Annotated in this window: 203 protein-coding genes and 4 tRNA genes (1 of these 207 only partly in view); 97 read left to right on the top strand and 110 right to left on the bottom strand. The window is 70.8% G+C overall.

Translation table 11 applies throughout. From position 1 onward, the window contains the following. Positions 1–54: 54 nt before the first annotated feature. Both CIK71_RS04800 and CIK71_RS04795 read left to right on the top strand, forming a co-directional pair. A complete protein-coding gene (locus tag CIK71_RS04800) occupies positions 55–366 on the top strand; it encodes a hypothetical protein (protein WP_096164018.1) in 312 nt (103 codons plus the stop codon). A 150-nt stretch (positions 367–516) separates the two neighbouring features. Next, complete coding sequence (locus tag CIK71_RS04795) at positions 517–789, top strand: 2Fe-2S iron-sulfur cluster-binding protein (protein WP_096164017.1); 273 nt, start codon at positions 517–519, stop codon at positions 787–789. A gap of 146 nt (positions 790–935) precedes the next feature. Here CIK71_RS04795 and CIK71_RS04790 read toward each other — a convergent pair whose 3' ends face one another. The 6 genes from CIK71_RS04790 to CIK71_RS04765 form a co-directional block, all read right to left on the bottom strand. Then, positions 936–1,160, bottom strand: a complete 225-nt coding sequence (locus CIK71_RS04790; protein ID WP_096164016.1) for a hypothetical protein — start codon at positions 1,158–1,160, stop codon at positions 936–938. A gap of 339 nt (positions 1,161–1,499) precedes the next feature. After that, a complete protein-coding gene (locus CIK71_RS04785) occupies positions 1,500–3,377 on the bottom strand; it encodes an ABC transporter ATP-binding protein (protein ID WP_176485544.1) in 1,878 nt (625 codons plus the stop codon). Further along, the gene (locus CIK71_RS04780) at positions 3,377–4,201 is read right to left on the bottom strand and encodes an SDR family oxidoreductase (protein WP_096164014.1); all 825 of its coding nucleotides are present in this window, start codon (positions 4,199–4,201) and stop codon (positions 3,377–3,379) included. Before CIK71_RS04780 ends, CIK71_RS04785 begins: the two co-directional genes overlap by 1 nt. Before the next feature lie 57 nt (positions 4,202–4,258). Further along, on the bottom strand, positions 4,259–5,170 hold the full coding sequence (locus tag CIK71_RS04775; RefSeq protein WP_096164013.1) for a cation diffusion facilitator family transporter: 912 nt from the start codon (positions 5,168–5,170) through the stop codon (positions 4,259–4,261). Further along, the gene (locus tag CIK71_RS04770; protein ID WP_096164012.1) at positions 5,167–5,649 is read right to left on the bottom strand and encodes an ArsR/SmtB family transcription factor; all 483 of its coding nucleotides are present in this window, start codon (positions 5,647–5,649) and stop codon (positions 5,167–5,169) included. The genes CIK71_RS04775 and CIK71_RS04770 overlap by 4 nt, the downstream gene beginning before the upstream one ends. 40 nt (positions 5,650–5,689) lie before the next feature. Beyond that, positions 5,690–6,958 (bottom strand): dicarboxylate/amino acid:cation symporter, encoded by a 1,269-nt coding sequence (locus CIK71_RS04765; protein WP_096164011.1) that lies wholly within the window; start codon positions 6,956–6,958, stop codon positions 5,690–5,692. 651 nt (positions 6,959–7,609) lie between these two features. Here CIK71_RS04765 and CIK71_RS04760 point away from each other — a divergent pair. The 6 genes from CIK71_RS04760 to CIK71_RS04735 all read left to right on the top strand — a co-directional run bounded on the left by CIK71_RS04760 (position 7,610) and on the right by CIK71_RS04735 (position 14,499). Further along, positions 7,610–8,983 carry a DUF222 domain-containing protein gene (locus CIK71_RS04760; RefSeq protein WP_245857291.1) on the top strand — a complete coding sequence of 458 codons (1,374 nt, stop codon included), beginning with the start codon at positions 7,610–7,612 and terminating at the stop codon, positions 8,981–8,983. A gap of 83 nt (positions 8,984–9,066) precedes the next feature. Beyond that, positions 9,067–9,861: an ABC transporter permease gene (locus tag CIK71_RS04755; RefSeq protein ID WP_096164010.1), complete on the top strand. Its 795-nt coding sequence runs from the start codon at positions 9,067–9,069 to the stop codon at positions 9,859–9,861. Next, positions 9,854–10,696 carry an ABC transporter permease gene (locus CIK71_RS04750; RefSeq protein ID WP_241964183.1) on the top strand — a complete coding sequence of 281 codons (843 nt, stop codon included), beginning with the start codon at positions 9,854–9,856 and terminating at the stop codon, positions 10,694–10,696. Before CIK71_RS04755 ends, CIK71_RS04750 begins: the two co-directional genes overlap by 8 nt. Continuing rightward, positions 10,693–11,799, top strand: a complete 1,107-nt coding sequence (locus tag CIK71_RS04745; RefSeq protein WP_241964182.1) for an ABC transporter ATP-binding protein — start codon at positions 10,693–10,695, stop codon at positions 11,797–11,799. The genes CIK71_RS04750 and CIK71_RS04745 overlap by 4 nt, the downstream gene beginning before the upstream one ends. A 130-nt stretch (positions 11,800–11,929) precedes the next feature. Next, complete coding sequence (locus CIK71_RS04740; RefSeq protein WP_096164009.1) at positions 11,930–13,225, top strand: hypothetical protein; 1,296 nt, start codon at positions 11,930–11,932, stop codon at positions 13,223–13,225. Between the two features lie 215 nt (positions 13,226–13,440). After that, positions 13,441–14,499, top strand: coding sequence for a lipoate-protein ligase LplAB (locus CIK71_RS04735; RefSeq protein ID WP_158542054.1), 1,059 nt, complete (start codon positions 13,441–13,443; stop codon positions 14,497–14,499). Between the two features lie 143 nt (positions 14,500–14,642). Here CIK71_RS04735 and CIK71_RS04730 read toward each other — a convergent pair whose 3' ends face one another. Further along, a complete protein-coding gene (locus CIK71_RS04730) occupies positions 14,643–15,407 on the bottom strand; it encodes a metallophosphoesterase family protein (RefSeq protein ID WP_096164007.1) in 765 nt (254 codons plus the stop codon). 97 nt (positions 15,408–15,504) lie between these two features. Between CIK71_RS04730 and valS the strand changes: the two genes are divergently transcribed. Next, complete coding sequence (gene valS / locus CIK71_RS04725; protein WP_096164006.1) at positions 15,505–18,171, top strand: valine--tRNA ligase; 2,667 nt, start codon at positions 15,505–15,507, stop codon at positions 18,169–18,171. A gap of 27 nt (positions 18,172–18,198) precedes the next feature. On the opposite strand, the gene selB is transcribed toward valS, so the two are convergent. From selB to CIK71_RS04710, 3 genes are all read right to left on the bottom strand, one after another. After that, positions 18,199–19,989: a selenocysteine-specific translation elongation factor gene (gene selB / locus CIK71_RS04720; protein ID WP_096164005.1), complete on the bottom strand. Its 1,791-nt coding sequence runs from the start codon at positions 19,987–19,989 to the stop codon at positions 18,199–18,201. Continuing rightward, positions 19,986–21,341: an L-seryl-tRNA(Sec) selenium transferase gene (selA, locus tag CIK71_RS04715; RefSeq protein ID WP_245857290.1), complete on the bottom strand. Its 1,356-nt coding sequence runs from the start codon at positions 21,339–21,341 to the stop codon at positions 19,986–19,988. Before selA ends, selB begins: the two co-directional genes overlap by 4 nt. A gap of 62 nt (positions 21,342–21,403) precedes the next feature. Next, positions 21,404–21,498, bottom strand: a tRNA-Sec gene (locus tag CIK71_RS04710). Positions 21,499–21,719: 221 nt separating this feature from the next. Here CIK71_RS04710 and selD point away from each other — a divergent pair. After that, complete coding sequence (gene selD, locus CIK71_RS04705) at positions 21,720–22,745, top strand: selenide, water dikinase SelD (protein ID WP_096164003.1); 1,026 nt, start codon at positions 21,720–21,722, stop codon at positions 22,743–22,745. Positions 22,746–22,856: 111 nt separating this feature from the next. On the opposite strand, the gene nrfD is transcribed toward selD, so the two are convergent. The 7 genes from nrfD to CIK71_RS04665 form a co-directional block, all read right to left on the bottom strand. Beyond that, a complete protein-coding gene (gene nrfD / locus CIK71_RS04700) occupies positions 22,857–24,053 on the bottom strand; it encodes an NrfD/PsrC family molybdoenzyme membrane anchor subunit (RefSeq protein ID WP_096164002.1) in 1,197 nt (398 codons plus the stop codon). Next, positions 24,050–25,084 carry a 4Fe-4S dicluster domain-containing protein gene (locus CIK71_RS04695; protein ID WP_096164001.1) on the bottom strand — a complete coding sequence of 345 codons (1,035 nt, stop codon included), beginning with the start codon at positions 25,082–25,084 and terminating at the stop codon, positions 24,050–24,052. The genes nrfD and CIK71_RS04695 overlap by 4 nt, the downstream gene beginning before the upstream one ends. Beyond that, positions 25,084–28,452, bottom strand: coding sequence for a formate dehydrogenase (gene fdh / locus CIK71_RS04690; RefSeq protein WP_245857289.1), 3,369 nt, complete (start codon positions 28,450–28,452; stop codon positions 25,084–25,086). Before fdh ends, CIK71_RS04695 begins: the two co-directional genes overlap by 1 nt. A 29-nt stretch (positions 28,453–28,481) precedes the next feature. After that, on the bottom strand, positions 28,482–28,826 hold the full coding sequence (locus CIK71_RS04680; RefSeq protein WP_096163998.1) for a chorismate mutase: 345 nt from the start codon (positions 28,824–28,826) through the stop codon (positions 28,482–28,484). Further along, a complete protein-coding gene (gene clpX, locus CIK71_RS04675) occupies positions 28,826–30,229 on the bottom strand; it encodes an ATP-dependent Clp protease ATP-binding subunit ClpX (RefSeq protein WP_096163997.1) in 1,404 nt (467 codons plus the stop codon). The genes CIK71_RS04680 and clpX overlap by 1 nt, the downstream gene beginning before the upstream one ends. 224 nt (positions 30,230–30,453) lie before the next feature. Then, positions 30,454–31,107 (bottom strand): ATP-dependent Clp protease proteolytic subunit, encoded by a 654-nt coding sequence (locus CIK71_RS04670; protein ID WP_158542053.1) that lies wholly within the window; start codon positions 31,105–31,107, stop codon positions 30,454–30,456. A gap of 76 nt (positions 31,108–31,183) precedes the next feature. Continuing rightward, a complete protein-coding gene (locus tag CIK71_RS04665; RefSeq protein ID WP_176485559.1) occupies positions 31,184–31,759 on the bottom strand; it encodes a ClpP family protease in 576 nt (191 codons plus the stop codon). Between the two features lie 469 nt (positions 31,760–32,228). Here CIK71_RS04665 and CIK71_RS04660 point away from each other — a divergent pair, with 469 nt between their 5' ends. Next, a complete protein-coding gene (locus CIK71_RS04660) occupies positions 32,229–33,062 on the top strand; it encodes a C40 family peptidase (RefSeq protein WP_096163995.1) in 834 nt (277 codons plus the stop codon). Between the two features lie 103 nt (positions 33,063–33,165). Here the strand turns inward: CIK71_RS04660 and CIK71_RS04655 are convergent, their stop codons facing one another. The 3 genes from CIK71_RS04655 to CIK71_RS04645 all read right to left on the bottom strand — a co-directional run bounded on the left by CIK71_RS04655 (position 33,166) and on the right by CIK71_RS04645 (position 35,743). Then, the gene (locus CIK71_RS04655; RefSeq protein ID WP_096163994.1) at positions 33,166–33,747 is read right to left on the bottom strand and encodes a dihydrofolate reductase family protein; all 582 of its coding nucleotides are present in this window, start codon (positions 33,745–33,747) and stop codon (positions 33,166–33,168) included. 240 nt (positions 33,748–33,987) lie between these two features. After that, entirely contained in the window at positions 33,988–35,583 is a 1,596-nt protein-coding gene (gene tig / locus CIK71_RS04650; protein ID WP_096163993.1) for a trigger factor, read from the bottom strand. A gap of 86 nt (positions 35,584–35,669) precedes the next feature. Further along, positions 35,670–35,743 (bottom strand) — tRNA-Pro (locus CIK71_RS04645). Between the two features lie 139 nt (positions 35,744–35,882). Between CIK71_RS04645 and CIK71_RS04640 the strand changes: the two genes are divergently transcribed. Beyond that, positions 35,883–35,953 (top strand) — tRNA-Gly (locus tag CIK71_RS04640). 27 nt (positions 35,954–35,980) lie between these two features. Here CIK71_RS04640 and CIK71_RS04635 read toward each other — a convergent pair. Beyond that, on the bottom strand, positions 35,981–36,829 hold the full coding sequence (locus CIK71_RS04635; protein ID WP_176485543.1) for a class I SAM-dependent methyltransferase: 849 nt from the start codon (positions 36,827–36,829) through the stop codon (positions 35,981–35,983). 138 nt (positions 36,830–36,967) lie between these two features. Between CIK71_RS04635 and CIK71_RS04630 the strand changes: the two genes are divergently transcribed. From CIK71_RS04630 to CIK71_RS04620, 3 genes are read left to right on the top strand one after another with little or no spacing between them, the layout of a single operon-like run. Then, positions 36,968–38,602, top strand: a complete 1,635-nt coding sequence (locus tag CIK71_RS04630) for a DNA-3-methyladenine glycosylase 2 family protein (RefSeq protein ID WP_096163992.1) — start codon at positions 36,968–36,970, stop codon at positions 38,600–38,602. Further along, positions 38,599–39,162 carry a methylated-DNA--[protein]-cysteine S-methyltransferase gene (locus CIK71_RS04625; protein WP_096163991.1) on the top strand — a complete coding sequence of 188 codons (564 nt, stop codon included), beginning with the start codon at positions 38,599–38,601 and terminating at the stop codon, positions 39,160–39,162. The genes CIK71_RS04630 and CIK71_RS04625 overlap by 4 nt, the downstream gene beginning before the upstream one ends. A 12-nt stretch (positions 39,163–39,174) precedes the next feature. After that, a complete protein-coding gene (locus tag CIK71_RS04620; RefSeq protein ID WP_096163990.1) occupies positions 39,175–40,395 on the top strand; it encodes an aminotransferase-like domain-containing protein in 1,221 nt (406 codons plus the stop codon). 30 nt (positions 40,396–40,425) lie between these two features. Here the strand turns inward: CIK71_RS04620 and CIK71_RS04615 are convergent, their stop codons facing one another. Genes CIK71_RS04615 through CIK71_RS04605 form a run of 3 tightly spaced genes read right to left on the bottom strand, consistent with a single transcriptional unit; the run spans position 40,426 to position 43,486 of the window. Continuing rightward, a complete protein-coding gene (locus tag CIK71_RS04615; RefSeq protein WP_096163989.1) occupies positions 40,426–41,133 on the bottom strand; it encodes a class I SAM-dependent methyltransferase in 708 nt (235 codons plus the stop codon). Positions 41,134–41,150: 17 nt separating this feature from the next. After that, positions 41,151–42,809 carry a hypothetical protein gene (locus CIK71_RS04610; protein ID WP_241964237.1) on the bottom strand — a complete coding sequence of 553 codons (1,659 nt, stop codon included), beginning with the start codon at positions 42,807–42,809 and terminating at the stop codon, positions 41,151–41,153. Then, positions 42,806–43,486 (bottom strand): ABC transporter ATP-binding protein, encoded by a 681-nt coding sequence (locus CIK71_RS04605; RefSeq protein ID WP_096163988.1) that lies wholly within the window; start codon positions 43,484–43,486, stop codon positions 42,806–42,808. Before CIK71_RS04605 ends, CIK71_RS04610 begins: the two co-directional genes overlap by 4 nt. A gap of 443 nt (positions 43,487–43,929) precedes the next feature. On the opposite strand from CIK71_RS04605, the gene CIK71_RS04600 reads away from it, so the two are divergent. Then, entirely contained in the window at positions 43,930–44,478 is a 549-nt protein-coding gene (locus tag CIK71_RS04600; RefSeq protein WP_096163987.1) for a CarD family transcriptional regulator, read from the top strand. A 72-nt stretch (positions 44,479–44,550) separates the two neighbouring features. Here CIK71_RS04600 and CIK71_RS04595 read toward each other — a convergent pair whose 3' ends face one another. Further along, positions 44,551–45,864: an MFS transporter gene (locus CIK71_RS04595; RefSeq protein ID WP_241964236.1), complete on the bottom strand. Its 1,314-nt coding sequence runs from the start codon at positions 45,862–45,864 to the stop codon at positions 44,551–44,553. Between the two features lie 71 nt (positions 45,865–45,935). Continuing rightward, the gene (locus tag CIK71_RS04590; protein ID WP_096163986.1) at positions 45,936–46,592 is read right to left on the bottom strand and encodes an SRPBCC domain-containing protein; all 657 of its coding nucleotides are present in this window, start codon (positions 46,590–46,592) and stop codon (positions 45,936–45,938) included. 212 nt (positions 46,593–46,804) lie between these two features. Between CIK71_RS04590 and CIK71_RS04585 the strand changes: the two genes are divergently transcribed. The 8 genes from CIK71_RS04585 (at position 46,805) to CIK71_RS04550 (ending at position 54,974) form a co-directional block, all read left to right on the top strand. Further along, the gene (locus CIK71_RS04585; protein ID WP_096163985.1) at positions 46,805–47,551 is read left to right on the top strand and encodes an HAD family hydrolase; all 747 of its coding nucleotides are present in this window, start codon (positions 46,805–46,807) and stop codon (positions 47,549–47,551) included. Continuing rightward, a complete protein-coding gene (locus tag CIK71_RS04580) occupies positions 47,548–50,094 on the top strand; it encodes a glycoside hydrolase family 65 protein (protein WP_096163984.1) in 2,547 nt (848 codons plus the stop codon). Before CIK71_RS04585 ends, CIK71_RS04580 begins: the two co-directional genes overlap by 4 nt. A 125-nt stretch (positions 50,095–50,219) precedes the next feature. Next, positions 50,220–51,434 (top strand): YihY/virulence factor BrkB family protein, encoded by a 1,215-nt coding sequence (locus CIK71_RS04575; protein ID WP_241964235.1) that lies wholly within the window; start codon positions 50,220–50,222, stop codon positions 51,432–51,434. Then, positions 51,431–51,997, top strand: coding sequence for a peptide deformylase (gene def, locus CIK71_RS04570; RefSeq protein WP_096163983.1), 567 nt, complete (start codon positions 51,431–51,433; stop codon positions 51,995–51,997). The genes CIK71_RS04575 and def overlap by 4 nt, the downstream gene beginning before the upstream one ends. A gap of 191 nt (positions 51,998–52,188) precedes the next feature. Next, on the top strand, positions 52,189–52,614 hold the full coding sequence (locus CIK71_RS04565) for a QcrA and Rieske domain-containing protein (protein ID WP_096163982.1): 426 nt from the start codon (positions 52,189–52,191) through the stop codon (positions 52,612–52,614). Further along, on the top strand, positions 52,604–53,452 hold the full coding sequence (trmB, locus tag CIK71_RS04560; RefSeq protein ID WP_096163981.1) for a tRNA (guanosine(46)-N7)-methyltransferase TrmB: 849 nt from the start codon (positions 52,604–52,606) through the stop codon (positions 53,450–53,452). The genes CIK71_RS04565 and trmB overlap by 11 nt, the downstream gene beginning before the upstream one ends. A gap of 56 nt (positions 53,453–53,508) precedes the next feature. Further along, positions 53,509–54,552 (top strand): LCP family protein, encoded by a 1,044-nt coding sequence (locus CIK71_RS04555; protein ID WP_096163980.1) that lies wholly within the window; start codon positions 53,509–53,511, stop codon positions 54,550–54,552. Between the two features lie 56 nt (positions 54,553–54,608). After that, positions 54,609–54,974 carry a DUF4235 domain-containing protein gene (locus CIK71_RS04550; protein ID WP_096163979.1) on the top strand — a complete coding sequence of 122 codons (366 nt, stop codon included), beginning with the start codon at positions 54,609–54,611 and terminating at the stop codon, positions 54,972–54,974. Positions 54,975–55,116: 142 nt separating this feature from the next. Here CIK71_RS04550 and phoU read toward each other — a convergent pair whose 3' ends face one another. Next, positions 55,117–55,791: a phosphate signaling complex protein PhoU gene (gene phoU / locus CIK71_RS04545; RefSeq protein WP_096163978.1), complete on the bottom strand. Its 675-nt coding sequence runs from the start codon at positions 55,789–55,791 to the stop codon at positions 55,117–55,119. 173 nt (positions 55,792–55,964) lie between these two features. Between phoU and CIK71_RS04540 the strand changes: the two genes are divergently transcribed. Both CIK71_RS04540 and CIK71_RS04535 read left to right on the top strand, forming a co-directional pair. After that, a complete protein-coding gene (locus CIK71_RS04540; protein WP_096163977.1) occupies positions 55,965–57,323 on the top strand; it encodes a sensor histidine kinase in 1,359 nt (452 codons plus the stop codon). A gap of 1 nt (position 57,324) precedes the next feature. Beyond that, positions 57,325–58,017: a response regulator transcription factor gene (locus tag CIK71_RS04535; RefSeq protein ID WP_096163976.1), complete on the top strand. Its 693-nt coding sequence runs from the start codon at positions 57,325–57,327 to the stop codon at positions 58,015–58,017. Positions 58,018–58,129: 112 nt separating this feature from the next. Here CIK71_RS04535 and CIK71_RS04530 read toward each other — a convergent pair whose 3' ends face one another. Further along, a complete protein-coding gene (locus CIK71_RS04530; protein WP_096163975.1) occupies positions 58,130–58,618 on the bottom strand; it encodes a hypothetical protein in 489 nt (162 codons plus the stop codon). 246 nt (positions 58,619–58,864) lie between these two features. Between CIK71_RS04530 and CIK71_RS04525 the strand changes: the two genes are divergently transcribed. Beyond that, positions 58,865–59,347: a CarD family transcriptional regulator gene (locus tag CIK71_RS04525; RefSeq protein ID WP_096163974.1), complete on the top strand. Its 483-nt coding sequence runs from the start codon at positions 58,865–58,867 to the stop codon at positions 59,345–59,347. Between the two features lie 22 nt (positions 59,348–59,369). Continuing rightward, on the top strand, positions 59,370–60,167 hold the full coding sequence (locus CIK71_RS04520; protein ID WP_096164236.1) for a 2-C-methyl-D-erythritol 4-phosphate cytidylyltransferase: 798 nt from the start codon (positions 59,370–59,372) through the stop codon (positions 60,165–60,167). A 31-nt stretch (positions 60,168–60,198) separates the two neighbouring features. Here CIK71_RS04520 and CIK71_RS04515 read toward each other — a convergent pair whose 3' ends face one another. Next, entirely contained in the window at positions 60,199–60,510 is a 312-nt protein-coding gene (locus tag CIK71_RS04515; RefSeq protein ID WP_096163973.1) for a hypothetical protein, read from the bottom strand. 10 nt (positions 60,511–60,520) lie between these two features. After that, positions 60,521–61,276 (bottom strand): IspD/TarI family cytidylyltransferase, encoded by a 756-nt coding sequence (locus tag CIK71_RS04510; RefSeq protein WP_096163972.1) that lies wholly within the window; start codon positions 61,274–61,276, stop codon positions 60,521–60,523. Between the two features lie 150 nt (positions 61,277–61,426). Here CIK71_RS04510 and CIK71_RS04505 point away from each other — a divergent pair, with 150 nt between their 5' ends. The 3 genes from CIK71_RS04505 to ilvA are packed head-to-tail and all read left to right on the top strand — an operon-like array spanning position 61,427 to position 63,590. Beyond that, the gene (locus tag CIK71_RS04505) at positions 61,427–61,729 is read left to right on the top strand and encodes a PTS sugar transporter subunit IIB (protein WP_096163971.1); all 303 of its coding nucleotides are present in this window, start codon (positions 61,427–61,429) and stop codon (positions 61,727–61,729) included. Next, positions 61,726–62,232 carry a 2-C-methyl-D-erythritol 2,4-cyclodiphosphate synthase gene (gene ispF, locus CIK71_RS04500; RefSeq protein ID WP_096163970.1) on the top strand — a complete coding sequence of 169 codons (507 nt, stop codon included), beginning with the start codon at positions 61,726–61,728 and terminating at the stop codon, positions 62,230–62,232. The genes CIK71_RS04505 and ispF overlap by 4 nt, the downstream gene beginning before the upstream one ends. Before the next feature lie 2 nt (positions 62,233–62,234). Beyond that, positions 62,235–63,590, top strand: coding sequence for a threonine ammonia-lyase IlvA (ilvA, locus tag CIK71_RS04495; RefSeq protein WP_096164235.1), 1,356 nt, complete (start codon positions 62,235–62,237; stop codon positions 63,588–63,590). Positions 63,591–63,755: 165 nt separating this feature from the next. On the opposite strand, the gene galE is transcribed toward ilvA, so the two are convergent. Both galE and CIK71_RS04485 read right to left on the bottom strand, forming a co-directional pair. Next, positions 63,756–64,754, bottom strand: a complete 999-nt coding sequence (galE, locus tag CIK71_RS04490; protein WP_096163969.1) for a UDP-glucose 4-epimerase GalE — start codon at positions 64,752–64,754, stop codon at positions 63,756–63,758. 52 nt (positions 64,755–64,806) lie between these two features. After that, positions 64,807–66,276 carry a GuaB1 family IMP dehydrogenase-related protein gene (locus CIK71_RS04485; protein WP_096163968.1) on the bottom strand — a complete coding sequence of 490 codons (1,470 nt, stop codon included), beginning with the start codon at positions 66,274–66,276 and terminating at the stop codon, positions 64,807–64,809. Positions 66,277–66,824: 548 nt separating this feature from the next. On the opposite strand from CIK71_RS04485, the gene CIK71_RS04480 reads away from it, so the two are divergent. After that, positions 66,825–69,227, top strand: a complete 2,403-nt coding sequence (locus CIK71_RS04480) for an LCP family protein (protein ID WP_245857288.1) — start codon at positions 66,825–66,827, stop codon at positions 69,225–69,227. A 123-nt stretch (positions 69,228–69,350) separates the two neighbouring features. Here the strand turns inward: CIK71_RS04480 and CIK71_RS04475 are convergent, their stop codons facing one another. Further along, on the bottom strand, positions 69,351–70,778 hold the full coding sequence (locus tag CIK71_RS04475; protein WP_096163966.1) for a mycothione reductase: 1,428 nt from the start codon (positions 70,776–70,778) through the stop codon (positions 69,351–69,353). Beyond that, entirely contained in the window at positions 70,771–71,493 is a 723-nt protein-coding gene (locus CIK71_RS04470; RefSeq protein ID WP_096163965.1) for a MerR family DNA-binding transcriptional regulator, read from the bottom strand. The genes CIK71_RS04475 and CIK71_RS04470 overlap by 8 nt, the downstream gene beginning before the upstream one ends. 133 nt (positions 71,494–71,626) lie before the next feature. On the opposite strand from CIK71_RS04470, the gene CIK71_RS04465 reads away from it, so the two are divergent. The 3 genes from CIK71_RS04465 to CIK71_RS04455 all read left to right on the top strand — a co-directional run bounded on the left by CIK71_RS04465 (position 71,627) and on the right by CIK71_RS04455 (position 76,225). Beyond that, complete coding sequence (locus CIK71_RS04465; protein ID WP_096163964.1) at positions 71,627–74,047, top strand: ATP-binding cassette domain-containing protein; 2,421 nt, start codon at positions 71,627–71,629, stop codon at positions 74,045–74,047. A 207-nt stretch (positions 74,048–74,254) separates the two neighbouring features. Further along, a complete protein-coding gene (locus CIK71_RS04460) occupies positions 74,255–75,253 on the top strand; it encodes a putative RNA methyltransferase (RefSeq protein WP_096163963.1) in 999 nt (332 codons plus the stop codon). Between the two features lie 150 nt (positions 75,254–75,403). Beyond that, positions 75,404–76,225 carry an HAD hydrolase family protein gene (locus tag CIK71_RS04455; protein ID WP_096163962.1) on the top strand — a complete coding sequence of 274 codons (822 nt, stop codon included), beginning with the start codon at positions 75,404–75,406 and terminating at the stop codon, positions 76,223–76,225. A 25-nt stretch (positions 76,226–76,250) separates the two neighbouring features. Here the strand turns inward: CIK71_RS04455 and CIK71_RS04450 are convergent, their stop codons facing one another. From CIK71_RS04450 to sucC, 5 genes are all read right to left on the bottom strand, one after another. Next, entirely contained in the window at positions 76,251–77,075 is an 825-nt protein-coding gene (locus tag CIK71_RS04450) for a hypothetical protein (RefSeq protein WP_096163961.1), read from the bottom strand. Positions 77,076–77,269: 194 nt separating this feature from the next. Next, a complete protein-coding gene (locus CIK71_RS18150) occupies positions 77,270–78,211 on the bottom strand; it encodes a C40 family peptidase (protein WP_176485541.1) in 942 nt (313 codons plus the stop codon). A 190-nt stretch (positions 78,212–78,401) separates the two neighbouring features. After that, positions 78,402–79,121: a metal-dependent transcriptional regulator gene (locus tag CIK71_RS04440; RefSeq protein ID WP_096163959.1), complete on the bottom strand. Its 720-nt coding sequence runs from the start codon at positions 79,119–79,121 to the stop codon at positions 78,402–78,404. Between the two features lie 284 nt (positions 79,122–79,405). Beyond that, a complete protein-coding gene (gene sucD, locus CIK71_RS04435) occupies positions 79,406–80,296 on the bottom strand; it encodes a succinate--CoA ligase subunit alpha (RefSeq protein WP_096163958.1) in 891 nt (296 codons plus the stop codon). A 12-nt stretch (positions 80,297–80,308) separates the two neighbouring features. Beyond that, complete coding sequence (gene sucC, locus CIK71_RS04430) at positions 80,309–81,478, bottom strand: ADP-forming succinate--CoA ligase subunit beta (RefSeq protein ID WP_096163957.1); 1,170 nt, start codon at positions 81,476–81,478, stop codon at positions 80,309–80,311. 197 nt (positions 81,479–81,675) lie between these two features. Here sucC and CIK71_RS04425 point away from each other — a divergent pair, with 197 nt between their 5' ends. The 4 genes from CIK71_RS04425 to CIK71_RS17445 all read left to right on the top strand — a co-directional run bounded on the left by CIK71_RS04425 (position 81,676) and on the right by CIK71_RS17445 (position 86,767). Then, the gene (locus tag CIK71_RS04425; RefSeq protein WP_096163956.1) at positions 81,676–81,978 is read left to right on the top strand and encodes a hypothetical protein; all 303 of its coding nucleotides are present in this window, start codon (positions 81,676–81,678) and stop codon (positions 81,976–81,978) included. Between the two features lie 14 nt (positions 81,979–81,992). Beyond that, positions 81,993–82,676, top strand: a complete 684-nt coding sequence (locus CIK71_RS04420; protein ID WP_176485540.1) for a hypothetical protein — start codon at positions 81,993–81,995, stop codon at positions 82,674–82,676. Between the two features lie 87 nt (positions 82,677–82,763). Beyond that, positions 82,764–85,688, top strand: a complete 2,925-nt coding sequence (locus tag CIK71_RS04415) for a multicopper oxidase domain-containing protein (protein ID WP_338022860.1) — start codon at positions 82,764–82,766, stop codon at positions 85,686–85,688. A gap of 26 nt (positions 85,689–85,714) precedes the next feature. Then, positions 85,715–86,767, top strand: a complete 1,053-nt coding sequence (locus tag CIK71_RS17445; protein ID WP_114355761.1) for a GNAT family N-acetyltransferase — start codon at positions 85,715–85,717, stop codon at positions 86,765–86,767. Here the strand turns inward: CIK71_RS17445 and CIK71_RS04405 are convergent. Next, a complete protein-coding gene (locus CIK71_RS04405) occupies positions 86,764–89,643 on the bottom strand; it encodes a UvrD-helicase domain-containing protein (RefSeq protein ID WP_096163954.1) in 2,880 nt (959 codons plus the stop codon). The genes CIK71_RS17445 and CIK71_RS04405 overlap by 4 nt on opposite strands. Before the next feature lie 108 nt (positions 89,644–89,751). After that, a complete protein-coding gene (locus tag CIK71_RS04400; protein ID WP_096163953.1) occupies positions 89,752–90,096 on the bottom strand; it encodes a hypothetical protein in 345 nt (114 codons plus the stop codon). A 60-nt stretch (positions 90,097–90,156) separates the two neighbouring features. Here CIK71_RS04400 and CIK71_RS04395 point away from each other — a divergent pair, with 60 nt between their 5' ends. Continuing rightward, entirely contained in the window at positions 90,157–91,371 is a 1,215-nt protein-coding gene (locus CIK71_RS04395; protein ID WP_241964145.1) for a lysylphosphatidylglycerol synthase domain-containing protein, read from the top strand. A gap of 172 nt (positions 91,372–91,543) precedes the next feature. Here CIK71_RS04395 and CIK71_RS04390 read toward each other — a convergent pair whose 3' ends face one another. After that, the gene (locus tag CIK71_RS04390; protein WP_096163952.1) at positions 91,544–92,566 is read right to left on the bottom strand and encodes an alpha/beta hydrolase; all 1,023 of its coding nucleotides are present in this window, start codon (positions 92,564–92,566) and stop codon (positions 91,544–91,546) included. Next, complete coding sequence (locus CIK71_RS04385; RefSeq protein ID WP_096163951.1) at positions 92,563–92,793, bottom strand: BldC family transcriptional regulator; 231 nt, start codon at positions 92,791–92,793, stop codon at positions 92,563–92,565. Before CIK71_RS04385 ends, CIK71_RS04390 begins: the two co-directional genes overlap by 4 nt. 358 nt (positions 92,794–93,151) lie before the next feature. Between CIK71_RS04385 and CIK71_RS04380 the strand changes: the two genes are divergently transcribed. Next, entirely contained in the window at positions 93,152–93,349 is a 198-nt protein-coding gene (locus tag CIK71_RS04380) for a DUF3073 domain-containing protein (RefSeq protein WP_096163950.1), read from the top strand. Between the two features lie 157 nt (positions 93,350–93,506). Here the strand turns inward: CIK71_RS04380 and purM are convergent, their stop codons facing one another. The 7 genes from purM to CIK71_RS04345 form a co-directional block, all read right to left on the bottom strand. Beyond that, entirely contained in the window at positions 93,507–94,655 is a 1,149-nt protein-coding gene (purM, locus tag CIK71_RS04375; protein ID WP_096163949.1) for a phosphoribosylformylglycinamidine cyclo-ligase, read from the bottom strand. Then, the gene (purF, locus tag CIK71_RS04370; RefSeq protein WP_096163948.1) at positions 94,652–96,163 is read right to left on the bottom strand and encodes an amidophosphoribosyltransferase; all 1,512 of its coding nucleotides are present in this window, start codon (positions 96,161–96,163) and stop codon (positions 94,652–94,654) included. The genes purM and purF overlap by 4 nt, the downstream gene beginning before the upstream one ends. 164 nt (positions 96,164–96,327) lie before the next feature. Then, on the bottom strand, positions 96,328–96,750 hold the full coding sequence (locus tag CIK71_RS04365) for a hypothetical protein (RefSeq protein ID WP_096163947.1): 423 nt from the start codon (positions 96,748–96,750) through the stop codon (positions 96,328–96,330). Continuing rightward, the gene (locus CIK71_RS04360; RefSeq protein WP_096163946.1) at positions 96,747–97,544 is read right to left on the bottom strand and encodes a copper homeostasis protein CutC; all 798 of its coding nucleotides are present in this window, start codon (positions 97,542–97,544) and stop codon (positions 96,747–96,749) included. The genes CIK71_RS04365 and CIK71_RS04360 overlap by 4 nt, the downstream gene beginning before the upstream one ends. Beyond that, the gene (locus tag CIK71_RS04355; RefSeq protein WP_096163945.1) at positions 97,541–97,969 is read right to left on the bottom strand and encodes a sterol carrier family protein; all 429 of its coding nucleotides are present in this window, start codon (positions 97,967–97,969) and stop codon (positions 97,541–97,543) included. The genes CIK71_RS04360 and CIK71_RS04355 overlap by 4 nt, the downstream gene beginning before the upstream one ends. Position 97,970: 1 nt before the next feature. Next, the gene (locus tag CIK71_RS04350; protein WP_096163944.1) at positions 97,971–99,269 is read right to left on the bottom strand and encodes an adenylosuccinate synthase; all 1,299 of its coding nucleotides are present in this window, start codon (positions 99,267–99,269) and stop codon (positions 97,971–97,973) included. A gap of 223 nt (positions 99,270–99,492) precedes the next feature. Further along, entirely contained in the window at positions 99,493–99,918 is a 426-nt protein-coding gene (locus CIK71_RS04345; RefSeq protein WP_096163943.1) for a DUF3151 domain-containing protein, read from the bottom strand. 56 nt (positions 99,919–99,974) lie between these two features. Here CIK71_RS04345 and CIK71_RS04340 point away from each other — a divergent pair, with 56 nt between their 5' ends. Together CIK71_RS04340 and dtd are read left to right on the top strand one after the other, a co-directional pair. Then, on the top strand, positions 99,975–101,642 hold the full coding sequence (locus tag CIK71_RS04340; protein WP_096163942.1) for a phosphotransferase: 1,668 nt from the start codon (positions 99,975–99,977) through the stop codon (positions 101,640–101,642). A gap of 43 nt (positions 101,643–101,685) precedes the next feature. Then, on the top strand, positions 101,686–102,111 hold the full coding sequence (gene dtd, locus CIK71_RS04335; protein WP_096163941.1) for a D-aminoacyl-tRNA deacylase: 426 nt from the start codon (positions 101,686–101,688) through the stop codon (positions 102,109–102,111). A 73-nt stretch (positions 102,112–102,184) separates the two neighbouring features. Here the strand turns inward: dtd and CIK71_RS04330 are convergent, their stop codons facing one another. Continuing rightward, positions 102,185–102,883: an HAD hydrolase-like protein gene (locus CIK71_RS04330; protein ID WP_096163940.1), complete on the bottom strand. Its 699-nt coding sequence runs from the start codon at positions 102,881–102,883 to the stop codon at positions 102,185–102,187. Between the two features lie 82 nt (positions 102,884–102,965). Between CIK71_RS04330 and CIK71_RS04325 the strand changes: the two genes are divergently transcribed. Both CIK71_RS04325 and CIK71_RS04320 read left to right on the top strand, forming a co-directional pair. Further along, positions 102,966–103,712, top strand: coding sequence for a phosphoglyceromutase (locus CIK71_RS04325; protein ID WP_096163939.1), 747 nt, complete (start codon positions 102,966–102,968; stop codon positions 103,710–103,712). Between the two features lie 218 nt (positions 103,713–103,930). Further along, entirely contained in the window at positions 103,931–104,935 is a 1,005-nt protein-coding gene (locus CIK71_RS04320) for an acyltransferase domain-containing protein (protein ID WP_096163938.1), read from the top strand. Positions 104,936–104,966: 31 nt separating this feature from the next. Here the strand turns inward: CIK71_RS04320 and CIK71_RS04315 are convergent, their stop codons facing one another. Continuing rightward, positions 104,967–105,635 (bottom strand): TetR/AcrR family transcriptional regulator, encoded by a 669-nt coding sequence (locus CIK71_RS04315; protein WP_245857287.1) that lies wholly within the window; start codon positions 105,633–105,635, stop codon positions 104,967–104,969. A 176-nt stretch (positions 105,636–105,811) separates the two neighbouring features. Here CIK71_RS04315 and CIK71_RS04310 point away from each other — a divergent pair, with 176 nt between their 5' ends. Both CIK71_RS04310 and CIK71_RS04305 read left to right on the top strand, forming a co-directional pair. Next, positions 105,812–107,671, top strand: a complete 1,860-nt coding sequence (locus tag CIK71_RS04310; RefSeq protein ID WP_096163936.1) for an MDR family MFS transporter — start codon at positions 105,812–105,814, stop codon at positions 107,669–107,671. A gap of 464 nt (positions 107,672–108,135) precedes the next feature. After that, a complete protein-coding gene (locus CIK71_RS04305) occupies positions 108,136–109,230 on the top strand; it encodes a GNAT family N-acetyltransferase (protein ID WP_096163935.1) in 1,095 nt (364 codons plus the stop codon). Between the two features lie 249 nt (positions 109,231–109,479). Here the strand turns inward: CIK71_RS04305 and guaA are convergent, their stop codons facing one another. The 3 genes from guaA to CIK71_RS04290 form a co-directional block, all read right to left on the bottom strand. After that, on the bottom strand, positions 109,480–111,069 hold the full coding sequence (guaA, locus tag CIK71_RS04300) for a glutamine-hydrolyzing GMP synthase (RefSeq protein WP_096163934.1): 1,590 nt from the start codon (positions 111,067–111,069) through the stop codon (positions 109,480–109,482). Positions 111,070–111,302: 233 nt separating this feature from the next. Further along, a complete protein-coding gene (locus CIK71_RS04295) occupies positions 111,303–111,668 on the bottom strand; it encodes a DUF3817 domain-containing protein (protein WP_258775605.1) in 366 nt (121 codons plus the stop codon). A 63-nt stretch (positions 111,669–111,731) separates the two neighbouring features. After that, the gene (locus tag CIK71_RS04290) at positions 111,732–112,766 is read right to left on the bottom strand and encodes an SURF1 family protein (RefSeq protein ID WP_176485539.1); all 1,035 of its coding nucleotides are present in this window, start codon (positions 112,764–112,766) and stop codon (positions 111,732–111,734) included. Positions 112,767–112,932: 166 nt separating this feature from the next. Here CIK71_RS04290 and pta point away from each other — a divergent pair, with 166 nt between their 5' ends. Both pta and CIK71_RS04280 read left to right on the top strand, forming a co-directional pair. Continuing rightward, positions 112,933–115,044 (top strand): phosphate acetyltransferase, encoded by a 2,112-nt coding sequence (pta, locus tag CIK71_RS04285; protein WP_176485538.1) that lies wholly within the window; start codon positions 112,933–112,935, stop codon positions 115,042–115,044. A 27-nt stretch (positions 115,045–115,071) separates the two neighbouring features. Then, the gene (locus CIK71_RS04280; protein ID WP_096163931.1) at positions 115,072–116,340 is read left to right on the top strand and encodes an acetate/propionate family kinase; all 1,269 of its coding nucleotides are present in this window, start codon (positions 115,072–115,074) and stop codon (positions 116,338–116,340) included. A gap of 61 nt (positions 116,341–116,401) precedes the next feature. Here the strand turns inward: CIK71_RS04280 and CIK71_RS04275 are convergent, their stop codons facing one another. Further along, positions 116,402–117,061, bottom strand: a complete 660-nt coding sequence (locus CIK71_RS04275) for a biliverdin-producing heme oxygenase (protein WP_096164231.1) — start codon at positions 117,059–117,061, stop codon at positions 116,402–116,404. Positions 117,062–117,622: 561 nt separating this feature from the next. On the opposite strand from CIK71_RS04275, the gene CIK71_RS04270 reads away from it, so the two are divergent. Continuing rightward, complete coding sequence (locus CIK71_RS04270) at positions 117,623–118,168, top strand: hypothetical protein (RefSeq protein ID WP_096163930.1); 546 nt, start codon at positions 117,623–117,625, stop codon at positions 118,166–118,168. A 102-nt stretch (positions 118,169–118,270) separates the two neighbouring features. On the opposite strand, the gene CIK71_RS17650 is transcribed toward CIK71_RS04270, so the two are convergent. From CIK71_RS17650 to CIK71_RS04245, 4 genes are all read right to left on the bottom strand, one after another. Further along, a complete protein-coding gene (locus tag CIK71_RS17650) occupies positions 118,271–119,146 on the bottom strand; it encodes a hypothetical protein (RefSeq protein WP_176485537.1) in 876 nt (291 codons plus the stop codon). 93 nt (positions 119,147–119,239) lie between these two features. After that, positions 119,240–119,758 (bottom strand): hypothetical protein, encoded by a 519-nt coding sequence (locus CIK71_RS04255; protein WP_096163928.1) that lies wholly within the window; start codon positions 119,756–119,758, stop codon positions 119,240–119,242. Next, entirely contained in the window at positions 119,755–120,834 is a 1,080-nt protein-coding gene (locus tag CIK71_RS04250; protein WP_096163927.1) for a hypothetical protein, read from the bottom strand. The genes CIK71_RS04255 and CIK71_RS04250 overlap by 4 nt, the downstream gene beginning before the upstream one ends. Positions 120,835–120,853: 19 nt before the next feature. Next, a complete protein-coding gene (locus CIK71_RS04245) occupies positions 120,854–121,963 on the bottom strand; it encodes a GuaB3 family IMP dehydrogenase-related protein (protein ID WP_096163926.1) in 1,110 nt (369 codons plus the stop codon). 125 nt (positions 121,964–122,088) lie between these two features. Here CIK71_RS04245 and CIK71_RS04240 point away from each other — a divergent pair. Continuing rightward, positions 122,089–123,001, top strand: a protein-coding gene (locus CIK71_RS04240) for an IS5 family transposase (protein WP_245857285.1) whose coding sequence is annotated in 2 segments (ribosomal slippage) — positions 122,089–122,466 and positions 122,468–123,001 — 912 coding nt in all. Because the reading frame shifts where the segments join, the coding sequence is not laid out codon by codon here. A gap of 20 nt (positions 123,002–123,021) precedes the next feature. Here the strand turns inward: CIK71_RS04240 and CIK71_RS04235 are convergent. From CIK71_RS04235 to guaB, 3 genes are all read right to left on the bottom strand, one after another. Next, positions 123,022–123,738 (bottom strand): exonuclease domain-containing protein, encoded by a 717-nt coding sequence (locus tag CIK71_RS04235; RefSeq protein ID WP_096163924.1) that lies wholly within the window; start codon positions 123,736–123,738, stop codon positions 123,022–123,024. A 157-nt stretch (positions 123,739–123,895) separates the two neighbouring features. Further along, positions 123,896–124,372, bottom strand: a complete 477-nt coding sequence (locus CIK71_RS04230; protein WP_096163923.1) for a hypothetical protein — start codon at positions 124,370–124,372, stop codon at positions 123,896–123,898. Positions 124,373–124,531: 159 nt separating this feature from the next. Further along, positions 124,532–126,031 carry an IMP dehydrogenase gene (gene guaB, locus CIK71_RS04225; RefSeq protein WP_096163922.1) on the bottom strand — a complete coding sequence of 500 codons (1,500 nt, stop codon included), beginning with the start codon at positions 126,029–126,031 and terminating at the stop codon, positions 124,532–124,534. A 296-nt stretch (positions 126,032–126,327) separates the two neighbouring features. Between guaB and CIK71_RS04220 the strand changes: the two genes are divergently transcribed. Beyond that, a complete protein-coding gene (locus CIK71_RS04220) occupies positions 126,328–127,968 on the top strand; it encodes an inorganic phosphate transporter (RefSeq protein ID WP_096163921.1) in 1,641 nt (546 codons plus the stop codon). Between the two features lie 158 nt (positions 127,969–128,126). On the opposite strand, the gene CIK71_RS04215 is transcribed toward CIK71_RS04220, so the two are convergent. From CIK71_RS04215 to groES, 5 genes are all read right to left on the bottom strand, one after another. Then, positions 128,127–128,903: a hypothetical protein gene (locus CIK71_RS04215; RefSeq protein WP_245857284.1), complete on the bottom strand. Its 777-nt coding sequence runs from the start codon at positions 128,901–128,903 to the stop codon at positions 128,127–128,129. A gap of 152 nt (positions 128,904–129,055) precedes the next feature. Continuing rightward, the gene (locus CIK71_RS04210) at positions 129,056–130,036 is read right to left on the bottom strand and encodes a pseudouridine synthase (protein WP_241964142.1); all 981 of its coding nucleotides are present in this window, start codon (positions 130,034–130,036) and stop codon (positions 129,056–129,058) included. Continuing rightward, positions 130,033–130,734 (bottom strand): hypothetical protein, encoded by a 702-nt coding sequence (locus CIK71_RS04205; protein ID WP_096163919.1) that lies wholly within the window; start codon positions 130,732–130,734, stop codon positions 130,033–130,035. The genes CIK71_RS04210 and CIK71_RS04205 overlap by 4 nt, the downstream gene beginning before the upstream one ends. Positions 130,735–130,916: 182 nt before the next feature. Further along, the gene (gene groL, locus CIK71_RS04200; protein WP_096163918.1) at positions 130,917–132,503 is read right to left on the bottom strand and encodes a chaperonin GroEL; all 1,587 of its coding nucleotides are present in this window, start codon (positions 132,501–132,503) and stop codon (positions 130,917–130,919) included. Positions 132,504–132,508: 5 nt separating this feature from the next. Then, positions 132,509–132,805: a co-chaperone GroES gene (gene groES, locus CIK71_RS04195; protein WP_096163917.1), complete on the bottom strand. Its 297-nt coding sequence runs from the start codon at positions 132,803–132,805 to the stop codon at positions 132,509–132,511. Positions 132,806–133,243: 438 nt separating this feature from the next. Here groES and CIK71_RS17645 point away from each other — a divergent pair, with 438 nt between their 5' ends. Then, the gene (locus CIK71_RS17645; protein ID WP_176485536.1) at positions 133,244–133,414 is read left to right on the top strand and encodes a hypothetical protein; all 171 of its coding nucleotides are present in this window, start codon (positions 133,244–133,246) and stop codon (positions 133,412–133,414) included. 94 nt (positions 133,415–133,508) lie between these two features. Here the strand turns inward: CIK71_RS17645 and CIK71_RS04190 are convergent, their stop codons facing one another. The 5 genes from CIK71_RS04190 to CIK71_RS04170 form a co-directional block, all read right to left on the bottom strand. Next, complete coding sequence (locus CIK71_RS04190; protein WP_096163916.1) at positions 133,509–134,363, bottom strand: metallophosphoesterase family protein; 855 nt, start codon at positions 134,361–134,363, stop codon at positions 133,509–133,511. Positions 134,364–134,568: 205 nt separating this feature from the next. Continuing rightward, positions 134,569–135,006 carry a molybdenum cofactor biosynthesis protein MoaE gene (locus tag CIK71_RS04185; RefSeq protein WP_096164229.1) on the bottom strand — a complete coding sequence of 146 codons (438 nt, stop codon included), beginning with the start codon at positions 135,004–135,006 and terminating at the stop codon, positions 134,569–134,571. 47 nt (positions 135,007–135,053) lie between these two features. Further along, the gene (locus tag CIK71_RS04180; RefSeq protein WP_096163915.1) at positions 135,054–135,602 is read right to left on the bottom strand and encodes a MogA/MoaB family molybdenum cofactor biosynthesis protein; all 549 of its coding nucleotides are present in this window, start codon (positions 135,600–135,602) and stop codon (positions 135,054–135,056) included. Then, positions 135,599–136,171, bottom strand: a complete 573-nt coding sequence (gene moaC / locus CIK71_RS04175) for a cyclic pyranopterin monophosphate synthase MoaC (protein ID WP_176485535.1) — start codon at positions 136,169–136,171, stop codon at positions 135,599–135,601. Before moaC ends, CIK71_RS04180 begins: the two co-directional genes overlap by 4 nt. Further along, the gene (locus tag CIK71_RS04170) at positions 136,168–137,451 is read right to left on the bottom strand and encodes a molybdopterin molybdotransferase MoeA (RefSeq protein WP_096164228.1); all 1,284 of its coding nucleotides are present in this window, start codon (positions 137,449–137,451) and stop codon (positions 136,168–136,170) included. The genes moaC and CIK71_RS04170 overlap by 4 nt, the downstream gene beginning before the upstream one ends. 242 nt (positions 137,452–137,693) lie before the next feature. On the opposite strand from CIK71_RS04170, the gene moaA reads away from it, so the two are divergent. Together moaA and CIK71_RS04160 are read left to right on the top strand one after the other, a co-directional pair. After that, the gene (gene moaA / locus CIK71_RS04165; RefSeq protein ID WP_096164227.1) at positions 137,694–138,794 is read left to right on the top strand and encodes a GTP 3',8-cyclase MoaA; all 1,101 of its coding nucleotides are present in this window, start codon (positions 137,694–137,696) and stop codon (positions 138,792–138,794) included. 61 nt (positions 138,795–138,855) lie between these two features. Beyond that, complete coding sequence (locus tag CIK71_RS04160; RefSeq protein ID WP_096163914.1) at positions 138,856–139,131, top strand: MoaD/ThiS family protein; 276 nt, start codon at positions 138,856–138,858, stop codon at positions 139,129–139,131. Positions 139,132–139,185: 54 nt separating this feature from the next. Here the strand turns inward: CIK71_RS04160 and CIK71_RS04155 are convergent, their stop codons facing one another. From CIK71_RS04155 to CIK71_RS04140, 4 genes are all read right to left on the bottom strand, one after another. Beyond that, the gene (locus tag CIK71_RS04155; RefSeq protein ID WP_096163913.1) at positions 139,186–140,910 is read right to left on the bottom strand and encodes an ABC transporter family substrate-binding protein; all 1,725 of its coding nucleotides are present in this window, start codon (positions 140,908–140,910) and stop codon (positions 139,186–139,188) included. A 264-nt stretch (positions 140,911–141,174) separates the two neighbouring features. Further along, a complete protein-coding gene (locus CIK71_RS04150; protein ID WP_096163912.1) occupies positions 141,175–142,944 on the bottom strand; it encodes an ABC transporter ATP-binding protein in 1,770 nt (589 codons plus the stop codon). A 10-nt stretch (positions 142,945–142,954) separates the two neighbouring features. Continuing rightward, positions 142,955–143,971 (bottom strand): ABC transporter permease, encoded by a 1,017-nt coding sequence (locus CIK71_RS04145; RefSeq protein ID WP_096163911.1) that lies wholly within the window; start codon positions 143,969–143,971, stop codon positions 142,955–142,957. A gap of 4 nt (positions 143,972–143,975) precedes the next feature. Then, positions 143,976–144,968 (bottom strand): ABC transporter permease, encoded by a 993-nt coding sequence (locus tag CIK71_RS04140; protein ID WP_245857283.1) that lies wholly within the window; start codon positions 144,966–144,968, stop codon positions 143,976–143,978. 280 nt (positions 144,969–145,248) lie between these two features. Here CIK71_RS04140 and CIK71_RS04135 point away from each other — a divergent pair, with 280 nt between their 5' ends. After that, the gene (locus CIK71_RS04135; RefSeq protein ID WP_096163910.1) at positions 145,249–145,566 is read left to right on the top strand and encodes a hypothetical protein; all 318 of its coding nucleotides are present in this window, start codon (positions 145,249–145,251) and stop codon (positions 145,564–145,566) included. 21 nt (positions 145,567–145,587) lie between these two features. Here CIK71_RS04135 and CIK71_RS04130 read toward each other — a convergent pair whose 3' ends face one another. Then, positions 145,588–146,829 (bottom strand): molybdopterin molybdotransferase MoeA, encoded by a 1,242-nt coding sequence (locus CIK71_RS04130; protein ID WP_096163909.1) that lies wholly within the window; start codon positions 146,827–146,829, stop codon positions 145,588–145,590. A gap of 96 nt (positions 146,830–146,925) precedes the next feature. Here CIK71_RS04130 and CIK71_RS04125 point away from each other — a divergent pair, with 96 nt between their 5' ends. From CIK71_RS04125 to CIK71_RS04095, 7 genes are all read left to right on the top strand, one after another. Continuing rightward, positions 146,926–147,912: an NADP-dependent oxidoreductase gene (locus tag CIK71_RS04125; protein ID WP_096163908.1), complete on the top strand. Its 987-nt coding sequence runs from the start codon at positions 146,926–146,928 to the stop codon at positions 147,910–147,912. 37 nt (positions 147,913–147,949) lie between these two features. Next, on the top strand, positions 147,950–149,227 hold the full coding sequence (locus CIK71_RS04120; RefSeq protein ID WP_096163907.1) for a class I SAM-dependent methyltransferase: 1,278 nt from the start codon (positions 147,950–147,952) through the stop codon (positions 149,225–149,227). A gap of 74 nt (positions 149,228–149,301) precedes the next feature. After that, positions 149,302–149,982 carry a DUF4129 domain-containing protein gene (locus CIK71_RS04115; protein WP_141393690.1) on the top strand — a complete coding sequence of 227 codons (681 nt, stop codon included), beginning with the start codon at positions 149,302–149,304 and terminating at the stop codon, positions 149,980–149,982. Next, positions 149,979–150,497: a hypothetical protein gene (locus tag CIK71_RS04110; RefSeq protein WP_096163905.1), complete on the top strand. Its 519-nt coding sequence runs from the start codon at positions 149,979–149,981 to the stop codon at positions 150,495–150,497. The genes CIK71_RS04115 and CIK71_RS04110 overlap by 4 nt, the downstream gene beginning before the upstream one ends. After that, positions 150,494–151,498: an AAA family ATPase gene (locus CIK71_RS04105; protein WP_096163904.1), complete on the top strand. Its 1,005-nt coding sequence runs from the start codon at positions 150,494–150,496 to the stop codon at positions 151,496–151,498. Before CIK71_RS04110 ends, CIK71_RS04105 begins: the two co-directional genes overlap by 4 nt. Next, positions 151,495–152,850: a DUF58 domain-containing protein gene (locus CIK71_RS04100; protein WP_096163903.1), complete on the top strand. Its 1,356-nt coding sequence runs from the start codon at positions 151,495–151,497 to the stop codon at positions 152,848–152,850. Before CIK71_RS04105 ends, CIK71_RS04100 begins: the two co-directional genes overlap by 4 nt. Continuing rightward, the gene (locus tag CIK71_RS04095; RefSeq protein WP_096163902.1) at positions 152,850–153,398 is read left to right on the top strand and encodes a hypothetical protein; all 549 of its coding nucleotides are present in this window, start codon (positions 152,850–152,852) and stop codon (positions 153,396–153,398) included. Before CIK71_RS04100 ends, CIK71_RS04095 begins: the two co-directional genes overlap by 1 nt. A gap of 97 nt (positions 153,399–153,495) precedes the next feature. Here the strand turns inward: CIK71_RS04095 and CIK71_RS17960 are convergent, their stop codons facing one another. Then, positions 153,496–154,434, bottom strand: coding sequence for a PKD domain-containing protein (locus tag CIK71_RS17960; RefSeq protein WP_245857282.1), 939 nt, complete (start codon positions 154,432–154,434; stop codon positions 153,496–153,498). 136 nt (positions 154,435–154,570) lie between these two features. Further along, on the bottom strand, positions 154,571–155,224 hold the full coding sequence (locus CIK71_RS17440; protein ID WP_141393689.1) for a DUF6318 family protein: 654 nt from the start codon (positions 155,222–155,224) through the stop codon (positions 154,571–154,573). A 215-nt stretch (positions 155,225–155,439) separates the two neighbouring features. On the opposite strand from CIK71_RS17440, the gene msrA reads away from it, so the two are divergent. Beyond that, positions 155,440–156,135 (top strand): peptide-methionine (S)-S-oxide reductase MsrA, encoded by a 696-nt coding sequence (gene msrA, locus CIK71_RS04085; protein ID WP_096163900.1) that lies wholly within the window; start codon positions 155,440–155,442, stop codon positions 156,133–156,135. Between the two features lie 21 nt (positions 156,136–156,156). Here msrA and CIK71_RS04080 read toward each other — a convergent pair whose 3' ends face one another. Next, on the bottom strand, positions 156,157–157,233 hold the full coding sequence (locus CIK71_RS04080; RefSeq protein WP_096164225.1) for an NAD(P)-dependent alcohol dehydrogenase: 1,077 nt from the start codon (positions 157,231–157,233) through the stop codon (positions 156,157–156,159). 94 nt (positions 157,234–157,327) lie between these two features. Between CIK71_RS04080 and CIK71_RS04075 the strand changes: the two genes are divergently transcribed. Beyond that, positions 157,328–157,921, top strand: coding sequence for a TetR/AcrR family transcriptional regulator (locus CIK71_RS04075; RefSeq protein ID WP_096163899.1), 594 nt, complete (start codon positions 157,328–157,330; stop codon positions 157,919–157,921). 33 nt (positions 157,922–157,954) lie between these two features. Here the strand turns inward: CIK71_RS04075 and CIK71_RS04070 are convergent, their stop codons facing one another. Together CIK71_RS04070 and CIK71_RS04065 are read right to left on the bottom strand one after the other, a co-directional pair. After that, positions 157,955–158,509: an arsenic metallochaperone ArsD family protein gene (locus CIK71_RS04070; RefSeq protein ID WP_096164224.1), complete on the bottom strand. Its 555-nt coding sequence runs from the start codon at positions 158,507–158,509 to the stop codon at positions 157,955–157,957. Positions 158,510–158,601: 92 nt separating this feature from the next. Further along, positions 158,602–159,324, bottom strand: coding sequence for a FadR/GntR family transcriptional regulator (locus tag CIK71_RS04065; RefSeq protein WP_096163898.1), 723 nt, complete (start codon positions 159,322–159,324; stop codon positions 158,602–158,604). A 279-nt stretch (positions 159,325–159,603) separates the two neighbouring features. Between CIK71_RS04065 and CIK71_RS04060 the strand changes: the two genes are divergently transcribed. The 8 genes from CIK71_RS04060 to CIK71_RS04025 all read left to right on the top strand — a co-directional run bounded on the left by CIK71_RS04060 (position 159,604) and on the right by CIK71_RS04025 (position 169,336). Then, positions 159,604–161,238, top strand: coding sequence for an ABC transporter substrate-binding protein (locus CIK71_RS04060; protein ID WP_096163897.1), 1,635 nt, complete (start codon positions 159,604–159,606; stop codon positions 161,236–161,238). A 101-nt stretch (positions 161,239–161,339) separates the two neighbouring features. After that, positions 161,340–162,305, top strand: coding sequence for an ABC transporter permease (locus tag CIK71_RS04055; protein ID WP_096163896.1), 966 nt, complete (start codon positions 161,340–161,342; stop codon positions 162,303–162,305). Between the two features lies 1 nt (position 162,306). After that, positions 162,307–164,415: a dipeptide/oligopeptide/nickel ABC transporter permease/ATP-binding protein gene (locus CIK71_RS04050; RefSeq protein WP_096163895.1), complete on the top strand. Its 2,109-nt coding sequence runs from the start codon at positions 162,307–162,309 to the stop codon at positions 164,413–164,415. Continuing rightward, positions 164,412–165,242 (top strand): ABC transporter ATP-binding protein, encoded by an 831-nt coding sequence (locus CIK71_RS04045; protein WP_096163894.1) that lies wholly within the window; start codon positions 164,412–164,414, stop codon positions 165,240–165,242. The genes CIK71_RS04050 and CIK71_RS04045 overlap by 4 nt, the downstream gene beginning before the upstream one ends. A gap of 116 nt (positions 165,243–165,358) precedes the next feature. Further along, complete coding sequence (locus CIK71_RS04040) at positions 165,359–166,330, top strand: dihydrodipicolinate synthase family protein (RefSeq protein WP_096163893.1); 972 nt, start codon at positions 165,359–165,361, stop codon at positions 166,328–166,330. Further along, positions 166,323–167,417 (top strand): ROK family protein, encoded by a 1,095-nt coding sequence (locus CIK71_RS04035; protein ID WP_096163892.1) that lies wholly within the window; start codon positions 166,323–166,325, stop codon positions 167,415–167,417. The genes CIK71_RS04040 and CIK71_RS04035 overlap by 8 nt, the downstream gene beginning before the upstream one ends. Continuing rightward, positions 167,405–168,088, top strand: a complete 684-nt coding sequence (locus tag CIK71_RS04030) for an N-acetylmannosamine-6-phosphate 2-epimerase (protein WP_096163891.1) — start codon at positions 167,405–167,407, stop codon at positions 168,086–168,088. The genes CIK71_RS04035 and CIK71_RS04030 overlap by 13 nt, the downstream gene beginning before the upstream one ends. Before the next feature lie 45 nt (positions 168,089–168,133). Beyond that, the gene (locus CIK71_RS04025; protein WP_176485534.1) at positions 168,134–169,336 is read left to right on the top strand and encodes a sialidase family protein; all 1,203 of its coding nucleotides are present in this window, start codon (positions 168,134–168,136) and stop codon (positions 169,334–169,336) included. Between the two features lie 97 nt (positions 169,337–169,433). Here CIK71_RS04025 and CIK71_RS18145 read toward each other — a convergent pair whose 3' ends face one another. Continuing rightward, positions 169,434–172,118 carry a S8 family serine peptidase gene (locus tag CIK71_RS18145; protein ID WP_176485533.1) on the bottom strand — a complete coding sequence of 895 codons (2,685 nt, stop codon included), beginning with the start codon at positions 172,116–172,118 and terminating at the stop codon, positions 169,434–169,436. 196 nt (positions 172,119–172,314) lie between these two features. Between CIK71_RS18145 and CIK71_RS04015 the strand changes: the two genes are divergently transcribed. Then, the gene (locus CIK71_RS04015; protein WP_245857281.1) at positions 172,315–173,781 is read left to right on the top strand and encodes a DUF2079 domain-containing protein; all 1,467 of its coding nucleotides are present in this window, start codon (positions 172,315–172,317) and stop codon (positions 173,779–173,781) included. Positions 173,782–173,918: 137 nt separating this feature from the next. Here the strand turns inward: CIK71_RS04015 and CIK71_RS04010 are convergent, their stop codons facing one another. From CIK71_RS04010 to CIK71_RS04000, 3 genes are read right to left on the bottom strand one after another with little or no spacing between them, the layout of a single operon-like run. Then, positions 173,919–175,331, bottom strand: coding sequence for an alpha/beta fold hydrolase (locus CIK71_RS04010; protein ID WP_096163888.1), 1,413 nt, complete (start codon positions 175,329–175,331; stop codon positions 173,919–173,921). After that, entirely contained in the window at positions 175,328–177,520 is a 2,193-nt protein-coding gene (locus CIK71_RS04005; RefSeq protein ID WP_096163887.1) for a prolyl oligopeptidase family serine peptidase, read from the bottom strand. Before CIK71_RS04005 ends, CIK71_RS04010 begins: the two co-directional genes overlap by 4 nt. Next, the gene (locus CIK71_RS04000; protein ID WP_096163886.1) at positions 177,517–177,762 is read right to left on the bottom strand and encodes a hypothetical protein; all 246 of its coding nucleotides are present in this window, start codon (positions 177,760–177,762) and stop codon (positions 177,517–177,519) included. Before CIK71_RS04000 ends, CIK71_RS04005 begins: the two co-directional genes overlap by 4 nt. 76 nt (positions 177,763–177,838) lie before the next feature. Between CIK71_RS04000 and CIK71_RS03995 the strand changes: the two genes are divergently transcribed. After that, the gene (locus CIK71_RS03995) at positions 177,839–179,065 is read left to right on the top strand and encodes a glycoside hydrolase family 3 protein (protein WP_176485531.1); all 1,227 of its coding nucleotides are present in this window, start codon (positions 177,839–177,841) and stop codon (positions 179,063–179,065) included. A 168-nt stretch (positions 179,066–179,233) separates the two neighbouring features. On the opposite strand, the gene thiD is transcribed toward CIK71_RS03995, so the two are convergent. After that, entirely contained in the window at positions 179,234–180,109 is an 876-nt protein-coding gene (gene thiD / locus CIK71_RS03990) for a bifunctional hydroxymethylpyrimidine kinase/phosphomethylpyrimidine kinase (RefSeq protein WP_096163884.1), read from the bottom strand. 212 nt (positions 180,110–180,321) lie between these two features. On the opposite strand from thiD, the gene CIK71_RS03985 reads away from it, so the two are divergent. Both CIK71_RS03985 and CIK71_RS03980 read left to right on the top strand, forming a co-directional pair. Next, complete coding sequence (locus CIK71_RS03985; RefSeq protein WP_096163883.1) at positions 180,322–181,245, top strand: hypothetical protein; 924 nt, start codon at positions 180,322–180,324, stop codon at positions 181,243–181,245. Positions 181,246–181,282: 37 nt separating this feature from the next. Beyond that, on the top strand, positions 181,283–182,077 hold the full coding sequence (locus CIK71_RS03980) for a hypothetical protein (protein WP_096163882.1): 795 nt from the start codon (positions 181,283–181,285) through the stop codon (positions 182,075–182,077). A 6-nt stretch (positions 182,078–182,083) separates the two neighbouring features. Here CIK71_RS03980 and cls read toward each other — a convergent pair whose 3' ends face one another. From cls to CIK71_RS03960, 4 genes are all read right to left on the bottom strand, one after another. Continuing rightward, positions 182,084–183,571, bottom strand: coding sequence for a cardiolipin synthase (gene cls / locus CIK71_RS03975; protein ID WP_096163881.1), 1,488 nt, complete (start codon positions 183,569–183,571; stop codon positions 182,084–182,086). 163 nt (positions 183,572–183,734) lie between these two features. Beyond that, entirely contained in the window at positions 183,735–184,619 is an 885-nt protein-coding gene (locus CIK71_RS03970) for a Bax inhibitor-1/YccA family protein (RefSeq protein ID WP_096163880.1), read from the bottom strand. Positions 184,620–184,756: 137 nt separating this feature from the next. Continuing rightward, positions 184,757–185,890, bottom strand: a complete 1,134-nt coding sequence (locus tag CIK71_RS03965; RefSeq protein ID WP_096163879.1) for a trans-sulfuration enzyme family protein — start codon at positions 185,888–185,890, stop codon at positions 184,757–184,759. 238 nt (positions 185,891–186,128) lie between these two features. After that, complete coding sequence (locus CIK71_RS03960; protein ID WP_096163878.1) at positions 186,129–187,475, bottom strand: MFS transporter; 1,347 nt, start codon at positions 187,473–187,475, stop codon at positions 186,129–186,131. Between the two features lie 241 nt (positions 187,476–187,716). On the opposite strand from CIK71_RS03960, the gene CIK71_RS03955 reads away from it, so the two are divergent. Beyond that, positions 187,717–188,817 (top strand): ROK family transcriptional regulator, encoded by a 1,101-nt coding sequence (locus CIK71_RS03955; protein ID WP_096163877.1) that lies wholly within the window; start codon positions 187,717–187,719, stop codon positions 188,815–188,817. A 15-nt stretch (positions 188,818–188,832) separates the two neighbouring features. Here the strand turns inward: CIK71_RS03955 and CIK71_RS03950 are convergent, their stop codons facing one another. Both CIK71_RS03950 and CIK71_RS03945 read right to left on the bottom strand, forming a co-directional pair. Continuing rightward, the gene (locus CIK71_RS03950; RefSeq protein ID WP_096163876.1) at positions 188,833–189,564 is read right to left on the bottom strand and encodes a YggS family pyridoxal phosphate-dependent enzyme; all 732 of its coding nucleotides are present in this window, start codon (positions 189,562–189,564) and stop codon (positions 188,833–188,835) included. Between the two features lie 39 nt (positions 189,565–189,603). Then, positions 189,604–189,677 (bottom strand) — tRNA-Leu (locus CIK71_RS03945). A 74-nt stretch (positions 189,678–189,751) separates the two neighbouring features. On the opposite strand from CIK71_RS03945, the gene CIK71_RS03940 reads away from it, so the two are divergent. Further along, entirely contained in the window at positions 189,752–191,914 is a 2,163-nt protein-coding gene (locus CIK71_RS03940) for a helicase-associated domain-containing protein (protein WP_096164222.1), read from the top strand. Between the two features lie 174 nt (positions 191,915–192,088). Then, on the top strand, positions 192,089–192,385 hold the full coding sequence (locus CIK71_RS03935; protein WP_096163875.1) for a hypothetical protein: 297 nt from the start codon (positions 192,089–192,091) through the stop codon (positions 192,383–192,385). 125 nt (positions 192,386–192,510) lie between these two features. Here the strand turns inward: CIK71_RS03935 and gndA are convergent, their stop codons facing one another. Next, positions 192,511–193,971, bottom strand: a complete 1,461-nt coding sequence (gene gndA / locus CIK71_RS03930; RefSeq protein WP_096163874.1) for an NADP-dependent phosphogluconate dehydrogenase — start codon at positions 193,969–193,971, stop codon at positions 192,511–192,513. A 334-nt stretch (positions 193,972–194,305) separates the two neighbouring features. Here gndA and CIK71_RS03925 point away from each other — a divergent pair, with 334 nt between their 5' ends. From CIK71_RS03925 to CIK71_RS03905, 5 genes are all read left to right on the top strand, one after another. Continuing rightward, positions 194,306–195,274 (top strand): hypothetical protein, encoded by a 969-nt coding sequence (locus tag CIK71_RS03925; RefSeq protein WP_245857280.1) that lies wholly within the window; start codon positions 194,306–194,308, stop codon positions 195,272–195,274. A 95-nt stretch (positions 195,275–195,369) separates the two neighbouring features. Further along, positions 195,370–197,025 (top strand): DNA repair helicase XPB, encoded by a 1,656-nt coding sequence (locus tag CIK71_RS03920; RefSeq protein ID WP_096163873.1) that lies wholly within the window; start codon positions 195,370–195,372, stop codon positions 197,023–197,025. A gap of 80 nt (positions 197,026–197,105) precedes the next feature. Beyond that, entirely contained in the window at positions 197,106–197,609 is a 504-nt protein-coding gene (locus CIK71_RS03915) for a LapA family protein (protein ID WP_096163872.1), read from the top strand. Between the two features lie 54 nt (positions 197,610–197,663). Further along, entirely contained in the window at positions 197,664–198,383 is a 720-nt protein-coding gene (locus CIK71_RS03910) for a response regulator transcription factor (protein ID WP_096163871.1), read from the top strand. Positions 198,384–198,387: 4 nt separating this feature from the next. Next, on the top strand, positions 198,388–199,956 hold the full coding sequence (locus CIK71_RS03905; RefSeq protein ID WP_096163870.1) for a sensor histidine kinase: 1,569 nt from the start codon (positions 198,388–198,390) through the stop codon (positions 199,954–199,956). Positions 199,957–200,019: 63 nt separating this feature from the next. On the opposite strand, the gene CIK71_RS03900 is transcribed toward CIK71_RS03905, so the two are convergent. The 14 genes from CIK71_RS03900 to CIK71_RS03835 all read right to left on the bottom strand — a co-directional run bounded on the left by CIK71_RS03900 (position 200,020) and on the right by CIK71_RS03835 (position 213,323). Continuing rightward, positions 200,020–200,577 carry a DUF4031 domain-containing protein gene (locus tag CIK71_RS03900; protein WP_096163869.1) on the bottom strand — a complete coding sequence of 186 codons (558 nt, stop codon included), beginning with the start codon at positions 200,575–200,577 and terminating at the stop codon, positions 200,020–200,022. Continuing rightward, positions 200,574–202,046 carry a DUF418 domain-containing protein gene (locus tag CIK71_RS03895; RefSeq protein WP_241964033.1) on the bottom strand — a complete coding sequence of 491 codons (1,473 nt, stop codon included), beginning with the start codon at positions 202,044–202,046 and terminating at the stop codon, positions 200,574–200,576. The genes CIK71_RS03900 and CIK71_RS03895 overlap by 4 nt, the downstream gene beginning before the upstream one ends. Continuing rightward, positions 202,001–203,053 carry a ribonuclease HI family protein gene (locus CIK71_RS03890; RefSeq protein ID WP_096163867.1) on the bottom strand — a complete coding sequence of 351 codons (1,053 nt, stop codon included), beginning with the start codon at positions 203,051–203,053 and terminating at the stop codon, positions 202,001–202,003. Before CIK71_RS03890 ends, CIK71_RS03895 begins: the two co-directional genes overlap by 46 nt. Before the next feature lie 89 nt (positions 203,054–203,142). Then, positions 203,143–204,177 (bottom strand): alcohol dehydrogenase catalytic domain-containing protein, encoded by a 1,035-nt coding sequence (locus CIK71_RS03885; protein ID WP_096163866.1) that lies wholly within the window; start codon positions 204,175–204,177, stop codon positions 203,143–203,145. Between the two features lie 67 nt (positions 204,178–204,244). Next, positions 204,245–204,547: a hypothetical protein gene (locus tag CIK71_RS03880; protein WP_141393688.1), complete on the bottom strand. Its 303-nt coding sequence runs from the start codon at positions 204,545–204,547 to the stop codon at positions 204,245–204,247. Next, complete coding sequence (locus CIK71_RS03875) at positions 204,541–204,975, bottom strand: hypothetical protein (RefSeq protein WP_096163864.1); 435 nt, start codon at positions 204,973–204,975, stop codon at positions 204,541–204,543. Before CIK71_RS03875 ends, CIK71_RS03880 begins: the two co-directional genes overlap by 7 nt. Continuing rightward, on the bottom strand, positions 204,972–205,922 hold the full coding sequence (locus CIK71_RS03870; protein WP_096163863.1) for an ATP-binding cassette domain-containing protein: 951 nt from the start codon (positions 205,920–205,922) through the stop codon (positions 204,972–204,974). The genes CIK71_RS03875 and CIK71_RS03870 overlap by 4 nt, the downstream gene beginning before the upstream one ends. Next, complete coding sequence (locus CIK71_RS03865; RefSeq protein ID WP_096163862.1) at positions 205,919–206,641, bottom strand: hypothetical protein; 723 nt, start codon at positions 206,639–206,641, stop codon at positions 205,919–205,921. Before CIK71_RS03865 ends, CIK71_RS03870 begins: the two co-directional genes overlap by 4 nt. Then, positions 206,638–207,645 (bottom strand): ABC transporter ATP-binding protein, encoded by a 1,008-nt coding sequence (locus CIK71_RS03860; RefSeq protein ID WP_176485529.1) that lies wholly within the window; start codon positions 207,643–207,645, stop codon positions 206,638–206,640. Before CIK71_RS03860 ends, CIK71_RS03865 begins: the two co-directional genes overlap by 4 nt. Then, positions 207,642–208,022, bottom strand: coding sequence for a GntR family transcriptional regulator (locus CIK71_RS03855; protein ID WP_096163861.1), 381 nt, complete (start codon positions 208,020–208,022; stop codon positions 207,642–207,644). The genes CIK71_RS03860 and CIK71_RS03855 overlap by 4 nt, the downstream gene beginning before the upstream one ends. Before the next feature lie 163 nt (positions 208,023–208,185). After that, entirely contained in the window at positions 208,186–209,310 is a 1,125-nt protein-coding gene (locus tag CIK71_RS03850) for a GNAT family N-acetyltransferase (protein WP_096163860.1), read from the bottom strand. Positions 209,311–209,315: 5 nt separating this feature from the next. Then, positions 209,316–210,077, bottom strand: coding sequence for a class I SAM-dependent DNA methyltransferase (locus CIK71_RS03845; protein ID WP_096163859.1), 762 nt, complete (start codon positions 210,075–210,077; stop codon positions 209,316–209,318). Positions 210,078–210,209: 132 nt separating this feature from the next. Beyond that, positions 210,210–212,165 (bottom strand): glycoside hydrolase family 2 protein, encoded by a 1,956-nt coding sequence (locus CIK71_RS03840; RefSeq protein WP_096163858.1) that lies wholly within the window; start codon positions 212,163–212,165, stop codon positions 210,210–210,212. A 123-nt stretch (positions 212,166–212,288) separates the two neighbouring features. Next, positions 212,289–213,323 (bottom strand): LacI family DNA-binding transcriptional regulator, encoded by a 1,035-nt coding sequence (locus CIK71_RS03835; RefSeq protein ID WP_096163857.1) that lies wholly within the window; start codon positions 213,321–213,323, stop codon positions 212,289–212,291. A gap of 281 nt (positions 213,324–213,604) precedes the next feature. On the opposite strand from CIK71_RS03835, the gene CIK71_RS03830 reads away from it, so the two are divergent. Both CIK71_RS03830 and CIK71_RS03825 read left to right on the top strand, forming a co-directional pair. Further along, positions 213,605–215,170 carry a DEAD/DEAH box helicase gene (locus tag CIK71_RS03830; protein WP_096163856.1) on the top strand — a complete coding sequence of 522 codons (1,566 nt, stop codon included), beginning with the start codon at positions 213,605–213,607 and terminating at the stop codon, positions 215,168–215,170. Continuing rightward, a complete protein-coding gene (locus tag CIK71_RS03825; protein ID WP_096163855.1) occupies positions 215,167–215,610 on the top strand; it encodes a rhodanese-like domain-containing protein in 444 nt (147 codons plus the stop codon). Before CIK71_RS03830 ends, CIK71_RS03825 begins: the two co-directional genes overlap by 4 nt. 59 nt (positions 215,611–215,669) lie before the next feature. Here CIK71_RS03825 and CIK71_RS03820 read toward each other — a convergent pair whose 3' ends face one another. Beyond that, positions 215,670–217,226 carry a long-chain-fatty-acid--CoA ligase gene (locus CIK71_RS03820; protein WP_096163854.1) on the bottom strand — a complete coding sequence of 519 codons (1,557 nt, stop codon included), beginning with the start codon at positions 217,224–217,226 and terminating at the stop codon, positions 215,670–215,672. A gap of 196 nt (positions 217,227–217,422) precedes the next feature. Here CIK71_RS03820 and CIK71_RS03815 point away from each other — a divergent pair, with 196 nt between their 5' ends. The 10 genes from CIK71_RS03815 to CIK71_RS03770 all read left to right on the top strand — a co-directional run. Beyond that, positions 217,423–217,881, top strand: coding sequence for an ArsR/SmtB family transcription factor (locus CIK71_RS03815; protein ID WP_096163853.1), 459 nt, complete (start codon positions 217,423–217,425; stop codon positions 217,879–217,881). Beyond that, complete coding sequence (locus CIK71_RS03810; RefSeq protein ID WP_096163852.1) at positions 217,878–218,849, top strand: cation diffusion facilitator family transporter; 972 nt, start codon at positions 217,878–217,880, stop codon at positions 218,847–218,849. Before CIK71_RS03815 ends, CIK71_RS03810 begins: the two co-directional genes overlap by 4 nt. Before the next feature lie 55 nt (positions 218,850–218,904). Then, positions 218,905–219,486 (top strand): hypothetical protein, encoded by a 582-nt coding sequence (locus CIK71_RS17945; protein ID WP_245857278.1) that lies wholly within the window; start codon positions 218,905–218,907, stop codon positions 219,484–219,486. A 286-nt stretch (positions 219,487–219,772) separates the two neighbouring features. Beyond that, complete coding sequence (locus CIK71_RS03800) at positions 219,773–221,176, top strand: FAD-binding oxidoreductase (RefSeq protein ID WP_096163851.1); 1,404 nt, start codon at positions 219,773–219,775, stop codon at positions 221,174–221,176. Further along, positions 221,176–222,417 carry an aminotransferase-like domain-containing protein gene (locus CIK71_RS03795; RefSeq protein WP_096163850.1) on the top strand — a complete coding sequence of 414 codons (1,242 nt, stop codon included), beginning with the start codon at positions 221,176–221,178 and terminating at the stop codon, positions 222,415–222,417. Before CIK71_RS03800 ends, CIK71_RS03795 begins: the two co-directional genes overlap by 1 nt. Then, on the top strand, positions 222,414–224,069 hold the full coding sequence (locus tag CIK71_RS03790) for an ABC transporter substrate-binding protein (RefSeq protein WP_096163849.1): 1,656 nt from the start codon (positions 222,414–222,416) through the stop codon (positions 224,067–224,069). Before CIK71_RS03795 ends, CIK71_RS03790 begins: the two co-directional genes overlap by 4 nt. Beyond that, on the top strand, positions 224,066–225,076 hold the full coding sequence (locus CIK71_RS03785; RefSeq protein WP_096163848.1) for an ABC transporter permease: 1,011 nt from the start codon (positions 224,066–224,068) through the stop codon (positions 225,074–225,076). The genes CIK71_RS03790 and CIK71_RS03785 overlap by 4 nt, the downstream gene beginning before the upstream one ends. After that, positions 225,073–225,930, top strand: coding sequence for an ABC transporter permease (locus CIK71_RS03780; protein ID WP_096163847.1), 858 nt, complete (start codon positions 225,073–225,075; stop codon positions 225,928–225,930). Before CIK71_RS03785 ends, CIK71_RS03780 begins: the two co-directional genes overlap by 4 nt. Next, positions 225,927–227,741, top strand: a complete 1,815-nt coding sequence (locus tag CIK71_RS03775; RefSeq protein WP_096163846.1) for a dipeptide ABC transporter ATP-binding protein — start codon at positions 225,927–225,929, stop codon at positions 227,739–227,741. Before CIK71_RS03780 ends, CIK71_RS03775 begins: the two co-directional genes overlap by 4 nt. Then, positions 227,738–227,937: the start of a GNAT family N-acetyltransferase gene (locus tag CIK71_RS03770; RefSeq protein WP_096163845.1), read on the top strand. 313 nt of this gene lie beyond the right edge of the window; 200 of the gene's 513 nt are visible here — the first part of the coding sequence; the start codon lies at positions 227,738–227,740; its stop codon lies off the right edge, out of view. Before CIK71_RS03775 ends, CIK71_RS03770 begins: the two co-directional genes overlap by 4 nt.

Raw genomic sequence — 227,937 nt, 5'->3', positions numbered from 1 at the left:
ATCTGAGATGGGGGCATCGGCAGAGAGCCGGCAGGCCCCGGAGAAGGAGCTGACATGGACGACGAACGCCGCGGTGCACACCGCCCGCCGACAGAGCCCTCCACGTCCGACCGCGCCTCGGAGGCATTCGAGACGACGTCCCGCCGCGAGATCGTGCCCCAGCCCGCATCGCGCCTGGGCCGTCGGGCCACCGCCGGCGCCGCAGCGCTCGGCGCCTCCGCCCTGCTGGTACTGACCTTCGGGCCGGCCGCGCTCGCCCTCGATCCCTCGCCGCCCGGCACCCGGACGGGCGAGGACAGCATGTGGAGCCTCCCGCTCGAGATCGGCCCGGCCATCGGCCCCGAGGGGTCGACGGACGCGGACTGACCCGTCCTCCGAGACCTGGTGGATCCGCGCCGTCCCGCGACCTGCCGCTCCGAAGTGAGGCAGGCCTCACTCCCGGCTCGTGCCGCCCCCGTGGGAAACTGGACGTCCCACGGTTGTGCCCCACGGGGCGATCGACGCAGAAGGAGCGAGATGTCGCTGTTCGGAGAGCCGTTCACCGCCAAGTGCCTCAAGTCCGGGATGACGGTCGAGGTCGAGGAGGGCCAATCCCTCCTGCAGGCTCTGCTCGACGCCGGCATCGACATGGACTACTCCTGCGAAGGAGGCGTGTGCGGGACCTGCGTGGTCCCGCTGGTCTCGGGCGAGGTCGAGCACATGGACGAGTTCCTCATGGACGACGAGCACGAGGACCAGATGATCACGTGCGTGTCGCGCGGCGAGGGCGAGATCGAGATCGACATCTGATCGATCGACATCTGGTCGATCGGCATCAGCTCGGGAGATCGAGACGTCCGTCCCCGTACCGACGAGCCCACGTCGTCGGTAGCTGCGCCCTCACCCGCGAAGAGTCCCCTCTCCGCCTGGTCAGCCGGCCCGGTCGGTCCGGCAGCTCAGAGCCGCGGGCCCGCGACCACCCAGGCGAAGGCGACCAGACCCATCAGCCCGGCCGCCGCACCGATCGACACCGGCACCCCGAGGCTGGGACCGGCGATGAGCAGGCCCATCACGCCGAGCGCAGCGAAGCCCAGCAGCAGGACGAAGAGCGACGGGCGGCCGACCGCCGGCTTGCCCCGGCGCCGTGCGCGCGACGGGCTGTGCAGCTGCGTCGTCGTCATCCTGCTGTCCTTCCTCCGTGGTGGGCACCGGCCGCCGAACGGGAGGCCGTGCCGAGTCCCGCTCGATTCCCTGCTCCAGCCGGGTCTCTGCTCGCAGGCGTCTGCTCGAACACTCCGAGAATCCTCTCCCGGCGGCGAGCCGCGCACATCCCGCGGGAGGCGGACATCCCCGTGCTCTCCCCCCGCCTTTCGTCGTAGACGCGCCCGAGATCATCGTCGACAGCGCCGGCATGGTCATCGACCGGCCCGGCGCGATCGTCAACGCCGCCGGTGCGATCGTCGACAGGCCCGGCGCGATCGTCGACGCCGCCGGTGCGATCGTCGACAGGCCCGGCGACGTCAGGTCCCAGGCTCCGGCACCGGCGCGCCGTCCTCCTGGTCCGAGTCCTGCGCTGCGAGCTGCGCGAACACTCCCCCGCGGGTGACCAGCTCGTCGTAGGTCCCGCGTTCGACGATCTGCCCGTGCGACATGACCAGGATCTGGTCGGCGCGGCGCACGGTCGAGAGGCGGTGTGCGATCGAGATCGTGGTCCGTCCCCGCGCGACGGCGTCCAGCGCGCCGGACATCGCCCGCTCGGTCGCGACGTCGAGCGCTGAGGTCGCCTCGTCCAGCAGGAGCACGGGCGGGTCGCGGAGGATCGTGCGGGCCAGCGCGAGTCGCTGCTTCTCCCCGCCGGAGAAGCGGTAGCCGCGCTCCCCCACCACCGTGGCGTAGCCCTCTGGGAGGCCGACGACGTGGTCATGGATCTGCGCGATCCGGCAGGCCCGCTCCACCTCCTCGTCGCTGGCGTCGGGCCGTGCGAACCGCAGGTTCTCGGCGATCGTGGAGTGCAGCAGGTAGGTCTCCTGGGTGACGACGCCGAGGCTGTCCGCCAGGGAGCTGCGGGTGATCTTCCGCAGATCGTGGCCGTCCAGGGTGATCCGTCCGGAGTCGGGGTCGTACAGCCGCGCCATGAGATAGCCGGTGCTGGTCTTGCCCGAGCCGGTGGCCCCCACCAGCGCTGTGTGCTTCCCCGCCGGCGCCACGAGATCCACGTCGTCCAGCGCAGGGGCATCGGCGCCGGGATAGGCGAAGGTGACGCCCTCGAAGCGGATCACACCGCGCACCTCGTCGGCGTCGAGGGCGACCGCGTCGGGCGCATCCTGGATGCTCACCGGGATGTCGAGGTATTCGAAGACCCGGGTGAACAGGGCGAGCGAGCTGTTGACCTGGGTGGCGACCCGCAGCAGACCGTTGATCTGGGGGAACAGCCCGGACTGCAGGGCGATGAAGGCGACCAGGGTGCCGATGGTGACGCCGCTGCCGCTGGGGTCGGCGAACAGGAGGTGGCCGCCCAACAGGTACGTCAGCGCCGGGAACAGGGCCATCAGCGTGGTGAAGACAGCCATCTGCCAGCGACCGGCCATCTCCGAGCGCACCTCGAGATCGGCGAGACCCCGGGAGTCATCGGTGAAGGCCTCGGTGAGGGCCTGCGAGCGCCCCATGGTCAGGCCCAGGAGGATCCCCGAAACCGACAGCGACTCCTGGATGCCCGCGGAGAGGTCTGCGGCCTTCTCCTGGCGAATGCGCACGATCTCGCGTCGGCGTCGGCCCACCCGTCGGTTCATCCACACCGCGAGCGGCAGGGCGACGAGGGAGAACAGCGTGAGGCGCCAGTCGAGGGCGACCATCGCCACCAGTGCCATCAGCACGCCGGCCGCGGAGGAGACGATCTGGGTCATCACCGAGGTGACCACGGCCTGCATGGATCCGATGTCGGAGAAGATGCGGGACTGGATCTCGCCGGTGCGGGTGCGCGTGAAGAATCCGAGCCCGATGCGCTGCAGGTGCGCGTAGACGGAGACGCGCAGATCGTGCATGACCGCCTGGCCCACCCGGGTCGACAGCATCGCCTGGCTGACGCCGAGGGCGCTGGAGACCACGGTCACCGCGACCAGTCCGCCGACGGACCAGCCGAGCACGTCCGCCCGCTGCTCCGGCAGGGCGACGTCGACGATCTCCCGGATCAGGAACGGGGAGACGACCCCGGCCGCGGCGCCGAGGGCGATGAGGGCGAGCACCACGAGCAGAGTGCCGCGGTAGGGGGCGAACAGGGAGAGCACGCGACGTGTGTCCGGTCGCTGACCAGGCTCCAGCTTCTGCTGCGGGCCCCGCGGTCCGCCGCCGCGCATCCCTCTGCCCATGCCGCCTGCGAGCCCCATGCCCCCGGCCGTCATCAGACCCCTTGGTGGCGGGCGACGCGGTGCGCGGCCGCCTGTGCCAGCGGCCGGACGGTGACCAGATCGAGGTTCACGTGGTGCGGAGCGCCCAACGCGTACGAGATGACGTCGGCGCAGTCCTCCGCGGTCAGCGGTCGCTCGACACCGTCGTAGACCTTGTCCGCCGCATCCTGGTCCCCGAGCCGCACGAGCGAGAACTCCTCGGTGCGCACCATGCCAGGGGCGATCTCGATGACCCGGATCGGCTCGCCGTTCAGCTCGAGCCGCAGGGCATTGGCCAGCATGTGCTCCCCGGCCTTGGCCGCGTTGTACCCGGAACCGCCCGGGTAGGCCTCCTGCGCGGCGACGGAGGTGACGAACAGCAGGTCCCCGCGCCGGCTCTCCCGGATCGCGGGCAGCAGCGCGCGGGTGACGCGGACAGCACCGAGCACGTTGATGTCGTACATGCGCTGCCACTTCTCGAGGTCCGCGTCGGCCGCGTGCTCGACGCCGAGGGCCCCTCCCGCAACGTGGACGACCGCGTTCAGGGAGCCGCCGAACAGCTCCTCGGTGCGGGCCACGAGCCCCTGGACGGACTCGTCCGAGGTGACGTCCACCGCGAGCACCTCGCAGCCGGTGTCGGCGGCGAGCTGCTCGAGCTTCTCCTCGCGGCGGGCGACCGCCAGCACCCGCCATCCGTCGGCGACCAGGCGGGCGGCGGTGGCGCGGCCGATGCCCGAGGAGGCTCCCGTAACGACAGCGGTCAGCGCATCCGCGGACGGTGCGCCCGGAGCGGACGACGACGCGGACGAGGAGGCGGAATCTGCTGCAGAAGAGGTCATGACCTCAGGGTACGCGGGCGGGCCGGGCCCGGGACGGCAGAGTTCACCACCCGGCGCTCACCACCCGATCTCGAGGCAGCCGTGGTGATCGGTCGGCTCCGTCTGCACCGTGGCATGGGCGATGCCATGCCGGGATTCGAGCAGCTCCTGGGCGGCATCGAGCACGGGGTGGGGATCCACACCGGGGGCGACGACGAGATGCACGGTGGCGACCTCCATCCCCGAAGTGAGGGTCCACAGGTGCAGGTCGTGCACGTCGGCGACCCCGTCGATCTCCTCGAGCTCGGACTGCACCCGGCTCGGATCGATGTCGCGGGGAGCGGACTGACCGAGCACGCCCAGCACCTCCTTCGCCAAGATCACGGCGCGCACCGCGATGAACGCACCCACGGCGAGCGCCACCGCCGTGTCGATCCAGGTCGCTCCCGTCCACCTGATCAGCAGCGCCGCCACCACCACTCCGACGGAGCCGACGGTGTCCGCCAGGACCTCGAGGTAGGCGCCCTTGACGTTGAGGCTCTCTCCCGCCCCGCCCTGGAGCATCCGCAGCACGATGAGGTTCACGATCAGGCCGAGCACACCCACGACGAGCATGGGCCCGGTGTCGATCTCGACCGCGCTGCCGATGCGCCCGATTCCGCCGATCACGACGAAGAGCGCGACGCCGAGCATGATCAGCACCGCGAGCAGCGAGGCGAACACCTCCAGGCGATAGTTGCCGAAGGTGCGACGGCCGCTGCGATCGGGTCGGGCGGCGAGGACCGTCGCGCTGAGCGCCGCTGCCAGGGTCACGACGTCGGCCGCCATGTGGCCGGCGTCCGAGATGAGCGCGAGGGATCCGGACAGCAGCCCGGCGATCAGCTCAACGACGAAGAAGACACCGATCAGCGCGACGGCGACGGCGAGGCGCCAGCGATGAGCAGCGCCGGCGTGCCCGGCGGCCGGGACCGAGCCATGACCGTGCGTCATGACGCCTCCTGCTCTCCCAGCTCCCTCGACTCCTCCGGCTCCCGTTCCGGGTGCTGCATGTCGCTGTGGGCGGCGTGGGAGATCGCGAGCTCCAGCAGCAGCCGCACATGCGGGTCATCGAGCCGATAGAACGCCCTCCTGCCGGCGCGGCGCACAGCGACGATGCGGTGCGCGCGCAGCAGCTTGAGCGCATGGGAGACCGAGGATTCGGAGTGCTGGGTGACCTGTGCAAGGTCGCTCACGCACAGCTCCTCCTCGAGCAGCGCGATCAGCAGTCCCAACCGCGACGGGTCGCCGAGCAGGGAGAAGACATCAGCCAGGTCGGCCATCGCGGACGACCCCGGGAGCCTGCCGCGCACCTCCTCGAGATGCTCGGCGAGGCGGGATGCGGCGCTGATCGCCGCGGCCGGTTCGACCCGTGCGTGGGTGTCGAGCGGGCCGGATGCGATCACCTCACGCACATCTGAAGAAGTGTTCATATGTTCAGTGTCGCATAGATCGTCGGCACTGCGGGAGAGCTCAGACGCCCTGCAACTGCGTCTCACCCGCCACCTCGAGGTCGCCGGAGACGCGCCCCTTCGACAGTTTCGTCATCACCGCGGCGATCGCTCCGTCGCCGGTGACATTGGTAGCGGTGCCGAAGGAATCGATCGCGATGTACGCCGCGATCATGAGACCGACGGCGGCTTCGCCGAACCCGAGGATCGAGGACAGCACGCCTGCTGCCGCCATGATCGCGCCACCCGGCACGCCCGGCGCCGCGATCATCACGACACCCAGCATGAATACGAAGCCCACCAGGGCACCCACGTTCAGCGGCATACCGGTGACGATCATGATCGCCACGGCGAAGGTGGTGATCTTCAGCGTCGACCCGGCCAGGTGGATCGTGGCGCACAGCGGCACCACGAAGTCGGCGATCGCATCGGGGATCCCGTTGCGCTTCGCGCATTCCGTGGTCACCGGGATCGTCGCGGCCGACGAACTGGTGCCCAGCGCCGTCATGTACGCCGGGAGCATGGTCCAGAGCATCTTGAACGGATTGCGGCCCATCGCCCAGCCGGCCACGCCGTACTGCCCCAGGAGCACCACCACGGTCATGGCGAACACCAGCAGGATCACGGCGAGGAAGGTGCCGATCACGGTCCAGATCTGACCGTTCATGGTCAGCCCGAGGAACATGCCGAAGATGTAGATCGGCAGCAGCGGGATGATGATCGCCTCGATGATCCGCACGATGATGGTGCGCAGCTGCTCGAAGGACTCCTGCAGCGCACCTCGCTTCACCAGGGTCAGGCCGATCCCCAGGCAGAAGGACAGGATCAGCGCCGTCATCACGTCGAACACCGGCGGGACCTCGACCTCGAAGTACGCCGCGATCGCAGAATCCTCCGGGTTCTCGAGCGAGCCGATGCTCTCTCCGTTCAGCATCATCGGCAGCAGGAGCAGCGACAGGCCGAGCGCGAACATGCCGCACAGGACTGTCGACAGGTACGCGATCCCAGCGGTCGCAGCCAGCATCTTCCCCGCACCGCTGCCGAGCTCGCCGATCGCCGGCGTCACCAGCCCCACGATGATCAGCGGGATGAGGAACCCGAGGAATCCGGAGAACAGTCCGTTGAAGGTCGTGAAGACCCGGGCGACGGCCTCGGGCATCACGAGCCCGAGCAGGATTCCGAGCACGATGGCCACGAGGATCCGCGGCAGGAGCCCGAAACGGGGACGGCGAGGGACGGGAGCAGCGCTGGTCGCGCGCTCACCGTCCAGAGATCGGGCAGCGCTGTTCATGGGGGTCCGGTTCCTGTACGGGGGCGGGGACCGCCACAGCGTAGACGGATCGAAGGCCGCGCCGCGCCGCAGCGCCTCGAACCGGGCCGGGCGAGCCGCCCGATCAGGCCGCCCGCACCGTCGGCCCGGCCTGCTGACCCGACCGCCACGACCACCCGCGCACACATGTCGCGACCTTTCCTCCACACATACGGGTTATCCACACCTTTCCCCAAATCAGCCCAAAGTCTTGTTCCCGCGAGGCCCACGCTATAGAATCGAGAGACATCAGAGGGCGCCACTCAGATGCTTATTTGACACTCATCAGAATGCTCTGAGGCGCGTCGAACATCCGTGAGGCTGATCGATAAGGAGGTGAGGACAATTTCTGCAGAGCGCCCTGCCGCACCACGGTCCACCCCCGTCGACGACTCAGCATCCCGCACGCCCCCATCTGCCGCATCACCTGTCGGCCCGATCGACACCTCCGCCCCCGCATCGGCCTTCAGCACGGGCCGCGATCCGCGTGGCACCGCACGACGCACGACGACTCGCCGCGCTCCTCGCCGCCCGGTCAACGCCCGCACTCGACTGACCAGAGAATCACTGGTCAAGCGTGGCAAGCTCACGTCCAGGCCAGCCGCGGCCGCATCTGCAGAGCGTCTGTTGGAGATGCAGCGTGCCGCATCACGGGACCGAGCCGCCCTGCTCGCCCAGGCCTCGGCCTTCTGGGTCGATCGTGACGATGACGGCCTGGCAGACGACCGAGCCGAATCGGATCTCGCCGTCGCGATCGCCCTGCGCACCACCACGTCCCGAGCCACGCGCCTGCTGCAGGATGCCCATCTCGCCGTCGACGGGCTTCCGGCCACTTTCGCCCGCCTCTCCCAGGGCGACATTCCGACGGAATGGTTCGACCGGATTATCCGCAATGCGCGAGATCTGACGATCGACCAACGTTCCGAATTCGACGAAATCATTTCCGAATGGGACTTGTCGTCCATTCCCGCGGAGCGGTTCTACGACGAATTGCGTCTGCTGCGCTCCTGGTACGACGCCGACGGGGCACGCACCCGCCCCGAGGAGACGCGCGACGTGGCGCTGGAATGCTCTCCCGTCGATGACGGCACGGCCTGCCTCCGCATCACCGGACCGATCCCCGAGATCCACGCCCTCGCCCAGCGTCTGGACGCTGCGGCAAGAGCCATCCAGGCGCAGCAGCGCCACGCGCTCGAGGATGGCACTCCGATCCCGTTCGACCTCGATGGCGACGTCGCCCGTGAACTGTCCGCGATGACACTGGCGGAACTGCGATACGCCGTGATCACCCGGTCCGTCCTGGACACCGGCGGCGTGCATGTCCCGGCACCGGCGCACCGCATCAACGTGGTCGTGCCGGTGCTCACCCTGATGGGACTCTCCGATGCCCCTGCCACCTATGACGGCGTGGTCCCCCTGCCGGCCGACATGGCTCGGAAGCTCGCTGCGCAGGAGAGCGTCTGGTTTCGGGTGCTGACCGATCCGACGCGCGGCGAGTTCCTCCCCCTACCTGCTGATCAGTACCGGCCCACCGTCGCGATGGTCGAGCACCTGAGGCTGCGGGATCCCGTCTGCGCCGTGCCGACCTGCACGCGAAGAACCAGCAGTGACGCCGAGAACGACCACATCGAGGAGTTCGACCACGCCCATCCCGCGCGAGGCGGACCGACCAGCATCAGGAATCTTCATCGACTCCACTGGGGCCATCACGATGACAAGACCCGTCGACTGATAGACCCCGAGCGGAACGATGACGGCTCGACCAGCTGGACCATCGGCACGCCGGTGCGCGCCCGGATCACGACCGCGCCACGACGGGACCTGCTCACGCCGTTCATCTCCACGGCCCTGGCTGATTCCTGGGACCGCTATCAATGGTTCCTCGAGCTGGATGCCCTGGACCGATCGGGATTCATCGACCAGTTCCTCCGCGAGGGCGGACCGGAAGATCCCGCACTCGACGACGCTCCTCCCCCGCCCGAGGACCTCGGGGACCCGCCCTTCTGACAGACAGCAGCCCTTGCCGAACCGCTCGATCCCGGCTCTCGCAGACCTTGTGAAGCACTTCTCAGCCCACTAAGCTCGCGCGAGTGCCTACGTACTGGTCGATCGCCTCGGCATCATTCCGCCAGTACTCGACCTACCGGATGGCGACCGCTGCAGGGGTCTTCACCAACACCGTCTTCGGGTTCATCCGGGCCTCGATCATGTTCGCGGCGATCGCCAGTGCCGGCGGCGAGCTCAACGGGTACACGATCGCGCAGGCCGCGACCTATGTCTGGCTCGGTCAGGCGCTGCTGGCCCCGATCGAGGCCTTCGGCACCCGCGAGGTCTCCCAGCGTGTCCACCAGGGCGATGTGGCGATCGACCTGCTGCGTCCCACGTCATTCCTCGGCCTCCACTACGCACAGAAGCTGGGTCGCTCCGGATTCCTGCTGCTGGGACGGGGCATCCCTCCCCTGGTCGTCGGAGCACTCGTCACCGGCCTCGCCCTGCCCGAGAGCCCGCTGTCCTACCTCCTCGGCGCCTTCTCCCTGCTGCTGGCGATCACCGTGGCGTTCCTGGCGGACATGATGGTGAACCTCGCGGCGTTCTGGCTGCTGGAGACCCGCGGTCTCACCATCGTCTACAACGCCGTGATGAACCTGCTCTCGGGCTTCCTCATCCCGATCCTGTGGTTCCCCGACTGGTTGCTGACGATCGCCCGCGCCACGCCCTTCCCCTCCATGATCCAGACCCCGATCGACACCCTCTCCGGCAGAGTCCCTCCGCTCGAGGCGCTCCCGCTGGTGGCGACCCAGGCGGGCTGGCTGATCGTCCTCGCCCTCATGGCTCACCTGATGCTGCGGGCCGGCGTGCGGAGCGTGGAGGTGCAGGGTGGCTGAGCGTTCCCGACGCCCCGATCCGGCGGATCGTCAGGTGTCCAGCGCCAGGATGGTGGCGACCCTCTACGGGTCGCGGATCCGGTCCCAGGCCACGTTCCGCACCAGCTTCGTCACCGACGTCGCGGGGCAGGTGCTCATCGTGGCCACCGAGTTCCTCGAGCTGTGGGTGATCCTCTCGCAGGTCGGCACGCTGGGCGGGATGACCCTCGCCCAGGTCGCCGTGGTCTACGGTCTCGGAGCCCTGGCCTTCGGCATCGGAGACCTCCTCTTCGGGGAGATCGACAACCTGTCCTCATACATCAGATCCGGGAAGCTCGAGACCCTGATGATCCGCCCGGTGCCGCTGCTCCTGCAGATCTCGAGCCTGGACCTGTCGCTGCGCCGGATCGGACGCATCGTGGTGGGACTCGCGATGTACGGGACCGCCCTCGCGATCGCCGGCTTCTCCCCGACGCCGTCGGCCCTCGCGCTCGCCGTGCTCGCTCCCCTCGCCGGCGCGCTGCTGTTCGGAGCCCTCTTCACGATGGCCGGCGCCCTGCAGTTCTGGCTCGTGGACGGACGCGAGTTCGCCAATGCCTTCACCTACGGCAGCAACTACGTCGCCACCACACCCGGCGCCGTCTTCGCCCTGCCGATGCGCGCCTTCTTCACCTTCGTCGTACCGGCGACGCTGATCGCCTACGCCCCCACCCTCGCGCTGCTGGAGATGCCCGGGCCTGCGCTGGTCCCGTCCTGGGCCGGCTGGATGGGTCTGCCCGCCGCGGTCCTCGTCTGGATCGTGGCCGGCCTGCTCTGGCGCGCGGGGGTCCGCAGATATACAGGAGCAGGTGGATGACCATGCCCAGCACGACGCCCGAGAACCCTGCCGAGGCAACGTCCGGCGGACGCGCATCAGCCGACGGCCCCGCATCAGCCGACGGCCGCGCGCCGACCGAAGGCCCCGCACCTGCCGACGGCCCCGTGATCGAGCTCCGCGGCCTGCGTCGCGACTACGTCGTGCGCGCTCCCGTCCCCGGGGCCCGTCGTCGACGCCGGCAGACAGTGCGAGCAGTCGACGAGATCTCGTTGGCGATCGCCCCCGGTGAGGCGGTGGGCTTCGTCGGCGCGAACGGTGCCGGGAAGTCGACGACGATCAAGATGATGACCGGGATCCTCCGGCCCAGCTCCGGCAGCCTGCGTGTGCTGGGCAGGGACCCCGTCCCCGAACGGCGCCACCTGGCTCGGGAGATCGGGGTGGTCTTCGGCCAGCGCTCACAGCTCTGGTGGGACCTCCCACTGCGCGACAGCTACAGGATCCTCGGCTCGATGCACCGCCTCACCGATCGCCGGCGCGACGAGCGGCTGGCACGCCTCGTCGACGGCCTGGACCTCGGGCCGTTCCTGGGGCGGCCGGTGCGCCAGCTCTCGCTCGGCCAGCGCATGCGCGGCGAGGTCGCGGCCGCACTGCTGCACTCCCCGCGCCTGGTCGTGCTCGATGAGCCGACGATCGGGCTCGACATGGTCTCCAAGGAAGGGCTGCGCCGCTTCCTGCGCGAGGATCGCGCCGAGCGGGGGACGACGCTCTTCCTCACGACGCACGACATGAACGACGTGGAACGACTGTGCGAGCGGATCGTCGTGGTCAACTCCGGGACGGTCGCGTACGACGGCGCCCTGGAGACGTTCCGGCAGCATCTCGGCGCGCCCCGCGAGCTGATCGTGGACCTGGCCGAACCGGTCGACATGCTGACCCTGCCCGGCGCCTCGACCACCTCGGTGAGCGAGGCCGACGGGATCCGTCACCGGATCCGCTTCGCGGGTGCCGAGCTGACCGTCCCGACGCTGCTGTCCGCGATCAGCTCCGAGGCGGACGTGCGGGACCTCTCCCTCACCGAGCCCGCGATCGAGGACCTGGTGCGGCAGATCTACACGCACGGGGCACGCCCGGGACGGGCATAGCCCCTCGCATCTCGCAGTGCGACACGCCCGCCAGTCCCTACCTGCGGTGATGACCGACCTGGGCGAGTGATAATGGCCGACTATCGCGCACCCGGAACCGTGTCTTGCCCACCGGTCGGAACGGAGGATCATGGCCCGCTCGTACGCCACCGTCGGCCAGATGCTGACCTACGCCGTGGACCGATCGATGAGCTCCCCGGACCTCGAGGCCTCCGCCGAGCAGCACACCCGGGTCGAGGTGATCCTGCGCAACATGCTCGAATTCGTCCTGATGTCCCCGCGCAGCCGTGATGCCTTCCTGCACACCATCGCCCGCACCGACCACACCACCGGCAGCATCGTGGCCTCGCCGCGGCTGCGCCGGGTCTCCCCCGATCTGCTCGCGGAGATGCTGCCCACCAGCTCCGAATCCGATGACAGCGCCAGCCTCGCTGTCGCCCTGCGAGTGGGCGGGCCGTTCAGCACCAAGGAGCTGCGGGCCATGCGCGGCGCCCTCGGCACCTCCCCGCACCACCTCCTCCTCGCGGTCTCGCGCCGCAGCGATTACTCAGACCTCGATGGGCAGGTGCCCGAGGGGGTCGTGGTCACCAGCTGGAGACGGCTGGGCCGACGGATGCCCAAGGCGGATCCGGGACATGCGCACCTGTGGGCGACGATCGGCGAGGTGGGCGAGAACGCAGGCCGACCGCTCGTGCAGTTCCCCGTCGAGCCCAAACGTCTGCTCACCAAGACCCGCACCGCCCGCGAGTTCCGCGCCCACCTCGACGTGCTCCACCAGGCCAGCCGTACCGTGCTCGGCGCGAGCCCCCGCTTCTCCACCCGTCGTGGCCAGACCGAGGCCCATCTCCAGGCCGGGGTCAGCCGGACTCGCACGGGCCTCGAGTTCAGCGAGGTCGAGCACGGCTCCCCCGTGCACCTGGTGCGCACCGGGTCGACACCGATCCCACTGGGGATCGGTCTGCTCGAGAGCGAGGAGGAGCTCGACGCCGCCCGCGAGCGTCTCGCCGTTCTCGATCGCCGCAGCGCCTGGCGCAGTGAGAACTCCGGCCTGCCCGATCTGGGCGAGCTGATCGGCACGGCGGCCTCCCCCGAGGTCGAGGGGGCGCGCCTGCTGCTGTGGGCGATCTTCAACCCCCTGCTGCTGCGGGATCGCGGCTTCGATCTGGCCCCGGCCCGGCGCCAGCCCGCCTTGTCCTCGACCACTCTGAGCCTGCGCCTGCAGCGCCGCGGGGACGACAGCGGCACGCTGTACCGGATCTGGGTGGGCGGTGACCGCGACTGGAGCAACCTCATCCCGCGCGTCACCCGCGAAGCCTCCACGGACCGTGCCGAGGAGACCTACGCGGTCGCACCACGCAAGAGCCAGTCGACAGCGGACTTCGTGTGGGAGGTCCACCGCGCGCTGCGGTCGCTGACCATCGTATGAGGTGAGCGCCCTTGAGCGTTCACGCACTCCAGAGCGTTCACGCACTCCCAGAGTGTTCGTGCACTCCCAGATCGTTCGTGCACGCCCAGAGTGTTCGTGCACTCCCAGATCGCTCGTGCACTCCCGGATCGCTCACGCACCTCGTCGTGGGGGAAGATGGTCCCATGGCGGAGACGAACGAGAACACGAACCAGCATCCGAACGAGAACACCGTCATGCACGGCGAGTACAAGGTGCGCGGAGGGAAGCTGGTCGCGGTCGACGTCACGGTCCAGGACGATCGGATCGCGACCGCCCACGTGTTCGGTGACTTCTTCCTCGAACCCGATGACGCTCTCGAGGAGCTCAATGCCGCCCTGAACGGTATGGCGACAGAGGCCACCGCCGCGGAGCTCGCCTCCGCGCTCACCACACGGATCGAGTCCCTCCCCTATCCCGTGCAGCTGATCGGCTTCGACGCCGAGGCCGTCGCGATCGCCACCCGCCGGGCGTTGGGTCATGCCTCCAGCTGGGACGACCTCACCTTCGATGTGATCGGTCCGCAGGTGCTGCCGCCGGTCATGCATGTCGCCCTGGACGAGGTGCTGCCGCTCGAGGTGATCGCCGGCCGCCGACGCCCGCACTTCCGGATCTGGGACTGGGACACTCCGCTGGTGGTGATCGGCTCCTACCAGTCGGTGCGCAACGAGATCGATGCCGAGGGGGCGGCGAAGCACGACATCGGGGTGGTGCGTCGGATCACCGGAGGTGGCGCGATGTTCATGGAGCACGGCAACTGCATCACCTATTCGCTGGTGGTCCCCACCTCCCTGGTCGAGGGCCTCAGCTTCGAGCAGGCGTACGCCTATCTCGATGACTGGGTGATGGGCGCTCTCGCGGAGATCGGCGTGAAGGCCCGCTACGTGCCGCTCAACGACATCGCCTCCGAGCAGGGCAAGATCGGAGGCGCCGCCCAGCGCCGCTTCGCCGGCGGTGTGCTGCTGCACCACGTCACGATGAGCTACGACATCGACGCCGACAAGATGGGCGAGGTGCTGCGGATCGGTCGAGAGAAGCTCTCCGACAAGGGCACTCGCAGCGCGAACAAGCGCGTGGACCCGATCCGTTCACAGACCGGTCTGCCCCGCGACCAGATCATCGAGGGGTTCCTGGACTACTTCCGCTCCCGCTACGACACCGTGGACTCCGGCTACACCGAGGACGAGCTCACGAAGGCCCGCGAGCTGGTGGCGACCAAGTTCAGCACCGAGGAGTGGACCCACCGCGTGCCCTGACCCGGCTCCCGCAGCCACCGGCCGTCGGTGGTCGGCCGTCGGTGGTCGGCCGTCGGTGGTCGGCCGTCGGCCATCGGTGCGGAAATGCGGAAATGCGGAGATTCGTTGGTGCGGCGGTGCAGCGGTGCGGCAGCGCGAGCCCGTCACCGCAGTCCGAGCTGGGCGTGGAGGCCGCGGTAGACCCCGGTGCGCAGCTCGATCGCGTAGGCCTGGATCTCCCGAGCCGGCATCCCGGAGGCGGCCGCTGCCTCGATCTCCGCCTCGGCGTCGTAGCTCACCCGGACGAACTGGATCCCGAAGGGGACCTGGACGTCCCCGTCGGGATCCCCTTCGAGGATCACGTAGGAGGGCGTCGGCTCGTCGAGCGGGTTGCCCACGCTGCCGACGTTCACGAGCGTGGCGCCCGGCTGCGCCGAGACGAAGGCGTCATGGATGTCGCCGTAGGCGACGACGTCGGCCCGCCCTGCATCACCGGTGAAGGGCGTCGGCTCGAACATCATCGCGAACGTCTCGTCGTCGGGCTCGCGGTGCACTCGGGTGAACTCGTCGATCGGCGAGGCGTGGACCAGGCGCACCCGTCGGCCCGAGAGCCGCAGGTCGAGGCTGCCGGGGAGGGCATGGAGCCACGCACGGTCCTGCGCCGTGAGCTCGGCCCGCCACCATCGCAGCCCGTCGCCGGACAGCTCTCCGTCCCCGGCGAGGAAGGCCTCCCAGTTCCCGCGCACGGTGCTCTCGCAGCGCTCGCGGGTCAGCGCCGTGCAGGCCGAGCCGCGCGGCCCCTTGCCCACGACATCGCCCAGATTGATCACGCGATGGATACCGCGAGAGGCGATATCGGCGAGGACGGCCTCGTAGGCGGTGAGGTTCCCGTGCACGTCCGAGACCACGGCGATGCGTTCGACAGGCATGCCGTCACGGTACGTCGATGCCGTGGCGGCACGCGAGGGCGCTCACACTGCTGACGTCTGCGTTGCACTGAGACGAAGACCTGGAAGAATGAGCCCCATGACCGATATCGCGCCGCGCCCTGACTCCACGATCCCCGACCGTCCCTCCCTCGAGGGTCTGGAGGAGAAGTGGGACGGTGTATGGAGCGAGCGGAAGCTCTACGCCTTCGAGTCCGACACCACGCGCGAGCAGGTCTTCAGCATCGACACCCCGCCGCCGACGGCCTCCGGCTCCCTGCACGTGGGTCACGTGTTCGGCTACTCCCAGGCCGACATGATCGCCCGCTACCAGCGCATGCGCGGGAAGAACGTCTTCTACCCGCTGGGCTGGGACGACAATGGCCTGCCCACCGAGCGCCGGGTGCAGAACTACTTCGGGGTGCGCTGCGATCCCTCGCTCCCCTACGACGCCGACTTCACGCCCCCGCAGGAGGGCGGCGACAACAAGTCCTCGAAGGCCGCGAACCAGCTGCCGGTCTCACGACGCAACTTCATCGAGCTGTGCGAGCGACTCACCGAGATCGACGAGAAGTCCTTCGAGGACGTCTTCCGCACGCTCGGGCTGTCCGTGGACTGGAATCACAGCTACCAGACCATCAACGCTCACTCCCGGGCCACCAGCCAGCGCGCCTTCCTCGAGAACCTCGAGGCCGGCCAGGCGTACCAGGCCGAGGCCCCCACCATGTGGGACGTCACCTACCGCACTGCGGTGGCCCAGGCCGAGCAGGAGGACCGCGACCGCGAGGGCGCCTACCATCGCCTCGGCTTCACCCGCACCGACGGGACCGGCGAGAAGGTCGTCATCGCCACCACCCGTCCCGAGCTGCTGCCGGCGTGCGTCGCGCTCGTCGCCCACCCGGACGACGAGCGGTACCAGGCCCTGTTCGGCACCACCGTCACCTCGCCCCTGTTCGACGTCGAGGTGCCGGTGCTCGCGCATTCCCTCGCCCAGCCCGACAAGGGCGCGGGCATCGCCATGATCTGCACCTTCGGCGATGCGAACGACGTGACCTGGTGGCGCGAGCTCGAACTGCCCACGCGCTCCGTGGTGGGCCGCGACGGCCGCTTCCTGCCCGAGGCACCGTGGATCTCCACCCCGGAGGGCCAGGAGCGCTATGCGGAGCTGGCCGGGCTGACCGTGTTCAGCGCGCAGAAGCGCGTGGTGGAGATGGCCACCGAGTCCGGCGACCTCACCGGCGAGATCGAGAAGATCAGCCACCCGGTGAAGTTCTACGAGAACGGCGACAAGCCGCTCGAGTTCGTCACCTCCCGCCAGTGGTACCTCACCAACGGCGGCCGCGACCAGTCCGAGGGCGGTCTGCGCGATGCGCTCATCGAGCGCGGACGCGAGCTGACCTGGCACCCCGCGTACATGGAGTCCCGCTACCGCAACTGGGTCGAGGGCCTGGCCGGCGACTGGCTGATCTCCCGCCAGCGCTTCTTCGGCGTGCCCTTCCCGGTCTGGTACGCGGTGGGCGAGGGCGGCGAGACGGACTACGGCACTGTGCTCACCCCGGGCCTGGAGGAGCTCCCGATCGATCCCACGATCGACGTGCCCGCCGGATTCACCGAGGAGCAGCGGAACCGGCCGGGCGGCTTCGTCGCCGACCCCGACATCCTCGACACCTGGGCCACCTCCTCGCTGACCCCGCAGCTCGCGGGCGGCTGGAACTCGGACCCGGGCCTCTTCGACACCGTGTACCCGATGGATGTGCGGCCGCAGGGCCACGACATCATCCGCACGTGGCTGTTCTCCACCATCGTGCGCTCCCACCTCCAGCAGGACTCCCTGCCGTGGAAGCACGCCTCGATCAACGGCTGGATCCTGGACCCGGACCGCAAGAAGATGTCCAAGTCCAAGGGCAACGTGGTCACCCCGATCGGGCTGCTCGAGCAGCACGGCTCCGACGGCGTGCGCTACTGGGCGGGCCGTGCCCGCCAGGGCGTGGACACCGCCTTCGACGAGGGCCAGATGAAGATCGGCCGACGCCTCGCGATCAAGATCCTCAACGCCTCGAAGTTCGCCTTCGGCTTCGGTCAGGCGCCCGCCGATCCCGCCGGTCGTCTGGCCGCGGATCCGGCCGCGGTCACCGAGCCCTTAGACCGCGCCCTCCTGGCCCAGCTCGGGAAGGTCGTCGAGCAGGCCACGGTCGCCTTCGACGACATGGACTACGCCCGTGCGCTCGAGGTCACCGAGCCCTTCTTCTGGGCGTTCTGCGATGACTACATCGAGCTGGTCAAGGAGCGCGCCCACGGCAACTCGCCCTCGGGCGAGGCCGGCGCGGCCTCGGCCCGCGCAGCGCTGTCCATCTCGCTGGAGGTGCTGCTGCGCCTGTTCGCCCCGGTGATCGTGTTCGCGACCGAAGAGGTGTGGTCGTGGTGGCGCGAGGGCAGCGTGCACACGCAGCCCTGGCCGGTCGCCGAGCCGCTGTTCGACGCGGCCGCCGGGCAGGACGCCTCGTTGGCGGACTCCGTCGCCCAGGCCGCGATCTCCGTGCGCCGCATCAAGTCCGACGCGAAGGTCTCGCAGAAGACCCCGATCCTGCGGGTCAAGGTCGTCGCCTCGGCGCCCGTGCTCGCGCATCTCGAAGCGGCCTCGGCCGATCTCACGGCGCTCGGGCGGATCGAGTCGCTCGAGCTCGTTGCTGCGGAGACCGACGAGATCCTCACCGAGGACGTCGAGCTGGGCGAGCCGCCCGTGAAGACCCCGCGCGCGAAGGGCTGAGGCGCAGGGGCCGACGGCTCGTCGGTGTCAGCGCACGATCTCCCGGTGCCCGGCGTCCACGCGCCGGGTCCACCCGCGCGCATCGAGATGCTCGAGCAGCGGGATCATGACCCGGCGCGTGGTGCCGAGGGCTCGGCGGGCCTGGGAGGCCGTGAACGGCGGGGGCAGGCGAGCGAGTTCCCGCATGGCGAGGGCGGGCGCGCTCGGCAGGAGGATCACCTCCCCGCTCAGGCGCAGCACGCGTCCCTGACGGGCCGCCGCGGCGAGCTCGCGAGCGCCCAGCCGCAGCTGCACCAGGTCGTCGGCCTCCGGAGCCCGGAAGGGCCCGTCCCCCAGACGCCGTTCCAGCTCGGCGATGCCGGTCTCCGCAGCGCCGAGGCCGGAGGTCTCCTGCGCGTCCTGCACGCGGCCGTCCCAGAACCGCAGGTCGGCGGCGCCCACCACGGCGTCCAGCAGCACCGGATCGGGCAGGTCGAGCGCGTCGATCGCGGCCTTCCTCGGCACGCCGGGCGAGAGGGCGTCGGCTCGACGGTCGGCCTCCACCTGTGCTCGCAGCCCAGCAGCCCAATCCTCCAGCGCCGCGGCGTCGACGAGCCAGTCCCCGGCGGCGCGCACGCTCGTCGGCAGCTGCGAGGGCACGTGGATCCCGGTGCGCGCGAGATGCTCGCGTCGCAGCGCTCCCCGGCGGGAGACCTCGATGCCGACGTCGCCGGTGGCCGGCATCGCCTCGAGGGTGCGGATGCGCCGTGTCCCGTCGCCGCGACGTTCCAGGCGCGGAGGGTCCAGGTCCAGCACCTGCACACCGCTGCGGACCGATGCGCTCCCGCTGCCACGCAGCACCATCCGATCGCCCACCCGCAGTGGCAGCGCACGGGACAGGGTGAGGCGGGCGTGACCCTCCCCGAGAGGCCGCACCCGGGCGGGGACGGCTGCGGTGCCGATGTGCACCGTGAGCTCCGCGGGCGCGTCGGCGAGCCCCGCGCCGCCCACCCGGCGCACGTCGAGCAGGGAGGACGTGGCCCAGGAACCGGGTGTGAGCAGTGCGTCCCCGCGGCCGATCTCGTCGGTGCCGATCCCGCGCAGGTTCACGGCGACCCTGTTCACGGGGCCGATCGACTCCACCGCGTCGCCCCGGGTCTGCAGCCCGCGCACGGTGACCTCGCCGCCGCGCTGCTCGCCGCACAGCTCCAGACGGTGGCCCCGGGTGAGGGTCCCGGCGGCGAGGGTCCCGGTCACCACGGTGCCCGCGCCTCCGATCGTGAAGGACCGGTCCACCCACAGCCTCACCCGTTCCTGCGCGGACGGTTCGCGTGCGGTGGCGACCAGAGCGTCCAGCGTGTCCCGGAGCGCATCCAGACCCTCCCCGGTGGTGCTGGCGACCCCGACGGCGGGAGCATCCTCGAGGCCGGTCCCGGCGAGCTCGCGACGGGCCTCGGCGAGGACCTCCCCGACCCCGTCGGGAGCCAGGTCCAGGCGGGTGATCACGAGGATCCCCTGGTCGATGCCGAGGGCCGCGATCGCGTCGCGGTGGTCGGAGGACTGCGCGCTCCAGCCCTCGTCGGCCGCGATCACGAAGCACACGATCGGGGCAGGGCCCAGCCCGGCGAGCATGTTGCCCAGGAACCGCTCATGGCCCGGGACGTCGACGAAGGACACCTCGCGTCCCGAGGGCAGCACGGTCCAGGCGAAGCCTAGATCGATGCTCAGCCCGCGCTGCTTCTCCTCCGCGAACCGGTCGGGGTCGCTCCCGGTCAGCGCTCTGATCAGGGTGGACTTCCCGTGGTCGACGTGACCGGCGGTGGCGATCACCTGCCTCATCGGCGGTCCGGCTCCCCCGCCGCCGCGAGAACCGCGCGCGCCGAGTCCACGGCCGCGACGAGGCGATCGTCCTGCTCGGGCGGGACGGTGCGCAGGTCCAGCAGGCAGTCGCCGTCGCGCACGGTGGCCACGACGGCGAGGTCCCCGGTGCGCAAGGGAGCAGCGAGCTCGGCCTCGAGGGCGACGGCCCAGCCGGGCAACGGCACCTCGGCGCCTCCTCCCCCGCCCACGCGGCCATCGTGCGGGATGAGCCGGCCCCCGAGCCGCTCGGCGACCCGAGCGGTCCGCTGGTGCAGCTGGTCCGGGTCCGCATGCAGGGAGTCGATCACCGGCGGGGCGGTTCCGGTCAGGGTGGCCTCGAGAGCGGCCAGGGCGAGCTTGTCCGCGCGCACGGCCCGCGCCAGGGGGTGGCGGGCCAGGCGGGCGATCACGTCGGCCCTGCCCAGCAGGATGCCGGCCTGGGGACCGCCGAGCAGCTTGTCCCCGCTGGCGATCACCAGATCCGCGCCGTCCCGGAGTGCGGAGGCCGCATCGGGCTCCTCCGGCAGGTGCACGTCGGGCGCGAGCAGTCCGCTGCCGAGGTCCGCGAGCAGCGGCACTCCGGCCGCGCGGCACGGCTCGGCGAGCTCAGCGATCCCGACCTCGCTGGTGAAACCGATGATGCGGTAGTTGCTGGTGTGGATGCGCAGCACGCAGCCGGTCCGCTCTCCGAGCGCTTCCGTGTAATCGGCCAGATGGGTGCGATTGGTGGTGCCGACCTCGTGGATCCGGGCACCGGCCGAGGCGATCAGGTCCGGGAGACGGAAGCCCGCCCCGATCTCGATCAGCTCGCCGCGGCTGATCACGACGTCCGCCGTCCCCGCCAACGCGGTGGTGGCGAGCACGAGGGCTGCGGCACCGTTGTTCACCACGAGCGCGTCCTCCGCCTCCGGGCAGGCGGCGAGCAGGGCGGCCCGGGCGCCGGCGCCGCGGCGAGCCCGAGCACCCGTGGCGAGGTCGAACTCGACGTCGGTGTATCCGGCGGCGTCCAGGACGGCCTCCCGCGCCGCGGCCGACAGCGGTGCCCGACCGAGGTTGGTGTGCACGATGACCCCGGTGGCGTTGAGCACCGGGCGCAGGGAGGAGGACGGGCGGTCCCCGATCGCGGCGCGCACATCATCCAGCACCTGCTCCGGGGCGATCTCACCGGCTCGTGCACGGGCCTGCGCGGCGCGCACGATGTCCCGCACCACCAGGTCGCTCATCGTTGCGCTCGCACGGGCGACCTGCGGATGCGCGAGCAGGAGGTCGGTGCGCGGGATGCGACGGCGGGGGTCCTCGACCGCCTCCGGGCGCTCCACGGACTCGGGCACGGGAACCTCCTCGTTCGGGCCGACGGCGGCGGTTCGCCGCTCCCGCGGCGGCATCAGGCGGGTGGCGGAGGCGGACGGGAATCGAACCCGCCAGACCGAGATGCTCGGTCTCACCGGTTTTGAAGACCGGGGCGCCCACCAGGACACGTACGCCTCCACGGGTCAAGGTATCACCGCCCCACCAGGTGCTCCGCACTGAGGACAGTGCTGGGGAGAGTGCAGGGGACGGTACTCGGACCAGCGCTGGGGAGAGTGCCGGGAGAATGCCGGCCTGTCCGCCGGAATCCGGCCGAGAACCCGTCGAGGGACGGCCGAGATCCGGCCGAGAGCCCGCTGGGATCAGGTCGAGAACGGCATGCGGATGGGTAGGCTCCGAGCATGAGCGACTCCCCGATCTCTCCTGTCAGCACGCCCTCCGCCACGACTCCGACGATCCGCCTGACGACGATGGCGCACGGCGGTGGCTGCGCCTCGAAGATCCCGCCCGGCGAGCTCGAGGAGGTCGTCGCGGCCCTGTCCGGCCAGCAGTACGACTCGGTTATCGTGGGACTGGACGACGGCGACGACGCCGCGGCCGTGCGCATCGACGGCGGGACCGCTGTGCTCTCCACCGCGGATTTCTTCACGCCGGTGGTCGATGACCCCTTCGACTGGGGCCGCATCGCCGCCGCGAACGCCCTGTCGGACATCTACGCCATGGGCGGGGACCCCGTGGTGGCGATCAACCTGGTGGGCTGGCCGCGCGGCGTGCTGTCCTTCGACCTGCTCCGCGAGGTCCTCGCGGGCGGTCTGCAGGTCGCGAAGGAGGCTGGCGTACCGGTGATCGGCGGGCACTCGGTCGATGATCCCGAGCCCAAGTACGGCATGGCTGTCACCGGCACTGCGGATCCGGACCGTCTGCTGCGCAACGACGCCGCCCGGGCCGGGCTGCCGATCACGCTGACCAAGCCGATCGGCGTGGGCCTGCTGAACAACCGGATGAAGACGACCGGCGACGTCTCCCAGGCCGCGATCGCGAGCATGACTTCCCTGAACCGGGATGCCGCGAAGGCAGCGCTGGCCGCCGGGGCCGAAGCGGCGACGGATGTGACCGGCTTCGGTCTGCTCGGGCATCTGCACAAGATGGCGCGGGCCTCCGGTGTGGGCGTCGTGCTCGACCGGGCCTCCGTGCCGCTGATCGACGGGGCGGCCGAGGCGCTGCGCGACGGCTACGTCTCCGGCGGGACCCGTCGCAACCTCGAGTGGGTGCGCGAGAGCGTGCGCCCCGGAGCGGGCATCACGGAGGACGATCTGCTGCTGCTCGCGGATGCCCAGACGTCCGGCGGGCTGCTCGTGGTCGGCGAGGTCCCGGGGTACCCGATCATCGGCGAGACGGTGGAGGGTGCGGGGATCGACGTGCGCTGAGCCGTCCCCGCGCGCTGACCGGCGCGGCCAGCGGTCCCGGAGCTCCGACGCGAGATTCCTCGGAGCCCACCCCATCGGTGCCCACCCCTTCGAGACCCACTCCTTCGGGTACTACTCCATCGGTGCTGCCGACCCCGGCACCTGCGACTCGGAGTCCGATCCGGGCTGCTCCGGAGCTGCCGGGCGGGGGCCGGTGGTGATCGAGTCGTCGGTGATGCCGGCGGCACGGCGCTTCTCGAGGCGCTCGCGCTGCGGTTCGATGACGCGGCGCGGATCCTTGACCGATTCCAGCCCGGCCTCGAGCACCCCGAAGCGAGTCAGCGCCGAGGCCGAGGCGAGCGCGAGGCCGCTGAGGGTCGCGATCCCCCGGTGGCGTCCTCCCAGGAGCGTGCCGAGACCGCCCGCGATCGCGAGGCCCTCGGAGAGGCGGAGCTTCCACCCTGCGCCGCCGGTCTCGAGCGGTTCGGCTTCCAGCGGATGCATCTGCTCCTTCGTGAAGCGCATCCCGATCAGGTCCCCCGCGACGCCGAGCACGGCCAGGGTTCGGGCAGGTCCGGCCTCCGCCGTCGGGGTCGTGATCATGGCTGCGCCGCCTGCGGCCATCCCGGCCGAGGACACGAACACATAGGCCAGACCCTTGCGCGAGGCAGCCCAGGTCGGCACCGCAGTATCGCCCAACAGGACGGCCGTGTACGCCGCCAGCGGCGCGCCGAGCACGGCGGCGCCTGCACCGCCCGCGCCCTCCGCGACGCGCAGCAGAGGTCGGAGCCGGCCCAGCGGCAGCCGCTCCCCCGTCATCCGGTCCATCTCACCTGCGGCGGCGACACCGGCAGCGGTGCCGAAGGCCGAGAGCAGCCAGGTGCCCATGCTCATCGGCGAGGTCGGCTTGAACACGCGCAGCATGTTCAAGAACCGCTCCGGGCGCCCGAGGTCCATGACCAGTGCCGGCAGGCCCACCCCGACGGCGCCGACGGCGGTGAGGCGTGCCGTGCGGCGCAGCCCGGCACGGCCGGTCAGGGATCCGCCGGCGCCGAGCAGCGCGGAACCGCCCGCCAGCCCGCCGACGAAGAGGTACAGGCCGATCGGCCACTCCCACGGCGGAGCCTTGACGACGGGACGGCCGTAGTAGGAGCTGAACTCGACGTCCTCGACCATCGGCATCTCGCGCGAGCCGTCGCCACCACCGGCCTGGCCGGGGCGGCCCGGCCGTCCGGAGCGGCTGCCGAGACCCCCGCCGCGTCGACGCCTGCGCCGGGGCGGCTCCGGGGGCCGGTAGGAGTCGTACTCGGAATGGGCTGCGTGCGTCACCGACGCCCTCCGAGGAAGGCGAGGGCGGTCGCGGCGACCATCCCGAGAGCGGCGACGCCGGCGGTCCGGTACATCTGAGGGAGCTCCTTCGTGGGCACCTGGGGGTCCGGCGGCAGGCCGTAGACCTCCGGCTCGTCCAGCAGCAGGAACACCGAGCCGATCCCGCCCACGCCGTCGTGCGGGTTAGCGCCGTACAGGCGCGCCTCGGTCATGCCCTGGGAGTGCAGCTGCTGCACACGCTCCTCGGCGCTGTCGACCATGTCCTCGCGGTCGCCGAACTTGATCGAGGTGGTCGGGCAGGTCTGCGCGCACGCGGGGGTCTCGCCGACGACGAGCCGGTCGTAGCAGAGCGTGCACTTGTTGGCGGTCCCGTGGTCGGGATCCTTCTGCTCCCCCTCGTCGCGGGAGGAGCGCGGGGAGATGGTGCCGTCGTCCCGACGCTCGATCACGCCGAACGGGCAACCGCCCACGCAGGTCCCGCAGCCGTTGCAGACGTCCTGCTGCACCACGACGGTGCCGAACTCGGTGCGGTGCAGCGCGCCGGTCGGGCACACGTCCAGGCAGCCGGCGTTGGTGCAGTGCTTGCAGACGTCAGAGGACATCAGCCAGCGGAACTCGGGGGTGTCCGGCGGGGTGGTGTCCTCACCGGTCAGGTCATCGCCAGGACGGCCGCCCGGGGTGGAGGGGGCACCGGGGCGCGGTCCGCTGGAGCGGGGGCCCACCGTGGGCATGCCCAGGCTGACGAGGCGTCGGCCCGACTCCTTGGCCTCTTCGATGCGCTCGGAATCCTGCTCCACGAAGGCCACGTGGCGCCACGTGTTCGCACCCAGCTCCCCGGTGTTGTCGAAGGAGGAGCCGAGCAGCTCGAGGTCCCCGTCGGTCGGGTTCTGGTTCCATTCCTTGCAGGCCACCTCGCAGGCCTTGCAGCCGATGCAGATGGAGGTGTCGGTGAAGAACCCCTTGCGCGGATGCTCGTGCTCCCAGCCGGAATCGGCGCCCGGGCGTCCTGCGGATTCGATCAGCGATCCCATCAGTGCTCCTCTCCAGAGGCGGTGTCGGCCCCTCGGGGGTCGTCGACCGCGAGCTCAGCGGACGGCTCAGCCGTGGTCGGACCGATGTCCAGCGTGCTCTCCGCCGTCGTCGGACTGATCCCGGCCCGATCCTGGAAGTCTGCCACCAGATCACGCAGGGCGGGCCCGCGCGGACGACGGCCGGGGCGCAGGGCGCACGCGATCACCTTGGAGTTCTGGATCTGCGTGTTGGCATCGAGGTTCATCCCGATCAGGTCGTTGACCGCATCACCGGAGACCACGGCCTCGGTGCCCTGCGCCCAGTGGTACGGGATCCCGATCTGGTGCACCGTGCGGCCGGCCGCCTGGAGCGGCCTCATGCGTCGGGTGACCAGCACCCGGGCCTCGATCGCGGACCGCGGGGTGATCACCGTCGCCCAGCCGTTCTGCTCCAGCCCGACCTCCTCGGCGAGCTCCGGAGAGACCTCGCAGAACAGCTCGGGCTGCAGCTCGGCCAGGTACGGCAGGAAGCGGCTCATCCCGCCGGCGGTGTGGTGCTCGGTGAGGCGGTAGGTGGTGAACACGTACGGGTAGACCTCGCCCTCGGCCGCCGTACCGGTGATGCCCGGGGCGTTCATGTTGTCGCGATCCGTGATGGTCATCTGGGTGGGGTTCGCCTGCTGGCCGTACAGCGGGTTCGGGATCGCCGACTCGACCGTCTCGTAGTGCGTGGGGAGAGGACCGTCGACCATGCCCGAGGGCGCGAACAGCCAGCCGCGGCCGTCGGCCTGCATGACGAATGCGTCGTTCCCGGCGAGGGCGGCAGCGCCGCCCTCGTCCGCATCCCCGAGGTCGTGCGGATGCTTGTCCGCCGGGAAGTCCGGGATGTCCTTGCCGGTCCACCGCTGGGTGTCCTCGTCCCACCACACATACTTCTTGCGCTCGCTCCAGGGCTTGCCGTCGGCGTCGGCGGACGCGCGGTTGTAGAGGATCCGACGGTTCGCGGGCCAGGCCCACGCCCACTCGGCCGCGGTGCTGTCCTGCTCGCTGCCGGGCTTGCGCCGGGCAGCCTGGTTGACCCCGTCCGCATAGACGCCGGTATAGATCCAGCAGCCCCCCGCGGTGGTGCCGTCGGCCGTTATCTGGGTGTAGGACGACAGGGGCACGCCGTCCTGCTCGCCGCCGACGTGATAGCCGTTGATCTCCTTGAGCACGGACTCCGGATCGGGCTCACCGTGCTCATCGGTCGGGTAGTCCCAGGTGAGGTCGAGCAGCGGCCGGTCTCGGGGGTCGGTCGAATCCCGCAGGCGCTCGCGGAGGCGCTGGCCGAGCTCGAACATGAACGCCAGCTCGCTGCGGCAGTCCCCCGGCGGGGTGACGGCCTGCTGGCGCCACTGCACCAGGCGCTGGGTCTGGGTGAACGATCCGGCCTTCTCGGTGTGGTTCGCGGCGGGCAGGAAGAACATCTCGGTGGCGATGTCCTCGGTCTTCAGCTCGCCCGACTCGATCTCCGGCCCCTCCTTCCACCAGGTGGCCGATTCGATCATGGAGAAGTCGCGCACCACCATCCACTTCAGGTGCGACATGCCCAGGCGCTGCATGCGGCCGTTGGCGGAGCCCACCGCCGGGTTCTGACCCAGCAGGAAGAATCCGTCGAGCCCGTCCTCGAGCATCCGCATCGTGGTCTGGTACGTGCCGTGGGCGCCGGTCAAACGCGGCAGGTAGTCGAACGCCCAGTCGTTCTCCGCCGTCGCGGCATCGCCCCACCAGGCCTTCAGCAGGTTCACCGCGTACGCCTCGGACTCCGCCCAGAAGCCCTTCTGGGACTTCGAGCCGATCGAGTCGACGTAGTCCTCGAACGAATCATGGGCGCCGGCCTTGGGCATGGGCAGGTATCCGGGCAGGAGGTTGAACAGGGTGGGGATGTCCGTGGAGCCCTGGATCGTGGCGTGGCCGCGCAGGGCCATGATGCCGCCGCCGGGGCGGCCCATGTTGCCCAGCAGCAGCTGCAGCACTCCGGCGGCGCGGATGAACTGCGCACCGCCGACGTGCTGCGTCCAGCCCACGGCATAGGCGAAGCAGGTGGTGCGCTCCGGTCCGGAGTTGTCCGTCATCGAGCGCGCCAGGTACTCGAAGTCCGCGCGGGAGATGCCGCACGCCTCCTCGACCATCTCGGCGGTGTAGCGGGCGTAGTGGCGCTTCAGGATCTGGAAGACGCACCGGGGGTCCTGCAGCGTCTCGTCACGGGCCGGCTCCCCGTGCTCGAGCTGCGGGCCACCGGACCCGTGGGACTCTCCGTGGGATTCGCCGTGAGGCACGCCGGTGGCCGTCGAGGCACCGTGCCCTCCGTCGGCTCCGTCAGCTCCGTCGGCAGAGGCATCGGCGTACTGCCACGAGGCGTTGTCGTAGGTGCCCGTCGCGGGGTCGAAACCGGAGAAGAGCCCGTCGAGGTCCTCGGAGTCGGCGAAGTCGCCCTCGATGATCGAGGAGGCGTTGGTGAACGCCTTGACGTAGTCCGTGAACCAGAGGTCATTCGCGATCACGTGGTTGATGAGCGCGCCGAGCAGCACGATGTCCGTTCCCGCTCGGATCGGCAGGTGCTTGTCAGCGTTGGCGCTGGTGCGCGAGAACCGCGGATCGACATGGATCACCCGAGCACCGCGCGAGCGCGCCTCCATCACCCACTGGTAGCCCACCGGATGGGCCTCGGCCATGTTGGAGCCCTGGATGACGATGCAATCGGCGTTGGCCATGTCCTGCAGGTACTGCGTGGCCCCACCGCGTCCGAACGAGGTCCCCAGACCGGGGACCGTGGCGGAGTGTCAAATGCGGGCCTGGTTCTCCATCTGGATGGCACCGGCCGCGGTGAACAGCTTCTTCGCGAGGTAGTTCTCCTCGTTGTCGATGGTCGCGCCGCCCAGCGACGCGATGCCCATCGCCCGCCTCAGCGGGTGCCCCTTCTCGTCCTCGTCCTCCCAGTGGTTGCGGCGCGCCTCGAGGAAGCGGTCCGCGATCATGTCCATGGCGGTGTCGAGGTCGAGATCCTGCCAGTCCGTGGCGTACGGGGGGCGGTAGCGGACGGTCGTGATGCGGCGCGTGGAGTTGACCAGCTGCTCGCTCGCGGCGCCCTTGGGGCACAGCCGACCGCGTGAGATCGGCGAATCAGGGTCGCCCTCGATCTGGATGACCCGGTTGTCCTTGGCGAAGACCTTCTGACCGCAGCCCACGGCGCAGTACGGGCACACGCTCTGCACCACGGTGTCCGCCTCGCTGGTGCGGGGCGCAGTGCTCCGCGTGGCCTTCGAGGTGACCGCAGCTCCCCGGCCGAGTCGATCGGCGCCGCGAAGCTGCCGGATCACCGGCCATTCGAGGAACTGGAAGCTTGTCACGCGACTCACATTACCAGTCGGCGGGGGCGTCAGGCATGGGAGGGGCCCTCGTCGCGGATCCGCTCGTGATGGCGGATCACCTCGGTGACGATGAAGCGCATGAACGCCTCGGCGAAGACCGGATCCAGGCCCGCGTCATGGGCGAGGGTGCGCAGGCGGGCGATCTGCTCCTGCTCGCGGGATGGATCCGCCGGGGGCAGTCCGTAGGTCGCCTTGAGGACGCCCACCCGCTGGGTGTGCGCGAAGCGCTCGGCGAGCAGGTGCACGAGGGCGGCGTCGATGTTGTCGATGCTGCGACGTTCCTCGACGAGGATCTCGCGCGCACGATCGACGGGATCCTCGCCGACCGTGGCGCTGCGCGGGGGCTGGCTCATCAGGCGGACCGCTCCTGTCGCGGCTCCTGGACCTCGCGGTCGGAGTCCTTGCCGGTGACCATCAGCGGCGCCCGCCCGTCGGTGATCACACCCGGCGTGATGACCACCTTGACGATGTCCTCCCGGGAGGGCACGTCGAACATGACCTCCTGGAGGGAGTCCTCGAGGATGGCGCGCAGGCCGCGGGCACCGGTCCCGCGCTCGATCGCGCGGTCGGCGACCGCCTCCAGCGCGCTCCGCTCGAAATCGAGTTCCACGCCGTCGAGCTCGAACATCTTCTGGAACTGGCGGACCAGGGCGTTGCGCGGCTCGGTGAGGATCTGGATCAGGGCATCGCGGTCCAGGTTCGACACGCTCGTGATGATCGGCAGACGGCCGATGAACTCGGGGATCAGACCGAACTTGAGCAGGTCCTCCGGGACCAGCTTCGCGTACAGGGCCTCCTGCTCGAGCGGGGTGTGCAGGTCGGCACCGAAGCCGATGCCGCGCTTGCCGATCCGGGAACCGATGATGTCCTCGATGCCCGCGAACGCCCCGGCCACGATGAACAGCACGTTCGTCGTGTCGATCTGGATGAACTCCTGATGGGGGTGCTTGCGCCCGCCCTGCGGCGGCACCGCGGCGACCGTGCCTTCGAGGATCTTCAGCAGCGCCTGCTGCACGCCCTCCCCCGAGACGTCGCGGGTGATCGACGGGTTCTCGGACTTGCGGCCGATCTTGTCGATCTCGTCGATGTAGATGATGCCGCGCTCGGCCTTCTGGACGTCGTAGTCCGCGGCCTGAAGGAGCTTCAGCAGGATGTTCTCGACGTCCTCGCCGACGTAGCCGGCCTCGGTGAGCGCTGTGGCATCGGCCATCGCGAAGGGCACGTCGAGCATGCGGGCGAGGGTCTGGGCCAGATAGGTCTTGCCGCAACCGGTGGGACCCACCAGCATCACGTTGGACTTGGCGATCTCGATGGCGGAGCTGTCCGACGCGCTCGCGCCGCCAGAGTTGCCGGAGCCGCCCGCACTGCCCGAGGTGCCAGAGCTGCCCGAATCAGCCTCTTCCGCGAGCGCGGCGGCGGCGCTCTTCGCCGTGGGGCCGGCGGAGTCCGCCTCCTGGGCGCGCACCCGCTTGTAATGGTTGTAGACGGCGACGGCCAGCGCGCGCTTGGCGGGCTCCTGGCCGACGACGTAGTCCTCGAGGAACGCGAAGATCTCCTGCGGGGTGGGCAGCGCGGCCTGCTCCTCGGAGGCGGGCTGTGCGGCCTGGATCTCCTCGGCGATGATCTCGTTGCACAGTTCGATGCACTCTTCGCAGATGAACACCCCGGGACCGGAGATCAGCCGTTCGACCTGCTTCTGCGACTTCCCGCAGAACGAGCATTTGAACACGTCGGCCCCGTCGCTCGTGCGCGCCATGCTCCGTGTCCTTTCGTCAGGCCCTCACCATGTCATCCGTCCATGCCCGGGATCCGAAACCGGATCTGCGGACCGCACCACGGTACCCCGGCGTGCGCCGGGGACGCGGGAGGCTGGGCCTCGGATCCTGCTGCGTCGGACGGCCGGGCGGGCCGCCCTGGAGGCGACGTCGTCGGCCCCGCGGAATGCGGTGCGCACCCACGGGGCCGACGACGTCTTCCCGGTCAGCGGGAGAGCTGCGCGCGGGGCTCCTTGCGGGATTCCAGCACCTGGTCGATCAGCCCGTAATCGAGGGCCGACTTCGCGGTGAGGATCTTGTCGCGCTCGATGTCCTTGCTGACCTGCTCCTTGGTGCGGCCGGTGTGGTCGGCGAGCGTCTCCTCGAGCCATTCGCGCATGCGCATGATCTCGTTGGCCTGGATCTCGAGGTCCGAGGCCTGGCCGCCGCCGCCCTCGCCGCCCATGGCGGGCTGGTGGATGAGGATGCGCGCGTTGGGCAGCGCGAGGCGCTTGCCCGGGGCGCCCGCGGCCAGTAGCACCGCGGCGGCGGACGCCGCCTGGCCGAGGCACACCGTGGTGATGTCCGGCTTGACGTACTGCATCGTGTCGTAGATGGCCGTGAGGGCCGTGAACGAGCCGCCGGGGCTGTTGATGTAGAGGGTGATGTCGCGGTCAGGGTCCTGGGATTCCAGGACGAGCAGCTGGGCCATGACATCGTCCGCCGAGGCGTCGTCGACCTGGACGCCCAGGAAGATGATGCGGTCCTCGAACAGCTTGGTGTACGGGTCCTGGCGCTTCATGCCGTACGCCGTGCGCTCCTCGTACTGCGGCAGCACGTAGCGCGAGGTGGGCATCCCGCCGGCCTGGGCGGTCGGCATGGCGCCGATGGTGCGGGGATCGAAAGTCACGGGGTCTCCTTGCGTGAGAGGTGTCTGAGGGTGCCGGGAGGGACGGTCAGTCGTCGGTTCCGCCGCCGCCCGTGACGTCGCTCGCCCCGGTCACGATCTTGTCGATGAAGCCGTACTCGAGGGCCTCGGTCGCCGTGAACCAGCGGTCGCGGTCGGAGTCCTCGGTGATCTGCTCGACGCTCTTGTCGGTCTGCTCGGCGATCAGCTCGGCCAGCTGCTTCTTCATCGAGAGGATGAGATCGGCCTGGATCTTGATGTCGGTCGCGGTGCCGCCGAGGCCGCCCAGCGGCTGGTGCATGAGCACGCGCGTGTGCGGGGTCGCGAAGCGCTTGCCCTTGGTGCCCGAGGACAGCAGGAACTGCCCCATCGACGCCGCCATGCCCATCGCGACCGTGACCACGTCCGGCTGGATGTACTTCATGGTGTCGTAGATGGCCATGCCGGCGGTGATCGAGCCGCCGGGGCTGTTGATGTAGAGGTAGATGTCCTTGTCGGGATCCTCTGCCGCGAGGAGGAGCATCTTCGCGCAGATCGCGTTGGCGTTCTCGTCGCGCACCTCCGAACCGAGCCAGACGATGCGCTCGCGCAGAAGGCGCTGGTAGACGTTGTCGTCCAGACCCATCGGGGTGTCACCGGCCGCGTCGCGGGGCGCGGAGGCGTGGGTGCTCTGTGAGGACACGGAGGTCACGGGTTCTCCTTCATAGCGGGATTCGTCGATGGCACGACTCTAGGCGCTGCGCGCACAGGGGCGGGACACTGTTCGCCGCAGGCGCACTGCCCCGGGGATCCCGACGGGCTCCCCTTCGGGTGGAGGGTCGCGACCAGGGCTCGTCGTGTGGCTGCCATCTCGCCGGTTCGTCAAGCCCGGGCGGGTTCTGGTCACGTTGACCCTCGGTCGCGCAAAGATCCCGTCAAGTCCGATCCCCGGCTGTTCCAAGCCTGCTGTTTTCCAGGTCGCAGGCCCCTACGTTGGTCTCATCGCAACACGGTGATCGCCGGACGCAGGTGATCACGTCCCCACAGTCCAGACGCATCACCCCGTAGGTCACTCCGGCGCACCGAGTCGGGACCGGAAGGAACGATCCACACACATGGCCAAGCACAACTCGCACCGCATCGCGGGCCGCGCCCAGACCCCCGCTCTCCACACCACCCGCGCGGCTCGTGGTCTCGGTGGCGCCGCCGTCCTCGGCACCGTCGTCGTCGGCACCGCCTTCGCCGGCAGCGCCGCTGAGGCGGCCCCGGCACCCGCGGCCGCCCCGGCCGCCCCGGCGGCAGCAGCCCAGGCCGCTCCGGCCGCCCCCGCTGCGACGGCCCCCTCGGTCAAGCTCGACACCAGCAGCAAGCTGCGCTGGGGCTCGCGCGGCAACGCGGTCGAGGCCCTGCAGTCCACCCTGAACGCCAAGGGCGCGAACCTTGCTGAGGACGGCGTCTTCGGCCCGCGCACCCACTCGGCCGTCAAGAACTTCCAGTCCTCCCAGGGCCTGCAGGTCGACGGCGTCGTGGGCCCGAAGACCTTCGGTGCGCTCGGCGGCTCGGCGACCTCCGGCGGCGGCGCCTCGGCTCCGGCCTCGACCTCCTCGACCTCGAGCAACACCAGCTCCATCGTGAACGCAGCGCGTTCGGCGGTCGGCTCCCCCTACAGCTGGGGCGGCTCCTCGCTCGGCGGCATGGACTGCTCGGGCCTGGTCAACTACGCCTACTCGGCGGCCGGCATCGACCTGCCCCGCACGAGCAGCCAGATCGCCAACGGCGGCAAGTGGATCTCGCAGTCCCAGGCCCAGCCCGGCGACATCGTGGCCTACTCGGGTCACGTCGCGATCTACGCCGGCAACGGCCAGATCATCGACGCCTCCAGCTCCAAGGGCAAGGTCGTCGAGCGCGGCCTCTGGGGCAACCCGATCGGCTTCGTGACCTACCGCTGATCCTCTCAGCACCTTCACGAGGGCCCGGACTCCACGCGCAGGGAGTCCGGGCCCTCGTGCATGGTGGGGCGTTCGACGCGGAGCCGGCGGCGACCGGCCCGGCTCACCGCCGGGGGCGATAGACGCGTCCGCCTGCGGCGCTCACTGCTCCCTGTGGCCACTCCACGAGCTCCCAGCGCACGCGCCGTCCGCCCGGGACGTCGAAGATCCGGGTGCCGTCCCCCAGGAAGACGGGCGCCACGAACACCTGCATCTCGTCGAGGAGGTCATGCTCGAGCGCCTGTCGAGCGATGTCGGCGCTGATGATCTGCACGTCCTTCTCCCCGGCGATCTGCCGGGCACGGCGCACCGCCTCGCGCACATCGCAGTCCATCGGCGCGATCGCCGGATCGTCGGCGATCTCGTGAGGCCGATGGGTCAGCACGATCTCGGTGCCGGACCAGGCACCTCCGTACGCCTCCGCGGTCAGCTCACCGCGTTCGTCGGCCTGTGCGCGGGCCGCGTCGTACCCACGGCGCCCCGAGATGATGACGCCGACGGGCTCCGCGAGGGCCGCGATGCCGTCGACGCTCTCCGCGCCCTGCGAACTCTCGGCAGCGGCCTCCTCCAACCAGCTCATGTCGTGCCCCGGACCGGCGATGAAGCCGTCCAATGATGCTGTGAAACCCCAGGTCACCGATCCCATGTCTCCCCCGTGCCCGCCTCCGCCGTCGGGACGCCCTCATCGGGGCACCCTCGTCCCGGCCCTCGGGCTCGTGGGCCGGTGGCGCCACGTTGTCACCCCGGGTGCCGGGGCACAAGACCGACGGGTTCTCCGGGCGCCTCCGAGGCCTCGGCGCCCCACGGGGACGGCCGACGGGCCGCCACCCCGGTCAGGGTGACGGCCCGTCGACGACGTCCCGGCTGGATCAGCCGGGCGTGAGGATCACTTGTCCTCGGACTTCTCAGCCTTCTCAGCGGACTCGGCCTTCTTGGCCGGAGCCTTCTTCGCCGGAGCCTTCTTGGCAGCAGCCTTCTTCGGCTCAGCCTCGGTGGCCTCGCCCTCGGCCGACGCCTCCTCGGAGGCTGCGGCCTTCTTGGCCGGCGCCTTCTTCGCGGGCGTCTTCTTGGCCGGCTCGGCGTCCTCGGAGGCAGCAGCCTTCTTCGCCGGAGCCTTCTTCGCCGGGGCCTTCTTGGCCGGTGCCTTCTCGGCCGGCGCGGCGTCCTCGGACGCTGCCTCGGCCTCGTCAGCGGACTCGCCCTCGGCCTCGGCCTTCTCCAGGCCCAGGTCCAGCACATCGCCCTGGGCGTTCTTCACGGTGACGTCCGCCAGGACGACCTCGAGAGCCTTGGAGCGCTGCACCTCGCCGAAGATCTGCTCGAGCTGGCCGGACTGGGCCAGCATCTGCAGCAGCTGGTTGGACTCGATGCCGTACTGCGCCGACAGCTGGGTCATGTAGTTCATGAGATCGTCCTGCTCGACGCTGACCTCGCGGGTCGCGTTGATCTCGTCCAGCAGGAACTGGGCGCGGACGGCCTTGGTGGTGTCCTCGCGGATCTCCTCGCCGTGCGGGTCGCCGGCCTCCTTGCCCTCGTTCTCGAGGTGAGCGTTGATCTCGTCCTCGACCAGGGCGTCGGGGACCGGGATCTCGAGTTCCTCCAGGAGCTTCTCGAGCAGGGCGTTGCGTGCCAGGGACACGCGGTTGCCCTCGGCGTCGGCGGCGGCCTGCGTGCGCAGGTCGTCCTTCAGCTCGTCGATCGTGTCGAACTCGGAGGCCATCTCGGCGAACTCGTCGTCGGCCTCGGGCAGCTCGCGCACCTTGACGGACTGCGCGGTCACGGCGATCGCCGCGTCCTCGCCCGCCCGGTCGCCGCCGGCCAGCTGAGAGGTGAAGGTGGTGGACTCGCCGGCCGAGAGGCCGGTGAGGGCCTCGTCGAGGCCCTCGAGCATGTTGCCCTCACCGATCTGGTAGGAGACGCCCTCGACGGACTCGATCTCCTCGTCGTCGATGGTCGCGGTCATGTCCAGGGACACGAAGTCGCGGTCCGCGGCGGGACGGTCGACGCCCACGAGGGTGCCGAAGCGCTCGCGCAGGGCGTCCAGACGCACGTCGACGGCGTCGTCGTCGACGGTCGGCTCCTCGATCTCGACCTCGAGGGTCGAGAAGTCGGGCAGGTCGATCTCGGGGCGCACGTCCTGCTCGACGACGAAGACGAGGTTGCCCTCCTCGGAGCCGTCCAGGCCCGGAATATCGCTGACCTCGACCTCGGGGCGACCGACGGGCTTGATCTCCGCCTCGGCGGCGGCCTGCTGGTAGAAGTCCGGCAGGGAGTCGTTGACGGCCTCCTGCAGGATCGCCGGGCGACCGAAGCGCTGCTCCACCAGGCGAGCGGGGACCTTGCCCTTGCGGAAGCCGGGGATCTGCACCTGGTCGGCGATCTTCGTGGTGGCGGCCTCGATGGCCGGCTTGAGCTCGTCGAAGGGCACCTCGACGGTGAGCTTCACCCGGGTGGGGCTGAGCTTCTCGGACTCGGTCTTCACTGGTCAGGTCTCCCTGTGGATGGTTGGTCTACGGTCAGTTCTCACGGCGCTCCGGAGCTCGCACGCGGCGGCCACCCGAAGCGGAGTCGGGGTGACAGGATTTGAACCTGCGACTTCCCGCTCCCAAAGCGGGTGCTCTACCAAGCTGAGCTACACCCCGGAGGGCAACCCCAGCGATATTACCCGCTCCCCCGCCGCGACGCTCGAATCGGTCACGTGCCCTGTGAGGAGATGCATGTCGCGTGGAGAACACTCCGATGTGCGACGACGCCGCCGATCTGATTCAATGGGGAGGTCATGCGGGCGTAGCTCAATGGTAGAGCCTCAGTCTTCCAAACTGATTACGCGGGTTCGATTCCCGTCGCCCGCTCTCCGACGAAGAGCCGTGGCCTCCGGGTCACGGCTCTTCGGCATCCGGGGAAGGTGCCGCGCCCGCCGCCCGAGCGCCGTCGCACCCGGCGCGCACGAGCCGGACGATCGCGGTCTCCCCGTCCTCCCCCACGACGAATCCCCGCTCCGCCCATGCAGAGGTCGCCTGCGCGACGGCGAGCGCGGACGGGGCCTGCCGGCGATGCATCTCCAGCAGCAGCACGCCACCCGGGGCGAGCCAGGACGGCGCCCCACGGACCAGCACGCGCACCTCGTCCAGCCCGTCGGCCCCGGAGACCAGGGCCGCCGCCTCCTCGTGCTCGCGGGCCTCGCGCGGCAGCAGATCGACCGCCGCACTCGGCACATAGGGCGGGACCGCCACCAGGAGATCCACGCTTCCAGCCAGCTCCTGCGGCAGGGCGCCGAGGCCGACGCCGTGGTGCACGGCGGCCGCGGAGGGAAGATTCGTCCGGGCATACGCAAGGGCCCGTTCGTCGCAGTCGGTCACGTGCAGCTGCACGCCGCTCACACGGCGGCCGACGAGTGCGGCGACGGGAGCGACCCCGCAGTACGCCTCCACGACCACTGGTCGAACCCGGGTGCGAGCCTCGGCGATCGCCGCCTCGATGAGCAGCACCGTGCGCTGACGCGGCACGAAGACGCCCGGCCCGACGTCGAGGACCTCTCCGGCGATCTCGACAGCACCGACCAGATGCTCGAGGAACTCCCCGGCCTCACGGCGGACGATCAGTCGTTCCAGGTCATCGCCCGCGGCCGCCCGGCGCAGGATCGCGGCCTCGTCCTCTGCGAACACGCAGCCGGCTCGGCGCAGGCGCGCGACGAGCCGATCACTGCGGTCCCGCGTCGGCGTCGTCATCGCTCACAGTGTTCCCCGCCGGGACCCGCGGCGCCAGACCCTGCGTGACCGGCGAGGCCCGCACGGCGAGCGGATCGTGCGCACCACCCTGTCCGAATTCCGCTGGTGTCGCAGGCCGAGACGCGGTTCACTGGGTCCATGACCCCGATGACCGATGACGAGCGCTATGCGGCGATCCGCGCCCGGGACCCCCGTTTCGACGGCATGTTCTTCACCTGCGTGCGCTCCACGGGCATCTTCTGCCGCCCCTCCTGCCCGGCGCGCACCCCGCGGCGCGACGGGGTCGAGTTCGTGCCCTCCGCCGCGGCGGCAGTGGCCGGCGGGTTCCGGGCCTGCAAGCGCTGCGGGCCGATGGCCCCTCCCGGCAGCCCCGACGACGACCCGTCGGGATCGCTCGCCGGGCGGGCACTGCGGCTGATCGACGACGGGCTCCTCGACGAGGACGGCACGGTCCCCGACCTCGCCGCACGGCTCGCCGTCTCCGAGCGCACACTGCATCGCGCGCTGGTCGGCGTCACCGGCGCGGGTGCCCTCGCCCATGCCCGGATGCGCCGAGCGCGCCGGGCGCACGAGCTGGTGGTCGGCTCGACGCTCCCACTGGCCCGGATCGCCCATGCCTCGGGCTTCCGCAGCGAACGGCAGTTCCACGAGACCTTCTCGCAGATCTTCGGCCACGCGCCGTCCGTGGTGCGCGAACGTGCCCGGCAGGGGCAGAGCGCGGAGCCCCACGATCCCGAAGCGGTCTCGGTGCTCACCGCACGGCTCGCCGTCCGCCGGCCCTTCGACGGAGCAGGTCTGGCTGCCTGGTTCGCCCATCGCGCGGTCCCCGGCGTCGAGGACGTCACCGGCCTGGTCTGGACGCGCGCGGTGCGGCTCCCCCACGGTCCCGGTGTGCTGCAGGTGGACCTGGGGGCCGACGGACCGCTACCGGTCACGCTGCGCCTGGCCGATCTGCGCGATCATGCGCCCGCGATCTCGCTGGTCCGTCGGCTGCTGGATCTGGACGCGGATCCGATCGGCATCGATGACGGCCTGGCGGCGGCGCTGCCTCGGCTCGCACCGATGCTCTCCGCCCGGCCCGGTGTGCGCCTGCCCGGGACATCGAGCCTCCCCGAGGCGCTGCTCTGGGCGATCACCGGGCAGCAGATCGCGACCTCGCGAGCCCGGGAGCTGATCATCGCCGCCACCGACCTGCTGGGCGCCGAGCTGCCGGCGGCGCTCCATCTGGCGGGGGTTCATCGCGCCCCGGTGGATCCCGTTCTCGCCGCGAAGGAGGCCGATCAGTGGTTCCGGGGGCCCCGGGCCCGCCGCGACACGCTGAGGCACGCGGTCGCGCACGTCGCAGGCATCGACGCCGCCCCAGCGGGCGAGGGGTCCCGTGAGGACCGAGGGCGCCGTGCGGACGGAGGGGCCCGGGCGGACGGAGGGTCCTGGGCGGACGGAGGGTTCGGGTCCGCGCAGCCCGTCGCCGAGCTGCGCCGGCAGCTGCTCTCGCTGCGCGGGATCGGCCCCTGGACGGCCGACTACGTGCTGCTGCGCGGGGTGCGTGCCGTCGACGTCCTCCCGGCGCGCGATGCCGCCCTGCTCTCCGCCGCCCGCGACCTGGGACTCGCCGAGGACCATCCCGGTCTCCTGCGCGCGCTCGAGGTCGCCTCGCCCTGGCGCTCCTACGCCGCGCTGCACCTGTGGCATCACCAGGCCGCACTCCGCACCACGGGCCACGCCCCGCAGAAGAGTGCGCACACCACCCCCTCGGAAGGACACAGCTCATGACGGCTCCGCACACCCCTCCAGATCCCGACCTCCCCGTCGGCACCGCCGAAGCGGCTGCGTCGACCCCGCCCGGGGCCCGCCACCGCCGGGTCCGCACCCCTCTGGGCTCGTACCTGATCGCTGCCGAGTCGGGCGCGGTCACGGGAGTGTGGCGCGAGGAGCAGTCCCATTTCCCGAGCTCCGATCGACTGGGCGAGGAAGCACCGTCCGGCGACCCGCTGCTGGACGCCGCCGAGAGCCAGCTGCTCGCCTACATCGCCGGCGAGCGCGACGGGTTCGACCTCCCCCTCGCGCCGCGGGGCACCCCGTTCCAGCAGTCCGTCTGGACTCTGCTGCAGCAGATCCCGCGCGGCGCGACCACCACCTACGGGCAGCTCGCCCGGGAGCTCGGGCGTCCCCGCGCGGCCCAGGCGGTCGGCGCGGCCGTCGGCTCGAACCCGATCTCGATCGTGGTCCCCTGCCATCGCGTGCTCGCCACGGGCGGGGCCATGACCGGATACGCCGGGGGGATCGAGACCAAACAGGCACTGCTGGTCCTCGAGGGCGCCCTGCTCGCGTGACACGATATGGACATGACCTCGCCCTCCGTGCCCACCGCGCCTGAGCCCTTCCGCTTCCCCGTCGCCGCCCGCTACGCCGGGATGGCGTCCTCCCCGCTGAAGGACATCTTCGCGCTCGCCGCCCGGAAGGACGTCGTCTCCTTCGCCGGCGGCATCCCGGACCCCGCGCTGTTCGACCTGGACGTGGTCGCCTCCTGCTACGAGTGGGTGCTCGCGCACCAGGGCCACCGGGCGCTGCAGTACGGGGTCAGCGAGGGCGAGCTCGAGCTGCGCGAGCAGGCCGCCCGTCGGCTCTCTCGGGATCTTCCCACCCACGCCTCCCAGATCCGGGTCACCTCCGGCTCGCAGGAGGGGCTGTTCGTCGTGGCGCAGGCCCTGCTCGAGCCGGGCGACGTGGTCCTCGTGGAGTCGCCCACCTATCTCGCCGCGGTGCAGGCCTTCGCCGTGCACGGCGCCCGCATGATCGGGGTGGAGACGGACGACGACGGAGTCGTGCCCGAAGCGCTCGACGAGGCGATCCGCACCCATCGTCCGCGCATGGTCTACCTGATCCCCACCTTCCAGAACCCGACCGGGCGCACCATGCCCGCTGAGCGGCGCGAGGCCGTGGCGGAGGTGCTGCTGCGCACCGACGTGCCGCTGATCGAGGATGATCCGTACGGCGCGCTGAGCTTCTCCGGCAGCACCTGGGCCCCGATCGCCTCCCTGCCGGGGATGAGCGAGCGCACCCTGCTGCTGAACTCGATGAGCAAGCTCATGAGCCCGGGCGTGCGCATCGGTTGGATGCGGGCAGAGGGATCGATCCTGGACACCCTCGCCGTCGCGAAGGCCGCGATCTCGATGCAGTCCTCCGTCGTCGACCAGCTCACCGTGGCCCGGTATCTCGAGACCGCGGACCTCGACGCCCATGTGGCGACGGTCAGCGCGGTCTACCGCGAGCGCCGCGATGCGATGGCGACGGCGATCGCGCCGGTGCTGCCTGCCGGCGCCCATGTCACCCACCCCGAGGGCGGCATGTTCCTATGGGCCTCGCTCGGCGAGGGCTACGACGCCCAGCGCATGCTGGCCGACGCCGTCGCCGCCGGTGTCGCGTACCTGCCCGGCTGGTCGTTCTTCGCCGATCACCCTGATCTCTCGTCGATGCGCCTGAGCTTCGTGACGCACTCGCCGGAGGTCATCGAGGACGCCGTGGGCCGCCTCGGCGAAGTCATCGCGCAGCACGGACAGCGCTGATCTGAGGGCCCGGGCCGCTGTCTCGGGCCCTCAGGCCGCCGCTGCCCGTTCCGCGGGCTTCTGCCAGCGCAGGGTCACCCGGAATCCCTCCCGACGCCGGATCGAGGCACCGGGCAGCACCTGCTCCGCGATCCGCCGGAGATCGTCGAGCGAGAAGTCCGGCTCCTTGACCGGGGTCAGGAGCCCCTCCCCCGGATCGCGGACGGGCCGAGGATGCTTCACGACACCGATCAGCGGATTCGTCAGCGCGTTCGCCACATCCCAGACCTGGTCGACCGCGCTCCGCGGCACGGTCAGGGTGACCACGAGCAGTCGCCCGCCGGGCCGCAGCAGGGCGCGGGCGTCGGCCAGCGCCTGCGGCAGATCCATGTGGTGCAGGGAGGCGACCATGGTGATCGCGTCGTAGAGGCCGTCGACGTCCTGCTCCGCCGCGTGCTCCGCCAGCGTGCGTCGGCGGACGCGCACGGTCGGCTCCTCATGGAAGCGGAAGGCGGTCGCGTAGGCCATCTCCTGGTCCGGATCGATGCCGTCGACCTGACCGGCTCTCGTCGCGAGCGCTGCCACCAGGTCCCCACGGCCGCAGCCCACGTCCAGCACACGTTCGGGGCGTGGCGGCAGGGAGCGCAGGATCCAGGGGTGGAAGTGGTGGTTGTGACTCCACGGATGCCGGGCGTTGAGCGTCTCGAGACGGCGACCGGTCCAGCGGATCACGGGGTTCGGTGTGGTGCGGATGTTCATCGTCGTCGTCCGTCCTCTCAGGCCCGCAGGGCGCGCAGACGCCCCCGGGTCATCATGGTCAGCAGGGCGGTCAGCACGGCGCAGGCGCCCAGGAGCCAGGCAGCGCCCGCCGTCCCCAGCGTTAGCAGCAGGCCGCCCGCCAACAGCGCGAGCACCAGGGCGTCGGCCTGCCAGCCGAGCATCAGCAGCACCGAGATGTCTCCCTGTGGGGTCGGCATGGGGGTGCTGAACGCGAGCGGCATCTGCCCCTTGGCAGCGTCGCGGGCCCGTCCGGCGATCAGCACCGGGGCGAGAGCCGGCGGCAGCAGCACCGCGTCGACCAGTCCGCTTGCGTCTCCCGAACCGCCGCTCACCAGGGCGCCGACCGCACCGCCGACAGCCCCGAGCACGGCGAGCAGCAGCAGGGGGGCGGTCGCGTGCAGGAGCACCTGCCGAGCGGCCGTCTGACCGAAGAGCTGCGGCGCACCGAGCGTCTGGATCCCATGCCGGATGCCGTCCACCATGGTGCCGCTGGCACTCCACAGGCCGAGGGTTCCTGCCGCCAAGAGGAACCAGGACAACGGGCCCGTGATCATGCTCGATCCACCGATCGCCGCGGCGGCGAGGAGCGCTCCGAGCACCCCGCCCACCAGACGCTCGGGATTGCGCAGCCAGGCGATCGCATCCCGTCGGGCATAGAGCAGCACGAGCGGGCCGGACCCGATCGCACACAGCCGGCGCCCGGTCGAGGGCGGGAGCCGGAACGCCCCGACCGTGCCGCCGAGGTCCATGGTCGAGGCGACCACGGTCGCGGCCTCCCAGCGCAGGGCCTGCTCACGCAGCACGACCCCACGCAGCCGATCCAGGAGCGGCACCGATATCCCGACAGCCAGGGCCCCGGCGACGAGCAGGCCTCCGGCCGACGCCGCGGCATGCTCGTCACCCGTCGGATAAGCGCCGCCCTGACCGACTCCGACGGGCAGCAGCATGATGGCGCCCGACGCCGCCGCGAGGCCCAGGGCGAGCAGGCGGCGAGCAGCGGTTCCGAGCAGCTGACCGCTGAGCCAGGCGACGCCCAGCAGCATTCCTCCGCCGCCGGCGGCGAGCATGAACAGCAGCAGGTCTCCAACGTCGCTGGCGGAGACCGCGACGAGGGTGATGGCGACCAGCACGGCCGGGACGGTCAGGGCGAGCACGGGCGCCAGCAGGGCACGGGCGAAGGGGCGCCACAGCACGGCGCGTCGGGGGATCCCGCTGCTGGCGAGCGAGGCAGTGAAGAAGGGAGAGAGCAGAGCGGGGCCGCGCACCGCGCCGAGCAGCACGAGTGCAGCGGCAGCGGCGAGCGGGATCGCCGTGCTCGCCTGCGGTGCCCGATCCAGCAGGAGCAGGGGCAGCACGTCGGGACGGGCGAGGGCCTGCCCCGCCGCGCGCACCACAGGGACCCCGATGAGCAGCAGGGTCAGGACGACGAGGTAGACGACGTAGAGCAGGTCGCCCCGGCTGCGGGTCCCGCTGCGCTGGGCCCACACCTCCCGCACGGCGGCGAGGGCGATGCGGGAGTCTCCGCGGCGCTGTGGACCACCTCGCGCCTCGCGCCGCCTCCGGGCCACCGCGCCACGAGGGCTGCCGGCGCCGCGAGGGCCGCCGGCGGTGCGAGGGCCGCTCGTGCCACGAGGGCCACCGGTGCTTCCGGTCACCGCTGCTCCTCGAGATGGAGTCGGGACCCGGCGAGCTCCCCGAGCAGGCGCGGACTGTGGCTCGCCAGGACGACGGCGGTCCCGTTCTCGGCGCGCGCCCGGATCGCGCCGATCACCAGGTCGAGACGCTCGGGATCCAGGCGCTGCTCGGGTTCGTCCAGCAGCAGCACCCGGAAGGGTCGGGCGAGGGTGAGCGCCAGGGCCACCAGCTGGGACTGCCCGCTGGAGAGCTCGTGCGGGAAGCGGGCACCGAGGGCGTCGATCCTCAGCTCCGCGAGCAGCTCCTCTCCACGGGACCGGGCCGCCGCGGCACCGGTGCCCCAGGTGGCGGCGATGAACTGGAGGTGCTCGAGGACGGTGAGGTCGCGTGCGGTCTGCGGTGCTCCGATGAGAGCCGCCAGCGCGGTGCGGAAGACCGGGTCGCGGTCGTCAGGACGCCGGCCGACGATCTCCACGCTCCCGGCGGTGGGCTCGAGGAGGCCGCCGAGCACGCGCAGCAGTGTCGTCTTCCCGGACCCGTTGGCTCCGGTGAGGCCGAGCACCTCGCCGGCCCGGACGCTGCCGGAGGCCTCGAGCAGCAGCACGTTCCCGTCGGAGACGACGCCGACGCCCTCGAAGCGGACCGGGCCCGTCGACGGATCGTCGACGCCGGTGGCATCTGCTACGCGGGTTCTCATGGGCCCATTCCACCCCACGGCGGCCGGCCGGCGCCTCCGACCTCGGTCGACGATGCGGCATCTCGACGTCGGGCGCCGGACGTCGGGCGGCGGTCATCGGACGTCGGGCGCCGGCCGATCGGGCGCCCTGACGGAACCGGATCTGCGCCGTATCCGCCACGTTCCGCGGAGGCTGTCGGTGCGCCGTGAACCGTCCGCTCGCGGTGTGATGTACACGGAAACGTCATGCTCTGGATATCGTGTCAGAACCATGAGATGGTGGGCAAGCGCTGTCGTAGGCGCTGCCAGCCTGTTCCTGCAGGTCGAGCAGCGCTCGAGCCGCTTCCGATCCCAGTCCGCGAACCCGTCATCGGGTCCAGCGCGGCCCCGGGACGGAGCGACCGCCCTGGGTCATGCAGACCTGCGGTACCGATCGCGCGCAGGCCCACCGAGGAGGTACCCCCTTGTCCGTTGCCACTCCCCCCGTCGATACCGCTGCCCCGAAGCCCGGAGACGTGCTCACCCATCCGGTCCACGGCCCGGTGCGCATCGTCAACTCCTGCACCCGCGTCGTGCGCGGGGAGGACCGTGAGTACGTCGACATGGAGGTCATCGGGGACGAGATGCGGATCTCGGTGCCGGCCGACGGCAAGGACGTCATCGGCCTGCGCGCTCTGCTCGAGGAGAAGCAGATCGGCGAGCTCATCGAACAGCTCTCCCAGCCGATCGAGCCGCCCGAGAAGAAGGCCTCCTGGGCGCACCGCATCAAGACCCTGACCATGCAGCTGCAGTCCGGTCGGCTCTCCGACCGCATCGACGTGATCCGCGGAATCCTCGGGGACTCCGGGGGCGCTCCCTCCAGCCTCGCCGAGCGGAACCTGCTCAAGCAGGCCGTCGGTCCGCTGGCCGCGGAGATCGCCATCGCCCGCAAGGTCACCAAGGACGAGGCCGAGGCCCTGCTGCACGAGACCGCGGAGCGCGCCGTCGCCGCCGGAGCTCCTGCCGCCGCCTGACCGCCTCCGGGGCACGACGCATCCGTCGTCGCGTCGCCCCGCCGGTCGCACCGCCGCACCTGCTGCCCCGCCTCACGGACTCCGGGTTCCCCCGGACGGCGTGACGCGGGGCAGTGTGCGTGCGAGCCAGGCTCCGCCGACCAGGCACAGTCCTCCGGTGGCGGCGCTGGCCACCACGATCGGAGCGACCAGCACGATCCCCGTCACGAGCAGGGGTGCGGCCAGCCTCCCTGCCCCGAGCATCGTGTTCCACCAGGCGAGATAGCCGGTGCGCCCGTACACGGGCGACACGTCGATGCCGAGCGTCATCACGATCCCCGAGCCCAGACCGTTGCCGACGCCGATCAGCAGGCAGGGAACGAGCAGCGCGATCAGCGCGAGGGCCTCGCCGCGCCCGTCCAGCGCGGTTCCGAGGATCGCGAGCAGCGTGAAGCCGGCGCCCATCGTCAGCGCGCACGGGACCGCGACGGCCACCCGACCGAAACGATCCATGAGCGTTCCGGCGGGGATCACCAGCAGGATCTCCAGAGCGGCGCTGACACCGAACACGACCGAGATCCATACCGAGTCCACTCCGAGCGAGCTGCCCAGCAGCGGCACGATCACCGGACGGTTCACGCGTGCCATCATCACCGGGGCGATGCCGAGGCCCACTCTCACCATGCGGCCTAGCACCGCGCGGTCCAGACGCACGCGGGCCGGGCTGCGCCGGGAGCGCGGACCGCTCCCCTGCCCGGGCGCCCGCTGCGTCTCCCCGGGAGGCAGGAACACCGCGATCATCACGGTGCCCGCGGCGGCGGTCACGGCGAACAGGAGGAAGACCCCCGCCTCCGACCCGAGAGCCATCACCAGGGCGCCCAGGAGCGGTCCGATCACCTCGCCGAGGCGGATCACGCCGCCGAACAGGGTCATCCCCCTGGCACGCATCGCGGCCGGCAGGGCCGTTCCCAGATACGCCTGCCGGCCCAGCTGCCAGACCTGGATGCTGACCGCCATCACCAGCAGGAGCACGATGAAGGTCACCTGGTGCCCGAGGCCGGGCGCGCCGTGCAATGCCGGGGCGAGCAGCACGTAGGCGGCGAGGTTCGAGACGACCAGGAGCACACCGGTGCTCACCAGGGCGAGGCGGGCGCCCACGCGCGAGATGAAGCGGCCCGCAGGGATGGGTCCGAGGAACGAGGTCAGACCGAAGATCGTGGTGATCGCGGCCGCCTGCCAGGCCGCGAACCCCAGGTCGAGGGCCATCAGCGGGATCACCGGCATCAGAGCGGCCAGACCCGCGAACTCCAGCAGGGTCGGCGCATAGACCGAGGGGGCGAGCGACCACAGCACCTGCTTCGCGTCCGCCCGACGCCCGTCGGGGGCGGTCGGCGCAGGAGTGGTCACCCGGCGAGCATGTCATCGGGTACTGAGCCTGGGCAAATACTTCCAGGAAGCGGACGGTCCGTCCGCGGACGTCAGCCGCGGTAGGCGCGCGTGGTCGCGGCCTCGCCCCGGCGCGCGGCCGCTTCGTCGACCCCGGCGGCGATGGCCTCTGCGGCCCAGCGCACCGACCAGGCGCGCACGTGCTCGATCCCCTGCTCCCCGCCGAGCCACTGGGGCGTCGGCACCGGGACGTCGAGCAGGCAGCTCGCCCGCCACCCGTCGGTCTCCGCGGCGAGCGCGAGCAGCGCGATCTCCCAGTGCACCGCGCCCAGCCCGGGGCCCACCCGCTCGAACTCCTCGCGGGGAACCAGCCGGGTGTGGCGCAGGAGCAGCGAGGTGGTGCCGTCGTCCTCCGGATCCAGCCGGATCAGCAGAGGATCGATGCTGCCGCCGTGCTCCCAGGTGAGGGAGATCCGGTGCGGTGCCTCGACCGCGAGCACGCGACCTCGGGCGCCCCGGGGAGCCTCGAAGGCACCTCCTTCACGCAGGTCACCCACGACCGGACCGAACCAGCCCGCGAGCAGCTCGGGTCGGGTCAGCAGCGGCCAGAGCTGCGCCGGGGACCGGGTGATGTTCGTGGTGAGGGTCATCGAGGCGCGCACGACCGGGCGCCCGTCCTGGACCTGCTCATGGATCTCGAGTTCGCGTCGCACCGCGTCGACCACGGGCAGCGACTCCGTGACAGCCATCTTCTCCTCAGAAGTGTCGGAACCGCTCCGCACCGGCGCGCTCGCACGGGCACGGACACCCGCAGAGTAGCCGACCGGCCAGGGCCCGCGCCATGGCGCGGCGCACTTCCTGGACGTCGATCCCGACGCGCACGCCGCGCTCTCGATCGGCCCTTGTGACTCGAGACCACGTCGAGCGGCAGAGTGAGCTTTCGGCGAGCCCTCCCCGTAGCATGACGGCCGTGACTGCCGAGACCACTTTGCGACCGTCCGAGCTCACCGCTCACCTCTTCGACCTCGACGGCGTCATCACGCCGACGGCGGAGGTCCACATGCGGGCCTGGGCCCGCATGTTCGAGGGCTTCCTCTCCGATCGTGGCGTGACGGAGCCGTACACCGATGCGGACTACTTCGCTCACGTCGACGGGCGGCCCCGCTACGACGGGGTCCGTGCTTTCCTCGCGTCCCGCGGCATCTCCCTGCCCGAGGGCGAGGACGGCGATCCCGGAGACCAGGCTGTCGGCGAGGAGACCGTCCGTGGGCTCGGGAACCGCAAGAACGACCTGGTGCTCGCGCTGATCCGCTCAGAGGGCGTCGCGCCCTACCCGGGCACGGTCCGCTACCTCGATGCGCTGCCCGAGGGTGCGCGGCTCGCGATCGTCTCCTCCTCCCGCAACGCCGAGGAGGTGCTGCGCGGCGCCGGTCTGCTCGACCGCTTCGAGCACATCGTCGACGGGAACGTCGCAGCCCGCGACGGCATCCCCGGCAAGCCCTCCCCCGACACCTTCCTGCACGCCGCCCGGCTGCTGGGCGTGGGGGCAGCGGACTGCGTCGTCTACGAGGACGCGGTCTCCGGTGTGGAGGCCGGGGCCGCCGGCCGGTTCGGGGCCGTGGTCGGCGTGGATCGGGGTGCTGGGGCCGACGCGCTCGCCGGGGCCGGAGCCGATCTCGTCGTCCAGGATCTGGAGGAGCTCTCATGACCCGCCTGCGCTCGCTGCCCGCCGATCCCGTCGACCGCACCCATCTGCCGCTGGACGAATGGCGGCTCGTGGAGTCGCGGCCCGGAGGCGACCTGGGGCATCTGGAGACGCTGTTCGCGACCGCCAACGGCTATCTGGGGATGCGCGGCACGCCCCCGGAGGGCCGCGACGTGTCCAGCCACGGCACCTTCCTCAACGGCTTCCACGAGACCTGGCAGATCAACCACGCCGAGTCCGCCTACGGCTTCGCCCGCACCGGGCAGACCATGATCTCGGTGCCGGACTCGACGGTCATGAAGCTGTACGTCGACGACGAGCCGCTGCTGCTGTCGATCGCGGACCTCGTCGACTACGAGCGGTGGATCGACTTCCGCGAGGGCGTGCTGCGCCGCGAGCTGATCTGGCGCACCCCGGCCGGCAAGCGGGTGAAGGTCGCCACCTCCCGCATGGTCTCCTTCACCCAGCGCCACCTCGCCCTGATGACCCTCGAGGTCACGATGCTCGACGGGTCCGCCCCCATCGCAGTCTCCTCACAGATCATCAACCGCCAGGACATGGCCGACGACTACGGCAAGGGGGTCGACGGCGGCCCGATCACCGACAAGCACGATCCGCGCCAGACCACCGACTTCACCCACCGGGTGCTGGTGCCGCAGCAGAACTGGCACAGCGAACGTCGCATGCTGCTGGGCTACCGCACCTCGACCTCCGGGATGACCCTCGCCGTGGGGGCCGACCACACCGTGGAGTCCGACGCCGAGGTCGAGCAGCTGGTGGACACCAGCGAGGACCGCGGCCGCCAGGTCATCCGTGCCCAGCTCGAGGAGGGCAGCACGCTGACGGTCCGCAAGGCGGTCGCGTATCACTCCTCCCGCTCGGTCCCCCATCGTGAGCTGTTCGACCGCTGCCGCCGCACCCTGGACCGGGTCCGCGACGAGGGCTTCGAGGTCCAGTACCAGGACCAGCGCGACTATCTCGCGGACTTCTGGGAGCGATCGGACGTCCAGCTGCCGGGCCAGCCCGCGGAGCAGCAGGCGACCCGGTGGAGCCTGTTCCAGCTCGCCCAGGCCTCCGCGCGCTCCGACCAGTGGGGCATCCCCGCCAAGGGCGTGACCGGCTCCGGGTACGAGGGCCACTACTTCTGGGACACCGAGGTGTACGTGGTGCCCTTCCTGACCTTCACCGAGCCCCGCTGGGCCCGCAACGCCCTGCGGTTCCGCAGCAACCTGCTGCCCAAGGCGCGCGAGCGTGCCCGTGAGCTCAACCAGCGCGGGGCGCTGTTCCCCTGGCGGACCATCAACGGCGACGAGGCCTCGGCCTACTACGCGGCCGGCACCGCGCAGTACCACATCAACGCCGACGTCGCCTATGCGTTCTCGCAGTACGTGGACGTCACGGGAGATGTGGACTTCCAGCACCGCGACGGCGTGCGGGTCCTCGTGGAGACGGCCCGGATGTGGGCGGACCTGGGCTTCTGGCGCTTCCGGGCCGATGGCAGCACGTCCTTCCACATCAACGGCGTCACCGGGCCCGACGAGTACACGACCGTGGTCAACAACAACATGTTCACCAACGTCATGGCGCGGTACAACCTGCGTCGTGCCGCCCGGGCCGTGCGGGAGCTGCGCGGGGCGGACGCCACCGCGTACGCCGTGCTGCGCACCGAGCTCGACCTCGACGAGCTGGAGCTCGAGCAGTGGGACGCCTGCGCCGAGGGGATGTACGTCGCCAAGGACGAGTCCCTGGGCATCCATCTGCAGGAGGACCGCTTCCTGGAGCGCGAGGTGTGGGACCTCTCCAGCACTCCCCCGGAGGCGTTCCCGCTGCTGCTGAACTTCCACCCGCTGGTGATCTACCGCTTCCAGGTCCTCAAGCAGGCGGACGTGGTGCTCGCGCTGTTCCTGCGCGGCAGCGAGTTCACGGCGGAGGAGAAGCGCGCCGACTTCGAGTACTACGACCCGATCACCACCGGCGACTCCTCGCTCTCGGCCGTGGTGCAGTCGATCATGGCCGCCGAGGTGGGACACCAGACGGCCGCCCTGGACTACTTCCGCGCCGGGCTCTTCGTCGACCTCGGGGATCTGCACCACAACACCTCCGACGGCGTGCACATCGCCTCGGCTGGCGGGGTGTGGAACGCCCTGGTGCACGGTTTCGGCGGCATGCGGCACGACGAGGGGCGGGTCTCCTTCGATCCTCGCCTGCCCGCGGACTGGCCCGAGCTGAGCTTCCCGCTGACCGTGCGCGGCTCCCGTTTCCGGGTGCGGGTGCAGCGCGAGGAGATCTCCTTCACGCTCGAGACGGGCGCCGAGCTCGAGGTCTCCGTCCGCGGCGAGCCGGTCCTCGTGACCTCTGCCGGCGTCAGCACCCCCCTGTCGGACCAGGGGCCGATCCTCGACGACGCCGTGCTCGCCACGCCCGTGGGCCTGGGCGACCAGCGCGCCGACGGATCGATCATGACGTCGTACGTCCCCAAGGACCCCGAGGATCCATGGGAGTACCCCGTCACGACCGACCCCGACGACCTCATCGAGGAAGGCTGACCAGCCTGCGACGTCGGGCCCTAAGGCCCACCTGAGCACCCTGGTCCGGGGCGCGGTGGCATAGGCTCGCGCCGCGCCCTCCTCGGCGCCCCATCCATCCGCCATCCCCGGAGCACGAGCACACGGTGACCCCTTCCCGCCTGCGTCGACCGCAGCCGATGGTCGAGTACGCCCGACCCCGGCTGAGCGTCCTGCATGTCCTGAACCGGGTGCGGATGAGGCTGCTGGACATACAGGTCTGGGACGTCTCGGGCACGATGACCTTCTACCTGCTGCTGTCGGTGTTCCCCGGGGCGGTCGCCGCGGTCTCGATGACGTCGATCATCGGGGTCGAGGGCGCGACGCTCGATGCCTTCACCTCGATGCTCGCCGAGGTGTTCCCGACCCTGGATCCCGGCCCGTTCCTCGCCGCGATCAAGGCCGTGTCCTCGACCAGCGGCGGTGTGCTGGGGCTGACCCTGGGCACCATCGGTTCGCTGCTGTCGGCTTCCAACGGCGTCGCCGCCTTCCACCGGGCCCTGCACCGCGTCTACGACACCCGCGAGGGCCGCCCGTTCCTGTGGTTCCGCACCATCGTGTTCGGAGAGACGGTGCTGATCGTCGCCGTGATCATGCTGGCCTTCGGGATGATCGTGGTGGGCGGCGAGGCCTCGCAGCGGATCGGCGAGTTCATCGGGATCCCGCTGATCGCCTTCCACGCCTGGAACCTCGTGAAGTGGCCGATCCTCCTGGTCATCCTGATCATCGCCGTATCGCTGGCGTACTACCACTTCCCCAACGTGCGCCTGCCCCGCTACCGGGTCATGACCCTGGGGTCCACGGTCACCGTGCTGGTGCTGTTCGGCGCCGCGCTGCTGGCCGGGCAGCTGATGGTCTACGCGACCCGTTTCGCGGAGGTCCTGACGGTGCTGAACGGCCTCATCGCGATCATGCTGCTGCTGTGGGCGGCGAACATCGTGATCATCTCGGGAGCGGCGCTGGACGCGGAGTTCCTGCGGGCCCGCCAGATCGCCAGCGGCGCCGAGGCGTGGGACGTCATCGCGCTCGAGCACCATGCCACGCACGCCCTGGACTTCCTCGCGGCGGATGCCGCGCAGGCGGAGGCCATCGGTCGTGAGGTCGCCGACGCCGCGAGGACCGGGGCTCCGCTGCGCCGGCGGCGCAGCGTGTGGATCGTCGACGCCGACAGCCCGCTGGCCGTGAACCCGCCCACCAGTCATAGTGCGATGACCTGGTCCGACCATGCTCCCGACGGGGCACCTGCCGCACCGCCTGCCCCAACGACCACCGATACTGCGGGTCCCACCGATCCGCCGGCCTCAGGAGATTCGCCCGCATGACCGTCCGCCCGATCACCATCGTCGGCCACCGCGCGCTCGCGCAGCGCACCCGCAAGGTCCGTGAGATCACCGACGACATCCGCACGCTGGTCGCGGACATGTTCGAGACCAACGACGCGGCCGACGGCGCCGGGCTCGCAGCCACCCAGGTGGGCTCCCGCTGGCGTCTGTTCGTCTATTCCTGCGCCGATGTCGACGAGGTCCGGCAGCGCGGCGTGGTCATCAATCCGCAGCTCGAGCGCTTCGGCGGGATCGAGCTCGATGAGGAGACCATCGAAGGCTGCCTCTCCGTGCCGGGCGAGGGCTTCCCGGCGGCGCGGCACCGCGGCGCTCGCGTGACCGGCATCGACCTGGAGGGCGAGCCGGTCAGCGTCGAGGACGAGGGCGGCGTCCTCGCCCGTGCCCTCCAGCACGAGGTCGACCATCTCGACGGCACCCTCTATCTGGACCGCCTCACCCCGGCCCGCAAGCGCGAGGCGCTCGATGCGGTGACCGCACGGGGCTGGAGATCCCGAGGCCTGCTCTCCTGGGATCCCACGTCTCTCGAGGCGGCCGACGTCTGATCCCGACCGGGCCCGCCTGCTCCCCGCAGAGCGGTGTCGGGCCGTGCGGTGCCGGGCGGAGCGTTGCAGCGACGGGCAGCGTCGGGCGGGGGCGTGCAGGGTCGAGCGATGTCCGGCCGTGTCGTGGGAGCCACCCCTCATCACGGGTCCGGGAATGGCTGTCGCCGCGCAACGCTGGCTATCCTGGATCCATGGAACGCCCGTGCCTCTCTCGTCGTCATGCTCTCCTCCTGCCCGCCTCCGCCGCCGGGCTCGGCACCCTCGCAGCGTGCGGCCCCGGGGACGAGGGCTTCGGTGACGCACAGCCCCTGCGCGCGGATGACGGCGGTGTCTCGCTGGACGACGTCCCCGAGAACGAGAGCACGCTGGTCAACTTCGGCGGCGAGCAGCCCTTCGTGCTGCTGGTGCGGGGCACCGGCGAGGACATCACCGCGTACTCGGGCTACTGCACCCACAACGGCTGCGCCCTGAGCCAGAAGCAGGACGAGCTGGACTGCCCGTGCCACGGCTCGAAGTTCGACTCCTCCAACGGCGAGGTGCTCGTCGGCCCCGCCACCCGTCAGCTGCCCGAGGTCTCCGTCGTCGTCGAGGAAGGCCTCGTGCGTCGTGCGGGCTGATCCGCGGGCCGGCGCCGGCAGCACCGGTCCCACCGAGGCGAAGCCTCCCCGGGAGATCGTCTCCTTCGTGCGTCGTGACGAGCGCCTGTCCCCGCGTCGGCAGAACGCCTGGGACCGGCTCTCGGAGGACTACGTGCTGGATCTCCCGCGCGGCGAGCGCGACACGGTCCCCGACGAGACCGCGTACCTGGACCTCGAGCAGCTGTTCGGCCGGCGCGCCGAGCTCGTGGTCGAGGTGGGCAGCGGCCTGGGCGACAACATCGTCGCCGCGGCCGTCGACCATCCCGAGCGCGATCACCTGGCCGTCGAGGTGTACCGGCCCGGCCTCGCCCAGACGCTGAGCCGGATCGACAAGGCCGGACGGCCCCGGAACCTGCGCCTGCTGCCCCTGGATGCCCAGCGCAGCCTGCCCGTGCTGCTGCCCGAGGGCTCCATCTCGCACCTCTGGGTCTACTTCGCCGATCCGTGGCCCAAGGCCCGCCACCACAAGCGGCGCCTGATCAACCCGCCGTTCCTGGACGCGGTGCTGCCCCTGCTGGCCGATGGCGCCGATTTCCGCCTGGCCACCGACTGGGCGCAGTACGCCCATCACATGCGCCACGAGCTCGATGCCCGCGACGAGCTCGAGCTCCTGCATCCGGATGGCCCGCGCCCCGGCTCCGAGAGCAGCGACACGCTCCCCGAGGGGCTCGCGCACACAGGATGGGCACCTCGATTCGAGGGTCGTGTGAAGACCAGCTTCGAGAACAAGGGACGCGCCGCCGGACGCTTAATATGGGACCTCGCGTACGTACGGGTGCCTCGGCCCTCGTCGGATGCCACCCATGGAGCCTCGTGAAGAGCCTCAGGATCTCCGCCGCGCCCGACGCGTCGCCTGCTTGAGAGTGAGTCCGTATGAACGCCCCCGAGAACATCGATCTCCCCGCTGACTGGGAGGACGACGACCAGCCCGATCCCGGTCAGCGACGCGGCCGCCGGATCGCCCTGATCGCCCTGGGCCTCGCCGCCCTGCTGGTGCTCGGGCTCGTGATCGTGGTCGCCTCCTACCTCCACGGCCTCAACAGCGCCTATGAGAAGCGCACGGTCGTGGACATCTCCCGCGGGCCGTCCGACGGGGAGCGTCCCGAGGACGGCGTCGGACAGAACTTCCTGCTGCTGGGTTCGGACAAGCGCTCCGCCGAGGCCGCGAAGGCCGAAGGGGTCAGCGGCCAGCGCTCGGACGTGATGATGCTCGTGCACGTCCCCGACGACGGCACCGAGGCCTACATCATGTCGTTCCCGCGCGACCTCTACGTCGAGATCGCCGGCCATGGCACGGACCGCATCAACGCGGCTCTCGCCTTCGGCGGCCCGAGCCTGGCCGTGTCGACGGTCGAGAATTACGTCGGGGTGCCCGTCGACCACGTCGCCCTGATCGACTTCGACGGCATCGAGGGCATGGTCGACACGCTCGGCGGCATCGACGTGCAGGTCCCCCAGGACTTCGAGGCGGGCGGCCACCAGTTCACCGCAGGGACCCAGAGCATGGACGGCGAGGAGGCGCTGACCTTCGTGCGCCAGCGCAAGCAGTTCGCCGACGGCGACTTCCAGCGCAACCGCAACCAGCAGGCAGTGCTCAAGGGCATCGCGGACAAGCTGATCAGCGCCGACACCCTCAGCTCCCCGGCCAAGATCACCGACACCGTCGAGTCGATCTCGCCGTTCCTGACCACCGATGACGGGCTCAGCGGCTCCGCGATGGTCCAGCTGGGGCTGTCGATGCGCTCCGTGCGCGGCGGCGATCTCCATTTCCTGTCGGTCCCCTACGGCGACCCGTACACCACGCAGGGCGGCGCGAGCGTCGTCGCCACTGATGAGGAGTCCATGGACGTCCTGCGCGAGGCACTGCGCGAGGACGACATGGGAACCTATTACGCTGAGCACGCAGGGGCTTACTGACCGCGGGCCCCATCAGCCTGTCCGCCCGTCGCACCACCCATCGCTTGGAGGAACCCGTGGCCAATCCACTCGTCAAGATCGCCGTGCCGCTCGCCGGAGTCGCCGCTGCCGTCATCGGGAACAAGGTGGCCGAAGCAGGATGGGGCGCAGTCTTCGGCGAGGACGCCCCGACGGAGAAGACCGTCAAGAACTCGCAGAAGGATGTCAAGAAGCAGCGCAAGCAGGCGAAGAAGGACGGCCAGCCGAAGCCCGAGATCGAGGCGATCCGGGATCCTGCCGAGGATCAGCCGATCTGGAAGGCCCTGCTGTGGACCCTCATCTCCGGCGTCGTGCTGCAGGGCATCAAGCTCGCCGCGGAGCGCGGCACCCGCAAGGGCGTCGACTCGCTGACCTACCGTCGTCCGCGCAGCAACCGCGGCTGATCGCCTGTCGGCTGACCGGTCGTGCAGCCGGGCGCGGTGCCGCCGCAGCGATCGCAACGGGGCGCCCCACGGAGTCCGCGGGGTGCCCCGTGCGTCTGCGGGTGGTGTCCGATCGGCGTCGGGCCCAGCCCGGTCGTGAGGCTCAGAACTCCGGGACGTCGACCCCGTCGTGGTAGGCATCCAGCGAGTCCCCGGTGACGAGGAAGCCCACGCGGCGCACGAGGGAGACGGCGTGGTCGCCCAGTCGCTCGTAGAAGCGGATCAGCAGCGTCAGATCCACGATCTGGGCGTTGGTGTACCCGTCGCCGCGGGCGATCTCGCGGGAGACCTCGAGCATCAGGTCATCGAGCTCGGCGTCGTCCTTCTCGACCTGCGCCGCCAGGGCCAGATCCCGCTCGGCGATCACACGGGCGGCGTCCCGGAGGGCGATGCCGCCCAGCTCGGACATCCGGGCGATCTGCGCACGGTGCTGCTCGGGCACGGCAGGTTCCGGGTGCGTCCGACGGGCCACGAGCGCGACGTGCGCGCACAGGTCCCCCATGCGTTCGAGCGACGAGCTCATGCGCAGGGAGGCGACCAGCAGCCGCAGATCCGTGGCCACCGGGGCCTGGCGCGCCAGCAGCTCGACCGCCTTGGAGTCGAGATCGATCTGGCGCCGATCGATGTGGGGGTCGGCGGCGATGACCCGCTCCGCCAGGGCGAGGTCGCCCTCGAGAAGCGCCTGTGTCGCCTCCTCGAGAGCCCTGCCGACCAGGTCGGCCATGTCGAGCAGGTCGTCGACGATGTGCCGCAGGTCGCTCTGATACGCCTCGCGCATGGGTAGTACTCCTCAGTCCGGTGGGCCATCGCCGGCAAGTATCGCAATCGCGGGTGAACGGAGAGATCCGCTCGGTGAACTCCGTGCGACGCCGTCATGAACTCCTCTCCCCGGTTGTCCGGGAACGACCGACGCAAGCGCAGGCCGCAGCGCTGTAGGCCTAGGCTGTCCTCGTGCCCCTGACTGTCCTCCTCCTGCTCGCCGGCGCGATCGGTCTCGTGATCGGCTGCGCAGCGACGCTGGCGTTCCTGCGTTCGGACCGCCGACGGACCGCCACGCCCCTCGCGGTGCGGCAGGGGATCCCCGAGCCCGCGATGGAGGTGCTGGCGATTCTGTCGTCCGCCTACGTGGTGCTCGACGCGAGCGGCGACGTGCTGCGGGCCTCGCCCCTCGCCTACGCCTACGGGATCGTGCGTGCCGCCGAGGGCGATTACCCGCGCCTGGCGAACCAGGAGCTCATCGCGCTCGCGGCGGACGTCGGCCGCAACGGAGGCTTCCGCGACGAGCGGCTGTCCTTGCACCGCTCGAGCCAGGCGGCGACCGACACCGACGCCGTGATCGACGTGCGCATCGGATCGCTCGGTGAGCACGGGGCACTGCTCCTGGCGGACGATCTCACCCGCGCGGTGCGCGTGGAGGAGACGCGACGCGACTTCGTCGCCAATGTGTCCCATGAGTTGAAGACCCCGGTCGGGGCGATCACGCTGCTCGCCGAGACCATGGAGGACGCGGCCGAGGATCCGGACGCGGTGCGCCGTTTCGCCGATCGCATGCAGGCGGAATCGCGGCGTCTCGCGCACCTGGTGCAGGAGATCATCGAGCTGTCCCGGGTGCAGGGAAACTCCTCGCTGCCGGATGCGGAAGCGGTCGAGATCGATGACGTCGTCGCCGACGCCGTCGCGCTGAACCGGAACTTCGCCCTCGGCTCCTCGATCGAGGTCGCCGTGGGCGGGGCCGGCGGACTGCGGGTCTTCGGCTCCGCGTCGATGCTCACCACCGCCCTGTCCAACCTCGTGTCCAACGCGATCTCCTATTCGGATCCGCAGACCCGGATCGGGGTGTCGGTGCGGCGCGAGGGCGGCATGGTCGAGCTCTCCGTCAAGGACCAGGGCATCGGCATCTCCAAGGAGAACCTCGAGCGGGTCTTCGAGCGGTTCTACCGGGTCGATCGCGCCCGCTCGCGCAGCACCGGCGGCTCGGGCCTCGGACTGGCGATCGTCAAGCACATCGCCACCGACCACGGCGGCGAGGTCACGGCGTGGTCGATGCGCGGCCAGGGGTCGACGTTCACGCTGCGCCTGCCGGAGATGGGCGAGACCGGAACGATCACGGCGCACGCCGCAGAGGACGTCGCTGAGCCCGCCGCGCACTCCGCGAGCCGGGCCCGTGCCGAGCGACCGCCCGGCCCCGAGCACGCCGCACGGACCAGGAACGGCCGCGCCTCCGCGGCCACCGACGCAGCCGGATCCGACGGATCCGGCACCACCTCACGGCACGCAGCGGATGACCGCCGGCCGGGAAAGGGAGACTGACATGACGCGCATCCTGATCGTGGAGGACGAGGAGTCGTTCTCCGATCCCCTGTCGTACTCGCTCCGGAAGGAGGGGTACGAGGTCGCAGTCGCCGACAACGGCACCGACGGGCTGCGGATCTTCTCCGCGCACGGGGCCGATCTGGTGCTCCTGGACCTCATGCTCCCCGGGGTGAGCGGCACCGAGGTGTGTCGCGAGATCCGTCGCACCTCGAGCGTCCCGGTCATCATGCTGACCGCCAAGGACGACGAGTTCGACAAGGTGCTGGGGCTCGAGCTCGGCGCCGACGACTACGTCACCAAGCCCTACTCCTCCCGTGAGCTGCTGGCTCGCATCAAGGCGGTGCTGCGTCGCGGTCAGGACTCCGCGGACGCCGACGAGGACTCGACCCTGCAGGCCGGCCACCTCATGATGGATGTGGAGCGGCACGTCGTGCAGGTGCGCGGAGAGGACGTCGCCCTTCCGCTGAAGGAGTTCGAGCTGCTGGAGATGCTGCTGCGCAACGTCGACCGGGTCCTCACCCGCGGCCAGCTGATCGACCGGGTGTGGGGCGCGAACTACGTCGGGGACACCAAGACTCTCGACGTGCACGTGAAGCGCCTGCGCGCCAAGATCGAGGACGACCCGAAGAACCCGGTCCACCTCGTGACCGTCCGCGGACTGGGCTACAAGTTCGAATCCGCCGGGTCCTGAGAGACGCTGCGCGGGCGCTGTGCCGCCCGCGCACGACGAACGCCTCGCAGNNCTGCGAGGCGTTCGTCGTGCGGTGCGGACCCTGCCGAAGCGGGGCCGGCCCGCGGTCGGATCAGCCGGCGGGCGGCGGACCGAGGTGGCTGAGAGTGGTGTCCGCGACGGGCACCGAGATGGTGTCGCTCTGGCCGTCGGCCGAGACCTCGAGGTCGAAGACCTCACCGGGCTTCACCGGGAAGTCGGAGAGCGGGATCTCCTGCTGGCCCTCGTCCGCGCCGAGGTCGACGACGCCCTCCGCAGGGACGGAGATGCTGGCCGAGAAGAGGGTGCTGCCGCCGGACATGCCCGTGAGCTCCACGGAGACGTCCTCCTTGGCGTAGCTCACGACGGAGCCGTGGAAGGTCGCGGTGCCATCGTCCTCGACCACGACGATCGCGTCGCGCACACCCGCGAAGACCGCACCGGCCTGCTCGATGTTCGCGTTGGTGCCATCGCCGGCCTGGTAGAACTCGTGCGTCTGCACCGGGCTGAAGGACGTGCAGCCGGAGGCGGCGAGGGCAAGGCCCAGGGCGGCTGCGGAGAGCACGAGACGGCGAGAACGCACGAAGGACTCCTGTTCGAGTGCCGCAGAGGACGGCAGGAAGATCTGGGGACAACTCTGACAGGTTACCCCACCCGGGCCCCTCGCTCAGCACACGGCACCCGCCCAGGCGGCCCCGGCCGGCGGTGCGTGCGACATACGCCCGCCAAGCATCCGTGAACCGCCCGTGAACTGCGGATTCATGGGGAAGCGCGGATATTATCACGACCCACCCCTGCTAGACTGGTCGGCGGAAAGGGGACCCACCACATGAATTTTGCTGTCGGCGAGACCGTCGTCTACCCGCATCACGGGGCCGCACTCATCGAAGAGGTCAAGACCCGCACCATCAAGGGCGAGGATCGCACCTACCTCAAGCTCAAGGTCGCCCAGGGCGATCTGACCATCGAGGTTCCCGCCGATAACGTCGACCTCGTCGGCGTGCGCGACGTCGTGGACAAGGAGGGCCTCGACGAGGTCTTCGAGGTGCTGCGTCAGCCCTACACCGAGGAGCCCACCAACTGGTCGCGCCGCTACAAGGCGAACGTCGAGAAGCTGGCCTCGGGTGATGTCAAGAAGGTCGCCGAGGTCGTGCGCGACCTGTGGCGCCGTGATCAGGACCGCGGCCTGTCCGCCGGGGAGAAGCGCATGCTCGCCAAGGCCCGCCAGATCCTGGTCTCCGAGCTCGCACTCGCGGAGAAGACGGACGAGGCCAACGCCGAGTCCATCCTCGACGAGGTCCTCGCCTCCTGACCGGGTCCGCTCCGTGACCTCCGTGACCGAGCAGACGGTCGGCGCCGTGCGGCCGATCGTCCTCGCTCTCGCGCCTTCCGCTCCGGGCCTGTCCGAGGGTGTCGTCGCCCCCTGCCTGGAAGCGGTCGGCGGCGCTCGGCTGATCGAGAGGCTGCTGGACACGCTGGCCGAGGCCGGGCTGGTGAGCCCGCTGGTCATCTCCTCGCAGAGCGCGGCCCCGGCGCTGCGGGCCCTGCTGGGCGAGCGGGCTGGCGTGCTCCCCTCCTCCGGCGGCCGGCGCGGAGCGCTCGCGCTCGCTCTCGCCGAGACCGACGAGGACCTCCTGCTCCTCCACGACGCCGAGCGGGCGCTGACCCCGGTCTCCGTGGTCTCGGCCGTGCTGGACGCCGTCGCCGACGAGGTCGATGCGGTGCTCCCCGTCGCCGCGCTGACGGACTCCGTCAAAGCAGTCCATGCACACGGGCTGCGCAACATCGATCGCTCCACGCTCGCCGGTATGCAGAGTCCTCGCCTGCTGCGGCGCACGCTGCTCGAGCGTGCTCTCGCACAGCCCGGTCGCGGAGGTCTCGAGGACTCCCCCGACCCCGGCTCCGAGCTCGACCTCGATCGGGTGGCCGCGCGCGGCTCGCGGGCCGGGAGCCCGCAGGAGCGCTACGACGAGATCCTCGCCGCGCTCGACGTCGGTGCGCGCGTGCGAACGGTGCATGGGTCGCACTCCGGGTTCGCGGTGCTGGATCGGCTGAGCCTCTGGCAGGCGCAGATCTCGCTGGGGCTGGCGAGGGACACCTCGCACCGGCACGGATTGGCTCGTCAGGCCTGAGCCGACACGTGGAGCTGGAGCCGGGGCCGTCTCAGCCGTTCCGGCGGCTGCGCCACACGGTGCGGAACTCCTCCGCCATGCGCAGCGGCTTCGACAGCGTGCGCTGCGGCAGAGAGGTGGCGAGCTCTCCGGGATCACGACGCAGCCGTCGCGCCAGCCGCCGAGGCTTGCTCGAGATGCGCTGGCGCAGATCGGGCAGATAGTCCTCCGAGACGTCCAGGCGGGTCACGGCACCGCATCCGCTGCACTGGATCTCCGAGACGAAACGTCCGGCGTATACGACGACGTGCTCCGCCTCCTGATCACAGGCGGTGCAGCGCAGGAAGCTCTCCTGGATGGCCATCAGATCCTCCTCACCCGGTCCTCAAACCTAGCGCGGTGACCACGTCCTGCGCCAGGAGAAGGTCCTGGGCATAGGTGATCTTGAAGTTCGTCTCCTCGCCCCGCACCCAGGTCACGGGGGCCGCCGTGTACTCCTCGGCGCACGAGGCGGTGTCGGTGCCCACGAACCCGTCCCGGGCCGCGGCCTCGTAGGCGTCCAGGATCGTGGCGGCGTGGAAGCCCTGCGGGGTCTGGACCCGGAGCAGGGCATCGAGGGTTCGAGGGTCCCCCGGCGCGAGCCCGTCGGCCCCCTGGACCGGAGCGATCCCGGTGACCGGGATCCCGGGAACCGCTCCCCCGTGCTCGCGCGCCGCATGCAGCACGGCGGAGGCGAGGCCGTGGGAGACCAGCGGGCGCGCGGCGTCGTGGATCAGCACGGTGTCGATCGTGCCGGCATCGATGCGGTCGGCGAGATGGCGCAGCGCCATCAGCTCGGAGTCCTGGCGGGTCTCACCGCCGGGAATGATCTCCAGCGGCCGGTCGGTCTCGCGGGCGGCGACGAACCGGGCGTGCTCGAGATCCTCGGGGCGCACCACGAACACGAGGATCCCCACGCCCTGAACGGCGCCCAGGGTGTTGATGCCCCAGCTGGCGATGCTGCGCCCGGCCAGCGGCAGGAAAGCCTTGTTGATCCCCGCACCCACTCGAGTGCCCGAGCCACCGGCGAGCACCACCCCGGCGGCGCGTCCGCGGCGGCGCAGGGCTCGGGATCGTCGGGTCTGCTTCACGCAGGCATCGTAGACGGCGAGAGACGATCCTGCGTCACCGGCGCACTCATGACAGAATCGACCGTCGCCGGGTGCCTCCGCACCCCGATGAACCTGCCACACCCGGGTCGGCGACTGCTTCCCCGACCTCGACCACCTCAGGAGATTCGAATGCTCACCATTGCCATCGTGTGCGGCGCGGGGCTCGCCACCTCAGCGCTCGTCGCGGAGCAGGTGCGTGATCACATCGCTTCCCGAGGTCGTGACGCGCATGTGGTCCAGGCCACCGTGATGGACCTGCTCTCCCCCGATTTCCAGGCCGACGTCGTCGTCAGCACCGTCGACCTCCCCCCTGCTCTCGGAATCCCCCGGATCTCGGGCATGCCCATCCTGCTGGGCACCAACCCGAAGGTCACCTACGACGACATCGATCGCGTCCTGGCCGAGCTCGATGAGCAGGGCGGGGCCCGGTGAGCGCTGCGTCGCTGCTGCCGCGGGTCGGCCTCGGGGTGGACGTCCATGCATTCGCCCCGGAGGGCTCCCGGCGGGAACTGTGGATCGCGGGCCTGCACTTCGCCGGGGAGCGAGGGCTCGCCGGTCACTCGGATGCGGACGTGGCCTGCCACGCAGCGTGCGACGCCCTCTTCTCCGCCGCGGGGATCGGGGACCTCGGCACCCATTTCGGAGTGGATCGCCCTGAGTGGGCCGGCGCCTCCGGCAGCAGACTGCTCATCGAGGCCGCCCGACTCGTGCGGGAGGCCGGCTTCGCGATCGGGAACATCTCGGTGCAGGTGATCGGCAACCACCCCCGCCTGGCACCGCGCCGCGACGAGGCATGCGCAGCCATGAGCACAGCCGTCGGCGCCCCGGTCGCCGTCTCGGGAAGCACGACCGATTCCCTCGGCCTGACCGGTCGGGGCGAAGGGGTGGCCGCGATGGCGACGGCGCTGGTCGTCGCCGAGGAGGAGAACGCATGACGATGCCCAGGACCGATCTGCCGCTGTCCGCGGACGACGTCGAAGACGCCGCGAAGCGTCTCGCGCCCGTGCTGCACCGCACCCCGCTGCAGCGCAGCGAACGGCTGAGCGCACTGGCCGGGGTGTCGGTCTGGCTCAAGCGCGAGGATCTGCAGTCCGTGCGCTCGTACAAGCTGCGCGGCGCCTATCTGTTCATCGCCTCGCTGAGCCAGACCGCCCGCGAGGCGGGTGTGGTCGCCGCGAGCGCGGGGAACCATGCCCAGGGCGTCGCCCAGGCATGCCATGCCCTCGGGATCCACGGGCGCATCTACGTGCCCGGCAGCACGCCCCGCCAGAAGCGTGAGCGGATCACCGCGATCGGCGGCGATCTCGTGGAGCTCGTGCTGGTCGGTGACACCTTCGACGATGCCGCCGAGGCTGCGGCCGACGACGCCGAGCGCACCGGCGCCACTCCCGTGCCACCCTTCGACCATCCGCTGATCATGGCCGGGCAGGGCACCGTGGCGCTCGAGGCCGTGGACCAGCTGCGCACGGAGCACGGCCGCGAGGTCGGCACGATGGTCCTGCCCGTCGGCGGCGGCGGGCTGATCGGCGGGTGCGGCACCTGGCTGCGCGAGCGCACCCCCGCGGTGCGGATCGTCGGCGTCGAGCCCGCCGGCGCGGTCTCCATGGCCGCCGCGCTCCGCGCCGGGCATCCGGTCGCCCTGCACGACATGGATCGATTCGTCGACGGGGCCGCCGTGCGCCGCGTGGGTGCGGATCCGCTGCGCATGGTCCAGGCGATCGAGCCGGAGCTGATCGCGGTCGACGAAGGCGCGGTGTGCACGGAGATGCTCGAGCTCTACCAGGTCGACGGGATCATCGCCGAGCCCGCCGGAGCCCTGGCCGCGACCGCCGTGGCGACCGACGCGATCGAGGCGACCGAGGCGGCTGACGCGACCGACGCGACCGACGCGATCGACCACGTGGCTCACGACGACAGCGTCTCCGCCTCCCCCGACGAGGCGACCGGGGACGTCGTGGTGGTGATCTCCGGCGGCAACAACGACGTCTCCCGGTACAACGAGGTGGTCGAGCGCTCCCTGGTGCACGAGGGGCTCAAGCACTACTTCCTCGTGACCTTCCCGCAGGAGCCCGGCGCACTGCGGCGTTTCCTGGACCGGGTGCTGGGACCCAACGACGACATCGTGCTGTTCGACTACATCAAGCGCAACAACCGCGAGGAGGGGCCGGCGCTCGTGGGGCTGGAGATCGGCGACCGCGCGGACCTCGAACCGCTGATGGGCCGCATGGCCGCCTCGAACATGCAGATCGAGCGGGTCGACCCCGCCGATCCGATCTACCGCTACCTGACCTGAGGCCCCGCCCGCCGGGCCGTCGCCGGGCCTCAGGCCCGGCGGCCCGTCGGCCGCTCAGGGCCCGGCGCGCGGGGCACAGCACTCAGGCGCCGACACTCGGGGCCTGCGCTCGGTGACCTGCACTCCGGCGCCGGCGTTCGGAGCCCTGCGCTCGAGGCCCGGCGCTCAGGCCTCGGGGTAGGCCTCCACGTCGGGCGTGATCGACCCCGAGCGCGCCTCGACGGCCGAGCGCACGATGTCGTCCAGGCCGTGCTCCGACTTCCAGCCCAGATGCTGGGCGATGCGGTCGCCCGAGCAGATGAGGCGCGCGGGGTCACCGGCGCGCCGCTCCCCGCGCTCCGGGGTGATCTCGATGCCCTTCGCGCGGGCGATCGCGTCGATCACCTCGAGCACGCTCGAGCCCTCGCCGGTGCCGACGTTGAACACACGATGGGGACGCTCCTCGCCGCGCAGGTAGTCGAGCGCGGCGATGTGAGCGTGCGCGAGGTCGAGGACGTGCACGTAATCGCGGATGCAGGTGCCGTCCGGGGTGTCGTAGTCGTCCCCGAACACCACGGGAGCCTTGCCCTGCTCGAGACGGTCCAGCACGATCGGCACCAGGTTCATCACCGCGGTGTCGGCCAGCTCGGGCCACCCGGCACCGGCCACGTTGAAGTACCGCAGGGCGACGGTGCGCATGCCATGGGCGCGCTCGGCGTCGGCCAGCATCCACTCCCCGACGTACTTGGTCGCGCCATAGGGGTTGATCGGCTGCGGGGTGAGGTCCTCGGTGACGAGGTCGACGTCCGGCACCCCGTAGACCGCGGCCGAGGACGAGAACACCACGTCGCGCACCTCGGCGTTCGCGCACCCGGCGAGCACGTTGGCGAGGCCGCCGATGTTGTCGTGCCAGTACATCTCGGGGTTCGCGACCGACTCGCCCACCTGCTTGTGCGCAGCGAAGTGGATCACCGAATCCGCGCCGCTGGCCCGGAGGTGGAAGGCGATCTTCTCGCTCGCGTCAGGGGCGGTGATGTCGAGTTCGACGAGCTCGGCACCTGTCGTGCGGGTTTCGATCCCGGTGGAGAGGTTGTCCACCACGACCACCTTCTCCCCCTTGTCCAGGAGGAGTCGCACCACGTGCGATCCGATGTATCCGGCGCCACCGATCACGAGAGTTGTCATGGCACGAATCCTACCGGGACCCATGCACTGCCCTGCTCCGCCGTCCGGACGCTCAGCTCCAGGAGCTGGACACCGGGCGTCCCTCGGCGTAGCCGGCCGGGCCCTGCAGGCCGATGACGGCCCGCTCGCGGAACTCGGCGGTGCTGCCCGCTCCGGCGTAGGTGCAGGAGGAGCGCACACCGGCGGTGATCTCGTCGAGCAGGTCCTCGACGCCGCCCTTGCCCTCGGCGAGGAACATCCGCGAGGTCGAGATGCCCTCCTCGAACAGTCCCTTGCGGGCGCGGGCGAAGGCGTCCTCGTGAGCGGTGCGGTGCGACACGGCCCGCTTGGAGGCCATCCCGAAGTTCTCCTTGTACCTGCGGCCCTTCTCATCGGTGCGCATCTGACCGGGCGACTCGTAGGTGCCGGCGAACCAGGAGCCGATCATCACGTTGGAGGCACCTGCCGCGAGGGCGAGGGCCACGTCGCGCGGGTGGCGGACGCCGCCGTCGGCCCACACGTGGCCGCCCAGGCGGCGTGCTTCGGCGGCGCACTCGAGCACTGCGGAGAACTGCGGGCGGCCCACGCCGGTCATCATCCGCGTGGTGCACATGGCGCCCGGGCCCACCCCGACCTTGACGATGTCGGCGCCGGCCTCGATGAGCTCGCGAGTGCCCTCGGCGGTGACGATGTTGCCCGCGGCGAGGCGTACGGCGGTGCTCTCGCGAGGGCCGATCACGCCACGGGCCGCACGCAGTGCCTCGAGCATCTTGTCCTGGTGGCCGTGGGCGGTGTCCAGCACGATCACATCGGCGCCGACCTCCACGAGCTCGGCGACCCGGGCGGCGACATCGGCGTTGATGCCCACGGCGACCGCGACACGGAGGTTGCCGTCCGCGTCGACCGCTGGACGGTAGATGGTCGAGCGCAGCACGCTGGTGGCCGTGAGCACGCCGCGCAGCGCGCCGCCGTCCGCCTCGGCCTCCACGACGATCGCGGCGTCGTGATGGGTGGCGGCGATACGTGCGTGCAGCTCGGCGGGGGCGGCATCGAGATCCTCGGGCGTGAGGACCGGCACATCGGTGCTGAGCACCTCCCCGACCGGGGAGAACGAATCGCGTCCGACGATCTCCTCGGCCGAGATGGTGCCCAGGGGGCGACGGTTCTCGTCGATGACGACGACGATGCCGTGCGGGCGCTTGGGCAGGAGGTCCGCGGCCTGGCCGAGGGTGCCGTCCACGGTGAGGGTCAGCGGATGGTCGACGATGTGATCACGCTGCTTCACGGAGCGGATGATCGAGTGCAGTCGCTCCGGAGCGAGATCCTGGGGCAGCACCGCGAGCCCGCCGCGGCGGGCCATGACCTCGGCCATCCGTCGGCCGGAGACGGCCGTCATGTTCGCAGCGATCAGGGGGATCGTGGTGCCGGTGCCGTCATCGCTGCTGAGATCGACGTCGAAACGCGACGTGACCGCAGAACGCGCAGGAAGGAAGAAGCAATCGTCGTAGGTGAGATCCGTCGACGGGGTGTGGAGAAGACGCATGGGACCATGATACGGATCGGCCCTGATCGTGCGACCTCCACGAGGTTCTCACAGGCCGCTGCACGTGAACCCCGCACGAAGAATCTAGGATGGGGCGCATGACGGACCCCTCCTCGGCCTCTCGGCGCAGGCGCCGTCGATCCGGTAGACATCAGGAGCCGGTCCGACGCGCCGAGTCCAAGCCCTCACCTCCGGACGCTGCGCGCAGGAACCGCGCCGCCGCGTTCGGGTCGACGAACCCCAAGCGCACCTGGATCGGCAGCACCGCGTCGTCCGCGGGCTCCGCTGAGTCAGCAGCCTCTGCTGAGCCTGCTGAGTCAGCTGCCCCTGCGAACCCGGAGGCCCCGTCCGCCACCTCTCCTGCCGCTCCGTCGTCGGCGGACCGGTCTGCCGCGGCAGCCGCAGCGGGGTCCGCCCCGGCACCTCGTCGAGCGTCCGCGGAGCGCCCCCCGCCTGCTGAGCAGGCAGCGACCGCAGCCGTGCCCACGGCGCCGTCCGCGCCGTCGCCCAGCGCCCCGTCGCCCCCAGCAGCGTCGGCTGAGCCGGCTGTGTCGGCTGCGTCCCCCACCGGCACGCGCTCCGGCGACGTCCCTCCGAGCGCGTCCCCGGTCCCCGCCGAGAGCCCCACCCGCACCGGGGGCCACCGCTCCGGGGCGCGGGCCTACCGACGCGACACGTCGGCCCCCTCCGCTGAGCCCGCCACCACGGCTCTGACCCCTGTCTCCCCCGCACCCGGCGGCGAGACCACGAGCCCCCCGCCCGGCATGCCGCCTCGCCGTCCGCGCGGCCGCCGCGCCGCCTATCCGCTGCCTGCGGTCGAGCCGACGCGCTCGGCCCCTGAACAGGACGCTGACGCGCACAACGCCTGGCTCACCGATCCCTCCGCCGCCGAGCAGGACACCAGTTCCACGGGGCTGGCTCCCCATACCGCGAGCGAACCGGCCGCTCCCAGCGACCCCGGCCCGACGACCGCCTCCGGCCGGCAGGCCCCGTCGCCGGCCCGCTCCGCCCAGCCCACCGTGGTCCCCGGGCGCACCGCCTCGGTCTCAGCCTCCTCCGGGGCCACGGAGCACCCCTCACCGCCGGCGTCCGGGTCACCGGTCGTCCATCGTCCGTCCGCGCAGAGCCCGGCGACATCCCCCGAGGGCGGCGACTCGTCGAACGGGACCACCGCCGCTGCCGGCACCACCGCTGCTGCCGCTTCCGCGGCGGCTCTGCCCGCAGCCGCAGATGTCCGGCTCCGGGCCGACGGCTCCGACGCGTCGGGGTCGACGACTGAGGCAGCATCGGCATCGTCCTCCGGCTCCGGGGACGCTCGCGGCCCCGGCTCGTCCCGGACCGGCGGTGCCGGCGGGTCCCGCAGCTCCCACGGCCCCGCCGATGCCCCTGAGGACGGGTCCGGCTCTCTGCCGAAGGTCGCCGGATGGACCGTGCTGACCACGCTCGTGCCCGGCACCGGGCTGCTCACCACCCGGATGCGACGGCTGGGCTGGGTGCTCCTCGCGCTCCTGGTGCTGGCCGTGATCGTGCTGACCGCCGTCCTGGTGTTCGGCGATCCGCTGCGCACCGGCATGATGATCGTGACCAACCGTGCGCTGCTGATCGGGATCCTCGTCGCCGCCGGTGTGGCGGGCCTGGTCTGGGCCGCGCAGATCGTGCTCGCCAATCTGGCCCACACCACCAGGCAGCGTCTGCATGGCGCCAAGAAGTATCTCGCGCTGGCCCTGGCCGCGCTGATGGTCGTCGCCATCGCCGTGCCCTTCGGTCGCGGAGTGCAATCCGTGTGGGCCGTGCAGGCACTGCTGGGCTCGAAGTCGGTGTTCGGCGGGCAGGAGGGCGGCGAGAGCCCCATCGTCAAGGGCAAGGACCCCTGGGCGGGCACCGATCGCGTGAACATCATGCTGCTGGGCCAGGACTCGGGCGAGGACCGCACGGGCACCCGTCCCGACACCATCATGATGGCCTCGATCGACACGTCCACCGGCAAGACCGCCCTGTTCTCGATACCCCGCAACCTCGAGGGCGTCCGCTTCCCCGAGGGCACTGCCGCCGCCGAGGAGTTCCCCGACGGCTTCGACTACTTCGGCAAGAACCAGGACCTCATCAATGCGGTCTGGACCTGGGCCGATGATCGTCCCGACCTCTTCCCCGACGATCCCGAGCCGGGCCTCACGGCGACCACCTGGGCCGTCGAGGAGACCCTGGGCCTGGAGACCGACTACTACGCGATGGTGAACCTGCAGGGCTTCGAGGACCTCGTCAACGCCATCGGCGGAGTCGATCTCGTCGTCGAGCGCCGCATCCCCATCGGCGGCGGCACCAACCAGGCCACGGGAGGGAAGTACCCCATCGACGGGTACATCGAGCCCGGCGACCAGAAGCTCGACGGGTTCCACGCGCTCTGGTACGCCCGCTCCCGAGAGGGCTCCAACGACTTCAACCGCATGTGCCGTCAGCAGCGCATGGTGCGCGCCGTCACCGAGGAGGCGCAGCCCGCCACGGTCGCCGTCTCGGTCCCGGGTCTGGTCACCGCCACCGAGGAGAACATCCAGACGAACATCCCGACGTCCGACATCGATGCCTTCGTGGACCTCGCCCTGCGTGTCAAGGAGGGTGGGTTCACCTCCTACCCGATCACGCCGGACGTGACCAATCCGGGCAACCCGGACTGGGATGAGCTCAAGAAGTGGTCCGCCGCGTCGATCGAGGACTCCATGGAGCAGGACGCCCCGGAATCCGTGGTCGGCGAGACCGAGCCCGGCTCGACCGCTCCGGCGGAGACGGCGGAGGATCCCGAGGAGAGCAAGGCCGAGGGTGGCGAGGCCGAGGAGCCGTCGGCGGACGAGAGCTCGACCGATGCGACGTCCGACGACGACGAGAAGACCGATGACGGGCCCGAGATCGACAAGGATCCGCTCCGCTCCTGCCTGCCTGGCGCCGAGGAGGGCTGACCCGCTCGCGCAGTTCGCGAAGGTGGCCGGTGCGCGGATGAGCGCGCCCCGACATGACACGACACGACACGAGGGCCGGACCTGCACAGGCAGGTCCGGCCCTCTTCTGCGGCGCGGTGCGCGTCAGTCGATCAGCTGCAGCAGCGCGTTCTCGACCAGCTCCGGCATCGCCGGGTGGATCCAGTACTGGGTCGTGGCGATGTCGCGAGCGGTCTGCCCGGTGCTCATCGCCTGGATCAGCAGCTGGACGAGCGTCGTGGCGTCGGGGCCGATGAAGTGAGCGCCGAGGATCTCGGTGGTCTCGGCGTCGGCGACGAGCTTCACGAACCCGGTGGTGTCCTCCATCGCCCATCCATAGGCGATCGAGGCGTACTCCTGCACCGCGACCCGAATCTCCCGGCCGCTCTGCCGCGCCGCGGCTTCGTCCACACCCACCCAGGCCACCTGCGGATGGGTGAACACACCGCTGGGGATCGGCATGGTGTCGGACCGGCGCATCTGCTCGGGATGGAGCACGTTGTGCCGTACGATCCGCTGCTCGTGATTGGCGACGTGCTTGAGCTGATGGGCGCTCGAGAGGTCGCCGAAGGCCCAGACGCCCTCGAGCACCGCTCCCCCGCCCAGCACCCGCTGGTGCTCGTCGACCTCGACCCGTCCGTCGTCGGCCGTATCGATCCCGGCGGCCGCGACGTCCAGCAGATCCGAGTTGGGGCGCCGGCCGACGGCGACCAGCAGCTCCTCGGCCTCCAGCACCACCTCCGCACCATCGCGCCGGCCGCGCAGCTCGACCCCGGCGTCGGTGCGCCTCACGGACGTGGTCGACAGTCGGGTCTCCAGGCGCACCCGCTGCGCGAGGAGATCGGTCAGGCGCGAGGAGATGTCGGCGTCGGCCCCGCGCAGCACCTTCTCGGAACGGGCGATCAGCGTGACCTCGACGCCGAGGGACGCGAAGACGTGCGCGAACTCGACGGCGATCACCCCGGAGCCGAGGATCGCGAGCGAGGCGGGCAGGGAGTCGATCCGCATGATCGTGTCCGAGGTGTGCGGGGCGGCGTCCGCGAGCCCGTCGATCGGCGGCAGCACCGGCCGGGAGCCGGCGCCGAGCACGAAGGTGTCCGCGGAGATCGTCCGCTCACTGCCGTCATGGCCGCGCACCTGGACGGTCTTCGGACCGATGAAGGCGGCGGTGCCGCGAAGCAGGGTGAGGTTCGCGTTGTCCTCGTGGTCGCTGCGGTACTCCTCACCGCCCTGCGAGATGGGGTCGATGCGGCCGAAGACGCGATCGCGGATCGCGGGCCAGTCCACGCCCTGCAGCTGTTCGGTGAGGCCGAAGCGGGCGGACTCCGCAGGGGTGGCGGCAAGATCCGCAGTGTGCACGAACATCTTGGTGGGGATGCACCCGAGGTTCAGGCAGGTCCCGCCGAACACGTGGTCCGGCCCCACGCCGCGGTCGATCTGCACGATGCGGCGCCCGGCCAGGTCGGGGCCCGGGAAGGAATTCGCGGAGCCGGAGCCGATAAGGGCGATGTCGAAATGCTCGGTGTCAGTCACCGCCCCAGGCTAGCGGTCCTGCCTGCTCCGCACGGAGATGGGAGGACAGCTCGGCGGAGGCCTCCAGCAGGGCGAGGCCGCGAGCGGTGATCCGGTCGCGCGAGACGTCGAGGGCGGCACGGAGCGATGTGGGCTCCCCGAGGCCGTGCATCTGACCGAGCACGATCCTGATGTCCGCGAGTCGATGGCCGCCACGTCGCAGCAGATGGACGAGTTCGGCGTCGTACGCCTGCTGCGGCGGGTATCGGCGATGGCCGCTGCCCTGCTCCCGCACCGCCGAGATCAGCCCCTCGGCCTCCCAATGGCGCAGCGTCGCCGGGGAGACGCCGAGGCGGCCCGCGAGCTCGCCGATGCCCAGGACACGCGTGCCGCGGCCGAGGCGCCCCTCGCGATGCATCTCGAGCTCCCCGATCGCCTGCTCGACCACCGCGAGAGTGGCGCGATCGCGCAGCAGCCGATCATGAGCGCGATCGACCCCGGTGAGCGCTGCGTCCAGATCCTCACGTCCCACTGCCCTCATGATCTCCAGCGCGGGCGCGTGGCCGATGGCACGACGCAGCGCGAGGAACGCTCGCAGGGCACGCGCGTGACGCTCGGTGTATCGACGGTGCCCCGCGGCGCTGCGTGCGGCGACCGGCAGCGCGCCCGCCTCCTCGTAGTTGCGCACGGCCTGCGCGGACAGGGAGTGCTCGCGGGCCAGGTCGACCGGGCGCATGTGGACCTCCTTTGAAGGTTCTGCCGTCCCCGACGATGAGGATCGAGCCCAGGCTTCAACGGGTTTTTCAAGGATACGATCAACCCCGGCAGCACCTGCATCGGCCGCACGATCTCGACGCCCTGGAGAACTGATGACCGCCCACGCTCCCTCACCCCGGCCCCTCGCCTTCGACGCCCACGACGTGATCCGGGTGCGGGGTGCCCGGGAGAACAACCTCCGCGGCATCTCACTGGACCTGCCCAAGCGCCGCCTGACGGTGTTCACCGGTGTCTCCGGCTCGGGCAAGAGCTCCCTCGTGTTCGGCACCATCGCCGCGGAGTCGCAGCGGATGATCAACGAGACCTACAGCTCCTTCGTGCAGGGATTCATGCCGTCGCTCTCCCGCCCGGATGTCGATGACCTGCAGGGACTGACCACCGCGATCATCGTGGACCAGGAACGGATGGGGGCGAACGTGCGCTCCACCGTGGGGACCGTGACCGATGCGGGCGCCTACCTGCGCACCCTGTTCTCCGCTCTCGCCGCACCGCACGTGGGCGGACCCGGTGCCTACTCGTTCAACGTCCCCAGTGTCACCGCCTCCGGGGCGATGACCGTGCAGAAGGGCGCGAGGACCATCGCCGAGAAGACCACCTTCTCGCGGGTGGGCGGCATGTGTCCGCGGTGCGAGGGCATGGGCGAGGTCTCGGACGTCGACCTGGCAGAGCTGTACGACGAGGACAAGTCGCTGGACGAGGGCCCGTTCACGATCCCCAACTACGCCGCCGGCGGCTGGTACGTGAAGGTCTTCGCGTCCTCCGGCTTCTTCCCCTCCGACAAGCCGATCCGGACCTTCACCACCCGCCAGCTCCACGACTTCCTCTACAAGGAGCCCACGAAGGTCAGGATCGACGGGGTCAACATGACCTACGAGGGCCTGATCCCGAAGATCCAGAAGTCCATGCTCTCCAAGGACCGAGACTCGATGCAGCCGCACGTCCGGGCCTTCGTGGACCGGGCCGTGAAGTTCATCGTGTGCCCCGACTGCGACGGCACCCGGCTCGCCGAGCACGCCCGCAGCTCGCGGATCGACGGGCTCTCGATCGCCGACGCCACGGCGCTGCAGATCACCGACCTGGCGGCCTGGGTCGAGTCCCTGCGCACGCTGCACACGGGGCCGAAGGTCTCGCCGCTGCTGACGAACCTCTCCGCCCTGCTGGACTCGTTCGTGAGGATCGGCCTGGGATACCTCTCCCTGGACCGCCCGTCGGGGACCCTTTCGGGCGGGGAGGCCCAGCGCACCAAGATGATCCGTCACCTGGGATCGGCGCTGACCGACATCACCTACGTGTTCGACGAGCCCACCATCGGGCTGCACCCGCATGACATCGCGACCATGAACCAGCTGCTGCTGGCCCTGCGGGACAAGGGCAACACGGTGCTGGTGGTCGAGCACAAGCCCGAGACCATCGCGATCGCCGATCACGTCGTCGACCTCGGACCGCGTGCGGGCTCCCACGGCGGGCAGCTGCAGTACGAGGGCGACGTGGTGGGGCTGCGCGCCTCCGGCACGCTCACCGGGCGCCACCTCGATCAGCGGGTCACCCTCAAGGAGCAGCCGCGCCGGGCGACCGGCGCACTCGAGATCCGCGGGGCCGACCAGCACAACCTGCGTGCCGTCGACGTCGACATCCCGCTCGGTGTGCTCACCGTGATCACGGGCGTGGCCGGTTCTGGGAAGAGCTCGCTCATCCACAGCTCGCTGCCCCGGGATGCTGACGTCACCGTCGTGGATCAGGGAGCGATCCGCGGCTCCCGACGGTCCAATCCCGCGACCTACACGGGCCTGCTCGACCCCATCCGCAAGGCCTTCGCGAAGGCCAACGGCGTCAAGCCCGGACTGTTCTCGAACAACTCCGAGGGGGCCTGCCCGGTCTGCCGGGGGGCCGGGGTGATCTACACCGAACTCGGATTCATGGAGACCGTCTCGACCGTCTGCGAGGAATGCCAGGGGCGCCGGTTCCAGGCCGCAGTGCTCGAGTACACGCTGGGGAGCCCGGAGGAGGGCGGAGCGAAGAGCATCGCCGACGTGCTGGAGATGTCGGTCGAGCAGGCGCTCGCCTTCTTCACCGCCCGCTCGTCCCGAGTGCCTGCCGCGGCCACGGTGCTGGGACGTCTGGACGAGGTGGGGCTGGGGTACCTGACGATCGGTCAGCCGTTGACCACCCTCTCCGGCGGGGAGCGCCAGCGGCTCAAGCTCGCCACGCACATGGGCGCGACGAGCGGGATCCTGGTGCTGGACGAACCCACCAACGGGCTGCACCTGGCGGACGTCGGCACCCTGCTCGCCCTGCTCGACCGGCTCGTGGAGAGCGGAATGACGGTGATCGTCATCGAGCATCATCAGGCCGTCATGGCCCATGCGGACTGGCTCGTCGACCTCGGCCCCGGTGCCGGGGTGGACGGCGGCCAGGTCGTGTTCGAGGGCACCCCGGCACACCTCGTCGCCGAGGCCAGCACCCTGACCGGTGAGCACCTGGCGCGATACCTGCGCGGCGGAGCAGGAGGCTGAGGCGCGGCGCAAGCGCGACGCAGGCCCGGGGCGCGGGCTCGAGCGCTTCGCGGGTACGGCGGCGGCCGGTCCGAGGCCGGTTCGAAGCCGGTTCGAGGCCGGTTCGAAGCCGGTTCGAAGCCGGGCCGAGAACGGGCTGCGGAACAGTCGATGCCGTGCTGCCGAAGAGACGACGAGACCGGGACTCGCGCCCCGTATCCTGGCGATGTGTCCGCTCCTGCTCCCCCAGCCCTGATCGGTGCTCTCGACGTGCTCCGCTGCCCCCAGTGCGGTGCGACGCTCGAACTGGTCCAGCGCAGTCTGCGCTGCCCTCAGCGGCACACCTATGACCTGGCGCGCGCCGGGTACGTGTCGCTGCTCAGGGGCAACGGTGCGATCAGCGGGGACGACGACGAGATGGCCCGCGCCCGCGAACGGTTCCTGGCCTCCGGCGCCTATCGACCGTTGCTCGAGGCGATCACCGACCTCGCGGCCGACACCGTCCCGGCGCTCAACGCCGCGGCACCCTCGCCCGCGGGCTCCACCGTGTCCGAGGGAGTCGGAGGATCCGATCGAGCCGGCTCCCGCGTGCCGACGGTCCTGGACGCGGGCTGCGGCCCCGGCTACTACCTCTCCGGGATGCTCGATCGCTTCCCCACCGCACGCGGCATCGGCTTCGACACCTCCGCCCGCTCGCTGCGGTTCGCCGCCCGCTCCCACCCGCGAGCGGCGGTGCACAGCGGCGACGTGTTCGCCCCCTTACCGCTCGCCGACGGCAGCGTCGATGCGCTGCTGGACGTGTTCGCTCCGCGCAATCCCGCCGAGTTCGTCCGCGTGCTGCATCCCGAGGGCCGACTGATCGTGGCTCGGCCCGCCGCCGAGCACCTCGCCGAGCTGCGCGCCCTCGTACCGGGGATGGTCGCAGTGGACCCGCAGAAGGAGGAGCGCCTGCACGCCGCCCTCGATCCCCATTTCGACCTCGAGACCCAGCGCACCGTCCGCTGCGCGGTGCCGTTGGATGCCGCGAGCGCACGCGATCTGGTCGCGATGACTCCGAGCGCACGCCACATCGACGCGGCGGCGCTCCCCGAGCGCCTCGAGGCCCTGAAGAACTCCCCCTCGGCGACGCCGTTCACCGTGACCCTCTCCGTGCTCCTCAGCAGCCACCGACCCCGCCGAACCGCTCCGCCGCTCAGTCGCTGGACCGCTGAGCCGCAGGGCCGCTGAGTCGCAGGACCGCTGGCCCGCTGGCCACCATGGATCGCATGGGTCTGGTCACCGAAAGCACTGTCGTGCCTGGCAGCGCGGTCCCGGTCCCGACATACTGGAGCAGCGGTCGGAGCCCTTCGCCCGCATCTGACCAGGTACGGAGGACCCATGACCCCACGGCACGCCGTGTTCATCGACTTCGACGGAACTCTCGCCGAGCACGGAGTGGCGCCGCACGAGCACGCTGAGGCGGTGAGGGCGGCACGCGCCGCCGGGCACGCCATCCTGCTGTGCACGGGTCGTCCGGGATCGATCGTCGCGCCCGAGGTCGCGGAGCTGTTCGACGGCGTCATCTCCTCCGCAGGGGCCCATGTGCAGGTCGAAGGGGAGGTGCTGCGCGACGATCGGTTCCCCGAGCCGCTGGCACGTCGCGCGGTCGAGCTGCTGAGCGGCTACGGAGCCACCTTCGCTCTCGAGTCGCCCGAGGCCCTGTGGTGCACCCCGGACTCCGCGGCACGGATCCGTGCCCGGCCGATCATGCCGTCCCGCCCCGGAGGCTATGGCCGAGGCACGCAGGACATCATCGATGCCGTCCGCGTCCCCGAGGACCTCGTCTCCTGCTCCTTCGCGAAGATCTCCCTGTGGGGCTCCCCGATCCCGGTCGAGCAGCTCGCCGTGGAGCTCGGTCCGGACGTCGGCGCACTGCCGAACTCGATCGCGAGCGATGACACCGCCTCCGGTGAGATCCACCTGGTGACGATCGACAAGGCCGACGGGCTGCGGCAAGCCGCCGCTCACCTCGGCATCGGCCTGTCCGAGACGGTCGGGATCGGTGACGGGATGAACGATCTGGGCATGCTACGGGTCGCGGGCACGTCCATCGGGATCGAGGGGTCCCGTCCGGAGATCCTGGCGGTCTCGGACTTCACGGTTCCGCGCCCTGCCGACCTCGGGATCCTCCCCGCCTTCGAGCGTCTCGGTCTGATCTGATCCGACCCCGCCCGGTCCGGGCGGGTCAGCTCCTGCGGCGGAGCCCCACCAGCACCAGGCCGGTCGCCGCGACGAGTGCCCCCGCTCCCAGCATGATCACGCTCTGGGGCAGGAGATCAGCTCGGAACTGCTCCTCGAAGACCTGCACGATCGGCCCCAGGAAGGTCGCCTGGTCGACCTTGTCGGGCACGACCGTGTCGATCGAGCGCGAGAGCGTCAGGGCCGCGAACCCGGCGCAGATCGCCCCGATGCCGGCGAGGGTGACCATCGTGCGGCGGTGCGCCGCGATCACCAGGGCCAGCACCGCGAGGACCAGCGCGATCGGTCCGAGACGCGGCGCCCAGGGCGTCAGTGCCGTGGCATGGGTCAGCAGCGGCACGTCCGGGATCCGGGCCAATGTGATGGTCGCGCTGTCGGGCCGCGGGATCTCCACCAGCGGCACGTTGTCCTCGACCCCGGTGAGCACGGAATCGATCACCGGCGCCAGGTCCACATCGAGGTCCGAGGCGCCGGGCGTGAACAGTGCGCCGTGCAGCTCGACCATCGCCACGTCCCAGAGCGTCCCGTAGCCGTCGGTGTCGGTGAGGCGGTTGCTCTGTTCCTGCAGCACCGGGGTGATGCGTTCTGCCAGCCAGCCGGGCACGTTCCCGCCCTCGAGGATCTCCTCCACCGCGCTGTCGGTGAGGGTGCGCTGCAGCTCGGGGTCGTCCGCGAGCGGCTGCGTGATCTCGAGGAAGCCGTCCTCGTCGACGACGTGGTCGCTGAACCAGACGGCAGGCAGCCAGAGCGCCCCCAGGATCATGGCGGCGATCAGCAGCAGGACGGCGAAGAAGTCACGAGCGGTGGTCACCCGGATACGGTACCGGCCGGCCCTGGGTGCGTCGGCGGGCGTGGGCCCGGGCCGCGACCGGTGGGGAGCTCTCTGCGGTCCGGGCACGGCGGCAGCGCCCGGCCCAGGAATGCACCGGGAACGGGAGCGGCCCCGTCTCACCGAGGTGAGACGGGGCCGTCAGCGGGGTCCAGGGCTGGACGCCCGAGGGGGAATCAGCTTCCGACGCGGATGAAGGTCCAGCTGCCGGAGTAGATGTTGCGCTCGGAGGTGTCCACGCGGGAGTTGCCCGCGTCGACGAAGGTGTTGCCTCCGACGTAGATGCCGATGTGGCCCGGCTTGTAGACCAGGTCGCCCGGCTGCGCCTCGGAGCGCGGGATGACCGTGCCGGCGGCGGCCTGGTCGGCCGCACCGCGCGGCAGGTTGATGCCGTGCTGTGCGTAGACCCACTGGACGAAGCCGGAGCAGTCCCAGCCGGAGGTCGAGGTGCCGCCGTAGACGTAGGGGGTGCCGATGCCGCTGCGGGCGGTGGCGAGGATCGAGCTGCCCTTGCCGGCGGACGGCGCCGGGCTGGACTTCTCTTCCTTCTTCTCCTCGGACGAGCTGTTGTCAGAGGAGGAGCTGTTCGAGGAGTCGTCGCGGCTGGAGCGCTCGTTCGAGCGATTCGCGGAGTCGTCCTCGTCGCGGGTCTCGGTGGTGTCCTCGGCCTGGTCCTGGTCGTCGGCCTGGTCCTGCTCGTCGGCGCTGTTCTCAGCCTCTTCCGCGGCGGCCCTCTCAGCGGCTTCCTGCTCGGCAGCACGCTCGGCCGCGGCCGCGGCGATCTCCTCTTCCGTGGGCCCGACCTTGACGGAGAGCGTTCCGGCCGCAGGGGTCAGCTGCGGAGTCTCTTCCTTCGCCGTGGACGATGCCTTCCCCTGAGCAGGGATCGAGGTAAGCGTGGTGGCCGGGGCGGCGACAGCGGGAATCACGGCGGAGGCGGCCTGCGGCGCGCCTTCGGCCTGGGGTGCGTCGGCCTGCGGCTCGGCGGTCGCCGCAGCGGCACCGCCGAAGAGCATCGCGGCGGCCATGGCGGCTCCGGCGGAGGCGCGCCCGGCGCGGACGGCAGGCGTCACCGTGCGCATGGCGCGGCGGTGAGTGTTGTTCGCAGTCTTCGACACGTTTCGGCTCCCAGCCCCAGGCATCAGCCCCGCGCTTCGCAGCTCTTCCCTACTCCGTATCCGGTGCGCGGTGGGGCTCTCCAGACGGAATGCCGCGGCTCGGACGCCTCGGCACGTGTACGACCTTAGGGGGTGGGACCTCGCCTCGTCGCCCTGACAGAAAGGTCTGGGGAAGAGTTTGACGGAGCCTTTACCCAGCGACCGTCGGCGTCACATGGAGTTGGCCGGCGACGACCTCGGAGACCGCGACCTCTCCGCCGACGGGGCCGCGCAGGACCACCGTCCCGGCAAGCCTCTCGGCCTGCACGTCGGCGCCAGGAACAATGCCCTGACGTGCAAGTTCTCCAAGCAGTTCGACGTCGCTCTGAACCCGCTCGCCGATCCTGCGCAGGCAGACCTCGACCGTCTGGCCGTCCTCGACGGCGTCGATCAGCTCTCGGGTCGCCGAAGCAGAGTCTTTACCGTCCTCGGTGGTGCCCGTCTCGCTGATGCCGAGCGCCGACAGGCCCGGGATCGGGTTCCCATAGGGATCGACGTAGGGCGGCTGGAGCTTCTCCGCGAGGCGTCGCTCCACCTCGAGGCTCATCACGTGCTCCCAGCGGCACGCCTCCTCGTGGACCAGGGCGTAGTCCAGCCCGATCACATCGAGCAGGTGGCGCTCGGCCAGGCGATGCTTGCGCATCACGTCGACCGCGACGTCGGTGCCCTGCTGGGTCAGTCGGATACGGCGCTGATCATCGAGGTGCAGAAGACCGTCGCGCTCCATGCGGGCGACGGTCTGGGAGACCGTCGGGCCCGAATGCCCCAGCCGCTCCGCGATCCGGGCGCGCATCGGTGCGACCCCCGCCTCATGGAGCTCGAACACCGTCTTCAGGTACATCTCGGTGGTGTCGATGAGATCTCCGCTCACGGGGTCCCCTCCTCAGTAGGCATATGGCAGCTCGGGACAGCTTAGTCCGAGACACGGACGTTCCGCTCCGAGATCGCGGCAACGAGCCCGGTCGGTCGCCGCAGGATGCGTCCCGATCACGTGCAGCCCGTCCTCCCACGGTGGTCCCTCCCCGAGAGATCCCCGTGGGACGGATGCTTCTGGAGGGAGGCCGGACACGGCAGTGCCCCGGATCCGTGGAGGGATCCGGGGCACTGCTCGTCGGGCTGCTCGGCCTCAGCTGATCCGACGTCGAGCGTGACCGCTCAGGCCAGGCCCTTGACGATCTCGCGCATCAGGTCAGCGGTCTCGGTCGGGGTCTTGCCGACCTTGACCCCGGCGGCCTCGAGGGCCTCCTTCTTCGCCTGGGCGGTGCCCGCGGAGCCGGAGACGATGGCGCCGGCGTGGCCCATGGTCTTGCCCTCGGGGGCGGTGAAGCCCGCGACGTAGCCGACGACGGGCTTCGTCATGTTGTCCTTGATGTACGCCGCGGCGCGCTCCTCGGCGTCGCCGCCGATCTCGCCGATCATCACGACGCCGACGGTCTCGGGATCCGCCTCGAACGCCGCGAGGGCATCGATGTGGGTGGTGCCGATGACCGGGTCGCCGCCGATGCCGATGGCGGTGGTGAAGCCGATGTCGGCCAGCTCGTACATCATCTGGTACGTCAGCGTGCCGGACTTGGAGACCAGACCCAGCTTGCCGGTGCCGGTGATGTTCGACGGGGTGATGCCCGCGTTCGAGACGCCCGGGGTGATCACGCCGGGGCAGTTCGGCCCGATGATGCGGGTGGTGCCCTTGCCCTGGGCGTAGTTGAAGAACTCGGCGGAGTCCTTGACCGGGATGCCCTCGGTGATGATCACCAGGAGCTCGATCGCCGCGTCGATGGCCTCGAGCGCGGCGTCCTTGGCGAACTTCGGCGGCACGAAGACCACCGAGACGTTCGCGCCGGTGGCCTCGATGGCCTCGGCGACGGAGCCGAAGACGGGCACCTCGGTGCCGCCCTCGAAGGCGACGGACTGGCCCGCCTTGCGGGGGTTGACGCCACCGACGATGTTCGTGCCGGAGTCGAGCATGCGCTGGGAGTGCTTCATGCCCTCCGAGCCCGTCATGCCCTGGACGATGACCTTGCTGTTCTCATCGAGAAAGATAGACATGTCGGGTCCTGCTCACTTTCCTGCGGCGGCGAGCTCGGCAACCTTCGCGGCGCCGCCGTCCATGGTGTCGGCCTGGGTGACGAGAGGGTGGGCGAAATCGGCGAGGATCTGGCGACCCTCCTCGACGTTGTTGCCGTCGAGGCGCACCACGAGGGGCTTCGTGGCGGCGTCGCCGAGCTTCTTCAGGGCGCCGACGATGCCGTTGGCGACCGCGTCGCACGCGGTGATGCCGCCGAAGACGTTCACGAACACTGCGCTGACCTGCTCGTCACCGAGGATCACGTCGAGACCGTTGGCCATCACCTCTGCCGAGGCGCCACCGCCGATGTCCAGGAAGTTCGCCGGCTTCACGCCGTGGGACTCCCCCGCGTAGGCGACCACGTCGAGCGTGGACATGACCAGGCCTGCACCGTTGCCGATGATGCCGACCTCGCCGTCGAGCTTCACGTAGTTGAGGTCCAGGGCCTTGGCCTTGGTCTCCAGCGGGTCCTCGGAGGCGGTGTCCACGAGGGCTGCGTGGTCCTCGTGGCGGAAGCCCGCGTTCTCGTCGAGGGTGACCTTGCCGTCGAGCGCGATGATCTCGCCGGAGCCGGTCTTCACCAGCGGGTTGACCTCGACCAGCGAGGCGTCCTCCTCGCGGTAAACGTCCCACAGCTTCTGGAGCACGGGGGCGACCTTCGCGCCGGTCTCGGCGTCGAACTTCGCCGCCTCCACGATCTCCTTGGCCTTGGCCTCGTCGATGCCGACGTTGGGATCGACGGCCACACGGGCGAGGGCCTCGGGCCGCTCGACGGCGAGCTGCTCGATCTCCATGCCCCCCTCGACGGAGCACATGGCGAGGTAGTTGCGGTTGGCCCGGTCCAGCAGCAGCGAGAAGTAGTACTCCTCGGCGATGTCGGCACCGGCGGCGACCATCACGCGGTGCACGGTGTGCCCCTTGATGTCCATACCGAGGATCTCGGAGGCCTTCTGCTCCGCCTCCTCGGAGGACTTGGCGACCTTCACGCCACCGGCCTTGCCGCGGCCACCGGTCTTCACCTGGGCCTTGACGACGACGACCGGGGTGCCGAGCTTCTCGGCACCGGCCTTGGCAGTGGCAGGATCCTCCGCGACTACTCCTCCGAGCACGGGAACACCGTGCTTCTCGAAGAGATCGCGGGCCTGGTATTCATACAGGTCCACGGGGTTGCATTCCTCTCGGTATCGGCAGAGGGCGGCTGGCCGTCGCGGCCACGATGCCACCCCTGGGAACGCTCTCAGCGTATCCCTTCCTGAACAGGTCATGGCACACGGCGGCCAGGGTGCGCCCAGTCTCACGTCCCGGGACCGGACGTGGGCCATCCCACGCCCCGTTCAGCTCGCACGGATAGCATGGACGGATGAGTCGACGATCCCGCAGCCTGGCCACGCGCGTGCGTGAGCATCTTGGATTCAGCGTCGTCGCGATCGGTGTCCTGTTCATCGTGCTGCGACTGCTGGGGGTGCGCTCCACCTTCGCGGGCTTCGCGCTGTCCGTCGGGATCACGCTCGCCCTGAACGTCGGCCTCTCGTACTACAACGACCGCCGTGCCCGGAACCCCCGACCGCAGCAGGCCACCCCGCGAGGCGGCGGGGACATCCGCTGGCGCGAGGACGACCGTGGGGACCGCCCCGTGACCCGTCGTCCGCGCGACGACCGCTGAGTCGAGGAGACGCCATGGCCGATTGGAAGACGTACGCGAAGGCTGCCCGCAACACGGCGCGCAAGCAGGCCCCCGGAGCACGCGATGCCGCGCAGCGCACCACCGCGCGGGCGAGCGGATATGCCCGAGCCGCCGGCCGCGCCCTGGATGAAGGGCTCCGCAACCGTGACCCCGACGCCGCGCCGCGCTCGGACGACGGGCCACGCGATGACGTCCGGCGCGATGCCCCGCGACACGACGCACGACGGGACGACACCCGACGTGAGGCGTCTTCCCCTCCCACGGCCACTCGCGAGGAGGCCCCCGGAGCACGGGAGGCAGCCTCTCCCGACGCGGCGGCCCCCCGGAACAGCTCCCGGTCGTTCCGCGATGACGCGAAGATCTACGCGGCCGTCGCCGGCCGCACCGCACAGCGCGCCGGGAAGCAGGCGCGTGAGGCGGGCATCGGCGGGCGCATCGGCCGGGCCGTCCGCGACGCGCTCCTCATCGGCGTCTCCCTCCTGGTGATCTGGGGCGTGCTGTACGCCGCCGGGCTCCCGATCCCGTTCGGCGCCGTGATCATCGCGGTGGTGATCATCGTCCTCATCGCTCTCGCCGGCGGTCTCTACGCCCAGTTCGCGCGCGACCGGAAGGGCGCGACCGCGCAGTCGGAGTCAGAGTCAGAGGCGGAGGCGGAGCAGCACCCGTCCGAGAACTGAGGGCGGACCGGGCGGTGCGCACCAGCCGCTCGGCGTCCAGGGACCTCCGCCCCGCCACGGCACCGTGCCTGGTCGTAGTCTGGAAAAGTGCCTGAGCTCTCCTCCGCCCCCTCCCCCTCCGCACGTCCGGAGCGCCCCGCCCCGAGCCGTCGGTCCTGGCATCGCCGGGCCGCCCGACCAGTCACCTGGTGGATGCTCGCGCTGATCGTGGTGGTCCTCGTCCACCCCTGGATCCCCCAATCGCGCTGGCTCATGGTGCACATGGTGACCCTCGGTCTGATCACCACCTCGATCATGGTGTGGGGTCAGCACTTCACCGAGGCTCTGCTGAAGACCCGTCTCGGGGACGAGACCCGCGCCCGACAGGTCACGCGAATCCGCCTGCTGACCGCGGGCATCGTGGTGACCATCGCCGGCATGCTCCCCTCCTGGCCATGGCTGGTGCTGCTGGGCGCGCTGATGGTCTCCGCCGCGCTCGTCTGGTACGCGATCGCGCTGGGTCTGCAGGTCAAGGCCGCGCTCGCACCGCGATTCGTCTTCACCGTGAAGGCCTACATCGCCGCCGCATCCCTGCTGCCGCTCGGTGCCGTGCTCGGGTCGCTGCTCGCCTTCGAGGCCGGGGAGCCCTGGCAGGGCCGGCTGCTGCTGGCTCACCAGATCCTCAACGTCCTGGGGTTCGTGGGGATCACTGTGACCGGCACGCTCCTGACGCTGTGGCCCACGGTGCTGCGCACCCGCATCGATCTCCCTGTGGCGCGCCGGGCCGCACACGGCACGACCGGGATGCTGATCGGCGTGCTGGGTGCTGTCGTCGGGGCGCTGCTGGGCTCGCCGATGGTCGGCGTGATCTTCCTGCTCGCCTACGCGGCGTCCTTCGGCTGGGTCGTCACGACGCTGGTGCGGCTCAGCATCCAGTCGGCCCGGCAGGAGCGGACGGTCCCTCTCCCACGGTTCCCCCTGCTCTCGATCGCCGCCGGGGTGGCCTGGTTCGCCGTGGCCCAGCTGGGGCTGCTGACGCTGTGGTGGCGTCATGCTGACTCCCCGCTGTCCAGCTCCCTGCTCGCCGCGGACGTCCAGCAGCTCACCGCGCCCTTCGTCGCCGGTTTCCTGCTGCAGGTGCTGCTCGGGGCGATGAGCTACCTCCTGCCGGTGACGATGGGCGGTGGGCCCCGGGCACTGAAGGGCTCGCTCGGCATGATGAGCCGCTTCGCGACGGCCCGCGTCGTCGCCTACAACCTGGTGGTGGCGCTGGTCGTGCTCGCCGGTGCCGACGGCACCGTCGCGGACGGCGTGTTCTCGATGCTGACCCTGGGCACTGCGCAGATCGCCGACGTCGGTTCCTGGACCCGCATCCTGCTGTCCCTGCTGGGCTTCGTGGTGCTGGTGAGCTTCCTGGTGCTGATGATGCTCGCGGTGCGCGCGAGCGTGCGACTGCGCCGCGAATCGCTGCCGACCCCGGGGATCGGTGCACCGAGCGCCTCAACGCCTCCGGCGTCGCCAGCGGCCCCGGCACCCTCAGCGACCCCAGCAACCCCGGCAACCCCAGCAACGTCAGCCTCGTCAGCCTCGTCAGCCTCGTCGAAGCCTCCGGCGTCCCCGGCAGAGCGCACCGTGAACCGTCGTGCCCTGTCCGGTGTGCTCGTCGGCATCGGCTCCGTGCTCGGCGTCACGGCCCTCGGCACCTCGCTGGACCGCTCTCTCGGAACGAGAGCCGGCGGCGACGACGGAGCAGGCGTCTCCCCCGCAGGGTCCGTCACGCCCACCGGCGAGACCACCACGATCGCCGTGAGCATGGCGGAGATGCGGTTCTCCCCCGACGTGCTCGAGGTGCCCGCGGGGGATTCCCTCGTGATCGAGCTGAGCAATGACGACGAGCAGGACGTGCATGACCTGGTGCTCGCCTCGGGCGTCTCCTCCGGTCGGCTGCGCCCCGGGGAGTCGACGACCGTGGATGCCGGAGTGATCGAGCACGATCTGGACGGCTGGTGCTCGATCGCCGGCCACCGCGCGATGGGCATGACCCTGCAGGTCGTCACCGGTGAGCGCGGCTCGGAGCATGACCACGCGGCGAACATGACCGGTGCGGACGAGCTGGCCCGCATCCCCCTGGACCTCCAGTCGGCTCCCGGCGCGGAGCACACGCTGTACGACGCCCGCCTCCCCGAGAGCAGCGGTCCCGAGCAGCGCCTCACGCTGGAGGCGGTCGATGTCCCCGCCGAGATCGCCCCCGGTCTGGTCATGGATGCCATGACCTATGCCGGCACGGTCGTGGGGCCGGTGATCCGCTCCGAGCTCGGCGCCCGCCTCACCGTGGATCTCGTCAACCACGGCGCGATGGGACACTCCCTGGACCTCCACGCCGGCCAGGTCGCCCCCGATCAGGCGATGCGCACGATCGCTCCGGGCGAGAGCCTGGAGTACGCGATCACCACCGACCATGCCGGCGCATGGCTGTACCACTGCTCCACGATGCCGATGAGCGTGCACGTCTCCGCCGGCATGCTCGGCGCGCTGATCGTGCCGCCCGCAGGTCTCGCCGCAGCGGACCGCGAATACGTGCTCGTGCAGTCCGAGCACTACCTGGTCCCTCCGGGCGCCCCCGGAGCCGCGGAGACGATGCACGAGGGCGCGCTGCCGGTGAGCTCGGCGAAGATCGCCGCGGAGCAGCCCGATGCCACGGTCTTCAACGGTCACGCCACGCAGTACCTGGACGCACCGCTCGTGGCGAAGGTCGGCGAGCGGGTGCGCGTGTGGGTGGTGGCGGGAGGACCCTCACGAGGAGTGTCCTTCCACGTCGTCGGCGCCGTGTTCGACACCGTGTTCAAGGAAGGTGAGTACCTGCTGGCCCCGGAGAACGAGAACGCCGGAGGCGCCCAGGTGCTGGACCTCGCCTCTGCCCAGGGTGGCTTCGTGGAGATGGTCTTCGAGGAGCCCGGCACCTACACCGCCGTCAACCACTCCATGGTCGAGATGGAGCGCGGAGCGCGGGCGCTGATCACCGTCACCGATTGACGGATGCGCCCACCTAGACTCCGGCCATGGCCTTCACCGTTCGCCCGCTGACCACCGACGATGCGGACGCCGTGCACGCCCTTCTGCGCCGCTCCTCCGACTGCCGCCGAGAGATGAGGCGCCGCGATGCGACGATCGAGGACGGTCTCGGCCTGCTCGGCCCCTGCGTCCCGCTTGAGGGGTCCGGGGCGAGGTGCACGCACGGCCTGCTCGACGCGGAGGGCACGCTGCGCGGGATCTGCGAGACGGTCTCCCACTGGCCCGCGCCGGGAACAGCCCACCTCTCCCTGCTGCTGGTGGACGGTTCGGCCCGGGGCCGCGGGCTGGGACGGCTCCTGCACGACAGCGTGGTCGCCCAGCTGCGGGCCGACGGGGTACGGCGCCTGCGCACCGACACGCTCACGGCCGCTTCCCCAGGCGTCCCGAGCACCGCGGAGACCGAAGAGACTGAAGAGACTGAAGAGACTGAAGAGACTGAAGAGACTGAGGGTCCCCGAGAGCGGGACCCCGTCGGCTTCTGGGAGCACCTCGGATATAGGCCGACGGGCGCACCCCTCGCCGCCCTCGACAGATCGGTCGAGCACCCCGCACGGACCTTCCTCCGCGAGCTGGTGCCGGTCGTCCCGGAGCCACGCGCCGGTCTGCATCATCTGGAGCTGTGGACCGCTGCCCTCGCAGTCACCGCGCCGAGCTGGCACTGGATGCTCACCACGCTGGGCTGGACGGCGGAGCCGGTCCCGGGCTGGGACACCGGGAGGATCTGGCGTCACGACGACGGGTCCTACCTCGTGCTCGAGCAGTCCCCCGACACGCTGGGACGGCGCTCCGAGCGACGCGGCCCCGGGATGAACCATGTCGCGTTCACCGTGAGATCCCGCGCAGAGCTCGACGCCCTGCGCGCCGAGGCCCCGGCACACGGCTGGACCGAGCTCTTCAGCGGTGCGTACCCGCACGCCGGCGGGCCGGACCACACCGCCTGGTACGGCGAGGACCCGGAGGGCATCGAGGTCGAGCTGGTGGCAGCGGTCGTGCCGGCAGCTGCCCCGGACGGTGCGGCCGAGGACTCCTCGCGGAGCTAGAGCTTCGTCATCGGCGCGTAGCGCAGCAGCAGGCGCTTGGTGCCGTGGGGCGGTTTGAACTGCACCTCGATCTGGGTCTTCTCGCCCTGGCCGGAGACCTCGGTGACCGAGCCCATCCCGAACGTGTCGTGGGTGACACGGTCGCCGACGGCGAGCTGAGGCATCTGCGCCGCGGAGACCGGCTTGCGCCCCGAACCGAGGCTGGGACGCTTCACATCGCTGCGTCCGCCGCCGAGTCCTCCGCTGAAGGACGGGCCGCGCTGGTCGCCCGCGGAACGGAATCCACCGCCGTAGCTGCTCGACCCGGAGCCGCCGAAGCCGGCACCGCTCAGCGAGGACCCGGCCCGGGCGACGTCGAGCACGCCCTCGGGGATCTCGTCGAGGAACCGGCTGCCCGGCATGAACTGGGACTGTCCCCAGGTGGATCGCATCTGGGCGCGTGTGAGATAGAGCCGCTCGCGGGCACGGGTGATGCCCACGTAGGCCAGACGCCGTTCCTCCTCGAGCTCGTCGGGATCCCCCAGCGTGCGGTTGTGGGGGAAGGTGCCGTCCTCCATCCCGGTGAGGAAGACGACCGGGAACTCCAGGCCCTTCGCGGTGTGCAGGGTCATCAGGGTGACGAACTGGTCCTCGGAGCCGGGGATCTGATCGGCGTCGGCCACCAGGGCGACCTTCTCCAAGAAGCGGTCCACCAGCGAGGCCTCAGGGTCGTCCGGGGCGTTCAACGCTGCATCCGGCGCAACGTCGGCTCCCGGTGCGACGTCGGCTCCCGGTGCGACGTCGGCTCCCGGCCGGGCCTCCGCGTCCGGCTGCGCAGCTGCAGTCCCGTCCGCCTCCGCAGTGACCGCGATGCCCGCCGCTGCGGCAGGCTCCGTGACTGTCGCGGCGGCGTCCTCGTCCTCGTCCTCGGAGAGGGCTTCGAACTCGCTGGCCGCGGCGTCGGCGGCCTCCGTCTGCGCTTCGAACTCCGCGGCGACGCTGATCAGCTCGGCGAGGTTCTCCAAGCGCGATTCGTCCTGCGGGTCATCGCTCCCCTGCAGCTCGGCGTAGTAGCCGGAGCGCTGCAGGATCGCCTCGACCAGTTCTGCCGGGCCGTCGCCCCGCTCGGCCATGTCCTGGAGGTCCTCGAGCATCGCCACGAAGCTGCGCACCGCGTTCAGCGAACGGGTCGCGATTCCGGGAGCCTCCTCGGCCCGCCGCAGCGCCTCTCCGAAGCTGATCCGGTCGCGCTCGGCGAGCATCGCGATCGCCGCCTCCGCACGGTCGCCGATACCGCGCTTGGGGACGTTGAGGATCCTGCGCAGATTGATCTCGTCGGCCGGATTGGCAAGAACCCGCAGGTAGGCCATTGCATCCTTGATCTCACGGCGCTCATAGAAGCGCGTGCCGCCGACCACGCGATACGGCAGGCCCACCCGGATCAGCTGGTCCTCCAGGGCACGCGACTGCGCATTGGCGCGATAGAAGATCGCGATGTCCCCGGCGGAACGGCCGTCGTCGACCAGCGCGTCGATCTGGCGCCCGATGTAGCGGGCCTCGGCCTGCTCGTCGTCAGCCACGTAGAGGGTGATCCTGTCGCCCTCACCGTGGTCGGTCCACAGGTTCTTCTTGCGCCGGCCCTGGTTCTCCTCGATCACCGCGTTGGCCGCGGAGAGGATGTTCTGGGTGGAGCGATAGTTCTGCTCGAGCACGATCGTGCGCGCGGAGGGGAAGTCCTTCTCGAACTCGACGATGTTGCGGATCGTCGCACCGCGGAACGCGTAGATCGACTGGTCGGAGTCGCCCACCACGGTGAGGTCGGCGCGCGGGTCCTCCCCCACCAGCTCGCGGACCAGCTGGTACTGGGCGGTGTTGGTGTCCTGGTACTCGTCCACCAGGAGGTGTCGGAAGCGGCGACGGTAGCCCTCGCGGATCCCCGGGTTCTCCCGCAGCAGCGTCACCGTCAGCCCGATGAGATCGTCGAAGTCCACCGCGTTGGCCTGCCGCAGCCGCTCGGTGTAGTTCGTGTAGATCCGCGCGAGCGTGCGTTCGAAGGGGTTCTTCGCGCTCTCGGCCTGGTCGGCGAAGTCGATCGGATCAGTGAGATCGTTCTTCAAGGAGGAGATCCGCGAGGCCAGGGCGCGCGGCGCGTGCTTCTTGGTGTCCAGCTCGAGATCCTTGGCGATCGTCGTGATCAGGCGCAACGAATCGGCGCTGTCGTAGATCGTGAAGGAGCTCTTGAGCCCGGCGGCCTTGGCGTCGCGCCGCAGGATCCTCACGCAGGCGCTGTGGAAGGTCGAGACCCACATGCTGCGAGCGACGGGGCCCACCAGTTCCTCGACGCGCTCACGCATCTCGGCGGCGGCCTTGTTGGTGAAGGTGATCGCGAGGATCTCCCCGGCCATCGCCTCCCCGGAACGCATCAGGTGCGCGATGCGACGGGTCAGCACACGGGTCTTGCCGGAGCCGGCGCCCGCGACGATCAGCAGCGGGCTGCCGCGGTGCTCGACGGCCTGCAGCTGAGCGGGGTTCAGGCCGTCGGCGAGCTCGGACAGGATCGCCGGATCCACTCTGCGTGGCATCCAGGGTCCGGGCGTCACGGACTCGCGGTCTGCGAGCTCTGCAGGGTGCGGACCGTCCCCGAGAGGCTGCGCGTCGCGGCGCAGAGGCGCTTCGTCGAACGGCGGCTCGTCCTCGTAAGGAGGCTCGTCCTCGTAGGGCGGTTCCTCCTCAGGAGGCGGCTCCTCCTCGGTGAGCTGTCCAGTGAAGCTCCCTCCCCGGGACAGCGCATCGCGCCCGTCGGCCCCGTCGTGCTGCGAGGTCGACGGGGTCACCTTCACACCGTCGAGGCGGCGGAAGGAGTCCGGCAGGGAGAGATCGTCGAAGAGTGAGCTCATGAGGTCTCCAGGATAGGCACGGGACCCGACAGCGCGTGCGCCGCCAGGTCCGGTGTGGACGGCGGGACGTCGGTGGAGGATCGATGGATCCGCACGATCCGAGGAGGGTCAGGCGCCGATGCGGAACACCGCGACGATCACGTTGAGCACGATCGCGGTCGGGATGCCGAACCAGACGAGGGAAGGGGTCTCCTCGCGGCGGCTGATCGCCACGACGGAGAAGATCGCCGCGATCGCCGCGAACAGCAGCTTCAGGGCGAACCACAGATGACCGGTGCCACCGGTGGCCATGGACAGCCCCATCATCACGATGCCGATCACGAGGGCGGTGGCGGACGCGTGGGCGATCGCCTTGTTCGGCTGCCGGGTGCCGGCGGCGGCGACCCACAGCCCGAGCGCCACGGCCCAGGAGAGCAGGTGGAGGACGACGAGAACCGAGAGCACGAAGGACATGCCTCCACGATACGGGGACGCACCTGAGAGCTGCCCTCCCCCACATGCGAGAATCGCCGCATGTCAGCGGCATCCGACGGCTCCCCCGACTTCCCACGCGCGGCCGGCTCGTCCGGCTCGTCCGGTGCATCCGGCCCCGAGGGATCCGAGGGCTCCGCGGAGCGCGACGGCACCGCGGGTTTCGAGGAGCGCCACGACACTGCGGGTTCCGTCGGCTCCGTCGGGTCGGCCGTCCCCTGGGTGCCTGCAGACCTCGACCTCGCCGAACGCCCAGGCATCCCCGCCTCGAAGATCGTGCTCGGCGCCCTGTCGCTCGTACTGGTGCTCGTGGTGCTGATCTGGGCGCTGCCCTGGGCGACCGGCGCGAGCTGGGCGCAGATCTTCGGCACGCTCGCCGGGGCTCCCGTCTGGGCCGTGCCCGCGGTGACGCTGCTCGGGGCCGCCGCCCTCGTGCTCGAGACGGTCACCGTGCGCACTGCCGTGACCGGGTCCCGCTATTCCTCCGCTCTGCTCGGGCACACCGCGTCTGCCGGACTGGGTCTCGCCCTGCCCGGCGGGTCCGTGCTGGGTCTCGGGTTGATGGGGTGGATCCTGCGCCGCGCGGGCCTCACGATCCCGGTGATCCTCACCGGGATCATCGCCGCCTCGCTGGTCGAGATGGTGACCACCTCGATCCTCGTCCCCCTCCTGGGACTGGGCGCCTACGCCGTGAGCTCGACGCTCGGCATCACCGGCCTGTCCCTGCCCGGCGCGCTCTGGGCCGCCCTGATCGCCGTGCTGGGTGCCATGGTCGCCCTCGCCCTCCTCGTGGTCGTGCTGCGGCGGGGATCCCTGGCCGGGATCCTCGGACGGCTGGACGGCCTTGTGCCCGCGCACGTCGCCGCCGGGATCCTCACCCAGCGCAACGCCCTGGTGGAGATGCTGCGTCAGCGGCCGCTCATGCTGCTGCTCCCCACGCTCGCCGCACGGGCTCTGCAATGGACGGCGCTGCTGCTGGCGATCCACGCCGTCGGTGCCGACGTCCCACTGCTGCTCACGGTGGCCGTGTTCGCGCTGGGACGGGTGATCTCGCTGGTCCCGATCACCCCCGGCGGGGCCGGCATCGCCGAGACCGTCGGTGCTGCCGCCCTGGTGGCCCTGGGGGTCGGAGCGGCCGACGCCGCCGCCGCGATGCTCCTGATGCTGGTGACGACGCTGGTGGTGCCGCTCGTGGCCGGTGCCGTCAGCACCGCGATCGCCTTCACGCTCCCGGCCGTCCCCCGCCGAGGAGCCTGACCGCCGCGAGAGCTGACTTCGGCCGGATCCTGCCCCGCCGGGCCACGGAGCGCCCGAGCCAGGATCCCCCTCGTCGTCATACTCAGGCGTGTGGATCCGTCGGGTGCACGCGGAGAGCGGCGGAGAGCGCGAGCGAGGACTGCGAGGATTCCTCGGCGCTCGTCGTCGGCGGTCAGGGACCGATCGACTCCAACCAGTCATCGAGGATGTGCACGGAGCGGGCACGCGCGTCGGCGTCCGAGAGGAAGACATCGTGGCGAGCTCCCTCGATCGCCTCGATGCGCACCTGCGGGCCCAACCTGCTGGCGGCCGCAGCAAGGCTCCGCACATCGAGCACGGAGTCCGCCCGACGCATGCCCTCGGTGAAGCGCGTGCCGATCCTGGTGCGGGTCGAGTGCAGCACGAGGACGGGGATCGTGAGCGGGCCGGCCGCCCGCAGGCGACGCTGCCCGTCCATCACGGCGGCGAAGGTATCCGCCGGGAAAGGGTGTCCCCGGGGCGGTTTGAGCGAGAGGTCGTAGTCGTACCGGCCGCCGAAGTCGCGGTGGGTGGTGCGGGCGTAGTGCGTCGAGCCGGGCGGGAGTATCGGCCGTGCCCGCAGCCGCTCCGCGAGCAGGCGGACGGGCCTCGACGCGACAGTGCGTGTGCCCGGCCCCAGGTGCATCTCGAGCCAGGGGGAGTTCAGCGCCAGCCCACGGACCGTCCCGGGTCGGCGCTGCGCCCAGAGCGCGGCGATCAGGCCACCGGCGGAGTGGGCCAGCAGGATCGGCGGCCGGTCACGGCCGATGATGCGCAGCGCCTGTCCGATCTCCTGGTCGTATCTGCTGAGGTGGTCCACCGACGTGGGCGTCTGGCCCGGCAGCAGGCTGCGACCGTGCTTGCGCAGGTCCAACGCCCAGACGTCATGCCCCCGCGCTCCGAGATGCTCGAGCAGGCCGCGATCGAAGACGTAGTCCGACCAGCCGTGAAGGACCAGTACGGGAGGAAGCTCCTCTCCCGAGCGTCCCGTTCGGGCGCCACCCTCGGTGTTCGTCTCCTCGTGATCGGACCGCGCCCGATCGTCCCCGGACCGCTCCCGGCTGTCGTCGGACCGGTCCCGGTGGATGAGGGTGGCGACCACCGGCCCTTCGGCGTCGGACCCCAGCTCGAGCCGGATCGCCGAATACCCCTCGCCGAGGACCGTGTCCGAGCTCACTCGTCGTCGGTGCTGTTCCGCAGCAGGTCGATGACCTCGTCGCGACGGTAGCGGCGATGGCCGCCGAGGGTGCGCATGTAGGTCAGCTTCCCGGCCTGTGCCCAGCGTGTCACGGTCTTGGGGTCGACGTGGAACATCTTGGCCACCTGCGCCGGGGTCATCAGCTCGGCGCCGGGCGGCACGCCGGTGTCGGCGCTCTCACGCTCGGGGTCCGGAGATCCGTTCATGTGCTTGCGGCCTTTCGGAGCTGGAGGTCCAGGAGAGCGCGCCGGATGGAGTGGCGCGGTGCTCCTCCGCGGCCGCGGACACGGCCTACTGACGAGTCACGTCCCAGAAACATACGACGCGAAGTGTCAAAAGCCTAGACGGTCACCGCGCGGCACTGGTAAACATCTGGCCTGGGTCGGCCCAAGATCGAGGTCGTTCCTCTCCACCGGCCCGACGCCTATGAAGGGATGTCGGGCACGTCCGGGTGCCCGGGGTTCGCCGGAAGCGAGACCTTGCATGTACTCTTGGGTTCCGAATCAATGCCATCTTCCGGGTCGACAAGAACACCCGGCAGCCGACGCACAGGGGGTCAGATCCATGGGTCGCGGCCGACAGAAAGCCAAGCACACCAAGGTGGCACGGGACCTGAAGTACTACAGCCCGCCGACGGACCTGACCGCGCTGCAACGAGAGCTGCAGTCTCAGCGGAGCGAGTCGTCTGCCGACGGCGAGGACCTGGCCGAGAACAACGACGACTGGGCTGACGAGGACGCACCGTCCGCCCATCGTCGCTGAGGACGCACCCGCAGCTGCAGCATCCTCCGGACAGTACCGGGGACGTCGCAGATCCGGGACGCAGGAGCATCGTCCGCACTCATCGGCTGGACCCGTGACCATGTTCGAGGGCCGACCCGTTCCGGGTCGGCCCTCGAACTGTCTGCGGAGCCGTTCCTCAGGCCCAGCCCGGGTGCTGTCCGGCCAGGAGCACGGATCCGCCCTCGACGCCCTTGGCGCCGGCGATGACCCGTTCGAGCGTCGACCCGGGCTCGGGCAGCGAGTCCTCACCGACGACCTCGCCGATCACCCGTGCACCGAGCCCCCGCTCGGCGAGCACGGCGATCGTGGCGTCGGCCTGCTCCGCGCTCACCAGAGCGACCATGCCGATCCCCATGTTCAGCGTGCCCTCGAGATCGAGCTGGGGCACTGAACCCCAGCGCGAGATCTGCGAGAACACGGCGCCCGGCTCCCAGCGGGAGCGCTCGACCCGTGCGGCCGAGCCTCGCGGCATCACGCGAGCCAGGTTGGCCGCGAGGCCACCACCGGTGACGTGGCTGAGCGCGTGGACAGCGCCTGCGGTGCGCGGGTCGGCGAGCACGGCGAGGATGTCGGCGGTGTAGATGCGGGTGGGTTCGAGGATCTCCTCGCCCAGCGTGCGACCGAAGTCCTCGACGTGGGTGTCCAGGGCGACGTTCTGAGCGCCGATCACGGCACGCACGAGCGAGTAGCCGTTGGAGTGCAGGCCGGAGGCGTCCATCCCGATCACGACGTCGCCGTGGCGCACGCGCTCCGGTCCCAGCAGCTGGTCCGCCTCGACGACGCCGACGGCTGCGCCGGCCACGTCGTAGTCCTCGGCGGCCATCAGGCCAGGGTGCTCGGCGGTCTCGCCGCCCACGAGCGCGCAGCCCGCGTCCCGGCAGCCCTCGGCGATGCCGCGCACGATGTCCGCGATGCGCTCGGGGACCACCTTGCCGCACGCGATGTAGTCCGTCATGGCCAGCGGTGCCGCGCCCACCACGACGATGTCGTCGACGACCATGCCGACGAGGTCGCGGCCGATGGTGTCGTGCACGTCCATCTCGCGCGCGATCGCGATCTTCGTGCCGACGCCGTCGGTCGAGGAGGCCAGCAGCGGACGCCGGTAGTCCTTCAGCGCGCTGACGTCGACGAGGCCGGCGAAGGCGCCGATCCCTCCGAGCACCTGCGGGCCATGGGTCGCCGAGACGGCCTCCTTCATGAGCTCGACGGCGCGATCGCCGGCGGCGGTGTCCACACCGGAATCGGCGTAGGTGATCGCGGGGGCGGTGGGGTCCGTGGTGTTCATGCGTCCTTCCCGACGGCGATGGAGCGGTTCTCGTCCTGTGACGAGCTGTCCTCTCCCGAGGTGATGATGCCCTGGGCACGGGCGACCGGTTCGGGGAGCGTCACCGGGTACTTCCCCGAGAAGCAGGCGGTGCACAGGGAGTCGGCGGGCTGGGTGGTCGCGGCGACCATCCCCTCCTCGGAGATGTATCCCAGCGAGTCCGCGCCGAGCGAGCGGGCGATGTCCTCGATCCCGAGGCCGTTGGCGATCAGCTCCGCCCGGGAGGCGAAGTCGATGCCGTAGAAGCAGGGCCAGCGCACCGGCGGCGAGGAGATCCGCACATGCACCTCGGCCGCGCCGGCCTCCCGCAGCATCCGCACCACGGCGCGCTGAGTGTTGCCGCGCACCACCGAGTCGTCGACGACGACGAGGCGCTTGCCGGCGACGACCTCGCGCAGAGGGTTCAGCTTGAGCCGGATGCCGAGCTGGCGGATGGTCTGCGAGGGCTGGATGAAGGTGCGGCCCACGTAGGCGTTCTTGACCATGCCCTGGCCGTACGGGATCCCGGACTCCTGGGCGTAGCCGATCGCCGCGGGAGTTCCGGATTCCGGGGTGGGGATGACCAGGTCGGCCTCCACGGGATGCTCGCGGGCGAGCTGGCGGCCCATCTCCGCGCGCGATTCGTTGACGCTGCGGCCGGCGATGCGGGTGTCGGGACGGGCGAGGTAGACGTACTCGAAGACGCAGCCCTTGGGCTTGGCGGGCATGACCTGCTCGGAGCGCAGTCCCTGCTCGTCGATGACGAGCATCTCGCCGGGGGCGACCTCGCGCACGAAGCTCGCACCGCAGATGTCCAGAGCGGCGGTCTCGGAGGCCACCACCCAGCCGCGCTCGAGCCGACCCAGCACGAGCGGACGGATCCCCTGCGGGTCGCGCGCCGCGTACAGCGCGGTCTCGTCCATCAGGGTGAAGCAGTAGGCGCCGGCGAGACGCGGGAGGACCTCGCGCAGGGCGTCCTCGAGGGGCCCTTCGGTGTTCAGCAGCGCCGTGACCAGCGCGGTGTCCGTGGTGTTGCCACGCGCGAGCTCGCCGCTGCGGGGCATGCCGTGCCGCTCACCGATCAGCGCCTGCAGCTCCTCGGTGTTGATGAGGTTGCCGTTGTGCGCGAGCGCGACCGTGCCGTCCGGTCGCGGGCCGAGCGTCGGCTGGGCGTTGGACCAGATGGAGCCGCCGGTGGTCGAGTACCGGGTGTGCCCGATCGCGATATGACCCTGGAGCGCCTCCAGGGAGGCCTCGTCGAACACCTGCGACACCAGGCCCATGTCCTTGTAGACCAGGATCTGGGAGCCGTCGGAGGTTGCGATGCCCGCCGATTCCTGCCCTCGATGCTGCAGGGCGTAGAGACCGTAGTAGGTCAGTTTCGAGACATCCTCACCCGGGGCGAAAACGCCGAAGACGCCGCAGGAATCCTGCGGGCCCTTCTCGCCGGGGAGCAGGTCGTGGGAGAGATTTCCGTCGCCGCGTGCCACCGCACCATGATGACACAGAGCCCGCCGCCGTCGACCCGTCGTCCGTGAGCGGGACGAGACCCGCCCCTCGGTGTCGGGGACGTGCACGCGCCAGTGTCGCCGGGCGGCTCCCAGCGTGGGGACTCGTGACCCGAGGACGCCCCATGACGTCCCTGACCTGCCGCTCAGCGTCCTCGTGGGCCCGAGGAGCGATGGCGGAAGGCGTCGATCGCGGCGGCGATGGCCGCGAGCGGCACGCCGATGAAGACCGCCGAGGTGAGCATGAAGTTGAGCACACCGGTGGCGTCCACGAAGTCGAACAGCGGCGAGATCAGCAGGGCCACGACCGCGGGGACCGCGATGGCCAGCGTCACCCAGAACCCCAGGGCCGGAGTCCGTCGACGGCGCACATAGATGCTCGTCGAGCCGGCGACGGCGGACCTCTCCTCCGCAGCGGTCTTCTGCGCAGCCTCGTCCGCAGCGGTGTCCTGCGACTGCTCGTCCGCAGGGGCCTCCTGCGTCGCCTCGGGTGTCACGCCCGCCTGTTCGCCCCCGGCTTGGTTCTCCGGATCGGCCGGGTCGTCGTTCCTGATGTCGTCGTCGTTCACAGCACTCCTGCGGCATCGACCGCGGCGGTCACGACCGCGGGGTCGGTCTGGGTATCGGGGGCTTCCGCTTCGCGGGGAGCTCCGGGGCGGCGGCGCGCCGAGAGGTGCACGTCGGCCACCCCGCTGCGCTGCACGAGGTCGGCGATGTCTGCGGGGCGGACTCCCCCGCCGGCGCACACGTCGAGGATGCCCTCGCCGGCGTCGACCATCGCCCCGAGGTCCTCGGCGCCGTCGAGGGCTCGGACGGCGCCGCCCGAGCTCAGCACCCGGTGGAAACCGAGGCCGAGCAGCGTGCGCACCGCGTCGACCCGCGCCTCGGTGCCGGGCAGGGCGTCGACCGCCCGATGGCAGGTCAGCATCACGCCCCGCACGGCCGACTGACCGGCACGCAGCGCGGCATCCCGCACCGTCTCGATCGCGGGGATGTCGAGGGCTCCGTCAGGAGTGAGCGCGCCGAGCACCACTCCGGCAGCACCGGCGAGCACGGTCTGCTCGGCCTGGCGAGCCATCTCCTCGATCTCCTGCGCGGTGTAGGCGAACTCCGCGGGCCGGCCCAGGAAGTCGTCGTCGCCGGCGCGGGAGCGGATCAGCACGTGCACGTCGAAATGCGGCTTGGCATCCCGGGCGGCGACCATGGCCGCGGCGCGCTCGGTGCACTGAGCGACGAACTCGGGCGGCGGGGTGGTCCCGCCGCGGGCGAGGTCCACGCACAGCTCGACCCGATCCGCACCGCTCAGCGCGGCGGTCTCGAGGCCCGCCAGATCCTGGACGGCGATCTCCACGGCGATGCTCATCGGGGCTCCTGTTCTCCGTCTTCTCCGTCCGCCGCCTGCTCCCGCGCGGTGCGCACGGTGCGGCGGGGGCCTGTCAGGGGCAGCAGCTCGGAGAGGTCGCTGCGCTCTCCGCTGGCGCGGACGCGCCCCTCATCCACGGCATCTCCCCACGTCAGCTCGCCGCTGACGAGACCCAGCCAGGTGCCGGCGTCGGTCTCGACCACGGCGGGCGGGGTGCCCCGGGTGTGTCGGGTCCCCGTGATCGCCTGGACCGCAGCGAACGGCGGGACCCGCAGCTCCACGGCTCCGCCGGGGAACTCCTCGGCGAACAGCTCCAAGGTGTGCCGGACGGCGGGTGCGAGCACCGCGCGCGGAGCCTCGGGACCCACGGCCCACGCGGCCAGCGCGCTGCGTCCGGCCTCGGGATCGGTACGTCGGGTGACCACGTCAGCGGGTTCCCGAGGGCAGCAGGTCGTGGACGGCGATGGTGGCGGTCCGGTCCGGGCCGACGCCGATCGCGCTGATCCGGCAGCCGGCGAGCTCCTCGAGGCGCAGCACGTAGTTGCGTGCGTTCTCCGGCAGCTCGTCGAACGTCCGTGCCTCGGAGAGATCCTCGCTCCAGCCCGGCAGCGTCTCGTAGACCGGCACCGCGTGGTGGAACTCGGTCTGCGTCATGGGCATGTCGCGGTGGATCACGCCGTCCACGTCGTAGCCGGTGCAGATCGGCACCTCGTCGATGCCGGTGAGCACGTCCAGCTTGGTCAGCACCAGATCGGTGCAGCCGTTGATGCGCACGGCGTGGCGGATCATCAGGGCGTCGTACCAGCCGCAGCGGCGAGGGCGGCCGGTGTTCACGCCGACCTCACCGCCCGTCGTCTGCAGGTATTCGCCCCACTTGTCCTCGAGCTCGGTGGGGAACGGCCCGGCGCCGACGCGTGTGGTGTACGCCTTGACGATTCCGATCACCCGGTCGATGCGGGTGGGGCCGACGCCGGTTCCGGTGCAGGCGCCCCCGGCGGTCGGGTTCGAGCTGGTCACGAACGGGTAGGTGCCGTGGTCCACGTCGAGGAAGGTGGCCTGGCCGCCCTCCATGAGCACGACCTCGTCACGATCCAGCGCCGAGTTCAGCAGCTCGGTGGTGTCCACCACCATCGGGCGCAGGCGGTCGGCGTAGGAGAGCAGCTCCTCGACGACCCCGTCGATCTCGACGGAGCGGCGGTTGTACAGCTTGACCAGCAGCTCGTTCTTCTGACGCAGCGAGCCTTCGATCTTCTGACGCAGGATCGACTCGTCGAACAGGTCCTGCACCCGGATACCCAGGCGGCCAATCTTGTCCATATACGCCGGGCCGATGCCGCGACCGGTGGTGCCGATGGCGCGTTTGCCCAGGAAGCGCTCGGTGACCTTGTCGAGGGTCTGGTGGTACGAGGCGACGATGTGGGCACTCGCACTGATCCGCAGGCGGGAGGTGTCCACACCGCGCTTCTCCAGCATCGCGATCTCCTCGAAGAGCGCCTCGAGGCTGACCACCACGCCGTTGCCGATCACCGGAGTGACCTGAGGGGAGAGGATCCCGGCGGGAAGGAGCTTGAGCTCGAACTTCTCGTCTCCGACGACCACCGTGTGGCCGGCGTTGTTGCCTCCGTTGGGCTTGACGACGTAGTCGACTCGTTCTCCGAGGAGGTCGGTGGCCTTGCCCTTCCCCTCGTCACCCCATTGGGCTCCGACGATCACGACGGCGGGCATGGCAACTCCTGGAATACGGGGGATAGCGGGAACCAGCGGAACGAGCAGTGACGGAACGAGCACTGACGGATCGAACCCGTGGATCGTACCAAGCACCGCCCGCACCTCGCCTGGACGAGGTGCGGGCGGTGAAGTGCGCCATGCTCCGGCGCGGAAGCGGGTCGAGATCGACCCCGGGGAATCCGGGGGCAACCTCTGAACAGCCAGGAGGAGCCCCTGGGAGTCAGCCCAGCAGGCTGGGATCTGCCTCGCGGAGGAACTCGGTGACCCGATCGCCCTCCACGTCATCGCCCAGACGGCGCGACGTCTCGCCGAGCATCGCGAGCGCCCGCAGGAAGCCGCGGTTGGGAGCGTGGGACGCGGGGATCGGGCCCTGGCCTCGCCATCCGGCGCCGCGCAGTGCGTCGAGCCCGCGGTGGTACCCGGTCCTGGCGTAGGCGTAGGCGGCGACCTCGTCGCCGTCGCTGAGGGCGTCCTGCGCGAGGGTGGCCCATGCCAGGGGCGATTCGGGGTGACGCGCGGCGATGTCGCGAGGATCGCCTTCTTCGAGCTCGGCGGCCACCTGGACGTCGATGAAATCGTCGGGAAGACGGGTCTCCGGGATTCCCAGAAGGTTCCCGCTGGTGAGGTTATCGGTACGATCAGCCATGCACGCATCGTAGGCGCTGTCCGCCGATGACCTCTCGGAGCAGATGGATTCACCCCATGTCACGTACGCAGGACGGCTCGGAGCTTCTCACCGGGCCCGGAGCCGGCGGGCTGCTCCGCTCAGCCGTCGGCAACTCCGGCGGCGTGCTGCACAGCTGGCAGCTCGATCATGTCGACCACCGTCCCGGCCGCAGCACCAAGGCGCTGTACCGCACCATGGTCTCCTGGCCCGAGCTCGACGGCCCGCAGGCTCCCGCCCGCGAGGAGCTGTTCGGGGCGAGCGCCCACATCGGCGAGCGCGAGAAGAACCTCTACGTCGCCGAGCAGACGCTGGTGATGACCGACGGCGATATCAACGTCCGCGTGTGGCGCTACCCCCACGACCCCTGGCTCCCGATGCTCCCGCTGGTCTGCTACCCGGATGTGGTGGGTCGCACCCTGCACGATCTCGGAGTCGCGCTGGGCCCGGATCCCGCCGTCCCGATCGCGATCGACGTGGTCTCCTATCGTCCCGGCCGACGCGCGGTGCTGCGCGCCAGCCAGGGTGATCACGCCGTCTTCCTGAAGGTCATGCAGCCCCATCGCAGCGAGGAGATCGTCGAGCGTCACCAGCGTCTGCTCGCCGCCGGCGTCCCGGTCCCCGCGGTGGTCGCCCATCACAACGGGCTGGTCGTGCTCGAGGAGCTGCCCGGCCGGCCGCTCGCCCGCGCGGTGATCGACGAGGGCGTGGACGCGTGCCGGGCAGAGGACCTCGTGGCTCTGCTGGACCGGCTCCCCGCCTCGATGTATACGCTGCCCCTGCGGCCCCCATGGACCGATTCGGTCGACTTCTACGCAGGGATCGTGAGCTCCTCGGTCCCGTCCCTCGGCCCGCGGCTGGATGCGCTGGTGCGCACCATCCGGGAGGGTCTGGGCGCGCTCGAGCAGCGCATCGACATGGGCCCGCACGACGTGGTCCACGGTGACTTCTACGAGGCCCAGGTGTTCGTCCAGGACGGGAAGGTCGTGGGGCTGCTCGACATCGACACCGTGGGTCCCGGCCGACGGTCCGACGACCTCGCCTGCCTGCTCGCCCATCTCAGCGTGCTCGCCGACTACGGCAATGCCGGGCGCATCGATCGGACGATGCAGGAGCGCGTCGAGGGGGCCATCCACAGCTGGCGCACCGTCTTTGCCGATCGGGTGGACCCCACGGAGCTCGCCCTGCGTTCCGCGGGCGTGGTCCTCTCCCTGGCCACCGGTCCGCATCGTCAGCAGGAGGCCTCCTGGGAAGCGGCGACCGAGGCGATCGTGCGGGTCGCCGAGGAATGGGTCTCCCAGGCCCGTGCGGCGGAGTCGGAGCGCATCGCCGCCGCGAGCGGCCCCGCCGCGCAGATCCCCTCCCCGGTGCAGCCTGCTGACCCCGACAGCCCGAGCGGGGTCGCTCCGCAGCCGCCGGCACCGGCGGAGCAGGACGGGACGCAGCCGCAGGCCCAGGTGCAGCCGGAGTCGCAGTCGCAGTCGCAGTCGCAGTCGCAGTCGTTGGCAGGGTCACCTCCGCAGCCCGGAGGCGGCTCTCCCTCCGGTGCGCTGCCGCAGTCGGCGTCCTCCACCCCGCCTCCTGCTGCGCGGCTCCCCCACCCGGTGGCCGCAGAGGCCCCGGAGGCCCCGGGCGCCCCCGCCGCGACCCCCGGCGACGAATCCCCCACGCAGGAGCGCCGGATCGACACGATCCAGCCCTACTGAGCGCTCGCGTCCGTCGGCCGGGGCCGTGTGCCACCATCGGAGCATGCGTGCAGTGCTCCAGAGGGTCGACGGTGCTCAGGTCGAGGTCGATGGCGAGGTGATCGGCTCCGTCGAGGGCGAAGGCGTGCTGGCGCTGGTGGGCGTGACGCACGATGACGGCCCCGCCCAGGCCGCCACGATCGCACGGAAGATCTGCGAGCTGAGGATCCTCGACGGTGAGCGCTCCGTCGTCGACTCCGGCGCCCAGGTGCTGGTCGTCTCACAGTTCACGCTCTACGGCGATGCCCGCAAGGGCCGTCGGCCGTCATGGAGCGCAGCCGCCCCGGGCCCTGTCGCCGAACCGCTCGTGGAAGCCGTCGTCGAGGCGATCCGCGAACGCGGGGTGACGGCCTCGACCGGCCGCTTCGGCGCGATGATGCGGGTGGGGCTCGTCAACGACGGCCCGTTCACCATCCTGGTCGAGGCGTAGGCGGGATCTGCGAGCCCGGCGGTGCGACCAGACCACGAGCGCGGCCGCAGGGCCCTCAGCGCCCGCAGGGCTCTCAGCCCAGCAGCATTCCGGAGAGCTCCTCGACGGTCCGGGCGACCGGCAGCCCGGCGCTCAGCTCGACCTCTCCCCCGTATCCCCAGCCGACCAGCACCGCGGGCAGTCCGTGCGCCGCAGCCCCCTCGGCGTCGTGCAGCCGGTCCCCGATCATGACGGCGGCGGGCACCTCGTGCGAGGCGGCCTCCGCGACGGCCGAGCGGAGGTCAAGCCGATCCAGGACGCTGGCGATGACCGCGGACTTGTCATCGCGGCCCGTGGCCCGATCGGTGCCGCCGATCAGCGCGAACTCCCCGTCCAGCCCTTGGTGCGCGAGGAGGCGCCGGGCGGTGGTCTCGGGCTTGTTGGTCGCCACGGCCACCGTGCGCCCCCGCGCCGTGAGAGAACGGACCAGCTCAGGGATCCCGGCATAGGGCGCGGCGGAGAGCAGGCCGCGCTCCTGGTAGTGCGCCGAATAGGCCAGGCGCAGCTGCTCCGAGCGCTCCGGAGCGAGGCCCAGCGTCCCTTCGAAGGACTCCGTCAACGGCGGGCCGATGAAAGTGCGCAGCACCTGCTCGGAAGGCAGCGGCTCCCCGCACTCGGCGAAGGCGTGGGCGAGCGCTGCGAGGATCCCGGGCCCGGAATCGACGATCGTGCCGTCAAGATCCAGGAGGACGACGGGGACATCGGTGAGGCGGCCGGGCGCGAGAGCGGTCATGGAGCCGAGACTAGATGAGCGGGGCACGTCGATGCTGTGAGCACGACATGCGCGCCCCAGCAGCCCCGCGTACCCTGGGAGCATGACCTACACACTCGTGCTGCTCCGCCATGGCGAGAGCGACTGGAATGCGAAGAACCTGTTCACCGGCTGGGTGGACGTGCACCTCACGGAGAAGGGGCGACAGGAGGCCACGGAGGGCGGCGACCTCATGAAGGAGGCCGGCATCCTCCCCGACGTCGTGCACACCTCCCTGCAGCGTCGCGCGATCATGACCGCGAACCTCTCCCTGGATGCTGCGGACCGTCACTGGATCCCGGTCAAGCGGGACTGGCGCCTGAACGAGCGTCACTACGGCGCCCTCCAGGGCATGGACAAATCCGAGATCCGCGAGAAGTACGGCGAAGAGCAGTTCATGGCCTGGCGCCGCTCCTACGACACCCCGCCGCCGGAGATCGAGTTCGGCTCGGAGTTCAGCCAGGACCAGGATCCGCAGTACGCGGACCTCGGCGACCAGCTGCCGAAGGCGGAGTGCCTCAAGGACGTCGTCGAGCGCTTCCTGCCGTACTGGGAGGAGGGCATCAAGCCCGACCTCACCTCCGGCAAGGTCGTGCTCGTCGCCGCCCACGGCAACTCGCTGCGCGCCCTGGTGAAGTACCTCGACGGCATCTCCGACGAGGAGATCTCCGGGCTGAACATCCCCACCGGCCAGCCGCTGGTGTACGAGCTCGACGAGAACTTCCAGCCCGTCGAGAAGGGCGGCCGCTACCTCGATCCGGTCGCCGCGAAGGCCGCCGCCGAGGCCGTCGCCAACCAGGGCAAGAAGTAAGCCCTGCAGCTCATCTGAGCGACGCCACGAGGGGCCCCTCGTGGCGTCGGAACGCACCGTTTCGCGACCACACACCCTTCCCCTGCCCAGCACCCGTCCTGCCCCTGCCGGACGCCCGCCCCTCCGGTGTCGGGGCGGGCGGTGACCGGCCACGGCGTCGGGGCGCCGAGGGGCGACCCGGGTCACAGTCAGCGCTGCACAGGCGATACGGTGGCCCCATGACAGATCGCCGTGCCGCGCGCCCCGACCACCTCGGCGATCCGCCGACCTCCGTCCGGGCGGCCGACGAGCTCGGCCCCGACGACGTCGCCGCTCTGCTCATCGCACCGTCGGCCCCCGACCTGCTCGACCAGCTCGGGATCACCGGCCGGGACCGCGAGGAGCTGCTGCCCCTGCTGCCCCGAGCGGTCGCGGACGAGGAGATCCTCACCGAGATCACGCGCACTGCGAACCTGCTGCGTGCTCGCGCCGGACTGGACGTCCCCGAGGTCCGCCTCGAGGAGCTCGCCTCGACGCACGACCGCCTCCAGGAGCGCCTCGCGCCCGGCGAGGGCCTGATCGCGATCCTGGCCCTCGCCGTGGGCACGAGCACCGTGCGCACCTGGCACGAGGCTCGAGGACTGGGCGCCGAGCTGTCCTGGGAGGTCCTCGCCGACCTCGGCCAGCAGATGCGCGTGCACCGTCGTGCCAGCGGGCGCCTCGGGCTGCACCAGCGCGGCTGGACGGCGCTGAACTGGGCGGGCCGACTGGTCCACCTGGGACGTCTGCAGTTCGACCTCCATCGGGTCGACCCGGGCACTGAGCTGGAGCGCTGGGCGGTCGGGACCCACATCCCCGCCCGCGGGCCCCTCACCCCTGACGAGGTGGAGGCCTCCTTCGAGCGCGCCACCGCCTACTTCACGAACCACTACGCGGACCTCGACGAGCAGCGCCCGCCGTCCGCTCCACGCTTCGGCACGGAGTTCTTCTGCGATTCCTGGCTGATCAACCGCGCCCTGGTCGAGGAGCTGGGCGTGTCCTCGAACATCGGCGCCTTCGTCGATCGCTGGGAAGTCCTGTCGACCTCGCCGAACCCCGACGGCGCGGCGTTCTTCGTCTTCGACGAGCGTCCCCCGTACGACGCGGCCACCTTGCCGCGCACCACCCGGCTCGAGAAGGTCGTCGCGGAGCGCCTCGCCGACGGACGGGGCTGGGACAGCGGCATCGGACGCCTGGTGCGCTGAGACGAGTCCGCGCGGCCGGACCGACCGGGACTCAGACCTCCCGGAGGCCGCCGTCGTAGAGCTCCAGGACCCGGTCGTACGCGCTGGGCAGATCCAGGCCCCGGGTCATCGAGAGCCCGAACGCGCTGCGGGTCAGGGCGAACCCCACCTGCACCACGATCGCCGCGCACAGGCGGGCGTCCTCGGGCTCCATGCCCTCGTCGAGCATCCCCTCGCTGAGCACCTCGACCAGCTCGGACTGCACCTCGATGAGATTTCCCGAGGAGATCGTGTGCAGGTGCGGCTCCTTGGTCATCACGAGCTTCTTGAGCTCGCGCAGCTCCGGATCGGCGGGGATCCCGGCGAGCACGTCCCTCAGCACCGCGCGGAGCGCGTCGCGGGGGCTCGCCACCTCGAGCTGTGCCCTCAGCTGCTGTGAGAGCTGCACGGCTTCGCCGGGGACCACCCCCAGCACGGCCGCATCCTTCGTGACCCAGTGGTTGAAGAAGGTGCGGGTGGAGACCCCGGCCTTCCGCGCGATCATCTCGACGGTCACCTGCGTGAAGCCGTGCTCGGCCACGAGCTCGACCGCTGCACGGTGCATCGCGATCCGGGTCTGGCGCTTCTTGGTCTCGCGCAGACCCAACCCGTCCTCGGGGGGATCGTCGGGACTGCCCGGAAGCGGGTCGGGGGGCATGGAGGGTGTCGCTGCGTCAGTCACCCCTCCATCGTAAGTCCGACGGATCACAGAAATTGCACTCGCTGAAATAGTGCAGTCGATGTAACAGGTCGCTAGACTGTTCCGGTCGAGGCTCAAGGATGCGCTGCGACCGTCGGACGAGTTCTTCCCGCCCGAGAACCACTCCGCCCATCCGCCATCGCCCTCCGAGGAGCTCCATGAGCACAGCATCGACCCCCGCAGCACCTCCCGGCACTGCCGCAGCCTCCGGCCCCACCGCGGCCCCGGCCGCCCCTGCCCCCTTCACCGGCCTGGATCGTCAGGGCAAGCTGGTCTTCGTCGGCCTCATGCTCGGCATGTTCGTCGCCTCCATGTCCCAGACGATCGTCGGCCCCGCGATGCCCCGCATCGTCGCCGAGCTGGGCGGCGTGGAGCACTACAGCTGGATCGCGACGGCCGCGATGCTGGTCTCCGCCGTCGCGGTCCCGATAGTCGGCAAGCTCTCGGACCTGTACGGGCGCCGCTGGTTCTACCTCGGCGGCCTCGCCATCTTCATGCTCGGCTCGATCCTGGCCGGCATGGCCACGGACTTCTGGTTCCTGGTCTTCGCGCGCGCCGTGCAGGGCCTGGGCATGGGCACTCTGATGCCGCTGAGCCAGACGATCATCGGCGACATCATCCCCCCGCGCCAGCGCGGCAAGTACCAGGGCATCATGGGCGCCGTCTTCGGCGTGACCTCGGTGGTCGGCCCGCTCATCGGCGGCTCCGTCACCGACCACCTCGGCTGGCGCTGGCTGTTCTACATGATGCTCCCCGTCGGCGTGATCGCCTTCGTGTTCATCCTGAAGTTCCTGCACCTGACCGCCGAGACCCAGCACGGCAAGGTCGACCTCCTGGGCATGTTCACCCTCACCCCCGGCATGGTCATCGCACTGCTCGCCACCACGTGGGGCGGCGGGGACTACGCCTGGAGCTCCCCGGTGATCATCGGGATGTACGCGGTCGCCGCAGTGTTCCTCATCGCCTTCGTGATCATCGAGACCCGGGTCCCCGAACCGCTGCTGCCGATGCACCTGCTGATGCGCCCGATCGTGGCACTGTCGGTGGCCGCGTCCTTCGCGATCGCCGTGGCCATGTTCGGCGCGATCATCTACATCCCGGTCTACGCCCAGGGAGTCATGGGCGTCTCCGCCACCAACTCCGGCGCGATCCTCATCCCGCTGTCCGTCGCCATGATCGTCACCTCGATCCTGGTGGGCCTGCTCATCTCCAAGACCGGTCGCTACAAGGAGTTCCTGGTCCTGGGCGGCGCGGTCCTGGTGGCCGGCTACTGGCTGCTCTCCCGCATGGAGTACGGCGACTCCCAGCTGAAGCTGACCATGGCGATGATCGTCATCGGCCTGGGGCTCGGTCTGTCGATGCAGGTGTACACGCTGGTGGTGCAGAACGTCGTCGCCCAGCGCGAGCTCGGCGTCGCGACCGCTGCGATCCAGTTCTTCCGCAATATCGGCTCGACCATCGGCACCGCGGTGCTCGGCACCGTGATGACCGCGCAGATGTCCAGCTCCATCCAGACGCAGCTCGAGCAGATCCCGCCCGAGAAGATGACTGCGCTCCAGCAGTCCGGAGGGTCGGTGGACAGCTCGGGCCTGGAGAGCGCCGTGCTGGATCCGACCGCTCTCGAGAAGCTCCCCGATTTCCTCGTGGAGCCGATCCGGATGGGCATGGGGGACGCCATGCACATGGTGTTCCTGACCGCGCTCCCCTTCGTGCTCATCGCCCTGGTGCTTTCGCTGTTCATCAAGCAGGTGCCTCTGCGCGAGACCCTGCACACGGTCGAGGAGACCCCGGTGCAGCCCGGTTCGGACGCCGCGGCGGACTTCGCCGGCACGGGCAGCGAGTCCCAGGAAGCGCACCCGCACACCGGTGAGCTGGCGGCCGTGGGCGCCTCCGGCGAGGCACCGGCCGGCCACGACGATGGCAACCACGACGGCGGCGGCCGGGGCGGCTACGACAGCGACCGCGGGTACGACGGCGGCGGCCACGGCGACCACCTGGCGCAGTCCTCCGACCGCTGATACCACCCGCCGGGCCTGTCGAGCGCCCGGGCTCGGGCTCTCGGGCTCTTGGAGCAGCCCCCACCGACCCACCGGTGGGGGCTCCTCTGTCCCTGAGCCGGTCGGATGCTCGTTACTCCTCAGTACCCGGGGGCAGTAGGCGTTGAGGACGCCTCACTCCGCCTGTTTCGCCGGGGTGCCCATACCGTCGGGCTGCCAGACGCGCCGGGATGCCCACACCGTCGGGCCGCCTGTTCCCCGGGGCACCCGCGCCGTCGGGCTGCGGGACGCGCCGGGCTCCACAACGCGGGCCTTGCGGAACCGTCTCCGGAGGCAGCCGCCCGCTACCCGCAGCCATCGTTCTGCGTGGAAGCCGCCGTTCTGCTTGCCGGAGCGACAGCGCGAACCTTTCGATCCTGCATCCCTTCTCTCCCTCCCAGCCGCTTTCCCTGCCCTGCCCGGCCCGTACGTGGCACCATGAACCGGTGCTCCTCGTCGATCATTTCCCGCCCACGATCCCGCCCGCCCTCGAGGGACGGTTCACCTCGCGTCTCCCTCTGGAGAGGGACGTCGACCCAGTCGCCGCGCTCGTGACGGCAGGCATCCGACGCCATACGCCTGACGGGGCGGCTGATCCCGACGGACTGCGCTCGCGCATGGTCGGACTGAAGTCCTGGTCCCGTCGCCAGGTCGTGGTGGTGCCCACCGCGCACGACGGCTCCCCCAGCACGGATCGCGCGCCGGTCGCCTGGATCGCACTCGAGGACCGTGCCTCGGGCCGCACCAACGTGCAGTTCGTGGTCGACACCGAGGTCCCCGATCGCGATGCCCTCGCCGCCTCCCTGCTGGACTGGGCCGTCGAGGTCGGCGGGTCCTTCGCCCGCCACCGGGGACTCGGCTCCACTCAGCTGTCCTGCGATGCGAACGAGCTGGACACCGATCGCAGCCGTCTCCTCGCCGCCGCGGGCTACGACATGGTGCGCACCTGGCTGCACATGCGTCGGCCGGTGAACGCCGGCGAAGCGATCACCACTCGCGAGCCCCGCGCAGGCACTCGCGTGCGTCCGGTCCATCGCCATGAGTCCGGGCTCCCCGTCGCGCAGGACGTGCGGACCGTGCACCGGATGCTGGAGGAGTCCTTCGCCGATCACTTCAACTCCTACCGGGAATCCTTCGCCGAGTTCGTCCAGCGTCTCATCGAGAGCCCGGACGAGGCCGCCTGGGACCACTGGTGGATCGCGGAGGTCGAGCGCGAGGGCCAGTGGCTCCCCGCCGGCGGACTGGTCGCCGCGCGGATGTCGGCGACGCCGACGCTCGGCGAGGGCACTTACCTGGAGTACCTCGGGGTGCACCGCAGCGCACGCGGGCACGGCATCGCGAAGTCCCTGCTGCGCGCCGCGACCCAGGACGCCGCCGAGCGCGGCCGCACCCACGTGGATCTCGAGGTCGACAACGACTCTCCCACCGGCGCGGACGGCCTGTACGAGTCGATGGGCTGGGAGACCTACGAGCGCACCCAGTCCTGGCATTCGTCGGCCGACGCGCACCCCTCGCGCCTGCTCGAGCCGCCGCGGGACTGACACCCGCGGCTCTCTCCGCCACGTACCCGAGACACGCACCCGGGCCAGGCCGGGACGGGACGGGCTGCACATGCACACCAGGCCATGCCGAGCCACACCAGGCCATGCCGAGCCACATCGGGAAGACCACGTCAGGCCGCGCCGCGCCACGCCCGCCACGCCAGACGAAATGTGAGCTGGGGACCGATGTTNNAACATCGGTCCCCAGCTCACAAAAGCGTGACGGGTCGGGCCGTCACGCCCGGTCGATCATTCCCACTCGATGGTTCCCGGCGGCTTGCTCGTGATGTCGAGAGTGACGCGGTTGATCTCCCTGACCTCGTTGGTGATGCGCGTCGAGATCCGGCTGAGCACGTCGTAGGGCACCTTGGCCCAGTCGGCGGTCATCGCGTCGTCACTGGTGACGGGTCGCAGCACGACGGGGTGGCCGTAGGTGCGGCCGTCTCCCTGCACGCCCACGGAGCGCACCTCGGCCAGCAGCACCACCGGGCACTGCCAGATGTCGCGGTCCAGGCCCGCGGCGGTCAGCTCGGCGCGAGCGATGGCGTCGGCGTGGCGCAGGATGTCCAGGCGCTCCTTGGTGACCTCGCCGATGATGCGGATGCCCAGACCGGGGCCCGGGAACGGCTGACGCCAGACGATCTCGTCGGGCAGGCCCAGCTCCGAGCCGACGGCGCGCACCTCGTCCTTGAACAGGGCGCGCAGCGGCTCGACCAGCTCGAACGAGAGGTCCTCGGGCAGTCCGCCCACGTTGTGGTGGCTCTTGATGTTGGCCGCGCCCTCGCCGCCGCCGGACTCGACGACATCCGGGTACAGGGTGCCCTGGACCAGGAAGGCCTTGGCCTCGGCGTGATCACCCTCGATGACGCCCCGCTCGCGCAGGATGTCCTCCTGGGCGCTCTCGAAGGAGCGGATGAACTCGTGCCCGATGATCTTGCGCTTCTGCTCGGGATCGGTGATACCCGCCAGAGCGGTGAGGAACTGCTCCTCGGCATCGACCATGATGAGCTTGGCGCCGCCGGTGGACTCCCCGAAGGCCTTCTCGATCTGCTCGGACTCGTCCTGGCGCATGAGGCCATGGTTCACGTAGACGCAGGTGAGGCGATCGCCGATGGCGCGCTGCACGAGGGCCGCGGCGACCGCGGAATCGACGCCGCCGGAGAGCCCGCAGATCGCGGCGCCCTCGCCCACCTGGGCGCGGATCCGGGAGACCTGCTCCTCGATGACGTTGCCGGTGGTCCAGCTGGGCGCGATACCGGCGCCGTGGCGCAGGAAGTTCTCGAGCACCTCCTGGCCGCGGTCGGAGTGGCCGACCTCGGGATGCCACTGCACGCCGTAGAGCTGCTTCTCCCGGTTCTCGAAGGCGGCGACGGGGCTGCCCGACGAGGAGGCGATGACGTCGAAGCCCGCGGGGGCTGCGGTCACGGAGTCGCCGTGGCTCATCCACACGTTCTGGTCGACGTCCTGCGCGCTGAGCAGCTGCGAGGAGGCGTCGAGGGCCTCGAGTCGGGTGGCGCCGTATTCACGCACGCCCGTCGGGGCGACGGTGCCGTCCAACGCGGCGGCCATCGACTGGAAGCCGTAGCAGAGCCCGAGCACGGGCACGCCGGCCTCGAGCATCGCCGGGTCCAGGCGCGGGGCGCCATCGGCGTAGACGGAGCTGGGCCCGCCGGAGAGGATGATCGCGCGTGGCTGCTTGGCGAGGATCTTCTCCACCGGCATCGTGTGCGGCACGACCTCGGAGTAGACCCGTGCCTCGCGGACACGTCGAGCGATGAGCTGGGCGTATTGCGCTCCGAAGTCGACGACGAGGACTGGGCGCTGGTCGGTGTCGGTCACGATGCAGAGTCTACGGGCGCACGCGGCCCGGATGCGTCACCTGGGGGCCGGGAGGAGCGCAATACTCGTCACGCCCGTGCCCGAGCGGAGAACTCTCGTCGCGGGCACGGCATCCCGGACCGTGCCCGCGAGACAGCCCCGGCGAGGAGCCGAAGGCATCCCGGGTGGCGCGTCGAAGGCTCTCGAGCGGGGCCGTCGAAGGCATCCCGGTGGCGCGCACCTCAGGAGCCTGCTCAGACGCCCGGGGCCCCGTCCGCCGAGTCCGGGGCCTTGTCCTGGAGGGTGGGGCGACGCTTGAGGTCGGCATCCACCGACTGGTGCGTCCACCGCTCGCCGAAGAACGAGAGCACGGGGATCACGCCGAAGAACATCAGGAGCACCATCCGGGGCAGGCCCCAGCGCATCTTCGCCCACAGGTCGAAGCTGAGGATCACGTAGATCATGTAGATCAGGCCGTGGATCGGGGACCAGGTCTTCGAGATCTGTGCCCAGGTGTCGGAGGTGCTGGTGAAGATCGCCTCGCCGCCGAACACCACATAACGCATGATCATGATCGACACCAGCACGAGCAGTGCGATGCCTTCCACGATGGAGGCCACACGGAAGCGGGCGAAAGAGGTCCGAATGGCGACTTCGTCCAGGGGGCGAGAGGGGGGCACGGGTCACACGTCCTTATCGAGGGTCGAGCCGGCCTGCACGGAGGCCGAGGCGGTGGGGGCGGCGGACGCCGCGGCAGCGTCAGCGGTGGCGCCGACGGAGGGATCGTCAGTGGTGGCGCCGACGGAGGGATCGTCAGCAGCCGCCGACGACACGGCAGGGCCGACAGAGGGATCGTCAGCAGCCGCCGAGGACACGGCAGGGCCGACGGAGGGATCGGTGGAAGTCGCCGAGGACGAGGACGCAGCTGAGCCGGGCTCGGCGGAGCCTGCGACCGATCGCTCGAGGGCTTCACGCTGTTCGGCGAGCTCGTCGAGATAGGCGGTGCGCACCGACCGCCACCACAGGAAGAGGAAGAAACCGCCGAACAGCACCCACTGCAGGGAATAGCCGATGTTCTGCCAATTCAGCCCCTTGGAGAAGGCGGACTCCGCCGGGGGCATCGGCTGCATGCCGTCGGCAGGCTCGGTCACGGCGACGAATCCGGCATACATCGGCGAACCCCACTCGTTGACGAGCAACGGGGTCGCGATCTCGTCGACGACACCGTCCTCCACTCCCCCGACGGCGGATTCGCTGGCCTCGAGGCGGCCCGTGACCTGCACCTGGCCGTCGGGGACCGGTGGGGCGAGAGAGGCGTCGATCTCCCCGTCGTCCCCGGTGACCTCGTCGGCCCGGACCCAGCCGCGGGCCACCGGCAGGAGCGCTTCGGTGCCGTCGTCGAGGTCGACGTGGAGCGCGGCCACGATGATCGCGGCGTCCTCGCCGTCGATGGACCGCCCCGGCACCACGACCTGGTCGTCCGCCGTGAAAGCACCGGTCGCCGTCACGATGTCCCCGACGATCGCATTGGTCACCGCGTCGCCGACGCCGAGCACGTCCTCGATGTCGCCGAGCTGTGCGGGGCCGTCCGCCTTGTCGGTGATCGCGCGGTGAGCACGGTCCCACTGCCAGCCTGCGAGCAGGCCGCAGACGAGGGTCGCCACCACCATCAGGGCGAGCAGGCCCAGGAATCGGGGACGGAGGGCGACGCGGAGCATGAGGCTCATCGTACGAGTCGCACCTGGGACCCGGCTAAGACAACAGGGGCTGGGGAGGGAGATCTGTGCGACGTCGGCGGGGCCGCCGAGACTCCCGCCCCCGCCCGGCTCCGAGGGTCCCGACTCCGAGGGCGGAGGTCCCCGCCGTCGGCGGCCGAGCGCGCCTATGCTGGCTGCTGTGACTCAGAGTGTGTATATCGCCAGTCCCGAGGGGACGACCGGGAAGTCGATGGTGGCCTTCGGTCTGCTCGAGGCGCTCGCCTCCCGCTCCGACCGGGTCGGCGTCTATCGACCCGTCGTGCAGGCCGACCGCGCGCGCGATCATGCCGTCGACCTGCTGACGAGCCATCCGGCCGTCGACCAGGAGTACGACGACGCGATCGGCGTGGATCACCAGCTGCTGCTCTCCGATCCGGACACCGCCCATGAGCGCATCCTCAGCCATTACCGCGACCTCACCGAGCGCTACTCGATGCTCGTGGTGCTCGGCAGCGACTACGACGATCTCGCCAATCCCACGGAGCTGACCTTCAACGCGGAGGTCGCAGCGAACATGGGGGCCCCGGTGGTGCTGGTCGTCTCCGGCCTGGATCGCACCCCCGAGCAGATCGCCTCCCTCACCGCAGTGTCCGTCGGCCAGTTCACCGCGCACCACGCCACCCCGATCGCCGTCGTGGTCAACCGTGCCCCCCTCGATGCCCTGGAGGAGGTGCGCGAGGCGACTGCAGCGAGGGTCGAGGGCGCGCTCGTCTCCGTGATCCCGGAGAACCCCGTGATCATGGCCCCGACCGTGCAGGAGGTCCACGACGCCGTCGGAGGCTCTCTCCTGCAGGGCAACCCGGAATGGATGGGCCGTGTGGCGATCGGCACCGTGATCGCCGCAATGAGCCTGCCCAATGTGCTCAGCCGCCTCACCGAGAACTGCACGGTGATCGCTCCGGGCGACCGTTACGACCTGCTGCCGGGCCTGATCATGGCGCAGCAGTCCGGCACCTTCCCGGCGCTCTCGTCGATCGTGCTGACCGGCGGCTACGACGTCCCCGGCGAGGTGAGCCGACTCATCTCCGGCGTGCAGCAGGACCTTCCGATCATCGCGTCGGACCTGTCCACGTTCGACACCGCGGTGAAGGTGGCTAGCACCCGCGGGCGTTTGAGCGCCGACAGCCCCCAGAAGATGGACGCCGCCCGTCGTGCGGTCGCCGAGCACCTCCCCACGGCCGACGTGCTGGCGGCGCTCGAGGTGAGCCGCAGCGAGGTCGTCACCCCGATGATGTTCGAGTTCGAGCTGCTGGCGCGCGCCCGCGGCGAGAAGAAGACGATCGTGCTGCCCGAGGGCGAGGACCCCCGCATCATCGCCGCCGCGGAATCGATCCTCGCGCGGGGCGTGGCCGACCTCATCCTGCTGGGTGAGGAGAACCAGATCCGGGCGAGGGCTGCCCAGCTGGGACACGACATCTCCGAGGCGGAGATCGTCTCGCCGCAGTCCGAGGAGCACCTGTCCCGGTATGCGGCGGAGTACGCCCGGCTGCGGGCGAAGAAGGGCGTCACCCTGGAGCAGGCCCGCGAGAGGATCCAGGACGTCTCCTACTTCGGCACGATGATGGTGCAGATGGGCGAGGCCGACGGGATGGTCTCCGGCGCGGCGCACTCCACGGCGCACACCATCCGCCCCTCCTTCGAGATCATCAAGACCAAGCCCGGCGCGAAGATCGTCTCCTCGGTGTTCCTCATGGCGCTCGAGGACCGTGTGCTGGTCTACGGCGACTGCGCCGTGAACCCCGATCCCACCGCCGAGCAGCTCGCGGACATCGCCGCGCAGTCCGCCGCGACCGCCGAGCAGTTCGGCATCAGCCCGCGGATCGCGATGCTCTCGTACTCCACCGGCACCTCCGGCACCGGGGCCGACGTGGACAAGGTGCGCGAGGCCACCGGCCTGGTGCGCACGGAGAATCCCGACCTCGACGTCGAGGGACCGATCCAGTACGACGCCGCCGTGGACGCCTCGGTCGCCAAGACCAAGCTGCCGGACTCCTCGGTCGCCGGCCGCGCCACGGTGTTCGTCTTCCCTGATCTGAACACCGGCAACAACACGTACAAGGCGGTGCAGCGCTCCGCCGGGGCGATCGCCATCGGGCCAGTCCTGCAGGGACTGAACAAGCCGGTCAACGACCTCTCTCGTGGGGCCCTCGTCGAGGACATCATCAACACGGTGGTCATCACCGCCATCCAGGCCCAGGCGGAGCCGTCGCCCGGTGCCGGCACCGCCTCCGCCCTCTGATCCCACTGCCCAGGAGCTGACACGCCCATGACCGATCCCGCCGCAGAGGCCCGCGTCCTCGTCATCAATTCCGGTTCCTCGTCGCTGAAATTCCAGCTGCTGGACCCCGAGACGGGCACGGTCGACGCCTCCGGGATCGTCGAGCGCATCGGCCTCGAGCGCGGCGTCGCCTCCCTCACCGCGGGCCAGCAGGAATCGAGCTTCGAGGGGGACGTCCCCGACCACGGGCAGGCGATGACGATCGTGCAGTCCCTGTTCACCGACGTCGGGCTCTCCTTCGCCGATGACCGGATCCGCGCCGTCGGCCACCGGGTGGTTCAGGGCGGAGCCCGTTACTCCTCCCCGGTCCTGATCGATGAGCAGGTGCGCTGGGACATCCACGACCTCGGCAAGCTCGCGCCCCTGCACAACTACGCGGCGGTCGACGGCATCGACGGGGCGAAGGCGCTGCTGCCCGACGTCCCGCACATCGCCGTCTTCGACACCGCGTTCTTCACCGCGCTGCCCGAGGCCGCCGCGAACTACGCCCTGAACCGCGAGGTCGCCCGGGAGTACAGGGTGCGTCGCTACGGAGCGCACGGCACCAGCCATCAGTACATCTCCCGCACGGTCTCCGATCGGCTGGCGGCCGAGGGCCGCGACGTGTCGAGCCTGCGCCAGATCGTCATGCACCTGGGCAACGGCGCGTCCGCCTCCGCAGTGCTCGGTGAGCAGGCGGTGGAGACCTCGATGGGGCTCACCCCGCTCGAGGGGCTCGTGATGGGCACGCGCACCGGCGACATCGATCCCACGATCTACCTGCATCTGCATCGCCGGGCGGGGCTCGACGCTCCTGAGATCGACGACATCCTCAACAAGCGCTCGGGGATGATCGGGATGTGCGGGATGAGCGATTTCCGCGATATCACCGCCGCCGTCGAGGACGGCGACGAGGCCGCGATCCTCGCCATGGACGTCTACGTGCATCGCCTGCGCAAGTACCTCGGCTCCTACACCTTCGTGCTCGGCGGCCTGGACGTCCTGACCTTCACCGCCGGTATCGGCGAGAACGTGCCGATGGTGCGTGAGCGCGTGCTGACAGGCCTCGAGGACCTCGGCATCGAGCTGGATCTCGAGGCGAACGCGGTGCGCAGCAAGGAGGCACGGGTGATCTCCACGCCCGCCTCGAAAACCCTCGTGATGGTCGTGCCGACGAACGAGGAGCTGTCCATCGCGCAGCAGGCTGCCGAGGTCGCGCGCGAGAGACGCGACGGAGACGTCCCGCGCGGAGCAGAGGACGCTCGCGGAGAGGATTGAGCCTGGGGCCGGCCCGTGTGCGCGGGATGCCCTCGCGCCGGGCGAGCGCGGCGAGACCTGCTCAGGCGTCCAGCGCGCGGAACATCTCGCCTGCCAGCTGGTAGCCGAGCTTCGCCTCGTCCAGGTAGTCCTCGCGCACCCGCGGATCCACGATCTCGTCCAACTGTGCCCGGTAGGCGTCCTTGACCCGCTTGGGGGCGTCGATGTCGCTGAAGTCCCACATCGTCAGCTGCTCGCGCGGCACGCCGTAGTGGCGCGCGACCAGAGCACCGATCGCCTGTCCCCCGGAGAGGTCACCGAGATAGCGCAGGTAGTGGTGCGCGAGCAGCTGCGGAACCGACGCCTCACGGATCCGCACCGCGTACCGCTGCGTCACGGGCAGGGGCGCGTCGATCCCGTCGTGTTCACCGAAGCGTCGTGCGAAGTCCTCCCGGATCGCCGCGGCGCGAGCGAAGCGCGGATCGTGGAAAGCGGCCGCGAGCGCGTCGTGCTCGGCGGCCGCGGAGATCGCCTCTTCGAGGGCCACGTACACCGGCAGATACTGCGAGAGCAGTCGCCAGTAGTCCTCCTCCAGCAGCTCGCCGCCCATCAGGCGGGTGATGAAGCCCTTGTTCTCCGCGTCGGAGTGCTCCTCGCGCGTCGCCTCCCGAAGGAGGGTCGAGAAACTCGTGGCCGGATCCTGCACCGCAGTGCTCTCCCCCGCTGTCGTGGTGATGGCCATATGACGCTCCTCGTTCTGCATGGTGCGCCGGAAGAGAGCGATCGATCCGGGGCCGGAGTCCGGCAGACTGTCCGGCCGTCGGACCGGTGAACCGTCGAGCCGTCGGACCGTCGGATCGTCGGATCGTCGGATCGTCGGATCGTCGCCGAACATCTACCCGAACCCATTTTCCTGACGCTGTGTCAGATCGAGTATGGGGTGCGGTCGCTGCGGTGACAAGAGGCGTCTCAGGATCCGAATGACCTCATCGCCGCAGGCGACGTCGACCGGCAGTCCTCGGGCCGCCGGCCACCACCATCGCCCTCACCGAAACCGGCATCGGCGCCGCCCGAATCCGCTGCCGACGAGCCGCGGTGCGTCAGCGGCGCGACCGCACGACAGGTCTCGTCCGAATGAATTATGCAACACCTTCGGTCCGTAAACAAGTGCGGCAGCCCGCTGTGCCGACAGTGGCCGCTCTGGTCCCGGCACCGTCCGGCCATGGGTAGTCCTCCCCGTCTCGCGAGAGCGCTCCAGCCCGTATTCTGTGGGGATCATCTACGGCGTACCCAGGGGGAACTGATGGCGTACCAGCAGCCTTACGGCACCTACTACGAGCCGCGCAGGAAGCGGGGCCTGAAGCGGATCATCTTCGGCAGCCTGGGCATCATCGCCAACGGCATCGGCCTGCTCGTGATGCCCATTCTCGCCGGTGTCGTCGTCATGATGATCGCGATGCTCTCCGTGACCCCGGTGCCGTCCGGAAGCGATTCCGTCACGTTCGACGCCTCGTCGTCCTCGCTGCACTTCGTGTACGTCCCCACGACCGAGGCGAACTCGGCGTCATGCACGGTCGAGGACGGTGCGGGAGTCAACTGGGAGCCCGAGGTCACCACCCTGACAGCGACCGTCGACGGCACGGAGTACACGCCGGTGGGTCAACTGGACGTCACCTCCGATCAGGAGGTCACCATCACCTGCGCTGGAGCCGGCGACGTCGCGATCGGTGAGGTCGGAGTGGGCGGCACCCTCATCGCCCTCGTCATCGGCCTGGTGATCCCGATCGTGCTGGGCCTGCTCGCGATCGCACTGCTGGTCTGGGGGATCATCGCGCGCGTGCGGTCCTGACGCCGAGCGTCCCCGAGGGCCCGGGCTCCGCGGTCATCCTCAGGGGGCGGGCGCCTGCTCGTCCCGTGAGGTCGACCGCGGACCCCTATCGTCCGGACCGCCCTAAGGGTTCTGTTCCCCCCGAGGGCCCTGTTCGTCCTGACGCTCCTGCGGGGCCTGTTCGTCCTGACCCTCCTGACCCCACTGACCCTCCTGAGGGTCCTGATCCTCCGGAGGGTCCGCGGAGTCCGCGGTCAGCGAGAAGCCACTCCGGTAGACGCTCGTCGGGGTGTAGACCGCAGAGCTCCCAGAGAACACGGCAGGGGTGGTCAGCGAGGCCCAGGCCTCCGGGAGCTCCGTCTCGTACGCGGGCGTCTGCGGGTCAGAGATATCCGTCAGTTCCGGGGTATCCGTCAGTTCCGGGCCATCCGGCAGCTCGGCACCGTTCGACACCTCTGCTTCGCTCGACACCTCGGCGCCGTCCGGTTGACCGACGCTGTCCATCCGGTCCGGTTCCGCGGGCACCGTCGGCAGCGCAGGCGAGGCCTCGTCCGCCGCGGCGTCCGGTTCCCTCTCGGCCGGCTCCGTCTCGGCCGGCTCCATCGCTGCCGACGGGGCCTGCGAGGGAGCCGGCTCCTGGTCCATCCGCGTCTCCGGGGCTGCCTGATCAGGCGTCGTCGCCGCGCCGATCGTGCTCGCCGGGCTCAGCGGGGGCTCCGCTCCCAGCGGGGACCCCGGGCTCTGTGGGAGTTCCGGGCTCAGCGGGGACTCCGGGTTCTGCGGAGGTTCCGCGCTCTTCTGGGTCGACGCTTGCGCGCGGCCCTTGGGTCGCCACGGCTCGACCTTACGACGCATCGTCACCGTGGTGCGCCCCGGCGTCGGCCAGGAGTCCTGCCGTGTCCCGTCAGTCGACGGGGAGCGGTCCCGACGATTCTTGGAGCGCTTCCGCGAGCCTGTCCGCGTGCCCACCACGACGAGGACGACTCCGAGCAACACCATCCAGACGAGATCCACTGCCCCACCCCTCTCCCGAGGTTCCTCTCTGCGTCGTTCGGCATCCGCGGATCTGTGCGGAGGCATCGCAGAGTCCGATCACTGACGAAGCCCGTCGGCCTCACGCTCTGCCGCCTCGCAGCATGCAGCGGCCCACCCCTGAGCGTCGACGATCAGCTCATCACGCCACGGGATGCCGAGCGCCTGGGCCATCTGCCAGCGGTGCTCGGCGCCCAATTCGGAGAGCTCCGTCGACGGCACACGCAGCAGCTCCTCATCCATCGTCGAGGCCCCAGGTCCACCTGATGATGCTCCGGAGGGTGTCCGGGTGCGTGTCTCCTGAATGCGCCGACGGCTGCCCAGCCGGACGAGCATCCCGGGCACAGCGGACAGGACGAAGAGCGCCAGCACGAGGCTGGGGAATCCGCTGGCCGGATCGAACACGAAATATTGTGCGTACCTGAACTGCGACCAGCTGTGGAGCACCCCGGTGTAGCCGTCGTAGACCCACAGAGAGGCCGCGACGGCCAGCACGAGCGCGATCACGAGCCGCCAGGGGCGCAGGATCCGTCCCGCGCCGTCACCGGCCGCGCGGACGTTCTCGGCGCGGTCGCTCATCGGCTCACCTCCTCGCCCTGGTCCTGGTCGTCGTCGCCCAAGATCTCGTGCTCCGCCCGAACGGAGTCGTAGAGGGAGGTCGGCGTGTAGACCGACCCCGAGGAGGCGGTGAATCCGCTGCTCCAGATGCTCGAACCCGAAGCGTCGTGCGACATCGACCCGTCAGCCGACGAGCGCGTCCCCGCCGTCGGTGACGGCTGGGCAGCGGGGAACGGCGGCTGCTCAGCGGCGAACACCGGCTGTCCGGCGCTGAACGCCGGCTGCTCTGCAGCCGACGTGGACTGCTCCAGCCCCACGTCACTCGCGTCGCTCGGGTCCCTCGGATCACTCGGGTCACTCGGGTCGCTCGACGAGGCGAACGCGTCCTGCGTGGCCGGCGCGTCCTCGGTGCGCGGTTCTGCGGCGGAGCACCGCGTGGAGTCCGAGCTGGACCGCGTGGACGGACCGGCATGCAGCGCCCGGAGGATCTCCAGGAGTGCACGGGCACCGCCCTCGGTCTCGTAGACGGACTTCCAGGGGATGCCTGCGGCGCCGGCCATGGCTTTCAGGTCCTGGACGCTCATCAGTCCCTCACCTGCGCCCGCGCCGTCGTCGGATACGAGGAGGTCGTCGTCACCGAAGGTCACGGACGAGGAGCGCTGCGTGCGGGTGACCTGCCAGGAGATCCCGCCGCTCAGTGCCGACGAGCCCCCGCTCGACCAGGAGGACGTGGAAGTCCAGGCAGGGGGTGCTGTCGAGGAGGGCCGGCTGCGGGAGGCACGTTGCCGGAACCTTGCGATCCCCCAGGGCAGCACCGCGAGAACGAGCAGCAGGATGATGAGCGCGACCACGGTGAAGCGCTCCATCAGGAGCACGTAGATCCACCACGGCAGGACGGGAGCCAATGCAGCGTATGCGGCACCCGCCACCAGGAAACCAGGGTTCGCATACTCCTCGTACATCGGGCCGAACAGCAGCAGCATGCACACTGCGACGCACAGCAGCCCCAGGAGCAGCGCCAGCGTCGGCATGAGGCGGCCCTGCCGCCTGCCCCGCGCGGCGGTGCCGGAGGGCACGCCCCCGGCCCGGATGGTCATCGCGCGCTCGACTCGAGGATCACGCGGTGGTCACGACCTCGACGCGCTGGAACTCCTTGAGGTCGAGGTACCCGGTGGTGGCCATCGCATGACGCAGGGCACCGACCAGATTGGTAGAGCCGTCGGCCGCGATCGACGGACCGAACAGGATCTGCTCGAGCGGTGCGACGGTGCCCACGTCGACGCGGTGACCACGGGTGAGCGTGGGGTGGTGCGCCTCGCTCCCCCAGTGGTGGCCGTGGCCGGGAGCCTCCTCGGCGCGGGCGAGGGCGGCACCCACCATGAGGCCGTCGGCGCCGCAGGCGATCGCCTTGATCAGATCGCCGGAGCGCCCCAGTCCGCCGTCGGCGATGACGTGCACGTAACGGCCGCCCGATTCGTCCATGTAATCGCGGCGAGCTGCGGCGACGTCCGCCACGGCGCTCGCGAGGGGGACGGAGATCCCGAGGGTCTCCTGGGTGGTCTGCGACGCGCCGCCGCCGAAGCCGACCAGCACGCCGGCCGCCCCGGTGCGCATGAGATGCAGAGCGGCGGTGTAGGTCGCACAGCCGCCGACGATCACGGGCACGTCGAGCTCGTAGATGAATCGCTTGAGGTTCAGCGGCTCCCGGCCGGTGGAGACATGCTCGGCGGAGACCGTGGTGCCCCGAATGAAGAACAGGTCGACCCCGGCGTCCACGACGGTCTTCCAATGCTCCTGGGTGCGCTGCGGGGAGAGAGAACCGGCGGCGGTGACGCCGGCGTCCCGCAGCTGCTGGATCCTGTCACGGATCAGTTCAGGCTTGACCGGCTCTTCGTAGATGTCGCGCATGACCTGCACGACCTCGTCGTCCGAAGCGCTCGCGACCTGCTTGAACTGGGCGGAGGGGTCCTCGTACCGGGTCCACAGGCCCTCGAGGTCCAGCACGCCGAGCCCGCCGGCCTCGCCGAGCTGGATCGCGGTCTCCGGCGACATCAGCGAGTCCATCGGGGCTGCGAAGATCGGGATGTCGAAGTGGTAGGCGTCCACCTGCCACGCGGTGGAGACGTCTTCGGGGTCTCGCGTACGACGGGATGGCACCACCGCCACGTCGTCGAAGCTGTAGCTGCGGCGTCCCCGCTTGTTGCGGCCGATCTCGATCTCGCTCATCACACCGGGAGTCTACCGTCGGCCGGATCAGAACCGGGCATCAGCGCCGCGAACGGCCCCGGACAGGCACGGGCGCTAGGGCGTGTCTCCCATATGTGAGGGGGTTTTGCCTTGAGGGTTGAGGGATGGCTACTACTGCAGCGTCCCGGGATCGGGCTCTTTCGGATGAGCAGTGGGAGCGGATTGAGCCGTTGCTGCCCTCGAACGAGGGTCGTAAGGGGCATCCGTTCGAGAACAACAGGATGATCGTGGAGGGCATCATCTATCGTGCTCGGACCGGTATTCCGTGGCGGGATCTGCCCCGGGAGCGGTTCGGACCCTGGCAGACGGTGTGGAAGCGCCACTACCTCTACGCGCGGCTGGGAGTGTGGGACGAGATCCACGCGGTACTGATGGCTCAGGCTGATGCTGGCGGGGACATCGACTGGACGGTGTCGGTGGACTCGACGATCAACCGTGCCCACCAGCACGGGACCAACACCACCCGCCCTGACCAGCCCACAGGGGGCGAAGGCGAACCACAAGAATCTGGCGCATGAGGAGCCCGAGGGGCATGCGGTCGGCCGCTCCCGCGGCGGTCTGGGTAGCAAGATCCACGCCGCGGTCGATGGCAATGGGATGCCGCTGGCAATCGTGCTCACCGGCGGTCAGCGCAACGACGGTGCGATGCTGGTGGAGGTCCTCGATGACATCCGCGTACCTCGCCAGGGCCCTGGCCGGCCTCGGACCAGGCCCGATGCGGTGGTCGCGGACAAGGCCTACTCCTCGGGCAAGATCCGCAGGATGCTCGCCGCCCGGGGCATCAAGGCGGTGATCCCGCAGAAATCCGATGAGATCGCCTCCCGCAAGACCAAAGGCTCGCGCGGAGGTCGCCCGCCTGGCCTGGACCAGAGAACTTACGCCGGTCGCAACGTCGTCGAACGACAATTCGGCCTAGCCAAGCAATGGCGCGCCATCGCCACCCGCTACGACAAGCACGCCATCAGCTACCGAGCCGGCGTCGTCCTCTGCGCCGTCATCGCCTGGCTACGAAAATGAGAGACACGCCCTAGCTCTTGTCACAGCGGCCAGCTGGTGTTGACGTCGGGCGTCTTGCCCTTCTTCTTGAGGAACTCGTTGAAGTTCTCCGCCCAGGTGCGGTGCCAGCCGACCTGCTCGCGGTGGAGGTCCGCAAGGGACGAGGCGGCGATCTGGGGGTGCTTGGCGACGATCGCCCGCAGCACGTCGAGCGTCGCGGAGACGTCGATGTCGGCCGTATGCAGCCGACCGTCCTGCTGGATGTCGAAGTGGGCCAGGAGGTCGGTGAGCGTCCGCTTGCCCTTGCGGTAGCGATCCACCCCACGGTCCACCACCAGCGGATCGATCACCGGGGCGATGTCATGGCCCAGTCGCTGGGCGAGCGTGGGCAGGCCCAGACGGGTCAGCTCGTTCTCGAGGATCGCGAGGTCGAAGCCGCCGTTGAACGCGACGAGCGGGACGTCCTTGCCGAGGGCGTCGGCGATCATCGTCACGACCTCCTCGAGCGCCTCGGTCGCCGTCATGCCATGGGCGCGGGCGTGCTCGGTGCTGATCCCGTGGACCCGCTGGGCAGGCTCGGGGATGTCCATCTCCGGATCGATCAGCCAGGTCGCGACCGTCTCGCTCTCACGGCCGGGCCCCACCGAGTGCACGAGGGCCACCGTGACGATCCGGTCGGAGGCCACATTGGTGCCGGTGGTCTCGGTGTCGAATCCGAGCAGGGGCGCATCGGTCCAGGACAGGGGTGCCGCAGTCATGGGGCCAGCCTAGATGCCGGGGCCGACGTTCCTGACCCGTCGTCCACAGGACCCACAGGACCCTTTCCTCCCGCGCCCCTCCCCGGGCCGCGGACCTCCGCTCGGGAGGCCCGGTCCCGGGCAACTCGCGCCGAAGTGCAGCGGCGGACGCCTCGTCTCAGAGCTGGGCGATGTCCACCGCCATGGTCGTGCCCAGGACGACAGGCACCAGGAGGGGAGCCACCACGCTGAGCACGATCGCGAGGACGCCGCGGATCGCCCCGCGGTTCCCGACCAGGCCGACGATGCCCAGCACGATCGCGGCGATACCCATCACGGTCCACAGCAGCAGTGATCCGAAGGACCCGAGCACCGCTGTCTGATACCAGGCAGGGGTGTCGCTGAGGTGATAGCCCGAGGCGGTCTCCATCGGCACCACCGTCAGCCCCACGAAGGCCATCGTTGCGATCGAGCCGAGCAGCGCGATCAGCGCGAGCCCGAACCCCCAGGACGAAGCGACTGCTCGACCGCGCCGCTCCGGGGCAGGCGCATCGGAAGGCGCGTCGGTGCCGGCGCCGGCGGCGGGCTGCCAGGACGTATGGGGCGTCTCCGTGGAGGACGGGCCGACTGCGGACTGCGTGTTCTGCAAGCTCATGAACTCGATGCTAGGAGCCCGCTCCGGCCGCGCTCCATCCAGGGAGCCGTCCTGATCGGCGGGGGCTATCCCCACCGACGGAACGCGTCCGTGCGAGGCTCGGTGCGAGACTCGGCGCGAGGCTCGGTGCGAGACCCAGCGCGAGGCCTGGTGCACGGCTCAGTGAGAGGCGTAGTTCGGCGCTTCCATGATCGCTGCCATGTCATGGGGATGGGACTCCTTGAGCCCGGCCGCGGTGATCCGCACGAACTGCCCGCGGTCCTTGAGCTCGGGGACCGTGTTCGCGCCGACGTAGAACATCGACTGATGCAGCCCGCCCACGAGCTGGTGGACGACGGTGCCGAGCTGACCCTTGTAGGAGACGCGGCCCTCGATGCCTTCGGGGACGATCTTGTCGTCACTGGGCACATCGGCCTGGAAGTAGCGGTCCTTGGAGAAGGACTCCTTGCCGCGTGAGGACATGGCCCCGAGCGAGCCCATGCCCCGGTAGGCCTTGTACTGCTTGCCGCCGACGAGGACGACCTCGCCCGGGGACTCCTCGGTGCCGGCCAGCAGGGAGCCGACCATGACGGTGTCCGCCCCGGCGACGAGCGCCTTGGCGATGTCGCCGGAGTATTGCAGGCCGCCGTCGCCGATCAGCGGCACGCCCGCCGGCCCGCAGGCCTTGGACGCCTCGTGGATCGCGGTGACCTGTGGGACGCCGACGCCGGCGACCACGCGCGTGGTGCAGATGGAGCCCGGGCCCACGCCGACCTTGACGGCGTCGGCCCCGGCATCGACCAGGGCCTGCGCGCCCGCGCGGGTGGCGACGTTGCCGCCGATCACCTGGACGCCGGCGAAGAACGGATCGGCCTTGATCGTGCGGATCATCTCGAGCGACAGGCGCGCGTGCCCGTTCGCGGTGTCGACCACCAGCACGTCGACGCCGGCCTCGCACAGGGCACCCGCACGCTCGAGCGAGTCGCCGAAGAAGCCGACACCGGCGCCGACCAGCAGCCGGCCCTGGCTGTCCTTGGAGGCCTCGGGGAACTGTTCGGACTTCACGAAGTCCTTGACCGTGATGAGACCGGTGAGACGACCGGACTCGTCGACCAGCGGGAGGCGCTCGCGCTTGTTCTTGCGCAGCAGCGCGGTGGCCTCCTCGGGCGTGACATCGTCGGGAGCGGTGAACAACTCCGTGGTCATCACGTCGGAGACCTTGGTGGTGGACCATTCGGCGACCGGGATGAACCGCAGGTCACGGTTGGTGCAGACGCCGAGCAGCTGGCGGGAGGGATCGACGACGGGAAGGCCCGAGACGCGATACTGACCGCAGATCGAGTCGAAGTCCTCGAGGGTGGCGTCGGGCCCGATGGTCACGGGGTTGGTGATGCGGCCGGTCTGGGTGCGCTTGACGAGGTCGACCTGGTGGGCCTGGTCCTCGATCGAGAGGTTGCGGTGGAGGATGCCGATGCCGCCGTGCCGCGCCATCGCGATGGCCATCCGCGATTCGGTGACCGTGTCCATCGCAGCGCTCGCGAGGGGCACTTTCAGCGAGATCTCCCGCGTGAGCCGACTGGTGGTGTCGGCGTCCGAGGGGATGACATCCGTCTCCCCGGGCAGCAGCAGCACGTCGTCGTAGGTGAGTCCGATGAAACCGAAGGGATCCGCGCTCGTCATGCACCGATGGTAGCGGCGCGAACGCTGCGTGTGCAGACCCGATCACCGCCACCGGGATCATCCGGCGCGGTGATGACCAGCAACGATGAATCGCGTGGGCGGGATCACGCCCGGAGGCGGAGACAAGGAGCGCCAGATCACGTCCGCACCACCGAGCCGGACGACCCACCGGGGCCTCGCGCGCGGGGCACGTCCGGGAGGGGCACCGGGGTGGCATCCTGATCTACAGTGACGGCGCCCCTCGGGGGCGCTGCACGACCCTGCCCCCAGTCCTCACACACCCCGGGAAATCGACGATGCCGCCTTTGAAGGCCCAGCCCCCCATCGATGCTCCTGTGACGGCCGGGTTCCTCGGACCCGACCGCAACTGGCATCTCAGCGCAGGCGCGGTGACGGCAGTCACCGTGATCGCCTTCGCCATCTGGTCGTTCGGTCACGCCGGCGCCGGCGTGAGCCCGCCCCTGCTGCTGCTGGCGATCGCGTTCGGGCTCTTCATGGCCTTCAACATCGGCGGGAACGACGTCGCCAACTCCTTCGGCACCAGTGTCGGAGCAGGCACACTGACCATGAAGCAGGCGCTCATGGTCGCGGCGGTCTTCGAGGTCTCCGGCGCCGTGCTCGCGGGCAGCTCGGTCACCGAGACCGTGCGCAGCGGCATCGTCGACATCGACAGCATGCACGTGGACCCGCAGTCCTTCGTCTACATCATGATGTCCGCGCTGCTGGGCGCCGCGGTCTGGCTGCTGCTGGCCACGAAGATGGGCTGGCCCGTCTCGACCACGCACGCGATCATCGGCGGGATCGTCGGCGCGGCCGTCACCACCGGGCTCGTCACGGGCACCGGCGGCCTGGAGATGGTGCAGTGGGGCGAGATCGGCCAGATCGCGATCTCCTGGATCCTCTCCCCGCTGCTCGGCGGCATCGTGGCCTTCCTGCTCTTCGGAGCGATCAAGCGCCACATCCTGGCCCCCGCCGCCCGGGCGATCGCCCTGGGATCGCACGGCTTCGACGATGCCGAGGACGACGACGATGACGATGACGACGAGGAGGACGAAGAGCGTCGACACATGCCCGCCTCCGAGCGTGTGAGCGAGCTGCAGCAGGCGGCCTTCGCCGAGTCCGCGGCCCTCGACCTCACCCCGGGCGGCCCCGGCGCGGAGCTCGTGGAGCAGGCCGCCGGCCTCTCCAAGAAGAAGCGCAAGGCCGCTCGCAAGATCGAGCGCAAGGCCGCGTACCACGCGCTGGAGAAGCGCGTCCCGCCGCTGGCCGCGGGTGCTGCCGTCGTGATCGCGGCGATGCTCGTCTTCAAGGGGCTGAAGAACGTCGGCCTGGATCTCTCGCTCGGCGGCGGCATCCTGCTGCTGATTATGGTGGGCATCGCTGTGTGGATGGCGGTCACGGTGTTCGCCCGTGCTCTGAAGAAGCAGTCGATCTCCCGCGCGACGTTCATCATGTTCAGCTGGATGCAGGTGTTCACGGCCTCGGCCTTCGCGTTCAGCCATGGCGCCAACGACATCGCCAATGCGGTGGGTCCGTTCGCCGCCGTGCTCGATGTGCTGAGCACCGGTGAGATCTCCGAGGAGGCGGCCGTCCCGACAGCGGTCCTCGCCGCCTTCGGCATCGCCCTGATCTCCGGCCTGTGGTTCGTCGGCCGTAAGGTGATCGCGACCGTCGGCTCCGGACTGACCTCGATGCACCCGTCCTCCGGCTTCGCCGCCGAGCTCGCTGCGGCGGCCGTGGTGATGCTGGCTTCCGTGCTGGGACTCCCGGTCTCCTCGACGCACATCCTGATCGGCGCCGTCCTCGGCGTGGGCATCGTGAACCGTGCGGCGAACTGGAAGCTCATGAAGCCGATCGCCCTTGCCTGGGTGATCACGCTCCCCGCCGCGGCCAGCATCGGCGCTGTCGTGGTGCTCGTGCTGCGCGCGATCTTCTGAGCCGCATGCGGCCGGACTGACACGCATCGCCGGCCGCGAGGCACCGGCCAGTCCGGGCCTGGCCCGGACGTGTCGGTCCAGCCGGGCCGCATCGGTCCAGCCGGGCACAGCACAGCACAGCACCGCCGGATACAGCCCCGGCCCGCCAGGTTCCCGCTCTATTCGGGGTCGGTGGGTCGGGGCTCCTCCTTGCCCCCGAGCACCCGCCGCACGCGGTCGAACTCCGCGCGGAACGCTTCTTCGTCGTGCTCGTACTGCGGTCGCCAAGGCATGCCCAGACGCTCGGCGAGCTCGTGGTTCGACCGCGCGATCCGCCGCCGACGGTTCTCGCGCACGAGCACACCGCGAGGCGGGGCGGGGCGCAATCCGGCCGCGGTTTGCAGTGCTCGCAGGCCGTCGAACGATCTCGCGTCCCAGCCGATCTCCTGGACCACCCATTGGCGGTCCTCCGGCTCCCCGTGGCGCGGTCGGGCGCGCAGGCCGATCAGAGCGATGCTGCCGCGCTCCGCCTCCCCCACGGCGTGGTCGACCTCGGAGATGTCGGCGCGGTCTGTGGTGCGCAGCCCCTTGCGCAGCGTGAGCGTGCCGGCCGCCTCATCGAGATGGACCACGCGATGGGTCACGAGCATCGGCACGATCGCCCAGAGGGCGAACAGGGCCCACAGCAGGAGCGCTCCCGTCAGCAGCTGCACCCATGCCGGGGAGAGGAGCTGTTCGAGCAGTCCATCGTGGCCGCCCCGGAGCCGGCCGAGGCGCCACTGCTGGAGGCCGGCACCGGCGAAGGGCGAGAGCAGCACAGAGATCAGCGGCAGGCCGATGAGGGCACCGGGCACATAGCGCGCGGCGACGGTGGGGCCCACGATGACGGCACCGCTGCGGGTCCGCCGCGGGCCGGGCTCCGGGACGGCGGAGTCGGGGATCTGCGGGGTGCTCACGGCGACAGCGTACGTTCCGCGCGCAGGGAGTCTCCTGGTGGCGGCCGGGCCGGACCGCGAGCGCACGGACCATCAGGGATGACCGCCAGGTACCGACAGCCAAGTACTGGCAGCCAGGTGCCGACAGCCAAGCGCCGGCAGCCCGTGGTGAGTCACGCCCCTGCAAGCTGCCGACCGCTGCGGAAGCGCCGCTCCTGCCCCGTGATCGGGTCGAGGAACGCGAGCGACCGTGCGAGCAGCTGCAGCGGGAGTCCGGGGACCGCGTCGCCGTCCGTCGACGGGCGAGGCTCCGGATAGAGGTCCTCCCCCAGGATCGGCGCGCCGCGGGAGGAGAGCTGCGCCCGGAGCTGATGCGTGCGTCCGGTGCACGGGTGCAGTCGCAGCAGCAGCGTGCCGTCGGTCTCCGAGGTGGCCACCTCGAGCAGTGTCCGCACGTTCGGCTCGCCGGGCAGCACCTGCGTGATCAACTCTCCGCGCTGCTTGACGAGGCGGTCCAGGAGCATCACCCGCTCCCCCGGGGTCGTCGGGATCGACGTCTCCGGTCCGAGCCGCACTCGCGCCTCGTACCCCTTCGCCACCTCGGCGCGCGCGAAGAGCTGCTGGTAGGCGGAGCGCTCGTCGGGCACGATCCCGAAGGCGAGCACGCCGGCAGTGCGACGGTCCAGGCGGTGCAGGGGCACCAGGGTCTCGATCCCGGTGGCCCGGCGCAGGCGCACCAGAGCACTGGAGAGCACATGCGCGCCTCGCGGCATGGTGGCCATGTCATGGGGCTTGTCGAGCACGAGCAGGTGCTCGTCACGGTGGATGATCGGCAGCTCCGCCTCGGGGACGTGCTCCTCGCGCAGCTCCCGGTGGAACCACAGCTCGTCCTCCGGGCCGACGGGGGCATCTGCGGACCAGGGGCTGCCGTCCGCGTCCACGATCTCGCCCCGGACGAATCGTGCATCCAGCGGCGTCGCCTCCGCCACCGCGAGCGCGGGGAAGCGTTCGAGCAGCGCCTCGAGGGCGGGACGTCCCTCGGCCGCGTCGCGCGGGACCCTCCAGCGCACGGCGTCCAGTCCCTCGCGCTGGGGCAGGGGCGGCGGCCGACGGCGGGCGCGACGACGGGCAGCTCGTCCCGGCTGCTCGCTCACAGCCCCCACACGGCGAAGGTCAGGACGTTGTGGGCGGTGTAGAACACCGCGAGCAGGAGGAGCAGGAGGTTGGGGTGGCGATCCACGACGCTCATCGCCTGCGGGGCCTGAGAGCGCAGGTCCGCGGCAGTGATCACGTCGACGTGGTCGATGCGCACGCCGGCCTCGCGGGCCCGCTGCAGCGTCATCTCCTGGGCGCGCGGGCCGAAGAAGCGGCTGGAGACGGCGAGCATCCGGCGCCCCTGCCGGTCCATGACGTACACGCCGTCGTAGGTGGTCTCCGACGCCTCGAGCAGCTCTGCCGCCGAGGCGCCGCGGTCGATGTCGCGCACCGCGATCACGCGACCCACCTCGTCCCAGCGTGCCGCGCGAGTGCGCCGGGCGAGACTGCGCAGCACGAATCCGTGCGCGTCGATCTGCAGCCAGGCGGTGAGGATCCGCAGGCACACCACGGCCGTGGCGGCCGCGACCAGCACCCACAGCAGCAGGGGCAGGGTGAAGACGATGTCGTGCATCAGCGCGGGGTCGCGCCACAGCCGCTGGCCCACGAAGCTGATGATCACCAGGAACTCGAGCACCACGGCGAACACGAAGCCCGCACCGAGCGTGCCGAGCACGACGCCGACCGGGGGCCCGAAGGTCCGCGTGGGCAGACTGTCGTCGCCCGCGGGATGCACGAGATCAGGGCTGCTGCTCACGGGTGCTCCTCCCACGGTGGTCGCACAGGGACCTGGCCATCTTAGGCCGCGACGACCCTCCAGACGTGATCCTCGCCGCAGGTCGGACGCCCGATATGCCGACGGGCGGGCGGACCGGGTCTCCCCGTTCCACCCGCCCGTCGGACGACGTCGAGCGACCTACCGGTCGGCTCGAGTGAGGATCACTCCTCCTCGTCGTCCTGCTTCTCGATCACGAGGGTCTCGGTCGTGAGGACCATCCCGGCGATGGAGGCGGCGTTACGCAGCGCGCTGCGGGTCACCTTCACCGGATCGATGATGCCCTCGGCGACCAGATCGACGTAGTCGCCGGTCGCGGCGTTCAGGCCGTGACCGACCTGGGACTCCTTGACCTTCTCGACGACGACGTAGCCCTCGAGGCCGGCGTTCTCGGAGATCCAGCGCAGCGGCTCGACGACCGCACGGGCCACGGCGCGCACGCCCACGGCCTCGTCGCCCTCGAGCCCGAGGCCGCCCTCGAGCACGGAGGCAGCCTGGACGATGGCGCTGCCGCCACCGGCCACGATGCCCTCTTCGATGGCAGCGCGGGTCGCGGAGACCGCGTCCTCGATGCGCATCTTCTTCTCCTTGAGCTCCACCTCGGTGTGAGCTCCGACCTTGATCACGGACACGCCGCCGGCCAGCTTCGCGAGGCGCTCCTGGAGCTTCTCGCGATCCCAGTCGGAATCGGTGTTCTCGATCTCGCCGCGGATCTGCGCGACACGATCGGCCACGGCCTCGTCGTCACCGGCGCCGCCCACGATGGTGGTGGAGTCCTTGGTGATGACCACACGGCCGGCCTGGCCGAGCACGTCGGTGTCGACGGTCTTGAGGTCCAGTCCGAGGTCGGCGGTGACGACCTGGGCACCGGTGAGCACCGCGATGTCCTGCAGCATCGCCTTGCGGCGATCGCCGAACGCGGGAGCCTTGACGGCCGCGCCCTTGAAGGTGCCGCGGATCTTGTTGACGACCAGCGTGGACAGTGCCTCGCCGTCGATGTCCTCGGCGATCACGAAGAGCGGCTTGCCGCCTTCGACGACCTTCTCCAGCAGCGGCAGGATGTCGGCCACGGCCGAGATCTTGCCCTGGTGCAGCAGCACCTGGGCGTCCTCGAGGACGACCTCCTGGCGATCTGCATCGGTGACGAAGTGCGGGGAGATGTAGCCCTTGTCGAACTGCATCCCCTCGGTGAAGTCCAGCTCCATCGCGGTGGTGGAGGACTCCTCCACCGTGATGACGCCGTCCTTGCCGACCTTGTCGAACGCCTCGGCCAGCAGCTGGCCGATCTCGCGGTCCTGGCTGGAGACGGACGCCACGGAGGCGATCTGCTCCTTGCCGTCGACCGGGGTGGCGATCTCGCCGAGCTTGTCGGAGAGGGCCTCGACGGCCTGCTCGATACCGCGCTTCAGGGCCGACGGAGCGGCGCCGGAGGCGACGTTGCGCAGACCCTCGTGCACGATGGCCTGAGCGAGAACAGTGGCGGTGGTGGTGCCGTCACCGGCCACGTCGTTGGTCTTGGTCGCGACCTCCTTCGTGAGCTGGGCACCGAGGTTCTCGTAGGGATCGTCGAGCTCGATCTCACGGGCGATGGTCACGCCGTCGTTCGTGATGGTGGGAGCGCCCCACTTCTTGTCGAGAACGACGTTGCGGCCCTTGGGGCCGAGCGTCACCTTGACGGTGTTGGCGAGCTTGTCGACGCCACGCTCGAGAGCGCGGCGCGCGTCCTCGTTGTAGATGATCTCCTTGGGCATGTGTTTCAGCCCTCGATGATCGCGAGGATGTCGCGCGAGCCGAGCACGAGGAACTCGTCGCTGCCGTACTTCAGCTCGGTGCCGCCGTACTTGGAGAAGACGACCTTGTCGCCGACCTTGACGTCCATGGGGACGCGCTCGCCCTTGTCGTCGAAACGACCGGCGCCGACGGCGACGACCTCGCCCTCCTGGGGCTTCTCCTTGGCGGAGTCCGGGATCACGAGGCCGGAAGCAGTCGTCTGCTCGGCCTCGAGCGGCTTGACGACGACGCGATCCTCGAGGGGCTTGATGGAGACCGACATGCGGCTCACTCCTTCATGAAGAGATGACTCTGTGAGTTCTAAGGGCAGGGAGCCCGATCCCGGTCGTCGTCGCGGTGCCGACCGAGGAGGTTCCCTCTGCGGCAGCTTCTGGCACTCTCGGCCGTCGACTGCCAACGGGACAACTGTAGGACCGCGCTGGCACTCATGCAAGACGAGTGCTAAATCGACGTCCGGGACCGCGGCGCGGGCGGTGGCCGACCCCCTCGCGGTCCGTCACGTCACAGGCCCGCCACACATCGCGCAGATCACCATTGCGCACCAGGTCACCTGCTTATTGTGAACCTGGCAACCAGTGGGCTCCGAAGCCTGGAGTCCTCAGCCCGCGCACGGTAGAACTGACAGCAGAGACGTTGCCGTGGCCCCTGCGATCCAGGGCGCGGCATCCCGCCGCTCCGACCCAGAGGAGATTTCCCCCTGATGGCCATTCTTCGTGCCTTCGGTGCCATGCTGCGCCGCCGTTCCGATTCCCAGCTCGCTGAGGACATCGTCGCGGCCGGGAACGCCGCCCGCCACCAGCACGGCCAGGACCCGATCACCCCCGGCCCCGTCAGCAGCCAGGGCGTCCGTCCCTACGGATTCGGCTACTGAGGAGTCGGCTGCACAGCCACTGATCGCCTGAGCCCCTGTGGAGAGGATCCGCGGGGGCTTCTTGCTGCCCTGAGCCGGAAAGCGAGGGAGCGGATCAGCGCCCGGCCGCGTCGACGATCGCGGCGACCTGCTCCGGCCCGAAGTCGTAGACCGGGGTCTCCGGATCTGCCGAGGTGTCACCCGCGTTGGGGAAGATCGAGGTGACCACCCGGGGCGCCCCGGCACCGAGCTCGACCAGGCTGGCTCCGGATTGGGCCCGGGACTGCTCGTGCTCGCCCGCCGTCACCGGGTCCACGACGTTCGTGATGCCGGGGACCACGTGCAGCGGGATCCCGGCGATCGCCCCGGTCATCTCGTGGTGGTAATGGCCCGAGAGCACGATCCGCACGTCGGAGCCCTCGAGCACCGCGGCGAGCTCGTCGAGCCCGTCGAGGTCCAGCGCCCGCAGCAGCGTCGTCGCGCCGACCAGCGGAGGATGGTGGATCGCCAGCACGGTGCCACCCGCGGCGGGTTCGTCGAGCACCCCGGAGAGCCAGGTGAGCTGCTCGGGATCCAGATGTCCGTATCCCGCCCCCGGAACGCTCGAGTCGAGCACGACGATGCGTCCTCCGGTCTCGAGCGGGATCACCCTGTCCTGGACCGTCGTGCCGCGGTCCCCCAACGCGATGGTCTCCCCGTAGGCGACGGAGACGTCATGGTTGCCCATCACCACGGCGAGCGCGGCGCCCTTCTCGGCGGCGAAGGGGTCGAGGATCTCGTGGAGCAGGCGGTAGCTCTCGGGGGTGCCGTCCTCGGAGGCGTCCCCCGTGTGGACGATCGCGTCCAGGCCGTCGACCGCGGCGAAGCGGTCCAGCAGCCCGCGCAGGGCAGCCGTGGTGTCGATCCGGTCGTAGTGCCGAGCCGCGGGATCACCGTGGAGGTGGGTGTCGCTGAGGTGGAGGATGCGCATGGTGCCACCGTAACGAGCGCAGATGACGGGGCGGTGACGCGCAGCCGACGCGCACGGGCACGGGCATGCGGACGGGCGCGGGCACACTCACAGGTAGAGGCACAGGCACAGGCACAGGCACGGCACGCACGCACACGGGCACTGGCACTGGCACTGGCACTGGCACTGGCACTGGCACGAAAGGCACGGCACGGCACGGCACGGATCAGCCGAGCGCGCCCACCCATTCGCTCTCGCCGTCGTCGAACACCTGGAGCTTCCAGATCGGCAGACGCTGCTTGACCGTGTCCACGAGGTCGTCGCAGGCCACGAAGGCCTGTTTCCGGTGCGGCGCGGCGACCGCACAGGCCAGGGCGCTGTCCCCGATCTCGAGCGGCCCGTAGCGGTGGGCGACGGCGATCAGCGTGTCCGGATAGCGCGCGGAGATCTCATGCGCGACCTCGAGCATCACGGCTGCCGCGCCGGGGTGGGCCGAGTACTCCAGCCGCTCGACGCCGCGGCCTCCGTCGTGGTCGCGCACGACGCCGTCGAAGGTGACGACCGCGCCGCAGCGGGGATCCGCGACGGCCTCGACCATCCGGGCCACGGAGACCGGCTCCGTGGTCACCTCGGCAAGGCGGACGCGCTCGGCGGCTGCTCCCATCGCCGGGTCGCCCTCGATGCGCAGCGGCTCGGGCTCGGTGCCGGCGCTCATGCGTGGCCCCCGCCGTCGCGCTGTTCGAGCAGGTGGTCGAGGATCGGGTCGAGCACCGTGATCCCGTCGCGCACTCCCCCGCGGGAGCCGGGCAGGTTCACCACGAAGCTGCGCCGGGCCATCCCGGCCAGCCCCCGGCTCAGCAGGGACGTCGGGGCCTTCTCGGCGCCGAGGCGGCGCACGGCCTCAAGGATGCCGGGCATCTCCCGGTCGAGCAGCGGAGCGGTCTGCTCGGGGGTGACGTCGGTGGGGCTGATGCCGGTGCCGCCGGAGGTGATGATGACGTCGATCCCGGCGTCGATCGCCACGGAGAGGGCGCGACCGACCTCGGGGCCGTCGCTGACGACCTGCTTGTCCGCTGCCTCCAGGCCCCTGCTCTGCAGCCACTGGAGCAGCAGGGGGCCGGTGCGGTCCTCGTAGCTGCCGTCGGCCGCGCGGGTCGAGGCGATGATGACGCGGGCGGTGCCGCTCAGCGCCGGCGCGGCGTCGGGGTCCTCACGCACTGCGCAGTCCGCATCGGTGCGTCGGGCGGGCATCTGCTTCATCTCTGCTCCTCCTGGGACCCTTGCTGCGCAGCGTCCGTGGGCGCCTCTGCAGCGGCCGACGGCCCCGTTCCCCCGCAGTCTTCTCGACCGCTGCGGGTCCAGTCGCCGCTCTTGCCCCCTGACTTCGCGAGCACCTCGACGTTCTCGATGCTCGCCAGATGGTCCACGGCCTTGATCATGTCGTACACGGTCAGCGCCGCGACCGTGGCCGCGGTGAGCGCCTCCATCTCGACGCCGGTGACGCCCCTGGTGCGTACGCGGGCCGTGATCTCCACCCGGTCCTCGGCGGGCACGAGGTCGAGCTCGACCCCGCTCAGGGGCAGCGGATGGCACAGCGGAATGAGATCGCTGGTGCGCTTGGCCCCCATGATCCCGGCGATCCTCGCCGTCGCAAGGGCTTCCCCCTTGGGCAGGTCGCCGCTCGCGATGCGGCCGACGACATCGGGCCGGGTGCGCAGCACGGCCCGTGCGGTCGCCTCGCGGGAGGTGACCGCCTTGTCGGTCACGTCGACCATGTGCGCCGAGCCGTCGGCCCGCACGTGCGAGAGGTCGTGGGACACGTCGTTCATGAGTCTCCTCCAGGGATCAGCACGGTCTCCAGCATGTCGCCGTCGTGCACCATGTCGGTCCCGACGGGGACGATCACGAGGGCATCGGCGGCGGCGAGCCCGCCGATCAGGTGCGAGGACGCCCCACCGACCAGGCGCACCCGACCCGATGGCAGGAGCCGAGCCCGACGGTACTGCTCGAGGGCGAGTGGGGAAGGTTCCGGGAGCTCGACCCCCACCGGGAGACGCAGACGGGTGCGAGGCGGCGCCCCGAGAGCCGGCCGGGCGATCAGCTCGCAGCTCAGCAGCGCGGAGACCGGGTTGCCGGGGAAGGCGAGCCAGGGCACTCGCCGCGCGGGCAGATCGAGGGTGCCGATGCCCTGCGGGCCCCCAGGCTGCATCGCGACCTTCGGGAAGGCCATGGTCACGCCCGCGGACCCGGCCGCGTCCCGCACCACCTCGAACGCTCCTGCGCTCACGCCGCCACTGGTCACGACGAGGTCGGCGTCGTACGAGTCGACCAGAGCGCGCAGTCGGGAGAGCAGTGCGGCCGCATCGTCCGGGACGGCGGCACAGTGCACGACCTCCGCCCCGGCCGCAGCCAGTGCCGCGGAGAGCCCCGGCCCGTTGGCGTCGAACACGCCTCCGGCCACCGGGGAGGCACCCGGGACCGCGACCTCGCTCCCGGTGGACAGCACGATCACCCGCAGCCGTGACTCGACCTCCACGTCGGCCAGGCCGCAGGCGGCGAGGTGGGCGATGCGGGCCGGCGTGAGCACCTGGCCGGCGCGCAGCACGGTATCCCCGGCGTGGGTGTCCGAGCCGCGACGCCGCACGTAGCGCCCGGGGTCGCGCGAGACGGGAGCCAACGTCACGGTCCCGTTCTCGCTGCCCTCGGGCTCCCCGCCGCGCCCGGGCTCGAAGCGTCCTGCTGCGCTCTCCTCGACCGGGATCACCGCGTCGGCGCCCTGCGGGATCGGTGCTCCGGTCATGATCGGTCGGGCGGTGCCGGCGTGGAGAGTGCCGGGGGCGTCCCCGGCCGCGATCATGGGTCCTCGCGGCATCGCTGCCGAGCCGTCGGCGGTCAGGGCGGCCTCGAGGTGCGCGGTGCAGACCGCGTAGCCGTCCATCTGCGAGTTGTCATGGCCGGGCACGTCCACCCGGGAGCGGGCGTCGACCCGTGCCACCCGGCCGACGGCGAGCGCACCCAGCGGCAGCACCTCGCCGCTGCGCACCGGGGCGAGCAGCGCGAGCGCGTCGGCCACATGGTCGGCGAGCGGGATGCGCTCGGCAGCGGTCATCGTGTCCACTCTCCGATCGAGCAGGGTGAGTCGAGCAGTGCGATCCCTCAGGGCGATCCGTGCAGGGTGCAGGGCCGTCGGGGTCGGCGGCCCCTCCAGTATCCCGCCTCGCGGCGCGTGTGTGGCCGATGCCTTCCTCCGGGCCCCGCGCCGGATCACGCACGGTGTCACACGGACGCCTATCCTGGAGGGACCGGATCCGCCGGCAGCTCGAACCGATCACCGCCGAGGAGGTGCTGTCGATGGCCGCTCGCCGCATCGGCCTGGGCATGCCCAAGCTGCGCACCACGGACGAGACCGTCTCGACCCTGCCCGACACCTCGGACCGGCCCGCGACGACCGCGCTCGCGGACCGCTTCGGCCGCGCCGCCACCGATCTTCGACTGTCGCTCACGGATTTCTGCAACCTGCGCTGCACCTACTGCATGCCCGCCTCCGGCCTCACGTTCCTGAACAAGGAGCAGATGCTCTCGGTCGACGAGGTGGTGCGGCTGGTGCGGATCGGCGTGGAGCGTCTGGGCATCGAGCAGGTGCGCTTCACCGGCGGTGAGCCGCTGACCCGCCCCGACCTCGAGGAGATCATCGCCGGCGTCGCCTCGCTGCCGCAGCGCCCGGACATCTCGCTGACCACGAATGCGATCGGTCTCGACCATCGCGCGGCACGCCTGCGGGATGCGGGACTGGATCGCATCAACGTCTCCCTGGACTCCGTGGTCTCCGAGACCTTCGAACGGCTCAGCCGCCGGCCGCTGCTGCACCGTGTGCTCGCCGGGATCGACGGGGCGCGCGAAGCGGGGCTGGATCCGATCAAGGTCAACGCCGTCCTGCTGCCTGGCGTCAACGACCACGAGCTGCCCGACCTGCTCGACTGGTGCCTCACCCGGGATCTGCAGCTGCGCGTGATCGAGCAGATGCCGCTGGATGCGGACCATATCTGGGACCGCTCCTCGATGATCTCCGCGGCCGACGTGCACGAGATGCTCGCCCCGCGCTATTCCCTCGCCCCCGTGGCCGAGGCGCGCGACGGCGCCCCCGCCGAGCTGTTCGAGGTCGCCGACCGGGCCACCGGCCACCACCGGGGCCGGGTCGGGATCATCGCCTCGGTGACCCGCCCCTTCTGCGCCGACTGCCGACGCACCCGGCTCACCGCCGAGGGCCGCGTGCGCACGTGCCTGTTCTCCCGTGAGGAGACCGACCTGCGCGGCGCGCTGCGCTCCGGAGCCGACGACGAGGCCATCGCCGAGATCTGGCGGGCCGCCCAGTGGGGCAAGAAGGCCGGCCACGGCATGGATCGCGACGACTTCGTCCAGCCCGAACGCCCCATGAGCGCCATCGGCGGCTGAACGCCATCAGGCACATGGCCCGTGTGCCGCCGAGCCGCTCCACGTCACTGCGAGGAGAGACATGACCCCCACCGAGACCGGCTCTGCCCACGCTCCCGCCATCTCCGTCCAGCTCTTCGCCGGCGCTGCCGCGGAGTACGGCGCCGACACGGCGACCGTGCACGGAGCCACACTGCGCGAGGCGCTCGAGGACCTCTTGCGCACGGCCTCCGCGGACGCGGCCCGCGTGATCGGACGCTCGAGCATCCTCCTGAACGCCGTGGCCTGCACCGACCACGACCAGGCGCTCGCGGAGGGCGACACTCTCGATGTGCTTCCGCCCTTCGCCGGCGGCTGAGGCACGACAAGGGGCCCCGAACGTCTTCGTTCGGGACCCCCTGATCAGGTGCCGTCAGTCGTCCAGCTTGGCCGATCCCTCGACGTAGCCGATCGTCGTCCAATCCGGGCGCTGGAAGCCCCACGCACCATAGTTCGCGAGGTCGTCGTTCTGCACGTAGAAGTCGTAGGACTGCCACAGCGGGATAGTCCCGGCAAGCTCCCACAGATTCGCGTCGATCTGATTGATCAGGTCGAGGCGAGCATCCGGGTCCGTCTCGATCGCGGCCTGGTCGATGAGCTTGTCCGTCTCCTCGTCGCCGATCTTGCCGAAGTTCTGCTCGCCCTCGCTCTTCCAGATCGAGTCGCCCGAGGAGAGGAACGGATTGCCGACCCAGCCGAACAAAGTCAGATCGAACTCGCCGGGGATGACGTACTTGGAGAAGAGGTCCGTCGGCGGAACCTTCTGCACCTTCATCGTGATGCCGACCGCCGCGAGCTGCTCCTTGACCACGGGCACGACGGCCTCATTGGTCTTCGAGCCGTCGTTGTAGACGTAGGTGATCTCGATGGGCTTGCCGTCCTTGGTGGCCAGGTCGTCCTCGAAGGTGTAGCCGGCGTCCTCGAGCAGCTTCTTGGCGGCGTCGGGGTCGTACTTGCCCAGGTCCCCGGCGTTGTCCTGGTATCCCTCCTGATTCGTCACCAGGAGGTGGTTGTTCAGCGTCTCCGTGTCCTTCGGGTACGGCATGGTCGAGTTGACCGACAGGAAGACCTCCTCGCGATCGATCGCACGGAACATCGCCTGGCGCACGGCCTGGTCAGCGAGCGGTCGGCCTTCGGTGCCGTTGAGCGTGATGTGGGTCCAGTTAGGACCGGCGGCCTTGCGCAGGGACACGCCGTCGCCGATCATCGGCTCGACCACGGAGTAGGTGGCCGGGACGGTGGTCTCGATGACATCGAGCTGACCGTTCTGGAAGCTGGTCGCGGTTGCGGCGGGATCCTCGATCGTGGTGAAGAGGACCTGCTTCAGCAGGGCCTTGTCGCCCCACCAGTTCTCGTCGGGCTCGAGCAGCACGGTCTTGTTGCCGGCGTCGATCTTGCCGACCTTGTAGGGGCCTGCCGTCACCATCGGCTCTGCCTGCCAGCCGGTGTTGAAGGCGTCGGCGGATTCGGCGAGCGAATCCGGCATGACGGCGGCGAGACCGGTCCAGTCGGCGTACTTCTCCTTGAAGGTGATCACGGCGACGAGGTCGCTGTCACCCTGCTCGATCTTCTCGACCTTGTCGTAACCCTCGGACGACGCGACCCCGTATTCCTCCTTGGAACCATCCATGGTCTTGAAGACGTTCTCGATCGACTTGTAGTCGATCGGAGTCCCATCGGACCAGGTCATGCCCTCGTTGAGTTCGATCTCCATGACCTGCGGATCCTCGGAGGTGAGCTCAAGGCGCTTCGTGTAGAGCGGGTTTGGCGTCACTTTGCCCGCCGCGTTCGACGTCCAGATCTCGAGCGGGAATATTGCTCGAAGCATGTCGCTGGTGTTTCGCTCATTGCCGTCGGAGTGGAACGGGTTCCAGTTCGCGGGGAATGCGTTGTTCGCGAGACGCAGCACGCCGCCTTCGCCGAGCTCGTCACGCTCCTTGGCGTTGATGTCGTTCGCGTCGGCGGCGATCTGCTCGCCGCCACCGCCGTCGGAGCCGCCGCTCCCGCCGTTGCCCGGATCCTTGCTGCACGCGGCCAGAGCCGTCATCGAGACGGTCATCGCCGTCGCCCCCAGCATCGAACGCCTCGTCAAACGCATGTGCTTCTCCTTCATTAGCGGACGGCGAGATCTTCGTGCCCGCTCTCGATGGTCCAGACCTTCAGGTGATCCCTGGCCGCGACCTCCGTGGTCGCGCCGTCTCCTGCAGTGCACTCAGTCTAGGCGCGGACGTGTTCTACGACACGGGAGAAGCACTCCCCTGTTACCGGTTCGCAACACAACGTTTCACGCTGACCGGTCCGGGCACGGGGACGACGGACGACGCCAGTCGGCATCACCCGTCGTGGGACCCGTCATCACAGGTCAGGCGGTCGGATCCGGGCTCGAGGCGGTCTTATCGGCGCCGTCGAAGGCACTGCGGTCGATGGCTTCGCGCCGGCGGGTGCGCGCGACCTCGGGATCAGGGATCGGCACCGCCGAGAGCAGCTCGCGGCTGTAGGGGTGCTGGGGGTCGGTGAAGACGTCCTCGGTCTCCCCGAGCTCGACGATCCTGCCCCGCTGCATCACGGCGATGCGATCGGAGATGTGGCGGACCACCGAGAGATCGTGAGAGACGAAGAGGAAGCTCACGCCGAGCCGGGCCCGCAGGTCCGCGAGCATCGCGAGCACCCCGGCCTGGACCGTCACGTCGAGGGCCGAGGTGGGCTCATCGAGGATGATGAGCTTCGGATCGCAGGCGAGGGCGCGTGCCACGCCGACGCGCTGGCGCTGACCGCCGGAGAACTCCGTGGGGAAGCGGGCGGCGTGCTCGGGGAGCAGGCCGACCATGCTCAGCAGCCAGTCCACCCGTTCGTTCATCCGCTCGGCGCTGTATCCCTGGACGCGCATCGGCTCCTTGATGATGTCGGCGATCGGCATGCGGGGATCCAGGGAGGCCATCGGATCCTGGAACACCATGGTGACGTCCGAACGCAGAGCTGCTCGCTCCTTGCGGCTCAAGGAGCCGGTCTCCGTGCCGTCGATGCGGATCACGCCCTGCTGCGGGGTGCGCAGCTGCATGATCTCCATCAGGGTGGTCGTCTTCCCGCAGCCGGACTCCCCCACCAGGGCGAGGCATTCGCCCTGACGGATGTCGAACGAGATCCCATCGACAGCTCGCTGCTCGCCAACCTTGCGACGCACGATCGCGCCCTTGGTGATCGGGTAGACCTTGTGGAGCTCCTCGACCTCGAGGACGATCGGACGCTCCTCACGGGGCGCGATCTCCTGGCCGTCGTCCCCGGGCTCGGCGAGCTTCTGCAGTGCCGCGCCGGCGACGCTGCGGGACCTCCCGGATTCGCCCGCGTCGACCCGTGGGACGGCCGCCAGCAGATTGCGGGTGTAGTCCTCCTGCGGGGTGTAGAAGATGTCATCGACCGCGCCGAGCTCGACCATCCGGGAGTCCTTCATGACCAGGACCCTGTCCGCGAAGCCCGCGACGACGCCCATGTCGTGGGTGATCAGCACCGTCGCGGCGCCGATCATCTCCTGCGCGGACTTCAGCAGGTCCATGACCTGGGCCTGGATGGTCACGTCCAGAGCGGTGGTGGGCTCGTCCGCGATGATCAGCTCGGGCTCGTTGGCGATCGCCATGGCGATCATCGCGCGCTGACGCATGCCGCCGGAGTACTCGTGGGGGTACTGGTTCGCACGACGCATCGGCTCGGGGATGCCGACGGCCTCGAGCAGCTCGACCGCACGCTTCTCGGCCTGTTTGGCCGAGGTCTCCGGGTGGTGGATGCGCACGACCTCGGCGATCTGCTGGCCCACCCGGAACACCGGGGTGAGGGCCGACAGCGGGTCCTGGAAGACCATGGAGATGGTGTTGCCGCGCAGCTTCGAGAGCTGCCGGTCGTCCATCGCGAAGAGATCCTGGCCCATCATCTCGATCCCGCCGGTGATGGTGGCCGTGCGCGGGAGCAGCCCCATCACCGCGAGCGAGCTCACGGACTTGCCGGAGCCGGACTCGCCGACGATCGCGAGCGCCTCTCCCTTGTGGACCTCGTAGCTGAGGTTCTGGACGGCGTGGACGGTTCCGTACTCGGAGGGGAAGGTGACGCTCAGGTCCCTCACGGACAGGATGGGTTCAGACATTCTTTCCCCCTCAGAGCCGGCTGGAGCCGCTGGTCGGATCGAGGGCGTCGCGCAGCGCTTCGCCCATCAGGTTGATGGAGATGACCAGAGCGGCGAGGACCGCGGCCGGCGGGATCCAGGTGTACGGCGCGGAGATGTTGTAGTCCTGCAGCACGGTGCCGAGCGAGACCTGCGGGTACTGGATCCCGAAGCCGATGAAGGACAGCCCGGTCTCGCCGAGGATCGCAGCGCTCACTCCGAGCGTGGTGTCGATGATGATCCAGCTGGCCACGTTCGGGATGATGTGCCGCGTCATCGTGATGATCGGGTGCACACCCATGAACCGGGCCGCCTCGACGTACTCGGTGCGCACCAGCTGCTGGGTCATCGCACGGAGCACACGAGCGGTGAGCATCCAGGCGAACAGCGCCAGCAGAGGGATCATCCACAGCCAGCTGGCGCGCTGCAGCGCCGGGCTGAACAGCATCAGCAGCAGGATCGAGGGGACCACGAGGAACAGGTTGATCAGATTCACGAGGGCGCCGTCGGCGAGGGCACCCCACTTCCCCTTGTGGCTGACGTAGCCGGCCACGATCCCCACCACGAGGGCGAGGAAGGCGGTCAGCAGTGCGGTACCGATGCCGATGACGAGCGAGATGCGCAGGCCCTGCATGGTGCGGGCGAAGATATCCAGGCCGTTCTCGTTCACGCCGAACCAGTGGTAGGCGCTGGGCCCGGTCAGGGCATTGCGCAGATCACGTTCGAACGGCTCGTACTGGTAGACGATCGGGCCCACGATCGCCATCACGATCAGCACGACGAACACGATCATGCCGACCCAGGCATTGCGGTTGCGGAGGAACCGTCGGCGCAGCAGTTCGCCACGGCCGAGCGATTCGATGGCCGGGGCGGCGTCGTCCGGCAGCGCGGTGTCGACGGCGGTAGTGAGATCTGCCGTGCTCCCGATCATCGGGTTCTCTTCGGGGTCCGTGCTCGCTCGCAGCTTGGCGGCGTCGTCGGTCCCGCGGATGTCGTGGGGATTCGTCATCGTCTCACCGGATCCTCGGATCGAGCGCGCCCTGCAGGATGTCTGCGAAGGTCGCGGAGAGCAGGGTCAGCACAGCGGTGTAGAAGACCACGCCGGCCGTGCCGTTGACGTCGGCCATGCCGATCGCGGAGATCACGAAGCGCCCGATGCCCTGCCAGTTGAACATCAGCTCCACGAACAGGGAGCCGGAGAAGGCGCCGCCGACGGCGAAGGCGAAGTACTGCCCCATCGGGATGAGCGCCATCCGCAGCCCATGACGGTTCATCGCCTTCCCGCGGGTGAGGCCCTTGGCGCGCGCGGTGCGCAGGTAGTCGCTGCCCAGCACGTCCAGCGTGGTCACCTTCATGTACCGCGAGTACGAGGCGGCGGCGGTCACGGCGAGCACGATCGTGGGCATGATCAGCGCCTTGATCTGGTAGCTGATCGAGGCCCACGAGCCCGCTTCCAGGAGTGGATTGATCGGGTTGATGGCCGGCAGGCCCCAGCCCGTCGCATCCATGATCGTCTGGTTCGTCTGCTGCACGATGAGGATGATGACCGGGGTGGGCAGCGACAGGATGAAGAAGGCCAGGAGCGTCGAGAGACGATCCCCGAGGGAATCGCGGCGCACCGCCGCGATCATGCCGAACAGGATGCCCAGGAAGGTGCCGATCGCGGTGCCGATCACCACGAGGCGGAGGCTGATCGGGATCCGTGTGGCGAGCTCGTCGATCACCGGGACCATCGACTTGTTGGTGCCCGTGGTCACGCCGAAGTCGCCGCGGACCAGACCGCCCAGCCAGTTCGCGTAGCGCTCGAAGATCGGGGTGTCCGGGTTGACGTTGCGCACGTCCAGGTACATCTGGGCGGTGGCGGGAGGGACGGGCTCCGTCGCGATGGGCGGGTAGAGCACTTCCTCCGGATGCATCATCCATGCGGACAGCAGGTACGCGAAGCTCGTGGCGACGAACGCCAGGATCACGTAGGTGAGCACTCGTAGGGAGACGAACCTAAACACTCTGTCTCCTCAGCATGCGGTCGATCATCCGAGAGCTTTCCTTCCGTACGTCTTCGAGGCGTTCGCACGAGGTGTGCCTCGCCGCCGGACGCGGGCCGAATGGGCTGGGCGGCGTCCGCCATCGGCCACACCCGCGTGATCCGATGCGTCCCGACGCTCCAGCTGCGGGTGTGCCCCAGGTCTCCCTGGCAGCTTGAGCACACTGTAACGCCCGAGCAGGTGCCACCCTGCCCCACACTGACCGACTGGTACCTGGCGATCACGGAGTTATGCTCGAATCGTGACCTTCCTGCACCTGCTCGTGCTCGCGCTCGGCCTCCTCGCGGCGATCGCCGGCTCCGATCTGCTGAGCCACCGAGGGGTCGGGCCCTGGCCGATCGGCCTGGTCGCCCTGCTCCTGGTCCCGATCGCAGGATGGTTCTACAGCCCGTGGATCGCGGCCCTCGCGCTCGGTCTCGCCCTTGGCACCGGGATCCTTCTCGTCGCCTCGTGGACGAGGACGTTCATGACCCGTCGCCATGCGCGACGGGAGCAGGCGCGGCGCCTCACGGACGCGAAGGCCCGGCAGCTGGACGGCGAGGTCGAGCACCGGCGCTGAACGCCCTGCGACGCCAGGCCGTCACAGCGGCAGGATCAGCACCGTCTCCTCCGGGACGGTGCCCGCCGCCTCCGGCGATCCCGCCCCGTCGGCCCCTCCCAGCAGCACGATCGCGTCGGCCCGTCCGTACGGCGCGAGCCGCCGACCGGGCAGCAGGTCCACGCACTCCCGACCGTGGGAATCGTGCCGCAGACGACCCGGCAGCGCATGCAGGACGCCGGCCCGGCGCGGCCTGGGCAGCGGGTCCGCCGCGCCGCGGAGCACGCGACGCGGCGCGGCGCGCTCGCCCACCAGCAGGGGACGCACGAACAGGTGGTGCCCGACGAGGGCACCCACCGGGGTGCCCGGAAGATGGATCACCGCGGTGCCGTCCGCGAGGTGCCCGAAGCCCTGAGGCCCACCGGGACGCAGGCGGAGGTGCTCGAAGCGTGAGCCTCCGCTGCCGCGCTCCCCGAGCAGGGTCTTCACGACGTCATAAGCCCCATGACCGATGCCGCCGGTGGTCAGCACGAGATCGCTGTGCGCGGCGGCCTCCTCGAGCGCCGCGGTCAGGTCCGCATGGGTGTCCGTGCTGTGGACTGCGCGGGCCTCGATGCCGTCGGCCCTCAGCGCCGCCCCGAGCATCTCCCCGTTCGATTCCCGCACCGCGCCGACCTCGGCGCGGCCCGCAGTGCCGACGAGCTCGTCCCCCGTGACGACGATCCCCACCGCCAGCGCGCGCTCGACCGGGAGCGTCTCCACTCCGAGCGCACGGAGCAGTCCCACCAGGCCCGCTCCCACCCGATCGCCGGGGCGCGCGAGCACCTCGCCGGAGGAGACCTCCTCCCCCACCCCGCGGATGTGCCGGCGGGCTGCGGGCACCTCCTGGAGGGACAGGGTCACGGTGCGCGGGGAGGGGCCGAAGGGGTCAGCGTCGGTGGCCTCGACCTCGACGACCACGTCCGCCCCGCCGGGGACCGGGGCGCCGGTCATGATGCGCGCCGCGGTGCCGCGGGCCAGCTCTCCGATCGCGCCCGGCCGCGCCGGTATCTCCGAGCTCACCGGCAGGGTGACGGAGCCTGCAGCGAGGTCCGCGCGGCGCACGGCGAAGCCGTCCATCGCGGCGATCGGTGTCGACGGGAGATCTTCCGGGCTCGCGACCTCAGCGCCCACGACTCGGCCGACGGCGTCGTCCACGGGCAGCTCGAGAACTGTTCGGGGCAGGTCGATCTCCCGGCGCACGAGGTCGCGCCACTGCCAGGGATCCCTGGATGCTGCGTTCATGGTGCTCCTGCGTGCGAGAGGGGGTCACCACCATGATCGCTCACCGCCGAAGTGCCCGCCTCCCGAAGTGACGGCTCCGGGGTGCATGATGGAGGCATGCGAGAGATCCGATTCGACCGCTTCGGCGGCCCCGAGGTCCTGTCCCTGATCCCCGATGCTCCGATGCCGGAGCCGGGGCCCGACGAGGTGCTCGTGGAAGTGGCCTTCGTGGGGCTGAACCCGCTGGACTACAAGATCCGCGACGGCTCCTCGGGAATGTCCCGCGACCTGCAGCTCCCCGCGGGCACCGGACGCGAGATGGCAGGCACCGTGATCGGCGCCGGCGCGGGCCTGGACGAGGCGGAGCTGGGCTCCCGCGGGCTGAGCGTCGGCACCCGCGTGTTCGGCATGCGGGCCCCGGGCGACCCGCGCGGCGTGGCGGCGGAGGTCATCGCGATCGGCGCGGACGATCTCGCCCCGATCCCCGGTGAGATCTCGGACGAGGACCTCCCCCGCTGGGCGGGCCTGGCGCTCGCCGGCCTCACGGCGATCGCGGTCATCGACGACTCCGCGGCCATCGCCCCTGGCCAGACCGTGCTCGTGCACGGTGGCAGCGGCGGCGTGGGCCAGCTGCTGATCCCCATGGCGATCGAGGCCGGAGCCTCCCAGGTGTGGGCGACCGGCCGCGCGGACAATGCGGAGCGCATCCGCGAGCTGGGCGCCGTGCCGATCCCGTACGACACCGGGAACTGGCAGGAGGAGATCCACCGTCTCACCGACGGTCGCGGGGTCGACGTCGTGCTCGACACCCACTACCACTCGACGTTCGTGCCCAGCCTCGACCACGTCACCGAAGGCGGACTCGTGGTCACCCTGCCCACCCTCGCGGATCTCACCCCGGCCCACGAGCGCGGTGTCGAGGCGACAGTGCCTCGCATCAAGCCCGGTCGCGACCGGCTCGACCGCCTGGTGCAGGGAATCCGTGCCGGCCGCTATCTCCTGGAGGTCTCCCAGGTGCTGCCGCTGGACGAGATCGCCCGAGCACATTCGCTGCTCGAGGACGGACACACCCGCGGCAAGCTGGTGCTCGCCGCACAGTCCTGAGACTCAGGACACATGTCCAACGGGTAGCCTGTCCCGCATGGCTTCCCCCTCCCCCGACGTCTCCGACGCGGCTGTGCGCGAGCTCGAGCCCGTCCTCCAGCCCGCAGGGTGGGCGCTGCTGAACTCGCTCCCGCCCTACCGCGAGCAGGAGGCACTGACCCTCGGGGCCCGGCTGCGCGCGGAGGGCCATCCTCCCGAGACGGTCTCCGCCGTGATGACCCAGGCCCGACTGCGGGCCAGGGCGGCCGACAAGTTCGGGGAGTTCGCCTGCTCGATGCTCTTCACCCCGCACGGCCTCGAGCAGGCCACCCGGCTGCCGATCGCCGCGATGCACGCCGAGCGCTTCCAGCGGGCGGGCGTCGCCTCGGTCGCCGACCTCGGCTGCGGCATCGGCGGGGACGCGATGGCCCTGGCCGGTCTGGGCATGGAGGTCCAAGCCGTGGACCGCGATCCGCTGGCGGTCGCCGTCGCCACCGTGAACCTGCGCCCCTTCCCCAGCACCACGGTGCATCTCGGCCGGGCCGAGGACCACGATCCCGCAGCGGCCGAGGGCATCTGGCTGGACCCGGCGCGCCGCGCCCCCTCCCGCGGCAGGACCCGCCGTCTGCACGACCCCGAGGAGTACGAGCCGCCGCTGTCCGCCGTGCTCGAGCTCTCACGTCGGCTCGGCCAGGACGGCGACCCCGGCCCCCTCGGTGCGAAGCTCGGTCCCGGCATCGACCGTGCCGCGCTCCCGGCAGGCATCGAGACCCAGTGGACGTCCTTCCACGGGCAGGTGCTCGAGGCCACTGCGTGGTTCGGTCCGCTGGCCAGGGAGGGCGTGCACTCCTCGGCAGTGCTCATCGATCGTTCCGGCGCCCACCGTCTGGATCGCGGGTTCGACGCCGTCGCCGATCCGTCGACCGGCCCCGTCGGCGACCATCTGTACGAGCCCGACGGGGCGATCATCCGCGCAGGTCTGATCGGCCGCCTCGCCGAGGACCTGGAGGCGCACACGCTCGATGAGACCATCGCCTACCTCACCGGCGATCGACGCGTGGACACGCCTTTCGCCCGCGGCTACTCGGTGCGGGACGTGATGCCCTTCGGGCTCAAGCGTCTCTCCTCCTATCTCCGCGAGCACCGCCTCGGCGTGCTCGAGATCAAGAAGCGCGGCACGGCGGTGGAGCCCGAGGAGCTGCGGCGCAAGTTGCGCCCGCGCCGCTTCGGCGACGAGTCCGCCACGCTCGTGCTCACCCGCATCGCCGGCGAGCAGTCGATCATCATCGCCTCGCCCCACGGCGCGCCCGCGCCGTCGACCCGAGGGGGCTCCTGACCATCTCGGAGACCCCCGCGGCGACCTCGGCAGCACCACCCGGCGACGACGCTGTGCATGCGCAGCGTCGATGGGTGGCTGTCGTGCTGCTCCTGGTCGCCCTCGGCGCGATCGGGCTCGCCACTCTCGGAGCGGCCGCTGACCGGGGTCCCGGTGCCACCTTCGTGGGCAGCACCCTGGAGATGGGCGAGGAGGAGGCGGAGCCGCCCCCGTCCCAGCCGGACTTCGAGCTGCCCACCGATCTGCAGCAGCCTCCGGAGCCTCGCTCCGGAGGGTCCGGTCACCTGCCGCTGATCCTGCTGATCGTCACCGGGACGGCGCTGGCGGGCCTCGCGCTCTGGCTGGTGATCCGCATGCGCCGACTCGCGCGACCCGCCCCGCCGCTCGCTGCGGAGCCCGCCGAGGAGGAGCTCACGGCGCAGCAGGCACGCGCAGCCCTGGACGACGCCCGCTCGCATCTGTCCACGGTGGTCAACGCGCACGACGCGGTGATCGCCGCCTGGCTCGCCCTGGAGCGCGCCATCGCCGAGGCCGGGGTGACGCGCCACCCCTCGCGCACCACGCTCGAGTTCGTCGTCGAGGTGCTCGGCACCCTCGACCTGGATCGTGGCTCCCTGGACCGGCTCGCCCACCTGTACCGCAGGGCGCTCTTCGACCCCGAGCCGCTCGGCGAGCCGGACCGTGACGAGGCGCTGGACCTCCTGGATCACCTCACGACGGGCCTGGACCGCGAATCGGCCGGAGGACCCCGATGAGCGACGACCTGAGGAACGAGCTGCTCCCGCTGCTGTGGCGCCTCGGCGCAGGCGTCGCCATGGCGCTCACCGGAGTGGGCGTGTGCGCAGTGTTCGACCTGCTCATCCCCCTGCCGGGACCGATCGCAGCAGGCCTGGTGATCGGCGCCGCATGGTGGGCGCTGCATGACGCGCCGCCGCGAGCCGACGACGTCGACGCCCCCCGGGTCGATCTCGATGCCGATTACGCCCTCCCCCACGCGCGGGACATGCGCGTGCGCCGGCTCGAGGACCTGATCCACGGCGCGCAGCCCTCCCGCCGGATGACCTCCCGGGGGCTCGCCCGCACCCTGGGGGACATCGCCGACGAACGTGCGACGGACCCCGCGGCAGCGCCGCTCAGCGACGGACTGCGCCACCTCATCGCGGAGGCCCGCCACCCCGATGCGGAGAACCATCCCGTCGGCCCGATCGACCGCCGCACTCTGCACCGCTATCTACGAGAGCTCGCCACCGGCGAGGAGAGGGACCGATGAACCATCCCAGCCCCATTCCCCTGAGCGAGGCGACCGCCCTCACCGCGGCGGTCCTCGACGCCGTCGAGACTGCCGTGGTCGGAAAGCGCAGCTCCCTCGAGATGGTCCTCACCGGCATCCTCGCCGGCGGTCATGTGCTGCTCGAGGACCTGCCCGGGCTCGGGAAGACCCTCGCGGCGCGCTCCTTCGCACAGGCCCTCGGGCTCCCCTTCACCCGCGCGCAGTTCACCCCCGACCTGCTCCCCGCGGACCTCACCGGCGCCGAGGTCTTCGACCAGCGCACCGGCGAGTTCGTCTTCCGTCCCGGGCCCGTCTTCACCGGTCTGCTGCTCGCCGACGAGATCAACCGCACGCCGCCCAAGACGCAGTCCGCCCTGCTCGAGGCGATGCAGGAGCGGCAGGTCTCCGTCGAGGGCACCACGCGCAAGCTCCCCCAGCCCTTCCACGTGCTCGCCACCGCCAACCCCGTCGAGCACGAGGGCACCTACCCGTTGCCCGAGGCGCAGCTGGACCGCTTCCTGCTGCGGCTGTCCTTCGGCTACCCCACCGCCGAGCAGGAGTGGGATGTGGTCGCGCGACGCATCGACCGTCGTCGTGAGGAGCAGGTCGTGCCCGAGGTCCTCGACGCCGAAGGTCTGCTGGCCGTGCAGTCCGCGGTCGAGGACGTGCACGTCGAGGACTCCGTGGGCCATTACGCCGTGGAGCTGGTCGCCGCCACTCGAGAGCACCAGCATTCCCTCGTCGGCGCCTCGCCGCGCGGCACCCTCGCGCTGATCACCTGTGCCCGCGCGCTCGCGGTGATCCGGGGCCGCAGCTATGTGGTGCCCGAGGACGTCAAGGCGCTCGCCCATCCGGCGCTCGACCACCGGGTCACGGTGAAGCCCGAGCTGTGGCTGCAGAATGCGACCGGCGCCGGCGTCGTGGAGTCGGTGCTGGGGCAGGTGGCGGTGCCCGCCGCGGCGGAGCCCGCCGGGCAGGCGACGGCGGGTCATCCGGCGTGACAGCCACTCCCGCGACGGCGGAGCCTGCTGCCGAGCGACCGCTGGTCCGGACGCGACCGACCGCGGCGCTCCTCCGCGCTGCCGTGGTGGGCTGCGCAGCGATCACCCTCGCCGTGCTCGCCGGGAAGCCCGTGCTGATCCTGGCGGGACTCCCCCTGCTGGCCTGGGCACTGGTGGCTGTTGCTCGCCGTGTGAGGCGCGGCGAGGAGCTCGGCATCCCCCTGCCCTGGATCCACGCAGGCAGACGCACCATCGAGGAGGGCGCATCCACCTCGGTGACGGTCACCTCCGCGCCCGACACGCTCCTTGCGGCCACCGTCCCGCTCGCGCCGCATGCCGATTTCGCACCGCGCTACGGCGCGGCCGCCGGGGACGCCTCGGTGCGGCTGCGGCTGAGCGCGCAGCGGTGGGGGCGGGTGCACGTGGGACCGGTGCACGTGCTCGTCACGGACCCCCTCGGCGCCTTCCGCGCCCAGGAGCAGCTGCCCCCGTTGGACGTGCGAGTGGTGCCGTCCTCCACGGTGCTCGATGCCCCGATCGAGGTTCCCACGCCGATCGGCGTGAGCGGAGTGCATCTCTCGCGGCGCCGCGGCGACGGCACCGCGCTGTCCGAGGTGCGTGCGTTCCGTCCCGGCGATCGACTCCACCGGATCAACTGGCGAGTCTCCCAGCGCACCGGTGAGCTCCACACGAATGCGACGTTCACGGAGCAGGACACCGAGGTCCTGATCGTCACCGACACCATCTCGGACGTCGCCCCCGCGCCCTGGGCCGATGACGATGCCCCCACCAGCTTGGACATGACGATCCGCGCGACCTCTGCGGTGGCTCGCCACTACCTCACGGCCGGCGACCGGGTCTCGGTGTTCGACATCGGGCATCTCATCGGGCCCGTCCGCGCTGGCACTGGGCCGCGCCAGCTGCGTGTGCTCACCGACGCCCTGGCCCGCGCCAGCAGGGATGACCAGCAGACCCGCCCCATGCGGCGCCTGCGTGGGGTGCGCCCGGGCACCCTCACCGTGGTGTGCAGCCCGCTGCTGCACCCTGAGGTGATCACCCAGATCGGCGAGATGGTGGCGCACGGGGCCGACGTGATCGTGGTGGACACGCTGCCTCCCAGCATCGGCGACGTCTCCGTGCTGCAGGGGAAGCCCCTGCGCCGCGACGGACGGATCTCGGACCGCTTCTGGCCCGAGGCCTGGGCGACCCGCCGCCTCCTGCGCAGAACCACGGTGCGGGAGCTGCGCGAGGCCGGGGTGCCGGTGACCGCATGGGAGGGCCCCTCCTCGCTCGCGCCCGTGCTGCAGTCGCTGTCCGTCGCTCGTTCCGCCCCGCGGATGAGGAGGTCCTGATGCGTCTGTCAGCTCTCGTGGATCCGATCGCGAACCTTCTCCTGGACCTGCAGAAGGTGAGCCGCACTCAGTGGATCCTCCGACTGATCGGTGTCGCCGCGATGGTCCTCGCCCTGTTCGGCGCACTGCCGGCGGGAGTGTTCGCGAACTTCCTCGCCGGATTGGTCTCGACGCTCGCTCTGTGCGCGCTGCTCATCCAGGTGTTCCGCCCGGATACCGATATCGGCGTGGCGAGCCCGCTGCTCATCATTCTGGCCCTGCTGAGTCAGTCCGAGGTCTCAGCACTGCAGGCTCTCGGGGTCGGGGCAGCCATGCTGGTCTCGCACGCGGCCTTCGCGCTCGCCGCCACCATTCCGGCGCACGGGGTGTTCGAGGGCTCCGCCTGGCGTCTCGCCCTGCGCGCGATGCTCCCGGTGATCGCCCTCAGCCTGATCGCGGCCCTCGTGGTGATCGCGCTGTCCGGGATACGACTCGGGCCGTGGATGCTCGTCGTGGGCATCGCCGCCGTGATCTCACTGTTCCTGCTGGTGCTGCCCCGTACTCGATGACGCCCGCCCTGGCCGGTCGGGGGCGGAGCTGCATTCGAGCACCGGCGGCTGCGGTCAGTCCCCCTCCATAGCCCACTGTTTCCCCTGCGCAGCGGCCTCAGATCTCGCGATGCGTGGCGTCGGGGTCCTGCGGGCCCTCGGTCTCCGCGGTGCGCTCGGGCACCCACGGGTCGCCCTCCTCGTCCACCGGCACCGCGCCGTCCACGAGCCGGGATTCGAGCGATTTCGAGTAGATCGGGACCGGATCCGACGCCACCTCGATCGTGCCGTCGATGTCCTGCCACTCACCTCCCGCCACGGAGAACTGCCCGCTGAACGTCGTGGTCAGGGTGACGTCGTACCACCCTTCGAACGCGTACTCCGCCGTGATCTCCTCCGACGGATACGGGGCGCCCGCCGTTGACGTCGTGATCGTGCTGCCGTCCCCGAGGTCCCAGTGGAACGAGACAGGAATCGCTCGCACTTCCACCGGCACCCCGAGCACCTCGGTCGCCAGTGACTGCATCTCGTCGTCGGTATGGAGCACATTGACCATGTGCACCGGCAGCCAGCCGTCGTCCGGCCCAGCACTGGCCACCAGCGGTTCCACCGGCATCGCCTGGAAGTCGCTCAACGACACCGTGATCACCACTGGTTCAGCAGCTTCCCCTCCACCCGCTTCCGGGGTGCCTCCGCGCGCCCTGCAGTCGAACCCGAGCAGCTCCTCACTGGACTGATCGGCACTGACCCTGACGGTCTCCGTACTGACGTATCCCTCACCCTCGCCCGACAGGATATTGAGGAGGTTGGCAGCCGCACACGCGTTAGTCGTTCCCGAACAGCCGGTGGCATCCCCGCCAGCGTCAGCACCCGGGTACAGGTCGAGACAGTCGTACTCGCTGTTCACGCCCAGCTCGCGTGAAATCACTTGGGGAGCAGCATGAACACCGCCGCCATCAGTAGATGCTCCCCTCGATTCTGAAGTATCTGCCGAACAGTTAGCCACCTTCTTGTCCGCAAATAATTCAAGCCGACTATCCCCGGATTCGACATACATTGAAGTACCGGACGAGTCGCCTCCGGTAGAACACTCTGCATACGCGACCGACGGGACTTCCGAGTAGACACAGACCGCTAACGCTATTGCGACCAAAATCGCCACCACATGCAGGCGACCGCCTAGCTTTTCGCATTTACACATCTTCGATCGACAATGACGCATCGGACACAATCCACCCCTCACCATGCCACACCATTCCCCCACCGAAAACGTAATCCCTGGCAGGAACATCGCGCTCGTTCCGCCCAAGCGATGGCTCTATATGCGCGGACACCGATGCACGGTAGGCCACCATTACATCAAAATCCTCATCGTCGCGTTCACTGACGAGATTCACATCTTTAATAGTTGCCGACGTCCACAGTTCGTCATCATCAGCAAGCTTCCGGATTTGCTCAACATTCCCTCTACATAAATCGCAGTCAGATCCCGACAGACTATCTAGCACGTCAACGTCACCAGCCTGGTAACTCCAGATCAGATGAGCCGCAAAGAACCGAAACGTCTGCTCAGCACCCTCGGGTGTGTTCTCGTCCATACCCGGGAAGTCAGCAGGATCGGGAGCTGGGAGGTCGGCCGCGGCGCTCGTCGAGCCGCCAGCGGCGTCGGCCCCCTCGGCATCCCCGCCGCCATCACTGACCGGCGACTCGCCGCCGCCGTCGCTCGGGGCGTCGGCGACGACATCGGCCGGCGGATCGGTCCGGGCACTCTCCTGCCCTTCGGTGCAGGCGGAGATCCCGCACGTGAGAGCGGCAGCGGCCACGGCGGCGAGCAGTCGTCGGGACATGCGGGAACCTTCCAGCTGTGCAATGGATCACCGTGACACTAGCGGCATCCCGCCTCCCCCGCTGCGGGTCGCCTCCGGTTGTGGATAACCCGGCCGTGTCCACACCGCTCCCTCGGGCCCATGCGGCGACTCGCGCCTATTCCCCACCCGAGCGGCGCGTGAGAAGCCTCCCTGGCCACTGCCCCGGCAGCGCACACAGGACTAGCGTGATCCCCATGTGGCAGATGATGGATCTCCTGTACGGGCACAAGAAGGACATGGTCACGCCGGAGGCCGCCCTCCCAGGCCGGGACCAGTACCCCTACCCCCTCGCGCGCGAGCACCTCGTGCTGGGCACCGACATGCTCGGCCCCGACTCCCCGGTCGAGCCGCACCCCTGGCCGGTCGACGCCGAGGAGATCATCCTGGCCGGCGGCTGCTTCTGGGGGATCGAGCGCATCGCCTGGCAGACCCCGGGGGTGCACACCACCTCCTCCGGGTACGCCGGCGGATATACGCCGTACCCCACCTACGAAGAGGTCTTCTCCGCGAAGACCGGGCACGCCGAGGCCGTGCGGGTCATCTACACCGGCGGCCACGAGACGCTGCGCGCCCTGCTCACCTCGTTCTGGGAGCAGCACGATCCCACCACCGCGAACCGGCAGGGCAATGACGTGGGCACCGAGTACCGCAGCGCCGTGTACTGGACGTCCGAGGCCCAGGGCGACGTGGTGCGCGACTCCGCCCACCGCTACCAGCGCGCGCTCGACGAGGCCGGCCGCGGCAGCATCACCACCGAGCTGACGCCGCTGGCGGAGGCCGGGAACGGCATCTACTACACGGCTGAGGCCGAGCACCAGCAGTACCTCGCGAAGGTTCCGAACGGCTACTGCAACCACGGATTCAACGGCGTGGCCTGCTCGCTCGCCTGAGCGACGGCGACACCCGAGTGCTCAGCCCGGGCCGTCGAGATCCGACAGGTCCAGCACGAACCGGTAGCGGACATCGCCACGGGCGAGCCGCTCCAGTGCCTCCTCGACCTGCGCGGACGGCAGCACCTCGACGTCGGCGACCACGTCGTGGTGCGCGCAGAATTCGAGGAGCTGCGCGGTCTGCTCCATTCCCCCGCTGCCGCCCGACGTGAGCTTCTTGCGGCCGATCAGCAGGTCCGTGGTCTCGATGGTGACGGGGCCGAGGTACCCGAGCTGCGCCAGGGCGCCGTCGAGTGCGAGCAGGTCGAGGAACGGTGCGAGGTCGTGGGCGACGGCCACGGTGTCGAGGATGACGTCGAACCGCCCCTGCGACGAGGCCATGGCCTGCGGGTCGCCGGAGACCAGGAGATCTGCGGCTCCGAGCCGCCGCGCGTCCTCGGACTTGTCCGCGGAGCGGCTGATGACGGTGGTCTCGGCGCCGAGCGCCACGGCCAGCTTCACCGCGAGGTGCCCGAGCCCGCCCAGGCCCACCACGGCGACGCGCGCCCCGGGCCCGACGGCGAGCGCCCGCAGCGGTTCCCACACGGTGATCCCCGCGCACAGCAGCGGGGCGGCGGCCGCCGGGTCCAGCCCCTTCGGCAGGCGATGGGCGAAGTCCTCGCGCACGACGTACTCGCGCGCGAAGGCGCCGAGGGTCGGCGTCCCGTCGCGGCGATCCACTCCCCCGTAGGTGAGCGTGGGGAACTCCCGGCAGAAGTTCTCCTGGCCCGCCGTGCACATGTCGCAGACCAGGCACGCGTCGACGATGTTGCCGACGGCGACGGCATCCCCGACCCGGAACCTGCGCACCGCGGGACCGATCTCCGTCACGACGCCGGTGAACTCGTGCCCCGGCACCAGCGGCCCCTCGGAGTCGTCACCGCCGCCCGCCCCGTGCTCGTGGAGCGCATGGAGGTCGCTATGACAGACACCGCAGTAGTCGACGCGCACTGCGATGTCGTCGGCCCGCAGGTCACGACGTTCGACCAGGGTCCTGTGCAGCGCGGTGGAGGGCGTCGCCGTCGATCCGTCCGCTGCCCATGCATGAGTGCTTCGCATCATCGCTCCCTACAACAGACTGTTCGGTCTGGTTAAGTATGCGCCTCTTCACCCACCACGGCAAACAAACCGTTCTGTTGAATACAGTGGAGCCATGACGAAGAAGGAGCTGACCGCGCGGGGCGCGGCGACCCGGCAGCGCATCATCGACGCCGCGACGGAGGAGTTCGCCCAGCACGGCATCGCCGGGGCGCGGGTGGAGCGCATCGTGGCGGCCGCCCGCACCAACAAGGCTCAGCTCTACGACTACTTCGGGAACAAGGAGGGCCTGTTCGATGCGATCTTCGGGGCCTCCCTGGAGCGGATCGTGGACGTCGTGCCGATCGACTCCTCGGACCTCCCGGACTGGGCGGTGCGCCTGTACGACGAGTACCTGGAGCATCCCTCACTCATCCGCCTGGCCACATGGGCTCGCCTCGAACGCCGCCCCGCAGGGCACCTCGTGGACGAGCCGGACAGGCTGGATGATCGGAAACTGCGCTTCATCGCCGACGCCCAGGGGGCGGGGCTGGTGCGCGCCGGCGAGCCGTTCGACATCATGGCACTGGTCATCGGTATGTCCATGGCCTGGTCGCCGGTCAGCAATGTCTATGCCGCGACCGCGGAGGAACCGGTCGAAGTCCATGACTCCCGCCGAGCGCTGCTCCGCGAGAGCGTGCGTCGCGCAGTGATGACCGACGCGCAGTGACGAGCAGCTGAGGACGCGCGACGCCCCGCCGGATCAGGCCCCGCAGGAGCAGTCGGACGTCGTCTCCGAGCCGGTCGCCCTCGGAAGACCGTCTCCGACGTCCCCACCCATGAGGTTCCGTCGCGACCCGATGTCCGGGCCCCCTTCAGGGCGCGCCGGAGCGGGGGCGGCGCCCATGAGCTGGGCCGCGAAGCCGCCCGCCTCTCGCGGCATCGGGGCTCCCGGGGCTCCGCCAGGCCCGCAGCCCGCGGCGGCCGCCGAGCGGGGCGCACGAGCCTCGTTGCCCGCCTCGGCGAAGCGCTGCATCTGCTCCGTGGTCGGATAGACGGCCGTGACCACGATGTCCAGGCCCAGCAGGGTCACCGGGAGGGCGCCCTCCCCGGCGGAGTCGAGCAGAGCTCGCACCGGCTCGCACTGCTCGAAGGCCCAGGCATCCTCGTCCTGCAGGTAGACGGTGATGGGGTGGCCGGCCACGGCGAGCGCAGCGGCCTCGTCGAGGAAGGACTCCTGCTGCTGGACATCGGGCGGCGGCGAGGGCAGGAAGATGTCCAGTGCAGCAAGTCGGCCGGTCTCATCCGCATCGTTCATGCCACCACGGTATCCCTCCGAGCGCGCGGTCATCGGTGGCCGCATCGTCCTGGACCCCGCGCGGAGCGGGCCAGGAGGCTCCGGTCCGGGGATCAGGCCCTGACGGCACCGGTCTCGGCGCGACCGGCGGCGTCCAGCGTGCGTCCCAGCGGTCGATAGTGCTCGACCACCGCCTCGCGATATGCGTCCGCGTCGCCGGCCTCGAGGGCGGTGAGCATGGCCTGGTGCGCATCGACGGTGACCAGGATGTCGTCCGCCTGGGCGATGTTCAGCATCGGCACCGCCGTCGTATGGATCTCCCAGAAGGCCTGGGCGAGCTGGCGCAGCAGGCTGTTGGGCAGGCGCGAGAACAGGGCGTTGTGGAACGCCGCGTCGGCCTCCGGGAACGGCTGGCGGCGCCCGGCGAGCTCTCGCATCTCGGCCACGTGGCTCTCGAGCTCGGGGTTCACGGAGCCGCGATAGATCTCCACGAGCTGATCGGCCACCGAGAGATCCAGCGCGATGCGCAGCTCGACCACTTCGCGCAGTGCCCGCAGGTCGTTGCCGTCATCGAGCCGGGCACGGAACAGCAGCCCGTCGACCAGCGGCGCGAGGGACAGCTGGCCCACGAAGGTCCCGTGCCCGTGGCGCACCTCCACGATGTCCAGCGACGCGAGGGTGCGCATGGCCTCGCGCACCGAGGAGCGCGAGATCTCGAGCCGTTCGCACAGCGCGGTCTCCGTGGGCATCGGGTCTCCCGGCACCAGCCCCTCGGCCAGGATCAGGTCCTGGATGCGCTCGACGGTGCCGTTGCCGGCCCCCTTGGTGCGAACCATGTCGTCTCCTCCCCCGGCGCAGCGTCACCTCTGTGACGTCTGCTCCATCATGCCGTGCCGGACCCTGCGGCCGCAGGTCGGCCCGGATGGTCACTGCTGCGTATCGAATCCCGGAATCGTGGTGGCGATCAGTGATCTCTTCCTGTACTGTCCCGGTCATCAGACATCATACGTCTGATCTTCGCAGGGTGGCGATTGTCGTCGGACTGCGAGGACGGCGTTCCCCCGAACCCGACGCCGCACGCGCCGGGGACCACTCCTTGAAGGGATGCATCAACGGTGATCATCAATCACGTCGATCGACTCGGCCGGCGCAGCTTCCTCCGCGGCTCCGCCGCCCTCGCCGGCGCCGCGGGTGTCGTGGCCGGCATCGGCGCCTGCGCCCCGAAGAAGGCCGGCGGCAACGCCGGATCCGACGGCGGCGGCGCTCCCGCCGGCGACGCGGATCCGGACGGCCATCTCAGCGCCGCCATCAGCTATGAGCTCGGCACCAACGGGTACGACCCGATGACCACCTCGGCCGCGCTGACGGTCGCCGTCAACTGGCACACCCTCGAGGGCCTCACCGAGCTGCATCCCGTGACCCGCGAGGCCTATCCGGCACTGGCCACCGAGATCCCCGCCGCCGAGTCCACCTCGGTGGACGTGACGCTGCGGGACGGCGCCACCTTCCACGACGGCTCCCCCGTGACCGCGGACGACGTCGTCTTCTCCTTCGAGCGGGTCATGGACCCGGAGAACGCGTCGCTGTATGCGCAGTTCATCCCCTTCATCGAGGCGGTCGACGCGAAGGACGACACCACCGTCACATTCACCCTTTCCACTCCCACCGCCGTGTTCGGCGATCGGCTCTCGACGGTGAAGATCGTGCCGAAGGAGGCCGTCGAGGCGGACCCCAAGGCCTTCGACTCCGACCCGATCGGCTCGGGCCCCTGGAAGATGACCGACAACGGCGCCGCCTCCAAGGTCATCGAGTTCGAGCGGTTCGACGACTACACCGGCCAGATGCCCGCCCAGGCAAAGACCATGAGCTGGGAGATCATCCCGGACGCCTCGACCCGCACGAACGCCATCCAGTCCGGCACCGTGCAGGCCATCGACTCCGTCCCCTACCTCTCGATCGACCAGCTGGACTCCAGCGGGGAGGTCGAGTCCGTCGGCGGTTTCGGCCTGCTGTTCGCGATGTTCAACAACTCCGAGGACAACCCCTTCCATGACCTGAGGAACCGTCAGGCGTTCCTCTACGCCATCGACATGGACAAGGTCATCGAGACCGGTGTCAGCGGCCAGGCGGAACCCGCCAGCTGCTTCGTGCAGAAGGACCACCCGAACTACAAGGAAGCCTCCACGGTCTACTCCCTGGACGCCGACAAGGCCAAGGCCCTGTTCGAGGAGACGGGCCTGACCTCCCTGCGCATGCTGGTCACCGATCACGACTGGGTCCAGCAGTGCACCCCGATCATCCAGGAGTCGCTCACCGCGGTCGGCATCGACGTGTCCTTCGAGCAGAAGCAGTCGGCCGACGCCTACAACACGGTGGACGGGGATCCCGACGCATACGACGTGATGGTCGCCCCCGGCGACCCCTCGGTGTTCGGCAACGACCCCGACCTGCTGCTGCGCTGGTGGTACGGCGCCGACGTCTGGACCGACGGTCGTATGCACTGGAAGGGCCAGGACTCCTACGACGAGGTGCAGGAGCTGCTCACCCAGGGCCTGGAGACCGTCGACGAAGACGAGCAGGAGCAGGTCTGGGGACAGCTCTTCGACCTGCTCTCCGAGGAGGTCCCGCTGTACCCGCTCTTCCACCGCGACGCCCCGACGGCCTGGGACCCCACCACGCTGGTGGACTTCCAGCCGATCTCGCTCACGGGCCTGAGCTTCATCGACGTCGCCTCCACGACGGCGGAGTGACCCGCTCGGGGCGGGACGGAACGGATCCGTCCCGCCCCGTCGGCTCCCGCGGGCCCCGTCGGCCCTTTTCCTGACCCACTGATCGACCCCCGGAGGGCCTCGTGTCCCAATTCGTCCGACTCATCGGGCGGCGCCTCGTCGCGCTTCCGCTCATGATCCTCGGCGTCACCCTGCTGGTGTTCGTCATCATGTCGCTCTCGCCCCAGGATCCCGCGCGCCGTGCGCTCGGTGAATCCGCCTCGCCGGAGGCTCTTGAGCTGTACCGCGAGGCCAACGGCCTGAACGACCCGCTCATGGAGCGCTACTTCTCCTTCCTCGGCGGTCTGTTCCGCGGTGATCTCGGCACCACGACCGGCAACACCCCGGTCACCGAGATCGTCGCCAAGGCCCTGCCGATCACGCTGCAGCTGACCTTCCTGGGTCTGGTGATCGCGATCGTGCTCGCGGCCGTGCTCGGTGTGCTCGCCGCTCTCTTCCGTGACCGCTGGGTGGATCAGGCGATCCGCGTGTTCTCCGTGGCCTCCCTCGCCACGCCCTCCTTCTGGCTCGCGCTGCTGCTGATCCAGTGGCTCGGGGACATCCCCGGCGGCTGGTACCTCTTCCCCTCGCTGGTCTCCGGCTGGGTCGGGTTCTTCGAGGATCCCGGCGTCTACCTGAACAACATCGCCCTGCCCGCGCTGGCGCTGGGCATCCCCGTCGCCGGATCGCTCACCCGAGTGGTCCGCACCGCGATGGTCGAGGAGCTCGACCGGGACTACGTGCGCACCGCCATCGGCGCCGGCATCCCGTACCCGATCGTGGTGAGCCGCAACGTGCTGCGCAATGCGCTGATCACCCCGATCACCGTGCTCGGCCTGCGCGTCGGCTACCTCATGGGCGGCGCCGTGGTCATCGAGATCATCTTCAACATCCAGGCCATGGGCCAGCTCATCCTCGACGGCGTCACCCGCAACGACGTGTTCCTCGTGCAGGGCGTGACCCTCGTGGTCGCCATCGCCTTCATCCTCGTGAACATCGCCGTGGACCTCCTGTACGTCGTCGTCAACCCCCGCATCAGGAGCATCTGACATGCGACCGAAGCTCGGAGCCCGCCTCCAGCCCCTCAGCGGCCGCCCCCTGGCCCCCTTCACCGCCCTCCCCCTGCCCAGCCGCATCGCCGTGCTGTTCCTGGTGCTGCTCACACTGCTGGCGGTCTTCGCCCCGCTGATCGCCCCGCACGGTCCGCTCGCGACCGGCACCCCCGTGCAGCCTCCCAGCGCCGACCACTGGATGGGCACCGACTCCATCGGGCGCGACATCTTCTCGCGCGTCGCCCACGGCGCCCGCTCCTCGCTGCTGATCGGTCTGGCCGCGACCGCCGCCGCCCTGGCCGCCGCCGCTGTGCTGGGCTCCTTCGCCGCCACCGCTGCGAAGCTCCCCTCCGAGATCCTCATGCGGGCCCTCGACGTGGTCATGTCGTTCCCGGGCATCGCCCTGGCCGCCGTGTTCGTCGCCGTGTTCGGCACCTCGCTGCCGGTGCTGATCTTCGCGATCGGCTTCCTGTACGTGCCGCAGCTGGCCCGGGTGGTGCGCGCCAACGTGCTCTCCCAGTTCGGGGAGGACTATGTGGCGGCCTCGCAGGTCATGGGTGCCTCCACCCCGTGGATCCTGGTCAAGCACGTGGCCCGCAACTGCATCGCCCCGATCATGGTGTTCGCGACCGTCCTGGTCGCCGACGCCATCGTGCTGGAGGCCTCGCTGTCCTTCATCAACGCGGGCGTACAGCCTCCTGCCCCGTCCTGGGGCAACATCCTCTCCCAGGGCAAGCAGCTGCTGCTGGCGGGCTACTGGTGGCCGACGTTCTTCCCCGGCCTCGCCATCCTGCTCACCGTGCTCTCCTTGAACATCCTCTCCGAGGGCCTCACGGATGCGATGGCCAGCCCGCGGATCCGCACGAAGGTCGACGTGGGCGCCGAGGAGGCCGCCCAGGCCGGTCGGGCGACGCCCGCCGCCGCGACGCCGGCCCTGGCGTCGGACGACGCAGACGACGCAGTCGACGCGGACGGCAACGGGATTTCCGAGCCCAGGACCGAGTCCTGGACCGGGACCGGCGAGCGTCCCGCAGCGCTCGGTGCGACCGATCGGGAGACCTCGACGCGTCTGCTGCACGACTCCCTCGCCGCGCTCCGCGCCGCCGAGCTCGCCCGCCCGGAGCGCGAGATGGTCGATGCCTCCGCGCCGCCCCTGCTGGATGTCCAGGACCTGCACGTCGCCTTCCCGGAGGCCCACGGCGAGACCGACATCCTCGACGGCATCTCCTTCCAGGTGCGTCCCGGCGAGACCATGGGCCTGGTGGGCGAGTCCGGTTCGGGCAAGTCCGTCGCGAGCCTCGCGATCATGGGACTGCTGCCCCGCACCGCCCGGATCAGCGGGAAGATCATGCTGGGCGACGTCGACCTGCTCTCGTTGCCCACCAAGAAGATGAACGCCCTGCGCGGCCACGAGATCGCGATGATCTACCAGGACGCGCTGAGCTCCCTGAACCCCTCGATGCTGATCCGCTCGCAGCTGGCGCAGCTGACCCGCCGCGGCGGCACCCGCAGCGCGGCCGACCTGCTCGAGCTGGTGGGCCTGGATCCCCAGCGCACGCTCGCCGCCTACCCGCACGAGCTCTCCGGCGGCCAGCGCCAGCGCGTGCTCATCGCGATGGCCCTGACCCGTGATCCGAAGCTGGTGATCGCCGACGAGCCCACCACCGCTCTCGACGTCACCGTGCAGAAGCAGGTCGTGGATCTGTTGAACTCGCTGCGCGAGGAGCTGGGATTCGCGATGGTGTTCGTCAGCCACGATCTCGCCCTGGTCTCGCAGCTCGCCCACCGCGTGACCGTCATGTACGCCGGGCAGGTGATCGAGCAGGGAGATCAGCACGACCTGCTCACCGACCCCCGCCACGAGTACACCCGCGGTCTGCTCGGCTCGGTGCTGTCGATCGAATCGGGCGCCCAGCGCCTGCACCAGGTCCCCGGCACCGTCCCCTCACCGCGCGACTTCGCCCTGGGCGACCGCTTCGCCCCGCGCTCGCTGGATCCGTCGGCCGATCCCACCGTGCGGCCGCGCCTGCTGGAGGTCGGCGGACCCAGCCACCTCGTGGCCAGCACCGGCGACGTCCCCGCACCCCTCGAAGGAGAACTGCGATGACCGAGACCACGGCTCCGAGGACACCGGCCGCTCCGACCGCCGGTGACGTGCCCACGATCGAGCTGCGCGACGTGCACGTCGTGCACAAGCTCCGCACCGGCAGCCTGCTGCACCCCGACACGATCCGCGCCGTCGACGGCGTGAGCGTGTCCGTGCGTCGCGGGGAGGTGCTCGGCATCGTCGGCGAGTCCGGATCGGGGAAGTCGACCCTGGCTCGCGTGATGACCGGCCTGCAGCCGGTGACCAGCGGGACGGTCCGCTTCGATGGACGTCCCTTCAGCCGCTCCCGCGAGCGCCGTCGCGAGCTCGGCCGCACGGTCTCCGTGGTCTTCCAGGACCCGGCCACGGCGCTGAACCCCCGCCTCCCGGTGCGCGAGACGCTCATGGATCCCCTGCGGGTGCACGGCGTCGGCACGGAGAAGGAGCGCCTCGCCCGGGTGAAGGACCTCCTGCACCTGGTGGGGCTTCCGCAATCCGCCCTCGAGGTGCTGCCCCGACAGATTTCCGGCGGGCAGCGCCAACGCGTGGCGATCGCCCGCGCCCTGGCGCTCGAGCCGCAGATCATCGTCGCCGATGAGCCCACCAGTGCCCTGGACGTGTCGGTGCGCGCCCAGGTGCTGAACCTGCTCATGGACCTGAAGCGGGAGCTCGGCCTGGGCCTGGTGTTCATCTCGCACGACATCAGCACCGTCCGCTTCGTCTCCGACTCGATCATCGTGATGAACCACGGCAAGGTCGTCGAGCATGACACCGCCGAACGGATCTTCACCGACGCCCAGGACGACTACACCCGCACGCTGCTCGCCGCCGCTCCGTCCCTCCTGTGAGGCCGGCGCGGCGGACCGCACCCGCGCGGCCCGCCCGCTCGTCCTCTCGTCCCACCGATTCCCCCGCACCCCTGATTTCCCGCTCACCGCACGCTTCTCGAAGGAGCACCTCGGACATGACCACCTCGCAGTCCTCCCCCGCCACCACCGCCTCCTCGGCCGCTCGCCTCACCGGCGTCGTCCCGCCGCTGCTCACGCCGCTGACCGCCGAGGGAGAGATCGACATGGTCTCCCTCGAGCGCCTGGTGGCCCATCTCCTGGAGGGCGGGGTCGACGGGATCTTCGCGCTCGGCTCGAGCGGCGAGGTCGCCTACGCCGACGACGCCCGCCGTGCGCAGGTGCTCGAGGCCGTGACCGGCTTCGTCGCGGGCCAGGTGCCCGTCATCGCCGGTGTGATCGACATGCAGACCGACCGTGTCCTCCACCACCTGCGCGAAGCCGAGCGCTTCGGCCTGGACGGCTATGTGGTCACCGCCCCCTTCTACGCGATCACCGGCCCCGAGGAGATCGACACCCACTTCCGCACGATCGCGGCCGCCGCCGACGGCCCGATCTGGGCGTACGACATCCCCGTGTGCGTGCACACCAAGCTCTCCGCCCCGCACCTCCTGCAGCTGGGCCGCGACGGCGTGATCACCGGGGTGAAGGACTCCAGCGGCGATGACGTGGGCTTCCGCCGCCTGGCCGCCGCGAACCGCGCCGCCGGATCCCCGCTGACGCTGCTGACCGGCCACGAGGTCGTCGTCGACGGCGCCTACCTCTCCGGCGCCGACGGCTCCGTGCCGGGCCTGGGCAACGTGGACCCCGCCGGCTACGCCCGCATGCACCGTGCCGCGCAGGCCGAGGACTGGGCGCTGGTGCGCCAGGAGCAGGACCGCCTGGCCGCGCTGTTCGAGATCGTCTTCCAGCCCACCGACAAGGTGGGCCCGGCCGCCGGCATCGGCGCCTTCAAGACCGCGCTGCGGGAGCTCGGCATCATCGCGACCAACAACGTCTCCACCCCGATGTCGCCGCTCGAGGGCGAGGCCGTGGGGAAGATCCGCACCATCCTCGAGCAGACGGGTCTGCTGGGCGGCGCGCATGCCTGACCCGGTCCTCGCCCTCGACCTCGGGGGCACCAAGATCCGTGCCGCCCTGGTCAGCGGCGCGGGTCCGGTCGACGCCGTCGCGCGCCCGATGGGGAAGCCGCCTGCAGGACGGCCACCGCGTGTGGAGCGGGTCGCCACCGTGGCCACTCCCGCGACGGAAGGACGTGCGGCGATCCTCGAGGCCGCTCTCGCCCTCGCCGAGTCGGTGCGGGACGGCGCGGACATCGCCGCCGTCGGCATCTCCTCCGCCGGGGTGATCGATGCGGCCCGTGGCCGCGTCACCCATGCCACCGGGTCCCTGTCCGGCTGGGCGGGCACCGACCTCAACGGGCCGTTCGCCGCCCGCTTCGCAGTGCCCGTCAGCGTGCTGAACGACGTGCACGCGCACGGGATCGGCGAGGCCCGCTTCGGCGTGGGCCGCGACCGCTCCTCCCTGCTGCTGATCGCCGTGGGCACCGGGATCGGCGGCTGTCACGTCCTCGGCGGCTCCGCCGTCCTGGGGTCACGGGGCGCCGCCGGGCACGTCGGCCACCTCGCGGTGCCGGAGGCCGAGGGGGTGCCGTGCCCGTGCGGGCGGATCGGCCATCTCGAGGGTTTCGCCTCCGGTCCGGGCATCGTCCAGCTCGCCCGGCGCCTGCGCGCCGAGGCCCTCACCCCTGAGGAGGCGATCGGCACAGGGCCGACCGGCAGCGACGGATCGCATCGCCTCGACCGGCGCCGTGGCGACGTCGGCCCGACGAGTCCGGCGTATGCAGACGGCCACGACCTCGCACGTGCCGCCCATGACGGAGACCCCGTCGCCCTCGAGGCCTACCGTCTCGCGGGCTTCGCCACAGGCCGGGTGATCGGCGGCCTGCTCAACGTGCTCGATGCGGCGGCGGTCGCCCTGGCCGGCGGCGTCTCCGACGCGGACGGCCCCTGGAGCGACGCGGTGCGCCAGGGCATCGCGCACGACGCGATGGACGTGGTCGCCGCGACCCCGGTGCTCCCCGCCGAGGCCGGCGCCCATGCCGCCCTGCTCGGCGCCGCCGCCCGTGCCCACGACGACCTGCTCGCGCCCCCGAAAGGCTCCCCATGCATCCCCTGATCGCCCCGCTCGAGGGCACGCTGATCGTCTCCTGCCAGGCCTATCCCGGTGAGCCGATGCGCGATCCCGGCACCATGGCGCAGGTCGCCGCCTCGGTCCAGCGCGGCGGCGCCACCGCGGTGCGCGCCCAGGGCCTCGAGGACATCCGCGCCGTGAAGAGCACCGTCGACGTCCCCGTCATCGGCATCTGGAAGGACGGCGCCGAGGGCGTGTTCATCACCCCCACTCTCGAGCACTGCCTCGCCGTGATCGACGCCGGGGCCGACGTCCTGGCTCTGGACGGCACCCGCCGTCCCCGACCCGACGGCCGCACCCTCGCCGAGACCGTCGCGACCGTGCGGGAACGATTCGACGGACCGATCATGGCGGACTGCGACGACGTCGACAGCGCCCTGGCCGCCGCCGAGCTCGGCATCGACCTCATCGGCACCACCCTCGCCGGCTACACCGACAGCCGCCCGCCGGTCGACGGCCCCGATCTCGACCTCCTCACCGAGCTCGCGGCTCGTCTTCCCGCCACGAGCGTGCTGATCGCCGAAGGGCGCGTGCACTCCCCTGCCCAGGCCGCGGCCGCTCGCGCCGCCGGCGCGTTCGCCGTCGTCGTCGGCACCGCGATCACCCACCCCACGAGCATCACCACCTGGTTCCGCGACGCCGTGACCACCGCCTGACCCGACAGAACGATCCCTCCCCGACGAAGGAGTCACCTGATGGACATGACACGACGAAGCATGATCGGCGCCGCCGCCGGGCTCACCGCACTCGGCGCAGGGAGCGCGAGCGCCCTCGCCCTGCCCCCGGCGAAGGAGAACGGCCGCCGACACGGCCTCTACGAGGAGCAGGTGCTCGCCGCACCAGGCGACCACGGCGTCCAGAACTTCCGCATCCCGGCGCTGGCCGTCGCCCCGAGCGGCGACCTGCTCGCCGCCTACGACAAGCGGCCGGTGGGCGGGGACTCCCCCTCCCCGAACTCCCTCTGGCAGCGCCGCTCCCGCGACAACGGACGCACCTGGGAGGAGCCGACGGTGATCCGCGCGGGCGTGGAGTCCACCGAGCCCGGCGAGAAGCTCGGCTACAGCGACCCGTCCTACGTGGTCGATCGCGAGACCGGCACCATCTTCTGCTTCAGCGTCTTCTCCAAGGACGTCGGCATGTGGGACAGCGAGTACGGCAACGACGACGAGGACCGCAACATCGCCAGCGCCACCGTCGCGACCAGCCACGACGACGGGGAGAGCTGGGAGTACCGCTCCCTCACCACGATCGTGAAGCCCGAGGACTGCCGCGCCACGTTCGCCTCCTCGGGCGCGGGCATCCAGGTGCGCACCGGCCCCTACGCCGGGCGTCTGGTGCAGCAGTACGCGGGCTGGTTCCGCCAGGCCGACGGCAGCGAGGACGTCAAGGCGTACTCGCTGTACTCCGACGACCACGGCGAGACCTGGACGATGGGCACGCCGGTCGGCACCGAGATGGACGAGAACAAGGTCGTCGAGCTCTCCGACGGCACGCTGATGATGAACTCCCGGGAGAACGTGCGCACCGGTCGCCGCTGGGTGGCCCTCAGCCACGACGGCGGCGAGACCTGGGAGGGCCTGCACCGCGACGAGTCCCTCGTCGATCCGGGCAACAACGCGCAGATCACGCGCGCGTACCCGGACGCGGCCCCGGGATCACGCAAGTCCAGGATCCTGCTGTTCTCCCATGCCGACCACGAGCCCGACGACCGCGTCAACGGCACGATCGAGATCTCGACCGACGACGGCGCCACCTGGGAGCGCAAGCGGGTCTTCCAGCCCGGCGCCTGCCAGTACTCGGTGATCATCCCGATCCGGCGCGGCCTGTTCGGTCTGCTCTACGAGGCCGAGGATGAGGCGATCACTTTCTCGCGCCTCGACATGAACTGGATCCTCTCCCGCTGAGGGGCGCCGCGCGATCGGCGCGGGCACGAGGAGGGCGGCGGCACCGTGATGGTGCCGCCGCCCTCTCGCTGTGGCTCAGCGCTGCCCGTCAGGGAGCTCAGCGCTGACCGGGCTGGCGCGGGTTCGCGTAGTCGATCGAGAACTGCGGCGTCCTGACGGTCTCCCAGTGCTCCGGGTTCTCCGGGTCACCGAGCGGTCGCAGGGCGGCCACCTCGAGCACGTACGTCCCGTTCTTCGCGCTGCGCGGCTTCTCGTTCTTCAGCACGAAGCTGCCGTCCCAGGCGAAGACCTCGGGCTCCTCGCTGCGACCCACGTGATCTGTCGCCTCGATCGTGCCCACGGAGGGGTTGACGATCTTCAGCGCGCCGTCCGCACGCACCTCGTACGCACGGATCTCGAGCCGCTCGGCCGGGTACGCCAGGAAGTACGCGAGGTACGGGACGTCACCGTCCTCCATCGTGTAGGTGTGTCCCCCCTCCGGGTCCAGCAGCACGCCGTCGTCACCGTCGGTGACCCCGAGGGCGGGCAGCCCCAAGCCGGCCTCGTCGAACACGGGCAGCGCCTGATAGTCGCCCGAGAGCCCTGCGAAGGGGACGACCATGTCGTCCTCCGCGCCGCTCAGGGTGATCCAGCCGCCGTAGATGATGCCGTCCTCGCCGAAGTCCTCACCGAGGGTGACGTCGAGCTGCGAGGTGCCGTGGGCGGGGACCGTCAGGACGGACGCCGCCGGCTCGGCGATCCCTTCGGCGTCGTAGAACTCCGGGTCGGTGGTGGTGGGCCCGGTGGCCACACCGTGCCGAACACCGACCTGGTAGGTCTGCTCGGTCTCGGAGTCGTTGCTGACCTCGAACGTGACGGTCGTGGGGCCGTCCTCTCCTTCGCCCAGCGAGATCGTGGGCTGCTCCACCGTGGTCATGGAATGCACGGCGCCGACCATGTCGAGCAGTCCGGCGCCCTGACGGTGAACCGGCTCGAGGAGCCCGGCGTCCGGGGAGAGCGACCAGGTCAGCGGGTCCGCAGAGTTCATCATCGCGGTCTTCACGTCCAGCGGAGCGAGGTCCGGGGAATCCTGCAGCATCAGCGCTGCAGCGCCGGCGACATGCGGCGCCGCCATCGAGGTGCCGGACTTGGTGCCGTGCCCGCCCTGCTCGAGCGGGAGCGTCGACCAGATCGACCCGCCCGGCGCGGCGATGTCCGGGGTGAGCTCCAGCTCGGCGGTGAGGCCGTAGGAGGAGAAGTCGGAGACCATGCCGGCAGTGGGATTGTCCAGCACGATGGTCCCCTCCTGCCAGGCCCAGGTCACGTCGCCGTCCGCGAGCGCCTCCTGCAGGGCGAGGCCGTCCTCCTGACCGGCCATGACCACCGGGATCGTGATCGCGGGATCACCCTCGACCGTGGGGTTCAGCGTGCCCGGGGCGTTGTCGTAGAGGATCACGGCGTCGTAGCCGGCCTCCTGCCCGGCCAGCGCCTTCTCGTAGAAGGAGCACACCCCGCGCTCGACCAGGAGGGCCTGGCCGGAGCCGTCGGCAGGCGTCACGGCGGCCGGGTCACAGGCCTGAGCGGCCTCCGAGCCCGGTTCGCCCGCGGAGATCAGCGCGAGCTCGCCGGAGGTCGGCGTCGTGGGAGCGCCGGTGGCCTCTGCGTATCCGATCTCCGACCCTGCCGCGGTCGCGAAGGGTGAGCGCACCTGCGTGCTGTCCACGGAGGCGACGGTGATCGCACTGGAGGCGACACCCGGAGCCCCGCTGGAGAAGGTGCCGGCGGCGCCCTCGTTGCCGGCGGAGATCACGACGGTGATGCCGCGGGCGGTGAGCGAGTCGGTGAGCTGCGCGGTCGGGTAGTCCTGCCAGGTCATGAAGCTCGCACCGAGGGACATGTTCACCACGTCCACCCCGTCGGTCGCGGCCTGCTCCATCGCCCCGAGGATCACGTCGGTGCTGCTGGAGCCCTCGCAGCCGAACACCCGATAGGACATCAGGTCGACGTCCGGGGCGGCGCCCAGCACCTCGCCGTCCGCGCCGATGATCCCGGCGACGTGGGAGCCGTGGCCGCCGCAGTCATCGGGGAACTCGTCCGGGACGGGATCCTCTCCGGTGCGGGAGTCGTAGTCATCGCCCACGAAGTCGTAGCCGCCCACCACCCGGTCGTTCGGGAAGTCGGCCTGCTCGTCGTCCACGCCGGAGCCGCCCAGATCAGGGTTGTTGTAGTCGATCCCGGAGTCGATCACCGCGACGGTGACTCCCTCGCCGGTGAGCCCGTCGACCTGCTGGATCTGGTCGACGCCGGTCATGGCGTTGCCGGCCCGGTCGTCCGGCTCGGCATCGATCGGATCGGGCATCGGGACCTCGAGCACGGGGTACACGGCGGTGACGCCCTGGACGGCACGGAGCCGGTCCACGTCGCCGTCCTCCATCGCGACGCTCATACCGTTCCAGCCCGACACGAAGGTCTCCTCGACCTCGAGCTCGATCTGGGCCGACTGCGCACGCTCCTGGACCTGCTCCTGGGAGCGCGTGTTGTGCGACGAGTTGCCGCCGCGCAGCACGGGCTGTCCCTCGACCTCCACGAGCCAGCGTCCCGGCACGGCGGTCTCAGCCGCGTCGAGCGTGCCGGTCGGGGTCGGCGCCTCGACGCCGAGCTCGGTCGCGGTGCCGAGCGGCTCGGGGGAGTCGCCCTCGGCGAGTGCGGGCGGGGCCACCAAGAGACCGGCGACGAGCGCCGCACCGGCCGTGGCCGCGAGCACTCCTCTGGGTCTGGGCAGGGCAGGACGGTTCACGTGCATCGTGGCATTCCTCCGGGGGACGGGATGAAGCGGGTGCCGCGCCTCATCACGCCCGGGGTCCCGGTGCACACCGCCACTGTGCACTCCATCACAGATGGGCGTGATCCGGGCCCGCTCCGCGGAATCCGTGACGGAGACGAGACCAGCGCACCCGCGCGAGCGGCCCCGTCGGGGAGGCGGCGTATACCCTCGCAGCGTGGACCTCCCCGCCGACACGACCGCGCCAGCGGCCCCTCCGCATGCCCGTCCCGGGAGCGCGTCGGAACCGGCCGACGCCGCAGCGCGGACGACGGCGCTCGTGCGCCGTCTGGTCCCGACCCTGCTCGCGGTCATCGCGTCCCTCGCCTACGGGATGCAGGGCACCCAGCAGTTCCGCCACCTCGTGGCCAAGTCCTGGGATCTGGGGATCTTCACCCAGCTCGCCCGGGACTACGGCGAGCTGCGGGCACCGATCGTCCCCATCAAGGGCGACGACGTGAACCTGCTGGGGGATCACTTCCACCCGATCCTGGCCCTGCTCGCCCCGGTCTGGTGGGTGTGGCCGTCGGGCGAGGCACTGCTGTGGACCCAGGCCCTGCTGCTCGGGGTCTCCGCGCTCCCGCTGACCCGGCTCGCGATCGACCGGCTCGGCCCCGCTCTCGGCTCCCTCGCCGGCGGCGCCTATGTGTTCTCCTTCGGCCTGCAGGCCGCAGCCTCCGTGCAGTTCCACGAGATCGCGTTCGCCGTGCCGCTGCTGGCCCTGTCGCTGACGGCGCTGCTGCGCGGGAGGGTGCTCCCCGCGATCCTGTGGGCGGCGCCCCTGGTCCTGGTCAAGGAGGACCTCGGGCTCACGGTCGCGGTGCTGGGAGTGGTCATCGCCCTGCGCCATCGCGCCCACCGGGCCGAGGGCATCGGCCTGGCCGGCTGGGGTGCGGGCTGGTTCCTGCTGTCCACCTTCGTGATCCTGCCGCTGCTGAACACCGCCGGGCAGTACGACTACACCGACAACCTCGGGTCACCGCTGGAGGTGCTCTGGCCACCGGCGAAGTGGATCCTGGTGCTCATGCTGCTGCTCGCGGCCGGGGTGATCGGCGCCCGCTCGCCGCTGATCCTCCTGCTGCTGCCCACGCTGGCCTGGCGCTTCGCCGGCACCGTGGACTTCTACTGGAGCTGGGGCTGGCACTACGACGCGCTGCTCATGCCGATCGTGCTCGCAGCGATGCTCGATGCGCTCGGCGACCGTCGCACCGGGCGGGCGACCGCCTGGGCACGGCGGGACGCCCCGATCCCGGTGGCACGGATACGGGTCACCGCCGTGGCCGCTTCCGCGGCGGTCACGCTGATGCTGGGCGGGGCGATGCCGGTGCTGGACGTCGTGCGCCCCCACCAGTGGGAGCCCACCTGGCGCGCCGAGCCTGCGGCGAGTGCCCTCGAGGCGGTGCCCGACGGGGACGTGCTCGCGGTGGACATCACACTCATGGCGCATGCGGTCCCCGACCACGACGTGCAGTGGATCCACGGCCCCAATCAGCGGGTCCCGGACTGCGTGCTGAGCGACGACTACGCGTTCTCCTGGGCCGACGGCCCGCCCGAGGACATCGCCGACTGGGCGCAGCAGACCTGGGGCACCGACTTCGAGACGGTCCATGAGGAGGGCGGCTTCCGGGTGGCCTGCCGTCCCTGAACGGGGCACTGCCGGGGGTGCCCGCCGGTGCGGCCCACCGGTGCCGCCCGCCTGTGTGGCCCACCGGTGCCGCCCGCCTGTGCCGCCCGCCCGTGTGGCCCACCGGTGTGTCCCGCCGGTGTGGCCCACCGATCGGGTCAGTCCACCTTGAGGTGCCGGGTGCGGCGGGCCCGGGGATCGACCTGGGCCTGCTCCCGCTTCGCCTTCACCGACTCCACCCGCAGCCTCCATGGCGAGTACCGTTCCGCGGCGAGGGCGATCTGCAGGCCGCGGGAGAGCGCCTGGTCCGTGGGGGTCGCGGGCAGCGCCGCCAGCGCGGCGGCATGCTCGGGCAGCAGATGCGCCACCCCGCAGGCGCTCCAGCGGGCGGCGACCTGGGTGATCTGGCTGCGGGAATCGAGCATCGAATGCCCAGCGCCGTTCACCTCCAGGAGACGTGCCCCCGGGATCCGCTCAGCGACGGCACGGGCGATGCTCGGCGGGGCGACGAGGTCCTGGGAGCCGGAGATCACGAGGGTCGGGGCCGTGATCGCCGGCGCGAGCTCGTGCAGGTCCAGCACCTCGGAGGTGAACGGAGGCGCCGACCGGGCCCGCTCCCCCGCCACGCTCAGAGGGTCCAGCGGCCCGCCGTCGGCGTGACGGCCCTTGCCCAGCTCGGTGTACCCGATGCGTGCCGTGAGGTCGTGCTCCATGACGTACGGGGTGGACTGCAGCCATCCCTGGTCGAGCACCTGGCGCACACTGTTCCAGGTCAGCTGCCCTCGCCCCAGGGCGAGCAGATCCACCAGGTCGCGCACGGCCGCGCGGCCGCCGTGCTCGTGCACCGCGAGCACCGCCGGCCCGGCCCGATGTCCGTCGACCACGCCCTCGGCGACCAGGCGCCGCAGCACCGCGGCCGTCGTGGAGGTCGAGGGGACCGTGCCGTCCCAGTACATCGCCCGCATCGTCTGCTGCGCGATGAGCTCATCGTCGGCGCTGGTGAGCGGGGAGTCGAGCACGAGGGAGTGCACGCGCTCGGGATGGAACACGGCGAGCGCCTGCGCAAGATACGCGCCGTATCCCGCGCCGTAGACGACGACTCTGGGGGCCCGCGCGTGATCGAGCACGGCGAGCAGGTCCCCGATCACCTCGCGCAGCGTCATCCCCTGGACCGGCAGGTCCTGCCCCAGCGCATCCAGTCGGGACAGACCGACGCCGCGATGCTCCATCATCAGCACGTCCAGGCCCCGCCCCGCGAGGGAGCGGCGCAGCACGTCATAGGGCAGCACCGATGCCCGCTCGGGACCGTCGGGGATCAGCAGCACCGGCACCTGTGGCTGCGCGACAGACGGTTCGCCCGCCGTCGCCCCGTCGGCCGCAGCCCTGCCCGAGCCGCTCCTGGCTCGTCGTGGCCGACGCGGCACGGCCCGCGCGTAGCGCAGGGGGAACAGGCGTCGGTCCTCCGCCGAGATCTCCCGGTAGACCGTCATCAGGTCGTTGCGGATCTGCAGGAGATCATCCTGCGCGGCACGATCGAACAGGTCGACGGAGCGCATGGCGGGGAGCTTCACGCTCCGATCGTGTTCCACAGGAAGGTGTACAGCAGTGCGTTCATCCGCGCCGCCTGCTCGTTGGTCGCCGCTCCCCCGTGCCCGCCCTCGGTGTTCTCCCACGAGCGGACGTCCGCACCCAGGGACTCCATCGCGGCGGTGAACTTGCGGGCGTGCCCGGGATGGACCCGGTCGTCACGGGTGGAGGTGAGCAGGAACGTCGGCGGATAGGAGGGGCCGGCGTCCGCACGCAGCAGATGGTAGGGGCTGAAGGTGCGGAGGAACTCCCAGTCCTCGGTGTCCGGATCGCCGTACTCGGCCATCCAGGACGCCCCGGCCAGCAGGTGCGAGTACCGCTTCATGTCCAGCAGCGGCACCTGGATGATGACCGCTCCGAACAGCTCGGGGTACTGGGTGACCATGTTGCCGGTGAGCAGGCCGCCGTTGGAGCCGCCGCGCACCGCGAGGTGGTCGCGATCGGTGACGCCCCGCTCGACGAGGTCCTTCGCCACGGAGGAGAAGTCCTCGTAGGCGCGGTGGCGGTTCTCGGTGAGCGCGGCCTGGTGCCAGCGGGGCCCGTACTCGCCGCCTCCGCGGATGTTCGCCAGCACATAGGTGCCGCCCCGCTCCAGCCAGGCCTTCCCGATCGCTCCGAGGTAGCCCGGGGTCAGGGAGATCTCGAAGCCGCCGTAGCCGTACAGCAGGGTCGGCGAGGGGGTCGTCGACTCCACGCGGTCGGTGCGCGAGATCTCGAAGTACGGGATGCGGGTGCCGTCGTCGCTCGTCGCGAAGTGCTGGCTGACGTCCAGGCCCTCCGCGTCGAAGCGGGCGGGGGTCGACTTGATGGTCTCGAGCGCTCCGGGCTCGCCTCCACCGGCGACCTCGGAGAGATCCCCGAGCAGCAGCGTGGTGGGCTCGATGAATCCGGTGACGGTGACCCAGATGCGGTCATCGATGTCGGCGTCGACCGCGGCGACCCCGATCGATCCCTGGAGCTCGGGATACAGGTCCCGACGCACCCAGGTGCCGTCGTCGTCGCGGGTGTGCACCTCGAGGCGGTGCACCACGTCCTCCAGGACGGAGAGCACCACGGTGGTCCGTGTGATCGTCATGTCCTCGAGGGAGGTGGATCCGGTGGGCTCGAACAGCACCTGCAGCTCGGCCGTGCCGTCCAGGAAGCCCGCGAAGTCGCCGACCACGAGGGACCCGGCGGAGTACGTCTCCCCGTCCAGCTCCCAGTCGCTGCGGGGGCTGAAGATGCCCAGGTCGCGGTGAGCGGTCGCCTCGAGATCCCGCGGCACCTCGAGCGTCGTCAGCACCGGCGGGTCCTGCTCGCGGTCGACCACGTGGATCGTGCTGTCGTAGAAGGCATGCGCCTCGATGACCCAGTCGCGCTCCCAGCCCGGGGTGGAGTCATGGGCGGCGAAGACGGCCATGTCGGTCTCGGCGACCTCGTGCACCAGCTGCGCCTCGGCGAGCGGAGTGCCGCGCGTCCACAGGCGTGCCTGGCGGGCGTAGCCGGAGCTGGTCAGCGTGCCCTCGCCGAAGTCGGTGCACACCCAGACGGTGTCCACGTCGATCCAGCCGAGGCTGCCCTTGGCCTCGGGGCGGAAGAATCCGCCCTCGGACTCGGGCACGAACTGGAGCGTCTCCAGGTCGAACTCGCGGGTGACATCCGCGTCCGAGCCGCCGTGGGAGAGGTCGACGAGGGCGTGGCGGTACGGCTCGCCGTCGGCCAGGCCCGTCGGCCGCAGCAGGCGCGCACCGTGCCACACCCAGTCCTCGCCCTCGGCCTCGTTGAGCGCGTCGACGTCCAGCAGGACCTCCCACTCCGGGGCATCGGTGCGATAGGACTCGAGCGTGGTGCGTCGCCACAGCCCGCGCTCGTGGTCCGCGTCGGTCCAGAAGTTGTAGAGGTGCTGGCCGCGCAGCACCACCCCGGGGATCTTGTCCTTGGCGTCGAGGATCTCGCGGATCTCGTGCTGCAGGGTCTGCGCGAGCGGTGCGCCGTCGGGGTCACGCGGGTCGGCGACCGCGTCGAGCTCGTCCTCGGCCCGTGCGTTGTGCTCGCGGACCCAGGTCAGCGCTTCCTGCCCGGTGACGTCCTCGAGCCACTGGTGCGGGTCGGTGGAGCCGTCGGCGGCAGGGAGCTGCGGACGACTGGTGGTGGTCGCCGCAGCGACATCGCTCTGGGGGCTGGCATCGTTCATCGGGTCTCCTTCAGGACGGCGGCGGAACGGTCTGCATCGGTCGTGCGCTCGGCATCGAGGGCATCGATCGCCGGCTCCCGGGCGGCGGCGCTCGTGGACAGCAGGACCGAGGTCGGGACGTCCCCGACCTCGCGGCCGCCGGACACGTCGGTCCGGCGCGCCCGCACGGCCGGCAGCACGCCGGTGGCGGGGTCGATCGCGACGGCCCGAGGGTGCTCCCGGGGCGACGTCTCGGTGCTCATGGGGCCAGCCTACGGGCACGGCGACGCCCGGCAGCACGACTTCCTGAGGCTCGTCGCGGCGTGGAACACTGGCGCCATGCGCCGACGTCATCTTCTGGCCCTGACCCCCGCTGCAGCGCTCGCCGCCTGCACCGACTCCGGACAGGATCCCGCAGCCGACGGCACCAGCGACTCCGGCGGCTCCTCCGACCACGGGGGATCCGACGGCGGCAGCTCGGACGGCGGTGCGGAGCCCACGGCGGATCCCACCACCGAGCCCGAGCCGACGGCCGCGGAGCTGCTGCTGGACGAGCTGAGCCCGCGCGAGATCGCCGGCCAGCTGGTGCTGGTCGGGATCCCCGCAGGCACCGAGATCCCCGCAGAGGTATGGACCGACCATCACGCCGCCGGCATCTTCCTGCTGCAGGTGTGGAAGGACCCCGCCGCAGTGGAGTCCGTGGTGAGCAGCGCCCACGACGGCGTCGGCGACGGCGTGGCGCCCCTGATCGCGGTGGACCAGGAGGGCGGGCAGGTGCGGATGCTGCGCGGGGATGCCGCCCGACGCACCCCGTCGGCCGAGACCCTGGGAGCTGACAGCACTGACAGCGGCCGGGCCGTGACGGACGCGTACACGAGCATCGGCGAAGACCTCGCCGCGCTCGGCATCCACGTGGACCTCGCTCCGGTCGCCGACGTCGTGGACCCCGAGCTGGGCGATGCCAATGAGCCCGTCGGCGGGCTGGGCCGCGGCTTCGGCACCGAGCCCGAGCACGTGGGCGAGTGCGTGCGGGCCGCGGTCGAGGCGCTGACGGCGCAGGGTGTGGCGGCCACCCTCAAGCACTTCCCGGGCCTGGGCCGGGTGGAGCAGAACACCGACTTCTCCGCCGAGGGCATCGAGGACACCGTGACCGGCCCTGATGACCCGTTCCTGGACTCTTTCACCGCGGGGATCGACGCCGGTGCCCAGCTGGTGATGATGTCCTCCGCGATCTACCCGGAGCTCGAGCCGGGAGTGCCGGCGATGTTCTCCTCCGTGGTCATCACTGATCTGCTGCGCGATCAGCTCGGCTACGACGGGCTCGTGGTCACCGACGACATCGGCGCCGCGGAGGCCGTCGCCTCGGTGCCCGTCGCCGACCGTGCCACGCGCCTGCTCGAGGCCGGCGGCGACCTGGTGCTCACCGCCGATGCCTCGTTGACCGGACAGCTGGTCGACGCCGTCGAGGACTGGGCGGGGCAGTCCACCGCGCAGGAGGAGCGCGTGCGGGAATCGGCGCTGCGCGTGCTCTCCCTCAAGCAGGACCTGGGTCTGCTCGACGGCTGAGCCGAGCCGGCCGGACCCGCTGAGCCCGTCGGACCCGCCGGACCCGCCTGATCCCCGCACTCGCCGGATCGCCGGGTTCGCCGCGCTTGCCGGGCTCGCCGGGCTCGCCGGGCTCGCCGGGCTCGCCGGGACCGTCCGGGTCCGAGCCGCTCCGTGCGTCCCGCCCGATCAGTCCTTGTCGAGCGTGATCAGGTGGTTCAGCGTGCTGTAGCCGGAGTCGCTGCGGGAGATCGACCAGTCGCCGGCGTTCTCGATCGCGCTGGCCAGGAACTCACGGGCCGAGGCCACGATCGTCACCAGGTCGTCGTCGGTGCCGGCCTCGCCGATCTCCTCGAGCTCCCCGGCCCGGTCGTACTCCTCGATGCGGGCGAGCTGCGCGGCGATCGCGGCGGAGAGCGTGGACCCCGCACCACGCACGCGCCGACCGGGGACGCGATCGGCGCGCAGCAGGTCGGTGCCACCGGGATGCACCAGCACATCGACGGCGTCATCGTGCTCGAGGCGCCCGCCGGTGACCAGCACGGCCTGCGGCCCGAGGGCCTGGAGGGCCAGCGCCTGCTCGCGCATCTCGTCCAGCGAGGTCGCGATCGGCCTGCCCAGCAGCTGCGCGGCCTCGGCCATGTTCGGGGTGAGCAGGTCCACCAGAGGCACGAGGGAGTCGCGCAGCGCGCGGGCGCCCTCGGCGGAGATCAGCGCGGACCCGTCGCTGCCCACCATCACCGGGTCGAGGAGGAGCCTCCCCAGCCGGTCCCGGTGCTCGCGCACCGCTGCGGCGACCGCCTCCACGACAGCGGCGCTGCCCAGGGCACCGATCTTCGTGGCATCCAGCAGCAGATCCGTGGCGACCGCATCGATCTGGCCGCGCACCACGTCCCCGGGGAGGTAGTGGATCCCGCGCAGACCCTGCGTGTTCACGGCGCAGATCATGGTCGCAGCGCTCGCGCCGTACGCTCCGAGAGCCGTGAACGTCTTCAGATCCGACTGGAGACCGGAGGCACCGTCGGAGTCCGAGGCGGCGATCGTGAGGACCAGGGGTGGGCGCATGCAGACTCCATCCATCGGGGCCGGGGCGGGCAGGGGGCTCCGTCGGCCGTGTGCCCGGAGAGTACCAATCGCATCTGGCCTCGGCCGCGCGGGGATCGCCGAGAGACCGACCACTGTCCGGTCAGGGCACCGAACGGGTGGTCCGTGCGAGAATCGCCCGGGGCAAGGGGCCCGGATCGGGGCATGGGACCGGCTGCGCCGGGGAGGTGACGATGACTGAGAATCCGCACGGCGACGATCTGCGGTCCGCGGGCTCGGGCCTGCCCGACTTCACCGGCGCCGAGCCGGACGCGCTCCCGGACCACGAGGGGCAGCAGCACGTCCCCGACCTGAGCGATCCCAGCCCGCGCTCGCGCCGACGCACCCTGGCCACCGTGCTCTCGATCGTCGGCTCCGGCGTGGTGCTCCTCGCCGTGCTGGCCCTGGTCCTCTCGCAGACGGTGTTCCGCTCGGTCCTGGACCAGGATCCCGAGGCGTACGACACGGCTGATCGCACCGGAGAGGGCCATTCGGAGTACGTGCCGAACCCCGAGGATCCCGACATCGCCCCGCCGCCGCCGATCTTCACGGAGAAGCCCACCACGGACTGCACCGTCCCCGAGCCCTCCCCCGCCCAGCGAGCCGATCCCGGCACCATCCGCGGCGGGGACCTGCAGTACACGATTCCTCCCACCTGGAAGTTCGCCTGGGGGTCCGGTGCGCTGCCGTACATGACAGAGGTCGACGCACAGGGCCGGAACGTCGAGGGCAGCTGGTACAGCGTCGTGAACCTCGGTCGCGTGGTCTGGCCCGAGGAGGAGGGCGGCTATCCGGGCATGGAATCCGCCGCCGTCTCGATCTTCCAGTGCTACGCGACCACCTCCGGGGTCGTCGCCTACTTCGGTGACCATCCCGAGGTGACGGACTACCGGTCCGAGGCCTTCACCGTGGACGGCAGTCCTGCATGGATCGTGCAGGCCACCTATCATTTCGAGGACCCGGCGGTGCTCTCGACGACGGACTCGTCGGTGGTGACCGCCGTCGTGGTCGAGGGGCCGGACGGGCCGAGCGCCCTGGCCAGCGACGTCGCGGCCGACCAGCCCGAACACGTCCAGGAGCTCGAGGACATCATCGACAGCCTCGAGGTCGTCGAGTGACGTTGCCCCGGACAGGGCATCGACGAAGGAGCATCCCGTGCACACCGGACCGCAGCACACCGGCACCCCGCCGCCGACCCCCGGCGGCGGTCGAGGTGGCCCGCTGCTGGTCGGCGTGCTCTCCTTCGCGCTGGTCTTCCTCCTGATCGTCGGCGCCACCGTCGCCTATCTCGTGCTGCGTCCGTCCGGACTGGGGGGTGCCGGTGAGCAGACCACCACCGCGCACAGCTCGGCCGCCTCGGCGACCGGGAGCGCCTCCCCCGAGCCCACGGAGGTGGTCGAGCAGCGCTGCTACTCCCCCGAGTACGAGCGGACCTCCACGAACCCGTCCGGGAAGCTGCGCGGCGGCGGGCTGCAGTTCATCCCGCCCGCGGAGTACAGCGGCCGTGGGTCCACCGGCCCTGCCTCCTTCCTCAACGACACCCAGATCGCCCGCGGCGAGGTCGAGAAGAACTGGTACTCCTCGGCCACCGTCGGCCTGGTCCAGTGGCAACCCGGCATCGACTATCCCGGCAACGAGGCTGCTTCTCAGCGGATCGCCAAGTGCCTCTTCACCGACGGCAGCTGGGGCGGCAAGGCGACCGAGCGCACCTGGGACGACGAGGTCACCAAGCCGGTGACGGTCGCGGGGATGCCCGGCTACGAGACCACGGCGGTCGTGAACTTCGGCCACGACACCCTCGAGCGGACCGATGCCACCGCGATCCTGGTGGTCGTGCTCGAGGCGGACGAGGGCCCCAGCGCCCTGGTCCTGGAGCACGCCGTGGGCGTCACCGAGCATGAGGAGGCGGACGAGGAGGCCTATGAATCCCTCACGGGGCTGGGAAGCTGACCGGACTCAGACGACCGCCGACGCGAGCCGACAGAGGTTGTCCAGCAGTCGCATCGGCACCGGCCGCTGCTCCCACTCCTCGAGCGTCAGCTCCCGGCTGCGGGAGCGGTAGACGTCCTCGACGTGGTGCATTTTCTCCATGAAGTCGGTGCCGCCGATCATCATCGAACTCTCCATGTCCAGCAGGAACGAGCGGATGTCCATGTTCGAGGAGCCGATCACCGTCACGGCGTCGTCGATCGTGACGTGCTTGGCATGCAGGATCGTCGGCGCGCGGTAGAGCCAGATCCTGACGCCCGCCTCGAGCAGCGCCGCGTAGTAGGAGCGCTGGGCGTGGAAGACCAGGAACTGGTCGCCGATCTCCGAGACGAACAGCTCGACCTCGACCCCGCGCCGCGCGGCGGTGACGAGTGCGGCGAGCATCGACTCCTCGGGAACGAAGTACGGGCTGACGGCGATGATCCGTCGGCTCGCGGAGTAGAAGAGCTGATTGAACAGCGCGAGGTTGTTCTCGAACACGAAGCCGGGCCCGCTGGGCACCAGCTGGCATTCGTAGCTGCCCGAGGTGTCCGTCGGCGCCTGGACCAGGTCGTCCTCGGTGAGCATCTCCGCGGACTCGTAGTACCAGTCCGTCGCGAACAGCAGGTTCATCTCCGAGACGATCGGCCCGCGGAACCTGGCCATGGTCTCCTGCCAGTGCAGGCCGCGCCGGATGTTGGACTTCTTGTCGTAGTGGGCGGCGATGAGGTTCTGGCTGCCCATCCACCCGATCTGACCGTCGAGGATCAGCAGCTTGCGGTGATTGCGCAGATCGGGTCGCTGGAAGGCGCCGTCGCGGAAGGGCTTGATCGGCATCATCGGGTAGTGCTCGATGCCGTGGGCGTCGAGATGACGGCGCATCGCCCGGTAGACGGACCCGTGGCTCAGGGAACCCCAGTGGTCGTACAGCACACGCACGGTCACGCCGCGGTCGGCCGCCTCGGCGAGGGCATCGAAGAAGTCCTGCGTGACCTCGTCCAGCGCCATGGCGAAGAACAGCACGTGCACCTCGCGGGTCGCGGCGCGGATGTCCGCCGTCATGCGGGCGATCGAGGTGTCGTAGTCGATCTCGAGATCGGCCGAGTTGTTGCCGGTCAGCGGAAACGCGCCGAGCTCCCGGTTCAGGCTCACGGCGGACTGCAGCCAGCTGGGCGAATCCTCGTCGAGCTCGCTGTCGGGGAGGTCCTGCGCCCGCACGTGCATCAGACGGTTGATGACCTTCTGCTTCTCACGACGCTTGCGGGGCAGCTCGGCCTTGCCCAGGAGCAGGTAGAGCGGGAAGCCGACCAGCGGGAGGACCATGATCGCCATCAACCAGGCGAGGGCCGACCCGGGGCGACGGTTCCGGGGAACCACCACCAGGCCGACGAGTCGCAGGAGCACGTCCAGACCGAGATAGACGTAGGTCACCACGACCACGCCGTGGTCCTGGATCCATTGCCAGAGCTCGGCCACGGGGAGCTCCTCTCTGCGGGATGGTCCTCCCGGCCGATTCGCCCTGCGTTCGACCAGATACGTCACGGCGGGCCCCGAGGACGGGGCCCGCCGTGCAAGCATACCGATCGGACACCGCGCGGCCGTGCCGGTCGCGTTCGCTGCCGATCAACTGCGGTCGATATCAGTCACCGCGGAGGATCGAGAGGATCCGCAGGATCTCGATGTACAGCCACACCATGGTGGCGGCGATGCCGAAGGCGCAGCGCCAGGCGTAGACGCGGGGCACACCCGCGTTCGAGGCCCGCTGCACGTCCTCGAAGTCCAGGACCAGCGAGTAGGAGGCCATCACCACGGCGAGGCCGCCGATGACCAGCCCGAAGACGCCCTCACGCAGGCTGCCGCCGGACGCGAAGATGTAGACGATGTTCACCACGCCGAACAGCAGGTAGGCGACCATCGCGACCATGAAGATCTTGGTGAGCTTCGGGGAGCTGCGCAGGACGCCCATGCGGAACAGCACCAGCACGGTGCCGGCCACGGCGAGGGTGCCGAAGACCGCTTGCAGGGCGATGCCCGGGAACGCCGCGCCCAGCACGGCGCTGAACCCGCCCAGGAGCAGACCCTCGAACGCCGCATAGGCGAGCACGAGGATCGGCGAGGGCTGCTTCTTGAAGATGTTCACGAGGGCCGTGACGAGGCCGCCGATGAGGCCGACCACGAGGGAGACCTGCGCCAGCATCATCCCGGCGCTTGCGCCCTGTTCACCGGCCACCAGGCCCAGGACCGTCGGCAGCACGCCGACGGCGAAGCCGACGACGACGATCAGGCCGAGCGTCGCGGTGATCGCGTTCAACGCGTCACGCAGGGTCATCCGGCCGGTGTCGTGGCCGCCCGCGGACGGACGGGCATACATGGCCTCGAGGTTGTCGGGGCTCTGCTGGTCGAAGCCCGAGGACCATTGGGTCCCCTGGGACTGTCCGCCCTGCGACTGGCCGAACTGGGGGGCGGTGTAATTCTGCCCCTGCACAGCCTGGTCGCGGCCGAACACGATGTTGTGGCGTGCCATGGCGCTCCTCACAAGAGTTGGTGGGCCGACGTCGGGGACCACGTAAAGAGCTCCCCGGCGCGCCGACCCCTCTACTGTATCGACGATTCCCGTGCCGGACCTGGAAGCGGACTCCGCTCTCAGCGAGAAGCCCGCGTTCAGTGCGCGGCGCGGAGCGCCTGGTCGAGGTCCTCGAGCAGATCGCCGATGTCCTCGATGCCCACCGCCAGTCGCAGCAGCTCGTCCGAGATGCCGGCGTTCTCGCGCGCTGTCGGGGTCATGGCCTCGTGGGTCATCGTGGCGGGGCGGCAGATCAGCGACTCGACGCCTCCGAGGCTGACCGCATAGCCCGGATAGCGCAGGGCCCGCACGAAGGCGACCCGATCCAGGCCGGGAGCGAGCTCGAAGGAGAGCACCGCACCGCTGCCGGTGGCCTGGGAGGCGTGGATCCTCGCCTCCTCCTCGCTGTGCGAGCCCGGGTACCGGACCGTGGCGATGTCGTCATGGGCGCGGAGGTGCTCCACGATCGCTCGCGCGTTCTCCTGCTGGCGCTCCAGGCGCAGCGGGAGTGTCTTGATCCCCTGGATCAGACGGAAGGAGTCTCCCGGGGAGAGCACGCCGCCCTGCGCCTTCTGCGCGAGGGCGAAGGCCTCCGCCAGCCTCTCGTCATCGGTGGTGATGGCCCCGGCCAGGAGATCGGAGTGGCCCGCGAGGTACTTGGTGGCGGACTGCACGACGACGTCCGCCCCCAGCTCGAGCGGGCGCTGCAGCACCGGGGTCATGAAGGTGTTGTCGACGATCACGATCGCCCCGTGGCGATGAGCGAGCTCGGTGAGGCGGCGCAGGTCGGTGATCCGCAGCGTCGGGTTCGCGGGGGTCTCCATGAAGACCGCCCTGGTGGCGGGGGTGAAGTCCTCATCGGTCAGTGCGCCGAGATCGTCGACGAAGCGTCCGGTGACGCCGCGCCCGGGAAGCACCTGGTCCACGAAGCGGTAGGTGCCGCCGTAGACGCTCGCCGGCAACAGCACCTCGTCGCCCACCTCGAGGGTGGACAGCGAGGCGGCGGTGGCGGCCATGCCCGAGGCGAACGCGAAGCCGTGGGCGGCACCGTCGAGCGTGGCCAGGACCGTTTCGAGCTGCGCCCGGGTGGGGTTGGAGCCGCGCTGGTAGGCGTAGGCGCCGTCCTCGCTGCCGGGGTCGAGCTCGTACGTCGAGGCGAGGTGGACCGGCGGGACGACGGCACCGAACTCATGGTGCCGGAGCGTCTGCACGGCGGCGGTCTGGATGTGCACGGGGCCCTCCACAGGTCTCACGTCGGGACGGGCCCCGGGTGCCGGTCGGCCCGGGCGCCACGCGTCGGGCGCCACGTCCACAGTAGGCACGTCGGGCGGTGACCAGGAGCACCGGATGACCGAGTGTGACAGCACCGACCCGGCAGGACGCGCAGGTCCCAGCAGGGTCGGTGCTGACTCGGAGAAGGCGGAGCGCCCCGGAGCGGGGCCCGGGGCGCTCGTCGGGTCGGGTGCGCGCTCAGACGCCGACGGAGACCTCTTCGCGGGCCTCGACCGCGGGGATGGAGCCCGTCATGGTGTCCTCGTGACGGCTGAGCACCTCGAGGGTGCGGCGGGCACGCACGCGCAGCGCCACCAGGGTGGTGACGACCATGACGAAGCCGACGCTCGCCAGCACGATCGAGACCGCCATCGGCGCCTCGAAGCCGAAGCCGGCGGCGATCACCGCACCGCCGAGGGCGGCGCCGAGCGCGTTGGCGACGTTGAAGGCGGCGTGGTTCAGGGAGGCGCCGAGCACCTCGGAGCGGTGCGCCACCCGGATCAGCCAGGTCTGCATCGCGGGGTTCAGCGACGAGTTGGCCGCGTTGACCAGGAAGAAGCCGATCAGCAGCGCGACCAGGGAGACGTGAGCGACCAGGAACAGGCCCACCAGCGCCGCGATGTACAGCGGGAAGCCGATCATCAGGGTGCGCTCCAGGGAGCGGTCGGTGGCGGCGCCGCCGATGAGGTTCCCGACGGTCATCCCGAGGCCGGCGGCCGCGAGCACCCACGGGACCGCGGCGGCCGGGGCACCGGTGACGTTGGTGGTGATGTCGGCGACGTAGCTGAACACGGCGAACCCGCCGGCGAAGCCCACCGCGGCGATGCCCATGATGATCCACAGCTGGAGGCGCTTGAGCGCGACGACCTCCTCGACCATGCGCCGGCCGACGGGCTTCGCCTGGTGGGGCACGGTGCGGTAGAGGGCGACCACGGTGACCAGGAAGATCAGCGTGATCAGCAGGTAGACGGCTCGCCACCCGGCGAACTGGCCGACCGCCGTCAGCACGGGCACGCCGATCAGGTTCGCGACGGTGAGGCCCGACAGCGCGAGGGCGACGCCCTTGCCCTGGTTGCCGGGACCCATGAGGGAGGCGGCGAGCAGCGAGGCGACGCCGAAGTAGGCGCCGTGCGGGATGCCGGCGAGGAAGCGAGCCGCGACGGTGAGCTCGAAGGTGGGCATGACCGCCGAGAGGATCGTCCCGACGGCGAGCGCTGCGGCAAGGGCCACGATCATCGAGGACCGGCTCCAGCGCACGGAGAGCACGGCCAGGATCGGGGCGCCGACCACGACGCCGAGAGCGTAGGCGGAGATCGCGATGCCGGCCCGGGCGATGCCGCCCTCGGGGTCGGTGGCCATCTGGTCGCCCAGCAGGCCGTGCGCGAGGCCGGGCAGCAGACCCATGGTCACGAACTCGGAGGCTCCGATGCCGAAGCCGCCCAGGGCGATCGCGAGCAGGGCGAGACGGCGGCGCGCGGGGGTCAGCTCCGGCTCCGAGCGCGGGGCGTCGGGCGGGACGGTGCGGATGTCGTCGATGGCGGTCATAGAGGTTCCTCGGGCTTCCGAAAGCGGGTGTTCACGGACGGGCTCCATCGACCCGGGGTCCAGAGTAAGCCAACGCTGTTGCGTTACGTCAAGAGGGTCGGGAGGCTGATCCGGATCACATCTGCTCCGGGTGCCCGCCGAGCGGTTCTGCTGCGCCCATCGGGCCTGGTCCCGGGCAGGTCGGGCACACCGGAGCGGTCCTCGCCCGCCGGCCCGGCTCGGGGCAGGCGCTCGTGCGAGGATGGGCGCTGTGAGACCGACAACTCCTCTGGACCGCGTCGCCGGGGCGCATGACGCCGCGGTGCTCGCCGTCGCTCGGCGGGGCGACTCGGTCTCACGAGCCGATCTGGCCCGGGCCCTCCAGGTCACCCCGCAGGCGATCTCCAAGATCCTCGGCCGCCTGATCGGCCGCGGTGTGATGACCGAGGCCGGCACGATCGTCTCGGGCCCCGGCAAGCCGACCACGCTCTACCGGATCGTGCCCTCCTCGCGCCGGGCGATCGGCCTGCACCTCACCCGCTCCCGCGTGCGGGGCGTGGTGGTGGACCTGACTGGTGAGATCCTCGAACGCCGCGAGCTCGAGATCGGGCGCCTGCAGCCGGTCCCCGAGCTGATCGAGACCCTCGCTCTCGAGGCTCGCGCACTCGCCGAGGTGGGCAGCGGGGAGCTGCTCGGCGCCGGGGTGGGGATGCCGGGGCCGGTGGACTGGGGCGAGGGCGTCTACCGCGGCACCGCGCAGCCGGATCCGTGGCGGGGCGCCTCGATCCGGCAGCTGCTGCTCGAGGAGCTGGGCCTGCCCGTGCTGCTGGACCACGACTCCCGTGCCGCCCTCGTGGGAGAGACCTGGTCCCAGCCCGGACTGCTCGACGACGCGGCCCTGGTGCTGGTCGAGGACGGGATCGGCGCAAGCCTCTGCCTGGACGGGAACATCGTGCGCGGGGCGCATTCCCACGCCGGCGAGGCCGGGCACACCGTGGTGCGGATGGACGGGGTGCCCTGCAGCTGCGGCCGACACGGCTGCGCACAGGCCGAGTACCAGGCTGCACTGGAGGCCGGGGACGAGGAGCTCGCCGCGAGGATCCTCGCCACCATCGTGGTGAACCTGGTGCGGCTGGTGGACGTGGATCGCGTGGTCCTCGGCGGACGCACCGTCTACACGCACCACTCCGCGTCCATGGATGCGATCCGGGACGCACTCGCCGTGGGCCTGCGCGCCGAGCCCTGGGTGCACGTCGAGGTCATGCTCTCCACCCGCGGCACCGACCTCATCGCCGTGGGCGCCGCCTGCGAGGTGCTCGAGCACGAGTACGGGATCCCGCAGGCGCTCGTCGGCCCCGGCTGAGACGCCGCGACGGCGTCAGGCGCGCGCGCCGAAGATCGCCGACCCCACCCGCACGATGGTCGCGCCCTCCTCGACCGCGATCTCGAGATCGCCGCTCATCCCCATCGACAGCTGCGTGAGCTCCGGCGCACCGAAACGCTCGCGCGCCTGGTCGCGCAGCGCGCGCAGACCGCGCAGCGAGGCGCGCACCTCGTCGGCATCGCTGGTGTTCGCGCCGATGGTCATGAGTCCCACCGGACGCAGGTTCTCGCTCGCCCGGAGCCGCTCGAGGATCGGGCCGACGGCCTCCGGGGTGGGCGCGTACCCGCCCTTGGACTCCTCACCGGAGGTGTTGACCTGGATGAGCACGTCCCGGACAAGGCTGGCGTTCGCGGCACGGCGCTCGAGGGCGTCGGCGATGTCCCCGCGATCCACACTGTGGATCAGCTCCGCGAAAGCGACCACGTCGCGAGCCTTGTTGGTCTGCAGACGGCCGATGAAGTGGCGCGGCACCTCGTTGCCCGCCAGCAGCGGGTCCGCGTGCTTGGCGATCTCCTGGGCCCGGTTCTCCCCCACCGCGATCGTGCGGTTCCGCTGCCGGAGCAGGTCCACGACGACGGCGATCTCCTGCGGGGTGCGGGTCTTGGTGGCCAGCAGCAGGGTGATCTCGCTGCTGTCGCGGCCCGCGCGCTCCGCGGCGGCGTCGATCCGCGAGAGCACGTCGTCGAGGCGGGCGATGAGCTGGTCGGAGGCGGAGGAGGTGGTCATGCCCCCATTGTGGCCGAGATGCCGCCGTCCTCGCATCCGTGCCCCCAGCGGGACTCGAACCCGCACTGCGCCGCTTTTAAGGCGGCCGCCTCTGCCGATTGGGCTATAGGGGCATGCCGGGAAGGTGCCGCCCGGGCATGACCCGTGGTCCCTCGTCCGGCGCGCCCACTCTATGCTGGATCCCATCATGACCGCTGTGATCCGGTCCCTCGCGGACTCCCTGCGACGGTTCGGCGACGACCGGCTGGAGGCCCTGCTCGTCGCCCGACCGGATCTCGTCTCGCCCCTTCCCAAGGGACTCGGCCCCCTCGCGGCCCGCGCCGCCGGCGCCACGTCCGCCCGTCGGGCTCTGCACGCGCTCACGCTGCCCGAGCTGCATCTGGTGGAGTCGCTCGCCGTGCTCGAGGACGGCGCCTCGCCTGCGGCGCTCGCCGCCTCCGTCTCCTCGGACCCCGCGACCATCGGTCCCTCCCTCGAGCGTCTCACCACGCTCGCGATCGTGTGGGGAGAGGACGAGCTGCACCTGGTCCGCCCGCTGCGCGAGAGCCTCCGCGCCCCCGCCGGCCTCGCCCCCTCCTCGCCCGACGATCCCGCTCCCGAGCAGGCGGAGCGGCGGGTCAGCACCGCCCGGGAGACCATGGCCGAGGCACTCGACGCTCTCACCTGGGGGCCTGCCGTCGTCGAGGGGCACGGACGCCTGGCCACCGCGCTCCGGGAGGCGGGCATCGTGGTGGCCGACGGCGACGGCGGGCTGCGGATCCCCCGGACCGTGCACCTCGCCCTGCGCGGTGGTCGGGTGCGGCGCGGGTTCGCCGCGCAGCGCCCCTCCCCCGAAGGCACCGAGCTCTCCGAACGGATCCCCGGCTCCCGCACCGCCCAGGCCGTCGAGCGGGCCTTCGAGTCGCTGCGTCTGCTGGGCACCGTGCGGAGCTTCGACGACGATCCCCCCGGCGTGCTGCGCAGGGGCGGCCTCCCCCAGCGCGACCTGCGGCGCCTCGCTGATCGTGCGGGGGTCTCCGTCCCGGCCTACGCGACCGTGCTGCAGTCCGCCTGGCAGGCCGGCCTGATCGGCCACGACGGGCAGGAATGGCACCCGACCCGCGACTGGGACGCGCACCGGGTCCAGGGCGCCGAGGAGCGCTGGGCCGAGCTGGTGCTGGCCTGGGCGCTGGGCCATCACCTCGCCGCCGTCGTCGGCACGCCCGACGCCACCGGCACCGGGCGATCGCTGCTGTCGGACCTCACCCGGCGCGATGGGGTGCGCACGCGGCGCGGCAGCCTGCTGCGCACCCTGCGCACCAGCCCGGGCATCGACGCCACCACCCGGTCGCTCTCCCTCTGCCTGGCATGGGCCTTCCCGCTCGTCCCCGCCGACGTCATCGAGGAGGAGTCGTCCGCCCTGCTCACCGAGGGCGCGGCTCTCGGAGTGCTCCACGGCGGCGCCCTGACGGGCCTCGGCCAGGAGCTCGTGCTCGCTCTGGACGAGGACGTCACCCAGGCCGATGCCCGCCTGGCCGGGGCCCTGCGCGAGGCCGCGCCCCCACCGGTCGAGGAGGTGCTGCTGGACGCCGACCTCACCGTCGTGATCCCCGGCCGGCCCGCCGAGCGGCTTCTGCCCCTGCTGGACTGGGGCGAGGTGGTCTCCCGCGGAGGCGCCTTGACCCTGCGTCTGACCACGGCGTCCGTGCGCCGGGCGCTGGGCAGCGGGCGCGATGCGGAGGCGCTCCTGCTCCTGCTCGAGGAGACGTCGCGCTCCCCGATCCCGCAGGGCCTCACCTATCTGCTGCGCGATGAGCAGCGCCGCCACGGCCGCGTCCAGGTCTCCCGGGCGACCACCGTGCTGACCGCCGAGGCCGAGGTCCTGGACCTGCTCCAGGTCGCGCCCGAGGCCTCTGCGCTCTCCCTGCACCGCCTGGCCCCCACGGTCGCGGTGACGCTCTCGGATCCGGGCTTCGCCCTGCAGATCTCCCGCCAGGCGGGTCTCGCGCCCCAGGCCGTGGGGCCGGACGGGCGCACCGTCGGGCCCGAGGTCTCCCATTCGCTGCCCGGTGGCCCGGTCGATCCCGATCTCGTCACCGTCGGCGGCCCTGAGCTGGCGCTTCCGCCCGCCCAGGCAGTGACCAGGATCCGCGCCGCCGAGGACGGCGCCGTCGATCTCTCCGTCACCGACCGGCTGCTCGAGGCGATCGCGCAGGAGGCGGAGATCCCGCTCGGCATCGTGGACGGCCGCGGCGGCGTGGTCGTGAAGCGCGCGCGTCCCCTCTCCCTCGAGGGCGGGCGGCTGCGGGCACGGGAGGCCGGGAGCGACGAGGAGTTCACGGTGCTCGTGCACCGGGTGACCCTGGGCTGATCCAGGCTGCTCCCGCCGGCACGTCCCCCGATGAAGGATGGGGAGTGCTCCCCATCGCTTCTCAGCGGGCTCCCAAGGTTATGATGTCTCCGCCGTAGCGCAGGTCACCCCCTGCGCCGAGGCCGACAGCCAGATCAGTCACCGACCCGCAGGAACCTCGAAGGGACCACCACCATGACCGACCCGAACTTCGCCGCTGCCGCACCCGCCGGCGGCGCTCCCGTCAGCAAGACCAAGTGGATCGTCCAGCTGGTCGTCTCCGTGCTGTGCCTGGGCAACATCGTCACGCTGATCCTCGCGATCCTCGGCCTGGTGAAGGCCGATACCGATCTCGAGACCGCGAACAAGTACTACAAGTGGGGCTGGATCGCGTACGTGATCTTCCTGGTGCTGTGGATCATCGGCATCATCCTCTACTTCGTCTTCGTCGCCTCCGTGGTCGCCAACTCCGGCTCCTACGAGACGTACTGAGCACGAGTCGGCGCCTCTCCGCGTCGACGCTCCACGACGAAAGGCCCGGACCTCGCGGTCCGGGCCTTTCGTCATCCAGGAGGCCGGGAGGACGCGCCGCAGTGCGACGCATCCTCCCGCAAGGATCAGTCCTGCTTGGTCTCGCGACGATCCTCGGACCACTCCACGTGGAAGGTGCCCTCGGCGTCGACGCGCTGGTAGGTGTGCGCACCGAAGTAGTCGCGCTGGGCCTGGACCAGGGCGGCGGGCAGGCGCTCGGCGCGCACCGCGTCGTAGTACGACAGGGTCGAGGAGAACACCGGCACCGGGTACCCGCTCGCGGCGGCGAAGGCCACCACGCGACGCCATGCCGGGATGCACTTGGCGATCTCGGTGGTGAAGTACTCGTCGCTCAGCAGCAGCGGCAGCTTCGCGTCGCGCTCGTAGGCCTCGGTGATGCGGTTCAGGAAGCGGGCGCGGATGATGCAGCCTCCGCGCCAGATCCGGGCCATCGCCCCGAGATCGATGTCCCAGTCGTACTCCTCGGCGCCCGCGGCGATCTCGTCGAAGCCCTGCGAGTACGAGACCAGCTTCGCGGCGTAGAGCGCCTTCTGCAGGTCGTCGATGAACTGGGCCCCGTCGGCGATCTCGAGGGACTGCGCCTCGGCGGGCAGCACCTTGCGGCCGGCCTCGCGCTGCGGCGTGGAGCCGGAGACCGAGCGGGCGAAGGTGGCCTCGGCGATGCCCGTGACCGGGACGCCGAGGTCCAGGGCCGTCTGCACGGTCCAGGCTCCGGTGCCCTTCTGGGCCGCGCGGTCGAGGATGACGTCGACGAACGGCTTGCCGGTCTCGACGTCGGTGTGGTGGAGCACCTCAGCGGTGATCTCGATGAGGAAGGACTCCAGGTCGCCCTTGTTCCACTCGGCGAACACGTCGCCGATCTCGCCGGCGTTCTTGCCGAGCGCCTTGGACATGAGGTCGTAGGCCTCGGAGATGACCTGCATGTCGGCGTACTCGATGCCGTTGTGGACCATCTTCACGAAGTGGCCGGCGCCGTCGGCACCGACGTGGGTGCAGCAGGGATCGCCGTCGACGTGGGCGGAGATCTTCTCGAACATGGGGCCGAGCCGGTCGTAGGACTCCTTGGTGCCGCCGGGCATGATCGAGGGGCCGTTCAGGGCGCCCTCCTCACCGCCGGAGACGCCGGAGCCCACGAAGTGCAGGCCCTTCTCGCGCAGCGCGGCCTCGCGACGACGGGTGTCGCCGAACAGGGCGTTGCCCGCGTCGACGATGATGTCGCCCTCGTCCATCAGACCGGCCAGCTCGTCGATCACGGCGTCGGTGGGCTTGCCCGCCTTGACCATGATGATCGCGACGCGCGGCTTCTGCAGCGAGGCGACGAAATCTGCCATGGACTCCGACGGGTAGAACTCGCCGTCGGCTCCGTGATCGGCGATGACCTTCTCGGTCTTGCCGACGCTGCGGTTGTGGATCGCGACCTTGAAGCCGTTGCGGGCGAAGTTGCGGGCCAGGTTGGAGCCCATCACCGCCATTCCGGTGACACCGATGTCGGCGACATCAGCGGGGGACGGAGCAAAGCTAGCCATGGGTTCTCCTCAGATCAGGTGACTGTCGAGCCGGGCCGGGGCGCAGCGCCGAGACGCTCGGCGGACGGCGGGCCCGGTCCATCAGGCCCCATTCTAGTGACCTGCGGGCGCGGGCGGCCGAGCGTGCCAGCGCTTGCCTCAGGAGTCACGTTCTGCGAGTCGTGTTCCCCACGGCCGGAGCCGCCGTGAGCACGCTCGATCACCCTCGACGTGCGGAGGTGGACTCTCCGACCTACGTCGACTGCGACGAGCAGCGCCGGCGCGGTACCGTGAACGCGTCCAGCAGGGGCGACCTTCCCCTTCCACCGGCGTCCCGACCGCGAGAGAGAGCCACATGATGAGTCTTCCCCCGCACGATCCCTTCGCCCAGCCGTCACCCGGCACCGGACCGGCCGGGCAGCCGTCGGCCCAGGACCCCTCGCAGGACGGGTGGGGCCAGCCCGCCCCGCAGGCACCCTCACAGGGCGGATGGGGTCAGCCGTCGGCCCAGGAGCCGGCGCCGCACGGACCCGGTCAGCCTGCGGCCCCTGGGTCCGCTCCGAACGCGAACGCCCCCTGGGGCCAGGCCCCGGCCCCGGCGGCCGGTGGCCCCGTCTCCGGCCCCGCTCCGGGATCTGACCTGGGCGCCGATCTGGGCGGAGCGCTCCAGTTCGCCGGCAACGCTCTGCTGCGCAACCCGGTCGCCTTCCTCATCGCCGGGCTGATCTACAGCGTCGTGGCGTTCGTGCTGATCGCCGCCGCGATGGGTGTGGGCTTCGTCGTCATGATCCCGCAGCTCGAGCAGACCGCGCCCTCCGACACCGCGGACCTGGGCGCGATCCTCACCTTCTACGGCATCGTCCTGGTCGGCGCCCTCCTGACCGTTCCGGTCACGCTGCTCTGGCAGACGGGCTCCGCGCGCGCCGGAGGACTGATCCTCGACGGCGGACGCCCGAGCATCGGCCAGGCGATGGCGGGCCCGATGCGCATCTTCCTCACGGCGCTGCTCGTGGGAGTGATCATCGTGGTCGGCACGATCCTGCTCTACATCCCCGGGCTCATCGCCACCGTCATGCTCATGTTCGCGATCCCGGCCGCAGTGCGCGGCGCGTCCCCGGGTGCCGCGATCAAGGAGAGCTTCACGCTCGCGAAGAACAACCTCGGCACCACGATCGTCACGTATCTCGTGCTCACCGTGATCACCTCGGTCGCCAGCATGCTCGTGATCACGGTCATCGCCCTGGTCCCCTTCGCCGTCCTGCTCCAGCTCGGCATGTACGAGCGGCTGAGCGGACGCGCGCTGCCCGAGCCCGCGCGCGTCTGAGCCGCGCCGACCCTCGCGCGAGGGGCCGATGGGGAGAGTCCCGACTCACCCCGTCGGCCCCTCTGCTGTTCCCGCTGCGCGCGTAGCCTGAGGGGATGACCGACGGTTCCCTCATCGTCCAGAGCGACAAGTCCCTCCTGCTCGAGGTGGGGCATCCGCAGGCGCAGGCCGCACGCGCCTCGATCGCCGCCTTCGCCGAGCTCGAACGCGCCCCCGAGCACGTCCACACCTATCGCATCACCGATCTGGGACTGTGGAACGCGCGCGCCGCCGGCTACGACGCCGAATCCGTGGTCGCCGCCCTCGTGGACAACTCGCGCTACCCGGTCCCCCACTCGCTGCTCATCGACGTCGCGGACACGATGGACCGCTACGGGCGTCTGCAGCTGCAGTCCCATCCCACCCACGGTCTCGTGCTGCACGCCCTGGACACGGCCGTGCTCGAAGAGGTCTCCCGCGCCAAGCGCATCCAGGGCATGCTCGGCGCCCGGATCGACGAGGCGACGGTCATCGTGCACCCCTCGGAGCGCGGCGCGCTGAAGCAGGCGCTGCTCAAGCTCGGCTGGCCGGCCGAGGACCAGGCCGGCTATGTCGACGGCGAGGCCCACGCCATCTCGCTGCGCGAGGACGACTGGTCCCTGCGCCCCTATCAGCAGGAGGCGGTGGACGGCTTCCGCCACGGCGGCAGCGGCGTGGTCGTGCTGCCCTGCGGGGCCGGCAAGACCCTCGTGGGCGCCGGCGCGATGGCCGCGATGCAGCGCACCACCTTGATCCTGGTGACCTCCACGGTCTCGGCCCGGCAGTGGAAGAGCGAGCTGCTGCGCCGCACCTCCCTCACCGAGGACGAGATCGGCGAGTACTCCGGCGCCACCAAGGAGATCCGACCGGTCACGATCGCGACCTACCAGGTCCTCACCATGAAGAGGAAGGGCGTCCATCCGCACCTGGAGCTGATGAGCGCCCGCGACTGGGGCCTGATCGTGTACGACGAGGTGCATCTGCTGCCCGCGCCCGTCTTCCGCATGACAGCGGATCTGCAGGCGCGGCGACGCCTGGGCCTGACCGCGACGCTCGTGCGCGAGGACGGCCGCGAGGGCGAGGTCTTCTCCCTGATCGGCCCGAAGCGCTACGACGCCCCCTGGAAGGACATCGAGACGCAGGGCTACATCGCGCCAGCGGTCTGCACCGAGATCCGGGTGGCGATGCCCTCCGCAGATCGCATGACCTACGCCATGGCCGAGGCCACCGATCGTCACCGGCTCGGCGCCGCACATCCTGCGAAGCTCGACGTGGTCGAGAGGATCGCGGAGCGCCACCCGGGCGAGCCGATGCTCGTGATCGGCCAGTACATCGACCAGCTCGAGGAGCTCGCAGCGCATCTGGACGCGGATCTCATCACCGGCCAGACCCCGGTGCGCCGCCGGCAGGAGCTGTTCGACGCCTTCCGCAGCGGGACGATCACGCGCCTGGTGGTCTCCAAGGTCGCGAACTTCTCGATCGACCTCCCCGAGGCGTCGGTCGCCGTACAGGTCAGCGGCGCATTCGGCTCCCGTCAGGAGGAGGCGCAGAGGCTGGGACGGCTGCTGCGTCCGAAGGCCGACGGGCGCTCCGCACACTTCTACACGGTCGTCATGCGCGACACCCAGGACCAGGACTTCGCCGCCCACCGCCAGCGCTTCCTGGCCGAGCAGGGCTACGCCTACACGATCCTGGACGCCGACCAGCTCGGCGCCGCGGCCGACGCAGGCTGAGCAGCGCGCCCCGAGTCATCCCGGGCCTCCACGCCCTACAGTGGTGCGCACATCACTTCCTCCTGAGGAGAGCACCTCTGATGACACAGCCTTCTGACGACTCCACCCGCCCCGAGGCCGCCCGCACCCCGCAGGACGCGCCCCTCCCGCCGGAGTCCCCCGCTCCCGGGCGCGCTCCCGAGCCGGCGCCCCGTGGCGCCGGCACCACCGCCGAGCGCCCCGCCGACGCCACCGCACCCACGGGCCAGGAGCCCGCGGGCACGCGCCGCAAGGACTCCCCCCCCACCCCGCCCGCCGAGGCCCCCAAGAGCGGCGGACGCACGGCCATGCTATGGATCTCCCTGATCCTCGGTGCGATCGTGCTGGTGCTGCTGCTGATCTTCGTGATCCAGAACAGCCAGAAGGCGAGCTTCGAGTACTTCTCCGCGACGTTCGATCTGCCTCTCGGGGTCGCGATGCTCCTGGCGGCGATTGCCGGCGCTCTGGTCATGGCGCTCGTGGGCTCGGTGCGGATGGCGCAGATGAGCTGGACCATCCGCAAGATGCGCAAGCAGCAGGAGAAGATCCAGCGCGCCGCGCGCTGAACGCTTACAGCCGACGTTCAGCCGATTCCCACTCGCGAGGAGCACGGTGGCACCATGAACACGACTGCAGATCAGGAATTCGAGGCCCGCTTGCTCGTCGTCGACGACGAGCCGAACATCCGTGACCTCCTCGCGACCTCGCTGCGCTTCGCCGGTTTCGAGGTCTTCACGGCCTCGACCGGCAACGAGGCGATCCGCGAGGCCACCGAGCATCAGCCCGACCTCGTGGTGCTCGACGTAATGCTCCCGGACATGGACGGCTTCACCGTGACCCGTCGTCTGCGCGATCGCGGCGAGCAGTACCCGATCCTGTTCCTCACCGCGCGCGACGAGACCCAGGACAAGGTCGCCGGTCTCACCGTCGGCGGCGACGACTACGTCACCAAGCCCTTCAGCCTGGAAGAGGTCGTCGCCCGGATCCGGGCCGTGCTGCGCCGCACCCACGGCGGCCACGACGCCGCGGTGGACAGCTCCCTCGTGGTGGGCGATCTGCGCCTGGACGAGGACTCCCACGAGGTCTACCGCGCCGACGTGACGATCGAGCTGTCCCCCACCGAGTTCAAGCTGCTGCGCTACCTCATGCTCAACGCCGGTCGCGTGGTCTCCAAGACCCAGATCCTGGACCACGTGTGGGACTACGACTGGTCCGGTGAGGTCGGCATCGTGGAGTCCTACATCTCCTACCTGCGCCGCAAGATCGACGTGATCGGCGAGCCGATGATCCACACCAAGCGCGGCATCGGCTACGTGCTGCGCGCCGCCGAGAGCCACTGACGATTTGGCGCTGCCGACCCTGCGCACAGAACGGCCCGTGTCCCTGTGGACCCGGATCGTCGCGCTCATCTCCCTGCTGCTGGTCGTCGGCGTCGTCATCACCGGAAGCCTCTCGCTCTTCCTGCTCAACCGCACGCTGATCGAGTCGGTCGACAACAACCTGTACGCGAGCACCGGCGAGATGCTCACGCTCGCGCAGCACCAGCTGGCCGACGACAGCGACACGACGGCCTCGACCGCGTACACCCCGGTGGAGTACGCGGTCGAGATCCGCGACGACAGCGACCAGATCATCCACCACGACGTCAACGCGACCACCGAGCTGACCTTCCCGGACCTGTCCGATGACCAGATCATCGCGCGCGGGGGCAAGCCCTTCACGATCCTGGACTCCTCCGAGAGCCGGTGGCGTGTGGTCGCGATGGTCAACACCGGCCCGGACGGCGGCAGCGTGTACGTCGCCCTCCCCCTGGCCGGGGTGGATCGCACGATGCACGAGATGGCGCTGGTCATCGTCCTGGTCGGGACTCTCGTGGTGCTCATGGGCATGGGCCTGGGCGGCTACATGACCCACCGCTCCCTCGAGCCCCTGCAGGATGTCGAGGCCACGGCCTCCCAGATCGCCGGCGGTGACCTCTCCCGCCGTGTGCCGGTCACGTACACCAGCCTGGAAGTGCATGCCCTCGCGCTGTCGCTGAACGAGATGCTGGTGCGCATCGAGCAGTCCTTCGCCGCGCAGTCCGCGTCCGAGGAGCATGCGACGCGCTCCGAGGCGAGGATGCGGCGCTTCGTGGGCGACGCCTCCCATGAGCTGCGCACTCCCCTGGCCGCGATCCGCGGTTTCGGCGAGCTGTATCGGATGGGTGCGCTGGGGACCGACGAGGACGTCGCCTCGGCGATGCGTCGCATCGAGGACGAGGCCCGACGGATGGGGTCGCTGGTGGAGAACCTGCTGCGCCTGGCACGCCTGGACGAGAACCCCGATCTGGCCCTCGAGCCGGTGGATCTCACCGATGCCCTCTTCGACGCCGCTCAGGACCTGCGGGCCCTGGACCCGGACCGCCAGGTCATGGTGGTCTCGCTCTCCGGGACCCCGGTCTCGGTGCAGCCCCACCTGTCGATCGGCGTGCTGGGCGATGAGGCCTCGCTGCGCCAGGTGATCCTGAACCTGGTGGGCAACGCGAACCGCCACACCCCCAAGGGCTCCCCGGTCGAGATCGCCGTGGGCTACACCGCGGAGAGCACCGTGCGGGTGGAGATCCGTGACCACGGTCCCGGCATCGACGACGACCAGCGCGAGAAGGTCTTCGAGCGCTTCTACCGCACCGACGCCTCCCGGGCGCGCTCGGCGACGCAGGGCGGCGGCGCGGGTCTCGGCCTGTCGATCGCGGCGACCATCGTCCAGCAGCACCGCGGCGACATCGGCGTCACCGAGACCCCCGGCGGCGGGTCCACCTTCTGGGTCGAGCTGCCGAGGGCCGAGGTCGATGAGGAGCATCGTGTCGAGCCTGATCAGCTGCACGCCCTGACCAGCCCGGACTCGCCGACGGGGCCCTCGAGCCCGGCCACCTGATCCGGCGGGCTCGACGAGTTCGGCGCGTTCGACGGGCTCGGCGCGTTCGGGGAGTTCGACGGGTCAGCTGCCGTCCACCAGCACCTGCCCCCTGAAGCCCGCCTGCCCGGCCGCGCGGGAGAGGTTGTCCAGGTGGTCCAGCAGCTGCTCGGCGGCACGCAGGCCCGCCTCGTCGTGCGCTTCGATCCGGGGCGGGGCCGACGGATCGTCACGAGTCATCCGGAATGCGCCGGGCAGAGCGTCCTGCGCCGAGGGCAGCGGGTCGACATGGCCGCTCAGCCCCACGATCAGGTCCCTCGGCACGGGAGTGAGCCCCAGCTGCGCGGCGTGGTCCGCGCTGCGCCGAGCACGGGCACCTGCGCGGTCGCGCAGTCGGACCCGCAGGCCGGAGCGGATGAGGATCCGCGTGAGTTCCCCGGCGTCGATGAAGCGCACTCCGGCCGCCTCGAGGCCGGGGCGAGCTCGCTCCGGCCAGTCGTAGTGGTCCAGGTCGAAGGAGCGCGGGGGCAGCCCTGCCCGGGCCGCCGTGCTGTGCAGCTCGGCGAGCGAGGTGTCGGAGATCAGATGGCCCCAGACCATGCCGTGGCGCGGCCACCTGGGCGTATCGGCGTAGACGGTCATGGACGAGCTCCCGGTCGAGAGGATCGTGCGGAGGGTGAGAAGCGCGAGGATCGTGCGGAGGGCGAGGATCGCGGAGATCCTAGGGAGCGCAGGGTGCGCGGGGATCGATCGGTCCTCGGCGATCGCGATGTGCTCGATCCTGCCAGACGGCGCAGCACGACCTCGAGCGGGCCTCGCCGGCCGCGACGGCGCAGGGCCTGCGCGAGCAGGATCATCACCAGCCAGGTCGCCACCATGAGCGCCGCGGCACCGGCGCTGCCGAGCCGCGCGCCCAGATCCAGGGTGTACGGAGGGAAGAGGGCGTGGGCCACGAGCGACTGGCCCACGTAGGCGCTCAGCGAGACCGCGCCGAGCGCCTCGATCCCTCGCACGGCCGCGACGACGACCCTCGGGGCCGATCCCCCGTCGGCCGCGTCGCGTCGGAGGGCGGCCCCACCGGATGCGTGACCGGCTGCGTGACCGGATGCGTCGTGCGGGGCGACGGTCCCGTCGGCCGACTGGGTCTGCCGACGCACCCGCTCGGCGAGCAGTGCCAGCGCTGCGGCGAAGCCCAGGGCTCCGATCAGGCCCGTGTACTGGTGCACCACCCCGATGGAGCCGAGCAGGAGCACCGCGTCCAGGACCCGGTGAGCGGGGTCGAGGGCGAGCACTGCGGCCAGGGGCACCGCTCCGAGCAGTCCGATCCCGAGCCCCCAGCGGGCGATGGGGACCAGCAGGTCACGGTTCGCGACGACCTCCTCGAGCATCCGCAGCCGAGCGGCGATCACCCCGATCGCCATCGGCGAGAGCAGACCGATGTCGTCGATCAGGACGGTGGCGACGTCGGCCCCCGCCTGCTCGGTGCGCAGGCGCAGAGCGGTGACGTAGTCGGGTGCGGCGGCCGAGGCGTAGCCGTCGCCCCCGAACAGACCTATCGTGCCGTCGGCCCATCCCCACACGCCGAGCGCGGGAAGGGCGGCGATCGCGACCACGGGCATCACGGCGCGGTGCCGTGTCACGAGCACCGCGCAGAGCATGCCCACCATCGCGTAGGCCACGATGATGTCGCCGCTGAACAGCAGGATCGCGTGGGCCAGTCCGATCGCGAGCAGCACCACGTGGCGCCGCAGCATGCGCAGGATGAAGCGGCCCGCGCTCTCGCCCCGTTCGCGGGAGCGGCGGTGCAGGATCCCGATGCCGTAGCCGAACAGCATCGCGAACAGCGGGAAGCCGCGGTTGTCGATGGTCAGGGCGAGGAGCACGTCCACCACACGATCCAGCACGGTGGCGTCCTGCTGCTTGAGCAGAACGGTCCAGGTCGAGCCGTGCAGCCAGCCGACGGTGTTGGCGAGTGCGATCCCGAGCAGGGCGAGGCCCCGCGCGAGATCCGGGCCTCCCGCGCGGTCGCTCAGCGGCACCGATCCGCCGCCCGCGACCAGGGACATCAGGCCCTGTCGGCCGGGGTGCCCTGGTGGTGACGCAGCAGCCACCGCCCCTTCTCCTGCACCCACAGCGAGCTGCGGTGCACGAGGCCGTCGGCCGAGCTGGTCGAATACTGCAACAGCACCACACCGGGGGCGATCTCGTCGGCCACGAACTCGGACGCGTCGACGCCGCGCAGCGGGGCGAGGTGGGCGAGGATCTCGTCGCGGTCGTAGCGGCGTCCGCTGGAGCCGGTCTCGGTGAAGTCCGCGTGCAGCAGCTCGGCGGCGCTCGGGGCATCGGCGCGCAACGCATCACTGAGCAGGGCGAGCTCGCGGGCGGTGATCTGCTCGAAGTCGGTGGCCCCGGGGGCGTCCTCGGTGAGCACCGTGTCTTCCGCCGCGGTGCTGCAGGTGGCCGGGGCGGGGTCGCCCGCGTCCTGGCCGAAGAGGCTGAAGAGGTCATCCTCCGGGGGCGCGAGGGGCCGATCGGCGGTGGAGGCGGCCTCCGATGTGGATGACGGACCCGCCGAGGTCGAGGTCGGGGGCGCCGCCGGAGCCAAGGTCGGGGCCGTGCGGGGGTTCGCCGCCTCCGAGGAACCTGCGGAGCCGCCCCGGTATCCCGGGCCGACCTGGGGATCCTGCTTCTTGGAGTAGGCGGTCGCGGCGGCGTTGGCGCGCACGTCGGCGGCCTCGTTCATCGCATGGCCGGAGTGGCCCTTGACCCATTCGAACTCGACGCTGCGGTCGACGAGGGCGCGGTCGATGGCCTGCAGCAGCTCGACGTTCATGACGGGCTTGCCGTCCTTCTTGCGCCAGCCCTTGCGCTTCCAGCCCGGCATCCACTTGGTCACGGAGTTGATGACGTACTGGCTGTCACACAGGATCAGCAAGTGCTGGTCGGCGTCGACGGCGGTGGCCTCGAGCAGGTCGAGCACCGCCTTGAGCTCGCCCATGTTGTTGGTGCCATGGGGCCAGCCGCCCGCGCGCCAGGTGTTCTCGTCGATGTACCAGGCCCAGCCGGCCGGGCCGGGATTGCCCAGGGCGGAGCCGTCGGCAGCAGCAGTGATGGTCATGGGCCCAATCGTTCCACAGGCGGCGGACCTCCCCAGCCGCAGCGGGCCCGCACGCGGCGCGATGCGGGGTTCCTCTCGCCGCGTCGCGGTCAGCGCACCCGGGCGACGGTCATCCCTGCGGTGGCGGGCGGATGGTCCATGGCGAGCATCGCATCGGGCAGGTCCTCGACGGCGAGGAGTCTGCCGACGACGGCTCTCAGGTCGAGGCGTCCGCTCGCGATATCGGCCAACAGGTCCCGGTACTCGGAGACGGCCAGGCCGTGGCTGCCCAGGATCTGCAGCTCCTGGCCGATCACCTGACCCATCGGCAGGGAGGGGTCGGCGTCCTCGCCCAGCAGGAGCCCCACCTGGACGTGGCGACCGCGCGGCCGCAGCGACGCGATCGCGGCACGGGCCGTGCCCGCGGACCCTAGTGCGTCGAGGGTGACGTGGGCGCCGCCTCCCGTCGCCTCGCGGACGCGGTCGACGATGTCCGTGCCAGAGACCAGAGGCGTCGCGCCGAGCTCGGCCGCCGCCGCCAAGGCGCTGTCGGAGACGTCGATCGCGATGACGTCGGCGCCTGCCGCGAGCGCGACCATCACGCAGGCGAGGCCGAGCCCGCCGCAGCCGAACACGGCGACCTTCTCCCCGACGGCGACCCGCGCCTGCGTGCGCACCGCGTGATAGGCGGTGCCGACGCGGCAGCCGAGCCCCGCCGCACGGACCATGTCGATCTCTTCCGGCAGAGTGACGAGGTTGTGGTCCGCTTCGATGACCAGCACCTTCTCCGCCCAGGAGCCGGGGAGGTCGAAGCCGGGCTGGCGCTGTCCCGGGCAGACCTGGGGTGCTCCGGCGAGGCACTCCTCGCAGCGGCCGCAGGCGAGGATGAAGGGGGCCGTGACCCGGTCCCCCGGCGCGAAGCCGGTGACGTCCGCGCCGACCTGCTCGACGATGCCCGCGAACTCGTGCCCGGGGACGTGGGGCAGCTGGACGGAGTCGTCATGGCCCTGCCAGGCGTGCCAGTCGCTGCGGCACACTCCGGTCGCGTGCACCGCGACGACCGCGCCGCGCGGCGGGCACACGGGATCAGGCATGTCGACCAGAACGGGTCGGTCACGGAACTCGTCGTAACGCACAGCTCTCATGAGTCCATCCTCGCGCACAGCCGTCGCTCGATGCTCCGCCGATCAGGCCGGACGCTCGAGCCGTTTCTCAGGCGGCCTGCGCCCAGGCCCGCGATCGCCACCGCAGGACGAGGAGCCCGGCCCCGAACACCGCAGCCCCGGCCAGGACCGCCGGATACTCCTGCGCCGGCCCCGCCACGGGTTCCCGACCCAGCAGCGCCCCGAGGGCGAGGGGCAGCATCCTCACCCCGAAGGTCACGGCCGTCACCACGACGTACATGCCGAGGTAGGAGACCAGCGCTCGTGCCCACATCGCCGTGGACGCGTCGTGCAGGGCGTCCCGCCCCACCCAGATGTGCGACCACACAGCCGCCGACGCCCAGATCACCACGTCCTGCCAGTACGCGAGGGTCGGGACCGGCAGCGAGAGACCGCCCGCGCTGACCCGTCCGAGCGTCGCCGGATCACCCCTCCGCCCTGCGGGCCGACGAGGATCACCACGGCAGCGGCGAGCAGGAGCCCCAGCTGCGTGAAGAGCACGACGCGCACCCGGGCCCTCACCCGGGCGGCCCGTGAGATGCCGAGCGTCCCGCTCAGCCATCCCTCTCGAGCGGGGTCTCGCGGGGCGGCGGCGACGGGCACGGAGACGGCCAGCAGGATCAGCACGTTCCCCAGTCGTGCGAACTGTCCGATCGCAGCGAGAAGGAGGAGGGCGGCGACCACACCGCTCCCCCAGAGCAGCGGCCGCTGGAGGGTCAGCTCCAGGCGGAGGGCGCGGTCGCGCGGTGCCGTCGACGGTCTGCCCAACGTCGCGCTCATCGGCGGACCTCCCCGATGGCGCGCCCGGCACAGGCCGCGAGGGTCAGGCCCACGAGATCGGGGAGGTCGGGTTCGCGCAGAGCAGTCCCCGGTGCCAGGCCGACGGAGTCGTCGGTCGCGATCAGCGCCTCGGCGGCGCCGCTGCGCCCGAGCGGACGCGCCCCCAGCGGGATCTGCGGAGCGCCGGCGGGGTAGGTCGCCACGACGTGGGCCTCCAGGAGCTCGTCGACGTCGCCCTCGAGCACCGTGCGGCCCTCGTGCAGCACCACGAGATGGTCGACGAAGCAGTCCATCCCCTCGAGGTCATGCGTCGAGAGCAGGACGGAGCGGGAGTCGTCGTCGGCCAGCCGATCGCGCAGCAGATCCACCAGGGTGCTGCGGGCCAGAGGGTCGAGCCGGGTGAGCGGTTCATCCAGCACGAGCAGCCGTGGATCGGTGGCGAGCGCTGCGGCCACCGCGAACGCGGTCGCCTGCCCGGCGGAGAGCGAGCCGATCATGGCCCGCGGGCGGATCCCGGACGCCTGCAGCATCCGCGGGAAGAGGCTGGTGTCGAAGGGGTCACCCAGGCAGCGTCGCAGCGCGATGACGTCCTGCGCGGTCCACTCCTCGGGGAGCACCGGGGCGTCGGGCACGACGCCGACGCCTTCGGGGCAGGCCCGATCGGCAGGGCCGACGGTGCGACCGAGCACCTCGATCGATCCGGCAGCCGGCCGCAGGGCCCCGGTGAGGGCTCGCAGCACGGTCGTCTTGCCGGCTCCGTTGGTGCCCACCAGTGCGGTGACCTGTCCTCGGGGCGCGGTGAAGCTGATGTCGTGGAGGGCTGGGGTCGGTGCCCGGTAGCGGCTGCGGGGATGGGGGATGTCCACGGCCAGCTGCTGGACCCGGATGGCCGGGGCGACGGGGCACTGCGGCTCCACGGGACGGCCGGAAGGCTCGGGGCGGATCATGCTGCGGCCCGCATCCGTGTGGCCGCACCGGAGTCGAGCACGTCGCTCCAGGCGCGTACGCGGCGGCGCAGCACCAGCAGGAGAACAGCGCCGACCACGATCACCCCCGCCCCCATCACGAGGGAGGGCACGGCAGGACTGCCGGAGAGCTCGAGCATGCTCAGGGGCAGCCCGACGAGCATGGCGCTGAGCAGACCGGCGCCGAGGTAGACGATGATGCTCAGCACGGCCATCGAGCGGGCCGGCCGGTGGGTGGTGCAGTCGCCGCCGACGACGATCGCGGTGAGCAGCAGGACGACGGCGGCCTGTCCCGTGCCGACCAGGACGAGCAGGCTCTCGGAGAGGCCGGGCGGCCCCGACAGGGTGAACGTGGCGCCGGGCCGCACGGTCGTCCCGAGGTCCAGTGCCGGAGCGATGAGCAGCCAGAGCGCCGAGGTGAGCAGGAGGACCATCGTCTCGACGCCGATCAGCGCCACGCGTCCGCGCACCCGGTCCGCCCGGGAGAGGCCGAGACTCGCCCTCAGCTCCGCGCGCTCGATGGTGTCCGCGCGCCCATAGCGATACCAGGCCAGAGCGGCCCAGAACGGAAGCACCGTCATCAGACCGTCGGTGATCACGACGGCGACCACGACGCTCAGCACGCACAGGGCCATGGTGAGCCCGAAGCGGCCGCTGTTCAGGCGGGCCTCCATGACGAGGGCTCGTCGGATCGAGATCATGCCGTTCCCCTCCTCGAGGTGGTGGCCGTGGAGGATGCACGGTCCGGTGGACTCGCGGCCCGCAGCCAGTGCGTCACCAGCTCACTCATCCCCGGGCGCCGCAGGTGCGCTCCGGGCGGCAGCCCGGCGGCCCCGTCGAGGTGCACGAGGCCACGCGTCGTGTCGCCCGTGGTGACGGGCCCGATCAGCGGCTCGAGACCGTGAGCGTCATCGGAGGTGTTGCCGGTGCCGGCCTGCTCGAGCACGAGGAACTCGTCGCGCAGCGTCTCCACATCGCCTTCGAGCGCCGTCCGCCCCTGCGCGAGCACCACGAGATGGTCCACGAAGCGGTCCATCCCTTCGAGGTCATGGGTCGACAGCAGGATGGTGCGATCACCGAGCGCCATCAGGTCACGCAGCTCGTCGACCAGCTCGATGCGTGCCAGCGGATCCAGGCGGGCGAAGGGCTCGTCGAGGATCAGCAGACGGGGATCCTGGGCCAGGGCCGCGGCGATCGTGAGCTGGGTGAGCTGGCCTCGGGAGAAGCCGCTGAGAGGCCTGTCGACCGGAACACGATGATCCGTGAGATAGGCGTCGAAGCGCGCGTGGTCGAAGCGCGCAGCCGTGGCGCTGTGCGCTCGCGCGACCTGGCGCGCGGTCCAGCGCGGCGGGTAGGCGGGGGCATCCGGAACGACGGCGACACCGCTCGGCATCGCGACGCGGGCAGGCCCCATCTCGGTGCCGAGCACCTCGAGACGTCCGGCCGAGAAGGGCAGGGCGCCGATCAGCGTGCGCAGCGTGGTGGTCTTGCCGGCGCCGTTATGCCCGACGAGCGCGGTGACCTGCCCGGTCGGCACGCTCAGGCTGAGCTCGTGCACGGCCCGCAGCGGTGCTGAGTACGGGCGGCCGAGAGACGGCAGCTGCACGGACAGCTCCTCGGCTCGGACCGCGTCAGACGGGGTCTCGTCCGCGCCGAGCGCGAGTGGATCCAGGCCGCCGTGCGGCTCTGGGGGCATCGTGCTCATCGGTCCTCCTCCTCGAGGGCATGGGCCAGGCGCTCGTGCAGCTCGTCGGCGTCGATCCCGGCGGTGCGAGCGGTTCGGGCGACCTCGGCGAGCGCGCCGTCGATGCGGTCGAGGGCTCGGTTGCGCAGCTGCTCGGGCTGCTGCGCGCGGACGAAGACTCCCTTGCCGCGCACGGCGTCGACCAGCCCGTCGGCCACCAGCTCGTTGTAGGCGCGCGTGGTCGTGATGACACTGACCCGCAGGTCACGGGCGAGGGTCCGGATCGAGGGCAGGGCCTCTCCGGGGGCGAGGCCCCCTCGCAGGATCATCTCGGCGAGGCGGGCTCGAATCTGCTCGTAGATCGGCTCGGGGTCGGAGGGGTCGAGCGGGATGTGCATGCGCACCACTCCTCCGAGCGTTCACGTCGACCGAACCGACTGCCTCTACTGTTCATATTCACTATGGACAGTAGAGGCGGAGGGTGTCAAGGCTCGATGATGAGCATCGGGGGTGCCGGAGGGCGCCGGCCGGCACTTGCGGGCGCTGACGGGCACTGACGGGTCAGGCGACCGGCTTCTCGTAGGTCCCGTGGACGTGCTCGCGCACGAAGCCGAGGGCGTCGTAGAGACGGGTCGCGCCGGTGAGCGAGTCGGCGTCGACCTCCAGCTCGGCCGTCACGTACCCCGCCCGGGCCGCCGCGCGCAGCGAGCGGGCGATCACGGCGCGGGCGATGCCTCGGCCCCTCGCTGCAGGGCGCGTGCCCACCAGGGCGATGTGCAGCACGCCGGGCTTGTCCTCCGAGGTGATCACGTAGCCGAGCACGGTCCCGTCGGCGTCCGTCGCGATGCTCGAGAGCTCACGACGCGAGGTGTGGGAGGACCACCACACGCTCCAGCGCTCCGCGGTCACCGGGGCCGAGCCCCAGTGATCGGCGAAGGCGTCGAGATGGGCGAGACGAGTGGCCTCCTCGTCCGTCTCGGACGGGGCGCTCACCTGGACGCCGGCGAGGTCGATCTCCGGGATCTCCGTTCCGGGCAGTCTCCGCACCATGGTCAGCCAGCTGCGAGCCCGCCGGTAGCCGCGCTGCGCGAGGAGCGGACGCACATCGGCCCCGCCGGTCAGCGGAGCATCCGCCGAGGTGCCATCCGCGGGGTCCCGGCCCCCGGGGGACCGGAAGACCGCGGTCTCGAGGCCCGGATGGCGCTCGGCGGCGAGCTGCGCGGCGCGGGCCTCGGCCCACTCGAACAGCTCCGTGCCCAGGCCCTGCCGGCGGCGGGTCGGGTCGACCGCCCCCATCAGCTGACAGCGCACCCGTCCCTCACGGTCGGTGGCGGTCGAGACGTCGACGGCGCCGAACGCCACGAGGTCCTCACCGTCGCGCACGGCCAGGGTGTCCAGGGCCAGGTCGAGGCCGGGCATGGTGAGCCACTCGCGGATGCTGGGCTCCTCGGCCGGTTCATCGCCGTCGTCCGCCGCGTCCACGCGGTTCATGAGCGCGGTGAGCGCGGGGACGTCCTCGACGCTGAGCGGGCTCCGGGTCAGGGGGTCCCGAGAGGCCTGGGCCGTCGGAACGGCAGGGGTGCTCCTGTCGGACTGGCTGGACTGGTCGGTCTGGCCGGTCTGGTTGGTCTGGTCGGACTGGCTGGTCAGGCCGGTCTGGTCGGTGGGGGCGGTGCGCGGGGCCATGGACGTCACCGGTCCAGTGTAGGGAGCCGGTAGACGCTCACGTGGCTGCGGGACTCCCCCGTGAACTCCGTGCGGTCCCAGTCCGCCCAGCGGTCCTCGAGGGTGAAACCGGCCAGCTGCGCCATGAGGTCGAGCTCGGAGGGCCAGATGTAGCGCTGCGGGGTGCGATCCATGCGCGCCTCGCGGGAGCCGTCCACCGGCGCGTCGAAGCGCACGTGATGGGAGACCAGGATCTGACGGAGCGTGTCGTACGTGTCCACCAGGAGATAGCCGGGCTCCGTGCGCTCGAGGGTGCCTCCCGTGCCCGGGGTGAGCGAGCGGAGGTCGGGCACGCCCAGCTCGATCACGAAGCAGCCTCCCGGCGCGAGATGCCGCGCGGCGTTGCGGAAGCACTCGACCTGCTGCTCCTGGGTGAGCAGGTTCCCGATCGTGTTGAACACGAGGTAGACGAGGGAGAACCCCTCCCCCGCCGTCGTGGTGGTCATGTCGCCGTGCACGACGGGGACCTGCTGTGCGTCGACCTTCTCCCGCAGCCGGGCGACCATCGCCTCGGACAGCTCGATGCCGGTGACCGCGATCCCGGCCTCCCGCAGCGGGATCGCGACACGGCCGGTGCCGATCGCGAGCTCGAGGGCGCGGCCGCCGTCGGCGAGCGACGAGAGGAGTTCGACCGTCGGCCCCAGCACCTCGGGAGCGAACATGCCCTCACCGGGGGTGTCGTACTCGGCGGCGGCATGCGCATCCCACAGGCGTGACTGATCGACCATGCCCACATCCTGACGCAGGCCGCCCGGGGCGTCACGGGATTATCCGTGGCGTCCCGGGCGGCTCGTCGGCTCAGCGGCTCGTCGGCCCGTCAGCTCAGCAGCTCGACCCAGCCGTTCAGCGTCTCTTCGGGGTCAGGCCTCCCGCTCGTAGGCGGCGGTCTTCTCCTGCACGGACCGCAGGCGGGCGAGGTCCAGCTTGCGGCCGCGCTCGAAGTCGACGATGCCGTTCTTCTCCTGGAACACGTCGGTCATCTGGGTGTAGCAGTAGGCGAACATCAGCGGGTCCTCGAGCAGCACCCGGGTCAGCCCCTCGAAGCGCGTGTAGAGCTCCTCCTCGCTGCGGATCCGTTCGCCGTAGCCCCAGGACTCGGCGGCGTTGTTGCCGGCGCGGGCCGCCTCCTCGGCCTCTTCGGCCTCCTTCCGGTTCCACCAGATGCCGCCGTACTCGGAGACGAAATAGGGCTGACCGGCGTAGGGCAGGGAGAAGGCGCCGTCGGCGAAGGGCATCTCGTCCGGGCCCAGGTCGCGCCGGTTGGCGAAGGGTTCGCCGTCGGCGAGACCGGACTGCTCGACGCGGAAGCGCTCGGGGTCCTGCTCGTAGGAGTGGGAGTCGTAGACGTCGGCTCCGCGCACCCGGTGCGAGTACCCGGAGGTGTCGAGCACGGGACGGGTGGGATCAGCGAGCTTGGTCGCGTCGTACATCGCCTGGGTGACCACGTCGAGCTGGGTGATCCGGTCGTGGATCACCTGGTGGGTCTCGTTGAGCGGGCACCAGCCGATGATCGAGGGATGGTTGAGGTCGCGCTTCACGGCCTCGACCCACTGGCCGACGAAAGCTGCGGTGGGCTGCTGGTTGTCCCCCGTGGGCCCGAACCCGGAGACGCCCCAGTCCCCGAACTCGCCCCAGGTGAGATAGCCGTGCAGATCCGCCCAGAACAGCATGCGCTGCTCGAAGACCTTCTGGTGCAGTCGTGCCCCGTTGAAGCCGGCCTCGAGGGCGAGACGGATGTCGGTCGTGATCGCGCCGTCGGTCGGGGAGGTCATGAACGACTCCTCCCAGTAGCCCTGGTCGAGGACCAGGCGCTGGAAGACCTTCTCCCCGTTGATCCGGAACTCGTGGTCGCGCAGCGACGTCGAGCGCAGGCCCGCATAGGAGCGCACCTCATCGAGCACGGCACCGTCGGCGCCGAGCAGACGCACGCTCAGGGCGTAGAGCTCAGGAGCTCCGGGGCCCCACACGCGCACCGCGTCCTCGGGGATCGCGAGCTCGAGGTGCGGGGCCAGGTCCAGATCGGCGCGCACCTGCGCGCGCGCCACCTCCGCGCCGCCCGGCACGGAGGCGACGACCTCGAGGCGGGTGCCCGCGGTGGTGCGGGCCAGGGGCACATCGAGCGCGAAGGACCGTCCGGCGAGGGAGGGCAGGATCCGCAGCGAGCGGATCTCGTCGGCCGGGACGCCCTCGAGCCACACGCTCTGCCAGATGCCGGTGGTGCGGTGATAGTTCGCGGCCGTGGGCGTGAAGTCGTGGGACTGCTTGCCGCGAGCCTGCGGGACACCGTGAGGGTCGCGGGCCCGCACCGTGATCTCGACCTCCGCGCCGGGGCCGACGCCGTCGACGACGGAGAGGTCCGCGGAGAACGGGGTGAAGCCGCCACGGTGCCGCGCGACCTCGACGCCGTCGGCCCAGACGGTCGCATCGTGGTCCACGGCCTCGAAGTGCAGGATCGGGCGCAGGCCCTCCCAATCGGCCGGGACGGTCACGGTGCGGCGATACCAGACGGCCTCGAGGTAGTCGCGGTTGCCGATCCCGGAGGCGGCGGTCTCCGGGGCGAAGGGCACGAGGATCTCGGAGTCGAGCCGGCGCTCGAGCAGTCCCCGCTCACGGCCCGAATCGCCCTGATCGATCTCGAACGCCCAGGGGCCGTTGAGGGTGAGCCAGGCGGGACGGTGCAGCTGGGGGCGCGGGTGCTCGGGGCGCGGCACGTCGGTCACGGCCGACAGCGGCGGATCCAGCTGTGCGGCGAGCTCGTCGGCGCGGGAGAACAGGGAGCTCAGGTGCTCCGGAAGGTCAGGATTCTGGGCGTTCACGAACGGCTCCTGGGATCAGTGGTGCTCGGCGCTGAGTCACCGGCGCCGCGGGGCGCCGGCAGGTTCTGTCGGGAGCCAGTCAAGCGCACCGGGCCCCAAATTGCAACGTGGGAAATCCGTTCGTCAGACCGCGGCGCTCTCCGCGTCGACGGGCCGGGTGCTCGCGCGCTGCACCAGGCGATGCGCGATCACGTTCTCCGCGCCGGCGGTCCGGCTGCGCTCGACGCCGTCGATCGCGGCATCGAGGGCGGCGGCGATCAGGGCATCGAGGTCAGGGGCGATGGTGGTGAGCGCGGGCATGGTCCAGGCCGCCTCGGCGACGTCGTCCCAGCCCACGACGGCGACGTCCTCGGGCACCCGCAGCCCGTGCTCCCGCAGGGCGGCGAGCGCACCGATCGCCATCAGGTCGTTGCCGGCCACCACGGCGTCGATCTCGATCCCGGCCTCGAGCGTGCGACGGACCTCCTCGCATCCCTCCTCCCGGGTCCAGGAGGTGGCGCTGCGGAGCAGGTCCGGATCCTGCGGGAGGCCCGCGGCGCGGCTCGCTTCCTGGAATCCCGCGAGACGGTCGGCGCCGGTCGAACGCGCAGCGCTGTCGGCACCGAGGAACAGCAGCCGTCGGTGGCCGGTCGCGACGAGATGGCGCACCACGTCCCCGGCGGAGCCGACGTTGTCGATCGCCACGTGCACCACGCCCTGGGCGGCGGTGAGGGTCTCCCCCAGCAGCACCACGGGCGGGCCGGAGCGCCGTTCCAGCAGGTCTGCGGGCTCGAGCGCGGTGGGCGAGATGACCACCGCATCGACCGGACGGGCCGTGCGGCCGTGCACGTGGGCGCGCTCCACCTGGGGGCTGTGCAGGGACACCTCGACGCTCACGGTGTACCCCCGCTCGCGTGCGGCCGCCTGCATCCGCTCGGCCAGACGGGCGAAGTAGGGATTCTGCAGCTCGGGGACCACCAGGGCGATCGAGCGGGTGGGGCCGCCGCGCAGCTCGCGGCCGACGTGGTTGGGCACGTACCCGAGCTCGTCGATCGCGGCCAGGACCTTCTCCCGGGTGTCGGCCCGCACGACGGGGCGCTCGTTGACGACGTTCGAGACGGTCTTCCAGGAGACGCCCGCATGCTGTGCGACGTCCTTGATGCTCACCCTGCGAGCCATCTCGTGCCCCTTCCCTGCGGTCCTCCGACGGCCGTGGAGGTTCTCACGTGGGGACACTACCGGCCCTGCACGGCGCGCAGCGTCAGGTGTTTCTCACATCCCCGGCCCTGATCATTCCCCCTGGACAGCAGCAGGTCTAGCGTGGGTCCTGCGTGCCGTCATCCCGCCGCGGCACAGGTCCCACTTCTGGTGGTGACTGCGCAGCGTCCGACGCGCTGCCACGGCAGTGCTCCGGCACATGACGCATCGGGCGGGATCTGCATCTTCAGAACGGAACATCCGTGACCTCCCCCGATTTCGCACGCCTCGGCGTGCCCTCTGTCCTGGTCGAGGCGCTCGCGCCCCAGGGCATCACCCAGCCCACCCCCATCCAGGCCGCGACGCTGCCGGACTCCCTGTCCGGGCGCGACGTCCTGGGTCGTGGCCGCACCGGCTCGGGCAAGACCTACGCCTTCCTGCTGCCCCTGGTGGCGCGCCTGATCGCCGAGCCGCGCCGTCGCGTGGCGCGTCGGCCCCGCTCTCTCATCCTCGCCCCCACGCGCGAGCTCGCCTCGCAGCTCGCTGACTCGCTCAAGCCGCTCGAGGCGGCCGCGGGACTGCGCAGCGCCGTCGTCTTCGGCGGGGTGGGCCAGAACCCGCAGGTGAAGGCTCTCGCCGGCGGTATCGACGTGCTCGTCGCGTGCCCCGGCCGACTCCTGGACCTCATGGGCCAGGGGCATGCCGACCTCGGCGGCATCGAGGTCACCGTCATCGACGAGGCCGACCACATGGCCGACATGGGCTTCCTGCCGATGGTCCGCAAGATCCTCGACAAGACGCCGCCCAAGGGTCAGCGGATGCTGTTCTCCGCGACCCTCGACTCGGGCGTGAACAAGCTCGTCAAGCAGTTCCTGCACGAGCCCGTCACCCACTCGGCGGACCCGGCTTCGAGCCCCGTCGGCACCATGGAGCACCACGTGCTCGAGGTGGAGCCCGCGGCACGCTTCGACGTGCTGCGCGATCTCGCCGCCGCCCCCGGACGCACCATCATGTTCACGCGCACCAAGTACGGCGCGAAGAACCTCGCCCGCAAGCTCAGCGCTCGCGGGGTGGACGCCGTCGATCTGCACGGCAACCTCTCGCAGAACGCGCGCACCCGGAACCTCGAGGCCTTCGGCACCGGCGAGGCCACCACGATGGTCTGCACCGACATCGCCGCCCGCGGCATCCACGTGGACGAAGTGGCCCTCGTGGTCCATGCCGATCCGCCCGTCGAGCACAAGGCGTACCTGCACCGCTCCGGTCGCACCGCCCGCGCGGGCGAGTCCGGCACCGTGATCACGGTCCAGACCCCGGAGCAGAAGCGCGACGTGAGCGATCTGATGCGCAAGGCCGGCATCAAGCCCACCGTCCACCCGCAGGTGAACCCCGCCTCCACCGTGCTCACGCAGCTCGCCCCCGGTGAGCGCACCGAGATGCACGAGCCGCGCACGGCCGATCCGGTCGAGCGGCCCGAGCGCTCCGCCGGCCGCGGTGGCCAGGGCGGTCGCGGTGGTCAGGGCTCCGGTCGCGGTGGCCAGGGCGGTCGCGGTGGCCAGGGCTCCGGCCGTGGCGGTCAGGGTGGCCAGGGCTCCGGCCGTGGCGGTCAAGGAGGCCGTGGTGGTCAGGGCGGTCGTGGCGGCCAGGGCGGTCGTGGCGGCCAGGGCTCCGGCGAACAGGGCCAGCGCTCCGGCGGCGGTCGTCGCGGAGGCCAGGGCGGCGGCCGTCGTGAGGCTGCTCCGGCGCGCTACTCGACGAGCTCCGAGGGGTCGCGCGGCGGCGACAGCGTCAGCGGCCTCGCCGCGTTCTCCTCGGGTCGCAGCCGATGAGCGAGGCCGGCGCCGGACGGCGCCGGGCCGACTCGCCCGCCCAGCACAGCATCGACGAGATCCTCGCCGCCTCCCGTGCGGGAGTGGAGAGGGTGGAACCGGCCGCGCTGCCCGCACTGATCGAGCAGGGCGCACACGTGATCGACATCCGACCGGTGACCATGCGGGAGCCCGAGGGACACATCCCCGGCGCCACCGTGATCGACCGCCTGGTGCTCGAGTGGCGCCTGGACCCGAGCAGCGCAGACCGCATGAGCGAGGGTCCGGAGCACGAGGACCTGGTCATCGTGGTCTGCAACGAGGGGTACTACTCCTCGCTCGCCGCTCGTGACCTGCGCGATCTCGGATTCCACCGAGCCACCGATCTGATCGGCGGCTTCCGCGCCTACGCCGGGGCCGAGCAGCCCGTCGCCGTGGAGCCCACGCGCTCCGTGCGCTGACCCCTCCTACGGCGAACTGATCGGGCCCGGCACCTCAGGTGCCGGGCCCGACCCGTTCCTCAGGTCAGCTCGCGCTTGAGGATCTTCCCGGTCGCGGTCATCGGCAGCGTCTCGAGGATCACCACGTCCCTGGGGTACTTGTAGGCGGCCATCTGCTCCCGACCCCAGTCGCACAGCTCGTCGGCGCTGATCGTGGCGCCGTCCTCGAGGATGACGTGCGCCTTGACCTCCTCGCCGACCCGCTCGTCGGGCACACCGACCACCGCGGCGAGCGAGACCTGCGGATGCGAGATCAGCACCTCCTCGATCTCCCGCGGATACACGTTGTACCCGGCCCGCACGATCATGTCCTTGGAACGGTCGACGATGAAGTAGAAGCCCTCGTCATCCCGCCGGGCCAGGTCACCGGTGCGGAACCAGCCGTCCCGCATCACCTCCGCCGTCTCCTGCGGGCGCCCCATGTATCCGCTCATCACATTGTGGCCGCGCACCACGAGCTCTCCCACCGCATCCGTCTCGGTGACCTCCGCCCAGTCCGGGTCGGAGGGGTCGATGAGCTTCACCTCGACGCCCCACACCGGTACCCCGATGGAACCGGGTCGAGGCCGGTCCGCCAGCGAGAAGCAGGCCACCGGCGAGGTCTCGGACAGGCCGTACCCCTCCATGATCGAGACCCCCAGCCGCTCACGGGCCGCCGTGAGGATCTCCACCGGAAGGGGCGCCCCGCCGGACACTCCCAGGCGCAGGGTCTGCACGATCCTCGCCCTCTGCTCGTCACCGTCCTCCAGCGCGCGCAGCAGCCCCCACCACATCGTGGGCACCCCCGCGAACACGGTCACCTCGTGCTCCACCAGCAGTTCGAGCACCTGCTCCGCGTCGAAACGGGGCACCAGGACCAGGGTCGCGCCCATCGAGAACCCGGCGTTCAGGTTCACCGTCGCGCCGAAGGTGTGGAACAACGGCAGAGCCACGAGGTGGGTGTCCTCGCCCGGCTGGGAACCGAAGAGCCGGTTGCAGGTCAGAGCGTTCATGAGCTGGTTGGAGTGGCTGAGCTCCGCCCCCTTGGGCCGCCCCGTGGTGCCGGACGTGTAGAGGACCACGGCGGTGTCGGTCTCGCGGGTCTGGACGCTCTCGAAACTGGAGGGCAGTCCGGCCACCGCCTCCGCCAAGGTGGGGACGTCGTCGTAGGGGCTGGGCGCTGAGGGATCGGCGGTCATCATCACCAGGTGCGGCGGGGAGGCAGCGGCCAGGGCGCCGTCATGCCCGTAGCGACCGATCGGCAGGTCCTCCGACCCTTCGAAGCAGAAGAAGGCCTTCGCGTCGGCGTCGTCCAGGAAGTAGGTGATCTCGCGAGCCTTGCTCAGGACGTTCAGGGGCACCACCACGGCCCCCGCCTTGAGGATGCCGTAGTAGACGATCGGGAACTGGGGGAGGTTCGGACAGCTCAGGGCGACCCGGTCGCCAGGGCGGATGCCGAGGGAGCCCAGGAGATGGGCGACCTGGTTCGCGGCGCCGTCGATCTGCGCATAGGTGAGGCGCGCGGACCCCAGGATGAGAGCGACTCGGTCAGGACAGGTGCGCGCGCTGTCCTCGAGCACGACGGAGAGGTTGTACACGGATCGACTCCTTCGAACGTCCTGCCTCGATGTGCGCCAACGCACGGTGTGCGCCCACGGTACGACTGCCCTCCCCCGCATCCGGGCCGTTCACGGGAAGTCGTCCGGGCCAGGGCGTGTCCGACGGAGCCGACGACTCGCTCACATCGCCATTTCGTTCCTTGCGCAACTGAGGAACCGACACCAGACTCGAGGCATGGACCATCCCTCGGACCCGGAGGCGCCTCCGGCGCAGCAGACGGCCCGGGCCCGACGCGACGCATCGCGCCCGGCAGGCCGCGCACTGCCCGACGCCCCGGCGACCGGTGCAGCCGACGCACCCCATGCACCCACCGAGCTGCAGCTCGCCGCCGCGGCCGACACCTTCGCGATGCTCGCCTCCCCGGCCCGTCTGCACCTGGTGCAGCTCATGAGCTCCGGGCACTTCGACGTGGGCGCACTCGCCGCACAGGTCGGGCTGAGCCTGCCCACCACCAGCCAGCACCTCAGCAAGCTGCGCCTGGCCGGCATCGTCTCGGCCCGCCGCGAGGGGCGCCACAGCTTCTACACGGTCGAGGATCCGCACGTCCTGTCGCTGGTGGAGCAGATCTTCGAGCACATCGCCCCGGATGGCACCCTCGCCCCCGACCCGCCGATCAAGGACTCCCGCGCATGACCACCTCGAGCCCCGCCGCCCCGACCCGAAAGGTCGATCTACGGAAGTTCGCCTGGCTGTCGATCATCACCGCGATCCTCACGATCGTGCTGAAGACGAGCGCCTGGGCGATGACGGATTCCGTCGGCCTGCTCTCCGACGCCGCCGAATCCACGGTGAACCTGGTGGCCGCCGTGGTCGCGCTCATCGCGCTGACCGTCGCCGCTCGCCCCGCGACAGACCGCTTCCTCTTCGGCCGCGCGAAGGCCGAGTACTTCTCAGCGGCCGTCGAAGGACTGATGATCTTCGTGGCCGCAGCGGTCATCCTGGTCACCGCGGTCGAGCGCTTCGTGAACCCGCGCCCGCTGGAGAACCTCGGCATCGGCCTGCTCATCGTGGTGGTCGCCTCACTGCTCAACGGCGGCGTCGCCCTCGTGCTCCTGCGCGCCGGCAGGACCCACAATTCGATCGCCCTGCGCGCCGACGGCAAGCACCTGATGACCGACGTCGTCACCAGCGCCGGCGTGCTCGTGGGCGTGGGCCTGGTGGCGCTGACCGGCTGGGAGCGCCTGGATGCGCTGGTCGCCTTCGCGGTCGGCGTGAACATCATCGTCACCGGCATCGGGCTGCTCTCCGAATCGATCTCCGGCCTGCTGGACAAGGCACTGCCGGATGAGGACCACGAGGTCATCACCGAGATCCTGCGTCGGCGCACCGATGCGACCGTCACCTTCCACGGACTGCAGACCAGGGAGGCCGGCCAGGAGCGCTTCATGAGCGTGCACGTGCTGGTGCCCGACGACTGGACGGTCAAGGAGGGGCACGACTACATCGAGGCGCTCGAGGACGAGCTCAAGGCCTGCCTGCCCGAGCTCACGGTGCTCACGCATCTCGAACCGATCTCCGATCCCGCCAGCTACGAGGACATCCCCGAGGCCCACGTGCCGATCCACGACGACGGATCCAGCCTGCGACCACCCGAGACGTGAGCGGGCGGACGCCGCCCGTAGGATGACCCGACGTGCACGCCGACCCGGGGGAACCATGAGCAAGAATCCGCAGGACGCCCACCACCCGCGCCCGTCGCCGCCGGTGATCCGCGGCGAGCTCGCCCCTCCGGGATACGCCGACCCGGGCCACACCGAGCCGGGCGCGCACCCCTACGCTCCGCTCGCGGGCAGCGCCGCGCCCCTCCGGCCTGCCGCCGTGCCCTACCGACCCGCCGCCGTCCAGCCGTACGCCCAGCCCGCCGGCCACCCCGGCGCAGGCCCCTATGGTGCTCCTCCTGGCCCGGTGCCGATGCTCCTCCCGCTGAAGAGCGTCGGCGCAGCCTTCGTGCTCACCTTCTTCTTCGGACCGCTCGGAATGCTGTACTCCACGGTGGGCGGGGCCCTGGTGATGATCGGCGTCACCCTGGGCCTGGCGGTTCTCACCGGGATCGTCCTCTTCGTCATCTCGCTGGTCACCCTCGGGATCGGCGCCGTGCTGGCGATCTTCGCGCCTATGGTGGGGCTCCCGGTATGGATCGCGAGCATGATCTGGGGATGCCTCGCGGCGAGCCGGCACAACGAGAGGGTGCAGGCCCAGCTCGCAGCCTTCGGCGGCCACCGACCCCCGGGGTACTGACACCGGCGGCGGATCCGAGGCGGAGCGCCTCGACCTGGACGCCGACGCCTCGACCCCCGCAGCGCTCCCGCTGCAGCCCACCCTTCCGAATGCCCCGTCGGCCGCGCGCCGACGGGGCGTTCGTCGTCTGCCCGCAGAGTTCGCCCTCGAGGCCGACGAGTGCCCTGCATCACGGGCAGCGGGGGCACTCCAAGCCCCTGTTACCTCTTATGACGGACATCGTTTGCGCTTATGCATGGGGTGGGCGCACGATGGGCGCGCATCCACCGTTCGCACCAGGAGCACGATGACCATCAGCGCCCCCGTCGGCCCCACCACCGTCCATGAGGACCTTGCCGCGCGCCTGCGCGCCGAGGTCGGCGCGCACGCCGTGCAGGACTCCCCGTCGGAGATCTACCAGGGTGACCGCGCGGTGCGCGCACCGCAGGGGACGCGCTTCGTCCTCGTCCTGCCCGATGACGTCGCCGGTGTGCAGGCGACGCTGCGCGTGGCCCACGAGACCGCCACCCCTGTCGTGCCGCGCGGCGCCGGGACCGGACTCTCAGGCGGCGCCACGCCCACCCAGGGTGCCATCGTGCTGAGCCTCGAGCGGCTCACCGCCGTGCGCGAGATCGATCCGGTCGACGAGGTCGCGGTGGTCGAGGCCGGGGTCATCACCGCTGACCTCTCGACGGAGCTCGCCCCGCACGGCTTCTTCTACGCTCCCGATCCCGCGAGTGCCGCGATCTCCACGATCGGCGGGAACATCGCGACCAACGCCGGCGGCCTGCACTGCGCGAAGTACGGCGTGACCCGCGAGTCCGTGCTCGCGCTCGAGGTCGTGCTGGCCGACGGCACGCTGCTGCGCACCGGCCATCGCTCGCTCAAGGGCGTGACCGGATTGGACCTCACCCAGCTGCTCATCGGTTCCGAGGGCACGCTCGCCGTGGTCACCTCCGCGACGGTGCGGATCCGCCCGCTGCCGGTCGCGCGGCGCACGCTGCTGGCCCGCTTCGCCGATTCCGCCGGGGCGGCGGCCGGGGTGGGGGCGATCTCCCGCAGCCCGGTGCGACCGGCGGCGACCGAGCTGATCGACGGCGGGACCCTGGCGGACATCGACGCGCACTCCGGCTCGTCCCTCGCCCGCGGCACCGACGCGGTGCTCCTCCTCGAGCTCGACGGCTACGGGATCAGGGAGCAGACCGCGGATCTGACCCACGCGCTGGAAGCCGTCGGCGGCGACGTGCTCGTCATCGAGGACGAGCAGGAGGCCGAGCGTCTGTGGGAGCTGCGACGTTCCGGCCGTGGCTCGGGCGCCGGCGGGCACCGGCTCGGCGAGGACATCGCCGTGCCGAAGTCTCGCCTCGCGGAGATCTTCACGGAGCTCGCGGTGATCGGCGAGCGCCATGGGGTGCAGACCTCGGCTCTCGCCCATGCAGGGGACGGCAACCTCCATCCCCTGCTCGCTGTGGACCGGGAGGCGTCCGAGGCGGCGGACTCCTCGCTGCCGCCCACCCTGCTCGCCGCGGCCGACGACCTGGTCCGTGCTGCGATCGACCTCGGCGGCACGATCAGCGGCGAGCACGGCATCGGCACCTCCAAGCAGGGGTGGCTCGACCTCGAGCTCTCCCCCGTCTCGCGAGCTCTGCAGCTCCGCCTGAAGGACGCGTTCGACCCCCAGCACCTGCTGAATCCCGGGAAGGCCCTGTGATGACCACGACCTCGATCTCCCCCGCCCGGCTCGCCGACGGGCTGCTCTCCGACCTCGGCCGACGGGAGGACAGGTCCCGCGGCTTCGGGCGGAGGGTCGCCCCGCAGCCGGGCGACATCGCGCTGAACGGCGGCGCCCCGAGCGCGGACCTGCTGCCGCTGGCCGCGATCGGCCGCGCCTCGGCCGAGCTCTGCGCCGATCCCACGGCCCTGGCCGCCGCCCTGCAGTACTCGGTGCCCTCCGGCATCGGGGACCTGCGCAGCTGGATCGCTGAGCGCGAGAACGTCCCCGCCGACCGCGTGCTGATCACCAACGGGGCCTTCCACGGACTTTCCCTGCTGTTCGATGCGCTGCTGGACCGCGGCGACCAGATCATCGTCGAGGACCCCACCTACCCGCTGATCTTCCGCGACCTCCAGCACCACGAGCCCGAGCTGCTGCCCCTGCACCTCACGGCCGACGGCTTCGACATCTCCGCGCTCGAGGCCCGGCTGGAGGCCGGGGCCCGGCCGCGCCTGCTCTACACGGTGCCGGAGTTCCACAACCCCACCGGCTTCATCACCCCGGCCGAGCAGCGAGCACGACTGGTCGAGCTCGCCGAGCACTACGGTTTCGTCATCGTCTCCGACAACGCCTATGCGGGGCTCGGCTTCGACGGCGTCGAGGTGCCGGCCGACTACCCGCTGGACAGCGACCTCGTCGTGCACGTGCGCACCTTCTCCAAGACGCTCGGCCCCGGGCTGCGCCTGGGCTGGCTGGTGCTCCCGGACTGGCTGGTGGGCCCGGTGACCCGCCTGCGCGCGAACCAGGACCAGCACTCCTCGGCCCTCGTGCAGGCGATCGTGGCGCGGATCGTCGGCGCCGGGGCCCACTCCCCGCAGGACGGAGGGCTGGACGCGATCGCCGCGCGGGCCCGCACCGCCTATGCCGAGCGCTTCGACCTGGTCGCCGGGATCCTCGAGGAGCAGGTGCCCGGCGGGGTCGAGATCGATCACCGCACCGGTGGCATCTTCCTGTGGGCGCGTCTGCGCGAGAGCGGCATCGACCTCGCGGCCGCCCAGCAGCTGGCCCGCACCCGCTACGGCACCGACGCGGTGCTCGGGCGCTTCTTCCACCGGGACCGCCCGGACGACGACCGCGGCGGCCTCCGGATCGGCATCAGCCACCTCGAGCCCTCGCAGCTGCGCCTCGGCGTCGAGCGGCTCGCCGCCGCCCTCTCCGACCCGGAGGCACGGCGATGAGTGCCTCCACGCTCTCCCGCCGCCACCTGCTGCAGACCCTCGGAGCCGGCTCCCTGGGCCTCGCGGCGCTGCCGCTGGCCGGCTGCGCCCTGCCCTCCGCGTTCGCCGACGGCGGGGAGGGCGACGCGGCCGATGACGAGCTGACCTTCCTCATCTCCAACCTCGACGGCGGATGGGTGCCCTCCAAGAGCGCGATCTCCAGCTACGAGGCGAATGTCTGGCAGCAGCTGACCGACAAGCTCGTGCACACCGACGCCGACGGGGTCGTCTCCCCGTGGATCGCCGAGTCCTGGGAGCAGGACGCCGACTCCACCGAGTTCGTCCTGCACCTGCGCGAGGGCGTGACCTTCTCCGACGGCACCCCGCTGGACGCGGCCGCCGTGCTCGCGAACCTGGAGTCCTGGGCCGTCGGCCGGCCTGATGACGGACTGGCGCCCGTGGGCCTGTTCCCCGGCGGCACCTACGAGGGCGCCGAGGCGCTGGACCCGCTGACCGTGCGCGTCACCTTCACCGCGCCGACGCTCTCTTTCCTGCCCACCCTCGGATACCACGGCTGCCAGCTGATGGCCCCCGCGAGCATCGCCGCCTCCCTCGAGGAGCAGTCCGACCTCGCGAACCAGATCGGCTCGGGACCGTTCGTGCTGGACACCTGGGCCGGCAACGACCACGTGCGCCTGGTGCGCCGGGAGGACTACGACTGGGCCCCCGAGGTGCTCGGGGCGAGCGGCCCGGCGACGCTGTCGGCGATCACCTTCCGGGTGCTGCCGGACGACACCCTGCGGGCCTCCGCAGCGCGTGCCGGCCAGACGGACATCGCCTACAACGTGAACCCGCAGGTGCTGGACTCCTTCACCGAGGCCGGCTTCGTGATCGAGGTGCCCCGCTATCTCGGATTCGTCCACGGCTTCAGCCTCCGCACGAACGTCGCCCCCTTCGACGACGTGCGCGTGCGTCAGGCCGTGACCCGGGGCATCGACCGCGACGAGATCCTGCGCACCGTGTTCACCGACGCCTGGGAGAGCGCGACCAGCTGGCTGCAGGCCGGCGTCCCCGAGACCACGGACCTCACCGAGCTGTTCGCCTACGATCCGGGCCTCGCCGCGCAGCTGCTGGACGAGGCCGGCTGGACCGATCGCACCGAGGACGGCTTCCGCAGCAAGGACGGCACCGAGCTCGGCTTCACGATCTATCCCACCCCGTATCTCACCGGCTCCGTGCCCGAGGCCGAGCTGATCTCCCAGCACCTGGGGCGGCTCGGGATCCGCGTGTCCACCCAGCGGCTCGACATCCCCACCTGGACCGAACGCGTCACCAACAACCCGGAGCAGGGTATCTCCCCGGTGACCCGCAGCTTCGTGGACGTCGGCACGGTCGCCGGGGTCATCACCGACGAGGGCGAGGACTGGTTCGCCGTCGGCACGTCCGACGAGGAGCTGGTGCGACTGCGCGACGAGGTCGCCGGGGCCGCCGATCACGACGAGCGCGCCGCGATCGTCGAGCAGCTCTCCCGCCATGTGCTCGAGCAGGCCTACTTCATCCCGCTCGAGCAGAACGTGCAGCGCATCTACGTGCAGTCGCCGCAGCTGAGCGGGATCACGTTCAACGCGGTCGCGATCCCCTCGTACCACGCCGCGCGCAAGGACCCCTCATGAGCACCACCGCGACCCTCCCCGAGAGCACGGAGGCGCCCAGGCGCACCGTCCGCTCCTCCCGCGGCCTGCTCGGCGCCGCGGTCGGGCGCAGCGCCCAGGCGCTCGTCGTGATCGTGCTCGCCTATGTGCTGGTGTTCCTGGTGCTGGCCGCGATCCCGGGCGACCCGGTCTCCGCGCAGCTCGACAACCCGCAGGCCGGATTCAGCGACGCCGAGAAGGCCCGGATCCGCTCCTTCCACGGACTCGACCAGCCCGTCTTGGTGCAGCTGGTGGTCTCCCTCGGCCATGCGGTGCAGGGCGACCTCGGTCTGTCGATGGCCACCTCGCAGCCCGTCACCCAGGTGATCGGCGCCGCGATCCCGTCGACGCTGCGACTCGCGGTGACCGCGCTGGTGCTCGCGGTGGCCCTCGCCGCCGCACTGGGCCTGGCCACCCGGCTGCTGCCCGAGGGGCGGCTCAATGACCTCGTGCGCTCCCTGCCCACCCTGTTCCTGTCCACCCCGAACTTCCTCATCGGCCTGGTGCTGATCCAGGTGCTCGCCGTGCAGCTGGGTCTTTTCAGCCTGGTCGATTCCGAGGGCTTCGCCTCGACCGTCGCCGCCGCGCTGACCCTCGCCATCCCGGTCTCCGCGCAGATCGCCCAGGTGTTCATCACCGCGCTGGACGAATCCGCCGGCCAGGACTACGCCGAGGTCGCGCTCGCTCGCGGCCTCCCGCCCGCCCAGGTGGTGCTGCGCCACCTGCTGCGTCCCTCGCTGCTGCCCACCGTGACCGTCGTGGGGCTCGTGATCGGTGAGGTGCTCGGCGGCTCCCTGATCACCGAGACCATCTTCGGGCGGGCCGGCATCGGCATGGTCGTCCAGAAGGCCGTCGCCACCCAGGACGTGTCGGTGCTGCTGGCCGCCGTGGTGCTCTCCGCGCTCGTGTTCGTGGTCGTGAACCTCGTGATCGACCTGCTCTACCTGCTGCTGGACCCCCGCCTGCGCCCCTCGGAGGTGTCCCGATGACCACTGCTGCCCTCACCCCCGGCCGCACCGCCTCGCAGGCCGCCGCCCGTCGGTCCGGCACGGTCCCGGTCTCCGTCGTGGTCTCCGCCGCGGTCATCGCCGTGGTGCTGCTGTGGTCGCTCGTCCCGGGCCTGGTCACCGGGCACGATCCCGCGGTCGGCGTGCCGGACGACAAGTTCACCGCGCCTGGTGCCCGGTACTGGCTGGGCACCGATCACCTCGGGCGCGATCTGCTCACCCGGATCGTGCACGGCTCCGCCTCCTCGATGACCAGCGCGCTGGTGGCGGTCGCGATCGGCGTGATCGTCGGCGGGGTGCTGGGACTGCTGGGCGGTTACCTCGGAGGCTGGGTCGACGCGGTGATCGGCCGACTGGTCGACGTGCTGCTCGCGATCCCCGGCTTCCTGCTCGCCGTGGTGGTGGTGACGGCGCTGGGATACGACACCCGCAACGCGGCGATCGCCACCGGCATCTCCGCGGTGGCCGTGTTCGCTCGCCTCATGCGCGCCGAAGTGCTGCGGGTGCGCACGAGCGTGTTCATCGAGGCCGCCCGGGTCAACGGCGGCTCCACGCTGCACATCCTGACCCGGCACGTGCTCCCCAACGCCCTGCGCCCGGTGCTCTCCCTGGCCGTGCTGCAGTTCGGCATCGCGATCCTCGTGATCGCCGGGCTCGCCTTCCTCGGGTACGGCGATCCGCCGCCCGCCTCCGACTGGGGTCTGCTCGTCTCCGACGGCCGCGAGCACCTCCTGCATGCCCCGTGGCTGGTCCTGGCCCCGGGCTGCGTCATCGCCGTCGTCGTGCTGTCCGTGAGCCGTATCAGCCGCTGGCTGGACCAGGAGAGGAACCGATGAGCACCCTCGAGAACACCCTGCCCGCCCCGGTGCGGACCGCCCCGGAGGAACCGCTGCTGCAGGTGCGCGATCTGAGCGTCGCCTACGGTCCGACCGAGGTGGTGCACGGCGTCTCCTTCGCCGTGGGAGCGGGGAAGGCCCTCGCCCTGATCGGCGAGTCCGGCTCCGGGAAGTCCACGATCGCCCGCGCCGTGCTGCGCCTGCTGGGGTCCCGTCGGGCCCGCGTGGACGGCTCGATCACGGTGCAGGGCCGCGAGGTCACGACCCTGCGCGACCGCGAGTTCCTGCCGCTGCGCGGCCGGGTGCTCGGCTTCGTCCCCCAGGATCCCGGCTCCTCCCTCAACCCGGTGCGCAGCATCGGCTCCCAGGCCCTCGAGGCCGCGGCCCTGGTGCCCGGGGCCGGGCGCCGTGAGGAGCAGGAGGCCCTGGTGCGGGGCGCGTTCGAGCGGGTGGGCCTGCCGGACCCTCAGCGGATCATCGAGTCCTTCCCCCATCAGCTCTCCGGCGGTCAGCTGCAGCGCGTGCTGATCGCGCTGGCGATCCTGCCCGGGCCCACGCTGCTGGTGGCCGATGAGCCCACCAGCGCCCTGGACGTCACGGTCCAGAAGCAGATCCTCGACCTGCTGGACTCCCTCCGCCGCGAGCTGGGGATCGGGATCCTGCTGATCACCCACGACCTCTCGATCGCTGCGCAGCGGGCCGACGAGGTGGTGGTGCTGCAGCAGGGCAGGATCCAGGAGGCCGGGCCGACGAGCTCCGTCTTCACCGCCCCGTCCGCGGAGTACACCCGCTCGCTGCAGGCCGACGTGCCGGGGCTGAACCCCGATCGCTTCGCCGACCTGCGCGCTGAACGCGATCAGAAGCATCCGCTCACCGGTGACCAGAGGCCGGTGGAGCCCGACGGACGCCAAGGAGCGGACGCGCAGGTTCGGGTGAGCGGCATCTCGCGCACCTTCCGCACCCGCTCCCGCGAGGTGGCCGCCCTGAGGGACGTCTCCCTGTCGATCCCGCGCGGGCGCACTCATGCCCTGGTCGGCGAATCCGGGTCGGGGAAGTCCACTGCGGCCCGCGCCCTGCTGGGGCTGGAGACCGTCGACGCCGGGACCCTTCGGGTGGGCGAGCACGAGGTGCGCGCCCAGGACCGTCGGGCGCTGCGCGAGGTGCGCCGTCACCTGCAGATCGTCCACCAGAACCCGTTCACCTCGCTCGACCCGCGGTTCGCGGTCGGCCGCATCGTGCGCGAACCGTTGGACCTCTACCGCGTGGGCACGCGCGCCGAGCGGGAGGAACGCACCCGATGGGCGCTCGAGGCCGTGCGGCTGCCCCAGGAGCTGGTCGGGCGTCGGCCCGGAGCGCTCTCGGGCGGCCAGCGCCAGCGCGTCGCGATCGCCCGGGCCCTCGCGCTGCGACCGAAGGTGCTCGTGCTCGATGAGCCCACCAGTGCGCTGGACGTCACCGTGCAGGCCGGCATCCTCGACGTGCTCGCGACCCTGCAGCGCGACCTCGGGCTGACCTACCTGTTCATCTCCCACGACCTGGCGGTGGTGCGGCAGTTCGCCGACACCCTGAGCGTGCTGCGACGGGGCGAAGTGGTCGAGAGCGGCGAGGTGACCGCGATCTTCGACAGCCCCCAGCACGCATACACTCGGGAGCTGCTCGCCTCCGTGCCGGTGCGCGGCGCCGCTGGTGTCCCTGGTTCCCCCGACGCCCCCGACGCCCCCGGTTCCCCCGGTTCCCCCGGTTCCCCCGGTTCCCCCGGTTCCCCCGGATCGACCGGACCCCTCCCCCGAGCTCAGGAGCTGCAGATATGACGACCATCGCACGCACCGGAACCGCCGTCGAGGTCGAGTGGCTCCACGTCCCCTGGACCGATCCGCGCGCCACGGCGCTGCGCGACGCCATGGATGCCGAGGTGGGTCCGCGCTATGCCGCGATCCGTGGCGCCGGCGTCGTCCCTCCTGGCCGGCCCACCGGCGACGACGTGGCCACCGTGCTGCTGGCGCTGAT

The organism is Brachybacterium alimentarium, assembly GCF_002332425.1.
GTDB lineage: Bacteria > Actinomycetota > Actinomycetes > Actinomycetales > Dermabacteraceae > Brachybacterium > Brachybacterium alimentarium.
This window is presented reverse-complemented; position numbering and strand designations above follow the sequence as displayed.

Bases quoted from the DNA above. Each gene is read 5' to 3' on its own strand.
- CIK71_RS04800 (WP_096164018.1), top strand. From the start codon at position 55: ATGGACGACGAACGCCGCGGTGCACACCGCCCGCCGACAGAGCCCTCC.
- CIK71_RS04795 (WP_096164017.1), top strand. From the start codon at position 517: ATGTCGCTGTTCGGAGAGCCGTTCACCGCCAAGTGCCTCAAGTCCGGG.
- CIK71_RS04790 (WP_096164016.1), bottom strand. From the start codon at position 1,160: ATGACGACGACGCAGCTGCACAGCCCGTCGCGCGCACGGCGCCGGGGC.
- CIK71_RS04785 (WP_176485544.1), bottom strand. From the start codon at position 3,377: ATGACGGCCGGGGGCATGGGGCTCGCAGGCGGCATGGGCAGAGGGATG.
- CIK71_RS04780 (WP_096164014.1), bottom strand. From the start codon at position 4,201: ATGACCTCTTCTGCAGCAGATTCCGCCTCCTCGTCCGCGTCGTCGTCC.
- CIK71_RS04775 (WP_096164013.1), bottom strand. From the start codon at position 5,170: ATGACGCACGGTCATGGCTCGGTCCCGGCCGCCGGGCACGCCGGCGCT.
- CIK71_RS04770 (WP_096164012.1), bottom strand. From the start codon at position 5,649: ATGAACACTTCTTCAGATGTGCGTGAGGTGATCGCATCCGGCCCGCTC.
- CIK71_RS04765 (WP_096164011.1), bottom strand. From the start codon at position 6,958: ATGAACAGCGCTGCCCGATCTCTGGACGGTGAGCGCGCGACCAGCGCT.
- CIK71_RS04760 (WP_245857291.1), top strand. From the start codon at position 7,610: ATGCAGCGTGCCGCATCACGGGACCGAGCCGCCCTGCTCGCCCAGGCC.
- CIK71_RS04745 (WP_241964182.1), top strand. From the start codon at position 10,693: ATGACCATGCCCAGCACGACGCCCGAGAACCCTGCCGAGGCAACGTCC.
- CIK71_RS04740 (WP_096164009.1), top strand. From the start codon at position 11,930: ATGGCCCGCTCGTACGCCACCGTCGGCCAGATGCTGACCTACGCCGTG.
- CIK71_RS04735 (WP_158542054.1), top strand. From the start codon at position 13,441: ATGCACGGCGAGTACAAGGTGCGCGGAGGGAAGCTGGTCGCGGTCGAC.
- CIK71_RS04730 (WP_096164007.1), bottom strand. From the start codon at position 15,407: ATGCCTGTCGAACGCATCGCCGTGGTCTCGGACGTGCACGGGAACCTC.
- valS (WP_096164006.1), top strand. From the start codon at position 15,505: ATGACCGATATCGCGCCGCGCCCTGACTCCACGATCCCCGACCGTCCC.
- selB (WP_096164005.1), bottom strand. From the start codon at position 19,989: ATGAGGCAGGTGATCGCCACCGCCGGTCACGTCGACCACGGGAAGTCC.
- selD (WP_096164003.1), top strand. From the start codon at position 21,720: ATGAGCGACTCCCCGATCTCTCCTGTCAGCACGCCCTCCGCCACGACT.
- CIK71_RS04695 (WP_096164001.1), bottom strand. From the start codon at position 25,084: ATGGGATCGCTGATCGAATCCGCAGGACGCCCGGGCGCCGATTCCGGC.
- CIK71_RS04680 (WP_096163998.1), bottom strand. From the start codon at position 28,826: ATGAGCCAGCCCCCGCGCAGCGCCACGGTCGGCGAGGATCCCGTCGAT.
- clpX (WP_096163997.1), bottom strand. From the start codon at position 30,229: ATGGCGCGCACGAGCGACGGGGCCGACGTGTTCAAATGCTCGTTCTGC.
- CIK71_RS04670 (WP_158542053.1), bottom strand. From the start codon at position 31,107: ATGCCGACCGCCCAGGCCGGCGGGATGCCCACCTCGCGCTACGTGCTG.
- CIK71_RS04665 (WP_176485559.1), bottom strand. From the start codon at position 31,759: ATGGGTCTGGACGACAACGTCTACCAGCGCCTTCTGCGCGAGCGCATC.
- CIK71_RS04660 (WP_096163995.1), top strand. From the start codon at position 32,229: ATGGCCAAGCACAACTCGCACCGCATCGCGGGCCGCGCCCAGACCCCC.
- CIK71_RS04655 (WP_096163994.1), bottom strand. From the start codon at position 33,747: ATGGGATCGGTGACCTGGGGTTTCACAGCATCATTGGACGGCTTCATC.
- CIK71_RS04635 (WP_176485543.1), bottom strand. From the start codon at position 36,829: ATGACGACGCCGACGCGGGACCGCAGTGATCGGCTCGTCGCGCGCCTG.
- CIK71_RS04630 (WP_096163992.1), top strand. From the start codon at position 36,968: ATGACCCCGATGACCGATGACGAGCGCTATGCGGCGATCCGCGCCCGG.
- CIK71_RS04625 (WP_096163991.1), top strand. From the start codon at position 38,599: ATGACGGCTCCGCACACCCCTCCAGATCCCGACCTCCCCGTCGGCACC.
- CIK71_RS04620 (WP_096163990.1), top strand. From the start codon at position 39,175: ATGACCTCGCCCTCCGTGCCCACCGCGCCTGAGCCCTTCCGCTTCCCC.
- CIK71_RS04615 (WP_096163989.1), bottom strand. From the start codon at position 41,133: ATGAACATCCGCACCACACCGAACCCCGTGATCCGCTGGACCGGTCGC.
- CIK71_RS04605 (WP_096163988.1), bottom strand. From the start codon at position 43,486: ATGAGAACCCGCGTAGCAGATGCCACCGGCGTCGACGATCCGTCGACG.
- CIK71_RS04590 (WP_096163986.1), bottom strand. From the start codon at position 46,592: ATGGCTGTCACGGAGTCGCTGCCCGTGGTCGACGCGGTGCGACGCGAA.
- CIK71_RS04585 (WP_096163985.1), top strand. From the start codon at position 46,805: ATGACGGCCGTGACTGCCGAGACCACTTTGCGACCGTCCGAGCTCACC.
- CIK71_RS04580 (WP_096163984.1), top strand. From the start codon at position 47,548: ATGACCCGCCTGCGCTCGCTGCCCGCCGATCCCGTCGACCGCACCCAT.
- def (WP_096163983.1), top strand. From the start codon at position 51,431: ATGACCGTCCGCCCGATCACCATCGTCGGCCACCGCGCGCTCGCGCAG.
- CIK71_RS04565 (WP_096163982.1), top strand. From the start codon at position 52,189: ATGGAACGCCCGTGCCTCTCTCGTCGTCATGCTCTCCTCCTGCCCGCC.
- CIK71_RS04555 (WP_096163980.1), top strand. From the start codon at position 53,509: ATGAACGCCCCCGAGAACATCGATCTCCCCGCTGACTGGGAGGACGAC.
- phoU (WP_096163978.1), bottom strand. From the start codon at position 55,791: ATGCGCGAGGCGTATCAGAGCGACCTGCGGCACATCGTCGACGACCTG.
- CIK71_RS04535 (WP_096163976.1), top strand. From the start codon at position 57,325: ATGACGCGCATCCTGATCGTGGAGGACGAGGAGTCGTTCTCCGATCCC.
- CIK71_RS04525 (WP_096163974.1), top strand. From the start codon at position 58,865: ATGAATTTTGCTGTCGGCGAGACCGTCGTCTACCCGCATCACGGGGCC.
- CIK71_RS04515 (WP_096163973.1), bottom strand. From the start codon at position 60,510: ATGGCCATCCAGGAGAGCTTCCTGCGCTGCACCGCCTGTGATCAGGAG.
- CIK71_RS04505 (WP_096163971.1), top strand. From the start codon at position 61,427: ATGCTCACCATTGCCATCGTGTGCGGCGCGGGGCTCGCCACCTCAGCG.
- ilvA (WP_096164235.1), top strand. From the start codon at position 62,235: ATGCCCAGGACCGATCTGCCGCTGTCCGCGGACGACGTCGAAGACGCC.
- galE (WP_096163969.1), bottom strand. From the start codon at position 64,754: ATGACAACTCTCGTGATCGGTGGCGCCGGATACATCGGATCGCACGTG.
- CIK71_RS04485 (WP_096163968.1), bottom strand. From the start codon at position 66,276: ATGCGTCTTCTCCACACCCCGTCGACGGATCTCACCTACGACGATTGC.
- CIK71_RS04470 (WP_096163965.1), bottom strand. From the start codon at position 71,493: ATGCGCCCGGTCGACCTGGCCCGCGAGCACTCCCTGTCCGCGCAGGCC.
- CIK71_RS04465 (WP_096163964.1), top strand. From the start codon at position 71,627: ATGACCGCCCACGCTCCCTCACCCCGGCCCCTCGCCTTCGACGCCCAC.
- CIK71_RS04455 (WP_096163962.1), top strand. From the start codon at position 75,404: ATGACCCCACGGCACGCCGTGTTCATCGACTTCGACGGAACTCTCGCC.
- sucD (WP_096163958.1), bottom strand. From the start codon at position 80,296: ATGTCTATCTTTCTCGATGAGAACAGCAAGGTCATCGTCCAGGGCATG.
- CIK71_RS04425 (WP_096163956.1), top strand. From the start codon at position 81,676: ATGAGTCGACGATCCCGCAGCCTGGCCACGCGCGTGCGTGAGCATCTT.
- CIK71_RS04420 (WP_176485540.1), top strand. From the start codon at position 81,993: ATGGCCGATTGGAAGACGTACGCGAAGGCTGCCCGCAACACGGCGCGC.
- CIK71_RS17445 (WP_114355761.1), top strand. From the start codon at position 85,715: ATGGCCTTCACCGTTCGCCCGCTGACCACCGACGATGCGGACGCCGTG.
- CIK71_RS04405 (WP_096163954.1), bottom strand. From the start codon at position 89,643: ATGAGCTCACTCTTCGACGATCTCTCCCTGCCGGACTCCTTCCGCCGC.
- CIK71_RS04400 (WP_096163953.1), bottom strand. From the start codon at position 90,096: ATGTCCTTCGTGCTCTCGGTTCTCGTCGTCCTCCACCTGCTCTCCTGG.
- CIK71_RS04395 (WP_241964145.1), top strand. From the start codon at position 90,157: ATGTCAGCGGCATCCGACGGCTCCCCCGACTTCCCACGCGCGGCCGGC.
- CIK71_RS04385 (WP_096163951.1), bottom strand. From the start codon at position 92,793: ATGAACGGATCTCCGGACCCCGAGCGTGAGAGCGCCGACACCGGCGTG.
- CIK71_RS04380 (WP_096163950.1), top strand. From the start codon at position 93,152: ATGGGTCGCGGCCGACAGAAAGCCAAGCACACCAAGGTGGCACGGGAC.
- purM (WP_096163949.1), bottom strand. From the start codon at position 94,655: ATGAACACCACGGACCCCACCGCCCCCGCGATCACCTACGCCGATTCC.
- CIK71_RS04360 (WP_096163946.1), bottom strand. From the start codon at position 97,544: ATGAGCATCGCCGTGGAGATCGCCGTCCAGGATCTGGCGGGCCTCGAG.
- CIK71_RS04350 (WP_096163944.1), bottom strand. From the start codon at position 99,269: ATGCCCGCCGTCGTGATCGTCGGAGCCCAATGGGGTGACGAGGGGAAG.
- CIK71_RS04345 (WP_096163943.1), bottom strand. From the start codon at position 99,918: ATGGCTGATCGTACCGATAACCTCACCAGCGGGAACCTTCTGGGAATC.
- CIK71_RS04340 (WP_096163942.1), top strand. From the start codon at position 99,975: ATGTCACGTACGCAGGACGGCTCGGAGCTTCTCACCGGGCCCGGAGCC.
- dtd (WP_096163941.1), top strand. From the start codon at position 101,686: ATGCGTGCAGTGCTCCAGAGGGTCGACGGTGCTCAGGTCGAGGTCGAT.
- CIK71_RS04330 (WP_096163940.1), bottom strand. From the start codon at position 102,883: ATGACCGCTCTCGCGCCCGGCCGCCTCACCGATGTCCCCGTCGTCCTC.
- CIK71_RS04325 (WP_096163939.1), top strand. From the start codon at position 102,966: ATGACCTACACACTCGTGCTGCTCCGCCATGGCGAGAGCGACTGGAAT.
- CIK71_RS04320 (WP_096163938.1), top strand. From the start codon at position 103,931: ATGACAGATCGCCGTGCCGCGCGCCCCGACCACCTCGGCGATCCGCCG.
- CIK71_RS04310 (WP_096163936.1), top strand. From the start codon at position 105,812: ATGAGCACAGCATCGACCCCCGCAGCACCTCCCGGCACTGCCGCAGCC.
- CIK71_RS04290 (WP_176485539.1), bottom strand. From the start codon at position 112,766: ATGCTCCGCGTCGCCCTCCGTCCCCGATTCCTGGGCCTGCTCGCCCTG.
- pta (WP_176485538.1), top strand. From the start codon at position 112,933: ATGCTGGCTGCTGTGACTCAGAGTGTGTATATCGCCAGTCCCGAGGGG.
- CIK71_RS04280 (WP_096163931.1), top strand. From the start codon at position 115,072: ATGACCGATCCCGCCGCAGAGGCCCGCGTCCTCGTCATCAATTCCGGT.
- CIK71_RS04275 (WP_096164231.1), bottom strand. From the start codon at position 117,061: ATGGCCATCACCACGACAGCGGGGGAGAGCACTGCGGTGCAGGATCCG.
- CIK71_RS04270 (WP_096163930.1), top strand. From the start codon at position 117,623: ATGGCGTACCAGCAGCCTTACGGCACCTACTACGAGCCGCGCAGGAAG.
- CIK71_RS17650 (WP_176485537.1), bottom strand. From the start codon at position 119,146: ATGGTGTTGCTCGGAGTCGTCCTCGTCGTGGTGGGCACGCGGACAGGC.
- CIK71_RS04255 (WP_096163928.1), bottom strand. From the start codon at position 119,758: ATGAGCGACCGCGCCGAGAACGTCCGCGCGGCCGGTGACGGCGCGGGA.
- CIK71_RS04250 (WP_096163927.1), bottom strand. From the start codon at position 120,834: ATGACCATCCGGGCCGGGGGCGTGCCCTCCGGCACCGCCGCGCGGGGC.
- CIK71_RS04245 (WP_096163926.1), bottom strand. From the start codon at position 121,963: ATGAGCGAGATCGAGATCGGCCGCAACAAGCGGGGACGCCGCAGCTAC.
- CIK71_RS04235 (WP_096163924.1), bottom strand. From the start codon at position 123,738: ATGACTGCGGCACCCCTGTCCTGGACCGATGCGCCCCTGCTCGGATTC.
- CIK71_RS04230 (WP_096163923.1), bottom strand. From the start codon at position 124,372: ATGAGCTTGCAGAACACGCAGTCCGCAGTCGGCCCGTCCTCCACGGAG.
- guaB (WP_096163922.1), bottom strand. From the start codon at position 126,031: ATGACGAGCGCGGATCCCTTCGGTTTCATCGGACTCACCTACGACGAC.
- CIK71_RS04220 (WP_096163921.1), top strand. From the start codon at position 126,328: ATGCCGCCTTTGAAGGCCCAGCCCCCCATCGATGCTCCTGTGACGGCC.
- groL (WP_096163918.1), bottom strand. From the start codon at position 132,503: ATGCCCAAGGAGATCATCTACAACGAGGACGCGCGCCGCGCTCTCGAG.
- groES (WP_096163917.1), bottom strand. From the start codon at position 132,805: ATGTCGGTCTCCATCAAGCCCCTCGAGGATCGCGTCGTCGTCAAGCCG.
- CIK71_RS17645 (WP_176485536.1), top strand. From the start codon at position 133,244: ATGGCCATTCTTCGTGCCTTCGGTGCCATGCTGCGCCGCCGTTCCGAT.
- CIK71_RS04190 (WP_096163916.1), bottom strand. From the start codon at position 134,363: ATGCGCATCCTCCACCTCAGCGACACCCACCTCCACGGTGATCCCGCG.
- CIK71_RS04185 (WP_096164229.1), bottom strand. From the start codon at position 135,006: ATGGGAGCAGCCGCCGAGCGCGTCCGCCTTGCCGAGGTGACCACGGAG.
- CIK71_RS04180 (WP_096163915.1), bottom strand. From the start codon at position 135,602: ATGAAGCAGATGCCCGCCCGACGCACCGATGCGGACTGCGCAGTGCGT.
- moaC (WP_176485535.1), bottom strand. From the start codon at position 136,171: ATGAACGACGTGTCCCACGACCTCTCGCACGTGCGGGCCGACGGCTCG.
- CIK71_RS04170 (WP_096164228.1), bottom strand. From the start codon at position 137,451: ATGACCGCTGCCGAGCGCATCCCGCTCGCCGACCATGTGGCCGACGCG.
- moaA (WP_096164227.1), top strand. From the start codon at position 137,694: ATGGCCGCTCGCCGCATCGGCCTGGGCATGCCCAAGCTGCGCACCACG.
- CIK71_RS04160 (WP_096163914.1), top strand. From the start codon at position 138,856: ATGACCCCCACCGAGACCGGCTCTGCCCACGCTCCCGCCATCTCCGTC.
- CIK71_RS04155 (WP_096163913.1), bottom strand. From the start codon at position 140,910: ATGCGTTTGACGAGGCGTTCGATGCTGGGGGCGACGGCGATGACCGTC.
- CIK71_RS04150 (WP_096163912.1), bottom strand. From the start codon at position 142,944: ATGTCTGAACCCATCCTGTCCGTGAGGGACCTGAGCGTCACCTTCCCC.
- CIK71_RS04145 (WP_096163911.1), bottom strand. From the start codon at position 143,971: ATGACGAATCCCCACGACATCCGCGGGACCGACGACGCCGCCAAGCTG.
- CIK71_RS04130 (WP_096163909.1), bottom strand. From the start codon at position 146,829: ATGAACGCAGCATCCAGGGATCCCTGGCAGTGGCGCGACCTCGTGCGC.
- CIK71_RS04125 (WP_096163908.1), top strand. From the start codon at position 146,926: ATGCGAGAGATCCGATTCGACCGCTTCGGCGGCCCCGAGGTCCTGTCC.
- CIK71_RS04120 (WP_096163907.1), top strand. From the start codon at position 147,950: ATGGCTTCCCCCTCCCCCGACGTCTCCGACGCGGCTGTGCGCGAGCTC.
- CIK71_RS04110 (WP_096163905.1), top strand. From the start codon at position 149,979: ATGAGCGACGACCTGAGGAACGAGCTGCTCCCGCTGCTGTGGCGCCTC.
- CIK71_RS04105 (WP_096163904.1), top strand. From the start codon at position 150,494: ATGAACCATCCCAGCCCCATTCCCCTGAGCGAGGCGACCGCCCTCACC.
- CIK71_RS04095 (WP_096163902.1), top strand. From the start codon at position 152,850: ATGCGTCTGTCAGCTCTCGTGGATCCGATCGCGAACCTTCTCCTGGAC.
- CIK71_RS17960 (WP_245857282.1), bottom strand. From the start codon at position 154,434: ATGTATGTCGAATCCGGGGATAGTCGGCTTGAATTATTTGCGGACAAG.
- CIK71_RS17440 (WP_141393689.1), bottom strand. From the start codon at position 155,224: ATGTCCCGACGACTGCTCGCCGCCGTGGCCGCTGCCGCTCTCACGTGC.
- msrA (WP_096163900.1), top strand. From the start codon at position 155,440: ATGTGGCAGATGATGGATCTCCTGTACGGGCACAAGAAGGACATGGTC.
- CIK71_RS04080 (WP_096164225.1), bottom strand. From the start codon at position 157,233: ATGCGAAGCACTCATGCATGGGCAGCGGACGGATCGACGGCGACGCCC.
- CIK71_RS04075 (WP_096163899.1), top strand. From the start codon at position 157,328: ATGACGAAGAAGGAGCTGACCGCGCGGGGCGCGGCGACCCGGCAGCGC.
- CIK71_RS04070 (WP_096164224.1), bottom strand. From the start codon at position 158,509: ATGAACGATGCGGATGAGACCGGCCGACTTGCTGCACTGGACATCTTC.
- CIK71_RS04065 (WP_096163898.1), bottom strand. From the start codon at position 159,324: ATGGTTCGCACCAAGGGGGCCGGCAACGGCACCGTCGAGCGCATCCAG.
- CIK71_RS04050 (WP_096163895.1), top strand. From the start codon at position 162,307: ATGCGACCGAAGCTCGGAGCCCGCCTCCAGCCCCTCAGCGGCCGCCCC.
- CIK71_RS04045 (WP_096163894.1), top strand. From the start codon at position 164,412: ATGACCGAGACCACGGCTCCGAGGACACCGGCCGCTCCGACCGCCGGT.
- CIK71_RS04040 (WP_096163893.1), top strand. From the start codon at position 165,359: ATGACCACCTCGCAGTCCTCCCCCGCCACCACCGCCTCCTCGGCCGCT.
- CIK71_RS04035 (WP_096163892.1), top strand. From the start codon at position 166,323: ATGCCTGACCCGGTCCTCGCCCTCGACCTCGGGGGCACCAAGATCCGT.
- CIK71_RS04030 (WP_096163891.1), top strand. From the start codon at position 167,405: ATGCATCCCCTGATCGCCCCGCTCGAGGGCACGCTGATCGTCTCCTGC.
- CIK71_RS04025 (WP_176485534.1), top strand. From the start codon at position 168,134: ATGACACGACGAAGCATGATCGGCGCCGCCGCCGGGCTCACCGCACTC.
- CIK71_RS18145 (WP_176485533.1), bottom strand. From the start codon at position 172,118: ATGCACGTGAACCGTCCTGCCCTGCCCAGACCCAGAGGAGTGCTCGCG.
- CIK71_RS04005 (WP_096163887.1), bottom strand. From the start codon at position 177,520: ATGAACGATGCCAGCCCCCAGAGCGATGTCGCTGCGGCGACCACCACC.
- CIK71_RS04000 (WP_096163886.1), bottom strand. From the start codon at position 177,762: ATGAGCACCGAGACGTCGCCCCGGGAGCACCCTCGGGCCGTCGCGATC.
- CIK71_RS03995 (WP_176485531.1), top strand. From the start codon at position 177,839: ATGCGCCGACGTCATCTTCTGGCCCTGACCCCCGCTGCAGCGCTCGCC.
- thiD (WP_096163884.1), bottom strand. From the start codon at position 180,109: ATGCGCCCACCCCTGGTCCTCACGATCGCCGCCTCGGACTCCGACGGT.
- CIK71_RS03985 (WP_096163883.1), top strand. From the start codon at position 180,322: ATGACTGAGAATCCGCACGGCGACGATCTGCGGTCCGCGGGCTCGGGC.
- CIK71_RS03970 (WP_096163880.1), bottom strand. From the start codon at position 184,619: ATGGCACGCCACAACATCGTGTTCGGCCGCGACCAGGCTGTGCAGGGG.
- CIK71_RS03960 (WP_096163878.1), bottom strand. From the start codon at position 187,475: ATGACCGCCATCGACGACATCCGCACCGTCCCGCCCGACGCCCCGCGC.
- CIK71_RS03955 (WP_096163877.1), top strand. From the start codon at position 187,717: ATGGGCGCTGTGAGACCGACAACTCCTCTGGACCGCGTCGCCGGGGCG.
- CIK71_RS03950 (WP_096163876.1), bottom strand. From the start codon at position 189,564: ATGACCACCTCCTCCGCCTCCGACCAGCTCATCGCCCGCCTCGACGAC.
- CIK71_RS03940 (WP_096164222.1), top strand. From the start codon at position 189,752: ATGACCGCTGTGATCCGGTCCCTCGCGGACTCCCTGCGACGGTTCGGC.
- CIK71_RS03935 (WP_096163875.1), top strand. From the start codon at position 192,089: ATGACCGACCCGAACTTCGCCGCTGCCGCACCCGCCGGCGGCGCTCCC.
- gndA (WP_096163874.1), bottom strand. From the start codon at position 193,971: ATGGCTAGCTTTGCTCCGTCCCCCGCTGATGTCGCCGACATCGGTGTC.
- CIK71_RS03925 (WP_245857280.1), top strand. From the start codon at position 194,306: ATGATGAGTCTTCCCCCGCACGATCCCTTCGCCCAGCCGTCACCCGGC.
- CIK71_RS03920 (WP_096163873.1), top strand. From the start codon at position 195,370: ATGACCGACGGTTCCCTCATCGTCCAGAGCGACAAGTCCCTCCTGCTC.
- CIK71_RS03915 (WP_096163872.1), top strand. From the start codon at position 197,106: ATGACACAGCCTTCTGACGACTCCACCCGCCCCGAGGCCGCCCGCACC.
- CIK71_RS03910 (WP_096163871.1), top strand. From the start codon at position 197,664: ATGAACACGACTGCAGATCAGGAATTCGAGGCCCGCTTGCTCGTCGTC.
- CIK71_RS03900 (WP_096163869.1), bottom strand. From the start codon at position 200,577: ATGACCGTCTACGCCGATACGCCCAGGTGGCCGCGCCACGGCATGGTC.
- CIK71_RS03890 (WP_096163867.1), bottom strand. From the start codon at position 203,053: ATGACCATCACTGCTGCTGCCGACGGCTCCGCCCTGGGCAATCCCGGC.
- CIK71_RS03885 (WP_096163866.1), bottom strand. From the start codon at position 204,177: ATGAGAGCTGTGCGTTACGACGAGTTCCGTGACCGACCCGTTCTGGTC.
- CIK71_RS03875 (WP_096163864.1), bottom strand. From the start codon at position 204,975: ATGAGCGCGACGTTGGGCAGACCGTCGACGGCACCGCGCGACCGCGCC.
- CIK71_RS03870 (WP_096163863.1), bottom strand. From the start codon at position 205,922: ATGATCCGCCCCGAGCCTTCCGGCCGTCCCGTGGAGCCGCAGTGCCCC.
- CIK71_RS03865 (WP_096163862.1), bottom strand. From the start codon at position 206,641: ATGATCTCGATCCGACGAGCCCTCGTCATGGAGGCCCGCCTGAACAGC.
- CIK71_RS03860 (WP_176485529.1), bottom strand. From the start codon at position 207,645: ATGAGCACGATGCCCCCAGAGCCGCACGGCGGCCTGGATCCACTCGCG.
- CIK71_RS03855 (WP_096163861.1), bottom strand. From the start codon at position 208,022: ATGCACATCCCGCTCGACCCCTCCGACCCCGAGCCGATCTACGAGCAG.
- CIK71_RS03850 (WP_096163860.1), bottom strand. From the start codon at position 209,310: ATGGCCCCGCGCACCGCCCCCACCGACCAGACCGGCCTGACCAGCCAG.
- CIK71_RS03845 (WP_096163859.1), bottom strand. From the start codon at position 210,077: ATGGTCGATCAGTCACGCCTGTGGGATGCGCATGCCGCCGCCGAGTAC.
- CIK71_RS03835 (WP_096163857.1), bottom strand. From the start codon at position 213,323: ATGGCTCGCAGGGTGAGCATCAAGGACGTCGCACAGCATGCGGGCGTC.
- CIK71_RS03825 (WP_096163855.1), top strand. From the start codon at position 215,167: ATGAGCGAGGCCGGCGCCGGACGGCGCCGGGCCGACTCGCCCGCCCAG.
- CIK71_RS03815 (WP_096163853.1), top strand. From the start codon at position 217,423: ATGGACCATCCCTCGGACCCGGAGGCGCCTCCGGCGCAGCAGACGGCC.
- CIK71_RS03810 (WP_096163852.1), top strand. From the start codon at position 217,878: ATGACCACCTCGAGCCCCGCCGCCCCGACCCGAAAGGTCGATCTACGG.
- CIK71_RS17945 (WP_245857278.1), top strand. From the start codon at position 218,905: ATGAGCAAGAATCCGCAGGACGCCCACCACCCGCGCCCGTCGCCGCCG.
- CIK71_RS03800 (WP_096163851.1), top strand. From the start codon at position 219,773: ATGACCATCAGCGCCCCCGTCGGCCCCACCACCGTCCATGAGGACCTT.
- CIK71_RS03795 (WP_096163850.1), top strand. From the start codon at position 221,176: ATGACCACGACCTCGATCTCCCCCGCCCGGCTCGCCGACGGGCTGCTC.
- CIK71_RS03790 (WP_096163849.1), top strand. From the start codon at position 222,414: ATGAGTGCCTCCACGCTCTCCCGCCGCCACCTGCTGCAGACCCTCGGA.
- CIK71_RS03785 (WP_096163848.1), top strand. From the start codon at position 224,066: ATGAGCACCACCGCGACCCTCCCCGAGAGCACGGAGGCGCCCAGGCGC.
- CIK71_RS03780 (WP_096163847.1), top strand. From the start codon at position 225,073: ATGACCACTGCTGCCCTCACCCCCGGCCGCACCGCCTCGCAGGCCGCC.
- CIK71_RS03775 (WP_096163846.1), top strand. From the start codon at position 225,927: ATGAGCACCCTCGAGAACACCCTGCCCGCCCCGGTGCGGACCGCCCCG.